199 protein-coding genes and 7 pseudogenes (1 of these 206 running past the window's edge) are annotated in these 224,320 nt (G+C 72.4%); 90 read left to right on the top strand and 116 right to left on the bottom strand.

Annotated features, from left to right (window positions below):
• The 12 genes from ACIGEZ_RS17985 to ACIGEZ_RS17930 all read right to left on the bottom strand — a co-directional run.
• Positions 1–806, bottom strand: partial view of an SCO3242 family prenyltransferase gene (locus ACIGEZ_RS17985; RefSeq protein ID WP_399832157.1) — the 5' portion only. It extends 130 nt beyond the left edge of the window; the window shows 806 of its 936 coding nt (coding positions 1–806); the start codon lies at positions 804–806; its stop codon lies beyond the left edge, outside the window.
• Positions 807–883: 77 nt separating this feature from the next.
• Entirely contained in the window at positions 884–2,005 is a 1,122-nt protein-coding gene (locus ACIGEZ_RS17980; RefSeq protein ID WP_399832012.1) for an inositol-3-phosphate synthase, read from the bottom strand.
• Between the two features lie 75 nt (positions 2,006–2,080).
• Positions 2,081–5,764, bottom strand: coding sequence for a ThuA domain-containing protein (locus ACIGEZ_RS17975; protein WP_399832010.1), 3,684 nt, complete (start codon positions 5,762–5,764; stop codon positions 2,081–2,083).
• 222 nt (positions 5,765–5,986) lie between these two features.
• Positions 5,987–6,991, bottom strand: a complete 1,005-nt coding sequence (locus tag ACIGEZ_RS17970; RefSeq protein ID WP_399832008.1) for a sugar phosphate isomerase/epimerase family protein — start codon at positions 6,989–6,991, stop codon at positions 5,987–5,989.
• Positions 6,992–7,001: 10 nt separating this feature from the next.
• A complete protein-coding gene (locus ACIGEZ_RS17965; RefSeq protein WP_399832007.1) occupies positions 7,002–8,213 on the bottom strand; it encodes a Gfo/Idh/MocA family protein in 1,212 nt (403 codons plus the stop codon).
• Positions 8,214–8,263: 50 nt separating this feature from the next.
• A complete protein-coding gene (locus ACIGEZ_RS17960; RefSeq protein ID WP_399832006.1) occupies positions 8,264–9,313 on the bottom strand; it encodes a substrate-binding domain-containing protein in 1,050 nt (349 codons plus the stop codon).
• A gap of 83 nt (positions 9,314–9,396) precedes the next feature.
• Complete coding sequence (locus ACIGEZ_RS17955; protein ID WP_399832004.1) at positions 9,397–10,389, bottom strand: ABC transporter permease; 993 nt, start codon at positions 10,387–10,389, stop codon at positions 9,397–9,399.
• Positions 10,386–11,909, bottom strand: a complete 1,524-nt coding sequence (locus ACIGEZ_RS17950; RefSeq protein WP_399832002.1) for a sugar ABC transporter ATP-binding protein — start codon at positions 11,907–11,909, stop codon at positions 10,386–10,388. The genes ACIGEZ_RS17955 and ACIGEZ_RS17950 overlap by 4 nt, the downstream gene beginning before the upstream one ends.
• Positions 11,910–12,125: 216 nt before the next feature.
• On the bottom strand, positions 12,126–13,307 hold the full coding sequence (locus tag ACIGEZ_RS17945; protein ID WP_399832000.1) for an ROK family protein: 1,182 nt from the start codon (positions 13,305–13,307) through the stop codon (positions 12,126–12,128).
• A gap of 152 nt (positions 13,308–13,459) precedes the next feature.
• Positions 13,460–14,107: a class F sortase gene (locus ACIGEZ_RS17940; RefSeq protein WP_399831998.1), complete on the bottom strand. Its 648-nt coding sequence runs from the start codon at positions 14,105–14,107 to the stop codon at positions 13,460–13,462.
• 162 nt (positions 14,108–14,269) lie between these two features.
• The gene (locus ACIGEZ_RS17935; RefSeq protein WP_399831996.1) at positions 14,270–14,824 is read right to left on the bottom strand and encodes a hypothetical protein; all 555 of its coding nucleotides are present in this window, start codon (positions 14,822–14,824) and stop codon (positions 14,270–14,272) included.
• Between the two features lie 180 nt (positions 14,825–15,004).
• The gene (locus ACIGEZ_RS17930; protein ID WP_399831995.1) at positions 15,005–15,949 is read right to left on the bottom strand and encodes a beta-ketoacyl-ACP synthase III; all 945 of its coding nucleotides are present in this window, start codon (positions 15,947–15,949) and stop codon (positions 15,005–15,007) included.
• A 185-nt stretch (positions 15,950–16,134) separates the two neighbouring features.
• Between ACIGEZ_RS17930 and fdhD the strand changes: the two genes are divergently transcribed.
• Positions 16,135–16,974: a formate dehydrogenase accessory sulfurtransferase FdhD gene (gene fdhD, locus ACIGEZ_RS17925; protein ID WP_399831993.1), complete on the top strand. Its 840-nt coding sequence runs from the start codon at positions 16,135–16,137 to the stop codon at positions 16,972–16,974.
• 17 nt (positions 16,975–16,991) lie between these two features.
• Here the strand turns inward: fdhD and ACIGEZ_RS17920 are convergent, their stop codons facing one another.
• The 3 genes and pseudogenes from ACIGEZ_RS17920 to ACIGEZ_RS17910 all read right to left on the bottom strand — a co-directional run.
• Positions 16,992–17,387 carry a (2Fe-2S) ferredoxin domain-containing protein gene (locus ACIGEZ_RS17920; protein WP_399831991.1) on the bottom strand — a complete coding sequence of 132 codons (396 nt, stop codon included), beginning with the start codon at positions 17,385–17,387 and terminating at the stop codon, positions 16,992–16,994.
• A complete protein-coding gene (locus ACIGEZ_RS17915) occupies positions 17,384–17,905 on the bottom strand; it encodes an isochorismatase family protein (RefSeq protein WP_399831989.1) in 522 nt (173 codons plus the stop codon). Before ACIGEZ_RS17915 ends, ACIGEZ_RS17920 begins: the two co-directional genes overlap by 4 nt.
• 262 nt (positions 17,906–18,167) lie before the next feature.
• Positions 18,168–19,199 (bottom strand): annotated as a pseudogene (locus ACIGEZ_RS17910) (bile acid:sodium symporter family protein); the annotation flags it as partial.
• Between the two features lie 97 nt (positions 19,200–19,296).
• Between ACIGEZ_RS17910 and ACIGEZ_RS17905 the strand changes: the two are divergent.
• From ACIGEZ_RS17905 to ACIGEZ_RS17880, 6 genes are all read left to right on the top strand, one after another.
• Entirely contained in the window at positions 19,297–20,178 is an 882-nt protein-coding gene (locus ACIGEZ_RS17905) for a LysR substrate-binding domain-containing protein (RefSeq protein ID WP_399832155.1), read from the top strand.
• A 334-nt stretch (positions 20,179–20,512) separates the two neighbouring features.
• On the top strand, positions 20,513–22,342 hold the full coding sequence (locus tag ACIGEZ_RS17900; RefSeq protein ID WP_399831987.1) for an AMP-dependent synthetase/ligase: 1,830 nt from the start codon (positions 20,513–20,515) through the stop codon (positions 22,340–22,342).
• Between the two features lie 137 nt (positions 22,343–22,479).
• Positions 22,480–23,748, top strand: coding sequence for an ABC transporter substrate-binding protein (locus tag ACIGEZ_RS17895; RefSeq protein WP_399831986.1), 1,269 nt, complete (start codon positions 22,480–22,482; stop codon positions 23,746–23,748).
• Between the two features lie 13 nt (positions 23,749–23,761).
• Positions 23,762–26,608 carry an ATP-binding cassette domain-containing protein gene (locus ACIGEZ_RS17890; RefSeq protein WP_399831984.1) on the top strand — a complete coding sequence of 949 codons (2,847 nt, stop codon included), beginning with the start codon at positions 23,762–23,764 and terminating at the stop codon, positions 26,606–26,608.
• Complete coding sequence (locus ACIGEZ_RS17885) at positions 26,605–27,432, top strand: ABC transporter ATP-binding protein (RefSeq protein WP_399831982.1); 828 nt, start codon at positions 26,605–26,607, stop codon at positions 27,430–27,432. Before ACIGEZ_RS17890 ends, ACIGEZ_RS17885 begins: the two co-directional genes overlap by 4 nt.
• A 91-nt stretch (positions 27,433–27,523) precedes the next feature.
• Complete coding sequence (locus ACIGEZ_RS17880; RefSeq protein ID WP_399832153.1) at positions 27,524–28,318, top strand: aldo/keto reductase; 795 nt, start codon at positions 27,524–27,526, stop codon at positions 28,316–28,318.
• Positions 28,319–28,344: 26 nt separating this feature from the next.
• Here ACIGEZ_RS17880 and ACIGEZ_RS17875 read toward each other — a convergent pair whose 3' ends face one another.
• Positions 28,345–29,289 carry a class I SAM-dependent methyltransferase gene (locus ACIGEZ_RS17875; protein WP_399831980.1) on the bottom strand — a complete coding sequence of 315 codons (945 nt, stop codon included), beginning with the start codon at positions 29,287–29,289 and terminating at the stop codon, positions 28,345–28,347.
• Between the two features lie 60 nt (positions 29,290–29,349).
• Entirely contained in the window at positions 29,350–30,282 is a 933-nt protein-coding gene (locus ACIGEZ_RS17870) for a cupin domain-containing protein (protein ID WP_399831978.1), read from the bottom strand.
• A gap of 81 nt (positions 30,283–30,363) precedes the next feature.
• Between ACIGEZ_RS17870 and ACIGEZ_RS17865 the strand changes: the two genes are divergently transcribed.
• Positions 30,364–31,224 (top strand): NmrA family transcriptional regulator, encoded by an 861-nt coding sequence (locus ACIGEZ_RS17865; protein WP_399831976.1) that lies wholly within the window; start codon positions 30,364–30,366, stop codon positions 31,222–31,224.
• Here ACIGEZ_RS17865 and ACIGEZ_RS17860 read toward each other — a convergent pair.
• A complete protein-coding gene (locus tag ACIGEZ_RS17860; RefSeq protein ID WP_399831974.1) occupies positions 31,215–32,165 on the bottom strand; it encodes a helix-turn-helix transcriptional regulator in 951 nt (316 codons plus the stop codon). The two genes, ACIGEZ_RS17865 and ACIGEZ_RS17860, sit on opposite strands and share 10 nt — an antisense overlap.
• A 50-nt stretch (positions 32,166–32,215) precedes the next feature.
• Between ACIGEZ_RS17860 and ACIGEZ_RS17855 the strand changes: the two genes are divergently transcribed.
• Both ACIGEZ_RS17855 and ACIGEZ_RS17850 read left to right on the top strand, forming a co-directional pair.
• Positions 32,216–32,710 (top strand): hypothetical protein, encoded by a 495-nt coding sequence (locus ACIGEZ_RS17855; RefSeq protein ID WP_399831972.1) that lies wholly within the window; start codon positions 32,216–32,218, stop codon positions 32,708–32,710.
• The gene (locus ACIGEZ_RS17850) at positions 32,707–33,165 is read left to right on the top strand and encodes a hypothetical protein (RefSeq protein ID WP_399831970.1); all 459 of its coding nucleotides are present in this window, start codon (positions 32,707–32,709) and stop codon (positions 33,163–33,165) included. The genes ACIGEZ_RS17855 and ACIGEZ_RS17850 overlap by 4 nt, the downstream gene beginning before the upstream one ends.
• A gap of 66 nt (positions 33,166–33,231) precedes the next feature.
• Here the strand turns inward: ACIGEZ_RS17850 and ACIGEZ_RS17845 are convergent, their stop codons facing one another.
• Positions 33,232–33,978 (bottom strand): class I SAM-dependent methyltransferase, encoded by a 747-nt coding sequence (locus tag ACIGEZ_RS17845; RefSeq protein WP_399831968.1) that lies wholly within the window; start codon positions 33,976–33,978, stop codon positions 33,232–33,234.
• Positions 33,979–33,998: 20 nt separating this feature from the next.
• Complete coding sequence (locus ACIGEZ_RS17840; protein ID WP_399831966.1) at positions 33,999–34,301, bottom strand: 4a-hydroxytetrahydrobiopterin dehydratase; 303 nt, start codon at positions 34,299–34,301, stop codon at positions 33,999–34,001.
• Between the two features lie 105 nt (positions 34,302–34,406).
• On the opposite strand from ACIGEZ_RS17840, the gene ACIGEZ_RS17835 reads away from it, so the two are divergent.
• On the top strand, positions 34,407–35,216 hold the full coding sequence (locus tag ACIGEZ_RS17835) for a helix-turn-helix domain-containing protein (RefSeq protein WP_399831964.1): 810 nt from the start codon (positions 34,407–34,409) through the stop codon (positions 35,214–35,216).
• Here the strand turns inward: ACIGEZ_RS17835 and ACIGEZ_RS17830 are convergent.
• Positions 35,206–35,622, bottom strand: a complete 417-nt coding sequence (locus ACIGEZ_RS17830; protein WP_399831962.1) for a hypothetical protein — start codon at positions 35,620–35,622, stop codon at positions 35,206–35,208. The genes ACIGEZ_RS17835 and ACIGEZ_RS17830 overlap by 11 nt on opposite strands.
• A gap of 234 nt (positions 35,623–35,856) precedes the next feature.
• On the opposite strand from ACIGEZ_RS17830, the gene ACIGEZ_RS17825 reads away from it, so the two are divergent.
• The gene (locus ACIGEZ_RS17825; RefSeq protein WP_399831960.1) at positions 35,857–37,026 is read left to right on the top strand and encodes a low temperature requirement protein A; all 1,170 of its coding nucleotides are present in this window, start codon (positions 35,857–35,859) and stop codon (positions 37,024–37,026) included.
• A gap of 78 nt (positions 37,027–37,104) precedes the next feature.
• On the opposite strand, the gene ACIGEZ_RS17820 is transcribed toward ACIGEZ_RS17825, so the two are convergent.
• The 5 genes from ACIGEZ_RS17820 to ACIGEZ_RS17800 form a co-directional block, all read right to left on the bottom strand.
• Positions 37,105–37,266, bottom strand: coding sequence for a hypothetical protein (locus tag ACIGEZ_RS17820; protein WP_399831958.1), 162 nt, complete (start codon positions 37,264–37,266; stop codon positions 37,105–37,107).
• A 53-nt stretch (positions 37,267–37,319) separates the two neighbouring features.
• The gene (locus tag ACIGEZ_RS17815; RefSeq protein WP_399831956.1) at positions 37,320–37,655 is read right to left on the bottom strand and encodes a hypothetical protein; all 336 of its coding nucleotides are present in this window, start codon (positions 37,653–37,655) and stop codon (positions 37,320–37,322) included.
• A 191-nt stretch (positions 37,656–37,846) separates the two neighbouring features.
• Positions 37,847–39,226 carry an amino acid permease gene (locus tag ACIGEZ_RS17810; protein WP_399831954.1) on the bottom strand — a complete coding sequence of 460 codons (1,380 nt, stop codon included), beginning with the start codon at positions 39,224–39,226 and terminating at the stop codon, positions 37,847–37,849.
• A 65-nt stretch (positions 39,227–39,291) separates the two neighbouring features.
• A complete protein-coding gene (locus ACIGEZ_RS17805) occupies positions 39,292–41,472 on the bottom strand; it encodes a phage holin family protein (RefSeq protein WP_399831952.1) in 2,181 nt (726 codons plus the stop codon).
• Between the two features lie 185 nt (positions 41,473–41,657).
• Complete coding sequence (locus ACIGEZ_RS17800) at positions 41,658–42,062, bottom strand: hypothetical protein (RefSeq protein WP_399831950.1); 405 nt, start codon at positions 42,060–42,062, stop codon at positions 41,658–41,660.
• 198 nt (positions 42,063–42,260) lie between these two features.
• Here ACIGEZ_RS17800 and ACIGEZ_RS17795 point away from each other — a divergent pair, with 198 nt between their 5' ends.
• A complete protein-coding gene (locus ACIGEZ_RS17795; RefSeq protein WP_399831948.1) occupies positions 42,261–43,034 on the top strand; it encodes an MBL fold metallo-hydrolase in 774 nt (257 codons plus the stop codon).
• Between the two features lie 148 nt (positions 43,035–43,182).
• Entirely contained in the window at positions 43,183–43,818 is a 636-nt protein-coding gene (locus ACIGEZ_RS17790; RefSeq protein WP_399832151.1) for a DedA family protein, read from the top strand.
• A 39-nt stretch (positions 43,819–43,857) separates the two neighbouring features.
• Here ACIGEZ_RS17790 and ACIGEZ_RS17785 read toward each other — a convergent pair whose 3' ends face one another.
• The 3 genes and pseudogenes from ACIGEZ_RS17785 to ACIGEZ_RS17775 all read right to left on the bottom strand — a co-directional run.
• Positions 43,858–44,895, bottom strand: a complete 1,038-nt coding sequence (locus ACIGEZ_RS17785) for an MBL fold metallo-hydrolase (RefSeq protein WP_399831946.1) — start codon at positions 44,893–44,895, stop codon at positions 43,858–43,860.
• A gap of 39 nt (positions 44,896–44,934) precedes the next feature.
• Positions 44,935–46,170: an aminotransferase class I/II-fold pyridoxal phosphate-dependent enzyme gene (locus ACIGEZ_RS17780; RefSeq protein WP_399831944.1), complete on the bottom strand. Its 1,236-nt coding sequence runs from the start codon at positions 46,168–46,170 to the stop codon at positions 44,935–44,937.
• 297 nt (positions 46,171–46,467) lie between these two features.
• Positions 46,468–46,590: pseudogene (locus ACIGEZ_RS17775) on the bottom strand (molybdopterin-dependent oxidoreductase); the annotation flags it as partial.
• Between the two features lie 175 nt (positions 46,591–46,765).
• On the opposite strand from ACIGEZ_RS17775, the gene ACIGEZ_RS17770 reads away from it, so the two are divergent.
• From ACIGEZ_RS17770 to ACIGEZ_RS17760, 3 genes are all read left to right on the top strand, one after another.
• Entirely contained in the window at positions 46,766–47,323 is a 558-nt protein-coding gene (locus tag ACIGEZ_RS17770) for a GNAT family N-acetyltransferase (RefSeq protein ID WP_399831942.1), read from the top strand.
• 42 nt (positions 47,324–47,365) lie between these two features.
• Positions 47,366–47,884, top strand: a complete 519-nt coding sequence (locus ACIGEZ_RS17765) for a GNAT family N-acetyltransferase (protein ID WP_399831940.1) — start codon at positions 47,366–47,368, stop codon at positions 47,882–47,884.
• 96 nt (positions 47,885–47,980) lie between these two features.
• Entirely contained in the window at positions 47,981–48,820 is an 840-nt protein-coding gene (locus tag ACIGEZ_RS17760; RefSeq protein ID WP_399831938.1) for a methyltransferase domain-containing protein, read from the top strand.
• A 12-nt stretch (positions 48,821–48,832) separates the two neighbouring features.
• On the opposite strand, the gene ACIGEZ_RS17755 is transcribed toward ACIGEZ_RS17760, so the two are convergent.
• Positions 48,833–50,848, bottom strand: coding sequence for a DUF5107 domain-containing protein (locus ACIGEZ_RS17755; protein WP_399831936.1), 2,016 nt, complete (start codon positions 50,846–50,848; stop codon positions 48,833–48,835).
• Positions 50,849–50,974: 126 nt separating this feature from the next.
• On the opposite strand from ACIGEZ_RS17755, the gene ACIGEZ_RS17750 reads away from it, so the two are divergent.
• Positions 50,975–51,307, top strand: a complete 333-nt coding sequence (locus tag ACIGEZ_RS17750) for a DUF6204 family protein (RefSeq protein WP_399831934.1) — start codon at positions 50,975–50,977, stop codon at positions 51,305–51,307.
• On the opposite strand, the gene ACIGEZ_RS17745 is transcribed toward ACIGEZ_RS17750, so the two are convergent.
• Both ACIGEZ_RS17745 and ACIGEZ_RS17740 read right to left on the bottom strand, forming a co-directional pair.
• Positions 51,295–51,867 (bottom strand): GNAT family N-acetyltransferase, encoded by a 573-nt coding sequence (locus ACIGEZ_RS17745; protein WP_399831932.1) that lies wholly within the window; start codon positions 51,865–51,867, stop codon positions 51,295–51,297. The genes ACIGEZ_RS17750 and ACIGEZ_RS17745 overlap by 13 nt on opposite strands.
• A 193-nt stretch (positions 51,868–52,060) precedes the next feature.
• Positions 52,061–52,408 (bottom strand): hypothetical protein, encoded by a 348-nt coding sequence (locus ACIGEZ_RS17740; RefSeq protein ID WP_399831930.1) that lies wholly within the window; start codon positions 52,406–52,408, stop codon positions 52,061–52,063.
• A 216-nt stretch (positions 52,409–52,624) separates the two neighbouring features.
• Between ACIGEZ_RS17740 and ACIGEZ_RS17735 the strand changes: the two genes are divergently transcribed.
• A complete protein-coding gene (locus tag ACIGEZ_RS17735; protein WP_399831928.1) occupies positions 52,625–53,374 on the top strand; it encodes a GntR family transcriptional regulator in 750 nt (249 codons plus the stop codon).
• A 128-nt stretch (positions 53,375–53,502) separates the two neighbouring features.
• A complete protein-coding gene (locus ACIGEZ_RS17730; RefSeq protein ID WP_399831926.1) occupies positions 53,503–54,603 on the top strand; it encodes an adenosine deaminase in 1,101 nt (366 codons plus the stop codon).
• 17 nt (positions 54,604–54,620) lie between these two features.
• Here the strand turns inward: ACIGEZ_RS17730 and ACIGEZ_RS17725 are convergent, their stop codons facing one another.
• The 5 genes from ACIGEZ_RS17725 to ACIGEZ_RS17705 form a co-directional block, all read right to left on the bottom strand.
• Positions 54,621–56,396 (bottom strand): CocE/NonD family hydrolase, encoded by a 1,776-nt coding sequence (locus tag ACIGEZ_RS17725; RefSeq protein ID WP_399831924.1) that lies wholly within the window; start codon positions 56,394–56,396, stop codon positions 54,621–54,623.
• Positions 56,397–56,559: 163 nt separating this feature from the next.
• Positions 56,560–57,504 carry an LD-carboxypeptidase gene (locus ACIGEZ_RS17720; RefSeq protein ID WP_399831922.1) on the bottom strand — a complete coding sequence of 315 codons (945 nt, stop codon included), beginning with the start codon at positions 57,502–57,504 and terminating at the stop codon, positions 56,560–56,562.
• Entirely contained in the window at positions 57,501–59,516 is a 2,016-nt protein-coding gene (locus ACIGEZ_RS17715; RefSeq protein WP_399831920.1) for a prolyl oligopeptidase family serine peptidase, read from the bottom strand. The genes ACIGEZ_RS17720 and ACIGEZ_RS17715 overlap by 4 nt, the downstream gene beginning before the upstream one ends.
• 59 nt (positions 59,517–59,575) lie before the next feature.
• A complete protein-coding gene (locus tag ACIGEZ_RS17710; protein WP_399831918.1) occupies positions 59,576–60,910 on the bottom strand; it encodes a M20/M25/M40 family metallo-hydrolase in 1,335 nt (444 codons plus the stop codon).
• The gene (locus ACIGEZ_RS17705; protein WP_399831916.1) at positions 60,903–61,736 is read right to left on the bottom strand and encodes a M55 family metallopeptidase; all 834 of its coding nucleotides are present in this window, start codon (positions 61,734–61,736) and stop codon (positions 60,903–60,905) included. Before ACIGEZ_RS17705 ends, ACIGEZ_RS17710 begins: the two co-directional genes overlap by 8 nt.
• Positions 61,737–61,988: 252 nt before the next feature.
• Between ACIGEZ_RS17705 and ACIGEZ_RS17700 the strand changes: the two genes are divergently transcribed.
• Positions 61,989–63,050 (top strand): hypothetical protein, encoded by a 1,062-nt coding sequence (locus ACIGEZ_RS17700; protein WP_399832149.1) that lies wholly within the window; start codon positions 61,989–61,991, stop codon positions 63,048–63,050.
• Between the two features lie 93 nt (positions 63,051–63,143).
• On the opposite strand, the gene ACIGEZ_RS17695 is transcribed toward ACIGEZ_RS17700, so the two are convergent.
• The 4 genes from ACIGEZ_RS17695 to ACIGEZ_RS17680 form a co-directional block, all read right to left on the bottom strand.
• Complete coding sequence (locus ACIGEZ_RS17695) at positions 63,144–63,515, bottom strand: hypothetical protein (RefSeq protein ID WP_399831914.1); 372 nt, start codon at positions 63,513–63,515, stop codon at positions 63,144–63,146.
• A gap of 127 nt (positions 63,516–63,642) precedes the next feature.
• On the bottom strand, positions 63,643–63,777 hold the full coding sequence (locus tag ACIGEZ_RS17690; RefSeq protein WP_399831912.1) for a hypothetical protein: 135 nt from the start codon (positions 63,775–63,777) through the stop codon (positions 63,643–63,645).
• Positions 63,778–63,924: 147 nt separating this feature from the next.
• Positions 63,925–66,363: an MFS transporter gene (locus ACIGEZ_RS17685; RefSeq protein WP_399831910.1), complete on the bottom strand. Its 2,439-nt coding sequence runs from the start codon at positions 66,361–66,363 to the stop codon at positions 63,925–63,927.
• Between the two features lie 295 nt (positions 66,364–66,658).
• Positions 66,659–67,102, bottom strand: coding sequence for an SRPBCC family protein (locus ACIGEZ_RS17680; protein WP_399831908.1), 444 nt, complete (start codon positions 67,100–67,102; stop codon positions 66,659–66,661).
• 148 nt (positions 67,103–67,250) lie between these two features.
• On the opposite strand from ACIGEZ_RS17680, the gene ACIGEZ_RS17675 reads away from it, so the two are divergent.
• Both ACIGEZ_RS17675 and ACIGEZ_RS17670 read left to right on the top strand, forming a co-directional pair.
• Complete coding sequence (locus tag ACIGEZ_RS17675) at positions 67,251–68,291, top strand: Rv2578c family radical SAM protein (protein ID WP_399831906.1); 1,041 nt, start codon at positions 67,251–67,253, stop codon at positions 68,289–68,291.
• An 89-nt stretch (positions 68,292–68,380) separates the two neighbouring features.
• Entirely contained in the window at positions 68,381–70,012 is a 1,632-nt protein-coding gene (locus ACIGEZ_RS17670; RefSeq protein ID WP_399831904.1) for an alpha/beta hydrolase, read from the top strand.
• A 66-nt stretch (positions 70,013–70,078) separates the two neighbouring features.
• Here ACIGEZ_RS17670 and ACIGEZ_RS17665 read toward each other — a convergent pair whose 3' ends face one another.
• Positions 70,079–70,681, bottom strand: a complete 603-nt coding sequence (locus ACIGEZ_RS17665) for a HEAT repeat domain-containing protein (RefSeq protein WP_399831902.1) — start codon at positions 70,679–70,681, stop codon at positions 70,079–70,081.
• Between the two features lie 298 nt (positions 70,682–70,979).
• Between ACIGEZ_RS17665 and ACIGEZ_RS17660 the strand changes: the two genes are divergently transcribed.
• The 9 genes from ACIGEZ_RS17660 (at position 70,980) to pssA (ending at position 81,899) form a co-directional block, all read left to right on the top strand.
• Entirely contained in the window at positions 70,980–72,761 is a 1,782-nt protein-coding gene (locus ACIGEZ_RS17660) for a 3-hydroxyacyl-CoA dehydrogenase family protein (RefSeq protein WP_399831900.1), read from the top strand.
• A 124-nt stretch (positions 72,762–72,885) separates the two neighbouring features.
• Entirely contained in the window at positions 72,886–73,722 is an 837-nt protein-coding gene (locus ACIGEZ_RS17655) for a TetR family transcriptional regulator (protein ID WP_399831898.1), read from the top strand.
• A gap of 408 nt (positions 73,723–74,130) precedes the next feature.
• Complete coding sequence (gene ccrA / locus ACIGEZ_RS17650) at positions 74,131–75,468, top strand: crotonyl-CoA carboxylase/reductase (protein WP_399831896.1); 1,338 nt, start codon at positions 74,131–74,133, stop codon at positions 75,466–75,468.
• Positions 75,469–75,482: 14 nt separating this feature from the next.
• Positions 75,483–77,510, top strand: coding sequence for a protein meaA (locus tag ACIGEZ_RS17645; protein ID WP_399831894.1), 2,028 nt, complete (start codon positions 75,483–75,485; stop codon positions 77,508–77,510).
• Entirely contained in the window at positions 77,507–78,472 is a 966-nt protein-coding gene (locus ACIGEZ_RS17640) for an HpcH/HpaI aldolase/citrate lyase family protein (protein WP_399831892.1), read from the top strand. The genes ACIGEZ_RS17645 and ACIGEZ_RS17640 overlap by 4 nt, the downstream gene beginning before the upstream one ends.
• 5 nt (positions 78,473–78,477) lie before the next feature.
• Positions 78,478–79,002, top strand: coding sequence for a MaoC family dehydratase (locus ACIGEZ_RS17635; RefSeq protein ID WP_399831890.1), 525 nt, complete (start codon positions 78,478–78,480; stop codon positions 79,000–79,002).
• Positions 79,003–79,004: 2 nt separating this feature from the next.
• Positions 79,005–80,210 (top strand): acyl-CoA dehydrogenase family protein, encoded by a 1,206-nt coding sequence (locus tag ACIGEZ_RS17630; protein WP_399831888.1) that lies wholly within the window; start codon positions 79,005–79,007, stop codon positions 80,208–80,210.
• A gap of 167 nt (positions 80,211–80,377) precedes the next feature.
• Entirely contained in the window at positions 80,378–81,034 is a 657-nt protein-coding gene (locus tag ACIGEZ_RS17625; RefSeq protein WP_399831886.1) for a phosphatidylserine decarboxylase, read from the top strand.
• Entirely contained in the window at positions 81,027–81,899 is an 873-nt protein-coding gene (gene pssA, locus ACIGEZ_RS17620; RefSeq protein ID WP_399832147.1) for a CDP-diacylglycerol--serine O-phosphatidyltransferase, read from the top strand. The genes ACIGEZ_RS17625 and pssA overlap by 8 nt, the downstream gene beginning before the upstream one ends.
• 67 nt (positions 81,900–81,966) lie before the next feature.
• On the opposite strand, the gene ACIGEZ_RS17615 is transcribed toward pssA, so the two are convergent.
• From ACIGEZ_RS17615 to ACIGEZ_RS17590, 6 genes are read right to left on the bottom strand one after another with little or no spacing between them, the layout of a single operon-like run.
• Positions 81,967–82,953 (bottom strand): GNAT family N-acetyltransferase, encoded by a 987-nt coding sequence (locus ACIGEZ_RS17615; protein ID WP_399831884.1) that lies wholly within the window; start codon positions 82,951–82,953, stop codon positions 81,967–81,969.
• A gap of 48 nt (positions 82,954–83,001) precedes the next feature.
• Positions 83,002–84,276, bottom strand: a complete 1,275-nt coding sequence (locus ACIGEZ_RS17610; RefSeq protein ID WP_399831882.1) for an ABC transporter substrate-binding protein — start codon at positions 84,274–84,276, stop codon at positions 83,002–83,004.
• Complete coding sequence (locus tag ACIGEZ_RS17605) at positions 84,273–85,349, bottom strand: branched-chain amino acid ABC transporter permease (RefSeq protein WP_399831880.1); 1,077 nt, start codon at positions 85,347–85,349, stop codon at positions 84,273–84,275. The genes ACIGEZ_RS17610 and ACIGEZ_RS17605 overlap by 4 nt, the downstream gene beginning before the upstream one ends.
• Complete coding sequence (locus ACIGEZ_RS17600; protein WP_399831878.1) at positions 85,342–86,232, bottom strand: branched-chain amino acid ABC transporter permease; 891 nt, start codon at positions 86,230–86,232, stop codon at positions 85,342–85,344. The genes ACIGEZ_RS17605 and ACIGEZ_RS17600 overlap by 8 nt, the downstream gene beginning before the upstream one ends.
• A complete protein-coding gene (locus ACIGEZ_RS17595; protein ID WP_399831876.1) occupies positions 86,229–87,002 on the bottom strand; it encodes an ABC transporter ATP-binding protein in 774 nt (257 codons plus the stop codon). Before ACIGEZ_RS17595 ends, ACIGEZ_RS17600 begins: the two co-directional genes overlap by 4 nt.
• Positions 86,999–87,820 (bottom strand): ABC transporter ATP-binding protein, encoded by an 822-nt coding sequence (locus ACIGEZ_RS17590; protein ID WP_399831874.1) that lies wholly within the window; start codon positions 87,818–87,820, stop codon positions 86,999–87,001. The genes ACIGEZ_RS17595 and ACIGEZ_RS17590 overlap by 4 nt, the downstream gene beginning before the upstream one ends.
• A gap of 175 nt (positions 87,821–87,995) precedes the next feature.
• Here ACIGEZ_RS17590 and ACIGEZ_RS17585 point away from each other — a divergent pair, with 175 nt between their 5' ends.
• Entirely contained in the window at positions 87,996–89,210 is a 1,215-nt protein-coding gene (locus ACIGEZ_RS17585; RefSeq protein ID WP_399831872.1) for a PucR family transcriptional regulator, read from the top strand.
• A 51-nt stretch (positions 89,211–89,261) separates the two neighbouring features.
• Here the strand turns inward: ACIGEZ_RS17585 and ACIGEZ_RS17580 are convergent, their stop codons facing one another.
• Positions 89,262–90,413 (bottom strand): glycerate kinase, encoded by a 1,152-nt coding sequence (locus ACIGEZ_RS17580; protein ID WP_399831870.1) that lies wholly within the window; start codon positions 90,411–90,413, stop codon positions 89,262–89,264.
• Positions 90,414–90,525: 112 nt separating this feature from the next.
• On the opposite strand from ACIGEZ_RS17580, the gene ACIGEZ_RS17575 reads away from it, so the two are divergent.
• The 4 genes from ACIGEZ_RS17575 (at position 90,526) to ACIGEZ_RS17560 (ending at position 94,580) form a co-directional block, all read left to right on the top strand.
• Positions 90,526–92,154 (top strand): BCCT family transporter, encoded by a 1,629-nt coding sequence (locus ACIGEZ_RS17575; RefSeq protein WP_399831868.1) that lies wholly within the window; start codon positions 90,526–90,528, stop codon positions 92,152–92,154.
• A gap of 61 nt (positions 92,155–92,215) precedes the next feature.
• On the top strand, positions 92,216–93,289 hold the full coding sequence (locus tag ACIGEZ_RS17570) for an ADP-ribosylglycohydrolase family protein (protein ID WP_399831866.1): 1,074 nt from the start codon (positions 92,216–92,218) through the stop codon (positions 93,287–93,289).
• Positions 93,286–93,777 carry an NUDIX domain-containing protein gene (locus tag ACIGEZ_RS17565; RefSeq protein WP_399831864.1) on the top strand — a complete coding sequence of 164 codons (492 nt, stop codon included), beginning with the start codon at positions 93,286–93,288 and terminating at the stop codon, positions 93,775–93,777. Before ACIGEZ_RS17570 ends, ACIGEZ_RS17565 begins: the two co-directional genes overlap by 4 nt.
• Positions 93,778–93,863: 86 nt before the next feature.
• A complete protein-coding gene (locus tag ACIGEZ_RS17560) occupies positions 93,864–94,580 on the top strand; it encodes an SIR2 family NAD-dependent protein deacylase (RefSeq protein ID WP_399831862.1) in 717 nt (238 codons plus the stop codon).
• On the opposite strand, the gene ACIGEZ_RS17555 is transcribed toward ACIGEZ_RS17560, so the two are convergent.
• The 5 genes from ACIGEZ_RS17555 to ACIGEZ_RS17535 all read right to left on the bottom strand — a co-directional run bounded on the left by ACIGEZ_RS17555 (position 94,577) and on the right by ACIGEZ_RS17535 (position 99,542).
• On the bottom strand, positions 94,577–95,077 hold the full coding sequence (locus tag ACIGEZ_RS17555) for a methylated-DNA--[protein]-cysteine S-methyltransferase (protein ID WP_399831860.1): 501 nt from the start codon (positions 95,075–95,077) through the stop codon (positions 94,577–94,579). The genes ACIGEZ_RS17560 and ACIGEZ_RS17555 overlap by 4 nt on opposite strands.
• 15 nt (positions 95,078–95,092) lie before the next feature.
• Positions 95,093–96,568 (bottom strand): AlkA N-terminal domain-containing protein, encoded by a 1,476-nt coding sequence (locus tag ACIGEZ_RS17550; protein WP_399831858.1) that lies wholly within the window; start codon positions 96,566–96,568, stop codon positions 95,093–95,095.
• A gap of 49 nt (positions 96,569–96,617) precedes the next feature.
• On the bottom strand, positions 96,618–97,157 hold the full coding sequence (locus ACIGEZ_RS17545) for an O-acetyl-ADP-ribose deacetylase (protein WP_399831856.1): 540 nt from the start codon (positions 97,155–97,157) through the stop codon (positions 96,618–96,620).
• A gap of 45 nt (positions 97,158–97,202) precedes the next feature.
• On the bottom strand, positions 97,203–98,627 hold the full coding sequence (locus tag ACIGEZ_RS17540; RefSeq protein ID WP_399831854.1) for a phytoene desaturase family protein: 1,425 nt from the start codon (positions 98,625–98,627) through the stop codon (positions 97,203–97,205).
• 63 nt (positions 98,628–98,690) lie between these two features.
• On the bottom strand, positions 98,691–99,542 hold the full coding sequence (locus tag ACIGEZ_RS17535) for an inositol monophosphatase family protein (protein ID WP_399831852.1): 852 nt from the start codon (positions 99,540–99,542) through the stop codon (positions 98,691–98,693).
• 128 nt (positions 99,543–99,670) lie between these two features.
• On the opposite strand from ACIGEZ_RS17535, the gene ACIGEZ_RS17530 reads away from it, so the two are divergent.
• The 4 genes from ACIGEZ_RS17530 (at position 99,671) to ACIGEZ_RS17515 (ending at position 103,080) form a co-directional block, all read left to right on the top strand.
• Entirely contained in the window at positions 99,671–100,726 is a 1,056-nt protein-coding gene (locus tag ACIGEZ_RS17530; protein WP_399831850.1) for a biotin/lipoate A/B protein ligase family protein, read from the top strand.
• A 276-nt stretch (positions 100,727–101,002) separates the two neighbouring features.
• Positions 101,003–101,539, top strand: coding sequence for a papain-like cysteine protease family protein (locus tag ACIGEZ_RS17525; RefSeq protein WP_399831848.1), 537 nt, complete (start codon positions 101,003–101,005; stop codon positions 101,537–101,539).
• Between the two features lie 4 nt (positions 101,540–101,543).
• Complete coding sequence (locus ACIGEZ_RS17520) at positions 101,544–102,161, top strand: hypothetical protein (protein ID WP_399831846.1); 618 nt, start codon at positions 101,544–101,546, stop codon at positions 102,159–102,161.
• 34 nt (positions 102,162–102,195) lie between these two features.
• Positions 102,196–103,080 (top strand): hypothetical protein, encoded by an 885-nt coding sequence (locus tag ACIGEZ_RS17515; RefSeq protein WP_399831844.1) that lies wholly within the window; start codon positions 102,196–102,198, stop codon positions 103,078–103,080.
• Between the two features lie 10 nt (positions 103,081–103,090).
• On the opposite strand, the gene ACIGEZ_RS17510 is transcribed toward ACIGEZ_RS17515, so the two are convergent.
• From ACIGEZ_RS17510 to ACIGEZ_RS17470, 9 genes are all read right to left on the bottom strand, one after another.
• Positions 103,091–103,687, bottom strand: coding sequence for a class I SAM-dependent methyltransferase (locus tag ACIGEZ_RS17510; RefSeq protein WP_399831842.1), 597 nt, complete (start codon positions 103,685–103,687; stop codon positions 103,091–103,093).
• Between the two features lie 165 nt (positions 103,688–103,852).
• Entirely contained in the window at positions 103,853–105,367 is a 1,515-nt protein-coding gene (locus tag ACIGEZ_RS17505; protein ID WP_399831840.1) for an NCS1 family nucleobase:cation symporter-1, read from the bottom strand.
• A gap of 61 nt (positions 105,368–105,428) precedes the next feature.
• Positions 105,429–106,430 (bottom strand): TIGR03842 family LLM class F420-dependent oxidoreductase, encoded by a 1,002-nt coding sequence (locus tag ACIGEZ_RS17500; RefSeq protein ID WP_399831838.1) that lies wholly within the window; start codon positions 106,428–106,430, stop codon positions 105,429–105,431.
• Positions 106,431–106,442: 12 nt separating this feature from the next.
• On the bottom strand, positions 106,443–107,846 hold the full coding sequence (gene hydA / locus ACIGEZ_RS17495) for a dihydropyrimidinase (protein ID WP_399831836.1): 1,404 nt from the start codon (positions 107,844–107,846) through the stop codon (positions 106,443–106,445).
• 30 nt (positions 107,847–107,876) lie between these two features.
• Positions 107,877–109,157 (bottom strand): aspartate aminotransferase family protein, encoded by a 1,281-nt coding sequence (locus tag ACIGEZ_RS17490; protein WP_399831834.1) that lies wholly within the window; start codon positions 109,155–109,157, stop codon positions 107,877–107,879.
• Positions 109,154–109,996, bottom strand: coding sequence for a nitrilase-related carbon-nitrogen hydrolase (locus ACIGEZ_RS17485; RefSeq protein ID WP_399831832.1), 843 nt, complete (start codon positions 109,994–109,996; stop codon positions 109,154–109,156). Before ACIGEZ_RS17485 ends, ACIGEZ_RS17490 begins: the two co-directional genes overlap by 4 nt.
• A 304-nt stretch (positions 109,997–110,300) precedes the next feature.
• Positions 110,301–111,530 (bottom strand): UL36 very large tegument protein, encoded by a 1,230-nt coding sequence (locus tag ACIGEZ_RS17480; protein ID WP_399831830.1) that lies wholly within the window; start codon positions 111,528–111,530, stop codon positions 110,301–110,303.
• Positions 111,531–111,608: 78 nt separating this feature from the next.
• A complete protein-coding gene (locus ACIGEZ_RS17475) occupies positions 111,609–111,989 on the bottom strand; it encodes a PPOX class F420-dependent oxidoreductase (protein WP_399831828.1) in 381 nt (126 codons plus the stop codon).
• Positions 111,986–112,390, bottom strand: a complete 405-nt coding sequence (locus ACIGEZ_RS17470) for a winged helix-turn-helix transcriptional regulator (RefSeq protein ID WP_399831825.1) — start codon at positions 112,388–112,390, stop codon at positions 111,986–111,988. Before ACIGEZ_RS17470 ends, ACIGEZ_RS17475 begins: the two co-directional genes overlap by 4 nt.
• Positions 112,391–112,475: 85 nt before the next feature.
• Between ACIGEZ_RS17470 and ACIGEZ_RS17465 the strand changes: the two genes are divergently transcribed.
• Positions 112,476–113,132, top strand: coding sequence for an NAD(P)-dependent oxidoreductase (locus tag ACIGEZ_RS17465; RefSeq protein WP_399831823.1), 657 nt, complete (start codon positions 112,476–112,478; stop codon positions 113,130–113,132).
• A gap of 47 nt (positions 113,133–113,179) precedes the next feature.
• Here the strand turns inward: ACIGEZ_RS17465 and ACIGEZ_RS17460 are convergent, their stop codons facing one another.
• Positions 113,180–113,437, bottom strand: coding sequence for a helix-turn-helix domain-containing protein (locus ACIGEZ_RS17460; protein WP_399831821.1), 258 nt, complete (start codon positions 113,435–113,437; stop codon positions 113,180–113,182).
• Positions 113,438–113,470: 33 nt separating this feature from the next.
• Here ACIGEZ_RS17460 and map point away from each other — a divergent pair, with 33 nt between their 5' ends.
• On the top strand, positions 113,471–114,238 hold the full coding sequence (gene map / locus ACIGEZ_RS17455; protein ID WP_399831819.1) for a type I methionyl aminopeptidase: 768 nt from the start codon (positions 113,471–113,473) through the stop codon (positions 114,236–114,238).
• 80 nt (positions 114,239–114,318) lie between these two features.
• Here map and ggt read toward each other — a convergent pair whose 3' ends face one another.
• Positions 114,319–116,124 (bottom strand): gamma-glutamyltransferase, encoded by a 1,806-nt coding sequence (gene ggt / locus ACIGEZ_RS17450; RefSeq protein ID WP_399831817.1) that lies wholly within the window; start codon positions 116,122–116,124, stop codon positions 114,319–114,321.
• A 118-nt stretch (positions 116,125–116,242) separates the two neighbouring features.
• Between ggt and ACIGEZ_RS17445 the strand changes: the two genes are divergently transcribed.
• Positions 116,243–116,989: a hypothetical protein gene (locus tag ACIGEZ_RS17445; RefSeq protein ID WP_399831815.1), complete on the top strand. Its 747-nt coding sequence runs from the start codon at positions 116,243–116,245 to the stop codon at positions 116,987–116,989.
• Here the strand turns inward: ACIGEZ_RS17445 and ACIGEZ_RS17440 are convergent.
• Positions 116,952–118,208, bottom strand: coding sequence for a cytochrome P450 (locus tag ACIGEZ_RS17440; protein WP_399831813.1), 1,257 nt, complete (start codon positions 118,206–118,208; stop codon positions 116,952–116,954). The genes ACIGEZ_RS17445 and ACIGEZ_RS17440 overlap by 38 nt on opposite strands.
• Before the next feature lie 136 nt (positions 118,209–118,344).
• Between ACIGEZ_RS17440 and ACIGEZ_RS17435 the strand changes: the two genes are divergently transcribed.
• The 3 genes and pseudogenes from ACIGEZ_RS17435 (at position 118,345) to ACIGEZ_RS17425 (ending at position 122,496) form a co-directional block, all read left to right on the top strand.
• Positions 118,345–119,601, top strand: a complete 1,257-nt coding sequence (locus ACIGEZ_RS17435; RefSeq protein ID WP_399831811.1) for a hypothetical protein — start codon at positions 118,345–118,347, stop codon at positions 119,599–119,601.
• Between the two features lie 75 nt (positions 119,602–119,676).
• Positions 119,677–120,842, top strand: a pseudogene (locus ACIGEZ_RS17430) (Ig-like domain-containing protein).
• Between the two features lie 106 nt (positions 120,843–120,948).
• Positions 120,949–122,496, top strand: a complete 1,548-nt coding sequence (locus tag ACIGEZ_RS17425) for an alpha/beta fold hydrolase (RefSeq protein ID WP_399831809.1) — start codon at positions 120,949–120,951, stop codon at positions 122,494–122,496.
• A 39-nt stretch (positions 122,497–122,535) separates the two neighbouring features.
• On the opposite strand, the gene ACIGEZ_RS17420 is transcribed toward ACIGEZ_RS17425, so the two are convergent.
• The 11 genes from ACIGEZ_RS17420 to ACIGEZ_RS17370 all read right to left on the bottom strand — a co-directional run bounded on the left by ACIGEZ_RS17420 (position 122,536) and on the right by ACIGEZ_RS17370 (position 131,736).
• Positions 122,536–122,727 carry a hypothetical protein gene (locus ACIGEZ_RS17420; RefSeq protein WP_399831807.1) on the bottom strand — a complete coding sequence of 64 codons (192 nt, stop codon included), beginning with the start codon at positions 122,725–122,727 and terminating at the stop codon, positions 122,536–122,538.
• Positions 122,728–122,881: 154 nt separating this feature from the next.
• Positions 122,882–123,319 carry a DUF6278 family protein gene (locus tag ACIGEZ_RS17415; protein ID WP_399831805.1) on the bottom strand — a complete coding sequence of 146 codons (438 nt, stop codon included), beginning with the start codon at positions 123,317–123,319 and terminating at the stop codon, positions 122,882–122,884.
• Between the two features lie 77 nt (positions 123,320–123,396).
• Positions 123,397–124,176, bottom strand: coding sequence for an exodeoxyribonuclease III (locus ACIGEZ_RS17410; RefSeq protein ID WP_399831803.1), 780 nt, complete (start codon positions 124,174–124,176; stop codon positions 123,397–123,399).
• Positions 124,177–124,257: 81 nt separating this feature from the next.
• A complete protein-coding gene (locus ACIGEZ_RS17405; protein WP_399831801.1) occupies positions 124,258–124,890 on the bottom strand; it encodes an MBL fold metallo-hydrolase in 633 nt (210 codons plus the stop codon).
• Positions 124,891–124,928: 38 nt separating this feature from the next.
• On the bottom strand, positions 124,929–126,215 hold the full coding sequence (locus ACIGEZ_RS17400) for an alpha/beta fold hydrolase (protein ID WP_399832145.1): 1,287 nt from the start codon (positions 126,213–126,215) through the stop codon (positions 124,929–124,931).
• 35 nt (positions 126,216–126,250) lie between these two features.
• Positions 126,251–126,820 (bottom strand): hypothetical protein, encoded by a 570-nt coding sequence (locus tag ACIGEZ_RS17395; RefSeq protein ID WP_399831799.1) that lies wholly within the window; start codon positions 126,818–126,820, stop codon positions 126,251–126,253.
• Positions 126,817–127,992, bottom strand: coding sequence for an ROK family glucokinase (locus tag ACIGEZ_RS17390; protein ID WP_399831797.1), 1,176 nt, complete (start codon positions 127,990–127,992; stop codon positions 126,817–126,819). The genes ACIGEZ_RS17395 and ACIGEZ_RS17390 overlap by 4 nt, the downstream gene beginning before the upstream one ends.
• A 36-nt stretch (positions 127,993–128,028) precedes the next feature.
• The gene (locus ACIGEZ_RS17385; protein ID WP_399831795.1) at positions 128,029–128,823 is read right to left on the bottom strand and encodes an ATP-binding cassette domain-containing protein; all 795 of its coding nucleotides are present in this window, start codon (positions 128,821–128,823) and stop codon (positions 128,029–128,031) included.
• Complete coding sequence (locus tag ACIGEZ_RS17380) at positions 128,820–129,869, bottom strand: ABC transporter permease (protein ID WP_399831793.1); 1,050 nt, start codon at positions 129,867–129,869, stop codon at positions 128,820–128,822. Before ACIGEZ_RS17380 ends, ACIGEZ_RS17385 begins: the two co-directional genes overlap by 4 nt.
• Entirely contained in the window at positions 129,866–130,882 is a 1,017-nt protein-coding gene (locus tag ACIGEZ_RS17375; RefSeq protein ID WP_399831791.1) for a sugar ABC transporter substrate-binding protein, read from the bottom strand. Before ACIGEZ_RS17375 ends, ACIGEZ_RS17380 begins: the two co-directional genes overlap by 4 nt.
• Before the next feature lie 77 nt (positions 130,883–130,959).
• A complete protein-coding gene (locus tag ACIGEZ_RS17370) occupies positions 130,960–131,736 on the bottom strand; it encodes a GntR family transcriptional regulator (protein WP_399831789.1) in 777 nt (258 codons plus the stop codon).
• Between the two features lie 101 nt (positions 131,737–131,837).
• Here ACIGEZ_RS17370 and ACIGEZ_RS17365 point away from each other — a divergent pair, with 101 nt between their 5' ends.
• The gene (locus tag ACIGEZ_RS17365; protein ID WP_399831787.1) at positions 131,838–132,842 is read left to right on the top strand and encodes a Gfo/Idh/MocA family oxidoreductase; all 1,005 of its coding nucleotides are present in this window, start codon (positions 131,838–131,840) and stop codon (positions 132,840–132,842) included.
• Between the two features lie 67 nt (positions 132,843–132,909).
• Here the strand turns inward: ACIGEZ_RS17365 and ACIGEZ_RS17360 are convergent, their stop codons facing one another.
• Genes ACIGEZ_RS17360 through ACIGEZ_RS17345 form a run of 4 tightly spaced genes read right to left on the bottom strand, consistent with a single transcriptional unit; the run spans position 132,910 to position 136,457 of the window.
• On the bottom strand, positions 132,910–133,350 hold the full coding sequence (locus tag ACIGEZ_RS17360) for a PaaI family thioesterase (protein ID WP_399831785.1): 441 nt from the start codon (positions 133,348–133,350) through the stop codon (positions 132,910–132,912).
• 6 nt (positions 133,351–133,356) lie between these two features.
• Positions 133,357–134,538: a cytochrome P450 gene (locus tag ACIGEZ_RS17355; protein WP_399831783.1), complete on the bottom strand. Its 1,182-nt coding sequence runs from the start codon at positions 134,536–134,538 to the stop codon at positions 133,357–133,359.
• A gap of 9 nt (positions 134,539–134,547) precedes the next feature.
• Complete coding sequence (locus ACIGEZ_RS17350; RefSeq protein WP_399831781.1) at positions 134,548–135,231, bottom strand: response regulator; 684 nt, start codon at positions 135,229–135,231, stop codon at positions 134,548–134,550.
• Positions 135,228–136,457 (bottom strand): sensor histidine kinase, encoded by a 1,230-nt coding sequence (locus ACIGEZ_RS17345; protein WP_399831779.1) that lies wholly within the window; start codon positions 136,455–136,457, stop codon positions 135,228–135,230. The genes ACIGEZ_RS17350 and ACIGEZ_RS17345 overlap by 4 nt, the downstream gene beginning before the upstream one ends.
• A 145-nt stretch (positions 136,458–136,602) precedes the next feature.
• Between ACIGEZ_RS17345 and ACIGEZ_RS17340 the strand changes: the two genes are divergently transcribed.
• Positions 136,603–136,821, top strand: coding sequence for a hypothetical protein (locus ACIGEZ_RS17340; RefSeq protein WP_399831777.1), 219 nt, complete (start codon positions 136,603–136,605; stop codon positions 136,819–136,821).
• 16 nt (positions 136,822–136,837) lie between these two features.
• Here ACIGEZ_RS17340 and ACIGEZ_RS17335 read toward each other — a convergent pair whose 3' ends face one another.
• The gene (locus ACIGEZ_RS17335) at positions 136,838–137,773 is read right to left on the bottom strand and encodes a DMT family transporter (protein WP_399831775.1); all 936 of its coding nucleotides are present in this window, start codon (positions 137,771–137,773) and stop codon (positions 136,838–136,840) included.
• A 216-nt stretch (positions 137,774–137,989) separates the two neighbouring features.
• Between ACIGEZ_RS17335 and ACIGEZ_RS17330 the strand changes: the two genes are divergently transcribed.
• Entirely contained in the window at positions 137,990–138,730 is a 741-nt protein-coding gene (locus ACIGEZ_RS17330; RefSeq protein WP_399831773.1) for an SDR family NAD(P)-dependent oxidoreductase, read from the top strand.
• A 69-nt stretch (positions 138,731–138,799) separates the two neighbouring features.
• On the opposite strand, the gene alc is transcribed toward ACIGEZ_RS17330, so the two are convergent.
• Positions 138,800–139,915: an allantoicase gene (alc, locus tag ACIGEZ_RS17325; RefSeq protein WP_399831771.1), complete on the bottom strand. Its 1,116-nt coding sequence runs from the start codon at positions 139,913–139,915 to the stop codon at positions 138,800–138,802.
• Between the two features lies 1 nt (position 139,916).
• A complete protein-coding gene (allB, locus tag ACIGEZ_RS17320; protein ID WP_399831768.1) occupies positions 139,917–141,251 on the bottom strand; it encodes an allantoinase AllB in 1,335 nt (444 codons plus the stop codon).
• 313 nt (positions 141,252–141,564) lie between these two features.
• Between allB and ACIGEZ_RS17315 the strand changes: the two genes are divergently transcribed.
• Positions 141,565–142,371: an IclR family transcriptional regulator gene (locus ACIGEZ_RS17315; RefSeq protein ID WP_399831766.1), complete on the top strand. Its 807-nt coding sequence runs from the start codon at positions 141,565–141,567 to the stop codon at positions 142,369–142,371.
• A 137-nt stretch (positions 142,372–142,508) separates the two neighbouring features.
• Here the strand turns inward: ACIGEZ_RS17315 and ACIGEZ_RS17310 are convergent, their stop codons facing one another.
• Complete coding sequence (locus ACIGEZ_RS17310) at positions 142,509–143,189, bottom strand: ABC transporter ATP-binding protein (RefSeq protein ID WP_399831764.1); 681 nt, start codon at positions 143,187–143,189, stop codon at positions 142,509–142,511.
• Complete coding sequence (locus ACIGEZ_RS17305; protein WP_399831762.1) at positions 143,186–144,268, bottom strand: ABC transporter permease; 1,083 nt, start codon at positions 144,266–144,268, stop codon at positions 143,186–143,188. The genes ACIGEZ_RS17310 and ACIGEZ_RS17305 overlap by 4 nt, the downstream gene beginning before the upstream one ends.
• 124 nt (positions 144,269–144,392) lie before the next feature.
• On the opposite strand from ACIGEZ_RS17305, the gene ACIGEZ_RS17300 reads away from it, so the two are divergent.
• Together ACIGEZ_RS17300 and ACIGEZ_RS17295 are read left to right on the top strand one after the other, a co-directional pair.
• Positions 144,393–145,553, top strand: coding sequence for a sensor histidine kinase (locus ACIGEZ_RS17300; RefSeq protein WP_399831760.1), 1,161 nt, complete (start codon positions 144,393–144,395; stop codon positions 145,551–145,553).
• 3 nt (positions 145,554–145,556) lie between these two features.
• Positions 145,557–146,183, top strand: coding sequence for a response regulator (locus tag ACIGEZ_RS17295; RefSeq protein ID WP_399831758.1), 627 nt, complete (start codon positions 145,557–145,559; stop codon positions 146,181–146,183).
• A gap of 77 nt (positions 146,184–146,260) precedes the next feature.
• On the opposite strand, the gene ACIGEZ_RS17290 is transcribed toward ACIGEZ_RS17295, so the two are convergent.
• Entirely contained in the window at positions 146,261–146,608 is a 348-nt protein-coding gene (locus ACIGEZ_RS17290; RefSeq protein ID WP_399831756.1) for a DUF5955 family protein, read from the bottom strand.
• 159 nt (positions 146,609–146,767) lie between these two features.
• On the opposite strand from ACIGEZ_RS17290, the gene ACIGEZ_RS17285 reads away from it, so the two are divergent.
• The 3 genes from ACIGEZ_RS17285 (at position 146,768) to ACIGEZ_RS17275 (ending at position 150,668) form a co-directional block, all read left to right on the top strand.
• On the top strand, positions 146,768–147,391 hold the full coding sequence (locus ACIGEZ_RS17285) for an NTP transferase domain-containing protein (RefSeq protein ID WP_399831754.1): 624 nt from the start codon (positions 146,768–146,770) through the stop codon (positions 147,389–147,391).
• Between the two features lie 226 nt (positions 147,392–147,617).
• The gene (gene aceB, locus ACIGEZ_RS17280; protein WP_399831752.1) at positions 147,618–149,240 is read left to right on the top strand and encodes a malate synthase A; all 1,623 of its coding nucleotides are present in this window, start codon (positions 147,618–147,620) and stop codon (positions 149,238–149,240) included.
• Between the two features lie 282 nt (positions 149,241–149,522).
• On the top strand, positions 149,523–150,668 hold the full coding sequence (locus tag ACIGEZ_RS17275) for a GDSL-type esterase/lipase family protein (protein ID WP_399831750.1): 1,146 nt from the start codon (positions 149,523–149,525) through the stop codon (positions 150,666–150,668).
• A gap of 39 nt (positions 150,669–150,707) precedes the next feature.
• Here ACIGEZ_RS17275 and ACIGEZ_RS17270 read toward each other — a convergent pair whose 3' ends face one another.
• Together ACIGEZ_RS17270 and ACIGEZ_RS17265 are read right to left on the bottom strand one after the other, a co-directional pair.
• The gene (locus ACIGEZ_RS17270) at positions 150,708–152,510 is read right to left on the bottom strand and encodes a hypothetical protein (RefSeq protein ID WP_399831748.1); all 1,803 of its coding nucleotides are present in this window, start codon (positions 152,508–152,510) and stop codon (positions 150,708–150,710) included.
• Between the two features lie 52 nt (positions 152,511–152,562).
• On the bottom strand, positions 152,563–153,528 hold the full coding sequence (locus ACIGEZ_RS17265; RefSeq protein WP_399831746.1) for a fibronectin type III domain-containing protein: 966 nt from the start codon (positions 153,526–153,528) through the stop codon (positions 152,563–152,565).
• Between the two features lie 155 nt (positions 153,529–153,683).
• On the opposite strand from ACIGEZ_RS17265, the gene ACIGEZ_RS17260 reads away from it, so the two are divergent.
• Positions 153,684–154,262, top strand: a complete 579-nt coding sequence (locus ACIGEZ_RS17260) for a hypothetical protein (RefSeq protein WP_399831744.1) — start codon at positions 153,684–153,686, stop codon at positions 154,260–154,262.
• Positions 154,263–154,275: 13 nt separating this feature from the next.
• On the opposite strand, the gene ACIGEZ_RS17255 is transcribed toward ACIGEZ_RS17260, so the two are convergent.
• From ACIGEZ_RS17255 to ACIGEZ_RS17215, 9 genes are all read right to left on the bottom strand, one after another.
• A complete protein-coding gene (locus ACIGEZ_RS17255) occupies positions 154,276–154,983 on the bottom strand; it encodes an aspartate/glutamate racemase family protein (RefSeq protein ID WP_399831742.1) in 708 nt (235 codons plus the stop codon).
• A 59-nt stretch (positions 154,984–155,042) separates the two neighbouring features.
• Positions 155,043–156,392: a nucleobase:cation symporter-2 family protein gene (locus ACIGEZ_RS17250; protein ID WP_399832143.1), complete on the bottom strand. Its 1,350-nt coding sequence runs from the start codon at positions 156,390–156,392 to the stop codon at positions 155,043–155,045.
• Positions 156,393–156,801: 409 nt separating this feature from the next.
• Complete coding sequence (locus tag ACIGEZ_RS17245) at positions 156,802–158,190, bottom strand: 8-oxoguanine deaminase (RefSeq protein WP_399831740.1); 1,389 nt, start codon at positions 158,188–158,190, stop codon at positions 156,802–156,804.
• A gap of 48 nt (positions 158,191–158,238) precedes the next feature.
• Positions 158,239–159,645, bottom strand: coding sequence for a nucleobase:cation symporter-2 family protein (locus tag ACIGEZ_RS17240; protein WP_399831738.1), 1,407 nt, complete (start codon positions 159,643–159,645; stop codon positions 158,239–158,241).
• A 70-nt stretch (positions 159,646–159,715) separates the two neighbouring features.
• The gene (gene pucL / locus ACIGEZ_RS17235; RefSeq protein WP_399831736.1) at positions 159,716–160,639 is read right to left on the bottom strand and encodes a factor-independent urate hydroxylase; all 924 of its coding nucleotides are present in this window, start codon (positions 160,637–160,639) and stop codon (positions 159,716–159,718) included.
• 5 nt (positions 160,640–160,644) lie between these two features.
• Positions 160,645–161,052, bottom strand: a complete 408-nt coding sequence (gene uraH / locus ACIGEZ_RS17230) for a hydroxyisourate hydrolase (RefSeq protein WP_399831734.1) — start codon at positions 161,050–161,052, stop codon at positions 160,645–160,647.
• Positions 161,053–161,064: 12 nt separating this feature from the next.
• Positions 161,065–161,571, bottom strand: a complete 507-nt coding sequence (gene uraD, locus ACIGEZ_RS17225; protein ID WP_399831731.1) for a 2-oxo-4-hydroxy-4-carboxy-5-ureidoimidazoline decarboxylase — start codon at positions 161,569–161,571, stop codon at positions 161,065–161,067.
• A gap of 155 nt (positions 161,572–161,726) precedes the next feature.
• Positions 161,727–162,065: a helix-turn-helix domain-containing protein gene (locus ACIGEZ_RS17220; protein ID WP_399832141.1), complete on the bottom strand. Its 339-nt coding sequence runs from the start codon at positions 162,063–162,065 to the stop codon at positions 161,727–161,729.
• 44 nt (positions 162,066–162,109) lie between these two features.
• Complete coding sequence (locus ACIGEZ_RS17215) at positions 162,110–162,370, bottom strand: hypothetical protein (protein WP_399832139.1); 261 nt, start codon at positions 162,368–162,370, stop codon at positions 162,110–162,112.
• Positions 162,371–162,510: 140 nt separating this feature from the next.
• Between ACIGEZ_RS17215 and ACIGEZ_RS17210 the strand changes: the two genes are divergently transcribed.
• The 3 genes from ACIGEZ_RS17210 to ACIGEZ_RS17200 all read left to right on the top strand — a co-directional run bounded on the left by ACIGEZ_RS17210 (position 162,511) and on the right by ACIGEZ_RS17200 (position 165,906).
• Positions 162,511–163,344: a TIM barrel protein gene (locus ACIGEZ_RS17210; protein WP_399831729.1), complete on the top strand. Its 834-nt coding sequence runs from the start codon at positions 162,511–162,513 to the stop codon at positions 163,342–163,344.
• A gap of 42 nt (positions 163,345–163,386) precedes the next feature.
• Entirely contained in the window at positions 163,387–164,277 is an 891-nt protein-coding gene (locus ACIGEZ_RS17205; RefSeq protein WP_399831727.1) for a 2-hydroxy-3-oxopropionate reductase, read from the top strand.
• Between the two features lie 171 nt (positions 164,278–164,448).
• Entirely contained in the window at positions 164,449–165,906 is a 1,458-nt protein-coding gene (locus tag ACIGEZ_RS17200; RefSeq protein ID WP_399831725.1) for a catalase, read from the top strand.
• Positions 165,907–166,279: 373 nt separating this feature from the next.
• On the opposite strand, the gene pqqE is transcribed toward ACIGEZ_RS17200, so the two are convergent.
• The 6 genes and pseudogenes from pqqE to ACIGEZ_RS17170 all read right to left on the bottom strand — a co-directional run bounded on the left by pqqE (position 166,280) and on the right by ACIGEZ_RS17170 (position 170,857).
• Positions 166,280–167,380, bottom strand: a complete 1,101-nt coding sequence (gene pqqE / locus ACIGEZ_RS17195; RefSeq protein ID WP_399831723.1) for a pyrroloquinoline quinone biosynthesis protein PqqE — start codon at positions 167,378–167,380, stop codon at positions 166,280–166,282.
• On the bottom strand, positions 167,377–167,631 hold the full coding sequence (gene pqqD, locus ACIGEZ_RS17190) for a pyrroloquinoline quinone biosynthesis peptide chaperone PqqD (RefSeq protein ID WP_399831721.1): 255 nt from the start codon (positions 167,629–167,631) through the stop codon (positions 167,377–167,379). The genes pqqE and pqqD overlap by 4 nt, the downstream gene beginning before the upstream one ends.
• Positions 167,628–168,323: a pyrroloquinoline-quinone synthase PqqC gene (gene pqqC, locus ACIGEZ_RS17185; RefSeq protein ID WP_399832137.1), complete on the bottom strand. Its 696-nt coding sequence runs from the start codon at positions 168,321–168,323 to the stop codon at positions 167,628–167,630. Before pqqC ends, pqqD begins: the two co-directional genes overlap by 4 nt.
• A 122-nt stretch (positions 168,324–168,445) precedes the next feature.
• The gene (pqqB, locus tag ACIGEZ_RS17180) at positions 168,446–169,369 is read right to left on the bottom strand and encodes a pyrroloquinoline quinone biosynthesis protein PqqB (protein ID WP_399831719.1); all 924 of its coding nucleotides are present in this window, start codon (positions 169,367–169,369) and stop codon (positions 168,446–168,448) included.
• Between the two features lie 13 nt (positions 169,370–169,382).
• Positions 169,383–169,466, bottom strand: a pseudogene (gene pqqA / locus ACIGEZ_RS17175) (pyrroloquinoline quinone precursor peptide PqqA); the annotation flags it as partial.
• Between the two features lie 194 nt (positions 169,467–169,660).
• On the bottom strand, positions 169,661–170,857 hold the full coding sequence (locus ACIGEZ_RS17170; RefSeq protein WP_399831717.1) for an MFS transporter: 1,197 nt from the start codon (positions 170,855–170,857) through the stop codon (positions 169,661–169,663).
• A gap of 87 nt (positions 170,858–170,944) precedes the next feature.
• Here ACIGEZ_RS17170 and ACIGEZ_RS17165 point away from each other — a divergent pair, with 87 nt between their 5' ends.
• Positions 170,945–171,970 carry an ArsR family transcriptional regulator gene (locus ACIGEZ_RS17165; RefSeq protein WP_399831715.1) on the top strand — a complete coding sequence of 342 codons (1,026 nt, stop codon included), beginning with the start codon at positions 170,945–170,947 and terminating at the stop codon, positions 171,968–171,970.
• A gap of 15 nt (positions 171,971–171,985) precedes the next feature.
• Here ACIGEZ_RS17165 and gcl read toward each other — a convergent pair whose 3' ends face one another.
• Positions 171,986–173,773, bottom strand: a complete 1,788-nt coding sequence (gene gcl, locus ACIGEZ_RS17160; protein ID WP_399831713.1) for a glyoxylate carboligase — start codon at positions 173,771–173,773, stop codon at positions 171,986–171,988.
• 1,292 nt (positions 173,774–175,065) lie between these two features.
• On the opposite strand from gcl, the gene ACIGEZ_RS17155 reads away from it, so the two are divergent.
• The 3 genes from ACIGEZ_RS17155 (at position 175,066) to ACIGEZ_RS17145 (ending at position 177,971) form a co-directional block, all read left to right on the top strand.
• Positions 175,066–176,289 carry a hypothetical protein gene (locus ACIGEZ_RS17155; RefSeq protein ID WP_399831710.1) on the top strand — a complete coding sequence of 408 codons (1,224 nt, stop codon included), beginning with the start codon at positions 175,066–175,068 and terminating at the stop codon, positions 176,287–176,289.
• Positions 176,290–176,366: 77 nt separating this feature from the next.
• Complete coding sequence (locus ACIGEZ_RS17150; RefSeq protein WP_399832135.1) at positions 176,367–177,155, top strand: TIGR04222 domain-containing membrane protein; 789 nt, start codon at positions 176,367–176,369, stop codon at positions 177,153–177,155.
• 195 nt (positions 177,156–177,350) lie between these two features.
• Positions 177,351–177,971 (top strand): GNAT family N-acetyltransferase, encoded by a 621-nt coding sequence (locus tag ACIGEZ_RS17145; protein WP_399831708.1) that lies wholly within the window; start codon positions 177,351–177,353, stop codon positions 177,969–177,971.
• Here the strand turns inward: ACIGEZ_RS17145 and ACIGEZ_RS17140 are convergent.
• Complete coding sequence (locus tag ACIGEZ_RS17140) at positions 177,956–179,560, bottom strand: AMP-binding protein (protein WP_399831706.1); 1,605 nt, start codon at positions 179,558–179,560, stop codon at positions 177,956–177,958. The two genes, ACIGEZ_RS17145 and ACIGEZ_RS17140, sit on opposite strands and share 16 nt — an antisense overlap.
• Positions 179,557–181,299, bottom strand: a complete 1,743-nt coding sequence (locus ACIGEZ_RS17135; RefSeq protein ID WP_399831704.1) for an AMP-binding protein — start codon at positions 181,297–181,299, stop codon at positions 179,557–179,559. Before ACIGEZ_RS17135 ends, ACIGEZ_RS17140 begins: the two co-directional genes overlap by 4 nt.
• A gap of 125 nt (positions 181,300–181,424) precedes the next feature.
• Between ACIGEZ_RS17135 and ACIGEZ_RS17130 the strand changes: the two genes are divergently transcribed.
• Positions 181,425–182,252, top strand: a complete 828-nt coding sequence (locus tag ACIGEZ_RS17130; protein ID WP_399831702.1) for a response regulator transcription factor — start codon at positions 181,425–181,427, stop codon at positions 182,250–182,252.
• 64 nt (positions 182,253–182,316) lie between these two features.
• On the opposite strand, the gene ACIGEZ_RS17125 is transcribed toward ACIGEZ_RS17130, so the two are convergent.
• A complete protein-coding gene (locus tag ACIGEZ_RS17125; RefSeq protein ID WP_399831700.1) occupies positions 182,317–183,435 on the bottom strand; it encodes a winged helix DNA-binding domain-containing protein in 1,119 nt (372 codons plus the stop codon).
• Positions 183,436–183,623: 188 nt separating this feature from the next.
• On the opposite strand from ACIGEZ_RS17125, the gene ACIGEZ_RS17120 reads away from it, so the two are divergent.
• Positions 183,624–184,730 carry a magnesium and cobalt transport protein CorA gene (locus ACIGEZ_RS17120; RefSeq protein WP_399831698.1) on the top strand — a complete coding sequence of 369 codons (1,107 nt, stop codon included), beginning with the start codon at positions 183,624–183,626 and terminating at the stop codon, positions 184,728–184,730.
• A gap of 510 nt (positions 184,731–185,240) precedes the next feature.
• On the opposite strand, the gene ACIGEZ_RS17115 is transcribed toward ACIGEZ_RS17120, so the two are convergent.
• Positions 185,241–186,476 carry a PucR family transcriptional regulator gene (locus tag ACIGEZ_RS17115; RefSeq protein WP_399831696.1) on the bottom strand — a complete coding sequence of 412 codons (1,236 nt, stop codon included), beginning with the start codon at positions 186,474–186,476 and terminating at the stop codon, positions 185,241–185,243.
• A 326-nt stretch (positions 186,477–186,802) separates the two neighbouring features.
• On the opposite strand from ACIGEZ_RS17115, the gene ACIGEZ_RS17110 reads away from it, so the two are divergent.
• Positions 186,803–187,411: a helix-turn-helix domain-containing protein gene (locus tag ACIGEZ_RS17110; RefSeq protein WP_399831694.1), complete on the top strand. Its 609-nt coding sequence runs from the start codon at positions 186,803–186,805 to the stop codon at positions 187,409–187,411.
• Between the two features lie 152 nt (positions 187,412–187,563).
• Here the strand turns inward: ACIGEZ_RS17110 and ACIGEZ_RS17105 are convergent, their stop codons facing one another.
• Complete coding sequence (locus ACIGEZ_RS17105; protein ID WP_399831691.1) at positions 187,564–189,012, bottom strand: APC family permease; 1,449 nt, start codon at positions 189,010–189,012, stop codon at positions 187,564–187,566.
• 615 nt (positions 189,013–189,627) lie between these two features.
• Here ACIGEZ_RS17105 and ACIGEZ_RS17100 point away from each other — a divergent pair.
• From ACIGEZ_RS17100 to ACIGEZ_RS17020, 17 genes are all read left to right on the top strand, one after another.
• Positions 189,628–191,163 (top strand): flavin-containing monooxygenase, encoded by a 1,536-nt coding sequence (locus tag ACIGEZ_RS17100; protein ID WP_399831689.1) that lies wholly within the window; start codon positions 189,628–189,630, stop codon positions 191,161–191,163.
• Positions 191,156–192,091, top strand: coding sequence for an alpha/beta fold hydrolase (locus ACIGEZ_RS17095; RefSeq protein WP_399831687.1), 936 nt, complete (start codon positions 191,156–191,158; stop codon positions 192,089–192,091). Before ACIGEZ_RS17100 ends, ACIGEZ_RS17095 begins: the two co-directional genes overlap by 8 nt.
• The gene (locus ACIGEZ_RS17090; protein ID WP_399831685.1) at positions 192,075–193,469 is read left to right on the top strand and encodes a flavin monoamine oxidase family protein; all 1,395 of its coding nucleotides are present in this window, start codon (positions 192,075–192,077) and stop codon (positions 193,467–193,469) included. The genes ACIGEZ_RS17095 and ACIGEZ_RS17090 overlap by 17 nt, the downstream gene beginning before the upstream one ends.
• On the top strand, positions 193,466–194,170 hold the full coding sequence (locus tag ACIGEZ_RS17085; RefSeq protein WP_399831683.1) for a transporter: 705 nt from the start codon (positions 193,466–193,468) through the stop codon (positions 194,168–194,170). The genes ACIGEZ_RS17090 and ACIGEZ_RS17085 overlap by 4 nt, the downstream gene beginning before the upstream one ends.
• Positions 194,171–194,196: 26 nt before the next feature.
• Complete coding sequence (locus tag ACIGEZ_RS17080) at positions 194,197–195,555, top strand: NAD-dependent succinate-semialdehyde dehydrogenase (protein ID WP_399831681.1); 1,359 nt, start codon at positions 194,197–194,199, stop codon at positions 195,553–195,555.
• A 29-nt stretch (positions 195,556–195,584) separates the two neighbouring features.
• Positions 195,585–196,700, top strand: coding sequence for a Zn-dependent alcohol dehydrogenase (locus ACIGEZ_RS17075; protein WP_399831679.1), 1,116 nt, complete (start codon positions 195,585–195,587; stop codon positions 196,698–196,700).
• 17 nt (positions 196,701–196,717) lie between these two features.
• Positions 196,718–197,974: an aspartate aminotransferase family protein gene (locus ACIGEZ_RS17070; RefSeq protein WP_399831678.1), complete on the top strand. Its 1,257-nt coding sequence runs from the start codon at positions 196,718–196,720 to the stop codon at positions 197,972–197,974.
• 100 nt (positions 197,975–198,074) lie between these two features.
• Entirely contained in the window at positions 198,075–199,631 is a 1,557-nt protein-coding gene (locus tag ACIGEZ_RS17065) for a long-chain fatty acid--CoA ligase (RefSeq protein ID WP_399831676.1), read from the top strand.
• A 42-nt stretch (positions 199,632–199,673) separates the two neighbouring features.
• The gene (locus ACIGEZ_RS17060) at positions 199,674–201,353 is read left to right on the top strand and encodes a class I adenylate-forming enzyme family protein (protein WP_399831674.1); all 1,680 of its coding nucleotides are present in this window, start codon (positions 199,674–199,676) and stop codon (positions 201,351–201,353) included.
• Positions 201,354–201,356: 3 nt separating this feature from the next.
• Entirely contained in the window at positions 201,357–202,139 is a 783-nt protein-coding gene (locus tag ACIGEZ_RS17055; RefSeq protein ID WP_399831672.1) for an SDR family oxidoreductase, read from the top strand.
• Positions 202,140–202,168: 29 nt separating this feature from the next.
• Entirely contained in the window at positions 202,169–203,407 is a 1,239-nt protein-coding gene (locus ACIGEZ_RS17050) for an acyl-CoA dehydrogenase family protein (RefSeq protein WP_399831670.1), read from the top strand.
• Positions 203,407–204,507 (top strand): phosphotransferase family protein, encoded by a 1,101-nt coding sequence (locus ACIGEZ_RS17045; RefSeq protein WP_399831668.1) that lies wholly within the window; start codon positions 203,407–203,409, stop codon positions 204,505–204,507. Before ACIGEZ_RS17050 ends, ACIGEZ_RS17045 begins: the two co-directional genes overlap by 1 nt.
• Before the next feature lie 325 nt (positions 204,508–204,832).
• Positions 204,833–205,066, top strand: coding sequence for a hypothetical protein (locus tag ACIGEZ_RS17040; protein WP_399831666.1), 234 nt, complete (start codon positions 204,833–204,835; stop codon positions 205,064–205,066).
• Positions 205,063–206,715 carry a transporter gene (locus ACIGEZ_RS17035; RefSeq protein ID WP_399831664.1) on the top strand — a complete coding sequence of 551 codons (1,653 nt, stop codon included), beginning with the start codon at positions 205,063–205,065 and terminating at the stop codon, positions 206,713–206,715. Before ACIGEZ_RS17040 ends, ACIGEZ_RS17035 begins: the two co-directional genes overlap by 4 nt.
• Positions 206,716–206,968: 253 nt before the next feature.
• A complete protein-coding gene (locus ACIGEZ_RS17030; protein ID WP_399831662.1) occupies positions 206,969–207,835 on the top strand; it encodes a phytanoyl-CoA dioxygenase family protein in 867 nt (288 codons plus the stop codon).
• A 48-nt stretch (positions 207,836–207,883) separates the two neighbouring features.
• A complete protein-coding gene (locus tag ACIGEZ_RS17025; RefSeq protein ID WP_399831660.1) occupies positions 207,884–210,097 on the top strand; it encodes a SpoIIE family protein phosphatase in 2,214 nt (737 codons plus the stop codon).
• A gap of 51 nt (positions 210,098–210,148) precedes the next feature.
• Entirely contained in the window at positions 210,149–210,793 is a 645-nt protein-coding gene (locus tag ACIGEZ_RS17020; protein WP_399831658.1) for a TetR/AcrR family transcriptional regulator, read from the top strand.
• Between the two features lie 66 nt (positions 210,794–210,859).
• On the opposite strand, the gene ACIGEZ_RS17015 is transcribed toward ACIGEZ_RS17020, so the two are convergent.
• Complete coding sequence (locus ACIGEZ_RS17015; RefSeq protein ID WP_399831656.1) at positions 210,860–214,075, bottom strand: bifunctional cytochrome P450/NADPH--P450 reductase; 3,216 nt, start codon at positions 214,073–214,075, stop codon at positions 210,860–210,862.
• A gap of 252 nt (positions 214,076–214,327) precedes the next feature.
• Here ACIGEZ_RS17015 and ACIGEZ_RS17010 point away from each other — a divergent pair, with 252 nt between their 5' ends.
• Positions 214,328–215,389, top strand: a complete 1,062-nt coding sequence (locus tag ACIGEZ_RS17010) for a zinc-binding dehydrogenase (RefSeq protein ID WP_399831654.1) — start codon at positions 214,328–214,330, stop codon at positions 215,387–215,389.
• Positions 215,390–215,474: 85 nt separating this feature from the next.
• Here the strand turns inward: ACIGEZ_RS17010 and ACIGEZ_RS17005 are convergent.
• Positions 215,475–215,674 (bottom strand): annotated as a pseudogene (locus ACIGEZ_RS17005) (DUF1345 domain-containing protein); the annotation flags it as partial.
• A 266-nt stretch (positions 215,675–215,940) separates the two neighbouring features.
• Between ACIGEZ_RS17005 and ACIGEZ_RS17000 the strand changes: the two are divergent.
• The 3 genes and pseudogenes from ACIGEZ_RS17000 to ACIGEZ_RS16990 all read left to right on the top strand — a co-directional run.
• Positions 215,941–216,138 (top strand): annotated as a pseudogene (locus ACIGEZ_RS17000) (CorA family divalent cation transporter); the annotation flags it as partial.
• A 379-nt stretch (positions 216,139–216,517) separates the two neighbouring features.
• Positions 216,518–217,471: a hypothetical protein gene (locus tag ACIGEZ_RS16995; RefSeq protein WP_399831652.1), complete on the top strand. Its 954-nt coding sequence runs from the start codon at positions 216,518–216,520 to the stop codon at positions 217,469–217,471.
• 164 nt (positions 217,472–217,635) lie between these two features.
• Positions 217,636–218,166: an SMI1/KNR4 family protein gene (locus ACIGEZ_RS16990; RefSeq protein ID WP_399831650.1), complete on the top strand. Its 531-nt coding sequence runs from the start codon at positions 217,636–217,638 to the stop codon at positions 218,164–218,166.
• A 246-nt stretch (positions 218,167–218,412) separates the two neighbouring features.
• Here the strand turns inward: ACIGEZ_RS16990 and ACIGEZ_RS16985 are convergent, their stop codons facing one another.
• Entirely contained in the window at positions 218,413–219,594 is a 1,182-nt protein-coding gene (locus ACIGEZ_RS16985; RefSeq protein ID WP_399831648.1) for a serine hydrolase domain-containing protein, read from the bottom strand.
• A gap of 62 nt (positions 219,595–219,656) precedes the next feature.
• The gene (locus ACIGEZ_RS16980; RefSeq protein WP_399831646.1) at positions 219,657–220,841 is read right to left on the bottom strand and encodes a serine hydrolase domain-containing protein; all 1,185 of its coding nucleotides are present in this window, start codon (positions 220,839–220,841) and stop codon (positions 219,657–219,659) included.
• Between the two features lie 138 nt (positions 220,842–220,979).
• Here ACIGEZ_RS16980 and ACIGEZ_RS16975 point away from each other — a divergent pair, with 138 nt between their 5' ends.
• Positions 220,980–222,230 carry a sensor histidine kinase gene (locus ACIGEZ_RS16975; RefSeq protein WP_399831644.1) on the top strand — a complete coding sequence of 417 codons (1,251 nt, stop codon included), beginning with the start codon at positions 220,980–220,982 and terminating at the stop codon, positions 222,228–222,230.
• Positions 222,227–222,934 (top strand): response regulator, encoded by a 708-nt coding sequence (locus ACIGEZ_RS16970; protein ID WP_399831642.1) that lies wholly within the window; start codon positions 222,227–222,229, stop codon positions 222,932–222,934. The genes ACIGEZ_RS16975 and ACIGEZ_RS16970 overlap by 4 nt, the downstream gene beginning before the upstream one ends.
• 227 nt (positions 222,935–223,161) lie before the next feature.
• Here the strand turns inward: ACIGEZ_RS16970 and ACIGEZ_RS16965 are convergent, their stop codons facing one another.
• Together ACIGEZ_RS16965 and ACIGEZ_RS16960 are read right to left on the bottom strand one after the other, a co-directional pair.
• The gene (locus tag ACIGEZ_RS16965; protein ID WP_399832133.1) at positions 223,162–223,770 is read right to left on the bottom strand and encodes a class F sortase; all 609 of its coding nucleotides are present in this window, start codon (positions 223,768–223,770) and stop codon (positions 223,162–223,164) included.
• A gap of 216 nt (positions 223,771–223,986) precedes the next feature.
• Positions 223,987–224,320: pseudogene (locus tag ACIGEZ_RS16960) on the bottom strand (hypothetical protein); the annotation flags it as partial.

Genomic DNA, 224,320 nt, shown 5'->3' with positions numbered 1-224,320 from the left:
CCGCCGACGGCGCGTTGGGTGAGGGGCGGTGAGGGGTTGAGGGTGGCGTGCAGGAGGGCGGCGGCGGGGGTGCGGGCGTAGGCCAGGGCGAGGGTGGGGGTGAGGAGGGAGGCCGCGGGAGTGGGTCGTGCCGCGGCCGTGGCCACGGCGAGGGTGGCGGCGAGCGCGGCGGCCGGTGGCGCGGTCGCGCCTCCCTGGGTCTCGTGGCGCGAGACGGCGGTGACGGCGTAGGTGTGGGCGCCGAGGAGCAGTGCGGGGGCCAGGATGCGGGGTAGTGGCCGCGTCCCGGCGGGGTCGGCCCGTCGCGCCGCGGTGGCCTGCGCGCCCAGGAGGTGGTCGAGGGTGCGGGCCGCGGCCATGGTGGCGGGGGCGAGCGGGGTGTGTTTGAGGTGGAGGTCGTAGGACCAGACCGTGGCCGCGAGGGCGGTGGCCACGGCCAGGGGCGGGCGGCCCGCGCGGGCGGCGAGGGCGAGGCCGGCGGCGGTCAGGGCGGCGGAGGCGGCGAGGGCGGTGGCGGGGCGGACGCGGCCCGAGGGGAGGGGGCGGTGCGGGCGTTCGACGGCGTCCTGCGCGCGGTCGGCCCAGTCGTTGAGAGCCATGCCCGCCTCGTACAGGCAGAGGGAGGAGCCGAGGGCGAGGAGCGTCCCCCGGTTCGGCCGGGACCCGAGGGCGGCGGCCCCGGCGAGCGCGTCGCCCGGCACGGTGGCCAGCGCCGACACCCGCAGCAACTCGGCCCAGGCCCCGGCCGATGCCCTCGCGTGCGGCCCCACCGGCCCTCGCAGCAGCTCGGCGCCGGCGGCGGCCATGGACCTGGCGCGTGGCCCCACGGTCCACCGCTGTCGCGCGGCCCCGGCGCCGCCGGCCGAGGCGCTCGCTCGCGGGCTCACCGTCCCTCCTCCCCCGGTCGCGCCGCGAAGGTCACAAGGCGGGCGTACTGGTCGGCGAGGCCGGGCCGTGGGGTGCCGTCCGGGTCCTTGAAGTAGAAGGCGAGGTCTTCCAAGGGGCCGGTGAGGCCGCGGGCGTGGGCGTGGGCCGTGAGGCGGGCGAGGTCGAGGACGAGGGGGGCGGCGAGGGCGGAGTCGCAGCCCTGCCAGGTGGTCTGGAGGACCATCCGGGAGCCGAGGAAGCCGTCGAAGGCGATGTGGTCCCAGGCGGTCTTCCACTCGCCGAGGGCCGGGACGTCGTCGATGTGGACCTGTCCCTGGACGCCGGGGCCGAGGGTGTCGGTGAGGACGCGTTCCTTGCCGGCGTTCTTGGCGGCCGCGGCGGCCGGGTCGGCGAGCGCGGCGCCGTCGCCGCCGCCGAGCAGGTTGGTGCCGGACCAGGCCCGTACCGTCAGGGCGCGCTGGAGGAACATCGGGGCGAGCACGGAGCGGAGCAGGGTCTGGCCGGTCTTGCCGTCCTGCCCCGCGTACGGCAGTCCGCTCGCCGCGACCGCGTCCGCGAGGTCCGGGTGGCGCAGCCCGGTCGACGGGGTGAAGTTGACGTACGGGCAGCCTGCGCGCAGCGCGGCGGCCGCGTACAGCGAGCTCGGTGGGAGCCCGGCGCCCCCCGACGCCGGCTCCGTGGAGGCAACATTGACGACCACCACCCGGTCCAGGTCCAGTCCAATCCGGAAGTCCGTCAGGTCGGCGGCGAAGGCGGCGATCAGTTCGGCCTCGCCGCGGGTGTCGCCGGGCAGGGGCCCGCCGGGCCGGATGGCGGCGTCGGCGGCCTCCAGTTCGGCGGCGATGGCCGGGGCGAGGCCGGGCGGGAGGACCCCGGCGACGGTCAGCGCTTCGGCGCGTTTGGGGAGCGGGCAGTCGGCGGTGTCGTGGCCGCCGAAGACCAGAGAGGCGAGCGGCACGAGCCCGGCTCCGGCGAACGGCGGGGTCTCCGTCACCATGCCGGTCGGCGGGTGCAGTCCCGCGGTGACCGCGGCGCAGCCGGCGACGGCCGTGGTGGCGACCGAGCCTCTCGCTCCGACGAGCCAGACTCCGGTGCGCGGTGCGGTGTCGACGGCCACGACTGCCTCCTTCGGGGGAAGAGGGAATGGGTGACGGCGGGCGGGGGGTACGGCGCCGCCCCGCCCGCCGTCGGCTCAGGGGAGTTCCTTGATCCGGATGTTGCGGAAGGAGACCTGGTCGTCGGCTCCGTGGTTCTGGATGCCGAGGTGACCGCCCGCCAGGCTGCGGGCCGGGTCGGTGTTGGTGAAGTCGTTGATCTTCACGCCGTTGAGGAGGACCTGGAGCCGTTCGCCCTGGACCTTGATCTCGTAGCTGTTCCACTGCCCGGGCGGCCGCAGGACCCGGTCGCGGGCCTTGAGGTCGGCGGACTTGAAGCCGTAGACGGCACCGGTGGTGCGGTCGGGGGCGTCGGTGGCGTCGATCTGGATCTCGTAGCCGTTGTTCACGGCCGACCAGGGGTCGTCGGAGGCGGGGAAGCCGACGAAGATGCCGGAGTTGTCGTCACCGGCGGTCTTCCAGTCCAGGGTGAGGGAGTACGAGCGGAACTCCTTGGCCTGGTACCAGAGCAGGCCCATGCCGCCGGTCGAGCGCAGTTCGCCGCCGTTGACCTCGAAGCCGCCGGGCCCCGCCTGCTTCCAGCCTTCGCCGGTCTCGCCGTTGAACAGGGAGCGGTAGCCGGTCTGGGGGCGGCAGTCGGCCTTGACCTGGCCGGTGGCGTAGCGCAGGCCGCCGAGCAGGTGCTGCCGGAAGGCGACGTCGGCGTAGGACTCCTTGGTGTGGCCGCCGCCGGTGTAGAAGGAGCGGCCGCCGCCGTAGGACTGGCACCAGGCGATGGGGTGGTCGCCCTTCATGGTGCCGCCCTGGTAGGTGGTCTCGTCGAGGGTGGCGAGGACGCGGGCCTGGCCGCGCGGGTTGGTGCGGTAGTTGTACCACTCGTCGGTGCGCTGCCAGGCGCCGTCCAGGTGGGCGGTGGCCGGGTGGGTGTGGTCCTCGACGCGGACGGTGGCGGGCTGGATCTGCGGGTGGGACTGGAAGTAGGCGCCGACGAGACCGCCGTAGAAGCCCCAGTCGTACTCGGTGTCGGCGGCTGCGTGGACGCCCATGTAGCCGCCGCCGGTGGCCACGTAGTGCTCGAAGGCAGCCTGCTGGTCGGCGTCGAGGACGTCGCCGGTGGTGGAGAGGAAGACGACGGCGTCGTAGCGGGCGAGGTTGCTGGTGGTGAACTGGCGTGGTTCCTCGGTGGCGTCGACGGTGATGCCGCCGGTCGCGCCGAGTTCCTTGAGGGCGGTGATGCCGGCCGGGATGGAGTCGTGGCGGAATCCGGCCGTGCGGGAGAAGACCAGGACGCGTTTGGCGGTGCGGTCGGCGGGCCGGTCGGAGAGGGTGAAGTCGTCGACGTCGTAGAGGGCGCCGGCGCCGCCCTTGAAGACGAGGAAGAGAGAGGTGGTACGGCGCGGGGCGTTGCGCAGGGGCACGTCGACGTCCTGGAAGGTCTCCCAGCCGCCGGTGACGGGGACGGGCGCGGAGCCGAGGAGGGTGCCGGTGGGCGATCCGGTGCGGACCTCCAGGAAGCCTCCGGCGCCGCCGGAGGAGACGCGGGCGGTCAGCTTGGTGGCGCCGGTGAGGATGTACGGCGTGAAGGAGATCCAGTCGCCGTCGTGGACGTCGCCGACGGTGCGGCCGCCGTTCGCGGGGGCCTTGTCGATGACGGCGATCCCTGACGAGGTGTCGAAGTGCTCGGCCTGGCGGTGACGGGGCTGGAGCTTGGCCTGGTCGCGGCCGGTGAGGGCGGCCTGGCCGCCGCCTCCGCCGTCGGTGTACTCGGCGTTGAACACGGCGAAGATGTTGGCGTCGTCGTCGTGTCCGCCGTCGGCGTCGGTCTTGATGGTGCCGGTGCAGCCGGTGGCGGTGGTGACGGGGTGGCCGTGGCTGTCGTGGCCGAGGACGTAGGTGACCTTGACCTTGGCGCAGTCGATCGGGCCGGTGGCGCCGTCCTCGGGGTCGCTGACGGTGACCTTGAACGGCACCTCGTCACCGAAGCTGAACAGCGCTCCGTCGGCCGGGAGTTCGAGGGTCACCTTGGGTGCGGTGTTGCCGACGACCACGTGGACGGAGGCGGATCCGGTGCGCCCGGTCGGGTCCTCGGCGGTGACGGTCGCGGTGTAGGTGCCGTTCTTGCGGTACGTGTGGGTCGGGTTGGCGGCGGTGGAGGTGCCGCCGTCGCCGAAGTCCCAGCTGTAGGTGAGGGCGTCGCCGTCGGCGTCGGTGGTGCCGGCGGAGGAGAAGGCGACCTTCAGCGGCGCCTTGCCGGAGGTCTTGCTGCTGCTCGCCTCCGCGGCGGGCGAGCGGCCGCCGGTGGCGTTCTCGATGCGGTAGAGGCCGGAGTTGTCGTCGCCGCCGAACCAGGCGGTGCCGTAGTCGAGGACGTACAGCGCGCCGTCGGGCCCGAAGGCCATGTCCATCACCTGGGTGCCGGTCCAGGGGACCGGGTCGATGGACCGTACGGTGCCGTCGGCTTCCTGGTCGATGCGCTTGACCCAGCGGCGGCCGAACTCGCCCGCGAAGAAGTCGCCGTCGTAGGACTCGGGGAACTTGACGGGCGAGGTGCTGGCGGCGTCGTAGCGGTAGACGGGGCCGCCCATGGGGGATTCGGAGCCGGTGCCGAACTCGGGTACGGAGCCTCCGTCGTACGGGATCCAGGCGGCCTCGGCGGGCGGCAGGTCGACGAGTCCGGTGTTGTACGGGGAGTCGTTCCTGGGCGCCGCGCAGTCGAAGGTGGCGCCGGAGGTCCCGGTCGCGAAGTCGTAGTCGACGTACGGGTCGTTCGCGCCGGTGCAGAAGGGCCAGCCGAAGTTGCCGGGCTTGGTGACGCGGGCGAACTCGACCTGGCCCGCGGGGCCGCGCCGGGGGTCGGCCGCGCCGGCGTCGGGGCCGTAGTCGCCGACGTACACGACGCCGGTGGTCTTGTCGACGCTGAAGCGGAAGGGGTTGCGGAAGCCCATGGCGTAGATCTCGGGCCGGGTCCTGTCCGTGCCGGGTGCGAAGAGGTTGCCGGCGGGGACGGTGTACGAGCCGTCCTCGGCGACCTTGATCCGCAGGATCTTGCCGCGCAGGTCGTTGGTGTTGCCGGAGGTGCGGCGGGCGTCGTAGGCGGGGTTGCGGCCTGGGCGTTCGTCGATGGGGGTGAAGCCGTCGGAGGCGAAGGGGTTGGAGTCGTCGCCGGTCGACAGGTAGAGGTTGCCCTGCGCGTCGAAGTCGATGTCGCCGCCGACGTGGCAGCAGATCCCGCGGGTGGCGGGGATGTCGATGACCTTCTTCTCGCTGGCGTTGTCGAGGGTGAAGTCGGCGTCGAGGGTGAAGCGGGAGAGCCGGTTGACGCCGTCGAACCTGGCGAAGTCGGCGGCGGTGCCCTCGTTGGGGGCGTCGCCGGCCGGGGTGGTGAGCGGCGGGGCGTAATAGAGGTAGACCGCCCGGTTGCGGGCGAAGTCCGGGTCGAGGCCGATGCCTTGGAGGCCCTCTTCGTCGTGGGTGTAGACGGGGATCCGGCCGACGACGGTGGTGTTGCCGGCGGCGTCGGTGCGGCGCAGCTCGCCGTTGCGTGAGGTGTGCAGGACGCTGCGGTCGGGGAGCACGGCCAGGGACATGGGCTCGCCGACCTCGGCGGCTCCCTTGGCGAGGGTGATCTGCTGGAAGTCCTCGGCGGCGGCGCCGGCGGCGGTGTCCGGCTCGGCCGCGAAGCCCTGGGGGGCGCCGAGGGCGAGCAGTCCGACCGTGAGCAGGGCGAGCAGCTTCCTGGCTCGGGGGCGTTGTCTGTGCACGGATGTCCTCCGGAGTAGGGCCGGGTGTGCGGATGTCCGGGGACCGGCGTGCGCCGTCACGCTGGTCGAATGGGCCAATTATGTCATGTACACATCAAGAACCGTAGCGAGGTTCGTCCAGAGCGGGAACCCCTTGCGCACGATCCCGTCGAACTTTCCACCGCGAGAGGACAAAGCCCCTCGCGGGGCTTGGACACCCCCGCGAACGCCGCGGGATGGGCGTCAGTCGGCGCTGCCGAAGGCGGCGTCGAAGGAGGCCGCCGGGGGGTCGAAGTCGAAGCGCCTGAGGTGGGCGAGCGCTTCCGGAGCGCCGGTGAGCCGGTCCATGCCGGCGTCCTCCCACTCCACCGAGATCGGGCCGCCGTAGCCGATCGAGCGCAGCATGCGGAACACGTCCTCCCACGGCACGTCCCCGTGCCCGGCGGAGACGAAGTCCCAGCCGCGCCGCGGGTCGCCCCAGGGCAGATGCGATCCGAGCCGCCCGTTGCGGCCGTCGAGGCGCTTGCGGGCCTCCTTGCAGTCCACGTGGTAGATCCGGTCCCGGAAGTCCCACAGGAAGCCGACCGGGTCCAGGTCCTGCCACACGAAATGGCTGGGGTCGAAGTTCAGCCCGAAGGCCGGACGGCGGCCGACCGCCTCCAGGGCCCGCTCGGTGGTCCAGTAGTCGTAGGCGATCTCGCCGGGATGGACCTCGTGCGCGAAGCGCACGCCTTCGGCGTCGAAGACGTCGAGGATCGGGTTCCAGCGCTCGGCGAAGTCCTCGAAGCCGCGCTCGATCATGCGCGCCGGCACCGGTGGGAACATCGCCACCAGGTGCCAGATCGACGAGCCGGTGAAGCCGACGACGGTGTCGACCCCGAGGGCGGCGGCCGCCCGCGCGGTGTCGGCCAGTTCGCGGGCCGCCCGCCGCCGTACGCCCTCGGCGTCGCCGTCGCCCCAGATGCGGGCCGGCACGATCGCCTGGTGGCGCTCGTCGATCGGATGGTCGCAGACGGCCTGGCCGACCAGGTGGTGGGAGATCGCCCAGCACTTCAGCCCGTACGCGTCGAGCAGTTCCCGCCTGCCCTTCACGTACGCCGGGTCGGCGAGCGCCTTGTCGACCTCGAAGTGGTCGCCCCAGCAGGCGAGTTCGAGACCGTCGTAACCGAAGTCGCGGGCGAGCCGGCAGACCTCCTCCAGGGGGAGGTCCGCCCACTGGCCGGTGAAGAGGGTGAAGGGTCGGGGCACGGGGTCTCCTCTAGTTCGGCGGAGTCTGCGGTACGGGGGTGTAGACGGCGTTGTTCCGCGCGCTCTCCTCCACCGCGGCCAGCACCCGCTGGACCTGCAGCCCGTCGGAGAAGGACGGCGCCGGCACGGTCTTCGAGGCGATCGCGAGGACCAGGTCGCGGGCCTGGTGGGCGAAGGTGTGCTCGTAGCCGAGCGCGTGCCCCGGCGGCCACCAGCCCTCCAGGTACGGGTGGTCGGGCTCGGTCACGAGGATGCGGCGGAACCCGGCCGAGGCGGCCGGCTCGGTGTGGTCGTGGAAGGACAGCTCGTTGAGCCGCTCCAGGTCGAAGGCGAGCGAGCCCCTCTCCCCGTTGATCTCCAGACGGAGCGCGTTCTTGCGGCCCGCGGCCATCCGGGTCGCCTCGAAGGAGGCCAGCGCCCCCGAGGCCAGCCGCCCCGTGAACAGGGCCGCGTCGTCGACCGTCACCGGCCCGTACGCCGCCGGTCCGGCGCTCGCGGACAGCCCGGCGGCGACTCCCGCGAGCAGCGGCCGCTCCCGTACGAAGGTCTCGGTCAGCGCCGACACCCCGACGAGCGGCTCCCCGGCGAGGAACTGGGCGAGGTCCACGGCGTGCGCCCCGAGGTCCCCGAGCGCCCCGGACCCGGCGTGCTCGCGCTCGAGCCGCCAGGTCAGCGGGAAGGCGGGGTCGACCAGCCAGTCCTGGAGGTACGTGACGCGTACGTGCCGCAGCTCACCGAGCCGGCCCTCGGTGACGAGCCGCCGGGCGTACGAAAGGGCGGGCACCCGGCGGTAGTTGAAACCGACCATGGCGACCTGCCCGCGGGCGGCGGCGGCCTCGGCGGCGGCGGCCATCAGCTCCGCCTCGGCGACCGAGTTGGCGAGCGGCTTCTCGCACAGGACGTGCTTGCCGGCCTCCAGGGCGGCGACGGCGATCTCCGCATGGCTGTCGCCCGGCGTGCACACGTCGACGAGCTGGACGTCGTCGCGGGCGACGAGGGCGCGCCAGTCGGTCTCCGCCGCCGCCCAGCCGTGCCGGTCGGCGGCGGCCCGTACGGCGGCGGCGTCACGGCCGGCGACGGCGGCGAGCACCGGCCGCAGCGGGAGGTCGAAGACGCGACCCGCGGTGCGCCAGCCCTGTGAGTGCGCGGCGCCCATGAACGCGTAGCCGACCATCCCGACGCCGAGCGCCGGGGGTGCGGACCCGCTCTCGGTGAGTTCCATACGGTTCCTCCGTTTCGTGGTGCGGGGCGAGCTGCCTGGTCCCGGCGAGGTCAGTTGAAGCCGGTGGGCAGGTATTCGTCGACGTTGTCCTTGGTGACGACGGCCGAGTAGAGGGTGATCGAGGCGGGGATCTCCAGCTCGGACATGCCGCCGACGCCCTTCTTCTGGCCGAGCGCGCGGGCCAGGTCGATGGCGGAGGCGGCCATGGTCGGCGGGTAGAGCACGGTCGCCTTGAGCACGCCGGTGTCGGCCTTGATGGCGTCCATCGCGGACTTGGCGCCGGCGCCGCCGACCATCAGGAAGTCCTTGCGGCCGGCCTGGGCGATGGCCCGCAGGGCGCCCACGCCCTGGTCGTCGTCGTGGTTCCACAGGGCGTCGAACTTCGGCTGGGCCTGGAGGAGTTGGGCCATCCTGGCCTGGCCTGACTCGACGGTGAAGTCGGCGGCCTGGCGGGCCACCTTGGTGATGTTGGGGTAGTTCCTGAGCGCGTCGTCGAAGCCCTGGGTGCGCTGCTTGGTGAGCTCGAGGCTGTCCATGCCGGCGAGTTCGATGACCTTGGCGCCCGGCTTGTCCTTCAGCTGTTCGCCGATGTAGCGGCCGGCGTTGAGGCCCATGCCGTAGTTGTCGCCGCCGATCCAGCAGCGGTAGGCCTGCGGGGAGGCGAAGATCCGGTCCAGGTTGATGACCGGGATGCCGGCCTTCATGGCCTGCAGGCCGACCTGGGTGAGGGCCTTGCCGTCGGCGGGGAGGATGACGACGACGTCGACCTTCTTGTTGATGAGGGTCTGGATCTGGCCGATCTGGGTGGCGGTGTCGTTGGAGCCCTCGGTGATCTCCAGGGTGACGTCGGCGTACTTCCCGGCGCGGTCCTTGGCGTTCTGGTTGATGGCGTTGAGCCAGCCGTGGTCGGCCTGGGGGCCGGCGAAGCCGATGGTGACGGGGGTGCCTGGCTTGTCGTCGGCGGCGGGCACGTTACTCGCCGCGGGCGCCTGGTTCTTCGGCTCGTTGCTGGTGCAGGCGGTGAGCAGGGCACCGGCGGAGACGGCGGCTCCGCCGAAGAGGAGGGATCTGCGACTGGCTGCGGCGCTGAATTCGGGCATGACGGATCGACCCTTCGGGGGGAGGGATGCGGCGAGTCGGACGGAGGGATACGGCGAGTCGGCGGGAGGGGTACGGCGCCGGGTCAGGCGTCGCGGGCGGTGCGGCGCTGGACCAGGACGGCGGCGACGATGATCGCGCCCTTGGCGATCTGCTGGACGTCGCTCTGCAGGTTGTTGAGGGCGAAGATGTTGGTGATCGTGGTGAAGACGAGGACGCCGAGGACGGAGCCGACGATCGTGCCGCGGCCGCCGCTGAGGAGGGTGCCGCCGATGATGGCGGCGGCGATGGCGTCGAGCTCGTACAGGTTGCCGTTGGTGTTCTGTCCCGAGCCGGACAGGACGATCAGCAGGAAGGCGGCGATGCCGCAGCACAGCCCGGAGAGCAGATAGAGGTAGAGCCGCTGGCGGCGGACGTCGATGCCGGCGAGGCGGGCGGCCTCCGCGTTGCCGCCGACGGCGACGGTGCGGCGGCCGAACGTGGTCCGGTTGAGGATCAGCCAGCCGGCGGCGGTGACGGCGGCGAAGACGAGGACCAGCGGCGGGATCCCGAGGACGTACGCGTCGGGGACGCCGAGGTCGAGCACGGACTCGACGGTGACGATCTGGGTGCGGCCGTCGGTGATCTGCAGGGCGAGGCCGCGGGCCGAGGCGAGCATGGCCAGCGTCGCGATGAACGGCACCATCCCGCCGTGCGCGACGAGCAGCCCGTTGACGAGGCCGCAGGCCAGGCCGACGACGAGCGCGGTGAAGAGGATGCCCGCGAAGCCGTACTCCTGGGTGGCGACGGTGGTGGCCCAGACCGAGGCGAGGGCGACGATCGCGCCGACGGAGAGGTCGATGCCGCCGCTGGTGATGACGAAGGTCATGCCGACGGTGACGACGCCGATGACGGAGGCCTGGGTGAGGACGAGCTGGAGGTTGGAGGTGGCCAGGAACTCGGCGGGGCGGGTCAGGCCGCCGACCGCGACCAGCGCGGCGAGCACGCCGAGCAGGGACAGGTTGCGGACGTCGGGCGCGAAGCCGAGCGGGCGCCGGCGGCCCTCCTGTACGGGGGACTTGGCGGTGGACAGCGTCATGCCGCTGGGCTCCCTTCCATCACGAGGTCGAGTACGCGGTGTTCGTCGAGGTCACGGGCGGGTGCGGTGTGCACGACCCGGCCCTCGCGCAGGACCAGGACGCGGTCGGCGAGGCCGAGCACCTCGGGGACCTCGCTGGAGACGAGGAGCACCGCGAGCCCCTCGTCGGCGAGCCGGCGGATCACGGCGTACAGCTCGGCGCGGGCGCCGACGTCCACGCCGCGCGTGGGCTCGTCCAGGAGCAGCACCCGGCAGCCGCGCAGCAGCCAGCGGGCGAGGACGGCCTTCTGCTGGTTGCCGCCCGACAGGGTGCGGATCAGGGCCTCGGGCCGGTCGGGGCGCAGGGAGAGCTCGCGGGTGGCGGTGCGGGCCGCGGCGCGTTCGGCGCCGCGGTCGATCCAGCCGCCGCGCGCGAATCGGCCGAGGGAGGAGACGGACACGTTACGGGTGACCGACTCCAGCATCAGCAGGCCCTGGGCCTTGCGCTCTTCGGGGGCGAGGCCGAGCCCGGCGCGGACGGCGGCCCGGACGCTGCCGGGGGGCAGCGGGCGGCCGTCGACGAGGACCTGTCCGGTGGTGGGGCGGCGGGCGCCGTAGATCGTCTCCAGGATCTCGGAGCGTCCGGAGCCGACCAGCCCGGCGAGGCCGACGATCTCACCGGGCCGCAGCTCCAGGTCGATCGGCGCGAACTCGCCCTTGCGGGACAGGCCCTGGGCCTTGAGGACGGGTTCGGTGCGCGGCGGCTCCGCGGGGCGGTCGGGGAACACGTACGGGACGTCCCGGCCGGTCATCAGGGCGACGATCTCGCTGGTGGGTGTGGCGGCGGCGGGAAGCCCGCCGGCTACGGCCCGGCCGTCCTTGAGGACGGTGACCCGGTCGCCGATCCTGCGGATCTCCTCCAGGCGGTGGGAGATGTAGACGACGGCGACTCCGTCGGCGGTGAGTCCTTCGACGATGCGGAAGAGGTTGTCGACCTCGTCGGGGTCGAGCGCGGCGGACGGCTCGTCCATGACGATGAGCCGGACGTCGTGGGAGAGCGCCCTGGCCATGGAGACGATCTGCCGCTGGGCGGCGGAGAGTTCGCCGACGAGCCGGGCGGGGTCGACCTCGGGGTGGCCGAGGCGGGCGAGCAGGGCGGCGGTGGCGGAGCGTGCGGTGCGGGTGCGGACGACGAAGCCGGCTGTGGTGGGCTCGTGGCCGAGGTGGACGTTCTCGGCGACGGAGAGCCCTTCGACGAGGTCGAGCTCCTGGTAGATGGTGGCGATGCCGAGTCGCACGGCGGCGCTCGGCGAGCGGAGGCGGACGGGGTCGCCGCGCCAGGTGATGTGGCCTGCGTCGGGCTGGTGGGCGCCGGCGAGGACCTTGATGAGGGTGGACTTTCCGGCGCCGTTCTGGCCGAGGAGGCAGTGGACTTCACCGGAGCGGACCTCCAGGTCCACGCCGTCGAGGGCGCGGACGCCGGGGAAGGACTTGGTGATTTCGGACATGGTGAGCAGGGGTGGGGGCGGTTCTGGGGCCATGACGGAGTTCCCCTCGGCGGGTGCGAGTGGGTGCTGGTTGAGCCGGCCGGGCCACCAGGCGACGGCGGGGCCCGGCGGCGCGGCGCGCGGCGGGTAGCGCGCGGCGGGTAGCGCGCGGCGGGTAGCGCGCGGCGGGTAGCGCGCGGCGGGTAGCGCGCGGCGGGTAGCGCGCGGCGGGTGACGGACGACAGACGGCAGGCGGCGGACGGCGGGGGGTTACGCCGGTGAGAAGACGTGGTCGCTGATGAGGCGGGCCGCGCCGATGACGCCGGCGGCGTGGCCCAGCTCGCCCAGGACGATGGGGAGGTTGCCGGTGGCCAGCGGCAGGGACTGCCGGTAGACCTGGGTGCGGATACTGGCGAGGAGGTGGTGACCGAGGCCGGTGACACCGCCGCCGATCACCACCAGACCGGGGTTGAAGAAGCTGACGAGTCCGGCGATGACCTGCCCGACCCGGTTGCCGCCCTCACGGATGAGGGCGAGCGAGGCGGCGTCTCCGGCGGCCGCGGCCGCGGCGACGTCGACGGCGGTGAGCCGGCCGGCCGTGTCGAGGCGCGCGGCGAGCTCCTCCGACCTGCCGCCGCGCGCCGCTTCCCCGGCGTCGCGGGCCAGGGCTGCACCGCTGAAGTGGGCTTCCAGGCAGCCCCTGTTGCCGCAGGCGCAGGGGTGGCCGTCGGGGTCGACCTGGATGTGTCCGATGTCGCCGGCGCTGCCCGTCGTACCGCGGTAGACGGTTCCGCCGACGACGATGCCGCAGCCGATGCCGGTGCCGATCTTGACGCACAGGAAGTCGCCCACGGATCGGGCGACGCCCGCGTGCTGCTCCCCCATGGCCATGAGGTTCACGTCGTTGTCGACCATGACCGGGCAGCCGAGCTCCTGGCTGAGCGCCTCCCGTACGGGGAAGCCGTCCCAGCCCGGCATGATCGGCGGGGCGACGGGCACGCCCTCGGGGAAGCGGACGGGGCCGGGGACGCCGATCCCGGCACCGTCGAAGCCCTCGGCGAGCCCGGAGGCGCGCAGCTTCGCCGCCATCGCCAGGACCTGCTCGAAGATCGCGACGGGGCCCTCGCGGACGTCCATCGGGTGGTTGAGGTGCCCGAGCACCTCCAACTCGGCGTTGGTGACGGCGACATCGATGGAGGTGGCGCCGATGTCGATGCCGAGGAAGCGGAGTTCGGGCGCGAGCCGGATGTTGTGGGAGCGGCGTCCGCCGCGCGAGGCGGCGAGGCCGTCCGCGACGACGAGGCCGGTGTCGAGCAGCCGGTCGACCTCGACGGCGAGCTTGGAGCGCGAGAGGTCGACCTGATCGCCCAGCTGCGCACGGGAGTTGGGGCCTCCGTCGCGCAGCAGCCGGAGGAGTCGCGCCTGGTGGGCGTTGGCGGGTCGTGCCGTCATGCGTCTCACGCGCCCCTCCCCTGTCGGTCTTCGCCGCGCTCTGCGTCGGGCTTTCGAGGGGAACGTAGCAGCGGTGTCCCGGGGTGGGAAGAAGTTGCGCAGGAATCGGCACCCACTTTTTCCCGAGTGAGGACAAAGCGCGGTGTGGCGGCTCAGCGCACCGCGGTCAGCCGGGCCGAGACGACCACGTTCCCCTCGTACCCGCCGTCCGGCGCGTAGCGGCCGCCGCAGGTGATCAGGCGCAGTTCCGGGGTGCCGGTGGCGCCGTAGACGCGGTCGGCGGGGAAGGCGTCCTTGGGGACGACCTCGATGCCGTACACGGTGAAGACGGCGGTGCGGCCGTCGGTGCGGGCGATCTCGACGCTGCGGCCCCTGGCGAGCGCCCCGAGGTCGTAGAAGACGCCGCGGCCCTCGGGGGTGTCGACATGGCCGACGACGACGGCGGTGCCGCTCTGACCGGGCGTCACGGCGCCGCCGAACCAGCCGGCGAGGTTGCGGTCGTACGGGGACGGGGCCTCGATCCAGCCTTCGGCGTCCAGGCCCACCCGCGCCACCGGCGCGTCGATGCGGACGGCGGGCACCCGGACGCGTACGGGCGGCGAGGCGGGCAGCGGACCCGGGGCGGCCACGACGGCCGCGGTACGGGCGGCGCCGGGCGCCGCGGCGGCCAGGGGCTGCGGCGGTCCGCCGGAACGCCACTCCTCCGTACCGCCGCGCACCAGATGGACTCCTACGAGGAGGACGACGGCGACGACGCCCCAGGCGCCGCGCCGGCGGCCCGGGTCGGTCCAGCCGTGCACGTCTTCCCTCGCTCTTCTGGTGCTTCTGGTGCTCCTGGTGCTTCTGGTGCTTCTGGTGCTTCTGGTGCTCCTCGTGAAGGGCGGCGCTCGCCGTGGCGCCCCTCCGTCCCGGACCTCGTCACTCCGGGACGGAGGGGCCGTCTCAGGCCCGGGTCCGGGTCGTCAGGACCCGGTTTTGTCGCGGCGGCGCATCAGGACGACGGCGGCGCCGAGCGCGCCCACGATGAGCACCGCGCCGGTGACGACCTCGGTGGTGCCGATCGAGTCGGAGCCGCCGCCGGGGCCGAAACCCGCCTTGACGCCCTTGTGGGCGCCGGTGCCGGAACGGTCCGTGGAGCCGCCGCCGGCGATGGTGATCGGGGTGGTGCCGCGTTCGCCCTTGCAGTCGAAGGTGACCTCGTACTGGGCGCCGGCCTTGGCCTCGAAGTCGACGGTGGCGGTGCCCTGGCGGCCCTCGGTGAGGGTGACGGTGTCGAAGACGCCGGACTCGACGGTCACGGAGGGCACCTCGCAGCCGTCGGCCTTGAGGGTGACGGTGTCCCCGGGAGCGACGGTCGCGGGGGTGACGGAGAAGCCGAACGAGGTGATGTCGTGTCCGGTGCCGGCCGGCGGGGCGCCGCCGTCGTCCGCCAGGGCCGCGGGCGCGGCGAGGACGAGCGCGGCGGCGGTGGCGAGGGGGGCGAGCAGGGCTGCGGAAGCGGCGCGTATCGCGCGCATGGCGATCCTCCAGATCACGCGTGGGCGGACGCGGAGGGTTTCCGCGGGCGGGCCGGTGAAGACCCTCGCCGCGTTCGAAGCTAGGCGTGCCCCCGGCACCCCGCCACCGGGCTCCGCCGAACGGGCGCACGCCGTGCGCGGGAGGCCGTACGGACGGGGAGCACACCGTGCCCGACGGCCCTACGGGATGCGGACGACCTGTCCCGCGTAGGAGAGGTTTCCGCCGAAGCCGAAGAGCAGGACCGGGGCGCCGGAGGGGAGTTCGCCGCGTTCGACCAGCTTGGACAGGGCGAGCGGTACGGAGGCGGCGGAGGTGTTGCCCGAGTCGACGACGTCGCGGGCGACGACCGCGTTGACCGCGCCGATCTTCGCGGCGAGCGGCTCGACGATCCGCAGGTTGGCCTGGTGGAGCACCACGCCGGCCAGCTCCTCGGGGCGGGTCCCGGAGCGTTCGCAGGCCTGGCGGGCGAGCGCGGGCAGCTGCTGGGTGGCCCAGCGGTAGACGGACTGGCCCTCCTGCGCGAAGCGCGGCGGGGTGCCCTCGATCCGCACGGCGTGGCCCATCTCGGGTACGGAGCCCCACAGGACGGGCCCGATGGCCCCAGTGTCGGTGTCGGTCGCCTCGACGACGGCGGCGCCCGCGCCGTCGCCGACCAGGACGCAGGTGGTGCGGTCGGTCCAGTCGGTGACGTCGGTCATCTTGTCGGCGCCGATCACCAGGGCGCGGCGCGCGCCCCCGGCCCGTACGGCGTGGTCGGCGGTGGCGAGCGCGTGGGTGAAGCCGGCGCAGACCACGTTCAGGTCCATGGTGGCGGGCGAGCCCATGCCGAGCCGGGCGGCGACGCGGGCGGCGGTGTTGGGCGAGCGGTCGATCGCGGTGGAGGTGGCGACCAGGACCAGGTCGATGTCGCCGGGGGCGAGCCCGGCGGCCGCGAGGGCCTTGCCGGCGGCGTGCGCGGCGAGTTCGTCGACCGGCTCCTCCGGCCCGGCGATGTGCCGGGTGCGGATGCCGACGCGGCTGGTGATCCAGTCGTCGCTGGTGTCGACCAGGGCGGCCAGGTCGTCGTTGGTGAGCACCTTGGCGGGCTGGTAGTGCCCGAGCGCGGCGATTCGAGTGCCCGTCATGCCCGGGACCCCCTTGGTGGTTGGTTCGTCCGGCAGGACCACCCAGTCTCGCCAGCGACTGATGGGTAACAGGTGACGTAAACCACCAACATTCACCCGAAGTGCCTGTCCGACCGTGACAAGAGGACAATGGGCCGGTCAGGCCACTCACGGCTTACCGCGCGGACAGAATCGAGTGCAGCCTCATGGGACGGGTCACCGAGCGACGGCGTGTCGTGCGCATCAGGGGCGGGGCGGTGAACGAGCGGCCGGACACCCTGGTGGCGGAGGAACCGCTGGAGATCCGGCTGAACGGCCGGCCGATCGCGATCACCATGCGCACCCCGGGCGACGACTTCGCCCTCGCGGCCGGGTTCCTGGTCAGCGAGGGGGTGCTCGCGGCCGCGTCGGACGTGCGGAACATCGTGTACTGCGCGGGCGCGAAGGACGACGGCTCGAACACGTACAACGTGGTGGACGTGCAGCTGGCGCCGGGTGTGCCGGTTCCCGACATCACGCTGGAGCGAAACGTCTACACCACCTCGTCGTGCGGCCTGTGCGGCAAGGCCAGCCTGGACGCGGTGCGCACCACGGCGCGCTTCCCGATCGCCGACGCTCCTCCGCTGCGGCTCACGCCCGCGTTCCTCGCCGCCCTGCCGGACCGGCTGCGGGCGGCGCAGCGGGTCTTCGACCGGACCGGGGGGCTGCACGCCGCGGCACTGTTCTCCGAGGACGGCGAGCTGCTCGACGTACGGGAGGACGTGGGCCGGCACAACGCCGTGGACAAGCTGGTGGGGCGGGCTCTGCGCGAGGGCCTGTTGCCGCTGGGGCGGGCGGTGCTGCTCGTGTCGGGGCGGGCCTCGTTCGAGCTGGCGCAGAAGGCGGTCATGGCGGGCGTTCCGGTGCTCGCCGCGGTGTCGGCGCCGTCCTCGCTCGCCGTGGACCTGGCGGCGGAGTCGGGTCTGACCCTGGTCGGCTTCCTGCGCGGTCAGGACATGAACGTGTACGCGGGCGAGCACCGCATCGCGCTGGAGCCGGCCCTCTAGGTGTGGGCCGGCCTCGGTCAGGTCCGTCCCTGGTTCCTGGGTGGGTCGATCATCTGGAGTTCGAGGGTCACCGGGGGCGGGGCGATGCCGGGGCCGCCGGCCTCGGTCCAGGCGAGGATGTCGTCGAGGCAGTCGTCGTCGGCGCTCCAGCCGATCCAGGCGGCCCGGCCGCCCCGGCGCCGGCCCTCGGTGGAGGGCTGGACCACGACGACGTTGGCCTGGGCGCAGGGCCCGAGGCAGTCGCTGGTACGGACGAGCAGCCGGCCGCCGGAGGCCGCGGCGGCCTCGCGGAGGCGGGTGAGCTGGCCGTCGTGGTCCTGGCCCGGGTTCTTGCCGGCGTCGCCGCAGCAGCAGCCACGGCAGACGACGAGGGAGCAGGGGCGGGCCCCGTAACGTATCGGCACCCGGGTCACTCGGACCCGTCCAGGGTGATGGCGTCGGCAGGGGCGACGGTGCCGAGGCGCGGGAAGTCCAGCCGGACGGAGGCGTGGTGCTCGTCGGCGGTGAGGGCGGTCATGGCGTCCTCGGCGAAGACGAGGTCGTAGCCGAGGTCGAGGGCGGCGCGGGCGGTGGACTCGACGCCGAGGTTGGTGGCGATGCCGCCGAAGACGAGGGTGGCGGTGCCGTGCTCGGCCAGGACCTCCTGGAGCCCGGTGCCCTGGAAGCCGCCGATGGTGCGCTTGACGACGACGGCGTCGCCCTCGTGGACGAGCTCGGCGACGAGGTCGCTGCCGGGCGGCTGGACATCGACGCCGGGCCGCTCGACGCGGATGTGGACGACGGGCGCGCCGGCGGCGCGGAACGTGCGGGCGAGCCGGTCGGCCACGGCGAGGACGTCGGTGCCGGGGCGGGGGGCCAGGGGCAGCGCGACGATGCGTTCCATCAGGTCGACGAGGACGAGCGCGGTGCGGCCGGGATCGAGTGCGGGCATGGGAGCACCGTAGCGGTCCCGATGATCATCGCGGGGCGGCCGGGGATGTGATCCCGCCAACGGGCGCCGCGGGCGCGGGGGCGGCCGGCGCGGAGGCGGCCGGCGCGGAGGCGGCCGGCGCGGGGACGGACGGCGCGGAGGCGGCCGGCGCGGGGACGGACGGCGCGGAGGCGGCCGGCGCGGGGACGGACGGCGCGGAGGCGGCCGGCGCGGGGACGCGTTCGTGTTCCTCGGCGGATTCGCCGGGCGTCTGCTCCTGCTCGGCGGCGGCCCCGGTCGCGCCGTGCTCTGTGGCGGCCTGCTCGACGGCCTCCGGGTCCCGGGACCTGCGCTTGGCGATCACCGCGCAGACCATCAGCTGCATCTGGTGGAAGAGCATCAGCGGCAGTACGGCCAGCGAGGCGTGAGCGCCGAACAGCACGCCGGCCATCGGCAGGCCGGCCGCCAGGCTCTTCTTCGAACCGGCGAACTGGATCGCGACGCGGTCCCCGCGCGTGAACCCGAGCCGCTTCGAGCCGTACCAGGTCAGCGTCAGCATCGCCGCGAGCAGCACCGCCTCCACGAGGACGAGGAGTCCGAGCCTCGCCGGGGTCACCACGTGCCAGACGCCGTGGGTCATGCCGGCGCTGAAGGCCGTGTAGACGACGAGCAGGATCGAGCCCCGGTCGACGTATCCGAGCACCTTCTTGTGGCGGGTCAGGAAGCCGCCGACCCAGCGGCGCGTCAGCTGCCCGGCGAGGAACGGCACCAGGAGCTGGAGCACGATCTTCATCAGCGAGTCGGCCGAGAAGCCGCCCGCGCCGTTGCCGAGGAGGAACGCGGTGAGCAGCGGGGTGAGCACGATCCCGGCGAGGGAGGAGAAGGAGCCCGCGCAGATCGCGGCGGGCACGTTGCCGCGGGCGATCGAGGTGAACGCGATCGACGACTGGATGGTGGACGGCACCAGGCAGAGGAAGAGCAGGCCGCTGTAGAGGTCGGGGGCGAGCAGCGTCGGCACGAGTGCCTTCGCCGCGAGGCCGAGCAGCGGGAAGGCCACGAAGGTGCAGGCGAGCACGGTGGCGTGGAGTCGCCAGTGCTTGATTCCGTCCAGCGCCTCGCGGGTGGAGAGCCTCGCCCCGTAGAGGAAGAACAGCAGCGCGATGGCGGCCGTCGAGGCGCCCGACGCCACCGTCGCGCCCGTCCCCGAGGCGGGGAGCAGCGCGGCCAGACCGACCGTGGCGAGCAGCGCCAGGATGAACGGGTCGACCGGCAGCCAGGACGGCAGATGGGGCCTGCGGGGCGTGCGCGTGTGCATGCGTCCATCCTGCTCGACGGATCGGCGATCGGGAATCCCGTACAGCGCACTGACTGTCATCACGAATCGCGATAACGTCCCGGGTGTGAGCGCGACCGTGTACGAGCCGAGCCTGCTGCGCACCTTCCTGGCGGTCGCGCAGACCCTGAGCTTCACCCAGGCCGCGCGGCGGCTCGGGCTGCGCCAGTCGACGGTGAGCCAGCACGTGCGGCGACTGGAGGAGGCGACGGGCCGGCCCCTGTTCGTCCGGGACACGCACGGTGTGGAGCTGACCGAGGACGGCGAGGCGATGCTCGGCTTCGCCCGCACCATCCTTCAGGCGCACGAACGGGCGGCGGCCTACTTCACCGGGACCCGGCTGCGCGGCCGGCTGCGCTTCGGGGCGTCGGAGGACTTCGTGACGACCCGGCTGCCGGAGATCCTGGAGGCGTTCCGGCGCGAGCATCCGGAGGTGGACCTGGAGCTCACGGTGGAGCTGTCCGGGACGCTCCAGGCCCGTCTGGAGGCCGGGCGGCTCGATCTGATCCTGGCCAAGCGGCGCGGCGAGCCGGGCGGCGGGGGCGAGGGCGAGGGCGAGCTGGTCTGGCAGGACACGCTGGTGTGGATCGGTTCGCCGCGGCTGCGGCTGGATCCGGAGCGGCCGGTGCCGCTGATCGTCTTCCCGCCGCCGGGGATCACCCGGGCCCGGGCCCTGGAGGCGCTCCAGGGGCAGGGGCGGCCCTGGCGGATCTCCTGTACGAGTTCGAGCCTGAGCGCGAACGTCGCGGCGGCCCGGGCCGGGCTCGGCGTGATGGCGCACACCCGTGGCCTGGTCCCGCCAGGCCTGGTCGAGGTCCCGGCCCGGGCGGGGCTCCCCGAGCTCGGCTCGGTCGACTTCGTGCTCCGCAAGGGGCGGCGGCGCGGCTCGACCCAGGAGGCGGCGGACGCCCTGGCCGCGGCGATCCTGGCGGGCGGCGACCGCCTGCACCGGCCGCGCTGACGGCGGCGGCGACCGCCCGAGCCGGCCGTGCTGACACCGTCGGCATCCGGCCACGCGGAAGTCGGCGGCGGCCAACCGCGGAGAGGCGCACGGCGCCGTCTCGCGGCCCCCCGGTGATCGCTCCGTACAGATTCGGTGGAGATTCGGGCCCGCGCGGCCCACCGGCGGGCCGGCAACGGGCCCGGCGAGTCGTTCACTTGCCCGGCTCCCACCGCTGACCTGTGGATACGGCCAATGTCGCGGCTTGGTGAAGGCCCTCCCGCCCGGCAGCGCCGTGGGGTACCGTCACCGGCGCCGTACGGATCGCGACATCGAGCGGGCGAGGAGCAGGTCAGTGCGCGAGTTCACCGTGCCGCCCGTCGAGGCGGCGCCTCAGGTCGGCGGTCTGGCGGACGCCGTGTTCGACCACGCCGAGCAGCAGCCTGACCGGATCACGCTCGGCCGCAAGGATGCCTGGGGTCGCTGGCAGGACGTGACGGCCGCCCGGTTCCGCGACGAGGTCCTGGGCCTCGCCAAGGGGCTGATCGCCCAGGGCGTGCGGTTCGGCGACCGGGTCGCGATCATGTCGCGGACCCGCTACGAGTGGACGCTGTTCGACTTCGCGCTGTGGACCCTCGGCGCGCAGTCCGTCCCGGTGTATCCGACCTCCTCCGCGGAGCAGGTCTTCTGGATGCTGTACGACGCCGAGGTCACGGCGTGCGTGGTCGAACACGAGGACCACGCGATGACGATCGGTTCGGTGGTCGACCGGCTGCCCCGGCTCCAGCGGCTGTGGCAGCTCGACGCGGGCGAGGGCGCGGTCGCCGAGCTGACGGCGGCGGGTGCGGACATCGACGAGGAGGTGGTGCACCGGCACCGGCGGGCGGTGACGCCCGAGTCGGTGGCGACGGTGATCTACACCTCGGGGACCACGGGCCGCCCCAAGGGCTGTGTGATCACCCACGCGAACTTCATGTTCGAGACGGACATGCTGATCGGCCGCTGGGAGCCGGTCTTCCACTCCAAGCCCGGCGACGAGGCCTCCACGCTGCTCTTCCTTCCCCTGGCGCACGTCTTCGGGCGGATGGTGGAGGTCGCGGCGATCCGCAGCGGGGTGAAGCTGGGCCACCAGCCGGTGCTCGCCGCCGCCGAGCTGCTGCCGGATCTGGCGGCGTTCCGGCCGAGCTTCGTGCTCGCCGTGCCGTACATCTTCGAGAAGATCTTCAACGCGGCGCGGCGCAGAGCCGAGTCCGAGGGCAGGCGGGGCCCGTTCGACAAGGCCGTGGACGTGGCGGTCCGCTACGCGGAGGCCCTTGAGCACAAGGCGTTCGGCCTCGGCCCGGGCCCCTCGGCGGGGCTGCGGATGCAGCACCAGTTCTTCGAGAAGACGGTGTACGGGAGGGTCCGCGAGGCGCTCGGCGGCCGGGTGCGGCACGCGATGTCCGGCGGCTCGGGGATGGACCGCAGGCTCGGCCTGTTCTTCGAGGGCGCGGGGGTCACCGTCTTCGAGGGGTACGGCCTGACGGAGTCCTCGGCGGCGGCCACGGCGAACCCGCCGGAGCGCACCAAGTACGGCACGGTGGGCCAGCCGGTGCCGGGCACGACGGTGCACATCGCGGAGGACGGCGAGGTGTGGCTGCACGGCGGCCACGTCTTCTCCGGCTATCTGAACAATCCGCAGGCGACCGGTGCCGTCCTGAACGACGGCTGGCTGGCCACCGGTGACCTGGGGTCGCTCGACGAGGACGGGTATCTGACGATCACCGGGCGCAAGAAGGAGATCCTGGTGACCTCGGGCGGCAAGAGCGTCGCCCCGGCGGGCCTGGAGGAGCGGGTGCGGGCGCATCCGCTGGTGGCCCAGTGCATCGTGGTGGGCAACGACCGGCCTTTCGTGGCCGCCCTGGTGACGCTGGACCAGGAGGCGGTGGAGCACTGGCTGGCGATGCAGAACCGGCCGCCGCTGCCGCCGGCCGAGCTGGTGCGGGACACGACCCTGGAGACGGAGATCCGGCGGGCCGTGGTGGCGGCGAACGTGGCGGTGTCGCAGGCGGAGTCGATCCGCACCTTCCGGATCCTGGCACACCCGTTCAGCGAGGAGCACGGGCTGCTCACGCCCTCCCTGAAGCTGAAGCGGAAGTCGATCGAGAAGGCGTACGCAGCGGAGGTCGACGCGCTGTACGGCTGACCGCCGGCACCCCCGGCCCTCCCCCGCACAAGCCTTCCGACACCTCCTGACGCATCATCAATTGATACTGCATCAGTTATTGACGGCTCGTCAGGTCCCTCACAGAATGCGGTCACCCGACGGAGGGATGACCGACCGTGTCCAGAGCACTGCGCACCCTCGCCGCGGCAGCGGCGGCCCTGCTCCTCGCCACCGCCTGCAACTCCGCCTCCACCGGCGGCGTTTCGGCCAAGCCGGGCGACTCCCGCGGCACGGTACGCGGAGTGACCGCGGAAACGGTCAAGGTCGGCGGCATCGTCTCCATGACCAGCGCCAGCGGCTACTCCAAGAAGGACACGGACCTCGGCGCCCGGGCCCGCTACGACCGGGCCAACGCCGAAGGCGGGATCAACGGGCGCCGCATCGAGTACCTGGGCGCCGAGGACGACGGTCAGGACCCCTCCCGCAACCTCGCCGCCGCCCGCGAACTGGTCCAGCAGGAGAAGGTGTTCGCCGTCGCGCCCATGAGCTCCGTGACCTTCGCGGGCGCCGACTTCCTCGACTCCCAGGCCGTGCCCACCGTCGGCTGGGGCACCCTCCCCTCCTTCTGCGGCCCGAAGCACATCTACGGCTTCAACGGCTGCCTCGTCCCCACCCCCGGCGGCACCCTCAACCAGACCTGGCCCGAGGGCCTCGCCACGATCCTCGGCGGCGCGAAGGGCCGCTCGGTGGCGCTGATCGCGGGCGACAGCGACGCCGGCCGGTTCGGCATCCGTACCTTCACCCAGGGGTTCAGGGCCGCCGGCTTCGACCTCGCCTACGCCAGGGCGTCCGTGCCCGCCACCTCGCTGCCGAGCGACTGGTCCGCGTACACGAAGGAGATCCTGCGCTCCGGTCCCGGCGGCAAGGCCCCCGACGCGGTCGTGTCGGTGATGCAGACCCCGTACAACATCGGCCTGTTCACCGCCCTCAAGCGGGCCGGGTACCAGGGCGTGCTCTCCGACCCGACCGACTACGACCCCGGGCTGCTCGCCAAGGACGCCACCCGGCAGGCCCTCGACGGCGTCGTCGTGCTGCTGCAGTTCCAGCCCTTCGAGTCCGACAGCCCGGCGATGCGCCGGTTCAAAGCGGACATCCGCAAGGCGGCGGGCGGCAAGGAGATCCCGCTGAACATGCACATGCTCACCGGCTACATGTCGGCCGACCTCTTCCTCGCCATCGCCGCCAAGGCGGGCAAGGAGCTCACCGTCGAGTCCTTCCAGAAGGCCGCCGCCGGCTTCTCCGACACGGGCACGCTCGTCGGCGACCGGGCCGAACCCAAGGGCCAGAAGGAGAGCTTCGGCTGCGGCGCGCTCGTCCGGCTGACGGACGGGCGGTACGAGGTGGCCGTGCCGTTCCGCTGCTACCCGCCCATCCCGTTCGGGTAAGGGGCGCGCCTCCGTGGGTGACCTGCTGGGCTTCGTGCTGAGCGGTCTGGTCTCGGGCGCGCTGTACGCGCTGCTCGCGACCGGGCTCGTGCTCTCCTCCGCCGCTTCCGGCCTTTTCAACTTCGCGCACGGCGCGACCGCGTACCTGTGCGCGCTCGCGTTCTACGAACTCCACTCCGGCGTCGGCTGGCCGGCCGTCCCCACGGCCCTGCTGCTCGTCCTGGTCGTCGCGCCGGGGCTCGGCTGGGCCCTGGACCGGCTCATGTTCCGCAAGCTGGCCCGGGTCGGCGAGACCGCGCAGATCACGGCGACCATCGGCCTGCTCGTCGCGCTGCCCGCGGCAGGCCTGTGGGCCGTGGAGCTCCTGGAGCGGGCCGGGGCACCGGTGAGGCCCGCCGAGAACCAGTTCGGGCTGCCCGGGGTCGGGCCGAGCCCCGCCGTGTCGTGGCAGCCGCTCGAGGGCGTCGGGATCGACAGCGTCGGCGTCGACTCCGACCAGCTGATCACCTGGGTGGTCACGGCGGCGGTCGCGGCCGGCCTGTGGGTGCTGTTGCGGCACACCCGGCTCGGGCTGAAGCTGCGGGCAGCCGTCGACAACCGCTCCCTGGTCGAGCTGCGGGGCGTCGACGCCGACCGGCTCTCCGCCGTCGCCTGGATGCTGTCGTCCGGGCTCGCCGGCCTCGCCGGGGTGCTCGCGACGCCGCTGCTCGGACTTTCCGCGCACGACTACACCCTCTTTCTCTTCGTCTCGGCGACGGCGGCGGTCCTCGGCCGGTTCGCGTCCGTGCCGCTGGCCTTCGCGGGCGGCCTCGGGCTCGGGGTGGTGCAGAACCTGGTGGCGGGGTACGCGACGTTCGCCGAGGGCCTCACGGGCTTCCGGACGGCGGTGCCGTTCCTCATCCTGTTCGCCGGGCTCGTGCTGCTCGCCCGCCGGGAGCGGGTCGCGGGCACGGCGGCATCCGACCCGCCGCCCGACGACCGGCTCGCCGGGGTGGGCGCGGGCCGGCGCTGGGGTCCGTGGGCGGTGGCGGGGGCGCTGTTGTGCGTCGCCTTCTCCACCGTGACCACCCCGTTCTGGAGCGGCATCCTCGCCCAGGGCCTGGCCGTCGGGCTCGTGTTCCTGTCCTTCTCCGTGGTGACCGGGCTCGGGGCGATGGTGTCGCTCGCGCAGGCGACGTTCGTGACGAGCGCGGCGCTGGTGGCCGGTCTCCTGATGAGCGACGGCTGGCCGTTCGCCGCCGCGGCGCTCGCGGGGACCGCGGTGGCGGCGCTGCTCGGGGCGGTCGTGGCCCTGCCGGCGCTGCGGCTCGGCGGCCGCTCGCTCGCCCTGGCGACCCTGGCGCTGGCCTTCCTCGCCGACCAGGTGCTGTTCCAGTTCGGGTGGCTGCGCAACGGCGACACCGGCTGGGCGATCCCGCGGCCGGTGCTCGGTCCGCTCGACCTGACCGACGACCGGGCGATGGGCGTCACGCTGGTGCTGCTGTGCGCGGTGGGCGTGGCGGCCCTGACGTGGCTGCGGGGGTCCCGCCGTGGCCGTGCGATGCTCGCGGTCCGCTCGGCACCCGCGGCGGCGGCCGCCTCGGGGATCTCGGTGGTCCGCACGAAGCTCCTGGTGTTCACGGTGTCCGCGGGGATCGCCGGCTTCGGGGGCGTGCTCTACGCCTCGTACAACACACGTGTCACGGCGACGGACTTCCCGGCGATGACGGGCCTGGTGTGGCTGGCGGTGGTGGTCGCCGCGGGCGTGCGGAGGCCGCAGTACGCGGTGCTCGCGGGCCTCGTCTTCGCGGTGGCCCCGCATCTGCTCGCCACGTACGTCACCGACTCCGCGTACCTTCCGGTCGTGCTCTTCGGCCTCGCGGGCCTGGCCCTCGCCAACGACCCGGACGGCTACGTGGCGGCCGTCCCGGCACGCTGGGCGGCCCGGCGCGCGAAGGCGTCCGCGCGGGCGGACGGGCGGGGGGACTGGCCAGTGGACGGGCGAGTGGACGGGCCGCCCAGCGGACCGGCGGACGGTCCGGTGGACAGACCGGCGGACGGAGCGGCGGACGGACCGGTGGGCGAGCCGGTGGGCGCTCGGGGGAACGCCAGGGCGTCCGCCCGGGCGGACGTGCGTCCGGACGCGCAGCCCCTCGCGGCCGCCGTCGCGGCGCCGCGCCCCGTGGCCCTGGAGCTCACCGGGGTACGCGCCGGGTACGGCGGTGGCGCGGACGTCCTGCACCGGGTCGATCTCGCCGTGAGGGCGGGGGAGATCGTGGCCGTCCTCGGAGCCAACGGCGCCGGGAAGTCCACCCTCTGCCGGGTCGCGGGCGGACTGCTCGCGGCCAGGGCCGGGGCGGTACGGGTCGAGGGGGCGCAGGCCCGCGGGGACTCGGCGGTGGCGCGGGCCCGGCGCGGGGTGCGGCTCGCCCCCGAGGGGCGGGGCATCTTCGCGGGACTGTCCATCGAGGAGAACCTGGCGCTCCAGCTGACGGCCGCCGAGGACCGGGAGGCCGTGTACGCACGCTTCCCGGCACTCGCCGCCCGCCGTACCGTGCCGGCGGGCTCGCTCTCCGGCGGTGAGCAGCAGCTGCTGGCCCTCGCCCCGCTGCTCCAGCGCCCGCCGGCGGTCCTGATCGCCGACGAGCCGTCCCTCGGGCTCGCACCGCGCGTGACGGACGAGGTGTTCGCCCTCCTGGGCGAGCTCAGGGCGCGCGGCAGCGCGCTGCTCCTGGTCGAGGAGAAGGCCGCCGAGGCCCTCGGGATCGCGGACACCGTCGCGTATCTCGCCGAGGGCCGGATCGTGTGGTGCGGTCCGCGCGCGGAGGCCGACGCCGACCGGCTCGCCGACGCCTACCTGGGAATGGGGGTGCGCTCGTGACGGGCGGGGAGCTGCTCCGGGCGGCCGGTGTCGGGGTCCGCTTCGGCGGGGTACGCGCCCTCGAGGACGTGACCGTCGCCGTACGGCCCGGCGAGATCTGCGGGCTCATCGGCCCCAACGGCGCCGGGAAGACGACCCTCTTCGACGTGCTGTCCGGCATCCGCCGCCCGGACCGCGGCCGGATCCTCCTGGACGGTACGGACATCACCCGCCGCTCCCCCGTCTGGCGGGCCCGGCACGGGGTGCGCCGCACCTTCCAACGCCAGCAGCTCTTCGGCCAGTTGACGCTGGAGGACAATCTGGTCGCCGCCCAGGACTGGCGCCGTGGCCCGGTCGCGGCGCGCCGGGCGCGGGCCGCGGACGTGCTGCGCTCCTGCGGGCTCGACGCGCTGGCGGGGACCTACGCGGGCGCGCTGCCCGTCGGGCAGGCCCGGATGGCCGAGCTGGCCCGGGCGATGGCCGATCCGCCACGGCTGCTCCTGCTCGACGAGCCGGCCTCCGGCATGTCGGCCGAGGAGCGGGACCGGCTGGCCGCCGTGGTGCGGCACCTGGCCGAGGAGGAGGGGTGCGCGGTGCTGCTGGTCGAGCATCACGTGTCCTTCGTGATGGAGCTGTGCGCGCGGGTCGTCGTACTCGACCTGGGCCGGGTGCTCGCCGAGGGACCGGCCGCGCAGGTCCGCGCCGATCCGCGGGTGCGGGCCGCGTACCTGGGGACGCGGGGGACATCGGCGATCCCGTCCGGAACGGATCCCGGAACGGATCCCGCCAAGGATCGCGCCGAGGATCGCGCCGCGGCGGAATTCGACCGGCCCCGTGATCGTTGAGCTGGGGAGTAGTACCCGACGACGTAAGGATCGACCCCTCGTGAGCACGGACAGCAAGGTCCCCTTCCTCACCCTCAACAACGGCGTGCGGATGCCGCAGCTCGGCTTCGGCGTCTGGCAGGTGCCGGACGACGAGGCCGAGCGGGCCGTCGCCACGGCCCTGGAGGCCGGCTACCGCTCGATCGACACCGCCGCTATCTACGCGAACGAGACCGGCACCGGCAAGGCCGTCGCCGCCTCGGGGATCCCCCGCGAGGAGCTCTTCGTCACCACCAAGCTGTGGAACAGCGAGCAGGGCTACGACGCGACCCTGCGCGCCTTCGACGCCTCCCTCGCCAAGCTGGGCCTGGACCACGTCGACCTGTACCTGATCCACTGGCCGGTCCCCGCGAAGGACGCGTACGTCGACACGTACCGCGCCTTCGAGAAGATCCTGGCCGACGGGCGGACCAGGGCGATCGGCGTGTCGAACTTCCTGCCCGAGCACCTGGAGCGGCTGATCGGCGAGACCGCCACCGTCCCCGCCGTCAACCAGATCGAGCTCCACCCGCAGCTCCAGCAGACCGCCTCCCGCGAAGCGCACGCCCGGCACGGCATCGTGACCGAGGCCTGGTCGCCGCTGGGCCAGGGCCGCGGCCTCCTGGACGTGCCGGCGATCGTGGCGATCGCGCAGAAGCACGGCCGCACCCCGGCCCAGGTGGTGCTGCGCTGGCACCTCCAGACCGGCAACGTGGTCATCCCGAAGTCGGTGACCCCCTCCCGTATCCGGGAGAACATCGACGTCTTCGACTTCGAGCTCGACGCCGAGGACCTGGCCGCGATCGCCGTGCTCGACGAGGGCCGCAGGCTGGGCCCGGACCCGGCCGAGTTCCACGTCGGCGCCTGACGGCGTCCTGCCCGACGGCTTCCCGATCAGGCCTTGCGTGCCGTGTGCACGGTACGGGCGGTGAGCAGGTACAGGTCCGGGCGGCGGTGCAGGGAGAGCGGGTCGGCAGGGTCGAGGAGCCGGTCGACGGCGGCGCGGTCGTCGTCCGCGAGGCGTTCGGCCAGGCCTTCGCGCAGCCGCCCGTAGTGCGCGACGAGCTGTTCGCGCACGGCGGGCGGCACGGGTGCCGGGATGTCGGACAGGAAGCTGCGGGTGCCGCTCGGGGTGAGCCCGGCGCCGGTGAGCAGCTCGGGCCAGTCGTCGACCTCCTCCTTGGAGTCGGGCAGGCCGGCCCGCATCTCGCCGAACCAGTCGGCGTTGGCCGCGTCGATCCGGGCCTCCAGGCCGGGCCGTCCGATGCCGGCGTTCCACGGCAGGTGGCGGGCTGGGAGGCCGCCCTCGGCGAGGGCGATCAGACCGCCCGGGTTGAGCACGCCGGCGAAGGCGGCGAGCGCGGCGCGCTGGTCGCCGATGTGGTGCAGGGAGTTGCTGGCCCAGATCAGATCGGCGTTGCCCAACCTGCCGAAGTCCGCTGGGAGTTCGGCGCGCAGGGTGCCGACCCGGTCGCCGAGTCCGCGGGCCTCGGCGCGCTCGCGGGCCAGGGCGAGGAGTTCGGGGGTCGCGTCGACGGCGACGACCTCGGCCCCGGGGAACGCCTCGGCGAGCAGGGCGGTGACGACGCCGGGGCCGCTGCCGACGTCCAGGATCCGGCGGACCTGCCCGGCGGGCGCCAGGGAGGCGAGCCAGGCGGCGGCCTCCGCGTAGAGGGGGCTCTGGGTCTCCGCCTGGCGGGTCAGGAGCGGGGCGAGCTCGGCCCAGTCGAGGTGGGTGCCGTCATGGTGGTGCCCGTGGCCGTGGCCGTCCTTCGGACCGTGGCCGTGGCCGTCCTTCGGGCCGTGTCCGTGCTGCTGGTTGCGGTCGTGTGCGCTCATGGGGACAGCGTGCGGCGCGGCAGCCGGGAAACGCGAGAAGATTTGCCGTTCCGGCAAGCGTCAACCGCGACTGCGGTGCTCCTGGGGGCTGACCCCGCGGACCCGTTTGAAGGCGGCGCTCAGCGCGAAGGCGCTGCTGTAGCCGACCTGGCGGGCCACGGACTCGACGGTGGCGTCCGTCTGGCGCAGCAGGTCGGCGGCGCGGTCGATCCGCCAGCCGGTGAGGTACGCCATCGGGGGCTCCCCCACCAGCTCGGCGAAGCGGCGGGCGAGGGCGGCCCGCGACACGCCCGCCTTCTCGGCGAGCGAGGCGACCGTCCAGGGGTGGGCGGGGTCGTTCTGCAGCAGTCGCAGGGCCCGGCCGACGACGGGGTCGGCCATCGCCCGGTACCAGGCGGGCGCCTCGGCTCCCGGGCGGGAGAACCAGGCGCGGACGGCGGCGATCAGGAGCAGGTCGAGGACGCGGTCGAGGACGACGCTCTGGCCCGGTTCGTCGCGGGTGATCTCCTCTTCGAGGAACGGCATCAGCGGGCAGTTCCACACCTCGGCGGGCAGGTGGAGCAGGCCGGGCAGCGCGTCGAGGAGCCGGCGGCTCACCTCGCCGGCCAGCTGGTAGGTGCCGACCAGGACGGTGGTGGCGCCGTCGGGGGCGTTGCCCCAGGTCCGTACGCCCAGGTGCATCGACTCGGCGAGCGGCTCGCCGTACAGGGTGGTGCAGTGGCCGCCGGGGCCGATGAGCGCGGTCGGCGGGGCGTCGGAGGCGTGGGCGACGGTGTACGGCTCCGGGCCGCGGGCGATGGCGATGTCACCGGGCCGCAGCAGGACGGGGGCCCCGCCGTCGGGCACGATCCAGGCCTCGCCACCGGTGACGCACATGAGGCAGAGCGGGGCGCGGTCCTCGATCCGTACGGACCAGGGCGGGGCCATGACCATGCGCAGGATGAAGGCGCCTTGGGCCCTTGGCCCGTCGAGGAGACCGGCGAGTGCGTCCATGTCGGCCAGCGTAGACGGACGCGTATGCGGGTGAGCCGGTCGAGCATGGGAAGCCGGGTCCCGGGCCGGGAGTCTTGAGCCATGACGACGAACACGAACGACACGCGGGCGAACACCGCGCAGACGGTTCTGGTGACGAGCGCGACCGGCAAGACCGGGCGCCGCGTGGCGCGCGGTCTCGAGGAGAGCGGCGCCCGGGTGCGGGCGGGCTCGCGCGGCGGAGCGACCCGGTTCGACTGGGAGGACACCGCCACCTGGGGCCCGGCGCTGGACGGCGCGGACGCCGCGTACGTCAGCTACTACCCCGACCTCGCGGCGCCGGGCGCCGAGGAGGCGATGCGGACCTTCGGCGAGCTCGCGGCGGCGCACGGGGTGCGGCGGCTGACGCTGCTGTCCGGGCGCGGCGAGCCGGCGGCGGTGCGGGCGGAGGAGGCGCTGCGCGCCGGCGGGGCCGAACTCACCGTGGTCCGGGCCTCGTTCTTCGCCCAGAACTTCTCCGAGGGGTTTCTCGCGGAGGGCGTCGCCGCCGGCACGCTCGCGTTCCCGGCGGGCGGCACGGCCGAGCCGTTCATCGACGTGGACGACCTCGCCGAGGTGATCGTGGCGACGATGGTGCAGGACGGGCACGCGGGTCTGGTGCACGAGGTGACGGGCCCGCGGGCGCTGACCTTCGCGGAGGCTGCGGAGGAGCTCGGCCGCGCGTCGGGCCGTGAGGTCGCGTACCAGCCGATGAGCGAGGGGGAGTTCGCGGCCATGCTCGTCGGCTTCGGGCTGCCGCAGGCCGAGGCGCAGTGGCTGTCGGGGCTGTTCGTGATGCTCCTCGACGGACACAACACCCCGGTGACGGACGGGGTGAAGCGGGTCCTGGGCCGCGAGCCGCGCGACTTCCCGGCGTACGCGGAGCGCGCGTTCGGTACGGCACGCGAGGCCCTTCAGGCGTAACGCTCGGCGAGGGTCCGTACGGTGCCGGCGATCCGGTCGCGGAGGTCCTCGGGGGCGAGGACCTCCACCTCCGTGCCGAGCGCGAGCAGGGTGTCGTGGGCGTGGTCGGGGCCCTCGACGGGAAGGGTGGCCCGGGTCCAGCCGTCGGGTTCGGGGGTGCCGTTCTCGGCGAGCGCCCGGGCGGCGGCGCCGGTCAGCCGGGTCGCACCGCGCGGGGAGATCCGCACGACGGCCTCTCCCTGGTGGAGCCGCTGGTGGAAGTCGGCCTGGCTCGCACGCCAGTGGCCGGCCAGGTCGAAGCCGTCGGGGATCACGGCCTCCTCGTCGGTGACGGTCACGTCGAGGATCTGGTCGACCCGATAGGTGCGGGGGCCCGGCCCGGCGACCAGGTACCAGCGGCCGGCCTTGAGCACCAGGCCGTACGGTTCGAGCCGCCGGTCCACGTCGGTGGGCTCCTTCCACCGCCGGTAGCGCACGGCGAGCACCCGTCCGGTGCGGACGGCGTCGGCGACCAGTGGCAGGTACGGCACCTCGGCCTCCTCGGCGTACCAGCCGGGGGCGTCGATGTGGAAGCGGGCCCGCAGCCGGTCGACGTGCTCGCGCAGCGGCGCGGGCAGGGCGGCCCGCAGTTTCAGCTGGGCGTCGGCGAAGTGCCCGCCGAGGCCGAGCTCGTCGGCGGCGACCGGCAGTCCGGCGAGCACGAGGGCCTCGGCCTCGCGCGCGTACAGGCCGGTGAGCCGGGAGCGGTGCCCGGCGAGCAGCTGATAGCCGCCGCGGTGCCCGGCGTCGCCGTAGAGCGGGACTCCGGCGGCGTGCAGTGCCTCGACGTCCCGGTAGACGGTGCGGACGGAGACCTCGAGCTCGTCGGCGAGCTGGGCGGCGGTCATCCGGCCGCGGGTCTGCAGGAGCAGGAGGATCGAGAGGAGTCTGCTGGACTTCATCCTGACTTCACTGACACAAGATGTCAGTGAAGTGCTCGTACCGTCCAGCCATGGCTTTCGCGGAGAAGAATCTGTTCGTACTGGAGCCGGTCGAGGTCGGCGGCCGGCACGTCAAGCGCTACCACGTCACCGCCGACCCGGCCGGCATCGAACCGGAGGTGGCCGAGGCGGCGTACGCGCTGCTTCCCGAGCTCCTGCCGGAGCCGGACGGCACCCCGGCGGCGAGCTTCGTGGTCCTGCACCGGGGCGGCGACACCGGCGCGTACCTCAATGTCTACAGCTGGGTGTGGGACAACGTGCTCCACTTCGGCGGGGCCGCGGCCGGCCAGCCGGCCCTCGACTGCCCCGACACCGACCCGGCCCACTTCGTGCGCGTCACCGGCACCGACCGCGAGCGCTCCTGGATCGGCTGCGTCTGGGAGCTGGCACCGCTCGTCCACGAACGTGACGCGTGGGTGCGGCACATGCTGGTCCCGGACGCCCCTGACCTGGCGGGCTACCTCGGGGACGCGCTGCGCACCGGCACGACGGGGGCGACGGCATGACGCACGGGGGCTTCGACTTCCTGGACGGTCGGTGGACGGTCCACAACCGGCGGCTCGCCGACTTCCTCGATCCGGACAGCGGCTGGGAGGAGTTCGACGGCTACACGACGGGCCGGCTGTTCTGGAACGGGCGGGCGCACGCCGACGAGATCGTCTTCCCGACGAAGGACTTCAGCGGGCTGACGCTGCGGCTGTACGAGCCGGAGACCGGCGAGTGGACTCTGAACTGGTCCAACAGTCGTACGGGCAGGCTGGATCCGCCGGTCAGGGGCCGGTTCGCCGAGGACGGTACGGGCGAGTTCCTCGGCACCGACACCTATGGGGACCGGCCGGTGCGGGTGCGGTTCCGGTGGTCGGGGATCACGGCCGTGACGGCGCGCTGGGAGCAGTCCTTCGCGCCCGCCGGGTCGGCTGAGTGGGTGGTGAACTGGGTGATGGAGTTCCGCCGCGCCTGACGTTCCGCCGCTCCTGACGTGGGTTCAGCCGCGCCTGACGTGGGTTCAGCCGCGCCTGACGTGGGTTCAGCCGCGCCTGACGTAGCAGGCCAGTCGGTACTCAGGAGCGGCACGGGGGCGCTCCTGGTCCGGCAGGGCGGCGAGGGCGGCGCACAGGGCGTCGACGGTGGCCTCGGTGCCGCGGAACCAGGAGGCGTAGTAGCCCCGGCGCAGGTTCCCGGCGGTGCGCCGCGGGGTGACGCCCTGGCCGTGCCCGGTGAACGTCGTGCCGGGTACGGGGGTCAGGCCGTGGGCGGCGGCGTACCCGGCGACGAGCTCGGCGCGGTCGGAGCCCGCGGCGAGGGCGCGGTGCGGGCGCAGCACGGCGTCGATGTCGCTGCCGACGTCGTGGGCGGCGTCCTTGTCGACGGTGGCGACGAGGACTCCTCCGGGGCGCAGCACCCGGGCCGCCTCTGCGACGATCTCTTCGGCGAACGGCACCAGGTGCAGCAGCCAGACCGCGCTGACCGCGTCGACGGCGGCGGCCGGCAGCGGGAGCCGGCGGGCGTCGGCCCGCAGGGCGCGGCCGGGGAGGCGCGCCGCGGCGGCGCGCAGCATGGCGTGGGCGGCGTCGGCGCCGTAGACGGTGAGTCCGGGCCGGGCGAGGTGCTCGGTGACGAGGCCGGTGCCGCAGGCGACGTCGAGGAGGGTGCGGGTGCCGGGCGGCAGGAGCCGCAGCACGGCGGCGGCCGCGGCCGCCGCCCTCGGCACCCCGCCGCGGGTCTCGTCGTAGTGCGCTGCCTCGGCCTCGTAGTCGAGCACGGTCTCCCCCATGCGGGGATCGTACGTCGTGGTCAGCGCGCCCCGTGGCCGGGCGCCACCGCGTCGACGCGTTCGGCGAGAGCGAAGTCCTTGTCGGTGATGCCGCCGGCCGAGTGGGTGTTCACGGACAGGGCGACGGTGTTGTAACCGAGCGTCAGATCGCTGTGGTGATCGAGTTCCTGCTGGATCTGGGCCACGTGGACGACGAGGGCAGTCGCCGCGAAGTGGTCGGCGAGCTGGTAGCGGCGGGTGATCCGGTCGCCGTCGAGTGACCAGCCGGGGAGCTCCCGCAGTCGGTCCTCGATCTCCTTCTGCGACAGGGGCTGTGTGGGCACGTGGTGCTCCCTCCGGTCGGGCCGCCGATGGCGGTGGGGTGTGTGGTGGCGGAGCGGTCCCCGGGGAGAACGTACCCGGGTCCCCCTCTGGGATACCGTCTGGCCATGACAACTGTCGCGACCGACACGGGTGTGGGTCCGCTGCTGCGCGGCTGGCGGGAGCAGCGGCGGCTGAGTCAGCTGGAGCTGGCGCTGCGGGCGGAGTCGTCCGCGCGGCACATCTCGTTCATCGAGACGGGCCGCGCCCGGCCGAGCCAGGACATGATCCTCAGGCTGGCCGAGCACCTGGACGTGCCGGTGCGGGACCGCAACGCCCTGCTGCTCGCCGCGGGTTACGCCCCGCGCTACGCCGAGTCGGCGCTCGACGCGCCGGAGCTGGAGACGCTGCGGGAGGGCATCGAGCGGCTGCTCCAGGGCTACGAGCCGTACCCGGCGATCGTGGTGGACGGCTCGTACACGGTCGTGGCGGCCAACCGGGGCATCGAGGTCCTGCTCGAGGGCCTGCCCGAGCACCTCCTGACGCCGCCCCTGAACGCCATGCGGATCACCCTGCACCCGGAGGGGCTCGCGCCGCGCATCCGCAACCTGCGGGAGTGGCGGGGGCATCTGCTCGCCCAGATGGAGCGTCAGATCGGTCTCGCCCGCTCGGAGGCGCTGCGTGCGCTGTACGAGGAGGTGGCGGCCTATCCGCTGCCGGAGGGCACGACCGACCCGGACGACCGGGAGGACCCGGAGCCGTACCCGTACTTCGCGCTGCCGCTGCGGATCGAGCACGACGGCCACGTCCTGTCGTTCGTCTCCTCCATCTCGACGTTCAACACGCCGATGGACGTGACGGTCGCCGAGCTGGCCATCGAGACGCTGCTCCCGGCCGACCCGGCGACGGTCGCGTACCTGCGGTCGCTCAAGGCGTAGCGGCGCGCAGGGCGGACCACTGGAGCGCGGCGAAGCCGGCGACGGTGGCGGCCTGCACGAGGGTCCACACCGTGCCCGCGGTGGTGGGATCCAGCCAGGCGACGAGCGCGACGACGCTCAGGGCCGTCCACAGCAGGTTGGCGTCGACGACGGCCTTGACGCCGAGCCCCGACGGCTGCGGGCGGCTCGCCAGCCAGGCCACCCCGGCGGCGTACACCGTGAGGAACAGGCCGAGTTCGAACAGCAGCCCGCCGCCGACACCGAGGAGCTCGCCGAGCGGCCCGGAGGCGGCGGCGTAGGCGAGCCCGTTGCCGCCGGTGACGACGGCGTCGAGGGCGAGGAACCGGCGCACCATGGACCGCGGCTCGGTCGTGCGGGAGAGACCGGTGAGCAGGGCATGGGACATGACGGATCAGCCTCCTGAAGTGCCTGACACACAGGCGTTCCTGGGGATTCGGGACCCGGGGCCCGAGCGGAGTGCGCCGCCCGGGACCCGGTGACTGCGAGCATGCCGGGAGCCGCCACGACCGTCGATGACGTCCCAGGTAATGCCGGGCCCCGGTAAGGTGCGCGCCGATGGCCGGAAGCAGGCGAACGGACGTACGAGGGGGATGCGGTGGCTGGCAGGGAACGGTCGCGGATGGTGGCGACCGGGGGCGACCACAAGGTGACGCCCGCCGAGCTCTTCTTCGACCTGGTCTTCGTCTATGCGATCACCCAGGTCACTGCGTTGATGGCGGCCGCCCCGTCGCCGATGCGGGTGGTCGGGGCGATGACCGTGCTCGCGCTGCTGTGGTGGTGCTGGTGCTGCTTCGCGTGGCTGGGCAATGTCGTACGGGCCGATGCCGGTGCGCTGTTCGCGGTACTGGTCACCGTGATGACGGTGGTGTTCGTGGTGTCGCTGGCGGTGCCCGAGGTGTTCGCGGACGCCCCGGGCGGGCTTTCGGCGCCGCTGGTGTTCGTGGTCTGTTACGGCCTCGTGCGGGTGCTGCACCTGGCCTCCTACTGGATCTCCAGCCCCGGTGACACGGCCCTGCACGTGACCCTGCGGCGCACGGCGCTGCTCTCGGTGCTGCCGCCGCTCGTGCTGCTGCTCGTCGGCTGTGCGTACGACGGGACACCACGGCTCGCCCTGTGGCTGTGCGCGGTCGCGATCGACTACGGCGGGATCTATGTCACCGGCGCGTCGGGCTGGCGGGTCAGCTCGCCCGGGCACTTCTCCGAGCGGCACGGTCTGATCGTCATCATCGCGCTCGGCGAGTCGATCGTGGCGATGGGCGTGGGGGTGGGCGTCTTCCCGCTGACCGTGGCGGTGATCGCGGCGTGCGCGGCGGGGCTGCTGCTCTCGGCCGGGCTGTGGGCGCTGTACTTCCGGCGGTTCGGGGAGCTCCCCGAGCACCGGCTGGCGGCACTCGAGGGCGACGAGCGGACCCGCTTCGCCCGGGACGTGTACACCTTCCTGCACCTGCCGCTGGTGGCGGGCGTGGTGCTGACCGCGCTCGGCATGAAGAAGGTGCTCGCCCAGGTCGCGGACACCGGCCACTACGACCTCGCCGAGCCCCTGCACGGCACGGTGGCCTGGTCGCTGACCGGCGGCGTGGGCGTCTTCCTCCTGGGCGCCGCCGCGATCGTGCTGCGCTCCTCGGGGCGGCGCCCCACCGCCCTCCTGGTGGGCGGCGTCCTCGGCCTGGCGGCGGGCCCGCTGGTCGCCGTGATCCCGGCCCTGCCGGCGCTCGCCCTGCTGGCCGCCGGGGTGACGGCCCTGGTGGTGCTGGACGGGCGCGGAGTGGCGCGGGCGGCTGACGCCTAGGCGGTCCTGTCCGGCCGGTGGATCCGGGGCCGGACAGGGCCTGGCGCGTGGGCCCTCGGGGCTGGGCGCTTCCGCGGTTCAGTCCCTGGGCGCCTCCGGCTCGGCGGACCTGGCCGACACCGGGCGGACGGGATGCGGCTCGGGTTCCTGTTCCGCTTCGGTGCGGTGGCCGGAGCGCTCCTGACGGGCGGCCTCGGCGCGCAGCATGGCGTTGAGCACGGCGAACGGGTCGACGGGCATGGCGAAGCTCCTTGCGGTGGCGGGGTGATGGGGATACTGAGGGGCTGGGCCTCTCAGCACCGCATCACCGCCGACCGCGGGGCGTCGCCGCACAGGGCCGGTACGGGCACGGGGGCGGGGTCGCCGGCGCGCGCGGCCGGCCGGGGGCTCCGGGGCGGCGCCGGGCGCTTCACCGCGCGTACGGGTGCGGCCGCGTCGCTCTCGGCGACGTCGAGGGTCTCCTGGCCCTCCCCGCCGACGTCGGTCCCCGCGGCGGCGGACCGCACCTCGGCCGCGGCCGGTTCCCCTCCCCCGGCGCCGAGCAGCGCGGCGAACACGAGGAGCACCGCGACGGCCAGCCGCCACGCCCGCGGGGCGGGGGTGAAGGGCTGCGCGGTGAGGGACCTCATGGAGATCCGTCTTTCCCGGTACGGACCCGCTCGTGCCGTCCCGGCCGCCGGATCCGCCCGGGCGGCCTACGCCCGGGCCCGGATTTCACCGCACTGGCGGCGGGCGGCGGCCTCCGGCCGGCGGGGCCTCGGCGCCTGGTCGGCGGGACCTCGGCGCCCCGTCGGCGGGGCTCGGCGCCCTGTCGAGGGGCTCAGGCTCCGGTCGTCGCGCGCTGCTTGCGGGCCGCCATCGCCGCGTACACGAGGACTCCCGCGAAGAGGAACAGGACGCCCTGGTAGACCGCCGCGTAGCCGGATCCGGCCACGAGCCAGAGGGAGAAGCCGAAGGCGGCGACGGCGAGGACGGCGTCGCGGGTGAGGCGGGCGCGGGAGACCTTCCCGGACTGTCCGGACAGCAGGAAGTAGATCTGGGCGGCCGTGGACAGCAGGTACGGGACGGTGGCCGTGAAGGTGGTGACGAGCACCAGGGTCTCGAAGACGCCCTTCGTGCCGGCCGTGTAGTTGTAGACCGTCAGGAGCGAGGCGAGGACGACGGTGACGAGCACGCCGGCGGTGGGGACGCCGCGCCGCTTGACGGTGAAGACCCTCGGGAAGAGGCCGTCGCGGGCGGCCGCGTAGGGGGTCTGGGCGCTGAGCAGGGTCCAGCCGTTGAGCGCGCCGACCATGGAGACGAGGGCCATGCAGGCGACGGCGGCGCCGCCCCAGGAGCCGCCGAACATGACGTTCACGGCGTCGGAGAAGGGCGCGGTGGAGGTGACCAGCTTGTCGTGGGCGACGGTGCCGAAGACGGCGAGGGTGCCGAGCAGGTAGAGCGCGGCGGCGCCGAGGGTGCCGAGGACGGTGGCGCGGCCGACGTTGCGGCGCGGGTCGCGGACCTCGCCGGCGCTGACCGCCGCGGACTCGACGCCGAGGTAGCTGAAGAGCAGGATCGCGGCGGAGGCGGAGAGCGCGCCGAGCGTGCTGCCCTCGCCGGCGTGGAAGGGCCCGAGGTTGGCGCTGTCGAAGAAGAACAGACCGCCGGCGGCGACCAGCAGCAGCGGCACGAACTTGAGCACGGTCGCGACCAGCTGGACGGCGCCGACGTAGCGGGTGCCGGCCAGGTTGGCGAGCGCGGGCAGCCACTGGAGGGTGAGGGCGGCGGCGATGGTGGCGGCCTTGGACTCGTGGAGGGGGAGGAGCACGTCGAGGTAGCCGACGGCGGCGACGGCGAGGGCCGCGTTGGAGACCCAGGCGGTGATCCAGTACGACCAGGCGGCGAGGAAGCCGGCGAAGTCGCCGAAGGCGGCGCGGGCGTAGACGTAGGGGCCGCCGGTCTGCGGGAGGCGGTGGGCGAGCCGGCCGAAGACCAGGGCGAGGGCGATCGCGCCGAGGGTGAGGACGCCGAAGGCGAGCAGGCTGACGGTGCCGAAGGGGGCGACGGAGGCAGGGAGGAGGAAGATGCCGCCGCCGATGATGTTGCCGAGGACGAGGGCCGAGGCCACGGGCAGTCCGAAGCGGCGTGCGTGCCGGTCGTGCTGCCGCTCCTCCTCGGGCGGGGTCGTCGTCGGTGCTTCGGTGGTGGCCGTGCTCATGGGGGTGGTGCGCCTCTCGTCGTACAAACGGCACCATGGTCCGGTAGGTGAGACGGCCCGCCAAATCACCCGTTTTTGTCCGGCACTGCCGGGTCCTCAACCGGAAGAAACGCTTCCGCGCGCCTCTTCGGCGGGGAAATCTCCAGCGGCACCTGCGGCCCCGCCGACTCCCGCAGCCAGCGCCGCAGCACCCGGTGCACGCGCTCGGCGCCCACCAGCGCGGCGCCGTCCGGGACCGGCGCCGACAGGTCGTGCGGCCAGAGCAGGAAGGGATGCCCCTGCTCGCCACCGAGGCCGCCGTGCGAGCCGATCTGCTCCTCGAAGGCGTGCACCGTGCCGGTCGCCGGGTCGTACATCGAGTTGACCATGATGTCGGCGACGTGCGGGAAGCCGTCGGTGCGCCGTACCGCGTCCGCCGCGCCCGGGCCGAACACCGCGAGCGGCCCGTCGTCGGCGAGCTCGGCGAGCGGCACCTCGGCGCCGTCGCGGGCGAGCAGCACCGAGCCGTGCTCCTCGCTCGCCACCAGCAGGAAGCCGATGCCCGGGTGGTGGGCGAGAGTGCGCAGGAGGGCCGGGTGCAGGCGGTCGATGTCCTCGCGGGTCATCCGGTGCGGCACGCCGGGGAAGGAGACGAGACCCAGGTTTCCGGAGGCGAGCACGACCGGCTCGGGGGCACGCGCCGCGGCCACCGCGGCCGCCCCCGCCCCGTCCTCCCCCTCCTCGTCGACCGGCCGGTGCAGCGCGCTGCGCAGCGCGTCGCGGGCCGCGTCCCTGGCCTCCGAGCCACCCCCGGACTCCGTCCGGGGGTGCCCCCAGCGGGTCCGCCGTACCCGGCGGGGCACCGGCAGGCCGCAGCCCGCCCGTACGAGATCGCGCAGGGTGAGACCGTACGCGGACTCGAAGGTCTCCCCCGGGCTCTGCCCGTGGTCGGACAGGAGCACGATCCGGTACGGGCGGGGCGCGTGCTCGGCGACCTTGGCGATCAGCGCGAGGGAGCGGTCGAGCCGCCGGAGCACCTGGTCGGTGTCGTGGCCGTGCGGGCCCGAGTGGTGGGCGACCTCGTCGTAGGCGACCAGGTCGGCGTAGACGGCGGTGCGCCCGGCGAGCATGTCGCCCATCACGGCCGCGACCACGACGTCCCGCTCGACGACCGTGGCGAAGGCCCGGATGAACGGGTACAGGCCGCCGCGGGACACCCGCGGGGACTGACGGCGCAGCCGGGCCCGGATCGACTGGCCGGTCTCGCGGACGGCCTCGGCGACGAAGGAGCCCGCGGTGCGGACCGCGTTGGCGGGATCGGAGAAGTACGCGAAGTAGCCGGACCGGGAGCGGTTGCGCCGGCCCCGCCGGGCGGCCATGGACAGGACGAGGGCGAGCTGGTCGGCGCCGCCGCTGAACAGGTTGCCGCGGGAGGCTCCGTCGAGGGTGAGCAGCCCGCCGTCACCGGTGCGCTCGACGGCGCGGCGCTGGAGTTCCACGGCGCTCGCCGGCCGGTTGGTGACCATCAGCCGGCCGGTGTCCTTCTCGTACCAGCGGAAGGCGGGCACGTCCTCGTTCGAGCCGTGCAGGATGCCGAGCTGGCTCGCGCCGGTCTGGCTCGACCAGTCGGTGCGCCAGGGGGTGAGCCGGTGGGTGGTGGCGAGCCAGTCGGCGACGGTGGGCATCAGGCCGTCGGCGACGGCGTCGCGCAGCACCCGGTGGCCGACGCCGTCGAGTTGCAGGAAGACGGTGCCGGGGACGGTTTCGGGGCCCTCGGTCGCGATCCGGGGGCGTTTGCGGTCGGCGAGCCGGTAGAGGCGGCGCCGGTAGGCCTCGTCGTCGCGCACGGCGAGCGCGGTGGAGGTGGCGGAGGCGACGGCGGACATCACGGCGGCGACCACGACGGCGATCTCCGGGGCGGCGGCGCCGCGACCGTCGGGGATCAGCCAGAGGGCGACGAGCAGCAGCGAGCCGTTGAGGAAGAACACCAACAGGCCGAGCACGAGCGCCGGTACGAGCAGCAGGGCGCGCACGATCAGGGGCCACACGAGCGCGCCGAGCAGACCGAAGGCGCCCGCGCACCAGGCGGCGGTGAGCGCGGTCCTGGTGAGGCTCTCGCCGTCCTCGGACTGGAGCTGGAAGTCGGGGAGGAGGCCGGCCAGGGCGAGCAGGGTGACCGTGGAGACCGCCCACACCGTGACCACCCTCAGCAGGGCGCTGCCCGCGCTCCGCCAACGGCCGGATGTACGCGCTCGCCGTTCGCCCACGCCTGGTTCACCTTTCACCCGTTTCCTGCCTCAAGCGTGGCACAACGCCCGGCGCGCGCAGGGCAGAGCGGAAGAAGCCTGGCCGGCCGGCGCTTCGGCGACGCGGGGGTGGCCGGGCGCGGGTGCCGGGCGGGGGTGGCGGGCACGGGTGGCGGCGGGCGGGCGGGCGCGGGTGGCCGGGCGCTTCAGCAGCCGTCGTACCCGGCGGTGGGCATGGAGAGCCTGCGGTGCACACCGGCCTTCTTCGGCGCGTCGTACGCCGGTTCGTCGAGCCCGGCGGTCTCGATGCGGACCCCGCGCCGCTCGCATTCGGCGAGGAACTCCGGCACGTCCGTCAACGCGCGGGCAAGCACGCGCTCGTTCGGGGCGACGAAGAGGTCCACGGCGCCCTCCTCGACGTCGGCCCACAGTGCGTCGTGGTCGGGCCGGATGCCGTAGAAGAGCAGCTGTCTCGTCACCACGTAGCCCTTGTCGCGGGCCCAGCGGACGCACATGGCGTGCTGGCTGCGGGAGTCGACCAGGAAGGGGTCTTCGTCGAGTTCTTCGAGCGGGGTGAGGCTGGCGATCGCCGCCACCCGAACGTCGTCCATGGGGCGACCCTACTGTGTCGCCGCGTGCCCGAGGAGTCCTTCGGTATACCAACTGTGCGCGGCCCGTCGAAGACCGGCCACACCGCGGCTTCGGACATTTACCCTCGTTACGGGAGAGGTCGCGGAGAGGCCGCGGGAGCGGGCAGGGGTGAGCCGGGACCACGGAAGCGAGACCACGGAAGAGAGGGCGGCGCGCCGGTGGAGATCACCTGGTGGGGTCATGCCACATGCACGGTCGAGGACTCCGGGGTCCGCTTCCTGACCGACCCGCTCTTCGCGCGCCGGCTCGCGCATCTGCGGCGCCGGCGAGGCGAGCTGCCACCGCCCGAGGCGGCGCGCGCGGAGGCGGTGCTCGTCTCGCACCTGCACGCCGACCACCTCCACGTGCCCTCGCTGACCCGGCTCGCGCCCGGCACCCGGGTCATCGTGCCGGCCGGCGCGCCACGGTCCGTGCCGGCGCTGCGCCGGCTCGACGGCCGCGGCCTGCGGCTCACGGAAGTGGCGGCCGGCGACGCCGTGACGGTCGGGGGCGTGACCGTACGGGCCGTGCCCGCGCTGCACGACGGGCGGCGGCTGCCGATCGGACCGCACCGCTCCCCCGCGCTCGGGTACGTTGTCGAGGGCGAGGCCCGCACGTACTTCGCCGGTGACACCGGCCTGTTCGACGACATGGCGGAGGCGGTCGGCCCGGTCGACGTGGCCCTGCTCCCGGTCGGCGGCTGGGGACCGTACCTCGGCCACGGCCACCTGGACGCGGGCCGCGCGGCAGAGGCGCTCGCGGCCCTGTCGCCGGCGGCGGCGGTGCCGGTGCACTACGGCACGTACTGGCCGATCGGCATGGACGCGATCCGCCCTCACGAATTCCACGCCCCGGGCGACGAATTCGCCCGCCACGCGGCCCGACTGGCCCCGAAGGTCGTGGTCCACCTCCTCGGCCACGGCGAACGGGTGCGGCCTGAGGTCGCGCGGTGAGGCGGGGAGCAGCTGCTGCCGGAGACCGTGCAGGGAGGCGGGGAGCGCCCGCGACGCGAGGTCGTACGGTGTGGCGGGGAGCCACCGCGACGCGAGCTCGTACGGTACGGCGGGGCACGGCGACGGGGGCGCGGCCGAGGGGCGGCAGGTGATCGAGCGGATCGTGGCGGTGGTGCGGGAGCTGCCGCCCGAGTCGACGCAGCAGGCCGTCGGCTATCCCTCGCTGTTCCTGCTCGTGGCGCTCGGCGCGCTGGTCCCGGTCGTGCCGACCGGGGCGATCGTGAGCTCGGCAGCCGTGGTGGCCTTCCATCAGAGCGCCCCGCTCTCCCTCCTCTTCGTCTTCCTGGTGGCGGCGCTCGCCGCGTTCCTCGGCGATCTGGCCCTGTACTGGCTCGGGCAGCGCGGGGTCCGGTCCCGCAACGGCTCGCGGTGGCTCGCGGCCCTGCGCGGCCGGGTCACCGCGGACCGGCTGGCACACGCGCAGGACCGCCTGGAGCCCCACCAGGTGCCGGTGCTCGTGCTGTCGCGACTGGTGCCGGCCGGGCGGATCCCGGTGATGCTGGCCTGCCTGCTCTCGGACATGCCGCTGCGCCGCTTCGCACGGGGCGATCTGCCGGCCTGCCTGGCGTGGGCGGCGACGTACCAGCTCATCGGCATCCTGGGCGGCTCGCTCTTCCCCGAGCCGTGGCAGGGCGTGGTGGCGGCGGTGGCCCTCACGGTCCTGATCAGCGCGGTGCCCGCGCTGTGGCGGCGGCTGCGCGGGCCGCGCCGGGAGACCCGCTGAGAGGTGCCGTGCGAAGCGGGGCGGCGCCGGAGCCGGGATTCAGGGGCCGAGCACGCGTGAGGCGCCGACCGGGAGGTCCCACAGGTTCTCGCGGGGCAGCCCGGCCCGCTCCCAGGCTGCGCGGACGCGCGTGAGCGGTTCGAGGACCGGTTCGGAGGACAGGACGAAGGTCGCCCAGTGCATGGGCGCCATCCGGCGGGCGCCGAGGTCCCGGAAGGCGCGGACGGCCTCCTCGGGGTCGGTGTGGACGTCGCGGAGCCACCAGCGCGGGTCGTAGGCGCCGATCGGCAGCAGGGCGAGGTCGATGCCCGGGTAGCGGCGGCCGATCTCGCCGAACCAGTGGCCGTAACCGGTGTCGCCGGCGAAGTAGAGGCTCCGCCCTGCGCGGTCGGTGAGCACCCAGCCGCCCCACAGGGAGCGGCAGGTGTCCAGGAGGGTGCGCTTGGACCAGTGGTGGGCGGGGACGAAGTCGAAGCGCACGTCGCCGAGTTGGGACGCCTCCCACCAGTCGAGCTCGGTGACGCGGTGGAAGCGGCGGTGGGTGAACCAGCGGCCGAGCCCGGCGGGGACGAAGACCGGGGTGCGGCGCGGGAGCCGTTTGAGGGTGGGGGCGTCGAGGTGGTCGAAGTGGTTGTGGCTGATGACGACGGCGTCGATGTGCGGCAGGTCCTCCCAGCGGACGCCGACGGGGGTGAGCCGGGCCGGGGTGCCGAGGATACGGCGGGACCAGACGGGGTCGGTGAGCACGGTCAGGCCGCCGATCTTCACCACCCAGCTGGCATGACCGACCCAGGTGACGCCGAGGGTTCCGGGCCCGGCCTCGGGCAGCGGCCCGGGGGCGAAGGGCAGCTGCGGGATGTCACGCAGCCCCTCGGGCCGGGGGCGTACGGCGCCCTCGCGGGCCAGCCTGGCCATGGCGCGGACGCCGGGCAGCGGCGCGGTGAGCCGGTCGGCGAAGGTACGCGGCCAGTCGTGGCGCACCCGGCCGAGGGGCTGGAGGGCGGGGGCGGGGTGCGGGGCGTGGGGGGTGCGGGCGGAGTGCGGGGCCTGGGGCGGCCGGGCCGTCTGTTCCGTCATCTCTGCGGCCTCCGTCTGATGGTCAGTCGGTCCGGGTCTTCACGGGGCGAGTTCGTCGAGGGCGGCTCCGAAGGTGCTCAACGCGCGGGCGACGTGCGGCAATTCCTCGGGCCGGGCGGAGGTGAGGGCTTCCTTCCGCTGCTCCTCGGTGTCGCCGAGGAAGGCGGCGGTGTCGCACCGGACGCGCAGCGCGCCGATCTCGTCACCGAAGCGGTGGCCGCCGGGGACGGGGGTGCCGAGCCGGGCGGTGAGGTGGTTCTCCAGCTCCAGGGAGTCGGTGACACCTCGGGCGGCGAGCCCGGCGCGCAGCGGTCCGAGGTCGGCGTAGAGGTGGCGGCCGGCCTGCGGGGGCCGGGCGAGGGCGCCGGCGGCGAGAACGGCGTGGTGGGCGGCCGCGGCGACCCGGCCGTGCAGGGTGGCGGTCATCCGGGCGCGTACCGCGACGTCCTCGGGTTCGTCGAGGGCGTGGGCCGCGGCCGGGGCGACGGGGCCGGGGACGAAGGCGCCGAGCACGGTGAGGATGTCGAGGGTGCGCGCCCTGCGGTCGGTGTAGCGGTCGGTGCGGGACGGGTCGGTGGGCGGGAAGCGGGCGACGGCGCAGGGCCAGGCGGCGGGGGCGAGGGCGCCGGCCAGGTCGCTGAGGACGGTGACGTCGTCGGGGCACATCTCGGCGGGGCTGAGCAGCACCGTGTCCTGGGGGCGGTGCAGGGTGTCGCGCCAGGTCTCGTCGCTGATGATGTGCAGGCCCTCGGCGACGGCCGCCTCACAGGCCTCGCGTACGAGTTCGGGCGGGGCGACGGTGGCGGTGGGGTCGTCGGCCACGGAGAGCAGCAGGAGGCGGGGGCGGCCGCCCTCGGCGCGGATCCGGCGGACGGTCTCCAGGAGGGCGTACGGGTCGGGGACGCCGCCGCACTCGGCGGGTGTGGGCACGTGGTAGGCGGGGCGGCCGAGCAGCCGGGCCTGCGGGGTCCACCAGGCGGGGCAGGGCCGCGGCAGCAGCAGGTCGCCGCCGTGGGCGGCGATGAGGGCGAGCAGCAGTGGCTGCGCGCCGGGGGCGGCGACGACGTCCTCGGCGTGGGTACGCAGGCCGCGCCGCCACCAGTAGCCGGCGGCCGCCTCGCGCAGGACGGGGCCGCCGCCGGGCGGTTCGGGGGTGGTGCGGTCGGCGGCCGCGGCGAGGAGGGCGGCGAGGCCGGGCAGCACGGGAAGGCCGGGCTCCGGGGCGGGCGGGCCGTAACGCACGGGTCCGCGGCCTTCCGGAGCTGTCTGCCGCATGTCCCGAACCTCCTCAGCCGGCCCCTGCACCGGGGCGCCCTCGAGCGACGCCCCACTGCCCTTTATACGGAGGTTCGGCATGGTTCGCCGCTCACGCGAGGGTGACGGGCTACCGGGCGATCCCGTTGAAGCGATACCCCTGGGTGTTGTGCACGGCCCGCTCGGGCTGCGCGTTGCCGGCGGCGTCGGCGGTGCGGGAGAGCAGGGTGGCGGCGAAGGGCGGCTCGTAGGCGCTGCACCGCGCCGGCGGGCGGCGCCGATCGCACCGAGGGTCCAGGGGGCGCCGCCGACGGTCTCCCCCTGCTGGGTGGCGTAGAGGCTGCGGCCGTTTCCGGCGCATTCGACGACGGCCGGCCGGGTGACGGCGGGCAGGTCGCGCAGCTGCCCGTACGTGAAGCGGACGGGGGCGCGGCCGCGCAGGCCGTCGCCCCAGACCGTCAGGTGCCAGGTGGACGCGTCCAGGACCGGGGTGGTGGTGTGGTTACGGACGAAGAAGCGGGAGACGGGTGCCGGCTGTCATGTGAACATCCGTCAGGTCGACCGGAACGAGTGACCGGAATGCGTCCCCGCGGCGAACCCGGGGGAAACTGTGCGGATGACCGCACCCGCACCGTCCAGTCCCCTGGACCCGGCCGACATGGCCGCCGTCCCGCTGCGCAGCGCCCGTCTCGCCCTGGAGCCGCTGCGCCTCGACCACGCCCGCGAGGCGGCCGAGGCGCTGGCCGATCCGGCCCTGCACACCTTCATCGGCGGCGCGCCGCTCCCGGAAGGGGAGCTCGAGGCGCGTTACGCCCGGATGCTCGCCGGGTCGCCCGACCCGGAGACCGCCTGGTGCAACTGGATCCTGCGGCTGCGCGAGACCAGCGCCGCGGTCGGCACCGTGCAGGCCACCGTCACCCGTTCGGCCGCCGAGATCGCCTGGGTCGTCGGCACGCCCTGGCAGGGCCGCGGCCTGGCGCGGGAGGCGGCCGGCGTCCTGACCGCCTGGCTGCGGGCGTGTGGCGTGCCGGCCCTCGTGGCCCACGTCCACCCCGATCACCACGCCTCGGCGGCGGTCGCCGCGGCGGTGGGCCTCACGCCCACGGAGACCTTCGAGGACGGGGAGCGGCGCTGGGAGTGGCGGGCGCGGGCGGCGGAGCCGCGGGGCCGGTAAATCCTTGGCCGAGGCAGTTCGCGGCCGCCGAGAATGCGGAGCATGCCGATCCGTGTCGCTCTTCCTTCCGACGCCCCCGCGATAGCGGCCGTCCATGTCCGCTCCTGGCAGTCCGCCTACCGGGGCTTGGTCCCCGCCCCGTATCTGGCCGGCCTCGATGTCGGCGAGCGCACGGAGGTCTGGCGCGAGCGGCTCTCGGCGCCGGGCGCGCCGGTGGTGCTCGTGGCCGAGGGGGACGCGCCGGACGTGGTGGCCTTCGCCTGCTTCCGGCCGTGGCCCGACGGCGGGCTCGACGCGGCGGTCACGGCGGAGGTCTCGGCCCTGTACGCCCTGCCGGAGGTGTGGGGCCGGGGCGTGGGGCGGGCGCTGCTCGCCGCGACGGTCGCGGCGATGGCGGCGGCCGGGTTCCGGGACGCCGGGCTGTGGGTGCTGGAGGGCAATGTCCGGGCGCGGGCCTTCTACGAGGCGGCCGGCTGGCGGCCGGACGGGGCGTCGGCGCGCGAGGAGACCGGAGGCCGACTGCTGACCGAAATCCGTTACAGAGCGGGGCTGTTCGGCTGAGCCGCCATCGGTTGTCCGTATCGTGAGAATGGGGTCTCACGATACGGCTGACTCGGCGTACGGTGGGCGCACCAACTCACACGAGGGAGTCCGGTCATGCCGCATGCCGCCGTCGAGCCGTCCACGCCGCCGTACGAGAGCGCCGTCTACACCCACGGGCACCACGAGTCCGTGCTGCGGTCGCACAGTTGGCGCACCGTCGAGAACTCGGCGGCCTATCTGATCCCCGAACTGCGGGCCGGACTGGACGTCCTGGACGTGGGCTGCGGGCCGGGTACGATCACCGCCGATCTGGCCGCGCGGGTCGCGCCGGGTCGGGTGACGGCGGTGGACACGGCCCAGGACGTCCTGCCGAAGGCCCGGGCCGCCGCGGCCGAACGGGGCGTGGACAACGTCGAGTTCGCGGTCGCCGACGTCCACGCCCTGGACTTCCCCGACGACTCCTTCGACATCGTCCACGCCCACCAGGTCCTGCAGCACGTCGGCGATCCGGTGCGCGCCCTGCGCGAGATGCGGCGGGTGTGCCGGCCCGGTGGCGTCGTCGCCGCCCGGGACAGCGACTACGGGGCGTTCACCTGGTTCCCGGAGCACCCCGGCCTGGACCGCTGGGCCGAGCTGTACCAGCGGGTCGCCCGCGCCAACGGCGGCGAACCCGACGCCGGGCGGCGGCTGTTCTCCTGGGCCCGGCAGGCCGGGTTCACCGAGATCACCACCACCGCCGCCACCTGGTGCTTCGCCCGGCCCGACGAGCGGGCCTGGTGGAGCGGCCTGTGGGCGGACCGCACGACCGAGTCGGTCTTCGCGCGACTGGCCGTCGACGGCGGCCACGCGAACCGCGAGGAGCTGGCGGAGATCCGCGAGGCGTGGCGCGCCTGGGGCCGGCAGGACGACGCCTGGTTCATGGTGCCGCACGGCGAGATCCTGTGCCGGGTCTGAGACCGCTCGGCGTCAGCTTTCGGGGCGCATCCTGAACTCGTACGCGTCCGGCAGCGGTTCGTCGGTGATCCGGGCCCACACCTCGCCCAGCACCTCCGCGCCCTCGCGCAGGTCCGCCACCTCGAAGCCCGCGTCGAACACGGCGCGGGCCTCGCCGCCGCGCCCCTCGGCGAGGAGCAGCCGGGCCTCCAGGAAGCGGAACGCCCCGCGGGCACGGACCTCTTCGGGCAGCCGGGCCAGGACGGCACGGGCCTGGGCGGTGCGCCCCGCGTCGACGAGCACGGTCGCCGCCTCCCGCCCGAGGGCCGCGGTGACGACCGGGTCGCCGCCGCACTGGTCGCCGAAGGCCTCCGCATAACGCTCGGCCGCGCGCTCCGGGTGACCGCCCTCGCGGTCGGCGACGGCCAGGCAGTACAGCAGCGGCCAGCGCTCCGAGGCGTTCTTGAGGCCGCGCTCCCAACTCCGTACCGCCTGGGCCAGGTCACCCGCAGCCCACTGGGCGATGCCGAGGTGGTACTCGGTCACGGGGTCGGCCGGGGCGGTCTCCAGCATGTCCCGCCACGCGTCGGAGACCGGTGTCGCCCAAGGCGCCGCGCCCTTCTCCGGGACGGGCAGGGCTCCCGTACGCAGCAGCTCGCACCAGGGCCGTTGCTCCTCGCCGAGGAGGGAGGCGGGGAAGGGGGTGCCGGGCAACTCGTAGCCACCCCGCAGGACTTCGAGGGCGCCCCAGCCGGATCCGGTGGCGAGGAGCGTGGTGCCGGGGTGGGTGCCGGGGTCGGTGTCCGGCGCCCTGGTGCCGGTCCCCGCGCCGGGGGCGGTGTCCGCAGCGTGGGTGCGCCACTGCTCGTACGCCGCCTCGACCTCGTCACGCGGCAGCGACCGCCCGAGCGCGTGCTCGACGCTCGCCCGCGCCGCCGCCCAGTCCGGGCCGTGGACTGCGGCCGGGTCGGCGGTCAGCGGGCCGTACGTCTCCAGCCAGGACACCTCCGCCCCGGCCTCCAGCACGGGGTGCTCCAGCTGGGTGCGGGCGAGGCCGGCCTGGATCTCGGCGTAGCCGGGGGTGCCGGGCTCGGTGAGCCACTGCTGCCAGCGCCGCCCGCCGCGCGACGAACCCCACAGGAAGAGCTTGCGGCCGCGCAGTGCGTCCGTGGAGGTCTGCACCAGTCCCGTACCGTCCGCGTCGAGCGCGGCGATCCAGCGGCGCCGGCCGTCCGGCACGTCGTAGAAGTAGTCGGCGGCGTGCGTGGAGTCGCGGGGGTACGTGCGGTCGGTGCCGTCCGGGGTGACGGGCACCGGGACGCGGTGCAGGGCGCGTTCGTATCCGAAGTGCCAGGCATGTTCGGCCGGGGCGAGGATCCGGCGGTCCTCCGGGACGGCCGTGTTGGACCACCAGTAGGTGGGGACGGCCCACTCGTGCGGGTTGCGGATCCGTACGCCGACCCGCAGGTGCTCGGCGTCGGCAGGCAGCCACAGGTCCACCTGGAACGGCAGGTCGCGCAGCCGCTCCCACTCCCACAGCCGGAGCATCTCACCGCCGTCGGGCGCGGGGACGACCGCCGCGTGCAGAGGGGCGCAGGAGAGGGTGGTGTGGCCGCGGGCGCCGATGTTCCACTCGATGCCGCCGGAGAACCAGGCGCCGTTGAGGGCGAAGGCGGCGGGCTGGAACACCGGGTTGCGGTAGAGGAGTTCGCGGCCGCTCGGCTTGTGGAAGAGGGACTGGACGCGTCCACCGAGCCCGGGCAGCACCGTGACCCGCAGCCGGTCGTTCTCGATCACGATCGTTTCGAGGGCCGTGGGGGTGCGCTCGCGCCCGTAGCCGTCACGGATGCGGGTGGGCAGCAGGGTGTGCAGCGGGGCGTGACCGAGCTGCCGGGCCATGTCGCGCGGCAGGCCCGGCCGGTCGCGCTCGTCGACCGCGGGGACCGCGCCCCCGTCGAGGAGGTGCAGGGCGGGGAGGGGGTTGTCCGGGCCCAACGGCGCCGCGGGCATGGTGAGTACGGCACGTCGTACGGTCGTCATGTCGACCATGGAACACGCCGGAACCATCGCTGGCCAGAGGGTGGACAACAGTCCCTCGCGGCGGGGCCGGGAAAATCCGTTGCGGTCTACACCCGTCCCCCTAGGGTGGTGCTTTTACGGAGAAGGGTGCAGGGAATGAGTACGCAGCACACCTACCGGGTGATCGTGCGCGGGACGTTCGACGGGCTGACGGACGAGAGCCGTACCCGGCTGCTCGCCGAGGTCGAGGAGCACGGCCTGGCGGCGATGCAGTTCACCGAGGAGGGCTCCCTCGCCTACGACCGGACCCTGAAGCACTTCTCGTACCGCCTGGTCGTCGTCTCCGACGCGGCGGACGGCGAGGAGATGGCGGCGGCCGTCGCGGAGGACCGGGTGGAGGCGGCGCTGAGGGAGCTCGGGCACGGCTTCGGCGGGCTGAAGTCCAAGGTCACCGACATGGACACGATGAAGATCAACTACAGGCGCTGAGCGCCGGGGGCGCCGGCGGGCCCGGGAGCCGTGAGCGCCCAGCGCTCGTGGTCCCGCCAGGCGCCGTCGATGAACAGCATCGCGGGCGAGAACCCTTCGAGGCGGAAACCGGCCCGCCCGACCAGGGCTCGGGAGGCGGCGTTGCCGGGCTGGATGTTCGCCTCAAGGCGGTGCAGCCCGAGCGGTCCGAAGGCGTGCCCGAGGACGAGCCCGAGCCCCTCCGAGAGCAGCCCGCGGCCGGCGGCGTGCGCGAAGGCGCCGTATCCGAGCGCGCCGGAGAGGAAGGCGCCCCGGACGATGTTGTTGATGGTGACGAACCCGGCGACGGCGCCGTCGTCCGCCCGCTCGCAGACGAGGAACCCGGTCCTGGCCGGGTCGTCGATCAGCCGCCGGGCGTAGCTCGCGTACGCCTCGGGCGTCTGCGGCGGGAAGAGCCAGGGCTCGTGCAGCGCGCGGCTTTCGCGGGCGCGCGCGGTGAACTCCTCACCGTCGCCGAGCGTGAAGGGACGCAGGCCGACGCGGGGCCCGGTGACGAGGTACTGGCCGTGATCATCGGACATGGGGTCAGGCTAGGGGTTTCCCGCCGATCCGGCCCGATCGACGAGACACCCCTAGGGGATGCGGGGACGGGTGCAGGGGCGGTGTGGCACAGGCGGGGTGGCACGGGCGGCGTGGCACGGGCGGCGTGGCACGGGGAAGGCTGCACGCGCGGCGTGTACGGACGGCTGTGCGGGCGGGGCTCCGGCGCCCGGCTCAGCGCCGGGCCGCCGTCACCCGGGGCGGGCAGGCCTCGCGCTTCTTCACGACGCCCACCACGACCCGGCTCCGGGCGCCGCGCTCCGAGCCGGGTTCGGGGTGCTGGGTGCAGACGCGCCAGCTGGGGGGCCACAGCACACGCCGGTCGCCGCCGCCCACGTCGTGGACGTCCAGGCGGGTGCGCGGATCGAGGGCTGTGAAGACCTGCCACAGTCCCTTGCCGAGGAGGTCCGGCATCGGCTGCTCGTCGGTGGCGAGCGCGTCCGCGTCCGCCTCTGCCGAGGTGACGGCCATGGCCGCGAGGGCTAGCGCGACACCCGCGCCGAGGACGGCCGCGCGCCTCACGTGCGCCCCCGGGCCGCCGCGTGACCCGTGCTCGATGGCTCCCTGGGACCCTTCGGACTCATGGCCCGCCTCTCCTCCGTCGTTCGTCCCACCAGGATGGGGCGATTCGCGCCACTCGGCGGCGGTGAACACGACCGTACGAGTGACTTGTCAGACAACATCGGACGGCTACGGTAGACCTGTCGAGGGGTACGGGCACGAACGCGAGGAGGATCCGTGGCAGCCGGCGGACAGCAGCGGCGACCGGTCGTCGCGCTCTACGAACGGATCGCGGACGCCATCCACGACGGCACCTACCCGCCCGGTTCGACGCTCCCCTCCGAGCCCCGGCTCGCGGGCGAACTCGGCGTGAGCCGCCCGGCCCTGCGCGAGGCGCTGCTGCTGCTCCAGGAGGACGGGCTGCTCACGGTGCGGCGCGGGGTCGGCCGCACGGTCAACGCGCACCCGCCACGGCGCGGCTTCGAGCACGTGCAGGGGCTTGAGGAGCTGCTCGGGGCGGCCGCGCCGCTGCGGGTGCGGGGGCTGCTGCGGACGGTCGAGGAGCCGACCGACTTCACCACCCAGCACCTGCTGGCCCCGGCCGGCGCCGAGCTGCGCTTCTGGGAGTCCGTACTGGCCGGGGAGGCGGGCCCGGCGGCCCTGAGCCACGAGTGGGCGGCGGCCGACGAGGTCCTCGACCGGGTCCACCCGGCCTTCGCCGGGGCCTTGCGCGCCGAGGCCGCGCCGGAGCGCACGTCGATGCTCGCCATCCTGACGGGCGCCTCGCGCGGCGTACCGCTCGCCGCCCACAGCGGGGTGACGGCGACACTGCTCGGCCGCCGCAGGGGCGAACAGCTGGGCCGCCCGGCCGACACCCCGGCGGTGCTGGTCACACAGGTCGTACGGGTCGAGGGCACACCGGTCCTCGCGGCCAAGCACATGCTCCCGACGGGCGCACCCGCGCTACCGGTCCTGCAGTCGAACTGAGCGGCGCGGGCGACGGGCCGCGCCTGCCGCAGAGGTCGGCGCAGCCGGACCGCCGGACCTCCCGGCCACCCAGCCCTGTCGCCACCGTCACACCACCACCCGCCCCCGTTGGCGTACACTTCCCCGCCATGCACTTGTCTGACAACCCTGCCGCCCCCGTCTCCTCCCCCGCCGTCGCCGAGTGGATCCGCAAGGCGCCGAAGGCCGTTCTGCACGACCACCTCGACGGCGGCCTTCGCCCGGCCACGATCATCGAGCTGGCCCGGGAGTGCGGCTACACCGCGCTGCCCACCGAGGACCCGGCCGAGCTGGCCGTCTGGTTCCGGGACGCCGCCGACTCCGGGTCGCTGGAGCGGTATCTGGAGACCTTCGCCCACACCTGCGCGGTGATGCAGACCCGCGAGGCGCTGGAGCGGATCGCGGCCGAGTGCGCCGAGGACCTGGCCGCCGACGGGGTCGTCTACGCCGAGATCCGCTACGCCCCCGAGCAGCACCTGGAGCGCGGGCTGACCCTCGACGAGGTGGTCGAGGCCGTGAACGCCGGCTTCCGCGAGGGCGAGCGCCGCTCGGGCGGCCGGATCACCGTCCGCACCCTCCTCACCGGCATGCGGCACACCGACCGCTCGCTGGAGATCGCCCAGCTCACGGTCGCCCACCGGGACAACGGCGTGGCGGGCTTCGACATCGCCGGCGGCGAGATCGGCAACCCGCCGGCCCGCCACCTGCCCGCCTTCCAGCACCTGAAGCGGGAGAACTGCCACTTCACGATCCACGCGGGCGAGGCCGTCGGCGCGGAGTCGATCCACGAGGCCGTGCAGGTCTGCGGCACCGAGCGGATCGGCCACGGCGTGCGGATCACGGACGACATCGCCGAGGACGGCACGCTGGGCCGGCTCGCCTCGTACGTCCGTGACAACCGCATCGCCCTGGAGGTCTGCCCGACCTCCAACCTGCAGACGGGCGCCGCCAAGGACTACGCGTCGCACCCGATCGACGAGCTGCGCCGCCTGGGCTTCCGGATCACCCTCAACACGGACAACCGGCTGGTCTCCGGCACCACCATGAGCGAGGAGTTCCAGCACATGGCGGAGGCCTTCGGCTACGGCCCCGAGGTCTTCGAGGAGTTCACGGTCGCCGCCCTGGAGGCCGCCTTCCTGCCGCTGCCGGAGCGCAAGCGGCTGATAGACGAGCTGGTCCGTCCCGGCTACGCCGCCCTCACGGCCCGCTAGAGCCGGTCCGGGATCAGCTACTCGACCCGCCCCTGCACGAGGGGCAGCTCCAGCGTCCCCGTGTCCTCGGGGGCGCTGGTGACGGTCACCGGCTTGACGCCCCGGTTGCCGGAGTACGCGGTGTCGCTCGCGGCGATCACGAACTCCAGGCGGTGGCCGGTCTCGTAACGGTGCACGATGCCGGGGAGTTCGACGGTGAAGGGCCGGGTCACGTCCGGCACCCGGACCGGGGCGACGAGTCGGTTGACCAGGGTCCTGGTGCCGTCCGGCGCGAGGTCGTAGAGCTTGGCGAAGAGGACCAGCTTGTCGGCGGCGTCGCCGGAGTCCTGGACCCGCTCCGTCCTGGGCGAGATCACCTTCAGCGTGGCCCGGGGCGAGCCGACGAGATCGGCGGGTGCGGTGAGCGGGGCGCTGCGCCAGCCGAGGTGGGTGCCGGCGATGTCGTACGGCCGGGGGTCGGGCAGTCCGATCAGGCCGGCCAGCGAGGATTCCGAATGGCTGGTCGGGACGAGCCAGTTGGCGTACTCACGGGAGCCTCGGGCCACCTTCGCGCGGTTGTCGACGAGCTTGCCGTCGCCCGAGAGGTAGAGCTTCTGACTGAGGGCCGGCACGGTGGCGGCGGTGCCGTAGCCGCTCTGCCAGTCGCGGTAGTAGGCGAGCTCGGGGCCGGTGTCGGCCGTCCGGTCGCCGCGCAGGTGCCGGTCGAACCAGGCGAGGACGCGCCGGCCGACGTAACTGTTCTCCAAGTCCCCCTGCCCGAGGTCGAGTTCGCCGGGCTTCTGGCCGCCGCTGTGGCCCCAGGACTGCCAGATCATCTTCGTTTCGACACCCTGCCGCTGGAGCTGCTGGTAGGTGGCGGCGGCCTCGTTGAGGTTGAACAGGCTGTCGGACTGGCCCTGGACGACGAGGGTGGGGGCCTTGACCCGGTCGAGGTAGGAGACCGGGGAGACGCTGCGGGCGAAGGCGAGCATCTTCGCGGTGTCGTCGGCGGGGTAGCGCCCGGAGTTGAGCAGGCGGACGGTCTCGCAGGCGTCGGTGACGAAGTGGAGACAGCTCAGGGAGTTGATCCGGCTGGGGTCGAGGGAGGGCACGAGCAGCGGCTGCGCTTCGCCCATGAGGTAGAAGCCATTGGCCCACTGCCATTTGAAGACACCGGGCGTGGCGCGGTCGGCGGCGTTGGGGGCGAGCGAGTACGCGAGGTCGTTCCAGGTGATGAGGGGCACGAGCGCGTCGAGCCGGGGGTCGACGGAGGCGGTGGCGAGCTGGATGGCACCGCCGTAGGAACCGCCGATCATGCCGACGCGCGGGTCGCCCGCACCGTCCTTGGTGACGAAGTCGGCGCGGGCGCCGTCGTCTGCGGCGCGGGTCCCGGCGAGGAAGTCGACGAGGCGGGTGGCGGCCTGGCCGTCGATGCGCGGATCGTCGAGGGAGATCGGACAGCCGGTCCGGCCGAAGCCGAGTCCCGAGTAGACGAGCCCGACATAGCCGCGTGCGGCGAGAGCCTTCCCGATGACATCGGTGGAGCCGTCGGACTTGCTGCCGCCGAAGCCGTTGGTGGCGAGAACGGCCGGGGCGGGGTGGCCGGCGTCGACACCCTCGGGGCGGTAGAGATCGGCCTCGACCGCGCAACTGCGCCCGCCCGCCTGGACGGTGAAGGTCAGGGGCGTGACGGTGTAGGCACCGGTGCCGGCGCCGGTGGCGTGCACCGGGGCGGCGAGCGCGAGCGGCGCGGCCAGCGCGGCCCCGACCGTCAGCGCGAGGACCTTGCGGGATCTGGGCAGGGCACGGGACACGGAGACCTCCACACCGAGGACGCGCTATCGACCTACCAACCGGTAGGTACGGGGCCGCGCCCATGGTGTGACACGTGTCAGAGGTCCGTCAACGCGGAGGACGAACGTTATTGACGGAGATTCAGTGAAGGGCGCGGTGCGCGGGCACGCGCCCCCGCCACCCTCAGCTCAGCGCCGGCACGTCCAGCGTGAGCGTTCCCGCGTCCGCGTCCAGCACGCCCGGGATCCCCAGCGGTACGGTCGGGGCGCTCGTGGCGTGGCCGAAGCCCATGCGCTCCACGACCGGGACTCCCAGTGTGCCGAGGCGGTCGGTGAGCAGTGCCCGGACCTCGTCGTAGGGGCCGCACTCCTCCCAGGAGCCGAGGCCGATGCCGGCGACGCCGTCGAGCCAGCCCGAGCGCAGGAGCTGGGTGAGGATGCGGTCCAGGCGGTACGGCTCCTCGCCCACGTCCTCCAGGAGGAGCAGGCCGCCGCGGGCGGAGGGGCGGGCGTGCGGGGTGCCGAGGTCGGCGGCCAGCAGGCTGACGCAGCCGCCGAGCGTGACGCCGCGGGCCCGGCCGGGGACCAGGGCGCCGGCCGTCGCGCTGGCGAGGGTGCGGACCGACTCCGGTTCGAAGAGGGTGGCGCGCAGGGACTCCTGGGTGTGTTCGTCCTTGAGGAAGGCGGCGGCCGCCACCATCGGGCCGTGCAGGGTGGCGAGGCCCGTACGGACGGCGAAGGCCTCGTGGAGGGCGGTGACGTCGCTGTATCCGACGAGCACCTTGGGGCGGGCGGCCCGTATCGCCGTCCAGTCGAGCAGGTCCACCATCCGCTGGGCGCCGTATCCGCCGCGGGCGCAGAGGACCGCGGAGACGGACGGGTCGCACCAGGCCTCGGTCAGGTCGCGGGCGCGCGCCCGGTCGGCGCCGGCGAGGTAGCCGAGTGTGGGGTGGGTGTCGAGGAGGTGCGGGGCGACGACGGGTTCGAGGTCCCAGCCGCGCAGGATGTCGAGGCCGGCCTGGAGGCGGTCCTCGGGGATGGGGCCGCTGGGCGCGACGACGGCCACCCGGTCGCCGGGGCGCAGTCGCGGCGGGCGGGTCAGAGCGGGGACCGGTGGTGCCGTGTTCATCTCTTGAGCTCCAGGAGGGGGACGTCGGTCCGCTCGATGCCGAAGGTCTGGGTGTAGAGGGAGAGTTCGGCTTCGAGGGCGCGGATCATCGTGTCGGCTCTGCGGAAGCCGTGCCCTTCGCCCTCGAACGCGATGTAGGCGTGTGCGACGCCCCGGCCGGCGATCCGGGCGAGGAAGCGTTCGCACTGGGCGGGCGGGCAGATCACGTCGTCGAGTCCCTGGAGCAGCAGGAAGGGGGCGGAGATCCGGTCGACGTGCTCCAGTGGGGAGCGTTCGCGGTAGCGGGCGGGCACCTCGTCGAGCGGGCCGATCAGTGAGTGCAGGTACCGCGATTCGAAGTCGTGGGTCTCGTCGGTGGCCCAGCCGGTCAGGTCGAGGATGGGGTAGATGATCGTGCCGCAGGCGTAGACGTCGCTGTGGACGAGGGAGGCCGCGCTGGTCCAGCCGCCGGCGCTGCCGCCGCGGATGGCGAGGCGGGCCGGGTCGGCGGTGCCCTCGTCGGCGAGGGCGCGGGCGACGGCGGCGCAGTCCTCGACGTCGACCACGCCCCACTGCTCGCGCAGGCGTTCGCGGTACTCACGGCCGTAGCCGGTCGAGCCGCCGTAGTTGACCTCGGCGACGCCGATACCGCGGGAGGTGAAGTAGGCGATCTCCAGGTCGAGGACGAGCGGGGCGTGCCCGGTGGGGCCGCCGTGCGCCCACACCACATAGGGAGGGAGCTCGCGGCCGGGGGCGATCCGGTCGGGGTTGTGCGGCGGGTAGACGTGGGCGTGGATCTCGCGGTCGTCGGGGCCGGTGAAGGTGCGGATCTGGGGTTCGGGGTAGTAGGCGGGGTCGACGGGGTCGTCGTGCGGGGAGCCGATCACCCGGGTGCGGCCGGTGCGGGTGTCCAGCTCCACGACCTCGTACGCGGTGCGGGGGCCGGCGGCGACGCCGATGACCCGGGTGCCGTGGACGGTGAGCGTGGCGGCCCACTCGGTCCAGGGGCCGGGGGCGTCGACGAGTTCGCCGCTCTCGGGGTCGAGTATCCCGAGAGCGGTGGCGCCCTTGCCGTGGACGACGGCGATCAACCCGTTCTCCAGGGCCTGGAACCAGCTCAGGCCGAGCTTCCACAGCGGTCCGCCGAACTCTTCGGGACGGGTGCAGAGCGGCACCGGGACGCCGTCCTCGCCGGTGCGGTAGAGGTTCCACCAGCCGGTGCGGTCACTGAGGTGGAGCAGCTGCCCGTCGGCGGTCCAGCCGACCTGGGGCACGGACTCCTCGGGGCCGCCCGCGACGGTGCGGGCGCCGTGCAAGGTGCCGTCCCCGGCGACCTCGGCGAGCAGGACCTCGGTGCCGTCCCAGGGCATGCGGGGGTGGTCCCAGGCGATCCAGGCGGCCTGGCGGCCGTCGGGCGAGAGCCGTGGTCCGGTCACGAACCGGTGTGCCCCGTCGGAGAGTTCGCGCACCCGGGAGGGGTCATCGGCGGCGGAGCCGTCCAGCGGGACGGCGGCGATCACCCGGCGGACGTCGGTCGGCGCGGGCCCGGTGAACTCCTCCAGGACGCACCAGACCTCGCCCCGCTCGGGGTGGAGTACGGGGTCCGCCCAGCGCAGCCCACCGCCGGTCGCGGAGAGGGGGGTGAGCGGCCGCGGCTCGGCCGGGATGCCGGGACGGCCGCTTCCGGTGCCGGGCGGGCCGGCGTCCGGCTCGTACGCGTACAGCCGCTGGTCGGGGAAGTGGCTGAAGACGACGAGCGGGGTCCCGTCGGCCCGCACCGTGCCGGCCCAGGGCTGTCCGCCGTACTCGATGACGCGGCTGCGGACGTTCCACGGGGCGGGCAGCACCGACTCCTCGGTGCCGTCGGTGCGGCGCCGCACGAGGGCGCGGCGGCCTCCCTCGGTGGGGCGCGGGGCGGTCCACCAGATCTCGTCGCCGACGACCCCGACGTACTCGGGACGCCCGTCGTGTGCGGCGGCGAGCGCGGCGCCGATGGGTGACGGCCAGCTGCCGTAGGCGGCCGTGGGTACCATCTCGATCCCCCCTGTGCGGAACGTGTGAGCAGTACTGATGTGGCGGTGGTGCGTGCGGGTCAGGCGGTCCGCAGGTAGTGGTCGAGGACGCGGACCCCGAAGTGGAGGGCGTCGACGGGGACGCGCTCGTCGACGCCGTGGAACAGCGCCCCGTAGTTGAGCTCCGGGGGCAGCTTCAGCGGCGAGAAGCCGTAGCCCGTGATGCCGAGCCGGGAGAACTGCTTCGCGTCGGTGCCGCCCGACATGGAGAAAGGGACGACGTGCCCGGCCGGGTCGAAGCGCTCGACGGCGGCGCGCAGCTTGGCGAAGGTGGGCGAGTCGACCGGTGCTTCGAGAGCCACTTCGCGGTGGTGGAACTCCCACTCGACGTGCGGCCCGGTGAGCAGGTCCATCGTCTCGATGAACTCCTCCTCGCCGCCGGGCAGCATCCGCCCGTCGACGTACGCCTCGGCGTGGCCCGGGATCACGTTGACCTTGTAACCGGCGTCCAGGATCGTCGGGTTGGCGCTGTTGCGCACGGTGGGCTCGACGAGCGCGGCGGCCGGGCCCAGCTTCTCCATGAGCAGGTCGGTGTCGAAGCCCGGGGCGTCGACGTCGACGTCGATGCCGTGGAGCGCGGACAGTTCCTTCAGCGCGGCCCGTACGGTCGGGGTGAGCCTCACGGGCCACTCGTGGGAGCCGATGCGGGCGACGGCTTCGGCGAGGCGGGTGACGGCGTTGGCGGTGTTCACCTTGGAGCCGTGGCCGGCCGTGCCCCGGGCGGTGAGCTTGAGCCAGGCGGTGCCGCGTTCGCCCGCGGCGATGGGGTAGAGCGTCATCCGGGGGTTCGGGTGGAAGCTGAACGCGCCCGACTCGCTGATGCCCTCGGTACACCCCTCGAACAGGCCGGGGTGGTGGTCGGCGAGGAAGCCGGAGCCGTCCTCGGCGCTCGCCTCCTCGTCGGCGGTGTACGCGAGGACGATGTCCCGGCGCGGCCGGAAGCCCTGCCGGGCCCAGGAGCGGACGACGGAGAGCACCATCGCGTCCATGTTCTTCATGTCGACGGCGCCACGCCCCCATACGACGCCGTCGCGGACCTCGCCGGAGAAGGGGTGCACGGTCCAGTCGGCGGCCTCGGCCGGGACGACGTCGAGGTGGCCGTGGACGAGCAGCGCGTCGGCGGCGGGGTCGGTGCCGGGAATCCGCGCGACGACGTTGGTGCGGCCCGGGGTGCGCTCCAGGAGCGTGGGCTCGATCCCCGCGTCGGCGAGGCGCTCGGCGACGTACTCGGCGGCGGGCCGCTCGCGGCAGTCGCCGCCTCCCCGGTTGGTGGTGTCGATCCTGATCAGCTCGGAGGTGAAGGCGACCACCTCGTCGAGCGCCGTGCCGTCCGGGCCCCGGACCTCCTCAGCCATACTGTTCCTCCACTGCGGCGGAGACGATGGTCGTGACCGCCTTGAACGTGCGAATCGCTTCGTACATCGTCTCGCTGGTGTAGGCGGCTCGCCGCTCGCCACTCCGCTCGGCGCCGGGAACCACGGTCGCGGCGGCGGCCAGGTGCTCCGCGTCGAACTCCAGCTCCACCGTGAACGGCCCGCCGCGCACCGGCTCGTGCCGCACCGCGAGGGAGGCCGCCGCCTTCGCCGCCGCGCGGATGTCGGCGGCCGTACGGGCGGGGGTGCGGCACACCGCCGCGTACCGCGAGACGTGGTCCTTGACCGCGACCTTGGGCGCCTGCGGGGCGTAGCCGAGGGCGTCCTCGCAGGTCAGGTCATCACCGGTGACGAGGACGACGGGGACGCCGTACTCGGCGACCACATGCGCGTTGAGCAGGCCCTCGCTCGCGCGCTCCCCGTTGAGCCAGACGCCGGTGATGGAGTTGGCGAGATAGGTGTGGGCGAGGACCCCTTCGGTGCCCGCGCCCGTGTGGTAGCCGACGAAGGCGATTCCGTCGACGTCGCCGTGCTGGACGCCCTCGACCATGGAGAGCGCCTTGTGCCGGCCGGTGAGCATCTCGGCACGCTCGTCGAGCCGTTCGAGGAGGAGGTTGCGCATGGACCAGTGCGCTTCGTTGATCAGCACCTCGTCGGCGCCGCCGTCGAAGAAGCCGAGCACCGCCGCGTTCACGTCCGAGGTGAACAGGGACCGGCACCGCTCCCACTGCGGCGTGCCGGGCAGCACGTCGGCGGGCCAGGTCACGCCGGTGGCGCCTTCCATGTCGGCGCTGATCAGGATCTTCATGCCTGGCACCGTACGCGCCGGCCGGCGACCCGACCACCCCTGTGGAAAAGTGTCGGAGGAGTGGACCAGTGACGGTGCGGATTCGGGCGAATCGTTCCATCTCACACGTATAGGCTTGCGGCCGCAGATTCATCCGGCCAAGCCCCAGGAGACCCCTCGGTGACCACCTCGCTCGCCCCGTCCGACATCCCCGCCGACAGCACGGTCGAGAGCGCGATCGACGCCACGGTCGACACCGCGGTCGGCGCCTCGATGGACACCACGGTCGACACCCCGATCGACACCGCGATCGAGACCGGCACCTGGGTCGAGCCGGCCGCCGAGGCCGTCGCCGAGGTCGTCGTCCGCGACGCCCGCGACTTCGGGGTGTACGCGAGGACGGGCGGCTGGGCGTTCGCGCTGAAGGTGGCGCGCAGCGTACGGCCCGGCGGGCAGGCCGCCGAGGGTACGGAGAAGGTGTCGGCGAAGGCCTTCGCCGAGCTCGCCGGCTGCTCCGCGGAACGGGTCATGCGCTACTACAAGGCCTGGGACATGGCCGCGGACGACGGCCTGGTGCCGCAGTTCGAGGCCCTGGCGCCCGGCGAGGACGTCGAGCTGCCGGAGGCCGACGTCTGGCTCGCGTACTACTCCTCGCGCTCCAGTGCCACGTCCGTACGCGGCCACGCGATCACCGCGGCGGCCGAGGCGGAGGGCATCAAGGCGACCAAGGCGCTGGAGGTGGCCGAGAACCCGACGGCGCTGCGGGCCGCCATTCTCGCGGACCCCGGCACGGCCGAGGCCGCGCGCGGCGCGCTGCTCGACCGGATGAAGGAGGACCCGGCGCTGCAGACCGAGCTGGCCCGGGCCATCGCCCGCACCGGCGACCTGAAGAAGGCGGTGGCGCAGGAGGCGAAGGCGGCCGACCGGATCGACTACGTACGACAGATCGCCGAGGGTGGCCGGATCAAGACCCCCGCCGGCCAGACCGTCGCCGCGCCCCCGGAGTTGCGGGCGGAGGCCGAGCGCCACCTGTCCCTCATCGACGAGCTGGACGACTCCGAGGAGGCGGGCGAGTGGGCCGGCGAGGCCTACGACACCGTGAAGTCCCTGGTCGCCCAGGCCGTGGAGGCGGACCCCGAGCTGCGGGTCCAGGAGCGCCGTACGAAGTTCTACAACAGCCTGCAGAAGGCGACGAAGGTCTTCGAGGAGCTGACCCTCGACGAGGTCCTGGAGGAGGACGTCGTCGAGGAGGACATGCTCCAGCGCCTCGAAGCCCTCCAGGACGCGATCGGCGCCTGCATCACCGCCCTGCGCAAGGCGACCACCGCCTCCTAGGAGGTGTCCGGTCACGATCCGCCGGCTGTCCGGCAGCCGGAGAGGGCGGCGACGGGCCGATCCGGCGGACGGGCCCACCCGGGCCACGAGGGGTCACCCGTCCTGCCCGTAGGTACCGCCAGAAGCCGCGCGGCGAGCGCCGCGATCTCCTCGACCACGTGCTCGCAGTTGTCGAGGACGAGCAGGAGCATCCGGTCGGAGAGCGCCGCGATCAGCCGGTCGACCGGTGTCCGTGCTCCTGCCCCCCAGACCGAGGCCGTTCTCGCGCCGGCCGAGCGCGCGCAACAGCGCTTGCGGCACCGCGGCCGCGTCGCGCAGCGGCGCCAGCTCCACGAAGCAGACGTCATCGGGGGCTACATCGGCGAGCCCGGCGACGTCGACGGACAGCCGGGTCCTGCCGACCCCGCCGGGGCCGATCAGCGTCACCAGCCGGGCCACCCGCAGCAGGCCCGCGACCTCGGTCACCTCGTCGGCACGGCCGACGAACGCCGTCAGCTGGGCGGGCGGCGGGCCGGTCCGCCCAGCGGAACCTCGGCCCCGTCGTCGTACCAAGCCCGCGTCTCACCGAGGATTCCGAACAGCATGCCGGTGATTATCCACCGGAGTTGATCACGCCCGAGCGACCGCGGTCGACGGCTCGTGGCCGTTCGAAGTCGCCGACGTCGGCGACGTCCCCGGGCTCGCCGATCCGCCCGAGCGCGGTGATCGACTCGAGGCCGGCGACCACCTCGGCCGCTCACCCCACACTCACCGCCCGCTCACCTCCACGCGCCACCTGCCAGCCGCCACTCGTCGCTCACCACCTGCCACCGCCAACCGACGCGCCGGTCGTCGCGCGGTCGTCGGGTCCCGACGGCCTCGGTCCCGACAGGCCTCAGTCCTCGTGCCCGAGTTGCAGATCCCGCTCCGTTCGGCCCCCGCCCGCGACCTGGAGGACGGTGGCGACCGGCGGGTAGCCGGCGGCGATGACCGTGTACTCGCCGGAGGACAGGTCCACGAAGCGGAAGGTTCCGTCGCCGCCGGTGGTGAGCGTGTCGACGACGTTGCCGGCGGCGTCGAGCAGGGTCACCCGGGCGTCCTCGACGGGCCGCCCGCCGCCCGCCCGTACCGTGCCGCGCAGCACCGCGCCGCCCGCCAGCTCGATGTCCTGGCGGGTCTCGCGGGAGGCCTGGACGCTGACCGGGAGGGCGGCCGGGCGGAAGGCGGGGGCGCTGGCGGCGAGGGTGTACTCGCCGGCGACCAGTTCGCCGATGACGTAGCCGCCCTCGCGCCCGCTGCGGGTCGAGGCGACGACCTCGCCGCGCACGTCGGTGAGGGTGACGGCCGCGTCCCGTACGGGGGTGCCGTCGGCGGTGACCACGGTGCCGGCGAGCCGGCCCGCGCCGCCGAGGACGACGTCGAGCTCGACCGCACGCTCCCCGACGGTGACGGAGACGGCCTGCGGCTGGTGGCCTCCGGCGGCCGCGATCAGGACGTACGCGCCCGAGCCGGGCACGCTCAGCGCGTACCGGCCGTCCTCGCCGCTCGCGCCGCGGCCGATCTGGCGGCCCTGGACGTCGATGAGGGTGAGGGCGGCCCGGGGCACGCAACTGCCGTCGTGGTGCTGGACGGTGCCGAAGACGGGCACGCCGGCGGGCTGCGGGGCGGCGGTGGCGGCGTTGCCGGTCCGGGCGTGCGGAAGGGGGGTCGTGGGGGCCTCGGTGGCGGGGGTGTGGTGGGACACCAGCGGTTTCTCCTTGAGGAAGAAGGCGAGGACGAGGCCGAGCACGAGGACCGGCACGAGGTAGAGGAAGATGCGGGGCATCGCGTCGGCGTAGGCCTGCACGAAGGCGTCCCGCAGGGCGGGCGGCAGGGCGTGGACCGCCTGCGGGGTGATCGATTCGGCAGCGGGCAGCGCGGCCCCGCCGTCCCGGGGCAGCCGCTCGGCGAGGGCGTCGTCGAGGCGGGCGGCGAAGAGGGTGCCGAAGATCGCGGCGCCGACGCTGCCGCCGATCTGCCGGAAGTAGTTGTGGGCGCTGGTGGCGGTGCCGAGGTCGGCGGGGCGTACGGAGTTCTGCACGGCGAGCACGAGGACCGGCATCACGAGGCCGATGCCGACGCCGAGGACGGCCTGCCAGAGGCTGTGCTGGAGGCGCGGGGTGTCGGTGTCCATGCGGGAGAGCAGCCACATGCCGAGGGCCGAGATGGCGCCGCCGAGCAGGGGGTAGATCTTGTACTGGCCGGTGCGGCTGATGAGCTGTCCGGAGACGATGGAGGAGGCGACGATGCCGCCCATCAGCGGGAGCATGAGGAGACCGGACTCGGTGGCGGTGGCGCCCTCGACCATCTGCAGAAAGGTGGGCAGGTAGCTGGCGGCGCCGAAGAGGGCGACGCCGACGACCGCGCCGATGAGGCTGGTGACGGTGAAGACGGAGTCGCGGAACAGCCGCAGCGGGATGAGCGGTTCGGGCACGACGTGCTCGACGACGAGGAAGAGGGCGGTGGCCGCAACGGCGCCGCAGCCGAGCCCGAGGATGACCCGGGAGTCCCAGGCGTATTCGGTGCCGCCCCAACTGGTCAACAGGACCAGGCAGGTGGAGGCGGTGGCCAGCAGCAGCGCCCCGAGGACGTCGAAGCGGGCGCGGGTCGCGGGCTTGGGGAGCCTGAGGACGACGGCGACGACGGCGAGGGTGACGAGCCCGAACGGCACGTTGAAGTAGAAGCACCAGCGCCAGGAGACGTGGTCGGTGAAGAAGCCGCCGAGCAGCGGTCCGGCGACGGAGGCGAGGCCGAAGGCGGCGCCGATGAGGCCCATGTAGCGGCCGCGTTCACGGGCGGGGACGATGTCCGCGATGATCGCCTGGACGCCGATCATCAGGCCGCCCGCTCCGACGCCCTGGAGGGCGCGGAAGGCGATGAGCTGGTCCATGGTGCGTGACCAGCCGGCGAGGCCGGAGCCGATGACGAAGACGACGATGGCGAAGAGGAAGACGCCCTTGCGGCCGAGGAGGTCGCCGAGTTTTCCGTAGACGGGCAGTCCGATGGTGGCGGTGAGGAGGTACGCCGTGATCGCCCAGGACATCCGGTCCAGGCCCTGGAGTTCGCCGACGATCCTCGGCAGGGCGGTGGCGACGATCATCTGCTCCAGTGCGGCGAGCAGCAGCGCGAGCATGAGCCCGCAGAAGACGAGCCGGACCCGGCGCGGGTCGAGGGCCGGTCCGGACTCCTCGGCCGGCGGCGCCTGGCCGGCGGGCGGATCGTCCGCGAGGAGCGGGTCCGCGCCCTCGGTGCCCTCGGCGGCCCGGGCGTCCTTCGCCAGCGTGATCGCACCCACGTGCTGCTCCCCTCGTCACGGCGTCTGCGCGCGCCATTCTTCGCATTGGGCGCGAACGGGGAGCAAGTCGGGCGGTGCGGGAGGCGGGTGGGGCGGCAGAGGATGAACGTGCCTGCGGGACGGCGCACTTGGGGCGCTCATCAGGGCGTTTACGGAAGCGCACGCGACCCCCGGGTGCGCCGGGCACTCTTGCGGGGGTCGCGGGGAAACCACTCGAATCGGTGACGGATCGGGGCGTTACTTCCCGGTTCCGGTTTCCCGAGGCTACTTGTCGGTGCCGGGGAGGTTCCCGGGCCTACTTCTCGACCTCGGCGGCCAGCTTGGCGAGCACGGCGTCATAGATGCGGCCGAGGCCCTTGGGGGCGAAGGTCCTCTCGAAGAAGCCGCCGATGCCGCCGGCGCCGTTCCAGACGGTGGAGACGACGGCCTTGGACTTGCCCTCACCGGCGGGGGTGACGATCCAGGTGGTGACCATGGAGGAGTTGCGGTCCTTCTCCACGAGCTGCCCGTCGGTGGGCTCGGTGACCTCCAGGAGACAGTCGCGGACGCGCTTGCTGGTGGCCTGGAGCTTCCAGTGGACGAGGGTGCCCTCGCCGTCGCCGCCCTCGCGCACCTCGTACTCGCTGAAGTGCTCGGGGAGCAGCTTCGCGCGGGTGCCGTTGTAGTCGGCCAGAGCATCGAACACCGTCTCCGCGTCGGCGGCGATGATCCGCTCCGTCGTGGCCTCGACCTGCGCCATTGACTTCCTCCAGCTTGATCTCTCGGGGATGTGCGCCAAGCCAACCACCTGGGCGCCGGGGCCCAAAATCGGGGTTGCAACGATCAAGGGAACATGTGTTCTATTCTGGCTACGTTGCCGTGGCATCACCGTCACCGAGGAGGCGTCCATGCGCTGGGACCATCTGGCCGACCCCGCCGGCACCCCCGCCGCCCCCGCCGACATCGCCCTGTTCGGCACGGACGCGGTCACCACCCGCACCTTCGACACACCGGAGTTCCGCGGCATCACCTTCCACGAGGTCCGGGCGCGGTCGATCGTCAACCGGGTGCCCGGCGCCTCCCGGATGCCGTTCGAGTGGACGGTCAACCCGTATCGCGGCTGCACCCATGCCTGCGTGTACTGCTTCGCCCGCAAGACCCACAGCTATCTGGACCTCGACACCGGGATCGGCTTCGACTCGCAGATCGTGGTCAAGATCAACGCCCCGGAGCTGCTCCGCGGACAGCTCGCTTCCCGCCGCTGGCAGGGGGCGCACATCGCGATGGGCACCAATGTCGACTGCTACCAGCGCGCGGAGGGCCGCTACCGGCTGATGCCGGGGATCATCGAGGCGCTTCGCGACCGCGCCAACCCGTTCTCGATCCTCACCAAGGGCACGCTGATCCTGCGCGACCAGGAGCTGATCCGGCAGGCCGCCGAGGTGACCGAGGTCGGCATCTCCGTCTCCGTCGGTTTCACCGACCGGGAGCTGTGGCGCACGATCGAGCCCGGCACCCCCTCCCCCGAGCGACGCCTGGACGTCGTCCGCGCCTTCGCCGGCCACGGCATCGACGTCGGGGTCCTGATGGCCCCGGTCGTGCCGTTCCTCGGCGACCGGCCGGAGCAGCTGCGCGCCACGGTCCGCGCCGTCGCCGAGGCCGGCGCCGCCTCGGTCACGCCGCTCGTGCTGCACCTGCGGCCCGGCGCCCGCGAGTGGTTCTTCACCTGGCTGCGCGGCCACCACCCGGAACTGGTGGGGCGTTACGAACGGATGTACGCGGCCGGGGCGTACGCGCCGACCTGGTACCAGCGCCGGATCACCCGTCAGGTGCACGAACTGGCCGCCGAGTTCGGCATCGGGCCCGCCCACCGCGGCGCCCCGCGGCGGATACCCGTGCCGGACCACCACGCCCACACACCGGAGGCGGAGCAGCTCACCCTGCTGTGAGCGGCGCGTGGGTCCCGGCGGGTCCGCTGATCGGGTCAACTCTCGCCGGAAGCGGTCCTTCCGGACCCGGTTCGGGGCACGGACGCCGTATGAACCCGCGCGCAGGCATGCTGATCGCCGCGGGGGCGCTGGTCGCAGGGACAGTCACCGTCCTGCCCACGACCGCCACCGCCTCCGCCACCGCCTCCCCCGCCACCGGACCCGGATCCGGGCAGGCCACCCGCCCGAACGCCCGCGCGGCCGCCCCGCTCGCCTGGACCGGCTGCGCCACCAAGACGTACCCCAAGCTCCAGTGCGCCACCCTGAAGGTGCCGCTGAACCACGACGTCCCCCGGGGCCGGAGCATCACGCTCGCGCTCACCAGGGTCGCGCACACGGCGAAGCGCTACCAGGGGCCGCTCCTGGTCAACCCCGGCGGCCCCGGGGGCAGCGGGCGCGGCATGGCCGGATACGTGGCGGCCGCGCTGCCGGCCGACGTGGCCGCGCAGTACGACGTGATCGGCTTCGACCCGCGCGGCGTCGGCAAGAGCGAGCCGGCCCTCGACTGCCGCCCGGGCCACTTCGACCCCGTCCGCCCGGACTCCGTCCCGCGCGACCCCGAGGGGGAGCAGGCCGGCGTCGAGCGCGCCCAGGCCTTCGCCACGGCCTGCGGCAAGAAGTACGCCGACGTCCTGCCGTACATCGACACCGTCTCCACGGCCCGGGACATGGACGTCCTGCGCAGGGCACTCGGTGCCCCGAAGATCAACTACCTCGGCTACTCCTACGGCACGTACCTGGGCGCCGTCTACGCACGGCTGTTCCCGGAGCGGGTGCGCCGCTTCGCGCTCGACTCCGTCGTCAACCCGCACGGCGTCTGGTACGAGGACAACATCGCCCAGGACTACGCCTTCGACTCGCGCCACAAGGCCTTCACCGCCTGGGTCGCCCGGAACGACGCCACCTACCGGCTCGGCACCGAACCGGCGGCCGTCGAGGCCGCCTGGTACCGGATGCGCGAGGAGCTTCGCACGGAACCCGCCGGCGGCAAGGTCGGCCCGGTCGAGCTGGAGGACACCTTCCTGCCGGGCGGCTACTACAACGGCTACTGGCCGCGGCTGGCCTCGGCCTTCGCCTCGTACGTCAACGACGCCGACACCGCCCCGCTGGTGAAGGCGTACGAGGCCTACGCCGCCGCCGACTCCGCGGCCGACAACGGCTACTCGGTCTACGCGAGCGTCCAGTGCCGGGACGCCGCCTGGCCGCGGGACTGGAACGTCTGGCGCCAGGACAACTGGGACGCGCACACCAAGGCGCCGTTCTCGACCTGGAACAACGCCTGGTACAACGCGCCGTGCGCCTTCTGGCCGGTGGAGTCGCTGACCCCGCCGGACCTCACCAACGACCAGGTGCCGCCGATGCTGATCCTCCAGGCGACGGACGACGCCGCCACCCCCTACGAGGGCGGGGCCGCCCTGCACGGGATGGTCCGCGATTCCAGCCTCGTCGTGGAGCAGGGCGGCGGCAACCACGGCGTGACGCTGGCCGGCAACGACTGCATGGACGAGCACCTCACGACCTACCTGCGCACCGGCGAGGTGCCGCGCGGCGCCGAGGGAGCGGAGGCCGACGCGGTCTGCGCGACCCTGCCGGAGCCGGAGGCGGCCACGACCACCACGACCCGCGCCGCCGCGCCGCCGGCGGGCGCCACGCTGCACGGACTGCTCGGCCACGTGCGCTGAGCCGCCCGTCGGCCCGGACCGTCGCGGGCCGACGCCGGCGCGACCGGGCCCCGACGGGACGCCCCGTCACAACCGCCCCAGCGCCTCCCGCGCCGCACCCCCGAGCCGGGGGTGCGGCAGCGCCGCCTCCAGGACGTCGCGGGAGCGCTCGTCGGCGAGCGCGGCCAGGCCCTCGACGCAGGCGAGGCCGACCCGCCAGTGCGGGTCGTCGGCGGCGAGCCGCCGCCCCAGGACGGTGACGAGGGCGGGCACGCTCTCGGGGGCGCGGAGCCGGGCGAGCAGACGGACCGGCAGCAGGGCGTAGGCGACGCGGAGTTCGTTGGTGGCGAGGGCGGCGGCGGCGCGGGCGGTACGGGGGTCGCCGAGCCGGGTCAGGGCGTAGGCGGCGGACACACAGCGCTCGGGGTCGCGGTGGTTGAGGAGCAGGACCAGCGCCTCGAAGGCGCGCGGGTCGCCGGCGAGGCCGAGCCGGAAGGCGGCGATCTCGCGGGCCCACAGGGGCTGCGCCGGGGCGGTGAGAACGCGGTGGAGTTCCTCCGGATCACCGGTTTCGGCGAGTGCGCCGAATGCCGCCGGGATCTCGCCGCGGTCATTCCCGGCCTCTTCCCGCAATCGATCGATCATCGAGCAGAATTCTGGATCCTCGGCGTCATTCTTGAATCCGACCATGATTCGCAGCCTATCCGCGATCCAGATCACATTTTCCTCAACTTGCCGGGACTGGCGCGCTCGTTACCAGCGAGTTAGTCTCAGGTGAGCGGGCCACCCCCCGCTCATCTCCACAACGGACTGGTGACGCAGCCGTTGTGGTCGTCAGTCGGTTCGGCAGTTTTCGGCGTGGCTCCGGGACAGAGTCCGTCGCCCTTTCAGCGCGCTTCTCTCCTTTTCCGCGTGCGTTCGTGCGCGCCCTGCGTGGCTTTCCGCCGCACTGCCTTCAGTCGTCACTCTTCCTCTCTGGAGTCCCCTGATGGACACCCCTCTCTCCACCATCGCCGTCGTCGGTCTCGGCACCATGGGCTCGGGCATCGCCGACGTCCTCGCCCGGGCCGGCCGCGAGGTCATCGGCATCGACATCAGCGAGAACGCGGCCGCCAAGGCCGTCGCCGCCCTGGAGTCCTCCACCGCCCGCGCGGTGGACCGCGGGCGGATCACCGAGGAGGAGCGGCAGGACGTCCTCGCCCGCTTCCGTACCTTCTCCGACCTCCAGGCGGCCGCCGACGCCGACCTCGTGATCGAGGTCGTGCCCGAGTCGTACGAGACGAAGCAGGAGGTGTTCCGGGCCCTGGACGGCATCGTCCGGCCCGACACCATCCTCGCCACCGGTACCAACGCGCTGTCCGTGACCCGGCTCGCCGCCGACTCCGCGCACCCCGAGCGCGTGCTCGGCCTGCACTTCTTCACCCCGGTCCAGGCGATGAAGCTGGTCGAGGTGGTCTCCTCGGTGCTGACCTCCCCGATCGCCGTCGACGCCGTCACGACCCTCGCCCAGCAGCTCGGCAAGGAGCCCGTCGCGGTCGGCGACCGGCCCGGTTTCGTCGCCGACGGGCTGCTCTTCGGCTACCTCAACCAGGCCGCCGCGATGTACGAGGCCAAGTACGCCTCCCGCGAGGACATCGACGCCGCGATGCGACTCGGCTGCGGCCTGCCGATGGGCCCGCTGGCGCTGCTCGACCTGATCGGCATCGACACCGCCCGTACCGTCCTGGAGGCGATGTACTCCGCCTCGCACGACCGGCTGCACGCCCCTGCCCCGATCCTCAAGCAGCTCAGCGAGGCCGGTCTGACCGGCCGCAAGTCGGGCCGCGGCTTCTACACGTACGAGGGCCCCGGCTCCGCCGAGGTCGTCCGCGACGCGCTGACCCCGCAGGCGGCCGCGGCCGGCGGCGAGGGCCGTGAGGTGCGCTCGGTCGGCGTGGCCGGTTCCGGCACCATGGCCTCGGGCATCGCCGAGGTCTTCGCCAAGGCCGGCTACGACGTCGTCCTGGCGGCCCGCTCGCAGGAGAAGGCCGACACCGCCAAGGCCCGCATCGCCAAGTCCCTGGCCCGGTCCGTGGACAAGGGCCGGATGACCGCGGAGGCGCGCGACGAGACGCTGGCCCGCATCGCCGCGGCCGGCTCGCTCGACGCCTTCGCCGAGGTCGACCTCGCGGTCGAGGCGGTCGCCGAGGACCTGGGGATCAAGCAGGAGCTGTTCGCCCGCCTGGACAAGATCTGCAAGCCGGGCGCGGTGCTCGCCACCACGACCTCCTCGCTGCCGGTCGTCGCCTGCGCCCGGGCCACCAGCCGCCCGCAGGACGTCATCGGCATGCACTTCTTCAACCCGGCGCCGGCGATGAAACTGGTGGAGATCGTGCGTACGGTCCTGACCGGCGACGACGTCCACGCCACCGTCCGCACGGTCACCGAGAAGATCAGGAAGCACCCGGTGGACTGCGGCGACCGGGCCGGCTTCATCGTGAACGCGCTGCTCTTCCCGTACCTGAACAACGCGATCAAGATGGTCCAGGAGCACTACGCGACCCTGGACGACATCGACGCCGCGATGAAGCTGGGCGGCGGCTACCCGATGGGTCCGTTCGAACTCCTCGACGTGGTCGGCCTGGACGTCTCGCTCGCCATCGAGCAGGTGCTGCACCGCGAGTTCCGCGACCCGGGTCTGGCCCCGGCGCCGCTCCTGGAGCACCTGGTGGCGGCCGGGTGCCTGGGCCGCAAGACGGGGCGCGGCTTCCGCGAATATGCCCGCCGCTGAGGCCGACACCGGGCCGTACGGGCAGTGGGGAGGGCTGCTCAGCCCCTCGGGCACCGCGGGTGCCGGGCCGGGCTCCCCTCCCCCACCTGGGCACACTCCCGCTCCGATGCAGTACGTTCGGGACATGTCCAAGGCCGCGAAGACACCCCGTGCCACGTCCACGTCCGACGCTCAGGAGAGCGCGGCGGGGACCCGCGCCGCCGCGCAGCGGCTGAAAATGCGCCGGGAGCTCGCGGCCGCGGCCATGGAGCTCTTCGCGACCAAGGGGTACGAGGCCACGACGGTCGACGAGATCGCCGCCCAGGCCGGGGTGGCCCGCCGGACCTTCTTCCGGCACTTCCGCTCCAAGGAAGAGGCGATCTTCCCGGACCACGACGACACCCTGGTGCGCGCCGAGGCGGTCCTGAACGCCGCCCCGCCCCACGAGCACCCGCTGGACACGGTGTGCCGGGGGATCAAGGAAGTCATGAAGATGTACGCGGGCTCGCCCGCGGTCTCCGTCGAGCGGTACCGGCTCACCCGCGAGGTGCCGACCCTGCGGGAGCGCGAGATCGCGTCGGTGGCCCGCTACGAGCGGCTCTTCACCCGCTATCTGCTGGGCCACTTCGACGAGCGCGACCACCACGACGGCAACGACGACCCGCTGCTCGCCGAGGTGGCCGCCTCCGCGGTGGTCACCGCCCACAACCACGTCCTGCGGCGCTGGCTGCGGGCGGGCGGCCAGGGTGACGTGGAGGCCCAGCTGGACCACGCGTTCGCGATCGTGCGGGAGACCTTCGGTACGGGGATAGGCGCACGCCCCGCGTCGGCGCCCGGCACGGCCCAGACCGAGCCGGCGCCGGCCGCCACGGCCGCCGTGACGTCCTCCGCCCAGGGCGAGGTGGTCGTCGCCGTCGCCAGGACGGACGCCTCCCTGGACGAGGTCATGCGGACGATCCAGCAGGCGCTCGGCAAGAGCTGAATCTCCCGGCCGTCACTCCACTACGTGGGCCGTCCCCGGTTTCCGGGGGCGGCCCACGTCTTGTTTGCCCAGCTCAGGGCTATATTCGATCGATCATCGCTCATCCGTGAGCGGCAGATTGCATCTGAGTGAAATTGTTGGCACGCAGTGCCTTGTCAGGTGGCACGGCGTGTCATACGTTGATGTTGTCCGGGCGGCCGGCGCGCAGAGATCACCTCGTGCGCCGGCTGTCCCCACAAGCGATCCGCTGCTCGTGCGCCCGGACGCCTGCGTCACAGGCACCCCTTGCGCCCCACCACGGCGCCGCCACCGCACCACCGAGCCGAACCGACGGCACACCTCCACAGCAGCAACCCCGACGTAACCCTCAGCGCGTCCCGCCGGACGCCGCACCGCCGGAGGCACCCCGTGAAGGACATCCTGGACGCGATCCAGTCGCCCGACTCCACGTCGGCGGACTTCGCCAACATCAAGCTCCCCGAGTCGTACCGCGCCGTGACCGTCCACAAGGACGAGACGGAGATGTTCGCCGGGCTCGCGAGCCGCGACAAGGACCCGCGCAAGTCGCTCCACCTGGACGACGTCGCGCTGCCCGAGCTCGGCCCGGGCGAGGCACTGGTCGCCGTCATGGCCAGCTCGGTGAACTACAACTCGGTCTGGACCTCGATCTTCGAGCCCGTGTCGACCTTCGGCTTCCTGGAGCGCTACGGCCGCCTGTCCGAGCTCAGCAAGCGCCACGACCTGCCGTACCACATCATCGGCTCCGACCTCGCGGGCGTCGTCCTGCGCACCGGCCCGGGCGTCAACTCCTGGAAGCCCGGCGACGAGGTCGTCGCGCACTGCCTGAGCGTCGAGCTCGAGTCCTCGGACGGCCACAACGACACGATGCTCGACCCCGAGCAGCGCATCTGGGGCTTCGAGACCAACTTCGGCGGCCTCGCCGAGATCGCCCTGGTCAAGTCCAACCAGCTGATGCCGAAGCCCGACCACCTGAGCTGGGAGGAGGCGGCGTCCCCCGGCCTGGTGAACTCCACCGCATACCGCCAGCTGGTCTCCCGCAACGGCGCCGGCATGAAGCAGGGCGACAACGTGCTCATCTGGGGCGCGAGCGGCGGACTCGGCTCGTACGCCACCCAGTTCGCGCTGGCCGGCGGCGCCAACCCGATCTGTGTCGTCTCCTCCCCCGAGAAGGCCGACATCTGCCGGGCCATGGGCGCCGAGGCGGTCATCGACCGCAACGCCGAGGGCTACAAGTTCTGGAAGGACGAGCACAACCAGGACCCGCGCGAGTGGAAGCGCTTCGGATCGAAGATCCGCGAGCTCACCGGCGGCGAGGACGTCGACATCGTCTTCGAGCACCCGGGCCGCGAGACCTTCGGCGCCAGCGTGTACGTCACCCGCAAGGGCGGCACCATCGTCACCTGCGCGTCGACCTCCGGCTACAACCACGAGTACGACAACCGCTACCTGTGGATGTCGCTGAAGCGGATCATCGGCTCGCACTTCGCCAACTACCGCGAGGCGTGGGAGGCCAACCGCCTGGTCGCCAAGGGCAAGATCCACCCCACCCTGTCGAAGGTCTACTCCCTGGAGGAGACCGGCCAGGCCGCCTACGACGTCCACCGCAACCTGCACCAGGGCAAGGTCGGCGTCCTCGCCCTCGCGCCGGAAGAGGGCCTCGGCGTCCGCAACCCGGAGCTGCGCGCGAAGCACCTCGACGCCATCAACCGCTTCCGTAACGTCTGACACCGGGACCACAGATGACAGAGCGTCAGAAGGACCGGCCGTGGCTCATGCGGACCTACGCCGGCCACTCGACGGCCGAGGCGTCCAACGAGCTGTACCGGCGCAACCTCGCCAAGGGCCAGACCGGCCTCTCGGTCGCGTTCGACCTGCCCACGCAGACCGGCTACGACCCCGACCACGTCCTCGCCCGCGGCGAGGTCGGCCGGGTCGGCGTGCCCGTCTCGCACCTCGGTGACATGCGGCGGCTGTTCCAGGACATCCCCCTGGAGCAGATGAACACCTCGATGACCATCAACGCCACCGCGATGTGGCTGCTGGCGCTCTACCAGGTGGTCGCCGAGGAGCAGGGCGCGGACATCACCAAGCTCCAGGGCACCACCCAGAACGACATCGTGAAGGAGTACCTGTCGCGCGGGACGCACGTCTTCCCGCCCGGCCCCTCGCTCCGCCTCACGACGGACATGATCGCGTACACGGTCAACCACATCCCGAAGTGGAACCCGATCAACATCTGCAGCTACCACCTGCAGGAGGCGGGGGCCACTCCGGTCCAGGAGATCGCGTACGCCATGTCCACGGCGATCGCCGTGCTCGACGCGGTGTTCGCCTCAGGACAGGTCCCCGAGGACCGCAAGGGCGAGGTCGTCGCCCGCATCTCGTTCTTCGTGAACGCCGGCGTCCGGTTCATCGAGGAGATGTGCAAGATGCGCGCCTTCGGCCGCATCTGGGACACCATCACCCGCGAGCGGTACGGCATCGAGGACGCCAAGCAGCGCCGGTTCCGTTACGGCGTGCAGGTCAACTCGCTCGGTCTGACCGAGGCCCAGCCGGAGAACAACGTCCAGCGGATCGTCCTGGAGATGCTGGCCGTCACCCTCTCCAAGGACGCCCGCGCCCGCGCCGTGCAGCTGCCCGCCTGGAACGAGGCGCTCGGCCTGCCGCGCCCCTGGGACCAGCAGTGGTCGCTGCGCATCCAGCAGGTCCTCGCGCACGAGTCCGACCTGCTCGAGTACGAGGACATCTTCGCCGGCTCGCACGTCATCGAGGCCAAGGTGGAGACCCTGGTCACCGAGTGCCTGGCCGAGATCGAGCGGATCCAGGAGATGGGCGGCGCCATGGCCGCCGTCGAGTCCGGCTACCTCAAGGCACAGCTGGTCTCCTCGCACGCCGAGCGGCGCGCCCGCATCGAGTCGGGCGACGACAAGATCATCGGCGTCAACATCTTCGAGACGACCGAGCCGAACCCGCTCACCGCCGACCTGGACACCGCGATCCAGACGGTCGACCCGGCCGTCGAGGCCCGGGTCGTCTCCTCCCTCGGCACCTGGCGCGACACCCGCTACCAGCCGCCCTTCAACCACCCGCGGCCCTGCAAGGCCCTGGAGCGCCTCAAGGAGGCCGCGAAGGGCACCGGCAACCTCATGGAGGCCACCCTGGAGTGCGCCCGCGCCGGCGTCACGACCGGCGAGTGGGCGGGTGCGCTGCGCGAGGTCTTCGGCGAGTTCCGCGCGCCGACCGGTGTCTCCTCCGCCCCCGTGGCCGTCCCGGCCGAGGCGGGCTCCCCGATGGCCGAGGTGCGCCGCAAGGTGGACCTGACCGCCCAGGACATGGGCGTCGGCAAGCTCCGCTTCCTGGTCGGCAAGCCGGGCCTCGACGGGCACTCCAACGGGGCCGAGCAGATCGCCGTACGGGCCCGCGACGCCGGGTTCGAGGTGGTCTACCAGGGCATCCGGCTCACGCCCGAGCAGATCGTGGACGCGGCCCTCGAAGAGGACGTGCACGCGGTCGGCCTGTCGATCCTCTCCGGCTCGCACGCCCAGCTCGTGCCCGACGTCCTCGACCGGCTCAAGGACGCGGGGGCGGCCGACATCCCGGTCGTCGTCGGCGGGATCATCCCGAACGCCGACGCCGAGGAACTGCGGGCGGCCGGTGTGGCCGCCGTCTTCACACCGAAGGACTTCGGTATCACCGGGATCATCGGCCGTATCGTCGACGAGATCCGGAAAGCGAACAAGCTCGACCCCCTGGAGGTCCCCGCATGACCAGCCCCGTGAACCGTCTGCGTCCGCGCCGCTCCTGCCTCGCGGTGCCCGGCTCGAACCCGCGCTTCCTGGAGAAGGCCCAGGGTCTCGCCGCGGACCAGGTCTTCCTCGACCTGGAGGACGCCTGCGCGCCGCTGGCCAAGCCGGACGCCCGGCACACCATCGTGAAGTTCCTCAACGAGGGCGACTGGACCGGCAAGACCCGGGTCGTGCGGGTCAACGACTGGACGACCCACTGGACCTACCGCGACGTCGTGACGGTCGTCGAGGGCGCCGGCCAGAACCTCGACTGCATCATGCTGCCGAAGGTCCAGGACGCCCAGCAGATCGTCGCGCTCGACCTGCTGCTCACCCAGATCGAGAAGACCATGGGCTTCGAGGTCGGCAAGATCGGCATCGAGGCGCAGATCGAGAACGCCCAGGGTCTCGTCAACGTCAACGCGATCGCCCAGGCCTCGCAGCGCGTCGAGACGATCATCTTCGGCCCGGCCGACTTCATGGCCTCCATCAACATGAAGTCGCTGGTCGTCGGCGAGCAGCCGCCCGGCTACCCGGCGGACGCGTACCACCACATCCTGATGAGCATCCTGATGGCCGCCCGCGCCAACAACCTCCAGGCGATCGACGGCCCCTACCTGCAGATCCGCAACCCGGAGGGCTACAAGGCCGTCGCCCAGCGCGCCGCCGCCCTCGGCTTCGACGGCAAGTGGGTGCTGCACCCGGACCAGGTGGCCGCGGCGAACGAGATCTTCTCGCCCTCGCAGGAGGACTTCGACCACGCCGAGCTGATCCTCGACGCGTACGACTACTACACCTCCGAGGCCGGCGGCAAGAAGGGCTCGGCGATGCTCGGCGACGAGATGATCGACGAGGCCTCCCGCAAGATGGCCCTGGTCATCTCCGGCAAGGGCCGGGCCGCCGGCATGCAGCGCACCAGCAAGTTCGAGATCCCGGAGGCCTGAGTCCGATGCAGTTCGGCCGCACCTACGAAGAGTTCGAGATCGGCGCCGTCTACAAGCACTGGCCCGGGAAGACGGTCACCGAGTACGACGACCACCTCTTCTGTCTGCTGACGATGAACCACCACCCGCTCCACATGGATGTGAACTACGCCGAGAACACGACGGACTTCAAGAGGAACGTCGTCGTCGGCAACTACATCTACTCGCTGCTGCTCGGCATGTCCGTGCCGGACGTCTCGGGCAAGGCGATCGCCAACCTGGAGATCGAGTCGCTGCGGCACGTGGCGCCGACCTTCCACGGCGACACCATCTACGGCGAGACGACCGTCCTCGACAAGACGCCGTCGAAGTCGAAGAGCGACCGCGGCATCGTCTACGTCGAGACCAAGGGCTACAAGCAGGACGGCACCCTGGTGTGCGTCTTCCGCCGCAAGGTGATGGTCCCGACCGCCGAGTACATCGAAGCGCGCGGCGGCGAGCAGCCCGGCCGCCCCGAGCTCATCGAGCCCGCCAAGAAGACGGAGAAGTAGCCATGGCCCGACTCGCCCAGACCGCCGGGCTCACGGACGTCCAGCAGGAGATCCTCAAGACCGTCCGGGACTTCGTCGACAAGGAGATCATCCCGGTCGCCACGGAGCTGGAGCACCGCGACGAGTACCCGCAGCAGATCGTCGACGGGCTCAAGGAGCTCGGCGTCTTCGGTCTGATGATCCCCGAGGAGTACGGGGGCCTGGGTGAGTCGCTGCTCACCTACGCGCTGTGCGTGGAGGAGATCGCGCGTGGCTGGATGTCGGTGTCCGGCATCATCAACACTCACTTCATCGTGGCGTACATGCTCAAGCAGCACGGCACCCAGGAGCAGAAGGAGTACTTCCTTCCGCGGATGGCGGCCGGCGAGGTGCGCGGCGCCTTCTCGATGTCGGAGCCGGGGCTCGGCTCGGACGTGTCGGCGATCACGTCGAAGGCGGTCAGGGACGGCGACGAGTACGTCCTGAACGGCCAGAAGATGTGGCTGACGAACGGTGGCACGTCAACCCTGGTCGCCGTCCTCGTCCGAAGTGACGAAGGACACCCCGAGGGGACCGCCCCCCACAAGTCGATGACGACCTTCCTCATCGAGAAGGAGCCCGGCTTCGGAGAGGTCCGTCCCGGCCTCACCATTCCCGGCAAGATCGAGAAGATGGGTTACAAGGGCGTCGACACGACCGAACTCATCATGGACGGACTGCGCATTCCGGCCAATCGGGTCCTGGGCGGGGTCACCGGCCGAGGGTTTTACCAAATGATGGACGGCGTGGAGGTCGGCCGCGTGAACGTGGCGGCCCGTGGTTGCGGCGTCGCGCAGCGTGCTTTCGAACTGGGCGTCCAGTATGCCCAACAGCGTCACACTTTCGGCAAGCCGATCGCCCAGCACCAGGCGATTCAGTTCAAGCTGGCCGAGATGGCTACCAAGGTCGAGGCCGCTCATGCCATGATGGTGAACGCAGCACGCAAAAAGGACTCCGGGGAACGAAACGACCTCGAAGCAGGGATGGCGAAGTACCTCGCCTCCGAATACTGCAAGGAGGTCGTGGAGGACGCCTTCCGCATTCACGGCGGATACGGGTTCTCCAAGGAGTACGAGATCGAGCGTCTCTACCGCGAGGCGCCGATGCTGCTCATCGGCGAGGGTACCGCCGAGATCCAGAAAATGATCATTGGCCGTCGGCTGCTCGAGGAGTACCGATTCCAGGGTTGATTGTCGCATTTGGGTCGATTCGGCCGCGAAGAAGATCACACCCCGTGTTCGTCTTCCGGCCGTCGACTCGGCTTCTGGCTTGCCCAGTTGCGGCTCGCAACCGATAGCATCGACGGAAAGCCGCCGTCCCCCCGTTACCGCGGCATCATCCGCTACGAAGGTCATCCATGCCCCACAGCCAAACCTCTGCACACCGCGACACCCCCAAGGGCGTACGCATCGCACGCGGAGCATCGCCGTGGCTTCTGCCGACCGTCGCCACCGCGGCGCTCAGCCTCGCGCGCGCCCGCAAGTCGAAGCGCGCCGCGGCCGTCGCCGTGCCGGTCACCGCTCTCGCGGCCGGCATGCTGTGGTTCTTCCGCGACCCCGAGCGCGAGATCGCTCAGGGCCGGGTCATCTCGCCCGCCGACGGTGTGGTGCAGAGCATCATGCCGTGGAAGGACGGACGCACCCGCGTCGCCATCTTCATGAGCCCGCTGAACGTCCACGTCAACCGCGCGCCGCTGGCCGGCACGGTGACGTCCGTGGAGCACGTCCCCGGCGGCTTCGTGCCGGCGTTCAACAAGGAGAGCGAGAACAACGAGCGCGTTGTCTGGCACTTCGACACCGAGCTCGGCGACATCGAGATGGTGCAGATCGCGGGCGCCGTCGCCCGGCGCATCGTGCCGTACATCCCGCAGGGGACGAAGGTCGAGCAGGGTGACCGGATCGGCCTGATCCGCTTCGGTTCGCGTGTCGACATCTACCTTCCGGAGGGTGTCGAGGTCGCCGTCGAGGTCGGACAGCCCACGACCGCGGGGGTGACTCGCATTGACCGTGATTGATCCCGACACACGCGCGTCCGAGTGGGTCGCCGACTCGGAGGCCGAGGCCGATGACGCCGAGGAGATGCCGCTGTCGTTGAGGCTGTCCATAGCGGACGCCCTCACGCTCGGTAACGCCACGTGCGGCTTCATGGCGGTGTACTTCACCACCACGGGCATCCTCATCCCGCACCTGACGGGCAGCTCCGAGACCGGCATGGCGCGCAACAGCGCCGCCACCGCCGTGATCCTGATGCTCGCCGCGGCGATCTTCGACCTGTTCGACGGCATCGTGGCGCGCAAGCTGCGCTCGTCCCCGATGGGCGCCGAGCTCGACAACCTCTCGGACCTGATCAGCTTCGGTCTGGCCCCGGCCTACTTCGTACTCGTGTACGGCATGGTCACGCCCGGCGCGCAGCAGAAGGTCTCGGCGGTGGCCGCGATCGTGGTGCTCCTCGCGGTGGTGCTGCGGCTGGCGAGATTCTCCTGCGTGACGATGAAGGACGGCATGTTCCAGGGCATGCCGAGCCCCTTCGGCGCGCTGACGGTGGTCTCGATCGTGCTTCTCGAGCTTCCGTTCATCCCGACGCTGCTCGCGATCATCGGAGTCGCCTGGCTGATGGTGAGCCGGGTCGAGTACCCCAAGCCGCGGGGCATCCTCGCGGTGGCGATGCTCAGCTGGATCGTCGGTGCGATGGGCATGCTGGCGGCCTGGGCGTTCGACGCCCCGGGCGGACAGTTCCTGCTCCAGACCGGCTGCGCGCTGCAGGTGGTGCTGGGCGCCGTGATCCCCCTCTTCGCGACGGCCCGGCGAGTGAACACCTTCCGCGACAACCGGCGCGAGAGCCGCGAGGCGCGACAGGCGCAGGCGGCGCAGCTGCCGTAGCGGAACCACAGTGCATGCGGAAGGGCCCCGGACGCGGATCGCGTCCGGGGCCCTTCCGCGTGCACTGTCAGCCGAGCTGCTTGTAGTACAGCGTCGTGGGCTGCAAGGTGCCATCCGGGTCCGCGGCGAAGTCCGGGATCACACCCGCGGCCGTCCAGCCGGCCTTGCGGTACAGCCGCTCGGCGGGACTGTCCGTCTCGGTGTCCAGGACGAGCAGGCCGAGGCCCAGGGCGACCGCGCGGGCCTCGGCGGCGGCGAGGAGCCCGGCCCCGAGGCCCCGGCCGCGCGCGGCGCGGTGGACGACGAGCCGGGCGATCTCGCCCCGGTGGCGCCCGTTGGCCTTGTCGCTGCGGACGAGGGTGACGACGCCGACGAGCCGCCCGTCCTCGTCCCGGGCGCCGAGGACATCCCGTACGCCCCGCTCGGCCTCGTCGGCGACGGAGCGCCACCAGGCGGCCGCCTCGGCGGCGTCCAGGGGCTTCAGGAAGCCGATGGAGGCACCGCCGTCCACGGCGTCGCGCAGGAGCTCGGTGAGACCGCCGGCGGCGTCGGCGCGGATCTCGTCGGGGGTCAGGCGCCGGACGCCGTCGAGGCGCCGCTCCAGACACAGCAGCTCAGGGCGGGGGTCCCAGGAGGCCACGCTCTCGAAGCCGAGGCGCCGGTAGAGGGCGAGGGCGGGCTCGCGCCACCGCCAGACCGAGAGGCGTACGGCGGGGACGCCGGCCTCGTCCGCCCGTCGTACCGCCTCCGTGACCAGGGCGGCCGCGAGGCCGTTCCCCCGGGCCGCGGGTTCCACCCAGAGCCGCTTGATCTCGCCGTCCGCCGTGAGCACCGCACAGGCCGCGGGCCGGTGCGCCCCGGTGGCGGTGGCCAGCAGCACGGTGTCCGCGGCGAAGGCGGCGGCCGGGTCCTCGGCCTCGGCGCGGTAACCGTCCGGGAGCCCGGCCGGGCCCGGCACGGGGCGGCCCTTCTCGGCCTCGGTGGCGAGGTGGTAGGCGGCGAGCAGGGCCGGGAGGCCCGGGTGCGTCCGGCACGCCTCTATGCGTACGTTCATGCGCCCGAGCCTCACATCCGGTTGTTACGTGCGGATGTCGCCGCCGGGCTACCCGACCCGGTAGCTCCGTGCGGCCTCCGACGCGGCGGGCTGACGGACCGTGCGCATGCCGCCGGGGACGGACCTGTCGGGCTGGAGGATGACCGACTCGCGCGAGGACGGGGCCTTGGGGTCGCTGAGGTCGTGGGTGAGGCCGAAGCCCGCGTCGTGGCGGTTCAGGGTGAGCAGGGCCTTGTCGATGCCCTCGCGGGTGAGGTCCTTGTCCGCGCACGCCTTCTTCAGGGCCTCGCCGAAGACGCTCGCCGCGGTCCAGCCGGCGACGATGCCGTTGTCGAGCGTCTGGCCCGGATAGGCGGCCTGGTAGTCGGCGACGAGCTTGCGGGCGACCGGGGTGTCGGCGCCGATCGGAAGGCTCGGGGAGGCGAACCAGTACATCTTCTCCAGGGCCGGGCCCGCCGGGGTGTCGAGCAGCTGGGGCGCGAAGGCCGAGTTGTTGCCGATCACCGGCACCAGGAACCTCGTCGCGGCGGCGACCCCGACGAGCGAGGCGGCCTGGCGCGGGCCCGCGCTGACGACGACGGCCTTGACCCCGGCCTTCCTGAGCGCGGCGACCTGTGCCGACATGTCGTTGTCGGTCGGCTTGATCTTCTGCTCGACGACCGTGAGCCCGGCCTTCCCGGCCGCGTACTTCGACCCGGCGAGGGCGTTCTGCCCGTAGTCGCCCTCGAAGTAGACGTGCCCGAGCTTGTCACCCGCCTTCAGGCCCTTCTCCTTGAGCAGGAAGTCGACGGCGTTGATCGTCTCGACGTCGTACGTGGTGCCGAGCACCCGGATGTACGGGGAGCCGAGCAGCGAGGCCGACCAGGCCTGCGGCAGCACCAGGCCCTTGTCCCTGCCGTCGACGCGCGGCTTGACGGCGGCGACGAACGGGGAGCCGATGAACTGGGCGAAGCCGGCCACCTCCGGTTCCAGCTCGGTGTAGGCGGCGAGCGCCTTCTGCGGGTCGTAGCCGTGGTCGCGGACGGTCAGCTCCAGCTGCCGGCCGCAGATCCCGCCGGCCGCGTTGACCTGCTTCACGTACAGCTGCTGGGCCTGGGTGACGCTCTTGCCGAGGGTGGCGTACACGCCGGTCATGTCGGTGAGCGCGCCGAGCCGGATGGCCTTGTCGGTGACGCCGGTGCCGGACTTCACGCCGTCGGCCGCGGTGCCGTCGCCGTTCCCGTCGCCGCCCGTGGCCTTGGAGCTGCAGCCGGCGGCGGTCAGCGCGACGAGCAGCGCGAGCGCGCCGGTCAGGCCGCGCGCGGCTTTTCTGCCGTGGTTCATCGTTCCTCCCCTGGAGTGGGCCGGGTGCGCCGGGCGGCGAGCCGGACCAGGCCCCCGGGCAGGAAGAGCACCACCGCGACGACGGCGGCGCCGTACAGGTAGCGCGCGGCCTCCCCCGGTGCGATCCCGCCCGTCCCGGGGGCGGAGACCAGGGGGAGCGCGTCGCTGTACCGGTTGAGGAGCTGCGGCAGCAGGGAGACGAAGACGCCTCCGACCACCGCTCCGGCGACCGAGCCGAGACCACCGATGACGATCATGGCCAGGTATTCGAGGGAGAGCACCATGCCGAAGTACTCCGGCACGGTGCGCTGGAAGACCAGCGCGAGCAGCACGCCCGCCAGGCCCGCGTACATGGACGACAGGACGAAGGCCGCGGCGCGGTGACGGGCCACGGGGATGCCCATGACGCCGGCGGCCACCCGGTGGTCCCGGATGGCGTTCATGGCCCGGCCGGGGCGGCCGCTCAGCACCCCGCGGGCGAACAGGGCGCCCGCGAGGAGCAGGACGAGCCCCAGGTACCAGAGCTTCTCGGCGGAGCCGAACGGCACGGCCGCGACGAGGACTTCGCTGTCGTCGAAGGTGAGGCCGAACAGGCTGAACGGCGGGACCGCCCGGCCGTTGAAGCCGCCCGTGAGGTCCTCGGCGTTGAACAGGACATGCTGGCCGATGAAGATCAGCGCGAGCGTCGCGATGCCCAGGTACGCGCCGCGCAGCCGGCCCGCGATGGGCGAGAACACCCCGCCGGCCAGACCCGCGAGGACCACGGCGAGCACGGCGGCGAGCCAGCCGGGCAGGCCGAGGCCGGTGAGCCCGTCACCGCCGTCACCCGCGAACACGCAGTAGCCGTACGCGCCGACGGCGAGGAAGAAGGCATGGCCCATGGAGAGCTGTCCGGTGGCGCCGGTCAGCAGGTTGATGCCGATGGCGCCGATCGCGGCGGCCATGGCGAAGAGCCCCGCCTGGAGCCAGAACCGGTCCAGGTAGAACGGCAGCGCGAGGAGCAGCACGCCGACGGCGGCCCCGCCGTACACCCGCGGGCGGGCGAGGGAGCGGACGACGAGGGTCTCAGACACGGGCGAGCTCCTTCGTGCCGAGGAGGCCGGCGGGGCGGACGAGCAGCACCACGACCATGACGAGGTACGGGGCGAGGTCGCCGATCCCCCGGCCGAGGAAGGTGAGGTCGCCCTGGTAGCCGGTGGCCAGGGACTCGGTGACGCCGACGACCAGGCCGCCGACGAGCGCGCCCGTGGTGGAGTCGAGGCCGCCGAGGATCGCGGCGGGAAAGGCCTTCATGGCGGCGAGCGAGGTGGTCCGCTCCAGGCCGGGGGTCGGGAAGACGGTGAGGAACAGCGCGGCGACGGCGGCGAGGCCGCCGGCCACCGCCCAGGCGCCGAGCGAGACCCGGCCGAGGCGGATGCCCATGAGGGCGGCGGTCTCCCGGTTCTCTGCGGCGGCCCGCATCGCCACCCCCCAGGAGGTGTGGCGGAAGGCGAGCAGGAACGCGGTGATGAGCAGCGCCGCGGCGAGCAGGGCGGCGATCCGGGTCTGGGCCACGGCGACCGGCCCGACGGTGACGACGGCGTCGCCCCACGGGTCGCCGAGGGCGAGGATGTCGGTGCCGATCCGGCGGGTCAGCTCGGTGGCGAGCAGGATGTCGACGCCGATGGTGACGATGGCGAGGACGCTGTGGTCCGAGCCGCGGTAGCGGCGCATCACCAGGAACTCGACGGCGGCGCCGACCACCGCCGCACCCGCGATCCCGGCGAGCAGCGCCGGCCAGAAGCCGATCTTGTCGTGCAGCACGGCGGTGACGTAGCCACCGGCGAGCAGCAGCGAGGCGTGAGCGAAGTTCACCACCTCCGTCGCACGGAAGATGACCACGAAGCCGAGGGCGACGAGCGCGTAGACGGACCCCAGCGAGATCCCGTTGATGAGCAGTTCGGCGAGGGTGCTCACGCGGCGCTCTCCTCTCCCAGGTAGGCGCGGACCACGGCGGGGTCGTTCTGGACGTCGCCGGGGGCGCCGTCGGCGATCCGGCGGCCGAAGTCGAGGACGGTGACGGAGTCGGCGAGCCGCATCACCACGCCCATGTCGTGCTCGATGAGGACGATGGAGATGCCGAGGCTGTCGCGGACCCCGGCGATGACGGCAGCGGTCCTGCGCCGCTCGTCGGCGGTCATCCCGGCGACGGGCTCGTCGAGCAGCAGCAGCCGGGGCTCCATGCACAGGGCGCGGGCGAGCTCGGCGAGCTTCTGCAGGCCGTACGGCAGGGAACCGGCCGGCTGTGCCAGCTGCTTCTCCAGACCGACGAAGGCGGCGATCTCCCGGACCCTGGCCCGGTGCCGGGCCTCCTCGCGGACGGCGGACGGCAGCCGCAGCCCGGCGGCCAGGAATCCGGTCCTCGTGAGACGGTGCCGCCCCAGCATCAGGCTGTCCTCGACGGTGGCGCGCGGCGGCAGAGCGAGGTTCTGGAAGATCCGCGCGACACCGAGATCGGCGATCCGGTGCGGGGGCAGCGCGGTGAGCTCGTGCTCGCCGAACCGCACCGACCCCGAGGCGGCCTTGTAGAGGCCGGACAGGACGTTGAGGCAGGTGGACTTGCCGGCACCGTTGGGTCCGATGACGGCGTGCACGGTGCCGGGACGAACGGTGAACCCGACCCCGTCAAGGGCGGTGAGCCCGGCGAACCGCACGGTCAGGGCGTCGACGACGAGGTGACTGCTCATCGGGCGGACTCCTCCCAGCAGGCGAGGACCGGACGGACCCCGCGTGCGGCGGCCGCGTCCGCGGCGGCGGTCTCGTCGACGACGCCCAGGTAGCGGCGGCGGACCTCGTCGGAGGCGGCGAGGTCCTCGGCGGGCCCCGCGAGGGTGACCTCGCCGACCTCGAGGACGTACGCACGCGAGGCGAGCCGCAGGGCGAGCGCCGCGTTCTGCTCCACGAGGAGCACGGCGGTGCCCTGGGCGTTGATCTCGCGGATCGTGTCGGCGATCCGGGCCGCCATCAGCGGGGCGAGCCCCAGCGAGGGTTCGTCGAGCAGCAGCAGCTTCGGCGCGGCCATCAGGGCCCGGGCGACCGCCAGCATCTGCTGCTCGCCGCCCGAGAGCAGCCCGGCCCGCTGCCGGGCCCGCTCGGCGAGGACGGGGAAGAGCTCATGGACCCGCTGCACCGCGGCGTTCCGCGCGGACCGGTCACGCCGGCCGCCCAGCAGACCGGCCCGCAGGTTGTCCTCGACGGTCATCCGGGCGAAGACCTGGCGGCCCTCGGGCACCTGGGAGACCCCGGCCGCGACGACCCGGTCGGGGGCGAGCCCGTCCAGGGGCCGGCCGCCGGAGGTGACGGTGCCGGCGACGACGGCCCCGCCGTGGAACCGCAGGGTGCGCGAGATCGCCCTCAGCAGCGTGGACTTGCCGGCGCCGTTGCCGCCGAGCACGGCGACGACGGCACCCTCCGGGACCTCGAGCGACACCTGCCGCAGCGCGCGGACCGGCCCGTAAGCCGCGGACAGCCCCGCCACTGCGAGGGCGGGTGCGGTACCTCCCATGACTCCCCTTCCGGTTCGGTGGCGCTCACCCCAGCACCGGCCCCGGCCACCCGTCCACGGACGGTGTCCGAAACGCTGCCGGTGACCAGCGGGCGCGCCGGGAGGCTGTGCACGCGCACAACGCTGCGTGTCAGGGGCCTGTGGAGAGCGGTGGAAGGGTGGCATCCTCCCGGGCATGGGACGGCGCAGACCACGGACCGGCGACGACTGGAAGGTGCTGGCCCAGGCGTGCACCGAACTCCTCGAGGCGGTGCCGGACCTGGTGGACGAGCACCTGAGAGAACTGCACGCGTACGACCCGGCGTACGGCCGGATCCTGCCGTACGACCAGCACTGGCACGAGGCGCACACCGCGATGCGCATCGGCATCGAGATGATCTCGGCACCACGGGACACGCCCCGCCGGGACCTGGAGCACGCGGAGGAGATGGGCCGGCGCAGGGCCGAACAGGGCATGCCGCTGGAACTGGTGGTGCACGCGTACCGGCACGCGGGCCATCTGGTGTGGGACGCCCTGATCGAGGGCGCACAGACGAGAACGAGCCACCTCGCCGCGCTCATGCAGTCGGCGACGATGGTCTGGTCGGCGGTGGACGCGCAGGCGGACACCGCGTCTGAGGCGTACCGGGCCACCGAACACGAACTGCGCCGCCGCACGGACGAGCAACTGCAGGCACTCCTCGACGCGCTGCTCCAGGGGCAGCGCGCACCCGAGGTCGTCGCGCGGGCGGCAGCCGCCCTGGACCTGCCGGAGCAGGGCCGGTACGCGGTCGTGGTCCTCCGCCACGACCGCCGGGAGCCGCCGGAGCCGTTCCACCGCCAGGTCCAGGGCACGGGCGTCCGCTTCCTGTGGCGGATGCGCGCGGACTGCGAGGTGGGGGTGGTGGCCCTGGCCGCGGACACGGGCCTCGACGCCCTCTCGGACCTGCTGGACGGCCGGTGTCCGGGCCCGGGCGGCATCAGCCCCGTCGTCACGGGCCTGGCGGAACTGGGCCGGGCCCGCCGCCTCGCCGAACTGGCCCTGCGCACGTGCCCACCCGGCACCCGGCAGATCGTCCGCCTCGACCGCCGCATAGCGGGCGCCCTCGTGGTGTCCCAGCCGGAGATGGCGGGCCTGCTGGTCTCCGACGTCCTGGGCGGCCTGCTGGGTCTTGACCCGGCGGACCGCGCGGTCCTCCTGGAGACCCTGGACGCCTGGCTCGACTGCGAGGGCTCGGCGGGCCGCGCGGCAGCCCGCCTCTACTGCCACCGCAACACGGTCTTCAACCGTCTGCGCCGCCTGGAACAACTGACGTCCCGCTCGCTCTCGCGCCCCCGAGACCTCACGGAGATGACCCTGGCCCTCGACGCGTTCCGCCTGACGACCGCAGGCGGTGGACCGACGACGTGAGCGGCCCCCGCCCAGCCGCCCACGTGGGTGAGCGGCCCCCCGCCCACCCGCCTAGGCGATGAAGTCCCGGGCGATGTTCGCGGCGACCTGCTCGAGCAGCGGCCCGGCGTTGGCGATGGACGTGGCCGCGTCGGGCTCCAGATCGGCCAGCGGATAGGCACGCCGGATGCCGGCGGCGCCCAGGGCCGCCGGGGGCAGGGCAAGCCGGCCGCACACGGCCACGACGTCCTTGCCCGCCGCGCGCGCCGCCGCGGCGACGCCGGCCGGCGCCTTGCCGTGCAGCGTCTGCTCGTCGAGGGAGCCCTCGCCGGTGATGACCAGCGTCGCCCGCTCCAGCGCGGGGGCGAACCCGAGCACCTCCAGCATCAGCTCGATGCCGGGCCGGAAGCTCGCGCCGATGAGCAGCGCGCCGTAGCCGATGCCGCCGGCGCCGCCCGCACCCGGGGAGGCGGCGAGCTCGGCGGCCTTGGGGCCGATCGCCTTCTCCAGGATCCGCGCGTAGTGCGCGAGGGCCGCGTCCAGGGTCTCGACGTCCTCCGGGGAGGCGCCCTTCTGCGGTCCGTACACCGCCGCGCAGCCCTTCGGGCCGGTCAGCGGGTTGTCCACGTCGCTGGCGAGGACGAGGTCGACGTCGGCGAAGCGCGGGTCGACGTCCGACAGGTCGGCGGAGGCCAGCCGCGCGAGGGCCCCGCCGCCGGGCCCGACCGGCTCGCCGTCGGCGTCGAGGAAGCGCGCGCCGAGCGCGGCGAGCATGCCGGCGCCGCCGTCGGTGGTGGCGCTGCCGCCGACACCGAAGACGATCGTGGTGGCACCGGCGTCGAGCGCCGCGCGCAGCAGCTCGCCGGAGCCGTACGTGGTGGCGGTGAGCGGGGCGAAGACCCCGCCGGGCAGCAGCTGGAGGCCGGACGCCTCCGCCATCTCCACCACGGCCGTGGCCCCGCGCAGCGCGAACGCGGCCGTGACCGGCTCGCCCAGCGGCCCGGTCACGGTGACCTCGCGCCGCTCGAATCCGGCCGCGACGGCGGCCGCGACCGTGCCGTCGCCGCCGTCGGCGACGGGCAGCGTCTCCACCACGAGCTCGGGGACGACCCGTCGCAGCCCAGCCGTGACCCGCTCCGCGACCTGTACGGCCGTGAGCGAACCCTTGAACTTGTCGGCCGCGACGAGCACGCGTGCGACCTCAGTTACTGCTCCGTCCGTCACCTTGCATCCCTTGCTTTCGAACAGGCAGTCGCGCCGAGGCCGACCCTATCCGGACGGGAAGACGGCGTGCCACCCACTGATAAAGCGATATTCCGCACCATAGTGGGCCACCATGAGTGCGGAAGCGATCGATCAAACATCAAATAAAGAGCCGTCACCCGACCGCAAGGTCATCACCGTCGGAATGGCGGCGGTCGTCGCGGTGGTGGCCTGGGCGGCCCTGGGCAAGGATTCCTTCGACAGTGCCTCGACCTCCGCGCTCGAATGGGTGCTGGCGAACTTCGCCTGGCTCTTCGTGACCGCGGCCGACGTCTTCCTCGTCCTGTGCGTGGTGATCGCGCTGAGCCGCTTCGGCCGGATCCGCCTCGGCGCGGACGACTCGGAGCCGGAGTTCTCCAATCTGGCGTGGATCGCGATGATGTTCAGCGCGGGGATGGGCATCGGCCTGATGTTCTACGGGGTGGGGGAACCGCTCCAGCACTTCCTGAGCCCGCCACCGGCGAGCGGGGTGCCGCCGCGGTCCGGCGCCGCGGCCCGTACGGCCATGGAGTACTCGTTCTTCCACTGGACGCTCACCCCGTGGGCGATCTACGGCATCGCCGGCCTGGCCCTCGCGTACGCGGGCTTCCGCAAGGGCCGCGGCAACACGCTCAGCGCCGCGTTCGTGCCGCTGATGGGCGAGCGCAGGGCGCGGTCCTGGCCGGGCAAGGCGATCGACCTGCTGGCGGTCTTCGCGACCGTCTTCGGTACGGCGACCAGCCTGGGTCTCGGCGCGCTCCAGGTGGCGAAGGGCCTGAACCTGACGATGGGCGTCGAGGACTCCACGACCACCGAGCTGATCATCATCGTGTCGCTCTCGGCGGCCTTCGTCCTCTCCGCCTTCTCCGGCCTGCACAAGGGCGTGAAGTGGCTCTCCACGCTCAACATCGTGCTGGCGGCGTGTCTGATGGTCTTCGTCTTCCTGCTGGGCCCGACCGTGTACATCCTCGACACGATCCCCGCCTCGGTCGGCGGCTATCTGTACCAGCTGCTGCCGATGGCGAGCCGCACCGGTGCGTTCACCGACCGCACGTGGCTGGGTGCCTGGACGATCTTCTACTGGGCGTGGTGGCTGTCCTGGGCCCCGTTCGTGGGCACCTTCATCGCCCGGATCTCGCACGGCCGGACGGTCCGGGAGTTCCTGGTCGGGGTGCTGCTCGTGCCCTCGGGGGCGACGGTGTTCTGGTTCTGCGTGATGGGCGGCACCGCGATCCGGCTCGAGTCGACGGGCGCGGCCGACCTGGCGGGCGCGGTGAAGGACGGCCCGGAGGCCTCGCTCTTCGCGATGCTGGACGCCTTGCCGATCGGCACGGTGACCTCGTATCTCGCGATGCTCCTGGTGATGACGTACTTCGTGACCAGCGCGGACTCGGCGTCGCTCGTGATGGGCTCGCTGACCAGCCGGGGCGCGCTGCATCCGCCGACCTGGCTGGTGGTCGCCTGGGGCGTCCTCATGGCCGCGGTCGCCGCCGTCCTGCTGGTCGCGGGCGGTCTCACCTCGCTCCAGACGGCGACGATCCTGGTGGCGCTGCCGTTCGTGCTGGTGATGCTGGGCCTGTGCTGGGCGCTGCTCAAGGAGCTGCGCGAGGATCCCGGCGCGGGCCCGGCCCGGCACGCCCTGCACGGGGTGGGCGACGCGGTTCGGGCGATGGTCGGCGACGTGATCACGGAGCCGGGCCCCTCACGGCACGGCCGCGAGTGAGCGGGGGCCCACGCGGGTGCCTCGGCGCGCGCCGGGCCCCCGCTTTCGGTAGACCGGTGCCATGGGCCTGCTCAAGCACAGCGAACTCGCCGACCGGATCCTCGGCGGCTGGACGGGGCGGATCGCCGGGAACATGCTCGGCAAGCCGGTCGAGCGCGGTGATCACTGGACGCCCGAGCGGATCGACGCCTACCTGCGGCTGACCGACGCCCTCCCGCTCACCGACTACCTGCCCCCGCCGCCGGCCGCCGGGGCCGAGGGCTTCGAGCTGCGGCCGGAGTGGCCGCAGTGCGTGCGCGGCCGGATCCACGGCAGCTGCCGGGACGACGACATCGACTACTCGATCCTCGGCCTGCACCTCCTGGAGACCCGTGGCTTCGCGTTCACGACCGAGCAGGTCGGCGAGCACTGGCTGCTGAGGCTGCCGTACCTGCAGACCTTCACGGCCGAACGGGTGGCCTACCGCAACCTCGCCAACGGTCTGAAGCCACCGCTGACCGCCACGTACGACAATCCCCACCAGGAGTGGATCGGCGCGCTGATCAGGGCGGACGTCTACGGCTGGACCTCCCCCGGCGACCCGCGCCGGGCCGCCTCGCTGGCCCGCCGGGACGCGGCGCTCTCGCACACCGGCAACGGGGTGTACGGGGCGATGTGGGCGGCTGCCCTGGTGGCGGCCGCGTTCACCGCGCCCGGTCCGCGCGACGCCCTGGAGACCGCCCTGGAGCGGATCCCCGCGAGCAGCCGGCTGGCCAGGGCCGTACGGCACACGATCGCGCTGCACGAGTCGGGCCTGGAGTGGTCGGCGACGCTCGCCGAGCTGGCGAGGGAGAACGGGGGGCTCGGCTGGATCCACACGATCCCCAACGCGGCGGTGCTGACCGCCGGACTCCTTTACGGGGAGGGGGACTTCACCCGCACCATCGCGCTCACCGTGCGCGGCGGCCTGGACACCGACTCCAACGGGGCGACGGCCGGCTCGGTGGCGGGGGTGCTGTGCGGGGCGGCGGCCATCCCGCCGCAGTGGAGCGAGCCGCTCCAGGACCGGGTGCGCAGCGCCGTGTTCGGTTACGACGGGGTGCGGATCAGCGAGCTTGCCGAGCGGACCCTGCGGCTGGCTACGCTGACGGGGTGACCACGACTGACTACGCCACGTACATCGCGGGCCTGCCCCGCGTCCTGGCCGGTGCGGCCGCCCTCTTCCGCGACGCGGCGGGACGGGTCCTGATCGTCGAGCCGAACTACCGGGAGGGCTGGGCCCTGCCGGGCGGCACGATCGAGTCGGACACCGGCGAGACCCCTCGCCAGGGCGCCCGCCGCGAGACGGCCGAGGAGATCGGCCTCGACGTCGCACTGGGCGCGCTGCTCGCGGTCGACTGGGTGCACGGGACGGCGCGGCCGCCGATCGTGGTGTACCTGTACGACGGCGGGGTGCTGTCGGACGAGGAGTTCGCCGCGATCCGCCTCCAGGAGGAGGAGCTGATCTCCTGGAAGCTGGTCGACCCCGCGGAGATCCCCTCGTACCTGCCGGGCGCCCTGGCCCCCCGGGTCCTCGCCGCACTCGGCGCGCTGGAGAGCGGCCGCGGGCCGGTGGAACTGGAGAACGGCCACGCCGCCCACTGAAGCGCCGGGGATCCCGGGGTCCGGGCGTCCGGGCCACCCCGTAAATCCGCTCGCGGGGGCCGTTCGGGCCTGTCTACTCTCGCGGTATGACCATGGTCGCGATTCTCAGCGGTGCCGGCATCTCCACGGACTCGGGCATCCCCGACTACCGGGGGCCCGACGGCCTGTGGCGGCGCGACCCGGAGGCCGAGCGGCTCGTCACCTACGGGCCGTACATGGCCGACCCGGAGATCCGCCGCCGCTCGTGGCGGATGCGGCTCGACGGGCCGGTGTTGCGGGCCGAGCCGAACGCGGCGCACCACGCCGTCGCCGCGTACGAGCGGAGCGGCAACGCGCTGCGGGTCATCACGCAGAACGTGGACGGCCTGCACCAGGCCGCCGGGGTGCCGGAGCGCAAGGTGCTCGAACTGCACGGCTCCGCGCGGTCGGTGGTGTGCACGGCCTGCCATGCGCGCTCGTCGATGGCCGAGGCCCTGGAGCGCGTGCAGGCCGGCGAGGCCGACCCGGCCTGCCTCGCGTGCGGCGGGATCCTGAAGTCGGCGACGGTCATGTTCGGGCAGCGGCTGGATCCGGAGGTGCTCGGGCAGGCCATGGCGATCGCCAAGGGCACGGAGGTGTTCATCGCCGTGGGGACGAGTCTGCAGGTGCAGCCGGCCGCCTCGCTCGCGGGGATCGCGGCGGAGCACGGGGCCCGGCTGATCATCGTGAACGCCGAGCCCACTCCGTACGACCCGGTCGCGGACGAGATCGTGCGCGAGCCGATCGGCACCGCGCTGCCCGCGCTCCTCGAAGGCCTGCGCTAGAAGAGGGCGTCGGGAGCGGGCCCGCCCGATTCGAAGGCGAGCAGGCGCTGCTTGCGGTCCAGGCCGCCGCCGTAGCCGGTGAGGTTTCCGCTCGCGCCGATCACCCGGTGGCAGGGGACGACGATGCTGACCGGGTTCTTGCCGTTGGCGAGGCCGACCGCGCGCGAGGCACCGGGGTTGCCGAGGACCTCGGCGAGTTCCCCGTACGTCCGGGTCTCCCCGTACGGGATGAGGCGCAGCTGCTCCCAGACGCGTAGCTGGAACGGGGTGCCGACGAGCTTCAACGGCAGGTCGAACTCCGTGAGTTCGCCGGCGAAGTAGGCGTCGAGCTGGCGGACGGCCTCGGCGAAGGGGCGCGGGTCGGGGGTGCCGAAGGTCTGCTCGGCGGGGCGGTGGCGCTGGCCGGTCATGTGGATGCGGCTGAGGACTCCGTCGACGGCGACCAGGGTCAGCGGGTCGTAGGGGCTGTCGACGACCGTGTGCTGGACGGTGGGCATGTCTGCTGCGCTTCCTTACGCGGGGAGGTGGTTGATGGGGTGGGCGTCGGTGGCCCAGAGGTACTGGACGGCGTAGGCGCGCCACGGCCGCCAGTGCGCGGCGCGGGCGGTGAGCGCGGCGGGGGTGGCGGGCAGGCCCAGGCCCTCGGCGGCGCGGCGGACGCCGAGGTCTCCGGGGAGGAAGGCGTCGGGGTCGCCGAGCGCCCGCATCGCGATGACCTCGGTGGTCCAGGGGCCGAAGCCGGGCAGGTCCAGCAGCCGGGCGCGGGCCTCGTCCCAGTCGCTCTCGGGGCCGAGGGCCAGGCTTCCGCCGGCGAGGGCGCCGACGAGGGTGAGCAGGGTGGTGCGGCGGCTGCCCGGCAGGGCGAGGTTCCCCGGGTCGAGCCCGGCGAGGGCCCCGGGGCTCGGGAAGAGGTGGGTGAGGCCGCCTTCCGGGTCGTCGACGGGGACGCCGTGCGCGGTGACCAGGCGGGCCGCGTGGGTGCGGGCGGCGGCCGTGGACACCTGCTGGCCGAGGACGGCGCGTACGGCGAACTCGGCGGCGTCCACGGTGCGCGGCACCCGCCGCCCGGGAGCCGCGTCGACCAGCGCCGCGAGCAGCGGGTCGGTGCGCAGCTGTTCGTCGACGGCGACGGGGTCGGCGTCGAGGTCGAGCAGCCACCGGCAGCGGCTGATGGCGTGGGTGAGGTCGCGCGGGTCGGTGAGGGAGAGCCGGCACAGGACGTGGTCGGGGCGGGGGGCGAGCGCGACGATGCCGTGCCCGTACGGGAGGCTCAGGGTCCGCCGGTAGGCGCCGTCGCGCCACTCCTCCACGCCGGGGACGGCGGTCGCGGCGAGGTGACCGAAGAGGTTGGAGGGGTTGAGGGGGGCGCGGAACGGCAGCCTGAGGGTGATCGTCCCGGGGGTCGCGGGCGGCGCGGTGCGGGATCCCGCCGCGCGGGAACGCAGCTCGCCCGGTGTCAGGGCGAAGACCTCGCGGACGGTGTCGTTGAAGGTGCGGATCGAGGCGAAGCCGGCCGCGAAGGCGATCTCGGCCATCGGCAGGGGGGTGGTCTCGATGAGCAGCCGGGCGGTCTGGGCGCGCTGGGCGCGGGCCAGCGCGAGCGGGCCGGCGCCGAGCTCGGCGAGCAGCTGGCGCTCGATCTGCCGGGTGGAGTAGCCGAGCTTCGCGGCGAGGCCGGGGACGCCCTCGCGGTCGACGACGCCGTCCTGGATGAGCCGCATGGCCCGGGCGACGGCGTCGGCGCGTACGTTCCATTGCGGCGAGCCGGGGCTGGTGTCGGGCCGGCAGCGCTTGCAGGCCCGGAAGCCGGCCCGCTGACAGGACGCGGCGCTGGGGTGGAACTCCATGTTCTCGACCTTGGGCGGCACGACCGGGCAGCTGGGCCGGCAGTAGATCCGGGTGGTGCGGACGGCGGTGAAGAACACGCCGTCGAAGCGGGCGTCCTTCGACTGGACGGCCCGTACGCAGCGCTCGGTGTCGGTGTGCATGGTTCAAGGATCGGTGATCACCGGCAGCCGGGCTGGCGAGAAAACGACATCAACCTTCGGCGGACCCGGCGGCCAGCGCGGTGGCGAAGACCTCGTACGCGGCCTGGTCGAAGAGCACGAACCGCACCTCTCGTACGGGCCCGGCGGCCTCCTCCCGCACGGTGCGGATCGCGATACGGGCACCGTCGTCCATGGGCCAGCCGTAGATGCCGGTGGAGATGGCGGGGAAGGCGACCGTCTCGGCACCCAACTCGGCGGCCACGCGCAGGGATTCGCGGTAGCAGGAGGCGAGCAGACCGGAGCGGTCCTCCTCGGGGCTGTGGACCGGGCCGACGGTGTGGACGACCCAGCGGGCGGCGAGGTTCCCGGCGGTGGTGGCGACGGCCCGGCCGGTGGGCAGGCCACGGCCGTAGTGGCCGGCGCGGAGCTTGCGGCACTCGTCGAGGATCGCGGGGCCGCCGCGGCGGTGGATGGCCCCGTCGACCCCGCCACCGCCGAGGAGGGACGAGTTGGCGGCGTTGACGATGACGTCGGTGTCCTGCTCGGTGATGTCGCCGCGGACGAGGACGATCGAGGGTCGGCTGGTCATGTGTCCATCCTCCCGCCGCCGGCCGCGGCGGGCCTCCTCATTTCGTCAGGCCCGGGCAGGGGTCCGCAGCCGGCGCCAGACCGCCTTGGCCGCGTTGTGCCCGGACATTCCGTGCACGCCGGGCCCGGGCGGGGTGGCGGAGGAGCAGAGGAAGACCGCCGGGTGCGGGGTGCTGTAGGGGAAGAGGGAGAGCTTGGGGCGCAGCAGCAGCTGGAGGCCGCGGGCCGCGCCGCAGGCGATGTCGCCGCCGACGTAGTTGGCGTTGCGCGCGGCGAGCTCGGGCGGACCCGCGGTGGCGCGGGCGAGGACGAGGTCTCGGAAGCCGGGCGCGAAGCGCTCGATCTGCCGCTCGATGGCCTCGGTGAGGTCGCCGCGCCAGCCGTTGGGGACATGGCCGTAGACCCAGAAGACGTGCTTGCCGTCGGGGGCCCGGCCGGGGTCGACGAGGCTGGGCTGGGCGGCGATGAGGAAGGGGGTGTCGGGGGCGGTGCCGGAGGAGGCCTGGCGCAGGGCGGTGTCGATCTCGCCCATGGTGGGGCCGATCTGGACGGTGCCGGCGCGGCGCGCGGCCTCGGCGGTCCACGGCACGGGGCCGGTCAGCGCATAGTCGATCTTGAAGGCGCTGGCGCCGTAGCGGTAGTGGTCGTAGTACCCGCCGAAGCCGGCGATCCGGGCGAGCGCGGTGGGCGAGGTGTCGAAGACGTACGCGCGGGCCGGCGGCAGGTCGTCCAGCCGCTTGACCTCGTAGTCGGTGTGGACGGCGCCGCCGAGCTCCTTCAGGTATCCGGCGAGGGCGTCGGAGACGGACTGGGAGCCGCCCCGGGGCAGCGGCCAGCCGCCCGCGTGCGCGGCGAGCGCGAAGACGAGGCCGACGGCTCCGGTGGCGAAGCCGTCGAGCGGGGCGATGACATGGCCGACGAGCCCGGCGAACAGGGCGCGGGCCTTCTCTTCGCGGAAGCGGCGCATCAGCCAGGTGGAGGGCGGGAGTCCGGCGAGGCCGAAGCGGGCGAGGGTGACCGGGTCGCGGGGCAGCGCGGTGAGCGGCAGCTGCATGAAGTCCCGGGCCAGGGTGTCCCACTTGCCGAGGAAGGGCTGGACGAGCCGGCGGTAGGTGCCGGCGTCGCGCGGCCCGAAGGAGGCCGCGGTCTCGGCGACGGAGCGGGAGAGGACGGCCGCGGTGCCGTCGTCCCACGGGTGGGCCATGGGCAGGTCCGGGTGCAGCCACTCCAGGCCGTGCCGTTCGAGCGGCATCGTCCTGAAGACGGGCGATCCGGCGCCGAGCGGGTGCACGGCGGAGCACGGGTCGTGACGGAAGCCGGGGAGGGTGAGCTCCTCGGTCCGCGCGCCGCCGCCGACGGTGGGCTTCGCCTCGAAGACGGCGACCGAGAAGCCGCGCCGCGCGAGCTCCACGGCGGCGGTCAGTCCGTTGGGTCCCGCCCCCACGACGACGGCATCGAGCATCGACGGCACCTTGGGACTCCTTCGTCAGCCGATGGCCAAGGGCTTCAGCATATTCCCGGCCCCGTACGGGACTTAGCGGGCCCCGAGCAGTGACCGGATCCTTTCGGCGGTGGCGGCGTCACGGGCCGCGGCGAACGGCAGCGTGTTGCCTCCGGTGATGCGGAACCGCTCGCCGGTGAGGGTCAGATCGGCGCCTCCGGCCTCCGCGACCAGGAGCAGCCCGGCCGCGTGGTCCCAGGCGTACTCCCAGGAGAAGGCGACGGCGTCCAGCTCGCCCCGGGCGACCGACAGGTACTCCAGCCCGGCCGAGCCGCAGGGGCGAGGGGCGACGCCCTCGGTGCGCAGGCCGAGCAGGGCGCGCTTCTGGTCCGGGGTGGTGTAGTCGGGGTGGGAGGTGGCGACCTCCAGGACCGCGCCGGGCGCGGGCACGCCCGACCGTATCGCCGCGCCGTTCAGGGTCGCGCCGCGGCCGCGCACCGCGACGGCCAGCTCGTCCCGGGCGGGGGCGTAGGTCCAGGAGGCGAGGACTTCGCCGCGGCGGGCGAGGGCGACGAGGGTGCAGAAGCCCGGGTCGCCGTGGACGAACTGGCGGGTGCCGTCGACGGGGTCGACGATCCAGACGGGGGCGTCGCCCTTGAGCGCCTCGTACACCGTGGGGTCGGCGTGCACGGCCTCCTCACCGACCACGACGGAGCCGGGCAGCAGGGCGGTGAGGGAGGCGGTGAGATGGGCCTCGGCGGCCCGGTCGGCGACGGTGACCAGGTCGTGCGGCCCGTTCTTCTCGACGATCTCGTCGGCGTCGAGCTGCCGGAAGCGCGGCATGATCTCGGTGGCGGCGGCCTTGCGGACCGCCTCCTCCACCTCGGTCGTGCCGCCGGCGAGGACGTGCTCAAGGAAGTCGATGGTGTCGATGTCTCCGATCATGTGTCCAGCGAAGCACACCCGGCTGACATTCCGGAGGCGCGGCGGCGACCTGTGGACAACCGGCGGACGACCTGCGGCCCGCGAGTACGCTGTGATCGAGTTCACCCCTTACATCCAGGGAGGGTCCCGTGCACGGCGAGTACAAGGTCCCGGGCGGCAAGCTGGTCGTGGTCGACCTCGACGTGGCGGACGGCCTGTTGCGCAGGGTCCGGGTCGCGGGCGACTTCTTCCTGGAGCCCGACGAGGCGATCCTGGCGATCGACGGGGCCCTGGAGGGCGCCCCGGCCGACACGGACGCCGCCGGTCTCGCGGCCCGGATCGACCAGGCTCTGCCGCCGGGCACCCAGATGTTCGGGCTCACCACGGAGGGCATCGGCGTCGCGGTCCGCCGGGCGCTCGCGCACGCCACCGACTGGACGGACTACGACTGGCAGCTGATCCACGAGCCGCCGCAGGCGCCCGTCCTGCACATGGCGCTCGACGAGGTCCTGACGGCGGAGGTCGCGGCCGGCCGCCGCCCGCCGACCCTGCGGGTCTGGGAATGGGGTTCCCCCGCCGTGGTGATCGGCAGCTTCCAGTCGCTGCGCAACGAGGTGGACCCGGAGGCGGCGCGGCGGCACGGCATCGAGGTGGTCCGCCGGATCAGCGGCGGCGGCGCCATGTTCATCGAGCCCGGAAACACCATCACGTACTCGCTCTCGGTCCCCGACGCCCTCGTGCAGGGCCTCTCCTTCACCGACAGCTACGCCTATCTCGACGACTGGGTGCTCGGCGCCCTCGGCGACATGGGGATCAAGGCCTGGTACCAGCCGCTGAACGACATCGCCACCGAGGCGGGCAAGATCGCGGGCGCCGCCCAGAAGCGCGTGGTCGCGGGCGAAGGCGCGGTGCTGCACCACGTGACGATGGCGTACGACATCGACGCCGGCAAGATGACGGACGTCCTGCGCATCGGCCGCGAGAAGCTCTCCGACAAGGGCACGAAGAGCGCCAGGAAGCGCGTGGACCCGCTGCGCCGCCAGACCGGTCTGCCCCGCGAGGCGGTCATCGACCGGATGATCGCCTCCTTCCGCGACCGCTATGGCCTGTCGGAGGGCCGGGTCACCGAGGAGGAGCTGGCCCGGGCGAAGGAGCTGGCGGAGACCAAGTTCGCGACGCCGGAGTGGACGGCACGGGTGCCGTAGGGAACGGGGGCGAGCGGCGATCCGGTCCGTGCTCAGCGCCCGGGTTCCGGCATGCGCACGCCCCCGGGATATGTGACGATTGGTTCAGAACTCCGCGGGCCTCTCGTCGCGGCTCGGTTCATTCCGCCAGGCGTTCGCCGGCCTCTCCCCCAGCGTCAACCAGCGTTGCCGTCAAGGCCGCTGTGCCCTGCGGCGCCGTGCGTGGCGCGGGGCCCGCGCGCTGCCCCGATGACAGACATCCCTCTCGATCCGGGCCGAACGAAGGAGGCGGGTGTGATGTCCGTGAAACCCGAACAGTCCGTCAGATCCGCGGGCGGATTCGTCTTCGCGATGCAGCGTCAGCAACAGTCGCAATGGTGCTGGGCCGCGACCTCCGTCAGTGTCGACGCGTTCTACAACCCGGCGTCCGGCTGGATCCAGTGCCTGCTGGTGGACGACATCTTCGGTACGACGACCTGTTGCGCCAACGGGTCGACCGCCGCCTGCAACCGGCCCTGGTACCTCAACCTGGGCCTGGCACACGTCGGCCGCTTCGCCCGAGGCGAAGCAGGACCTGCGCCAGTGAATCCGACGGTGGCCCGTGAGATCGACGCCCGCCGCCCCGTGGCAGCGAAGATCGACTGGAGCGGTGGCGGTGGCCATTTCCCGGTGATCACCGGCTACAGCGACCTCATCGTCGGCGAGCCCCCCATCTTCGAGCAGTACCTCACGGTCGAAGACCCGGCATACGGCTTCTCGGCCGTCAGCTACGACTCCTTCCGCACCAGGTACCAGGGATCGGGGACCTGGACGTTCACGTTCTTCACGAGGTGACCCGATGGCCGTCGAATACGCCTCACCACCCGAGGTGCAACGGATAGCTCAGGCGGGCTTCGAGCATCTCGCCCGGCTCGCCCCGTACAGCCTCCCCGCGGCGGCAGGGAAACTGCCCTCGCCCGAGACGGAGGTGACGCTCTCGATGCCGCACCAGGTGCATCACGTCGGGCTCGATCATCTTGTGGCCCGTAGGCCGCTCACGGCCTCGACGGTGACCGGCTGGCGCTACCTCGTCCTGGACGAGGACGCCGCCGTGGCGAGCAGCGAGGTGTCCGCCAGCACCGACGGCCGACCGCCCGCGTTGGAGCAGATCAACGTGGGACCTTACGTGCAGTCGACGGCATCGGCACTGCAGGAGCTCGCCGACGTCTCCGAGATCCGGTCGGGCAGGTACGAGCTGCACATGCTCAAGATCCCGGCACTGAGCACGTTCCTGCTGTGGCTGCGCCCGCTCGAGGAGAACGCCGACCTGTTCGTCGCGCTCGCGCCCGCACCCGAGTTCCTGGAGGCAGGGCACGTCTACCGCGAGGACCAGTTGCTGGACCTGCTGGAAGGCCCGGCGCAGCGGCGCCTGGAGTTCGACGACGCACCGCTCGGCGGATACGACACCGGGCAGTAGCGGGAGCACTGAGCGCTGCCCGTACGCTCCCCGTATGCGGATCGAACACCCGGTGCGGCCCGGGCTGCGGATGGAGTGCGCGGACGGCGGGCGGCTCGTCCTGACGCAGGGCGAGCGGCCGGTCCTGTTCGCGCGCCAGCGCGCCACGCACCGCGGGGTGCACTACGCGCGGACCGGGCGGTACGTCTCACCGCTGGCCCCGCTGCGCGCCGCCGAGGCCCGTGCCTTCGCCGAGTTCGCCCCGCCCGGCTCCGACGCGTGGACGGAGCGCTGGGCCGCGTACGCGGAGGCGGCGCTGCGCGGGGCCGCCGAGGGGCCGCTCCACGAGGGGGACTGGAACCTGGCCGTGGAGAGTCCGGGGTGGTTCGCGGACCGCAACTGGGCCAAGCACCTGGCCCACGACCCCGACCGGGGCCACCTCACCTGGTTCGGCTACGGCGACCCGGACGAGGACGCACGCGACCTGCTGCCGCTGCGGGCCCTTTCCGACCCCGGCGCTCCCCGGGTGAAGGCGTACCGCCGCCAGTACCACGAGGGAGTGCTGCCGCCCGTACTGCTGTGGTGGATCAGCGGGCTGAACTCCCCCGTCGTGCTCGACGGGCACGACCGGCTGGTCGCCGCCCTCGCCGAGGGCGGCCGCCCGAGGGTTTTGCTGCTCTCCCGGGCGGTCGACTCCGCCTACGTGGCGCTCTGCGCGGCCCGCCCGGTCGAGGAGTACGAGCGGACGACGGCCGCCCTGGACGGCCCGCTGGCCGCCGTGCACGCCGCGGCGGCGAGCCGCCGGCTCGCCGAGGTCCTGCGGGCGATCGAACGGACCCCGGAGCGCACCCGGGCCTGGCCGCTCGGCGGCGGCGTGGCCGCCTGGGAGCGCGCTGCGGCGGCGCACGCACCGGGCTGGGCGCCGGCGCCGCTGCCGTGATCGCCCGGGGTCAGGCGGTGGCGGTGCGGGCCACCAGGATGAACTCGTTGTACGGGAACACCTTGCCCACCGACCGCGCGAACGGGAACGAGTAGGTGCGGTCGATGGTCAGGCCCACCTTCTGCGCGTGCCCCCGCAGGCCCTCGAAGTCCACGAAGCGCACGTGCGTGGCGTCGGTCTTGTAGCCGGCCTCCTGCGGCGTGATCAGGACCACCGAACCGCCCGGCTTCACCAGCGGCAGGTACTGCTCCAGGATCGTGTTCCCCAGCGACTCGTCCATGTGCTCCAGCACGTGGGCGCACAGCAGGCTGTCGAACGACCCCGGACCGCAGTCCGCCGCCTGCTCCAGCTCGTCCGGCGTGTACGCCGTCAGACCCCGCTCACGACACGTCGCCACCGACGTCTCGTTGTGGTCCACACCCACGCTGTCCGGCCCGCAGTTCAGCAGGTTCCGCCCGAGGCCACAGCCCACGTCCAGAACCCGGCCCAGACCCAGCCGCTTCAGATTCCACCGGTACGGAGCCTGGGTGGGCAGCAGCCTCTTGATCCCCGAGGTCTCCAGCCGCGCGAGCCGCTGGGTGTAGTCGGAGGATTCCGTGCCGGACATCGACGACCGCCTTCTGTTGCGTCTTGTGAACGGAAACGACAGCGTGGGGGGTTCACGGATCAGCGCATGCGGTGGCACGCGTGGAGGTGATCTGCGCCACTCCAGGCGATCCGTTCGGTCGAGGCTATGTCATCAAACGGAATCCGGTAAAGATCCGGACATCGTTCACGCGGGCATCCGTCGGCCGGCCATGAGAACGCGGTAGAGAAGCAGGGAGGTGGCGAGGCCGACCGCCCAGCCGTAGTCGGCCAACGGCGCGAGGAAGGGGATCAGTCCGTCCTCGGGGAAGGGCCCGGTGCCCGGGGCCGAGTGGGAGCCGCCGATCGCGAGGATCCCGCCCACCACGAAGGCGATCACGGCGGCCGGGTTCCAGCCGGAGCGGTACCAGTAGGGGCCGTCCGCGCGGTAGAGCCCCGCGAGGTCCAAGGCCGTGCGGCGCACCAGCCAGTAGTCGGCGATCAGGATGCCCGCGACGGTGCCGAGGAGGCCGCCGACGAGCCCGAGCCAGGTGAAGATGTACAGCTCGGGGGTGGCGGTGAGCTTCCACGGCATGATCAGCACGCCGACGACGCCCGTGGTCAGCGCGCCCGTGCGGAAGTTCACCAGCCTGGGGGCGAGGTTGGCGAGGTCGTACGCGGGTGACACGACGTTCGCCGCGATGTTCACGGAGATGGTCGCGACCAGGACGGTCACCAGGGCGAAGAGCAGGCCGAAGACGTTGTCCGTCCGGGCGGCGAGCGCCACCGGGTCCCAGACGGCCGCCCCGTACACGGCCTGCGAGCCGGAGGTGACGAGCACCGAGAGGAGCGCGAAGAGGGTCATGGTCGTGGGGAGCCCGAGCGTCTGTCCCCAGATCTGTGCGCGCTGTCCGGCGCCGAAGCGGGTGAAGTCAGGGATGTTCAGGCTCAGCGTCGCCCAGAAGGCGATCATGCCCATGAGGGCGGGGAAGAAGACGGGCCAGAAGTCGGCTCCCCAGCCCAGCCTGGACGGCTGATCGAGGAGGGGTCCGAGGCCGCCCGCCTTGACCGCGATCCAGACGAGCAGGACGAGCGCGCCGACGATGACGAAGGGCGCGGCCCAGTTCTCGAAGCGGCGCAGGGCGTCCATCCCCCGGTGGATGATGGCGAGCTCAAGCGCCCAGAAGAGGACGAAGCAGAGCCACAGGGTCCAGGGCTGGCCGCCGATCCTGGCGGCCCCGGCCCAGTCGCCGCCGAAGGCCTTGTCGAGCAGGACGAAGACGCCCTGGCCGCCGATCCAGGTCTGGATGCCGAACCAGGCGCAGGCCACTGCGGCCCGGATGAGGGCCGGCAGGTTGGCTCCGCGCAGCCCGAAGGAGGCGCGGGCGAGGACCGGGAAGGGGATGCCGTACTTGGGTCCCGCGTGGCCCGTGAGCAGCATCGGCAGCAGCACGACGACGTTGGCGAGGGCGATGGTGAGGACGGCCTGCTTCCAGTCCATGCCGAGCGCGACGAGGCCGGAGGCGAGCAGCCAGGAGGGGATGTTGTGGGCCATGCCGACCCAGAGGGCGGCGAAGTTGTACGTGGTCCAGCGGCGCTCGGTGACGGGGACCGGGAGCAGGTCGTCGTTGACGAAGCGGGGGTCGCCGGGGGCCGTGCCGGGCGCGAGCTCGACACGGCCCCCGGATATGGCGGGTCTGTCGGAGGGGGTGGTGGCGGTCATGTCGGTGTTCCCCTTCTGTGCGGAAGAGGTGCCGGGCCCGGGGGGAGACACCCCTTGGGGGTCAGGCGTTGAGCGCGGGGATGATCTCGGAGCCGTACGCGTCGATGGTGCCCTCGCGGTTGTCGTGCATGTTGTAGACCGCGAACTGGTCGACGCCGAGGTCCCGGAGGTGCCTCAGCTTCGCGATGTGTGCCTCGGCGGGGCCGAGGAGGCAGAAGCGGTCGACGATCTCGTCGGGGACGAACGCGGTGTCGGGGTTCCCGGAGCGGCCGTGGTGGCTGTAGTCGTAGCCGTGCCGGTCCTTGATGTACGCGGTGAGCTCGTCCGGGACCATGCCGGAGTGCTCGCCGTACTTGGCGACCAGGTCGGCGACGTGGTTGCCGACCATGCCGCCGAACCAGCGGCACTGCTCGCGGGCGTGGGCCAGGTCGTCGCCGACGTAGGCGGGCGCGGCGACGCAGATGGTGAGCGCGTCGGGGTCGCGTCCGGCGTCGGCGGCGGCCTGCCGGACCGCCTTGACCATCCACTCGGTGAGGAACGGGTCGGCGAGCTGGAGGATGAAGCCGTCGGCCTTCTGCCCGGCGAGGGCGAGGGCCTTCGGCCCGTAGGCGGCCATCCAGACGGGCAGCCTGCCCTTCCTGATCCAGGGGATCCGGACCGGGTTGCCGTCGACGAGCGCCTCGCGGCCCTCGGCGAGGTCGCGGATGACGTCGATGGCCTCGCCGAGCCGGGCCAGGGTGTTGGGCTTGCGGCCGGCGACGCGCATGGCGGAGTCGCCGCGGCCGATGCCGCAGACGGTCCGGTTGCCGTACATCTCGTTGAGGGTGGCGAAGGTGGAGGCGGTGACCTCCCATGTGCGGGTGCCCGGGTTGGTGACCATGGGGCCGACGTGCAGCTTCGTGGTGTGTTCGAGGATCTGGCTGTAGATGACGAAGGGTTCCTGCCACAGCACGGCGGAGTCGAAGGTCCAGCCGTAGCGGAATCCGTTGCGCTCCGCCCTGCGCATCAGGCCCACGACCTGCGAGGCGGGCGGGTCGGTCTGCAGGACGAGTCCGAAGTCCAAGGGGGCGGCCTCCTAGTTCAGGTACTGGCAGGTGGAGCGGGGTACGAAGCTGCCGTGGCCGGCCCGGCCCACGTACTTCCGCTGGTCGACGACGACCTCTCCGCGCGAGAGGACCGTCTCGACCTGTCCGGTGACCGTCTTCCCCTCGTACGCGGAGTAGTCGACGTTCATGTGGTGGGTGGCGGCGGAGAGCGTCTGGCGGGCGTGCGGGTCGTAGATGACGACGTCGGCGTCGGCGCCGGGGGCGAGCGTGCCCTTCTGGGGGTAGAGGCCGAACATCCGGGCGGGGGTGGCGCAGGCGATCTCGATCCAGCGGCGGCGGGAGATGTGCCCGTCGACGACCGCCTGGTGGAGCAGGTCCATGCGGTTCTCGACGCCGGGGAGCCCGTTGGGGATCTTGGAGAAGTCGCCGAGCCCGAGGTCCTTCTGGCCCTTGAAGCAGAAGGGGCAGTGGTCGGTGGAGACCACCTGGAGGTCGTTGGTGCGCAGGCCCCGCCAGAGCGCCTCCTGGTGCTCCTTCGGCCGGAGCGGGGTGCTGCACACGTACTTGGCGCCCTCGAAGCCGGGTTCGGCGAGGTTGTCGGTGGAGAGGAAGAGGTACTGCGGGCAGGTCTCGCCGAAGACGGGCAGCCCCTTGTCGCGGGCGGCGGCGAGCTCGGCGACGGCCTCCTCGGCGGAGACGTGCACGACGTAGAGGGGGCTGCCGGCGACCCGGGCCAGCTGGATGGCGCGGTGGGTGGCCTCGGCCTCCAGGAGGGCCTTGCGGACCTCCCCGTGGTAGCGGGGGTCGGTCTCGCCGCGGGCGAGGGCCTGCTCGACGAGGACGTCGATGGCGATGCCGTTCTCGGCGTGCATCATGATCAGCCCGCCGTTGACGGAGGCCCGCTGCATGGCGCGCAGGATCCTGCCGTCGTCGCTGTAGAAGACGCCCGGGTAGGCCATGAAGAGCTTGAAGGAGGTGATCCCCTCCTGGACGAGCTTGTCCATCTCCTTGAGGGAGTGCTCGTCGACGTCGGAAAGGATCATGTGGAAGGCGTAGTCGATCGCGCACTTGCCGTCGGCCTTGGCGTACCAGGCGTCCAGGCCCTCGCGCAGGGAGTGGCCGACGCTCTGGACGGCGAAGTCGACGATGGTGGTGGTGCCGCCCCAGGCGGCGGCGCGGGTACCTGTCTCGAAGGTGTCGGAGGCGGAGGTGCCGCCGAAGGGGAGCTCCATGTGCGTGTGGGCGTCGACGCCACCCGGGATGACGTAGCGGTCGGTGGCGTCGATGGTGTGCTCGGCGGTCCAGCCGGCGGCGATGTCGGAGCCGTGGGCGGCGAGGGCGGCGATCCGCCCGTCCTCGATCAGCACGTCGGCGTGGAGCTCGTCGGCGGCGGTGATCACCAGGCCGCCGCGGATGAGGGTACGGGTGCTCACGGGTCTCTCCCCGGGTGGGCGACTAGGCGACTAGAGGTTCCTCAGGGCCTGTTCGAGGATGGCGGCGCCCTCCTCGGCCTCGGCGACGGTGAGCGAGAGCGGGGGTGCGATGCGCACGGCGCTGGTGTTGTGGCCGCCGCCCTTGCCGATGAGCAGCCCGTTCGCGCGGGTGGCCTCCAGGAGGGCGGCGGCCGCGTCGGGGTCGGCGCGGTCGGTGCCCGGTTCGGCGAGTTCGACGCCGATCATCAGGCCGCGGCCGCGGACCTCCCGTACGGCGTCGACGCCGGCGGTGATGCCGCGCAGCCGCTCGATGAGGAGTCCGCCGACCCGGCGGGCGTTGCCCTGGAGGTCGTGTTCGAGGAGGTACGCGAGGTTGGCGAGCCCGGCGGCCATGGTGACGGGCGAACCGCCGAAGGTGGAGATGGAGTTGGCGTCCAGGCAGTTCATGATCTCGGCGCGGGCGACGACTCCGCCGATGGACATGCCGTTGCCGATGCCCTTGGCGAAGGTGAGCATGTCGGGCGGTCCGGCCTGGCCGTGCGCCTGCCAGCCCCAGAAGTGCTCGCCGGTGCGGCCCCAGCCGGTCTGCACCTCGTCGGCGATCCACAGGATGCCGTGCCGGTCGAGGACCCGGCGGAAGGCGGCGTACAGGCCGTCGGGCGGGGAGGTGAAGCCGCCGACGCCCTGGATGGGCTCTGCGATGAGGGCGGCGACGTCGCGGGTGTGGCCGAGGAGGTCTTCGAGGTCGGCGACGCAGGCGTCGATGAACCGCTCGTCGGTGTACTGGGCGTAGGGGCCTCGGGTGCGGACGCCGCCGTGCACGTACAGGGTCTGGAGCGGGGAGAGGCCGGTGGGCGACCAGGCGCGGTTGCCGGTGATGCCGACGGTGGAGAAGGAGCGGCCGTGGTAGCTGTTGCGCATCGCCAGGATCTGGTTGGAGCGGCGGTACGCGGTGGCGAGGAGGAGCGCGGTGTCGTTGGCCTCGGTGCCGGAGGTGGTGAAGAAGACACGGGCGTCGGGGATGCCGGAGAGGTTCGCGATCCGCTCGGCGAGCTCCACCATGGGGCGGTTGAGGTAGAGGGTGGAGGAGTGGATGATCCGCCCGGCCTGGTCGGAGATGGCCTTGGTGACCTCGGGGAGGGCGTGGGCGGTCATCGTGGTGAGGATGCCGCCGAAGAAGTCGAGGTAGCGGTTGCCGTCGGCGTCCCAGACGTGGCGGCCCTCGCCGTGGGTGAGCTCCAGGGGGTCCTTGTAGTAGAGCGCGACCCAGTCGGGGATGACGGCGCGGTGGCGGTCGTAGAGGCTGCTCACGGCTGCACCAGCCCGTCGTACGCGTCGGGACGGCGGTCCCGGTAGAAGGCCCACTGCTGGCGGACCTGCTCGATGAGCCCGAAGTCGAGGTCGCGGACGAGGAGTTCCTCGGCCTTGTCGGAGGCGACTTCGCCGACGAAGCGGCCGCGGGGGTCGACGAAGTAGCTGGTGCCGTAGAAGTCGTTGTCGCCGTACTCCTCGACGCCGACGCGGTTGATGGCGGCGACGAAGTACTCGTTGGCGACGGCGGCGGCGGGCTGTTCGAGCTGCCAGAGGTAGGAGGAGAGACCGCGGTGCGTGGCCGACGGGTTGTATACCAACTGGGCGCCGTTGAGCCCGAGTTGACGCCAGCCCTCGGGGAAGTGACGGTCGTAGCAGATGTAGACGCCGACCTTGCCGACGGCGGTGTCGAAGACCGGCCAGCCGGCGTTGCCCGGGCGGAAGTAGTACTTCTCCCAGAAGCCCTTGACCTGGGGGATGTGGTGCTTGCGGTACTTGCCGAGGTAGCTGCCGTCGGCGTCGATGACGGCGGCGGTGTTGTAGTAGAAGCCGGCGCCCTCGATCTCGAAGACGGGCACGACGATCACCATCCCGGTCTCCCGGGCGAGCTCCTGCATCCTGCGCACGGTGGGCCCGTCGGGCACGGGCTCGGCCCAGCGGTAGTGCTCGGGCTCCTGCACCTGGCAGAAGTACGGGGCGTTGAACACCTCCTGGAACCCGATGACCTTCGCGCCCTGCCGGGCCGCCTCGCGGGCGTACTCCTCATGCTTGGCGATCATGGATTCGGTGTCGCCGGTCCAGGTCGCCTGGACGAGCGCGGCGCGTACGACGTCGGTCATGAGCTGCTCCTTCGGCACGGCGTCAGAGAGCCTCTACGCACGTAGACGCGATGCGTAGGAGGAGAACGTAAGCCCCGTCACAGCCCGGAGCAAGACCGCCGCCGGGAAGCAGCGGAGTCGATCATGTTTCATACCCGAGTGGTCCACGTCGGACACGTACCGACACGTCCCGGTCGGTACGTGTCCGCGCGGATGCCCGAGCTCAGGCCAGGTGCTCGTCGCGTACGCCTCCATCGCCGCGCGCCGGTGCACCGCGAGGCCCGGGGGTGGTCGCGTCGCAGGCGGCGCTCCACCGTCCGCCGGTTCACATCGTTCCGGCGACGCGCAGGGCGTGCAGCAGATCGCGTTCACGGGCCGGGGAGACGGCGCGGGCGGCTGCCAGGACCTGCGGTGCGAGGGCCGGCGGGTCGAGTGCCGTGAGGCGGGCGGCGTCCTCGGGAGTGCGGGCCCGGACGAAGGCGGTGAGCAGGGCCTGGGCCTCGGCGTGGTGGCCCTCGGCGTGCAGGGCCGCGCAGGCGCCGGCCAGCTCCTCCACCGGCCGGGCGACGCCCTGCCGCAGCAGCTGGTCGCAGTCGTGCGGGCGGCCCGCGTCGGCGAGGGCTCCCGCGACGGCGGCCAGCCGGGCCGGGGGCAGGGAGGCGGCCTCCCACAGCAGGGTGGTCCAGTCGGCGGCGAGTCCGGCGCGGTGCAGCTCGGCGGCGAGCGCGGGCAGCCAGGAGGCCGGCCCCGCGAGGGCCTCGCACAGCAGACCGTGAGCCTCGCCGCTACGGCCCTGGGCGCGCAGCCGCCGGAGCGCGTAGACGGCGTTGCCGGCGGCGCGGGCGGCCTGTTCGGGGTCTATGGCGGGAGCGGGTACGGGCGCGGGTGCGGCTTCGGCCGGGGCGCCCCCGAACCGCGCCCCACGCGGCGCCGCCCCACCGACCGGCAGGTCCGGCACGACCTGCGCCTGGTCCACCGGGACGGGTGCGGCCTGCACCGGATCCGCCGGGTCGTCGAGCCACGCGTACCGCGCACCACGTGGGCGCCGCTTGGCGGCGGGCTGCGGGCGGGGCGCCCGGCGCGGCTGCCGGAGCCGTTCCAGTCGCGCCGTGAGCTCCACGACCCTCGCCCGGGCCCGGGCGAGGTCGTCGCGCGCCCAGGCCAGATCGGTGGCGACGCCTTGCGTGTCGGGGCCCTCGCTCAGTTCGCGGATCCGGGTCTCGGCGTAGTGGGCTTCGTGCGCCATCAGCTCCCGGCGCTCGACGAGGGCCGCCGCCCCGCCGGGCCCGCGGTCGTGGGCGGTCGCCGCGGCTTCGTGCAGGGCTCTGCCCCGTACGCCCCGAGGTCCGTCGGGCGGCTCCCCGAGGTCCTGGAGCAACGACTCGACGACGTCCCAGGGCAGGATCTCCCTACCGTCGAAGCAGGCGCGCAACCCCTCCGGGTCACGAGCGGCGAAGACCCCGTACCAGCCCCGGCCCGGTACGAGCCGACCGGCCACCTCACTGAGCCAGCCCGCGAACGCCGAGACCTCTGCCGGAAGTTGATGCACCGTCATACCACTGCCTTTCGGTCCACCGGCATTGGACCGCAGTCGTGTTACGGGACGGCTACGCAGAGTTTTCGAGGAGGGGTGTCAGAACGTGACGACGATGCCCGTGTGGGGGCGCTTGCCGAGGCGGGCCATCGTCGCGGGCCAGTCGACCGCCCAGTACTGCCACGTGTACTTGCGGGAGAGCAGCTTGCGCACCCGGCGCAGCTCCTCCCCCGTCACCAGCCGGGCCGTGCCCTCCACCCGGACGGCGTCGTCGGCCACGTTCCCGCGCATGTCGCAGACGGCGGCCGCGACCCGCGGGTCGCGGCGCAGTCGCTTGACCTTCCAGGAGTCGGTGCGGGTCCAGGCGTACAGCGCGTCGTCGTCGACCGCGTACCAGACGGGGGTGGCGACCCCCGTGCCGTCCTTGCGGAAGGTGGTCAGGCTGACGTAGCGGCCGCGCCGCAGCTCCTCGGGCATCATGCCCGCGAGACTACGCCGCCGTCCGTGTCGTACGACTCCCGCGCGTCGGCGATCTCGGGGGTGTGGGCGCGGGCCCAGGCGCAGGCGGTGTCGAGGGGGTCGAGCAGCGAGCGGCCGAGGGCGGTGAGGGCGTACTCGACGCGGGGCGGGTTCTCGTCGTGGACGGTCCGGGAGACGAAGCCGTTGCGTTCCATGGAGCGCAGGGTCTCGGTGAGCACCTTGGGGGTGATCCAGTGGAGCGGTACGCGCAGTTCGGTGAAGCGGCGCGGCCGGCCGTCCTCCAGGCAACGCAGCACCACGGCGGTCCACTTGCCGCCGACGCGGATCGGCTGGGCGTGCTCGGAGCAGTCGGGGTCGTGGAACAGGTCGCGGGGCAGCGGGCGCGTGTCGAGCTCGGTCATACCGTCGAAACTAGCCCACCCGGGCGCCGATCGGGGGCCCGGTACCGTTGAAGTAACCGGGCACCCCCGTCCTACGGTTCCCGCCATGAGCAACGACACGAACGACATCATCATCTTCGGCGCCGGCGGACGGGTCGGCCGGGCGACCGTGACGGAGGCGGTGGCCCGTGGCCACCGGGTGACCGCGGTGGTCCGCGACCCCGCCAAGTACCGTGACCTGGAAGGGGATTCGGTCACCGTGGTACGGGGTGACGTCACCGACCCCGTCTCGGTGAGCGCCCTCGCGGCGGGGCACGCGGCGGCCGTGAACACCTCGGTGCGCCTGGACGTCCCCTCCGAGGAATACTTCACCGCGGCCGCGAAGGCGCTCGTCGCGGGACTGCCGGCGGCGGGGGTGCGCAGGCTCGTGACGGTGGGGATCGGGGCGACGCTGGAGACGGCGCCGGGCGTACGAGTGATGGACGCGCCCGAGTTCCCGGAGCAGTTCCGGACCTTCTCCCAGGGACACGTGGCCGAGTTCGACCTGCTGACGGCCGATGCGGGCCCGGAGCTCGACTGGCTGATGGTGGTGCCGCCGCTGGACCTGAACCAGGAGGCGCCGGTTACCGGGGGCTACCGGACTGCCGTCGGCACGGTCCTCGACGGCCCGGGCCGGATCGCCCACCCGGACTTCGCCCGCGCGATCCTGGACGAGATCGACCGCCCGCTGCACAGCCGAGTGCAGCTCGCGGTGTCCGTCTAGGGCCTGCCCGGGACGACCGGACCGGGCTTCCTCTCCCCCTCCCGCAGCTAAGCCGCGGCCGCGACGAAGGCGCAGCGGGTCACCAGTTCGTCCATCGACAGGCCGAGTACCCGGGCGAGCGCGGCGACCGTGAAGAAGGCGGGGGTCGGGGCCCGGCCGGTCTCGATCTTGCGGAGGGTCTCGGCGGAGAGGCCGGCCGAGGCGGCGATCTCCGCCATCGAGCGGGGGCCGCGCGCCTCGCGCAGCAGCGCGCCGAGGCGTTCGCCGCGCTCGCGCTCTTCGGGGGTCAGGGGAGTACGCACCATGAACGCCATTCTAATACCGGTATAGTAATTGGCATGGTGGAGATCAAGACCGACGCGACGTTGCTGGCCATGCGCGAGTCCGGCCGGGTGGTGGCCCAGGCCCTGGCGGCCGTACGGGACAAGGCGGCACCCGGGATGACGCTCGTCGAACTCGACGGGGTGGCACGGGAGGTGCTGGCCGAGGCCCGGGCGGGGTCGCCGTTCCTGGGGTACCACCCCGACTGGGCGCCGGTGCCCTTCCCGGCCGTGGTCTGTCTGTCCGTGAACGACGCGATCGTGCACGGCGTTCCGGGCACCACCCGGCTCGCCGACGGCGACCTGCTGAGCGTGGACTGCGGGGCGGTGCTCGGCGGCTGGGTCGGGGACGCGGCGGTCAGCTTCACGGTCGGCCGGGCGCGCCCGGAGGACACCCGGCTGATCGACACGGCGTACGAGGCTCTGGAGGCCGGGATCGCCGCGGCCGTGGTCGGCAACCGCGTCGGCGACATCGCGCACGCGATCGGCCGGGTCTGCCGGCGGGCCGGGTACGGCATCCCGGACGGGCTCGGCGGCCACGGCGTGGGCCGCTCGATGCACGAGGACCCGGGCATCCCCAACGAGGGACGCCCGGGCCGGGGCATGCCGCTGCGGCACGGCATGGTGATCGCGATCGAGCCCATGCTGACCGGCGGCGGCAGCGACGACCACTACACGGCGCGGGACGGCTGGACGATCCGTACGGTCGACGGCTCGCGCGCGGCCCACACCGAGCACACCGTGGCGATCACGGACGAGGGCCCGCGCGTCCTGACGGCCCTCTAGGGTGCGTCTCGCCGCCACGCCCGGGCTCGCGGCTCCGGCCTGATCGGCGAGACACCCTCAAGGGTCCACTCGGCAAAGACCTACGGCGTCGCCCTGACCACCATCGCCGAGCCCCCGCCCCTGCGCACCGGCTCGGCGGCGGCCAGCCAGCGGCCGTCCGGGAGGCGCTGGACGCCGGTCGCCGCGCCGATCTCCGGGTTCTGCCGGAAGCCGTGGCCGATCGCCTCCAGTTCGGCCTTCAACGGGCTGTTCCACAGGCCCGGTTCGAGCTCCGTGGTGGCCTGGTTGCGCTGGCTGGCGCGGGGCGCGGCGATGGCGTCGACCAGCGGAAGCCCGCGGTCCACGACCCCGGTGAGGGTCTGCAGGACGGTGGTGATGATGGTGGCGCCGCCCGGTGAGCCGAGGGCGAGCACCGGCCGGCCGGTCTCGTCGAGCACGATCGTCGGGGAGATCGACGAGCGCGGGCGCTTGCCCGGGCCGGGCAGGTTGGGGTCGTGCACGGCCGGGTTGGCCGGGGCGAAGGAGAAGTCGGTCAGCTCGTTGTTGAGCAGGAAGCCGCGGCCGGGGACGGTGATGCCGCTGCCGCCCGTGGACTCGATGGTGAGGGTGTAGGCGACGACGTTGCCCCACTTGTCGGCGACCGTCAGATGGGTGGTGTTCTCGCCCTCGTACGTCGTCGGGGCGGCCGTGCCGCCGCTCGCGCACGCCGCCGGCTTGCGGGGGTCGCCGGGCGCGAGGGGGCTGGCCAGGGCGGCGTCGTCGCGGATCAGGCAGGCCCGGGAGTCGGCGTACCGCTGGGAGAGCAGGCCGCGGGCCGGTACGTCCTCGAAGGCCGGGTCGCCGACCCAGCGGCCGCGGTCGGCGAAGGCGATCCGGCTGGCCTCGATGAAGCGGTGCAGGTAGCGGACCTGGGAGGCGTGGGCGAGGTCGGTGCCCTCCAGGATGTTGAGCGCCTCGCCGACGCTGGTGCCGCCGGAGGAGGACGGGGCCATGGAGTAGACGTCGAGTCCGCGGTACGAGACCTTCGTCGGCCGGCGCTGGATCGTCTCGTACGAGGCCAGGTCGCGTTCCGTGAGGTCGCCGGAGCGGACGACCCGGGTGGCGCCGGGGCGGACCGGGGGTCGCCGGACGGTGTTGACGATGTCGCGGGCGAGCGGGCCGCGGTAGAGGGCGCCGACGCCCTCCCGGCCCAGTTTCCCGTACGTACGGGCGAGGTCGGGGTTCTTGAAGGTCGAGCCGACGACCGGCAACTGCCCGCCGGGCAGGAAGAGTTCGGAGGTGGCGGGGAAGTCGCGGAAGCGGGCCTCGTTGGCGGCGGTCTGGGCGCGGAAGGTGGCGTCGACGGTGAAGCCGTCGCGGGCCAGCCGCTCGGCCGGTTCCAGGAGCTTGCGCAGCGGCTTGCTGCCCCACTCGTCGAGGGCGGTCGCCCAGGTCGCGGGGGTGCCGGGGGTGCCGACCCCGCGCCCGCTGGTCATGCCCTCCTCGAAGGGGATGGGCGTGTCGTTCTCCACGAAGAGGTTCGCGTCGGCGGACGCCGGGGCGGTCTCGCGGCCGTCGACCGTGTGGACCGTACGGGTCCTGGCGTCGAAGTAGACGAAATAGCCGCCTCCGCCGATGCCGGACGAGTACGGCTCGGTGACGCCGAGGGCCGCCGCGACGGCGACGGCGGCGTCGACGGCGTTGCCGCCCTTGCGCAGCACCTCGATGCCGGCGGCGGAGGCGTCCGCGTCGACGCTGGAGACGGCCCCGCCCCAGCCGGTGGCCACGGGCACCTTGGCCGGCGGTGAGCCGTGCGGCGCGGCCGCCGGCGGGGCCGCGGCGCCCACCGAGAGGACCGTCGCGGCGACGGTGAGAACCGACAAGCTCCGTGCGGTGGGACGCCGCATCCGAGACTGCATCCGTACCTCCAGTCAACGACCGTCCGCGCAGCGTAACTTCTGTCCGCACCTCCCGTCAGGACCGCGTCTCGAACAGTCGACCGGTCGCCCGCTACCATGCGCGCCCATGAACGAAGACCTGCGCAACATCGTGCTGGGCGTGCTCGCCACCGGGGTCAGCGGCTCCCTCGGCTGGCTGACCCGCACCCATCTCTGGCGACGGAGGCTCCGCAGGAAGCAGGCGTTCTTCGGGCTGCCCGGCCACTCCGAGTGCATGCTCGTGGTCAACCGGGAGGCGGGCGGCGACGGGGCGGTGCACCGCTTCGACGTGTTCGCGCTGCTCGAACTGTCCGCCCTGATCAAGGACTGCGGGGCGCACGCGCAGATCGTCCAGCACGACCTGGCCCAGCTCGGCTTCGGCGACCGGACGGAATTCTGCGTCGGCGGCCCCGGGTCGAACCGCCGGATGGGGGCTCACCTGTCCAGCCTGCTGCCGGGGCTGACGATGAGCGTGGAGCGGGAGCCGGTCGAGGAACGGGGTGCGATACGGATCGGCGCCGATCGCTACCGGATGGACCCGGGCGTCTGCGAGTACGTGCTGCTCGCCCGGGTCACCGCCGGCGAGGGCGGCCGGCCCGTCTTCCTCTTCTGCGGGCAGCGGGCCATCACTAACCAGGCCGCGACCCGCTATCTGGCCCGGCACCACGAGCGGCTCGCCCGCAGCTACCGGGGCGGCTCCTTCGTGCTGCTGCTCAAGGTGGTCAACTCGCAGGCGTACGGCCCCGATGTCGTCGAGCTGGTGGCCGACGTGACCCGGCAGGCCCTGACGGCCGCGGTCACCCCCGCCAGTCCATCCGCAGGGGCAGCGACTTGATGCCGTTGATGAAGTTGGAGACGAGCCGGCGGGGCGGGCCCGCCACCTCGATGTCGTCGCACGCCGCACGCATCTCCTCGTACAGGAGCCGGAGTTGGAGCCGGGCGAAGTGTGCGCCGAGGCAGACGTGCGGGCCGTCGCCGAAGGAGACGTGCGGGTTGGGGGTGCGGCCGAGGTCGAGCCGGAGCGGATCGGCGAAGACCCGCTCGTCGTAGTTGGCGGAGGCGTGGAAGACGACCACCTTGTCGCCTTCGGCGATGCTGCGGCCGGCCAGCTCGGTGTCCCGGGTCGCGGTGCGCCGGAAGGAGAGCACGGGCGGGTGGAAGCGCAGGAGTTCGTCAGCCGCCGTGGCCACGGAGACCTCTCCCCGCCACAACCGGGCCCGCTCGTCGGGGTGTCCGGCGAGCGCGAGCAGGCCGCCGGGGGCGGCGCTGCGGACGGTGTCGTTGCCCGCGACGGTCAGCAGGAAGAAGAACATCTCCAGCTCGGCGTCGCGGAGTTCACAGGAGGCGAGGACCGTCATGACGTCGTCGGCGGGGTGGGCGCGCTTGTGGGCGGCGAGCTCCCGGGCGTAGTCGAACATCTCGGCGAGCATGGCCGGTGAGCGCGGGTTGACCGGCCGCCCCTCGGCGTCGAGGACGGGCGGCTCGTCGGGGTCCTGGTAGGCGATGACCCGCTCGGTCCAGCTGTGGAGCAGGGTCCGGTCGCTCGCGGGCACGCCGAGCAGGTCGGTGAGGTTGAGCAGCGCGTAGTCGTCGGTGACGGCCCGTACGAGGTCGGCCTCGCACCCCGACTCCCGTGCCGCGCACACCAGTTCGGCGGCCCGCCGACGCGCGGTCTCGGCGAACCGCTCGATCCTCCCCGGCGTGAAGGCACGGCTGACGAGCCGCCGCAGCCGTCCGTGGTGAGGAGGGTCCTGGTTGAGCATCATCCGCCGGATGAACGGCAGGTCGGCGGGGGCGGGGTCACGGATCTGGGTGGCGCCGAGGTACGAGGAGTAGGCGCCGGAGTCCTTGAGCACCCGTACGACGTCGGCGTGCCGGGTCACCGCCCAGAACCCGGGGCCGGCGGGCCAGCCGAGGACCTCGGACTCCCGCTGGCGGGCGACGGGGTGGTGGTCGCGCAGGGTGCGGAAGCGGTCGTGCGGGATGCCGGCCGCGTAGGTCCGCGGATCGAAGACGTCGGGTACCTCGCCCGTGTTCCCCACCGTCCCTCCCATCGGGGTGAAGACGTCTCCATCATGACAGGTCAGAGGCGGTTTTCGTAGGACGGAACGCACAGTTCGCGAGCCTTGTCCGGCCCTTGCCCCGGCTCCCAGAATCTCCGTCATGGATCACTCGGGGATCAGGGGGAGCATGGAGAACGTCGATCAGGACGCGGTGCTGCGGGCGCGGACGTTGCTGCTGGGATCCGCGCGACTGAGCACTCGTCAGGAGGTCGAGGCGTACCGCGTGCTCGCGCAGGTGAGCCCGCGGGCCTATCTGCCGAAGCTGGCGGAAGCGCTGGTGTCGCACGGCTACGACGCGAGCGCGGAGGTGAGGCTGGCGCTGCACGCCGAGGCGGCGGAGGCCGCGCGGCGCATCGATCCGGACGCGCCGAACCGGACGAAGCAGCTGCACCGGGCCCTGGAGGCCTACGAGCACTCGCTGTTCCGGGCCGGGCTGCGGGCGGAGGGCCGCGCGGTGTGCGAGGAGATGGCGGAGGCGGGGCGGTACGGCTTCGAGCGGGGGCAGGTGGAGAGCCGCTGGTACGGCCACGGGCGGCTGGCCACGGTGCTGGCCGAGGAGGGGCGCCATCGCGAGGCGGCGGAGATGCACGGACGGATGGTCCGGTCCGCGGGTGCGGGCGTCGCCGACTGGAACGTGATCGAGTGGGCGGCCGAACTCGGCGCCGCCGGACTGCACGAGGAGGCCGTGGCCGCGTTCGCCCTGGTCGTGGACGACCGCCGGCGCGAGGCGACGGAGGACCGCACCCCGCTCGGCTCCCTGGCCTGGGACCTCGTCCACCACACCCGGCTCCTGGAGACCGCCGGGCGCGGGGCGGAGGCCGCGGCGACCCGGCGGGAGACGCTGGAGCTGCTCGCCCGGCTCGCGCGGACCGGCGAGTCCAGGAGCTGGAGCAACATCCTCGCCTGGTGGGCCACCCTGTTCGTCCTGTCGGGGCGCCCGGCGGAGCCGGCCCCCTCCCCCGACGCCCCGGTGCCGCCTTTCGGCACGGAAAGCCACCAGTGGTCGCCCGACACGAGGCAGGCCTACTTCGACGCCGTCCCCGCCCTCGAAGCCGAGGCCGCCCGGCTCTCCCGGGCCGGACGGCTCGCCGAGCTGTGCGCCGTCCACCGCAGACTGACGCTGCGTTCGGCACTCCGGGCCGCACGCCGCTCCTACCTGATCGAGGAGCCCCTGCGCCCCCTCTTCGACGAAGGCGTCGCCCTGGCCCGCCGGCTGCCCGGCGGTCATCCCGCACTCCCCCAGGCCCTCACCGACCGTGCCATGTTCCTCGTCGCCGCCGAGCGGTACGGCGAGGCGTACGCCGACTTCGCGGAAGCCGTCCCACTTCTCGACGGCCCCGCGCCGCCCGTATCGGTCATCTCACATCCGACATCCCGGAAATAGTCCACATGTACGGAACCATCTCCGGTCGCCGGGGCTCTCTCCACCCGTAAGAGATCACCACCGGAGGTCGTTCCCGTGAGCCGCATACCCGTGCCCGCCCTGCTCGTCACCACCGCCCTGGCCCTCACGCTCGGGGCGTGCTCCGGCGGGCCGGACGGGCCGCCGGCGCCGCGCAGGAGGCGCCGCGGACGCGGATCTCGGTGAACCTGACCGGGGAGCGGGCCGAGGCCGGCGCCCCGGTCGTCGTCACGCTCACGGAGGGGCCGCGGCTGCAGCAGGTGACGGTGACGGACGACGAGGGCGGGACCCTGGCCGGCAAGGTCGCCGCGGACGGGAAGAGCTGGAGCTCGCAGCGGCCTGCCGCGCCGGGGACCTCGTACGCGGTCGAGGCGCGTGACGCCGACGGCGGGAGCGCGAAGGCGGCGTTCACGACCGCCAAGCCGGACAGGGTCAACAAGCTGACGCTCGCCCCCGGGAAGCACACCACGGTCGGCATCGCGCAGCCGCTGTCGATCGTCTTCGACCACCCGGTGAAGGACAAGGCCGCGGTGGAGAGGCAGCTGAAGGTCACCACCTCGGACGACACCCGGGGTTCCTGGGGGTGGATGCAGGACTGGTCAGGCAAGGACCGGGTCGACTGGCGACCGAAGGAGTACTGGAAGCCGGGGACCAGGGTCACCCTGGACGCGGCGCTGAACGGCGTCGACTCGGGTTCCGGCGGCTGGTTCGTGCGCGACTACACGACGACGTTCACGATCGGCCGCGTCCAGGTCGTCAAGGTCGACCTGGACGGCCACCGCCTGAAGCTGCTGCGGGACGGACAGGTGGTGAAGGACCTGCCCATGTCGGCCGGCACACCCGGCGGCGAGAAGGCGTCGTGGCGGGGCAGGACCGTACTCATGACCAAAGAGGGAACGATCAACATGCGGTCCGAGACCGTCGGACTCGGTGACGCCTACGACAAGATGGTCGACTACTCGATGCGGCTGACCTGGTCCGGCATGTACGCCCATGCCGCGCCCTGGAACGCCGCCTATTTCGGCAGCGCCAACAAGAGCTCGGGCTGCATCGGGATGAGCGACGCGAACGCCAGGGCCGTGTACGACCTGGTGCAGGTCGGGGACCCGTTCGAGATCACGGGGTTGGACGCCAAGGGGACGCAGGCCCTGAACAACGGCTACGGCGAGTGGAACCTCTCCTGGGCCGAGTGGCGGGCGAAGAGCGCACTCGCGGACCACTAATCGTTACCCTCGCGTAACTTACCGACCAGTTACCTCAGGTAAGTCCCTGCGGTTACCGTCGGGTCACTTTCACTGTCCCCACCAGTGACACGAGTAGGAGTGACCCGTGCGCACACCTCTGGTCCTGGCCGTCTCCGCCGCCCTGGTGGCCGGGACGGCCCTCGGGCTCGCCCCCGCCGCCCACGCCGCCGAGCCCGGCGTCCGTTTCGTCGACATCGCCGGAGACGGCGGCACGATCCTCAAGGCCAACGTCGTCACCCCCGCCGGAGCCGACGACTCGAGCCGCTACCCCGTGATCGTGCTCCCCACCAGCTGGGCGATGCCGCAGATCGAGTACCTCGCACAGGCCAGGAAGCTCGCCGACTCCGGCTATGTCGTGGTCGGTTACAACTCGCGCGGCTTCTGGCAGTCCGGCGGGGAGATCGAGACCGCCGGACCGAAGGACATCGCCGACGCCTCCAAGGTCATCGACTGGACCCTCGCCAACACTCCGGCCGACCCGGCCAAGGTCGGTATGGCGGGCGTGAGTTACGGAGCCGGCATCAGTCTCCTCGCCGCCGCGCACGACAAGCGGATCAAGGCCGTCGCCGCGCTCAGCGGCTGGGCCGACCTCATCGACTCCATCTACAGCGGCCGCACCCAGCACCTCCAGGCCGCCGCCCTGCTCGGCGGCGCCGGCTACCTCACCGGGCGACCCGGACCCGAACTGCGGCAGATCCTGGGCGACTTCCTCTCCTCCAACCTCGACAAGGAGGACGAGATGATCGCCTGGGGCCGCGAGCGGTCCGCGGCGACCTACCTCGACGCGATCAACGCCAACCGCCCGGCGATCATGCTCGGCAACGCGTGGGGCGACACCATCTTCCCGCCCAACCAGTTCGCGAGCTTCTACGAGAAGCTCACCGGCCCCAAGCGCCTGGAGTTCCGCCCCGGCGACCACGCCACCGCCGAGGCCACCGGCCTGCTCGGGCTGCCCAACGACACCTGGACCAGCGCCCATCGCTGGTTCGACCACTACCTGAAGGGCGCCGACAACGGCGTCGACCGCGAGCAGCCGGTCCGGCTCAAGCCGCGCTCCGACGCCGGCTACGAGGGCTACCCGGACTGGAAGTCGGTGGGCGCGAACCAGCGCAAGTTCCTGCTCGGCGACTCCGAACACCTGTGGGCGAACGTCGACTCGGGCGCCAACGGCGGCATCGTCATGCTGTCCAACCTGCTCGACCAGTTCCTCCAGACCCCGCCCGTCGCCTCGATCCCGCTCCTCCCCCGCGCCTTCGCCGGCGTGTGGCAGTCCGAGCGGTACAGCACCCCGCAGCGGGTGCGCGGCACCGCCCGGCTGCACACCACGCTCACGCCCACCGCGGAGAGCGGCACCTTCGTCGCGTACCTCTACGACGTGGGCCCCCTGGGCCTGGGCAAGCTGGTCAGCAACGCGCCGTACACCTTCCACGACAAGACTCCCGGAAAGCCGTTCGCCGTCGACCTGGACCTGTTCTCCACGGCCTACGACGTGCCGGCCGGGCACCGGCTCGCCCTGGTCGTCGACACGGTCGACCCGCTGTACATCGAGCACAACCCGACCGGCGCGCAGCTGACCTTCTCCTCCCCCGCGGCCGACCCCAGTTACGTGTCGGTACCGCTGCGGGCGGAGTGATCACCGGCTGCTGCCGGGCGGGCAGGGCCCGTGCGGGGGCTACTCCCGGCCCGGCAGCGGCGTGACCGGTTCCCAGGTGGGCGAGTCGGCCGGGGTGAAGCCCGACGGGACCGGGTGGACGGGGAGCTGGACGGGTTGTGGACCCTTGACGGGCGGGCTGCCCTCCTTGCGGCAGCCGCCGAGGGTGAGGAGGGGGGCGAGCGCGGCGAGGGTTCGGTTCGTACGCTGCATGGTTCCCGACCGGTCAGTGCGTGAGGATCTTGGACAGGAAGTCCTTGGTCAGCGCAAACTATCCATCCCGGAAAGGGACTTCACGCCCGACACGCATGAAACCGCAATAAGCCGTATTTACTGCAGAAGAGTCGGCGGAGGTGCGGGGAAGGGATCAGAACTCGGCGGCCTCCGCGTAGATCTGGGAGAGCTCGGGCGAGCCGGTCACGGCCCAGTCGAGACCGGCCTCGACCACGTTGATCTCGCGCCCCGAGGGCAGCAGGACCACCGGCTGGCCGTCCGGCCGGAGGTGCCAGCCGGCCCCGGGCACGGTGCGCACCAGGACCGTGCCGAGATAGAGCCCGGCGTCGTTGCCGACCCAGGGCAGCTCCTCCGAGTCGTCACGCCAGCGCGGCGTGAGCTGGTCGAGCGCCGCGAGGGAGCGGGGCGAGTCGTCGAGCCGCACTCCGGCCTCCTGGGCACGGGCGCGCAGCAGCTCGCACTCGGCGAGCAGTTCGGCCGCCCCCTCCGGGTCACGGTCGAAGGCCGAGACCAGAGGGGATCGTCCCGCATCATGCTTCTTGCGCCAGTTGTCCAGGAAAGGAATGTTCATCCGAACAGCGTCGCACCGCACCCTGGCGGGGCACCACCCGGCGCGCGGAGGCCGGCGGGCATCGGCCGGGGCGCGCCCTACACGTCGAGGTCGACCACGACCGGAGCGTGGTCGGACGCGCCCTTGCCCTTGCGCTCCTCGCGGTCCACGTAGCTGTCCTTCACCGCGTCGGCGAAGGCCTTGTTCCCGTAGACCAGGTCGATGCGCATGCCGCGGTTCTTCGGGAAGCACAGCTGGCGGTAGTCCCAGTAGGTGAAGGGGTGGTCGTACTTCAGCGGGCGCGGGACCACGTCGCTCAGGCCTGCCTCGCGCAGCCCGGCGAGGGCGGCCCGCTCCGGCTCGGTGACATGAGTGGCGCCCTCGAAGGCCGCGATGTCCCAGACGTCGTCGTCGGCCGGGGCGATGTTGTAGTCGCCGAGCACCGCGAAGGGGCGCGCGGCGGCAGCGTCGTCGGCGACGGCCGCCTTCAGGGCCTCGAGCCAGCGCAGCTTGTACGCGTAGTGCTCGTGGACGACCTCGCGGCCGTTCGGCACGTAGACGGACCAGACGCGAACCGGGCCGCAGGTCGCGGAGATCGCCCGCGGCTCCTGCACCGCCTCGTAGTCGGGGCCGCCGGGCAGCCCCATGACGACCTCGTCGAGGCCGACCCGGGAGACCAGGGCGACCCCGTTCCACCGGCCGGTGGCGTTGACCACCGACTCGTACCCCAGCTCGCGCAGCTCCTCGGTGGGGAACTGCTCGACGGTGCACTTGGTCTCCTGGATGCACAGCACGTCGGTGCCGGTGCTCTCCAGCCAGGCCAGCAGCCGGGGCAGTCGGGCCGTGATCGAATTGACGTTCCAGGTGGCGATGCGCATGAGCGCAAGCCTAACGGCGGGGTGTGACAGCCACCGGATTCCGGCTCACCGGCCGGCTCCCGGCTCCGGTCCCGGACCGGCTCACAGCTCGGTGGAGTCGCCCGGGGCGAGGCGGCTGTGGTCGGTGCGGCCGAGCCTGCCGAGGTGCCCCGCGTAGATCGGCCGGGCCAGGTCGCTGAGCAGGGCGTCGTGGATGTCGTAGGCGCGGCGCGGCTTGACCTCGCGCACGTAGTCGATGACCTCGGAGATCTTGCTCCAGGGGGCCATCACCGGGACCATCAGGGTCTCCACCGGCTGGTCCGGGACGGTGAGCGCGTCGCCCGGGTGGAAGAGGGAGCCGTCGATCAGGTAGCCGACGTTGGTGACCCGGGGGAGGTCCGGGTGGATCACCGCGTGCAGCTCGCCGTGCACCTGGACGTCGAAGCCGCCCGCGGTGAACGCGTCCCCGTGTCCGACGGTGTGGACCCGCCCCGGGAACGCCGCCGCCAGCTGCTCGGCGACGCTCCGCAGCGTCCACAGCTCGGCGGCCGGGTCGGCCTCCAGGGCGGCCCGCAGCCGTCCCTCGTCGAAGTGGTCGGGGTGCTCGTGGGTGACGAGCAGGACGTCCGCGCCGAGGGCGGCGTCCCGCTCGCTGAACGTGCCGGGGTCGATGACGAGCGTCCGCCCGTCCTTCTCCAGGCGGACACAGGCGTGCGTGTTCTTCGTCAGCTTCACACCACCCACACTAGGGCGTGCCCCAGGGCCCCGGGGCACTACGTCCGGGGTGTGGTGTCCTCCTTGACGACCCGCCGTACCACCCGCAGGGCGCTCTCAGCGGCCGGCAGTCCGCAGTAGACGGCGGTCTGCAGGACGATCTCGCGAAGCTCGTCGGGGGTCAGTCCGTTGCGCAGCGCGGCCCGGGTGTGGTCGGCGAGGGCGTCGAGGTGGCCGCCGGCGATGAGGGCGGCGAGGGTGACGCTGCTGCGGGTGCGACGGTCGAGGCCCTCGCGGCTCCACACCTCGCCCCAGGCGAAGCGGGTGACCAGGTTCTGGAAGTCGGTGCCGAAGTCGTCCTCGAGCACCTCGTCCACATGGGCGTCTCCGAGGATCTCCCGGCGCAGCTTGAGGCCGCTCTCGTACGGGTCCGGGCGCGCCGCCTCTTCCGCCTCGGCCGGGGCCACGGGGGCGAGCTCGCCGGCGGGCACGACGGGGGCGGAGACCGGTGGCATCGGCGGTGCGGTGAGGGCGCCGGTGTCCTGGGCGAGGCCGGCGAAGTGGCCGGTGAGCAGTTCGGTGACGGCCGCGGGCTGCTCGACGGGCGCGAGGTGGGAGGCGCCGGGGACGACCGCGAGCCGGGCGTCGGCGATGCCGGCGACGAGGGTACGGGCCTCGGCCGGGCCGGTGACCCGGTCGTCGGCGCCGACGAGGACGAGGGCGGGCACGCCGATCCGGCCGAGGGCCTCGCGGACGTCGAAGACGGCCAGGGCCTCGCAGGCGGCGATGTAGCAGCCGGGGTCGGTGGTGCGGACCATCTGCACGGCCCAGTCGACGATGGCGGGCTGGGCGGCGGCGAAGGCGGGGGTGAACCACTGCTCGGGGGCGGTGCGGGCGATCGGTTCGAGACCGTTGGTGCGCACGATGACGCCGCGCTGACGGAACTCGTCGGCGCTGCCGAAGCGGGGCGAGGTGGCGACGAGGGCGAGCGAGGCGACCCGGTGCGGGGCGCGCAGGGCGAGGTCGAGGCCGATGGCCCCGCCGAGGGCGCAGCCCGCGTAGCCGAAGCGCTGGATGCCCAGCTCGTCGAGGGTGGCGAGGACCCGGTCGCCGAGCTCGGCGACGGAGCTGACGGGGTGGGCGGGGGCGCCGCCGTGGCCCGGCAGGTCGAAGCGGACGACCCGCCATTCCCGGGTGAGCTCGGGTATCTGGCGGTCCCACATGTGCCAGGTGGTGCCGAGCGAGGGTCCGATGACGAGGACGGGCGCGTCGTCGGGTCCGTCACTCCGGTACTGCAGGGTGGGCGGGTGCGGCGGGGGCGTCTGCGTCTGACTCACTCGCTCCAGGGTAGTGAGCGGCTTGTCGGCTTTTCGTCAGGGGGTCAGGGGGATGTCGTGGAGACCGCGTAGACCCGGGGGAAGGCGGGGTCGGTGAGGTCGACGGTGATGTCGCTGGTGGGCCGCGGCGGCTCTCGGTCGACGCTGGTGCCGGACCAGTCGTGGGTCGGGACGAAGTTCCAGCCGACGATGTCGGCGTCGCGCTCGCCGACGCTGACCTCGCCGCCCCGCAGGGAGGTGCGGCCGGTGCCGCTGTCGTGCAGGAAGGTGTCGAGGCCGTTGGCGGTGGTCGTGAACTGGACGTAGAGGCGGCTGGTCTTCCAGTTGCTGGTCTCGTAGTAGCTGACGTCCCAGGCGTTGGACGGGACGGGGATCTCGAAGACCCGGCGCTTCATCTGGGAGGGCCAGTTGGTCTGGAGGCCGTGGGCGGAGGACTCACGTTCCTTGTCGCGTCCGCTGTCCCGGCTCTGGCCGGCGGAGATCACCAGGTAGCCGGCGGGGATGCCGACGAGGAGCACGATGGTGATGGCGGTGAGCCAGCGGCGGCGCAGCATGTGCCGCCGGTCCTCGGGGAGCTTGCCGTCCGGGGACGCGGCGGGGTGGGGCACGGTCATGAATGCGGGTCCTGGGTGGTGCGGGAGTTCTTGTCGGCGGCGGCGCCGCGCAGGGCCTGGGCGTAGCGGCCGTAGCGCTCGTACCGCTCGACGCGGCGGCGGTTGGCGCGGCGGAAGCGGCGCGCGACGAGCCGGGCGAGGTCGGCGGCGCCGACCATGCCGGCCTCGGGGCCGAGCTGGGCGCGGGCGATCCTGGCCTCGGGGCGGTAGCCGCGGCCGGTGAGGTGGCGCCGGAAGGCGTCCCTGGCGGGGGCGATGAGCAGGTCGTCGGCGGCGGAGACGCCGCCGCCGATGACGAAGCAGGAGGGGTCGAGGGCGGCGGCCAGGTTGGCGAGGCCGACGCCGAGCCACTGGCCGATGTCCTGGAGCAGCTCGACGCACATGGCGTCGCCCTCGCGGGCGAGCTCGGTGATGAGCGGTCCGGTGATGTCGGGGATGTTGCCCTTGACCCGGTCGATGATGTTGTACGCCACCGGGGAGTCGGCGGCGGCGAGCTCGCGGGCCTCGCGGACGAGGGCGTTGCCGGAGCTGTACTGCTCCCAGCAGCCGCGGTTGCCGCAGGGGCAGCGGTGGCCGCCGGGGACGACCTGCATGTGGCCGAACTCGCCGGCGACGCCGTACTTGCCGCGCTTGACCTGGCCGTCCTCCAGGATGGCGCCGCCGATGCCGGTCCCGAGGGTGATCATGACGAGGTGGTCCTCGCCGCGTCCGGCGCCGAAGCGCCACTCCGCCCAGGCGGCCGTGTTGGCGTCGTTGTCCACCATGACGGGGACGGCGAGCCGGTCCTGCAGGGCGTCGCGCAGCGGCTCGTTGCGCCAGGCGAGGTGGGGGGCGAAGAGCACCCTGGCCCGGTCGGCGTCGACCCAGCCGGCCGCGCCGATGCCGACGGCGTGCACGTCGTGGCGGTCGGAGAGGTCGAGGACGAGCTCGGTGATGGTGTCCTCGACGACCTTGGCGCTCTTCGACTTGTCGGGCGTCTCGGTCTTGATCTTCTCCAGGATGTTGCCGTCCGCGTCGACGACCCCGGCCATCACCTTCGTACCGCCGATGTCGATGCCGACGGTCGGCACGCGGGGCGCCGTGAGGTGCGAGCGCCGCTCTCGGGTGCCGACGGTCCGCAGCACGGTGCCACGGGCGGAGCCCCGGTGGGTGAGGTCGCGGTAGGTACTCATCGGCTCGATTCTGCCAGCTGGGGTGTGTGGCGCGCGTTACGAACCGGTGGGGCGCTCCAGCTCGTGACGGAGGTCCTCGAGCTCGCTTCCGCCCGCCATCTGCCGGGTCAACTCGTCCAGGGCGATGGAGTCCTTGGTGTGGCTGCCGGCCATCGTCCCGCGCTTGAGCAGCACGAACCGATCACCGACGAGATAGGCGTGATGCGGGTTGTGGGTGATGAGGACCACGCCGAGGCCCTGGTCACGTGCGGCGGCCACGTACTTCAGGACCACTCCGGACTGCTTGACGCCGAGTGCGGCGGTCGGCTCGTCGAGGACGAGGACCTTGGCGCCGAAGTACACGGCGCGGGCGATGGCCACGCACTGGCGCTCGCCGCCGGAGAGGGTGCCGATGGGCTGGTCGACGTCACGCAGGTCGATGCCCATGCGCAGCAGCTCGGTACGGGTGGTCTCGCGCATCCGGGTGACGTCGAGGCGCCTTAGCGGGCCCTTGCCCCGGGTGGGCTCGGAGCCGAGGAAGAAGTTGCGCCAGACCGGCATCAGGGGGACGACGGCGAGGTCCTGGTAGACGGTGGCGATGCCACGGTCGAGGGCGTCGCGCGGGTTGGCGAGCTCGACCTCCTCGCCCTCGATGCGGAAGGTGCCGCCGTCGTGCCGGTGCAGACCGGCGATGATCTTGATGAGGGTGGACTTGCCGGCGCCGTTGTCGCCGAGGACGCAGGAGATCTCCCCCGCGCCGACCTCCAGGGAGACCCCTTCGAGGGCGCGGATGTTCCCGTAGTACTTGCTGACGTCGGCGAGCTCGACGAGAGGAGTGGCTTCCGTGGTCACTTGGTGGCCTCCACGCGCTTGCGGATCCAGGCGTTCAGGAGGGTCGCGAGCAGCAGCATGGCGCCCAGGAAGAACTTGAACCAGTCGGGGTTCCACTCGGCGTACACGATGCCCTTGCTCGTCATGCCGAAGATGAACGCGCCGACCGCCGAGCCGATGGCGGAGCCGTAGCCGCCGGTGATCAGACAGCCGCCGATGACGGCCGCGATGATGTAGGTCAGCTCGTTGCCGACGCCTTCCCCCGACTGGACGACGTCGAACGAGAAGAGCAGGTGCTGGCCGGAGATCCAGGCGCAGAAGGCGACGCCCATGTAGAGGCCGATCTTGGTCTTGTAGACCGGGACGCCGACCGCGCGGGCGGCGTCGGCGCCGCCGCCGACGGCGAAGATCCAGTTTCCGGCGCGGGTCCGCAGCAGGATCCAGGTGGCGAGGGCGACCAGCGCGAACCACCACAGGATGGTGACCTTGAGCTCGACCCCGCCGACCGTCCACTGGGAGGCGAAGAGCTTCCGCGCGGAGGGGAAGCCCTCCATGTCGGCGATCGTCTTGGTGGAAACGGTGCCGCTGATCAGCTTGGTGAAGCCGAGGTTCAGGCCGGTCAGCATCAGGAAGGTGCCGAGGGTGATGATGAAGCTCGGCAGCTTGGTGCGGGTCAGCATGAAGCCATTGAAGACGCCGATGGCGAGGGTGACGAGCAGCGAGACGCCGACGCCTACCCAGACGTTCGCCGTCATCTGGTAGCTGAACATCGAGGAGACCAGCGCCGAGGTGGTCACCATGACGCCCGCCGAGAGGTCGAACTCGCCGCCGATCATCAGCAGCGCGACCGGCACGGCCATGATGCCGATGGTGGACGCCGCGTACAGGACGGTGCCGAGGCTGGAGGCGCGCAGGAAGCTGTCGGCGACGACCGAGAAGAAGAGGAAGACGGCGATCGCGCCGACGACCGAGCCGAGCTCGGGCCGGGCGAGCAGCTTCTTCAGCGGGGAGGTCCGCAGCAGGCGTTCGTCGACGTGGTCGAGCTCCGGTGGCGGGACGGCGCTCATCGGGTGCCCCGCTCCGTGTAGTCCTCGAGCGCGGCGGCGGCGTCCTTGGTGATGATCTGCGGGCCGGTCAGGACCGGCTTCCCGCCGCCCAGGACGTCGGCGTTGTACTTGTACAGCCAGAGCAGGTCGATCGCCTCGTAGCCCTGGAGGTAGGGCTGCTGGTCTACGGCGAAGCCGAGGGTGCCGGCCGCGAGGGCGCCGGCGACCTTGGCGTTCAGGTCGAAGGTGTCGATCTCGGCCTTGCTGCCGGCGGACTTCTTCGCCTGGACGGCGGCGTCGGCGAACGGCGCGCCGAGGGTGACGACCGCGTCGATGGACGGGTCGGACTGGAGCTTGGCCAGGATGGAGGCCTGGACGTCGGGCATGTTGGTGCCGTCGACGTAGAGGTTCTGCAGGTCGCCGCCGAAGGTCTTCTTCGCGCCGGCGCAGCGCTGCTCGTGACCGACGTTGCCCTGCTCGTGCAGGACGCACAGGGCCTTCTTGCGACCGCGCTTGTCGAGCTCCTCGCCGACGGCCTCGCCGGCGACGGTCTCGTCCTGGCCGATGTGGGTGAGGGCGCCGAAGGCCTTGGACTGGTCGGCGCCGGAGTTCACGGTGATCACCGGGATGCCGGCCCTGACGGCCTTCTCGACGGCCGTCTTCATCGCGTCGGGCTTGGCGAGGGTGACGACGAGGCCGTCCACGCCCTTGGCCACGTACGAGTCGATGAGCTGGGCCTGCTGCTGCGCCTCGTCGCTGTGGGCGTAGAGGAAGTTGATGTTGTCCTTGACGGCGGCCTGCTTGGCGCCGTTCTGGACGATGTCCCAGAAGGTGTCGCCGTCGCCCGAGTGGGTGACCATGGCGAAGGTCCAGCGGGGGGTGTTCACAGCCGCCCGTCCCTGGGCCGCGGCCGCCTTGCGGGCGTCCTCCGCGCGCTTGCCGCCGGTGCTGCTGCAACCCGCGAGCGCGGCGGTCAGAGCCACCGCGAGCACGGCGCCGACGGCCGCGCGTACCCCTGTACGAACCCTGGTCACGAGGCCGTGCCCTCCTTTGTGTCCTTCTGCGTGCATTGCAGTATCGGTCATGGGGGTCGCGCCGATCTTCAGGGGGCCTACCCGCGGGCGAGCAACTGGAACTCGAAGGAGTAGCGCGAGGCCCGGTAGAGGTGGGAGCCGAACTCGACCGCCCGGCCCGTGGCGTCGTAGGTGGTGCGTTCCATCGTGAGCAGCGGGGCGCCCTCCTGCTCGTCGAGCAGCTCCGCCTCGGCGGGCCCTGCGGCGCGGGCCCCGATCGCCTGGCGGGCGCTGTGCAGGGTGAGACCCGCGGCGCGCAGCAGCCGGTAGAGGCCGGTGGCCTCGAGGCGTACGGGGTCGGGTGCGGGGTCGAGGAGCCGGGCGGGGAGGTGGTTGCGCAGGTACGCCATGGGCTCGCCGTGCGCGGAGCGCAGCCGCTCCAGGTAGCGCACCTCCTCGCCCTCGGGCAGCCCGAGCGCGGCGGCGACCTCGGCGCTCGCCGGTTCGAGCCGGTCGACCAGGACCCGGGTGCCGGGCCGCTGTCCGGCCGTCTCCAGGTCGTCGTACAGGCTGCTGAGCTCCAGCGGCCGCCGTACGGTGCTGTGCACGACCTGGGTGCCCACGCCCCTGCGGCGCACGAGCAGGCCCTTGTCGACGAGCGACTGGATGGCCTGCCGGACGGTGGGCCGGGACAGGCCGAGCCGGGTGGCGAGGTCGATCTCGTTGCCGAGCAGGGTGCCCGGGGTCAGCGCGCCGTGCTCGATGGCCGCCTGGAGCTGCTGGGCGAGCTGGAAGTAGAGGGGCACCGGGCTGCTGCGGTCCACGGACAGCTCGGGGATGGGTGGGGGTGAAGGGGACGGCGGCTGCGCAAACACGTCGGGGAGCGTAGCCCCGGGGGCCGGGGACGGGAAGTCGTGTCGTCCGGTTGTCCTGACAATTCCTTGACAGCGGGTCCGTTCCGCACCACCTTGGGGCCATGCGTATCGGACTGATCGGCACGGGACGGATCGGGGCCTTCCACGCGGGGGTGCTCGCCCGGCATCCGGAGGTCGAGGCGCTGGTCCTCGCGGACGCCGATCCGGAGCGGGCCGCGGGGGTGGCGGGCGCGCTGGGGGCCGAAGCGGCGCCGACCGTCGACGCGCTGTTCGCGCACGCGCTGGACGCGGTGGTGATCGCGTCGGCGACCTCCGCGCACGCGGAGCTGATCGCGCGGGCCGCCGGGGCGGGCCTTCCGGCGTTCTGCGAGAAGCCGATCGCCCTGGACGTGCCCCGGACGCTCGCGGCGCTCGGCGCGGTGGCGGCCGCCGGGACCGAGTTGCAGCTGGGGTTCATGCGGCGCTTCGACGCCGGGTACGCGGCGGCGCGCGAGGCCCTGGCGGCCGGGCGGCTCGGCCGCCTGCACACCGTACGGGCGGCGACCTCCGACCCGGCGCCGCCGCCCGCCGCGTACCTGCCGCTGTCGGGCGGGCTGTTCCGGGACTGCCTGGTGCACGACTTCGACATCGTGCGCTGGGTGACCGGGCGGGAGGTCGTGGAGGTGTACGCGACCGGGTCGGACGCGGGGCCGGCGATGTTCCGCGAGGCCGGGGACGTGGACACGGCCGCCGCGCTGCTCACCCTGGACGACGGCACGCTGGTGACGGCGACCGCGACCCGGTGCAACGGCGCCGGCTACGACGTACGGATGGAGCTGGCGGGCGAGCGGGCGCAACTCGCCGTCGGCCTGGACGACCGCACCCCGCTGGAGTCGGTCGAGCCGCAGGGCCCACCGCCGCCCGGGAAGCCGTGGCCCGGCTTCCTGGAGCGGTTCGGCCCCGCGTACGAGGCGGAGCTGGATGCCTTCGTCCATCTGGTGCGCGGTGAGCGGGCCAACCCGTGCGACGGCGGCGAGGCGCTGGCGGCGCTGCGGATCGCGGAGGCGTGCGAGCTGTCGCGCCGGGAGCGCCGGCCGGTGCGGATGGCGGAGATCCCGTCGGCCTGAACGTCCGCGGACCGTGCCATGTCCGCCGGACGCCCCCTCGGACACGCCTCAGGCCGGCGCGATCCCCTCAGCCCGAGCTCAGCACGGTCCCCTGGGCGACCGCGCACAGCGTCTCGGCGCCCGCCGCGTCCACCGTGAGCAGATCGCACCGCACCACGGCCTGCCGCCGCCCCGCGTGCACGACGGACGCGCGGGCGCGCAGCACCGCGCCGACGGCCGGGCGGACGTACTGGATGGAGAAGCCCGCGGTGAGCACGGCGGGGCCGAGGGCCGCGCCCGCGGCGAAGGTGAGCGCGTTGTCGGCGGCGTACGAGAGCACGCCGCCGTGCACGTAGCCGTTCTGCTGCCGGTGCTCCTCCCGGATGTCGAGCTCCAGGGTCGCGGCGCCCGCGCCGAAGGCGGTGATCCGGGCGCCGAGCAGCCGGCTGAAGGGCTGGGCGTCGAGGATCTTCTGCGCGAGGGCGGGGTCGAGTTCGGCGGGCGGGCCGGTGGGCGTCTCGGCGGGCATGGGGGGTCACCATACGACCGGGAGTCGGCGGGTGCCGCGGATCAGCAGGCCGGGCAGCCACTCCAGCGGTCCTGCCTCGGGGTCGAGTTCGAGCCGCGGAAAGCGTTCCAGGAGCGTCCGGATGGCGATCCTGCCCTCCAGGCGGGCGAGCGGAGCGCCCAGGCAGTAGTGGAGGCCGTGCCCGAAGGCCAGGTGGCCGCGCGGGTCGCGGCGGATGTCGAAGCGGTCGGGCTCGGGGAAGCGGCCCGGGTCGTGGGCGCCGGCGGCGAGGCCGACCAGGACGACGGAGCCGGCCGGGACCACCTTGCCGCCGAACGCGACGTCCTCACGCGCGAAGCGGTACGTGGCGGCCTCCACCGGACCGTCGTAGCGCAGCCCCTCCTCGATGGTCCCGTCGATCAGGCCGTCGAAGTCGGCGCGCAGCGCAGCGAGTTGCTCGGGGTGGGCGAGCAGGGCGCGGACCGTGTTGGCGATCAGGTTGACGGTGGTCTCGTGGCCCGCGATCAGCAACAGGTAGGCGAGGGCGCGCAGTTCGGGCAGGGAAAGCCGGTCGCCGTCCTCGGCGCGGGTGGCTATGAGGGCGGAGAGCAGGTCGTCGGCGGGGCCCGCGGCCCGCTTGTCCTCGATGAGCTCGTCGAGGTAGCCGCCGAAGCCGCGGACGGCCTCCTCCTCGGTCATGGCGCCGGTCGGGGTGACGAGTTCGTTGGACCAGGCGCGGAAGGAGTCACGGTCGGCGGCCGGGACGCCGAGCAGTTCGCAGATGACGGTGATGGGCAGCGGGAAGGCGAAGGAGTCGACGAGGTCGGCGCGGCCGGCCGGTGCCATCGCGTCGAGGAGTTCGTCGGTGAGCTGCTGGACGCGCGGGCGCAGGGCTTCGACCCGGCGGCCGGTGAACTCGCCGGCGACGAGCTTGCGCAGCCGGGTGTGGTCGGGCGGGTCGAGGATGAGCAGATTGGGGCCGATGACCTTGAGTTCGAGGAACTCGAAGTCGATGAACGAGGTGGACTTGCCGAACCGCTGGTCGGCCAGGGCGGCGCGGGCCTCCTCGTAACCGACGATCAGCCAGGCCGGAATGCCCTCCGGCGTGAGGATCTCGTGGACCGGACCGGCCGCGCGGATTTTCGCGTAGTACGGGTACGGGTTCGCGGTGAAGTCCGCGCCGTACTCCCGCAGATCGATGACGGACATCGGCCCAGGCTAGGCGCCGCCTTCGCCCTCGTGAAGATCGAGAAGTCCGGCGTCGTGGACGAGGAGGGCGATCTGGACACGGTTGTTGAGGTCGAGTTTGGCCAGAATCCGCGAGACGTGCGTCTTGACGGTGGGGACGCTCAGGTAGAGGGCGGCGGCGATCTCGGCGTTCGACCGGCCCTCGCCGACCGCGACGGCGACCTCCCGCTCCCGCTCGGCGAGCCCGGCGAGGCGCTGGGCGGCGGTGGTCCGGCGGGGCGGTTCCTGCGGCCCGCCGGCGACGTGGGTCATGAGCTGGCGGGTGACGGCCGGGGACAGGACGGGATCGCCGGCGGCCACCCGGCGTACGGCGGTGACGATCTCGGCGGGCGGGGTGTCCTTGAGGACGAAGCCGGCCGCTCCGGCCCGCAGCGCGCGCAGCACCTGTTCATCGGCGTGGAAGGTGGTGAGGACGAGGACCTCGGGGGCGCCGGGCCTGGCGCGCAGCCGCTCGGTGGCGGTGAGGCCGTCGACCTTCGGCATGCGGATGTCCATGAGGACGACGTCGGGGGTGTGCCGGTCGACGAGTCCCGGGACCTCGGCGCCGTCGGCGCCCTCGCCGACGATCACGATGTCCTCGGCGCCGCCGAGCATGAGGGCGAGGCCCGCGCGGACCAGGGGGTCGTCGTCGACGATGAGCAGCCGGATGGTCATACGGGCCACGGTAGCCAGGCGTGCAGGGCGAATCCGCCGTCGGGGGCGGGGCCGTGGCGCATCCGGCCACCGGCGAGGGTGGCTCGTTCGGTGAGGCCGATGAGCCCCTGGCCGGAGCCGGGGACGTGCGGGACGGGCCCGGGGGCGGCGGGATTGTGGACGTCGACGGTCAGTCCGTCGCCGGGGCGGCCGCGCAGGGTGAGGGTGACCTCGGCGCCGGGGGCGTGCTTGCGGGCGTTGGTGAGGGCTTCCTGGGCGATGCGGTAGACGGTGCGGCCGGTGGCGGCGGGGACGGTGTCCGGGTCGGTGACGGTGGAGTCGAGGACGACCTTCATGCCGGCCTCGCGGACCTCGGCGACCAGGGTGTCGAGGGTGGCGAGGGTGGGCTGGGGGCGGTCGGCGGCCTCGTCACCGGGGGTGCGCAGGACGCCGATGATCTCGCGCAGGTCCTGCAGGGCTTCATGGGCGCTGTCGCGGATGACGCCGGCGGCGCGGGCGATCTGCTCGGGCGGGGCGCCGGGGCGGAACTCCAGGGCGCCGGCGTGCACGCTGAGCAGGGTGAGCCGGTGGGCGAGCACGTCGTGCATCTCGCGGGCAATGGCCTCGCGGGCGAGCCGCTGGGCCTGCTCGGCGCGCAGCTCGGCCTCGGCCTCGGCGCGCAGGGCACGGTCGCGCAGCGCCTCGACCAGCCGGCGGCGGGAGCGGACGAGCATGCCCCAGGCGGTGACGAGCAGGATCAGGACGATGCCGATGGCGATGCCGAGGACGACGTTGATGCCCGGGTCGGGGCGGACGAAGGCCTGGACGGTGGAGGCGGCCATGGCGAGCGCGCTGATGGAGGCGACCTCGCGGAAGGGCCGGCGTACGGCCACGCTGAACAGGCTCGCGAGGACGGCGCCGCCCGCGGTGGGCGCGACGACGCTCACCACCGACAGGGTGACGGCGAGTCCTGCGGGCCACCGGCGGCGCAGCCAGAGGGCGCAGCAGGCGAGTCCGCCGGCGATCTGGTCGAGGAGGGCGACGGCCTCGCTGTTGTACGTGGCGCTGGTCTCGGCGGCGAGCAGGCCGACGAACGCGGCCAGCAGGAACAGGGTGGTGTCGACGATCCAGTCCCGCAGGGTGCGCCGCGGCCGCTCCCCCGCGCCGGCCGGTTCGGTCCCGGCGGCCGCGACCAGGTGGGAGGGCAGCAGCCAGGTGTGCCGCGCCGGGCGTGCCGTGCGTGTCATACGGGAAATGTACGCAGGTGAGGGGCCTGCCGCGCGGGTGTGGCGGCCGGCCGATACCAAAGTCGCACAGGGGGGGACTTCGGTCGTGCCCGGTGGGTACCGGCGGCCGACGCGGGCCCGGCGAGGGGTGGATCATGCTCGGGGCATGAAGAGAATCCTCGAGGTCACGGGCTTTCTGGTGATGGTGTTCGGCGTCTGCGGAGTGATCCGCGAACTGACCGACGGCTGGTTCAGGCTGATGGGAGTCACCCGGTTCCTGACGGAGAACGTGGGGTTCCTCCAGGGCCACGAGCTGTTCGCGAACATCCTGATCGCGGCCCTGGGCCTGGTGATCATGATCATGTCGGACCGGGTGAAGGCGTAGCGCCGGGGCGGGACGCCTACGTGGCGCCCCGGTCGGCCGCGCGGCGCCCCCAGGTCGTACCGGCGAGCACGAGGACCGCGCCCGCCAGGCCCAGGGTGCCGGGGCGGTCGCCCGCGAGGGCGATGCCGGCGGCCGCCGCCCAGAGGGGCTCGGTGCCGAGCAGGAGGCTCACGCGGGACGGGGAGGTGCGGCGCACGGCCCACATCTGCACGAAGAAGGCGAACAGCGTGCAGAAGACGGACAGGAAGAGCAGCCCGGCCCACTCGCGCGGCCCGAAGCCGAGCGCCACGGACCACGGGGAGTCGCCGGTGCCGGGGGCGGCGGCGAGGACGGCGAAGACGGCGACGGAGGCGCCGAGTTGCACGGTCGTGAGGGAGAGCGAGTCGGCGCTCTGCACGGACTTGATCCGGGACATCGCCAGCACGTGCACGGTACGGGCGAGCGCGGCGAGCAGCATCAGCAGGTCGCCGGGCGAGGGTGCGGTGAAGCCGCCGCCCTGCGTCAGCAGGACCACGCCCGCCACGGACAGCGCGGCCGCGCCGAGGAACGCGCGGGGCGGCCGGGTCCTGGTGACGACGGCCTCGGCGAGCGGCGTGAAGATCATGGTGAGGCTGATGATCAGGCCCGCGTTGGTGGCGGAGGTGTGGACGACTCCGTACGTCTCCACCAGGAAGATCCCGGCGAGGATCAGCCCGAGGACCGCCGCGCCGCGCCACTGCGCTCCGCTGAGCGCCCGCAGCCTGCGCCATCCGGCGGCGACGAGGACGGGCAGCACCACGGCGAACCGCAGGACCAGGACGGCCAGCACGGTGTGGGTGGTGGTGATGCCCTTGGCGGCGAGGTAGCTGGCGCCCCAGACGACCGCCACGAGCAGGACGGGCAGGTCGGTGAGCCAGGCGCGGCGGGGGGCGCCGAGGGGTACGGGTGCGGCGATGGCCGAGGAAGTCGACATGACGGCCGGTTCTCCCACTCAACTGACTGACGGGGTGGAGACTTCGGCGGCTCGCACGGGGGTGATCACCGTACCCGGACGGGCGCGTGGCGGCTACACCTTTCCGTGGCTGCCGTACACGATCGTCTCGCCGTCCGATTCCCGCCGGCCACGGGACCCCGGCCCGCCTTTGACTGAACTCGCAACGAAGAGTGCGATGTTCCAGAGGAGTCCGACATGAGCAGCATGAGCGGCAAGGCGGTTCTGGTCACCGGCGGCAGCCGTGGCGTGGGCGCGGCGACGGCCGTCCGGCTCGCCGAGGAGGGCGCCGACGTGGCCTTCACGTACGTCCAGGGAGAGGAGCGGGCCCGCGAGGTCGCCGCACGGATCGAGGCGGCCGGCCGCAAGGCGCTGCCGCTGCGGGCGGACGCGGCGAACGCCGGTGACGCGGCGGGCGCCGTGGAGTGGGCCGCGGACGCGCTCGGCCGCCTCGACGTTCTCGTCAACAACGCCGGCATCGGGGTCCTCGGCCCGCTGGAGTCGATCGGCCTCGCCGACGTGGACCGGGTGCTCGACGTGAACGTGCGCGCGGCCTTCCTCGCCTCGCAGGCAGCGGCCGCCCGGATGGAGCGCGGCGGGCGGATCGTCACGATCGGCAGCTGCGTCACCCAGCGGGTGCCCGGCGCCGGCGCGACGCTGTACGCGATGAGCAAGGCGGCCATGATCGGCCTCAACAAGGCGCTCGCCCGGGAGCTGGGCGAGCGCGGCATCACCGCGAACCTCGTCCACCCCGGCCCGACGGACACGGACATGAACCCGGCCGACGGCCCGTACGCCGGGGCCCAGGCGGCCGGGACGGCACTCGGCCGCTTCGGGACCGCCGGCGAGGTGGCCGCGATGGTCGCGTTCCTCACCGGACCGGACGCCGCGTACGTGACGGGGGCGGAGTTCGCGGTGGACGGCGGCCATTCCGCCTGAAACGGGGGTTGCGAGAGCGCACCGGTTGCTGTCGGGCCGGTGCGCTCCCACGTGCCGGGCGGGGTGTCGTTACCCGCCCAGTTCCTGGTGGCGGGCGGTCAGCCGCGCCGTGCCCGCCTCGGTGAGGGAGCCGAAGAGCCGGAGACGGGAGATGCCGCCGTCGGGGTAGATGTCGATCCGGACCCGCGAGCCGACCGCCGGGGTGTCCAGGACGAAGCGGTGGTTGGTGTCGGGCTGGAGGCGGGTCCGGGGCAGGATCTCGGTCCAGTCCTCGGAGCCCTCGGCGGCCACCGAAAGGGCGGCCCAGCCGGCGCTGTTGCCCTTGAGGTACGCGGTGTCGATCTCGACGGCGCGGATCTCGGACTCGGCGGCCAGGCTGTAGCGGATCCAGTCGTTGCCCTTGTCGCGGCGGCGGCGGGTCTCCCAGCCGTCGTCCATCTTGCGGGAGCGGCCGGGCTGGATGGTGTTGGTGGCCGGGGAGTAGAAGCGGTCGGACGCGTCCTCGACCTGGGCGCCGTTCTCCAGGGCCGCGAGGTCGAAGGTGCCGAGCACGCCGAGCCACTTCGGGTCGGGGGCGACCTCGCCGTACACGCGCAGGCGGGCGATGCCGCCGTCGGGGTGCTGGTTGACCCGGAGGTGGGTGAAGCGCTGCTCGACGTCGACCGCGAAGCCGTTGGCGGCGTGGCCGCCGATGGCGGTGCGCGGGACGAGCGTCGTCCACTTCACGTCGTCGGCGAGCAGCTCCTCGGGCGAGGGCGAGCCCGCGACCGAGGCGGCCTCGACGGACACGGCCTGCGGGTAGTTGCCCCGGAAGTGGGCGGTGTCGACGACGATGCCGCGGATCACGCCGGGGGCGCCGAGGCGTACGAGCGCCCAGTCGTGGTCGTCCGCGGTGGGGTGCGGCACCTGGGCGGAGACGCCACGGCGGCGGCGGGTCTCCCAGCCGTCCATGATCTTGCCCTTGTGGCCGAAGTGCTCGGGGTCGAACTCGGCGGCCTCGGGCTTCAGCAGGTTCTCGCGCTCGGCGAAGAACTCGTCGTTGGCGGCGATCACACCCGCGCCCAGGCGCCGGTCGGCGAGGTCCGCGTACTGCGTGAAGGGGAAGTCGGCGGTGCGGTAGTCGGCGTACGGGTCGCCGCCGCCGTAGGGGCTGGCGTCGCCGGTGAAGCTCGGTATGGCGGACACGTCAGTTGTTCCTTTCGAGGAGGCGGCCGGAGGGCTCGGCGAGGGCGCCGCGGTCGGCGATCCGCTCTCCGCGCAGCCAGGTGGAGGTGACGACGCCGTGCAGGGTCTTGCCCGCGTAGGCGGTGACCCGGTTGCGGTGCTGGAGCTCCGCCGGGTCGACGGTGAAGGTGGCGTCCGGGTCGAGCACGGCGAAGTCGGCGTCGCGGCCGGCCTCGATGGCGCCCTTCCGGGTGAGGCCGGCGAGACGGGCCGGCCCCTCCGACATCCAGCGGGCGACGTCCGTCAGGTCGTAACCGCGGCGGCGTGCCTCGGTCCAGATGGCGGGCAGGCCGAGCTGGAGGGAGGAGATGCCGCCCCAGGCGGAGGCGAAGTCCGCCGTCTTGAGGTCGGCGGTGGACGGCGAGTGGTCCGAGACGATGCAGTCGACGGTGCCGTCGGCCAGGCCCTGCCAGAGCAGGTCCTGGTTGGCCGACTCGCGGATCGGCGGACAGCACTTGAACTCGGTGGCGCCGTCCGGGACCTCCTCGGCCGTGAGGGTGAGGAAGTGCGGGCAGGACTCGACGGTGATCTTCACGCCCTCGGCCTTGGCGGCGGCGATCAGCGGCAGCGCGTCGGAGGAGGACAGGTGCAGGACGTGCACGCGGGCGTCGAGGCGGCGGGCCTGGTTGATCAGGTTCTCGATCGCGGTGTTCTCGGCGTCGCGGGGCCGGGAGGCGAGGAAGTCGGCGTACTTCTCGCCGCTCTTCTGCGGGGCGGCGGCGAGGTGGTGCGGGTCCTCGGCGTGCACGATCATCAGACCGCCGAACCCGGCGATCTCGGCGAGCGCATTCGCCAGCTGCTCCTGGTCGAGCTCGGGGAACTCCTCGACGCCGGAAGGCGAAAGGAAGCACTTGAAGCCGAAGACGCCGGCGTCGTGCAGCGGGCGCAGGTCCTTGACGTTGTCGGGCAGCGCGCCGCCCCAGAAGCCGGTGTCGACGTGCGCCTTGGGGCGGGCGACGTCCTGCTTGATCCGCAGGTTCTCGACCGTGGTGGTGGGCGGCAGCGAGTTGAGCGGCATGTCGATCAGGGTGGTGATGCCGCCGGCGGCCGCGGCGCGGGTGGCGGTCCAGAAGCCCTCCCACTCGGTGCGGCCGGGGTCGTTCACGTGGACGTGGGTGTCGACGAGTCCGGGCAGGACGACGTCGTCACCGACGTCCTCGAGCCGCGCGCCGGCCGGTACCTCGGCGTCGTACGGCAGCACGGCGACGATGGTGCCGCCGGATACGGCGATGGCCGCGGGCCGCGTCCCCTCCGGGGTGATGACGCGTGTCGAGCGCAGTACCAGGTTGACGTCCACCCGTACCCCTTCCAGCAGAATTTCAACGAACTGTTGAAGGAGTCTTCACTTCAGGACGACGTGTCGTCAAGGGCACACTTCCAGCATGAGACGTTGACCAACCGCACTTGGATGTTTCCATGAAGTGGAATGGAAATTTCGTACAGTAGAACGTAGCTCCGCACATGCGGGCGGACCAGGATCCCTCCGGGCAGCTGCCGACAACGGACAAACACCCCCCTGACCGGCCCGGACACCGCAACCTGGGCCGTGTGTACGGCCCGGCGGCCCGGTAGGCTGCTGCCTTGCCCGCCTGCCCCGAAAGGACCTTGACGTGCCGACGTCCAGCGCCAGCACCACCGACGCCGCCAAGCCCGCCGCGAGCGGGGGCGTCCAGTCCCTCGAGCGTGCCTTCGACCTCCTGGAGCGGATGGCCGACGCAGGCGGCGAGGTCGGGCTGAGCGAACTCTCCGCCAGCAGCGGGCTGCCGCTGCCCACCATCCACCGCCTCATGCGCACCCTCGTGGCCTGCGGATACGTCCGCCAGCAGCCCAACCGCCGGTACGCACTCGGCCCCCGCCTGATCCGCCTCGGCGAGTCCGCCTCGCGGCTGCTCGGCACCTGGGCCCGCCCGTATCTGGCGCGCCTGGTGGAGGAGACCGGCGAGACGGCCAACATGGCCCTGCTCGACGGCGACGAGATCGTGTACGTCGCACAGGTGCCCTCCAAGCACTCCATGCGCATGTTCACCGAGGTCGGCCGCCGCGTACTGCCGCACTCCACGGGCGTCGGCAAGGCGCTGCTCGCGCACACCCCGGCGGACGAGGTGCGCGCGCTGCTCGCCCGTACCGGCATGCCCGCCGCGACCGAGAAGACCATCACCACGCCCGAGGGCTTCCTCGACGCCCTCGCGGCCGTACGCGAAACCGGTTATGCGGTCGACGACAACGAGCAGGAGATAGGGGTCCGCTGCCTCGCGGTCTCCGTGCCCGACTCCCCCACCGCGGCGGCCATCTCCATCTCCGGCCCGGCCGGACGCGTGACGGAGGCGGCGACCGAGAAGATCGTCCCGATCCTCCAGCAGGTCGCCGAGGAGCTCTCGGCTGCGCTCGCGAACACCGCGGGCAACGGGCAGGGCTGACCCTTCCGTACGCAGGGCTGACCCTTCCGTACGCAGGGCTGACCCCTTATGCACGTACGGGAAGCGCCCGGTGCCGTCGGCGAATTCGACGGCTCCGGGCGCTTTCCCGTATCCCGTACCCACGGGCGTTCGCGGGGTCAGACCCTCGCCTCCTCCACGAGCCGCCCGTCCCGCACCGTCACCGTCCGGTCCGCCCGCCCCAGGTGCGTGCGGTCGTGCGTGACCAGGACCGTCGCCGTTCCCCGCTCCGCGGTCAGCCCGGCCAGCAGCTCCATGACCGCCGCGCCCCGCTCGTGGTCCAGGGCGCTGGTCGGCTCGTCCACCAGCAGGACCGAGGGCTCGTTCATCAGGGCCCGCGCGATGTTGACGCGCTGGCGCTGGCCGCCGGAGAGCTGGTGCGGGCGGCGGTGGGCCTGATCGCCGAGCCCGACCGCGTCGAGCAGCTCCGCCGCCCGCCCGCGCATCGCGCGGCTCGTCCGTCCGGAGAGGTGCGCCATCACCTGGAGCTGTTCCAGGGCCGTGAGCGAGGGCAGCAGGTTGGGCTGCTGGAAGACGATGCCGATCCGCTCGCGCCGCAGCTGCGCCTTGGCGGCCTGGCTGAGCGGCCCCGTCTCCGTACCGGCGACGACCACCCGGCCGTGGTCCGGGGTGACCAGCGTCGCGGCCACCGCGAGCAGGCTGGACTTGCCGGAGCCCGAGGGGCCGACGACCGCGGTGAGGCGGCCGGCCGGGACGTCCAGGGATACCGCGTCCAGGGCGGTGAGCCGGCCGTCGCCGTCCGGGTAGGTCAGGGTCACTTCTTCGAGCAGCAGACTCATCGGGCGCTCCCAAGGGCCGTCAGCGGGTCGACGGCGGTGATCCGCCGGATGGACAGGGCCGCGCCGAGCACCCCGAGCACGATCATCACGGCGGCCGGGCCGAGCACGGTCAGCGGCCGGAGCACGAAGGGCACGTCCCCGCCGCTGATCAGCGCGCCGAAGCCGACCGCGAGACCGGTGCCGAGCAGTGTGCCGGCGCTCAGCATGACCACGGCCTGCCCGAGCGCGTCCTTCAACAGGTACGGGGTGGAGGCGCCGAGCGCCTTGAGGACGGCCACGTCACCGCTGCGCTGGATGGTCCAGACGGTGAAGAAGGCTCCTATGACGAGGGCGGAGATGACGAAGAGGAAGCCGCGCATGAGCTGCAGCGAGCCGTTCTCGGCCTGGTAGGACCCTATGGCGGTGAGCGCCTCCTCGACGGTCCTCGCGGCCGTCCCGGTGGCCTTGTCCCCGGCCGCCCAGTCCACGCCCGCCCCGCTCAGCGCGATGACGGTGGCCTGCTCCTGCGGGGTGGTGCCGCTGTGCCCGAGCCGCTGCCAGTCGTCGAGTGAGGTCCAGACGACGGGCGTGTGGCTGTAGGAGGCGTCCCCGGCGATCGCGGCGACGGTGGCCCCCAGGGTGCCGAGGCGCACCGCGTCCCCGACCCGGACGCCCAGCTCCTTCGCCGCGGACTCCGACAGGACGGCCCGGCCGGGACCGAGCTTCCCGCTCTCCGGGGCGAGACCTCCGCCCGGATCCGTACCGAAGGCGGACAGCGCGGCGGTGCGGTCGCCCGCGGTGGCGTTGAGGGTGCGGATGCCGAGCGGCTCGGCGCTGCGCACGCCCGGGCGGCCGGCCAGGTCGCGCCACTGGCGCTCGGTGACGGTCGAGTTGGTGAAGGAGACCGACTGCCCGTCGGGCGGCGCGGCGAAGGCGAGCCGGTCCGCCGGCAGACCGGTGATCGCCGAGATGTTCTCGCGGGCGAGCCCGGCGGTCAGCCCCGACAGCAGTCCGACGAGCAGCGTGATCAGGACGATCACCGTGCCCATCAAGGTGAATCGCCCCTTGGCGAATCTCAGGTCTCTCCATGCCACGAACATGGGGCCAAGCCTGCTCGGCCCGGACGGCATCGGGCATCGCGCCACGGATGGCTCCGCAATCAAACTTTCGGTTGAGTCCGGATTGTCCGGGCCGGCCCTCACCCGCGCATACGCTGGACGGACCATGGATCCCCGATCGCTCACCCCCGCCCTGCGCGCCCTGCGGCTCTGCCTCCATCTGCTGATGGCGGGGCTGCTCGCGCTCGCCGCGCTGCGCGCCGACTCGGCGGCGGGGATCGCGGCGGCGGCGCTGACCGGCGCGGTGTACGCGGCCGGTTCGCTGCTGCCGTCGGTGCGGGAGTCTCAGCGGGCGGCCGCGGTGTGGCTGGCCGGCCTGTGCGCGGCCTGGCTGCTGCTCCTCGTCGCCGCGCCCGACGGGCTGTGGGTGGCCTTCCCGCTCTACTTCCTCCAGCTGCACCTGCTGCCGGCGCGCTGGTCGCTGCCGGCCGTGGCGCTGACCGCGGGCGCCGCGATCCTCTCGTACGTGGGCCACGGCGCCCCGCTCAACCCCGGGGTGTTCATCGGCCCGCTGCTCGGCGCGGCGGTCGCGGTCGCCACCGTGCTCGGCTACCAGGCGCTGTACCGGGAGAACGAGCGGCGCCGCCGGCTGATCGAGGAGCTGATCTCCACCCGGGCCGAACTCGCCGCGGCGGAACGGCACGCGGGGACGCTCGCCGAGCGGGAGCGGCTGGCCCGGGAGATCCACGACACACTCGCCCAGGGGCTCTCCTCGATCCAGTTGCTGCTGCGGGCCGCCGAGCGGGCGCTGCCGGAGGGCTCGCCGGCCGCCGGGCACATCGACGGGGCCCGGCGGGCCGCGCAGGACAACCTGGCGGAGGCCCGCCGGTTCGTCCGGGCGCTCGCCCCGCCCGGCCTGGAGCACGGCTCGCTCGCAGGAGCCCTGGAGCGACTGTGCGGCACGGCCGGTCCCGAGGGTCCGCGGGTGCGGTTCTCGGTGAGCGGGACGCCGGCCGAACTGCCCACCCCGTACGAGGTGGCGCTGCTGCGGATCGCCCAGTCGGCGCTCGCGAACACCGTCCGGCACGCCGCCGCCTCGCGGGCGGAGATCACGCTGTCGTTCATGGGCGGGTCGGTGACCCTGGACGTCGTGGACGACGGCAAGGGATTCGATCCCGGCTCCGTACGACCGTCCTCCGAGGGCGGTTTCGGACTGCCGGCCATGCGCTCGCGGGCCGAGTCACTGGGCGGCGCCTTCACCGTCGAGTCCGCCCCCGGCCAGGGCACCGCCGTGGCCGTCTCCCTTCCGCTGCCCGCTGGAGCCTGACGCATGACCATCCGACTGCTGCTCGCCGACGACCATCCGGTGGTACGGGCCGGGTTGCGCGCCGTCCTGGACACCGAGCCGGACTTCACGGTGACCGGGGAGGCCGCGACCGCCGAGCGGGCGGTGGAGCTGGCCGCCGCCGGGGGCGTGGACGTGGTCCTGATGGACCTCCAGTTCGGTGCCGGGATGCACGGCTCGGAGGCCACGGCCGCGATCACTGCCGTACCGGGCGGGCCGCGGGTGCTCGTCCTGACGACGTACGACACGGACGCGGACATCCTGGCGGCGGTGGAGGCCGGGGCCTCGGGCTACCTCCTGAAGGACGCCCCGCCGGAGGAGCTCGCCGCCGCGGTACGGACGGCCGCCGCCGGCCAGTCGGCGCTCGCCCCCGCGGTGGCGCACCGGCTGATGGACCGGATGCGGACCCCGGCGGAGGCGCTGACCAGGCGGGAGCTGGAGGTGCTCCAGCTGGTGGGCGAGGGCCTGTCGAACCAGCAGATCAGCAAGGCGCTCTTCCTGAGCCAGGCGACGGTGAAGTCCCATCTGGTGCACATCTTCGCCAAGCTGGGCGTCGACTCGCGGACGGCGGCGGTGGCGGCGGCGACGGCGCGGCGGCTGATCAGGCGCTGAACGGCGGCCCCCGTGGGTCCCGAAGCGCCTCCGGCCCGCACCGACGGGCCTACTCACGCACCGCCAGGCCCTCCGGCTCACGCGCCGCCAGGCCCTCCGGCCACGCTGGCCGGCGGCGCGGGCGGCGGACCGAACAGCTCGACGGCACGACGGACGCCCGCGAGCCCCTCGGCGAGGGCGCTGACGGAACCGAGCGCGCCCGCGATCAGCAACAGGGACCGCTGGAGCCGCCACACCTCGGGCGCGCCGCTCACGGCCATGGCGTCGAGGGCGGCGAGCTCGTCCTCGGCGATCCCCCGGTCGGCGAACTCCCTGCGGTGACCGGCCAGCTCACGCCGTAACCGGGACACGGCGGCGCGCAGTTCCGCCACCCTCGGGTCCACGCCGTCAGCGCTCACTCGCCTCTGCCCCACGCTTCGCAACATGGATTCCCCCCTTGCGCACGTCACTGTGCCGACCGCCGGCCTGCGGTCGGGCGCCCGGGGTCGCGGGCCAGTTAACTCCTTCGCGCGCCCGGCGCGCCAGCGGGCGGACGCAACTTCAGGCATCCGTGTGGTGGGGGCCTGATGCGGTATGCAGTCCCCATGACTGAAGTGACGGAAGAATCCGCCGGAGAGCCCTTGATCGCGGGCCTGCTGCTCGCCGCGGGGGGCGGGCGGCGGCTCGGGGGCCGGCCCAAGGCGCTGCTGACGCATCGCGGGCGGCCGCTGGTGGAGTACGCGGTGCGGGTGCTGCGTGAGGGTGGGTGCGAGGTCGTGCATGTGGTGGTGGGTGCCGCCGCGGCGCGGGTGCGGGAGGAGGCACGGCTCGAGGGGTGCGTCCTGGTGGACAACCCGGAGTGGGGCGAGGGCATGGGCTCCTCGTTGCGGGCCGGGCTCGCGTCGCTCAGGGCGGCGGCGCTGCCGGTGGACGCGGCACTGGTGTCGCTCGTGGACCAGCCGGGGATCGGTGCGGCGGCGGTGACCCGGGTGCGGGCGGCGTATCGCGGGCGGGACACGCTGGCGGCGGCCTCGTACGAGGGGAAGCGCGGGCATCCGGTGCTGTTCGGGGCGGACCGCTGGGCCGGGATCGCGGCGGGGGCGGTGGGCGACCAGGGGGCGCGGGACTACCTGAAGACGCACCGGGATGCGATCACGCTCGTGGACTGTTCGGATGTGGCCGAGCCGTACGACATCGACACGGAGGCGGACCTGGTGCACCTGGAGTGAGGGTGGTGGCACCCAGCGCCACGTTGTGTCGACCCGAAGAATCTCGACATCAACAAACCATTGAACTTCCACCATGAGGAAACTAGTATCCACTGTTCAGAAGCGCCTGATCCCTGTGAAGGCGCTTGCGGCCGCATCCCGGCGCCCGTGGCACTCCGTGCCGCACGACGACGTCCGGCGGCCGTCTGGCACCGCCCGTGAAGCCCGCTGAAGGAAGTGACAGTTCATGTCCGCACCAGCGCCGTCCTCCCTGGTCGTCGTCGAAGCCGAGCCCCTGCCGCGCCAGGAGGAGGTGCTCACCGACGCGGCCCTCGCCTTCGTGGCCGAACTGCACCGGCGCTTCACCCCGCGCCGCGACGAGCTGCTCGCCCGCCGCACCGAGCGACGCGCCGAGATCGCCCGTACGTCGAGCCTCGGCTTCCTCCCGGAGACCGCGGCGATCCGCGCCGACGACTCCTGGAAGGTCGCGCCCGCCCCGGCGGCCCTGAACGACCGGCGCGTGGAGATCACCGGCCCGACCGACCGGAAGATGACGATCAACGCGCTGAACTCCGGCGCGAAGGTCTGGCTCGCCGACTTCGAGGACGCCTCGGCTCCCACCTGGGAGAACGTGGTCCTCGGCCAGGTCAACCTGATCGACGCGTACACGCGGAACATCGACTTCACCGACCCGAGGTCGGGGAAGTCCTACGCGCTGAAGCCGGCCGCGGAGCTCGCCACCGTCGTCATGCGGCCGCGCGGCTGGCACCTGGAGGAGCGTCACCTGACCATCGAGGGCCGCCCCGTGCCCGGCGCGCTCGTCGACTTCGGTCTCTACTTCTTCCACAACGCCCAGCGCCTGATCGACCTCGGCAAGGGCCCGTACTTCTACCTCCCGAAGACCGAGTCGCACCTGGAGGCCCGCCTCTGGAACGACGTCTTCGTCTTCGCCCAGGACTACGTCGGCATCCCGCAGGGCACCGTCCGGGCCACCGTCCTCATCGAGACCATCACGGCCGCGTACGAGATGGAGGAGATCCTCTACGAACTCCGCGACCACGCCGCCGGGTTGAACGCGGGCCGCTGGGACTATCTCTTCTCCATCGTCAAGAACTTCCGTGACGGCGGCGCCAAGTTCGTCCTGCCGGACCGCAACGCGGTGACGATGACGGCCCCGTTCATGCGCGCCTACACCGAACTCCTCGTCCGCACCTGCCACAAGCGCGGCGCGCACGCGATCGGCGGCATGGCGGCCTTCATCCCGTCCCGCAAGGACGCCGAGGTCAACAAGGTCGCCTTCGAGAAGGTCAAGGCCGACAAGGACCGCGAGGCCGGCGACGGCTTCGACGGCTCCTGGGTCGCCCACCCCGACCTGGTCCCGATCGCCATGGCCTCCTTCGACGCCGTGCTCGGCGAGAAGCCGAACCAGAAGGACCGGCTGCGCGAGGACGTGCACGTCGAGGGCCCGGAGCTGATCGACATCGCGTCCCTCCACGCCCACCCGACCTACGACGGTCTGCGCAACGCCGTCCAGGTCGGCATCCGTTACATCGAGGCGTGGCTGCGGGGCCTGGGCGCCGTCGCCATCTTCAACCTGATGGAGGACGCCGCCACCGCGGAGATCTCGCGCTCGCAGATCTGGCAGTGGATCAACGCGGGCGTCGAGTTCGAGAACGGAAAGCGCGCCACCCCCGAACTCGCCCGCGAGGTGGCCGCCGAGGAGCTGGCCGCGATCCGCGCGGAGATCGGCGACGAGGCCTTCGCGGCCGGGAAGTGGCAGCAGGCCCACGACCTGCTCCTTCACGTGTCGCTCGACGCCGACTACGCGGACTTCCTGACCCTCCCCGCGTACGACCAGCTGGTCGGCTGACCGCACAGCAGCCGCCCGGCCACTCGGCCGCATACGAAGGGCTCCGCCCCCGGTACCCGTACCGGGGGCGGAGCCCTTCGCGTTTCCCCCTTTGCGTTCCGGGTCCGCCCCGTTTGCACGGCTTTTCGATCCATGGCGTTTCACAAGTCACGTAACTCAACCGAAATACGCAGCTACCTAGCGGTAACAAGTCGGTGCGTGCCAGATTCCGCATGCCACCGGCCGGCGGCTGTCCCCACGTCGATGCGTACCTCGCGTACCGCACACCGCAGGAGCACCGTCATGCCTTCGACCCCCCACCGCGCGCTGCGTGGACTGCTCCCCCTGTGTCTCGCCGCCGGCCTCCTCTCCCTCGCCTCCGCCCCGGCCACCGCCGCGCCGGGCACCGGTCCCACCGCCGTCGTCTCCATGGGCGACAGCTACATCTCCGGCGAGGCCGGCCGCTGGCAGGGCAACAGCCTCACGAACAGCGGCAACCGCACCGGCACCGACCGGTCCTGGACCGGCAGTGGTTACGACCCCGGCCGGGTGTACGGCACCACGGCAGGCGGCTGCCACCGCTCGGACTCGGCGGAGGTGAAGAGCGCCGGACCGATCGCCACCGAGCTGGTCAACCTCGCCTGCTCCGGAGCCACCACGGACAACGTCTTCCGCGCGGCGAACGGCGGCGTGCCCTACAAGGGCGAGGCCCCGCAGGCCGACCAGCTCGCGGCCGTGGCGGCCACCCGGGACGTGAAGCTGATCGCGCTGTCGATCGGAGGCAACGACCTCGGCTTCGCGGACATCATCGAGGAGTGCGCCTACGACTTCGTGCTGTGGGGCTCCTACTGCTACGACGACCAGCAGTACGCCGTGGACCAGAAGATCGAGGGCGTGGTCGCCAAGGTCGGCAAGTCCGTGGACGAGATCCGCGCGGTGATGCGGGCCGCCGGGTACGCGGACTCCTCGTACCGGATCGTGCTGCAGTCCTACCCGTCGCCGATCCCGCGCGGCGCGGAGAACCGCTACCCGCAGAGCGACTGGAGCCGCTACAACACCGGCGGCTGCCCGTTCTGGAACCGGGACTCCGACTGGGCCAGGGACTCCCTGGTGCCGCAGCTCGCGAACCGGCTGAAGGGCGTCGCGACGGCCAAGGGCGCGCAGTTCATGGACCTGCGGGACATGCTGCAGGGCCGCGAGGTGTGCGCGAAGTCGAGCAAGCTGGTGAGCTCCACGGCCCCGGCCTCCGCCACCACCAGCGAGTGGGCGCGCTGGATCGACAACAACGAGACCCAGGGCCTGGTGCAGGAGTCCATGCACCCGAACTACTACGGGCAGTTGGCCCTCGGCCGGTGCCTGGAGCTGATGTACGCCCGTACGACCGGTGACTTCAGCTGCAAGAACACGGCGGGGGCGGGAGCGTCCGGGATGTACCTCTCGGCGGGCTGATCCCCTTCTGCATCAGGGCCGTTTCGGGTCAGGTCCCTCTCAGGGCAGGTTGATGCCGAGGGGGCCGAGGACCCTGGCGGTCTCGTGCGGGTCGGCCGCCGCCATCGCGGCGACGAGTGCCGCAGATCCGCCGGGCCAGCCCGCGGCCGCCGCGTCGAACGCGCCGCGGCGGGACTCCAGCGGCCCCCGCTTGCCGGGCAGTCCGTCCAGGACGTGCAGGGCCCTGGCGCCGACCGGCACCAGGGTCTGGTCCACCTGCTCGCCCCTGGCCCGCAGCACCGCCTCCGCGCGGGCGCCGGCCACCGGGTCGGCGAGGGCATGGCGCAGGGCATGGGCGGGGGCGGTGGACAGGTCGAGGACGCCGAGCAGAGCGCGGGTCGCGGCGGCCTCGGACGTGCCCGCGTTGACGGTGCCGAGGGCGCCGAGCAGTTCCTTCCAGGCGTCCGCGGCGTCGCCGCGGGCACGCAACCAGGCGGCGAGGACCCGGCCGGCGACGGCCGGGGGCCAGCCGGTGGCTGCGGCCACGAGCGCCGGCGCGTCCCAGGCGGCCGCCTCGGCGGCGTCGGGCACGGCCACCCGGCGCACCGCGAGCAGATAGCGGACGACGGCGCTGCCGCGCGGGGTGAGGCCGTAGGCGTCGCCGCGGCGGAAGACGAGGCCGGTCGCGGCGAGCCGGTCGACGACCGCGGCCAGCTCGTGCGCGGGCTTGTCGAGCCGGGCCCGGTCGGCGTCGCCGATCCCGGACGCGCCGAGCAGCCGGGCCAGCTCGTCCGCGGTCGGGGTGGAGTACGCGGGCGAGGTCGGCGGTGGCAGGCGTACCGGGGCGTCCTCCAGGGCCGGGTCGACCGGCCAGTCCTCGAACTCGGCGGCGCGGCGGGCGACGGACTCGGCGGAGCAGCCGCGCTGGTAGAGGGTGTAGAGAAGGTGGGCGGCCTCGCCGCCGTACGGCCCCTCGTCGGCGAGGGAGTCGACGGCGGCGGCGAGTGCGTCGGCCTCCTTCTCCAGGTCGGCCGCGTCCACCGGGTCGCCCGGGTCCGGGTCCTCCTCGGGCGGGGGAAGGGGTTCGGCGGGGTCCCCGTAATAGTCGAGGTGTTCGTCGAGCAGGGCGTCGGCGAGGCCGAGATGGGGGAAGTCGTCCGGTCCGGGCGCGAGATGCGCGTACTCCCCCGCGAGCCCCTCGGCGAGCCCCGCCGCGGTCCACCGGTCGAGCAGGGCGGCGGCGACCGTCCTGATGCCCTGGGCCACGTCGTGGTCGGTCAGGACCGGCCCGGCGGGCGGCGGTTCCTCGGCGTCGCGCACGTAGGCCCGGGTGAGCGCCTCGGCGAGCAGGACGTCGGCCAGTGCGGTCCGCCCCATGAGATCGGCGCGCCGCACCCCGTCGGGCACGGGCGGCCCGCCGAGCCCGGCCAGCCAGGCCCGTACGGCCGCGGGGTCGTCGGGATCGGTGCCGTCGGCCCGCAGGAGCTGGGCGTACCAGCGCGGCCAGGTGAGGTTCCCCGGGTCGCCCATGGCCCGCTCGAAGTCGCCCACGGCCTCCCCGATCACCCCCTCGACACGCGCCCGCCGCTCCCCGTCGAACCGCCCGGCGAGCGCCCGCAGCACCGCCGGATACGCGGCCAGCTCCTCGGGCGCCGCGCACACGAACGCGGGCAGGTCCTCCACGAGCAGCCGCCGCACGAGCCCGGGCGTCGGCTCCGGAACCCCCGTGCCCCGGTCCGCCCCGCGCAGCGCGAGCAGACTCAGTACGGCATCGGCGGCCCGGAGCGAACCGGGCCCCCGGAACTCGGGACTCGCCTCCAGGAACGCGGCGAGTCCGGTGTTGGTGAGAACGATCTCGGCCACGCTTCCCAGCGTAGTTCCGGGAGGGGCGGGACGCTCCGGTCAGCGGCGTGCGTCAGCGCGTCACCACCGTCCGCGGGGCGGAGAAGTCGCCCCAGGTGCCGTCGGGGAGCCTGGCGCGGAGAGTGGCGGTGTAGCGGACGCCGGGGGTGGTGGGGACGGTGAGGGTGTAGGACACGGGGCCGGGCGGGGGCTGGGCGCCCCAGACGATGGTGGTGGCGAAGCGGCCGTTCAGGTGGAGCTCGTACTCCTTGACGGGGGTGGAGGTGCGGGGCGGCGTCCAGGTCAGGGTGATGGCCCCGTGCGCGGCTCGGGCGGTGAGGGCGGTGGGGGCGGTGTTGGGCGGGGCGCCGGGGGCGGGGGTGGTGGTGAGGTCGGCGGGGTCGCTGTCCGGGGAGGAGTTCTCGGCGGCGTCGCGGGCGCGGACCGTGAAGGAGTAGGCGGTGCCGGGGCGCAGGCCGGCGAGGCGGGCGGTGGTGGCGGTGCCGGGGACGGTGTGGATGCGGGAGTCGCCCTGGTAGACGTCGTAGGCGGTGACGCGGGTGTCGTCGCGGGCGGGACGCCAGGTGAGGATGGCCGCGTCGCGGCCGGCGGCGGTCACCCGCAGGGCGTCGGGGCGGGTGGGGGGTGTGCGGTCCTCGGCGGTGGCGGCGAGGGTGGTGGCGGTGACGGCGGCGCTGTCCGGTGAGAGGTTTCCGGCGGCGTCGTGGGCGCGGACGGTGAAGGTGTGGGGGGTGGCGGGGGCGAGGCCGGTGATGTCGGTCATCAGGGTGCCGGCGGGGAGGTCCTTCACCTTGCGGCCCTGGCGGTAGACCGCGTAGCCGGTGACGGCCCGGTCGTCGGTGGCGGCGCTCCACATGACGTGAACGGTGCTCGCGCTGCCCGCGGCGGCGGTGACTCCGGTGGGGGCCGCGGGGACGCGGGTGTCCTTGGCGGCCTCGGCGGTGCCGGAGCAGGCCGTGAGGGCGAGCGCGGCGAGGGCCGAGAGCGTCGAGAGGGTTGCGGCGAGCGGGCGTTGCACGGGTTGTCTCCGTCCGGCCGGGCGATCCGCGGAAAGGTCCAGACCTGTATGGCACAGGGCCCGGCGGCTCGACAAGAGGCCGTCGGGAGGGGCGTTGTCAGTGGGGTGCGCTTCACTGGATACATCACTCTCCGTAGTCGAAAGCAGGGGGATTCGTGACGGACCGTACGACGTATGTGACCGTGGCCGGGCTGCGCGGGCGCGGCTGGAGCGACGCGATGATCGGCGCGCTGCTGGGGCAGGCCGATGTGCAGGGGCGCGACCCGAGACGCTGGTCGCTCGCCCCGGTGCGGCTCTATCTCCTCGCCCGCGTCGAGGCGGTGGAACGGACACCGGAGTTCCTGGGCTCCGCGTCAGCCGCCGGGCGGGGTTCGGCCGCCGCCGGCGCGGGCGCCGAGCGGCGGCGCCGGGCCGTCCTCGCCGCGATCCGGGCCGAGCCCATCGAGGTGCCCCGGCTGCCCGCCGCCGAACTGGAGCGCCGCGCGGTGCGCCACCGACACCTGCTGGGCGCCCGAAGCCCGGGCGGCGCCACCGCGGGCGCGATGATCCGCTGGCAGGTCGGCTACCTCCGCCAGGCCCTCTCCCGCTACGAGACCCTCCTCGACGGCCTGTACGGCGACACGGGCCGCGCCGAGGCCGAACGGCTGCTGCGGCGGCGGCTGTACGAGGCGATCGGGGCGGCCTATCCCTGGCTGGCGCAGGAGTGCAGGCGGCGGATGGAGATGGAGCGGTGAGGGGAACGGGGCGTCACGGGGGCGCGCCGGGCAGGCCCGTGACGCGCGGGGCCGGGTCAGGCGGGCCCGTGCCGAGCAGGCCCGCGATCCTGCGGCAGGCGGTCGGGATCGGGGCGATCACGGGGAGGGTGAGGCCGCGGGCGCGGAGGACTTCGGCGGTCTCGCCGAGCGGGCCGCCGCCGATGACGACCGCCTCGGCTCCGTCCCGTACGGCGCAGGCGTGGACCGCCGCTTCCAGGGCGGCCAGCTGCTTCTCCGGGTGGGCGGCGAGGTGTTCAGGGGCGCCGGGGGTGAAGCGGGCGCCCGTGTACCGGGAGGTGAGGCCCAGGCGTTCCACGTGGGCCGCGATCGCGGCGGCGAGCCGTGGGGTGGTCGTGGCGATGCCGAAGCGGCGGTCGCCCGAGGCCGCTTCGGCGAGGGCGGCCTCGCCGATGCCGAGCACGGGGACGCCGAGCGCGGCCGAGCGCAGTTCCGTCACGCCCGGGTCGCCGAACGCGGCGACGAGCAGGGCCGCGCAGTCGCCCGCCGTCAGGGCCTCGTGCGCGGCGGCGACCACCTGCGGAGCCGCGGCGCGCAGCGACGCCGGGTCGGTGAGCATGACCGGGCCCGTTGTGACGGTCACACCGCGGACGCGGATTCCGGAGCCGGCGAGGGCGCGGCGGGCGACCGTCGTCATCATGCGGGTCGTCGCGGCCGAGGTGTTGGGGTTGATCAGCACCACCGTCCCGGGCCCCGCGGCGTGCGCGGGGCCCGGGACGGGCGGGGGCGGGAGCGGGCGGCTCAGTGGACGTGCGCCGCCTTCGCCGTGTGGGATCCGGAGATCTCCTCGCCCGGCTCCATCGGTGCGGTCACCTCGTCGTCGTCCCGGCCCCGGCCGAGGTGATTGAAGACCACGTTGAGCAGCACCGCCGCGACACAGCCGGTGGAGATGCCCGAGTCCAGGATGATCTGCGCGGTCTCCGGGAAGGCGTGGTAGAAGTCCGGCTTGGTGATCGGGATGATGCCGACGGCCAGCGAGACGGCGACGATCAGCACGTTGTTGTCCTTCTCCAGACCGGCCTTGACCAGGGTCTGGATGCCGCTGGCCGCGACCGAGCCGAAGAGGACGACGCCCGCGCCGCCGAGCACCGGCCGGGGCACGACCGAGATCAGCGAGGCGGCCACCGGCGACAGGCCCATGAGGACCAGGAAGCCGCCGCCGCAGGCGACCACGAAGCGGCTGCGGATCCGGGTCATGGCGACGAGCCCGATGTTCTGGGCGAACGCGCTGCACATGAAGCCGTTGAAGAGCGGGCTGAGCGCGGAGCCGAGGGTGTCGGCGCGCAGTCCGGCCGCGATGGTCTTCTCGTCGGCCGGCCGCTCGACGATCTCGCCGAGCGCCAGCATGTCGGCGGTCGACTCGGTCATGGAGACGAGCATGACCACACACATGGAGACGATCGCGGCGAGGGCGAACTGCGGGGCGCCGAAGTGGAAGGGGGTCGGGAAGCCGACCACGTCCGCCTCGGTCACCGGCGAGAAGTCGGTGACGCCGAAGGGGATGGCGATGAGCGTTCCGACGACGAGGCCGACCAGGACGGCGACCTGCTTGAGGAAGCCGCGGGTGAAGCGGCGCAGCAGCAGGACGATGACGAGGGTGATGCCGGCGAGCGAGAGATAGGTGGTCGAACCGTAGTCGTCGGCCGCCGGGTTGGGCCCCTGGGCCCAGCCGAAGGCGACCGGCAGGAGCGAGACGCCGATGAGCGTGATGACGGATCCGGTGACGACCGGCGGGAAGAACCGCACGAGTCTCGAGAACCAGGGGGCGGCTATGAAGCCGAGCAGTCCGGCGACGATGATCGCGCCGAAGATGACGGGCAGCGCGTCGGCCTTGTCCCTCGTGGTGTCCACGATCGCGATCATCGGGGCGACGCCGGCGAAGGTGACGCCGTTGACGAACGGCAGCCGGGCGCCGATCTTCCAGACACCGAGGGTCTGCAGGAAGGTGGCGAGGCCGGCGGTGAAGAGGCTGGCTCCGGTGAGGAAGGTGAGTTCGGTGCCGGAGAGGCCCACGGCCGCTCCGACGATCAAGGGCGGGGCGACGACCCCCGCGTACATGGCGGCCACGTGTTGCAGGCCGCTGGTGAGCATCTTCAGTGGGGGCAGGACCTCGTCGACCGGATGCTTGGTCCGGTTCTCGGGGGACGTTCCTGCGTCTTGTGCATTGCGAACCTGGGGCGTGGCAGCCACGGCGGTTCCTCCGGTCGGTTACACGTCGGCGGTGACGCGGGGTTCAGGGAGGTGGTGCGATGCGATGCGGGTGCAGGAGGTGCGGCTCGTTGCGGGAGTGGGGGCAGGGGGTGGCGCGGTGCGCCGGCGGAGGGGGTGCGGCGCACTGACGGGTGACCGGTGGGGGCTGCGGACACGGGTTCACCGTGCCGGGGGGTGCCGTACGACATGCGAGTACGGGCACCCCCCGGTCCGGCTGCCGCGGACCCCGCTCGGGTCCGCGGCGACCGACCGAGGGCCGTCCCCCTCGGTCGGACTCCTTGGGGAGGGATCAGGCCTGGGCCGTGACACGGGCCAGGCGCTGGGCCTCCGTGCGCGCGTCGCGCGCGATCTGGTCCTCGTCCGCGGTCAGCAGTCGGTTGTTCTCGACGATCTGCTTGCCGTTGACGAAGGACGCGGTGACCGGGGCCGCCGCGCCGAAGACGATGGCGGTGACCGGGTCGGCGATCGACGAGTGGCCGAGACCGTCGATCTTCCACAGGACGAAGTCGGCGAGCTTGCCCGGCTCCAGGGAGCCGATGTTGTCGGCGCGGCCGAGGACCTGCGCACCGCCGTAGGTGCCGAGGCGCAGGGCCTGGCGGGCGTTGAGCGCGGCCTCGCGGTGGGCGCCGAGGCGGTTGATCAGCAGCGCGTTGCGCAGCTCCGTGTGGAGCTCGCCCGACTCGTTGGAGGCGGTGCCGTCGACGCCGAGGCCGACCGGCACGCCCGCCTTGAGCATGTCGGGTACGCGGGCGATGCCGGCGGCGAGGCGCGCGTTCGAGGACGGGCAGTGGGCGACACCCGTCTTCGTACGGGCGAAGGCCTCGATGTCGGAGTCGTTCATGTGGACGCAGTGCGCCATCCACACGTCCTCGCCGAGGAAGCCGGTGGACTCGAAGTAGTCCGTCGGGCCCATGCCGAACAGCTCGTGACAGAACTTCTCCTCCTCCACGGTCTCCGAGCCGTGGGTGTGCATGCGCACACCGAGGCGGCGGCCGAGCGCAGCGCCCTCGCGGAGCAGCTCGGTGGAGATGGAGAACGGCGAGCAGGGGGCGACGGCGACCTGGGTCATGGCGTCGAAGGAGGCGTCGTGGAACTTCTTGACGGTCTCCTCGGTCGCGGCGAGCGCGCCCTCGGTGGTCTCGACGGCGAAGTCCGGCGGCAGGCCGCCGTCCTTCTCGCTGCGGTCCATGGAGCCGCGGGCGAGGGTGAAGCGGACGCCCATGTCGGCGGCGGCGCCGATGATGGCGCCGGACAGGTCGCCGGAGCCCTGCGGGTAGACGTAGTGGTGGTCCATCGCGGTGGTGACACCGCCGCGGGCCATCATCGCCAGCGAGCCCTGGGCGGCGGTGCGCACCATCGACTCGTCGATCCGCGCCCACGTCGGGTAGAGCGCGACCAGCCAGTTGAAGAGGTTGTGGTCGGTCGCCAGACCCCGGGTGATCCACTGGTAGAAGTGGTGGTGGGTGTTGATCAGACCGGGCGTGATGAGATGGCCGGTGGCGTCGATCCGCCGGACCACGTTCTCCAGGCCCTCGGGAGCCTTGCCGGCGCCGATGGACTCGATCTTGTTGTCGGCGACGACGAGGTAGCCGGTGGCGTACTCGGTGTCGTGCGCGTCGACGGTCGCGATCGCCGCGTTCTCGATGACGATGCGCTGGGCTGCCGAAGGTGCTGCCATGGCGGTGCTTCCTTCATTCCAGGAGGGATTGGTGGGCACGGCAGGACCCTAGGAGGATTTGAGTGCCGGAGCCGTGTGACGGCTCCGGGTGCCGAGATGATGGAAGAACAGGTTCAGCAGGACGGCCACGAGCGCGCCCGCGCTGATGCCGGAGCCGAGCACGGTCTGCGCCCAGGCGGGGAATCCGGCGTAGAAGGCGGGCGCGGCCAGCGGGGTGATGCCCGCGCCGAGCGCGACCGCCACGAGGACGATGTTGGAGCTGTCGTCAAGACCGGCTTCCGACAGGGTGCGGATGCCGCTGACGGCGATGGAGCCGAAGAGGACGATGCCGGCTCCGCCGAGTACCGGCATCGGCACGAGCGAGACGACCGCGCCCAGGACGGGGAAGGCACCGAGGACGAGCAGGGCGCCGCCGGCGACGGCGACCACGTACCGGCTGCGCACCCGGGTCAGCGAGACGACGCCGACGTTCTGGGCGAAGGCCGAGGTGGGGAAGCCGCCGAAGACCGGGCCGAGCACGGTGGCGATGCCGTCGGTGCGCAGGCCGCGGGTGATGGTCCTCCCGTCGCTGCGCCGCTCGCAGATCTCGCCGAGGGCGAGCATGCCGGCGCTGGACTCGGTCATGAGGACCAGCATCACGATGCACAGGGAGAGGATCGCGGCGGGCTGGAACTCAGGGGAGCCGAAAGCGAAGGGCGCGGGCAGCGCGGCGACCGGCGCCTCGCGCAGGGCGGTGAAGTCCGCCATGCCGAAGGGGATCGCGGCGAGCGTGCCGATGAACAGACCGAGCAGCAGCGCGATCTGCCGGACGAAGCCCTTGCCGAAGCGCTGGAAGAGCAGGATGACGACGAGGGTGAAGCCGGCGAGCGCCAGGTGTCCCATGGCGCCGAAGTCGGCGGCGTTCTTGTCGCCGCCCTGGGCCCAGCTCACCGGTACGGGCATCAGGGTGACCCCGATGAGGGTGATCACGACGCCGGTGACCAGGGGTGGGAAGAAGCGGAGCAGCCGGCCGAAGAAGGGGCCGACGGCGAGGCAGAACACTCCGGCGACCATCACCGCGCCGTAGATGGCGGGGAGTTGGTGTCCGGGGGCACTGGTCTCGGCGATGGCGAGCATCGGGGCGATGCCGGCGGAGGAGGCGGCGTTGACGAACGGCAGCCGGTTGCCTGCGAAGCGGCCGAGGCCGAGGGTCTGCAGGATGGTGGCGCAGCCGGCGATCAGGAGGCTGGCGGCGATGAGCCGGGTCATTCCGGCGGCGTCCAGGCCGACCGCCTGGCCGATGATGAGCGGAGGGGTGACGACGCCCGCGTACATGGCGGCGATGTGCTGGAGTGCCGCGGGAACGAGCCGCGAGGCGGGGAGCTTTTCGTCCACCGGGTGCACCTCGAAGGAGGTGGACGGCGGGGTGGAACACGGGCCTTCGGCGGTTGCCGGCCCCTTTGCGGGCTGTGCCATGGGGGTTCCCTCCGGAATGGTGGGCCCCCGCCCGACTGCGGGGCGGGCGGGGGCGACCACTCAGTGCCGCTTAGAGGTTGGTCATGTCGACCGGGATCTGCGCCGTGGCGCCGTCCCGCAGGACCGTGGCCTCGATGAGGCCGTACATGCGGTCGGCGGCGTAGTACACCTCGTTGTCGTTCTTCAGGCCGAAGGGCTCGAGGTCGACCAGGAAGTGGTGCTTGTTCGGGAGCGAGAAGCGGACCTCGTCAATCTCCGAGCGGTGGTTGATGATCCGCGTGGCCATCTGGTACAGCGTCTGCTGCAGCGAGTACGAGTACGTCTCCGAGAAGGCCTCGAGCATGTGCTTCTTGGTCTGCTCGTAGGACCGCTCCCAGTTGGGCATCCGCTGGTCGTCGTCGGTCCAGTTGAACCGCCAGCGACCCGACACCTGCGTGGCCAGGATGCGGTCGTACGCCTCCTGGAGGGTCGTGTACTGGTCCTTGATGTAGCCCCAGAACTCCGAGTTGGTGGAGTTCATGACGACGAGGTCCTTGAGGCCGGAGATGACCTCCCACTTCTCGCCGTCGTAGGTGATCTGCGAGACGCGGGTCTCCTGGCCCTTGCGGACGAAGGAGTGGTTGACCTCGTCCGAGCCGATGAACTTGGAGTTCGCGTCGGAGCTGGCGATCCGCTCCCAGGAGTACTCCTCGATCCGGATGCGGGCCCGCTTGATCGGCTCCTGGCTGGTCACGAAGTGACGGGCCAGGTGGATGCCGAACTGCTCGGCGGACTCGATGCCGTACTCCTTGGCGAACGCGAAGACGGTGTTCTTCGTCGTGTCGGTGGGGAGGCAGTTGGCGTTGGAGCCGGTGAGGTGGACGTCGTCGAGGTCGCCGGACAGGGCGACGGAGACGTTGAGGTCCTTGATGTGGTGGGTGGCACCATCCCGCGTGATCTTGACGACGCGGTTCTCTGCTTTGCCGTACTGGTTCTGGCCGAGAATCGTGGGCATGTCTGCTAGCTCCCTCGGTAAACGGAGTAGCCGAACGGGTTGAGCAGCAGCGGCACGTGGTAGTGCTCGCCCGGGACGACGGCGAACGTGATCGCCACCTCCGGGAAGAACACACCGGTCGTACCGCTGTCCCGATTCGCGGGGGCGTCCTGCTGCGCCTCGGCTTGCTTGTTCTGCTTGCTCAGGAAGTACGCCTCGGTCTCGAAGTCGAGACGTACGTGGGTCGTGCCCTCCGGCAGGGCCGGGAGGTCCTTGCAGCGCCCGTCCGCGTCGGTGGCGGAGCCGCCGAGGGCGGTCCACTCGGCGTCAAAGCCGGCGCGGGCGGTGAGCGTGATGGCCACGCCCTCGGCCGGGCGGCCGATGCTGGTGTCCAGGATGTGGGTGGACACCGAGGCGGTGGTGTCGGTGCTCATCAGTTCTCTTCCTCAGGCGGTCTCGACGAGACGGTTCAGACGGATGCGGTTGATCTTGCCCAGTTCGGTGCGGACGATCTCCCGCTCCTGCTCGGGCGAGTTCCCGATCCGCTCACGGATCGCGTCGCGCATCTGCTCGCCGGTCTTGCCGGTGGCGCAGATGAGGAAGACATGACCGAACGTGTCCTGGTAGGCCAGGTTGAGTTCGAGCATCTCGGCCCTGAGCTCCGCGGAGGCGCCGGCCATCCCGCTCTGCTCGCGGGACGAGGTCGGGTCCCCTGCCTTCGGACGACCGATCGGCGGGTGGCCCGCCATCGCCTCTGCCAGGTCCTCGGGGGTCAGTTCCGCCATGGCGGCGTCACTGGCGAGGAAGAGGGCTTCGGCGGTGGCAAACGGGCGCTGGGCGAGGATCTTGCTCGCCCACGCCGAACTGGAGCACACCTCGTGGAGCGCGGCGACGGCGTCGCCGTCCGCCGAGGTGTTGAACCGGGCGAGACCCGGAGTCGTACCTGAAGTCACGGGAAGCCTCCGTGGCTGTTTTTCGCTGTGCGTCGGACGGGCTGCGGATAGCTAACGCCCTCCGCAACACCACGTCAACACTTTGTTGAAAACTCGGCCACGCAAAAGCCGCCGTCCCGACATCTGGACGACGGCCCGTGGCCACACATGATCAACTAACCGCCCTTGGGGGCCTTTTCCCTGCTCAGGGCGGTCTCCCTGTTCAGATAGTTGTACACGGTGAAGCGACTGACGCCCAGCGCGCCCGCCACCGTCTCGACTCCGTGTCGGACCGAAAAGGCACCCCGTGCCTCCAGGATCCGGACGACTTCCTGCTTCGTCTTGCGGTCGAGTTCGGCCAACGGCATCCCGTGCCGCCGCTCCATCGCCGCGAGGATGTGATCCAGGGAGTCGGAGAGCTGCGGCAGTCGTACGGCCAGCACGTCCTCGCCCTCCCAGGCGAGCACGACATCGTCCGGCTCGGCCTGCTCCGGCACCAGGAGCTCCGCGCCCATGGCGTCGACCAGGGGCTTCACCGCCGTCACCAAGGGGTGCTCGGTCACTTCCCACCCTCCCCCGCCTCGTCGAGGACGTTCACCTGAAGCGACACCCGGGTGGCCCCGGCCGCGAGAGACCTGCGCAGCAGCGCGTCCACCGCGGTGAGCACCGCGTCGGCGCCGCCTTCCGCCGTATTGCCGAAGGGTCCCACGTCGACCGCGTCCAGCTCGGCCGACTGGATGACCTCACGAGCCACGACCGCGTGCGCCGGCGCCTCGTCGAGGTCGAACGGCTCGGTCGTGAACTCCACTCTCAAACGCACCATGCCCCCACGCTACGGGCCGCTCGCGGCGCGCGGGAGCCCTGGACCTGCGGGGTCCTCTTGACAAGCGAGGCATTCCGCTTGCAACATTCCGTCAGACAGAAACTTACTTCCGCAATACGGAAGGAGCGCCGCCCCTCATGGGATACACGGACCAGCGCTTCGATGTGAACCTGTCGATCCTCTTCACGGAACTCCCGCTCCTGGAGCGCCCCGCGGCCGCCGCCGCGGCGGGCTTCACCGCGGTCGAGCTGTGGTGGCCCTGGATCGACACCGCCACCCCCGAGCAGAGCGAGCTCGACGCCCTCAGGAAAGCCCTTGAGGACGCCGGCACCCAGCTGGTGGGCCTGAACTTCTACGCCGGACAGCTGCCCGGCCCGGACCGCGGTGCGGTGTCGGTGCCCGGCGAGGAGTCGGACCGCTTCCGGGCCAACATCGACATCGCCGCGGACTTCGCCGCCTCGGTCGGCTGCAAGGCGCTCAACGCGCTCTACGGCAACCGGGTCGACGGCGTGGACCCGGCCGTCCAGGACGAGCTCGCCCTGGAGAACCTGGTGCTCGCCGCCCGCGCGGCCGACCGGGTCGGCGCGATCCTGCTGATCGAGACCCTCAACAAGCCGGAGTCGCCGCTCTACCCGCTGGTGAGCGCCCCCTCCGCGATCGAGGTCGTCGACAAGGTCAACGCGGCGACGGGCCTCGGGAACGCCAAGTTCCTGCTCGACATCTACCACCTGGCCATGAACGGCGAGGACGTCAGCCAGGTCATCGCGCAGTACGCGGACAAGACCGGGCACGTCCAGATCGCCGACATGCCGGGCCGTGGCGCCCCGGGCACCGGCGAGCTCCCGCTGGAGCAGCTCCTCGACGAGCTGAAGAAGGCCGGTTACGACGGCTGGGTCGGCCTGGAGTACAAGGCCGCCGACGCCGCCGCGTCCTTCTCGTGGCTCCCGGCCGAGGCCCGCCCGGCCCGCTGACCTCCTCCCCGTAACACCCTGTTTTTGAGAGGCACCCTCACCATGAGCAATCTCCCCAAGATCGCGTGGATCGGTCTCGGCATCATGGGCTCCCCCATGTCCGAGAACCTGATCAAGGCCGGCTACTCCGTCACCGGCTTCACCCTCGAGCAGGACAAGCTGGAGCGCCTCGCCGCGGCGGGCGGCACCGCCGCGGGCTCGATCGCCGAGGCCGTCAAGGACGCCGACGTGGTCATCACGATGGTGCCGGCCTCCCCGCACGTCGAGGCCATCTCCTACGGCCCCGAGGGCATCCTGGAGAACGCCAAGCCGGGCGCGCTGATCATCGACATGTCGTCGATCACCCCGCAGACCTCGGTCGACCTGGCCAAGAACGCCGCCGAGAAGGGCCTGCGCGTCATCGACGCCCCGGTCTCCGGCGGCGAGGCCGGCGCCATCGAGGCCGTCCTGTCGATCATGGTGGGTGGCGAGCAGGCCGACTTCGACGCGGCCCTGCCGATCCTCGAGGCCCTCGGCAAGACCATCGTCCTGTGCGGCCCGCACGGCTCCGGCCAGACGGTCAAGGCCGCCAACCAGCTGATCGTCGCCGTCAACATCCAGGCGTGCGCCGAGGCCGTGGTCTTCCTGGAGAAGTCCGGCGTGAACCTGCAGGCCGCGCTCGACGTCCTCAACGGCGGCCTGGCCGGCTCCACGGTGCTGACCCGCAAGAAGGACAACTTCCTGAACCGGGACTTCAAGCCCGGCTTCCGGATCGACCTGCACCACAAGGACATGGGCATCGTCACCGACGCCGCCCGCAACGTCGGCGCGGCCCTCCCGGTCGGCGCCGTGGTCGCCCAGCTGGTCGCCTCCCTGCGCGCGCAGGGTGACGGCGGCCTGGACCACTCGGCCCTGCTCCGCGCCGTCGAGCGCCTCTCCGGCCAGCAGGTCTGACCCAGATTTCCGGACGGCGGCGGCGCTGACAACTGTCCTGTCGCGCCCAGGCGCCGCCGCCGTCCGGAACACCACACTTCATTTCAACAAACTGTTGACGTCGCTTGAGGGGCGTACCTACGCTCCAGAGCACTCCCCCTCAGCAGTGCAGATCCCGTACGGAAGGTCACCATGTCGAAGCGCGTGCTTACGACCGAGTCCGGCGCCCCTGTCGCCGACAACCAGAACTCCGCCACCGCCGGCGTCGGTGGCCCCGTCCTGCTCCAGGACCAGCACCTGCTGGAGAAGCTCGCGCGCTTCAACCGTGAGCGCATCCCGGAGCGCGTGGTCCACGCCCGCGGCTCCGGCGCGTACGGCTACTTCGAGGTGACCGACGACGTCACGGCCTACACCAAGGCGGACTTCCTCTCCCAGGTCGGCAAGAAGACCGAGACCTTCCTGCGCTTCTCCACCGTGGCCGACTCGCTCGGCGGCGCGGACGCGGTCCGCGACCCGCGCGGCTTCGCGCTGAAGTTCTACACCGAAGAGGGCAACTACGACCTCGTCGGCAACAACACCCCGGTGTTCTTCATCAAGGACCCGATCAAGTTCCCCGACTTCATCCACTCCCAGAAGCGCGACCCCTTCACGGGCAAGCAGGAGCCGGACAACGTCTGGGACTTCTGGGCGCACGCCCCCGAGGCGACCCACCAGGTGACCTGGCTCATGGGCGACCGTGGCATCCCGGCCTCCTACCGGCACATGAACGGCTACGGCTCGCACACCTACCAGTGGACCAACGAGGCGGGCGAGGCCTTCTTCGTCAAGTACCACTTCAAGACGAACCAGGGCATCCGCTCCCTCTCCGCCGAGCAGGCCGCCGAGCTCGTCGGCAAGGACGCCAACTCGCACCAGACCGACCTGCTGCAGTCCATCGAGCGCGGCGTGAACCCGTCCTGGACCCTCTACGTCCAGGTGATGCCGGCCGCCGAGGCCGCGGACTACCGCTTCAACCCGTTCGACCTCACCAAGGTGTGGCCGCACAGCGACTACCCGCTCCAGCGCGTGGGCCGTCTGGTCCTCGACCGCAACCCGGACAACGTCTTCGCCGAGGTCGAGCAGGCCGCCTTCTCCCCGAACAACTTCGTTCCGGGCATCGGCCCCTCGCCGGACAAGATGCTGCAGGGCCGGCTCTTCGCCTACGCGGACGCCCACCGCTACCGCCTCGGCGTCAACCACACCCAGCTGCCGGTCAACGCCCCGAAGGCGACCTCGGCCGACAACTACGGCCGCGACGGCTTCATGGCCACCCGCAACGGCTCGCGCCACGACAAGAACTACGAGCCCAACTCGTACTCCGGTCCGCGCCAGACCGACGTCCCGCTCTCCGCGCCGCTCGCCATCCACGGCTGGACCGGCACCCACGCGGCCCCTGAGCACACCAAGGACGACGACTTCTTCCAGGCCGGCGAGCTCTACCGCCTGATGTCCGAGGACGAGAAGGCCCGCCTGATCGCCAACATCGCCGGCGGCCTGTCGCAGGTCTCCCGCGAGGACCTCATCGAGAAGAACATCGCCCACTTCGCCGCCGCCGACCCCGAGTACGGCCGGCGCGTCGAGGAGGCCGTCCGCGCGCTGCGCGAGGACTGATCTCCCCGACAACCAGACTGCGTACGGTGCTTGACGGGAGGTCAGCTCCGTACGCGGTCCGGATCACCGGCCCGGATGAGGGGTGGTCGGTGAACCGGACAGCGTGAGGACCGCGGCGGCGCCGAGCCAGTGCGGTGGTAAGGACCTCCGGCTCCCCTTCTTGACCTGAAGGAAGAGGGCCGCCGGAAGCCCGTCGGCACCGCCGCGGTCCCAACGCCCCTCCCCCTGCGGGAGGACACCACAGACTCCGCCCGGCGGCGCGAACGTCCTGTCGCGCCAGCCTCGCACCGTCGGGCGGTCATCACGTCGCGCAGTGCGGTTTACGGTCCCGCGCCGCGCGCTCGGAGACCAGGGCCTGACCTTCGCACAGAGGTCAGGCCCTGGTCCTTTTGCGGTAGGCGTAGGCGGGCCGGTCTTCGCCGCCCACGGCGGAGCCGGTCGCCGCGCGCACGAGACCGTGATCGGGTGACAGCCGGCAGGCCGGGTCGGTGCGGGCCGCGTCACCCGTGAACGCGTACGCCTGACAGCGGCAGCCGCCGAAGTCCTCCTCGCGACGCGCACACGTACGGCAGGGATCGCGCATCCAGCCGGTGCCGCGATACCGCTCGAACGCCTCGGAGTGCTCCCAGATCCAGGCGAGCGGCCGGTCAAGGACGCTGGGCGCGTCCAGGCCGGGCAGCATCGCCGCCGCCGGACAGGGCAGCACGGTGCCGTCGGGGGCGACGGTCAGCGAGACCGCTCCCCAGCCGCCCATGCAGGGCTTCGCGACGCCCTCGAAGTGGTCGGGCAGCACCCACACCAGTTCGGTACGCCCGTCCAGCCGCGCGCGCCAGCGCCGTACCCGCTCCGCCGCCCGGGTCACCTGGGCGGAACTCGGCAGGAGCGCGGCACGGTTGCGCAGGCCCCAGCCGTAGTACTGCGCGTTGGCCAGCTCGATGCGGTCGGCGCCCCAGGCGAGCCCCAGCTCCACCAGGGCGTCGAGGGCGTCGAGGTTGTCCCGGTGCAGGACGACGTTGACGCCGAGCGGCAGGCCCGCCTCCCGGACCCGCGCGGCGGCCCGCTCCTTCGCCTCGTACGAGCGGCGCCCGGCGATCCGGTCCGAGGCCCGCGCATCGGCGTGCTGCACCGACAGCTGCACGCTGCGCAGCCCGGCCGCCACCAGGCCGTCCAGCCGGTCGGCGTCCAGGCCGACCCCGCTGGTGACGAGCTGGGTGTGAACGCCCGCCGACTCCGCGGCTTCGACGATCTCCGCCAGATCGGTGCGCAACAGCGGCTCTCCGCCGGACAGATGGGTCTGTACGACGCCGAGCTCGCCGGCCTGCCGCATGACGTCCTGCCACTGGGCGGTGCCGAGCTCGCGCGAACGGCTGGTCAGCTCGAGCGGGTTGGAGCAGTACGGGCAGCGCAGCGGGCACAGGTGGGTCAGCTCGGCGAGCAGGGCCCAGGGGGGCGGCACGCGCTCGCCGGCCGTCACCGCAGCCAGCCCTCGGTACGCAGCCGCTCCAGGAACGCGGGGGTGTCCTCGGCCACGGGGGCCCCGGGGAAGCGGGCGGCCAGGGCGGCGACGATCGCGGGCACCTCGCGCCGGCCGTCGCAAAGGGCGAGGACGTCCCCGGCCCTGCCGTGCAGGACGACCACCCGCTCCGGCATGACCAGCAGGTCGGTGCCGCGCACCCGGTCGGGGCGCAGCACGACCGCCGGGGCGAGCACGGGTCGCCAGATCATCGGTCCGGCCCGGTCACGGGGCGTGCGGCCGGTGCGTGCTCGACGGCGTCGAGCAGCGACCACAGGACATCGCACTTGAAGGCGAGCGCGGCGACGGCCCGCTCCTGTTCGCCACGGCTGCGCGCCCAGCTCAGCACCAGGCCCAGCGCTTCGCCGCTGTCCCGCCGGCCCTGGTGGACGCGTTCGCGGAAGTAGGCGAGCCCCTCGGCCTCGACCCAGGGGTAGTGCCGTTCGAAGGCCTCCGTGCGGCGCCTCATGAGGTCCGGTGCGGACAGTTCGGTGAGCGAGGCGGCGACGGCGTCGAGCACCGGTCGCAGCCGGCAGAAGTTCACGTACGCCTCGACCGCGAACCGCACCCCGGGCAGCACCTGCCGACCGGAGAGGAGGGCGGCCCGGCCGATTCCGGCGGCCTCGCCGAGCCGCAGCCAGCGCTCGATGCCTCCTTCGTCGCCCGCGCGTCCGTCGTCGCCCGCGCGTCCGTCGTGCTCCTCGATCCGGCGCACCCACATGCGGCGCAGCTCGGAGGAGTCGAGCTTGGCCGTGATCAGCGCGTCCTTGACGGGGATGTGCCGCTGGTAGTGGAAGCGGTTGGCGATCCAGCGCCGTACTTCCTCGCGACTCAACTCACCGTCGTGCATCCGCACGTTGAAGGGGTGGCGGTCGTGGTAGCGCTGCTCGGCGACCGCACGCAGCCGCTCCTCGAACTCGGCCCTGCCCCACGGTTCCGCCGCGTCCGCTCCCGCTTCGGGTCCTGCTGCGACCGCGACTTCGCCGGCGAGTTCGGATTCGGCTTCGGATGCGACTTCGACCGGGGTCACAGCACGATCTCCATTCCGTCGGCGGCCACTTCGATGCCGAGCCGGGTCAGCTTCTTGTGCTGGGGCGCCCCGGGGTCGACGAGTGGGTTCGTGTTGTTCAGGTGGGTGTAGAGACGGCGGCCCGGGAGGGCGGCGAGCCGCTGTGCCGTACCGCCCGTCCCGTCGACCGGGAGATGACCCATGGCCGTGGCGGTGCGGTCCGAGCAGCCGGACCGGTGCGGCTCGTCGTCGTCCCAGAAGGTGCCGTCGACGATCACGCAGTCGGCCTCGGCGACGGCGTCCTGGAAGGCGTCCGGCCAGGCGCCGAGTGCGGGGGCGTAGACGAGGGTCCGGCCGGTGGACCGGTCGGTGAGGCGCAGGGCCGACACCCAGGCGGCCTCGTCGGACGCGGGGGCCGGGGCTCCGGCGGCGTAGCGGGGCCGCTTGGCGGAGACCGGTACGGCGCCGACGTGGACGGGGGAACCCGCACCGAGCGGCTCGTCGGGTCCGCCCGGCAGCACGGGGAGCCGACGCCATGTCATATCGAGGTAGGGAGCGAGGAGTTCGCCCGCGTGCTGCCGGTCGCGCACCGCGTCCCGTACGGCGTCGGTCGCGAGCACCTCAAGGCGGTCGGCCTCGCGCAGGCGGGCCAGGCCGAGGGTGTGGTCGAGTTCGGCGTCGGTCAGGAGCACTCCGGCGAGCGGCGTGCGACGCGGGTCGGCGCCCGGGGCGGGGCGGAGCTCGGGGCACCGCTCGATCTGGTCCGCGATGTCGGGGGTCGCGTTGACCACGTACCAGCACCCCTCGGCCGCCTCGACGGCGAGCGAGGCGTGCCGGCGGCGGCGCTCGGGGTGGGCGCGCGCACCGGAGCAGCCCCGGCAGGCACAGTTCCACTGCGGTACGCCGCCGCCGGCCGCGGTACCCAGGACCTTGATCAGCATGTCGGTGGCGCTGTCAGCGTCGGGTGGCGTGAGAGTACGCGGTGACTTCCAGTGCGGTCTCGACGACGGTGTAGCCGGGGGTCTGCCAGGCGGTGTCGGCGAGACCCGCGGGATGCGCGGAACCCACGGGGTGGGCGGCGTGCGTGTGCCGCCCGCTCGGGACCGGTTCCGGTCGCTCGTCCGCTGTCGCATGCGATCTGTTCGCCATGAGCGCGTCCTGCCCTTCGGTGATGCTGACGGTGACAGTCCTCGCCTCAGCCTGGGCAGCCCGGAACGGCGGGGCAAGCCGCGTCAGCCGGTGGAGTGACCGCTGGGGGCGGTCTTCCGCGGCCGACCGGGCGCTTCGGTGGCTCCCAGCGCGGCGTTGACGGTGAGCGAGGCGACCGCGAGGAGGGTCATCGCGGTGGCCGGCGAGGTGAGCTGGGCGAGCGCACCGGCGAGTGCCGCGCTCAGGCCCTGGAGGGCGAGCATGCCCGAGGCGTGCAGGCCGAGCGCGTGGCCGCTCAGCTCCTCGGGGACCAGGGCCATGAGCCGCTCCTGGTAGAGCAGGCTCGCGGCGTAGCCGACCGCCGACACCGTGATCGCGACCACCGCGACGGGCAGCCCCGGGCCGAGCACGAAGATCAGGTACGGGGCCGCGAGCAGCGCCTGGAGCGGCGCGGCCAGCCGCCCGCGCCACGCCTCGGGCACGAACCGCCCGACGGCCGTGTCGCCAGCCAGCATCCCGAGAGCGGCGCAGACGAAGAGCAGTGCGGCGCGATCGGGGGCGTACGGGACGAAGAGGGATTCGCAGCCGACGATGAGCCCGTTGGGCACCCACAGGGCGAGGTAGACACGCCGGCGGGCCGGCGAGGACCACAACCGGGCGTTGGTCTGCCAGGTCTCGGCGGCCGAGGCCCGCCCGGCGGCGCGCGGGGCGCGCCGGGACAGGCCGCAGCGGGCGACCAGGGCGCCGGCGAGGTAGAGCACCGCTCCCGTCAGGAGGGTGCCGCGGGGCGAGAGCAGTGCGAGCAGGACTCCGCCGGTGGCGAAGCCGGCGATCTGGCAGACGCCGACCGACATGTTGAACACGGAGCGGCCGATCAGGAAGCGGTCGCGGGGCAGGATCTCGTGGAGCAGGCCGTAGCGCACCCCGCCGGTCACCGAGCCGGCGATCCCCTGGAGGAGGAGGATCGCGAAGACGGCGCCGAGCGGCAGTCCGGGGACGGCCTGGGCCGCGGTGCCTGCGGCGAAGAGGAGGGCGACGGTGGTGAGCCCGGCGCGGGGCGGCAGGCGGTCGGCGGCGGACAGCAGGGTCGTGGCGCCGACGAGCTGGGCGAGCGCCGGTCCGAACATGGCGAGGGCGGAGAGCAGCGGGGAGCCCGTCGCCCGGAAGACCAGGGTGGCGAGCCCGAGGCCGGAGACGGTCTGGGCGGCGACCTGCGCGGTGCCGCTGAGGAAGAGGGGGGTGAACTCGGGGGTACGGAACAACTCGCGGTATCGGGGCATGCGGTGGAGTCTCGGGGAGCGGCCGGGCGGTCCGATATCGTTTCGCGTGGACGCGAAACATGGGGGACTGCACGGGGGGCGGGCGCCGTGGGCTGGTGGCACATCGGTACGGACACGCTGGCGGGAAGCCGGTTCGTGGTCTCGCCGCTGGCCGAGACGATCGCCGCGCTCAAGGTCCTGCACGGCGCCTCGGGCGATCACCCCGGCGAGCGGGCCTGGCTGGCGGAACGGCTGCCCGCGTACCGGCGCCGGCTCGCGCAGGAGCCGCTCGACGCCCTGCTCGTGCGGGCCGCGATCGGGGCCACATGGAACGCCGACTTCCTGACCCCGACCCCGCTGGGCGAGGGCGAGCCGACGTTCGAGGAGGAGCTGACTGCCGTGCGGGAGGCCGAACCGGCCGACGCGGTACCGCAGTTGGAGGTGGCCGTGGGTGGCCCCGTACCGGAGCCGCTGCGGTCGGCGCCGGATCTTCCGGGTCGCATGGCCGGGGTCCTGGACTGGGTGTGGCGGGAGACGGTGCTTCCGGAGTGGCCGCGGCGGCGCGGGATCATCGAGGCCGATGTGGTGGCCAGGACCGCGCAGTTGAGCGTGGGCGGCTGGGCGGCGGCGCTGGACGCGCTCTGCCCGGGGAAGCTGCGCTGGCTCGGCGACGGCCGGCTCCAGGTCAACACCCGTACGTACCCGCCGAGATCGATCGACGGCGGCCGGCTGTTCCTCGTGCCGGTGACGCCGAGCCGGGGCTGGGTGTCATGGGAGGGTACGGAGCGCTCGGCGATCGTGTACGCGTGCTCCGGCGCACTGGCGGAGGCGAAGGGCGGCACGCAGCCCGACGCGCTGGGCGCCCTGCTGGGCAGGGCCCGCGCCGGGGTCCTCGTACGCCTGGAATCCCCCAAGTCCACCAGCCAGTTGGTGGCGCTGACCGGGCAGGGTCTCGGTTCGGTGGGCCGGCATCTGAAGGTGCTGCTCGACGCCGGCCTGGTCCGCAGGAGGCGGGCGGGACGGTCGGTGCTGTACGACTGGACGGAGGCGGGAGCCGTACTCGTACGGGCGCAGACGCGACGGGGCCCCCGCCCCGGTGCTCAGCGGGGCGGGGGCCGTGTCACGGCTCCCTGATCGGACCCTCGGGGGTCAGACCTTCAGGGCCTTGATCGCGGTGGGCGCGTGGCCGGGCTCGGTGGCCAGGTCCTCGAACTCGGTGACGTCGCTCATGTCGACCGTCTTGCTCATCGCGATGTTGGTGATGCGCTCCAGGATCGCCTCGACGACGACCGGGACCTGGAACTCGACGGCCATCTTCTTGGCCTGCTCCAGGGCCTCGCCCAGCTTCTCCGGGTCCTCGACGCGGATCGCCTTGACGCCCAGGCCCTCGGCGACCTTGACGTGGTCGACGCCGTAGACGCCGATCTCCGGGGTGTTGATGTTCTCGAACTCGAGGTTGACCTCGAAGTTGATGCCCAGGTTGCCCTGCGCCTGGCGGATCAGACCCAGGTAGGCGTTGTTCACGAGGACGTGGACGTAGGGGACCTTGTGCTGGGCGGCGACGGCCAGCTCCTCGATCATGAACTGGAAGTCGTAGTCGCCGGAGAGCGCGACGACCGGGGTCCCGGGGTCCGCGGTGGCGGCACCGATGGCGGCCGGGATGGTCCAGCCGAGCGGGCCGGCCTGGCCGCAGTTGATCCAGTGGCGCGGCTTGTAGACGTGCAGGAACTGCGCGGCCGCGATCTGGGAGAGGCCGATGGTGGTGACGTAGCGGGTCTCCGGGCCGAAGGCGCGGTTCATCTCCTCGTACACGCGCTGCGGCTTCATCGGGATGTTGTCGAAGTGCGTGCGGCGCTGGAGGGTGGCCTTGCGCTCCTGCGCGGAGGCGGTCCAGGCGGAGAAGTCCGGCAGCTCGCCGGCCGCCTTCAGCTCCTTGGCGATCTCGACGAAGAGCTCCAGGGCGACCTTGGCGTCGGAGGCGATGCCGTAGTCCGGGGCGAAGATCTTGCCGATCTGGGTCGGCTCGATGTCGACGTGGACGAACTTGCGGCCCTTGGTGTAGGCGTCCATGTTGTAGCCGGTGTGGCGGTTGGCCCAGCGGTTGCCGATGCCGAGGACGAAGTCCGACTCGAGGAAGGTCGCGTTGCCGTAGCGGTGCGCGGTCTGGACACCGACCATGCCGGCGGCGAGCTCGTGGTCGTCCGGGATGGTGCCCCAGCCCATCAGGGTGGAGATGACCGGGACGTTGACCAGCTCGGCGAACTCGACCAGGAGGTCGGTGGCGTCGGCGTTGATGATGCCGCCGCCGGCGACGATCAGCGGACGCTCGGACTCCAGCAGGAACCGGAGGGCCTTCTCGGCCTGGGCACGGGTGGCGGACGGCTTGTAGACCGGCAGCGGCTCGTACGTCTCGGGGTCGAACTCGATCTCGGTCAGCTGGACGTCGATCGGCAGGTCGATGAGGACCGGGCCGGGACGGCCGGAGCGCATCAGGTGGAAGGCCTGCTGGAAGACACCGGGGACCTGCGCGGCCTCCAGGACGGTGGTCGCGGCCTTGGTGACGGGCTTGGCGATCGTCGCGATGTCGACGGCCTGGAAGTCCTCCTTGTGGAGCTTCGAGACCGGAGCCTGGCCGGTGATGCAGAGGATCGGGATCGAGTCGGCGATCGCGGAGTACAGGCCGGTGATCATGTCGGTGCCGGCGGGGCCGGACGTGCCGATGCAGACACCGATGTTGCCGGCCTTGGCGCGGGTGTAGCCCTCGGCCATGTGGGAGGCGCCCTCGACGTGGCGGGCGAGGGTGTGGCTGATGCCGCCGACGTTCTTGAGCTCTCGGTAGAAGGGGTTGATCGCCGCGCCGGGCACACCGAACGCGTTGGTGACGCCTTCGCGCTTGAGGATCTCAACGGCCGCTGCGGCGGCGGTCATACGAGGCATGGGAGTGCTCCTGCTTCGGCCAGGGGGACACAAGCGCGCCGCGGCTCCGGGCGGGGCCTCGGCGGGCTCATTTCCATAATGCGGAAGTACTGTTCTGCAATACGGAAGCAATGTAGGTCGGCGGGCGGAGACGCGTCAAGAGACGTCCACGGAAGGCGTCTCGCGGGATGGCCGAACTCCACCCCCCGGGCGGCTGGATTGGTGGACGATGGGTGGGCGAGCGGAGGGGGTTCGGAGTGGCTGAGTCGGTACAGGTGCGCTGCCCGGAATGCCTCCGCATGCAGAGGTACGCCCCACCCGCCTTCCCCTGCGCCTGCGGCACCCCGGTCGCACCCCCGGTGATCCCCGGCGCCCCCGGCGAGCCCGTCACCCACCGCAACTGGTCCGACGAATGGATCACCGTCCGCTGCCCCGCCTGCGCCCGCGCCTCCGACTGGCCCCACCCGGAGGTGGGCTGCTCGTGCGGGGCGGTGCTGCGGGTGGCGGTACGGGGGGATGGGGCGACTGGTGGGAGTCCTGGGCTACGGCCGGGCGGGGGCGGCAGCCCCTGGCCGCAGCCGGACCGGGACGACCGGCCTGGCCGGGACTCCGGGAACGGCGGGCCCGGGCGGCACTCCGGGAACGGCGGGCCCGGGCGGGGCGAGGGCGGCGGCTCGGGGCTGGGGCCCGAAGGGAGCGGTGCTCCCGGGCTGCGGCCTGAGGGGAGCAGCACTCCTGAGCAGAGGAGGCAGCCGGGCGTGACCGCGGAGCCTGGACGGCCCGCCTGGAGCGACGGCCCGAGCGGGAGTGACGGCTGGAGCGGGAGCGACGGCCCGAGCGGGGTCGTCGACCACGAGCTGGGCGGCCCGTCCGGCCCGGGGCGGGAGCCCGGCGGCGAGGCGGAGCCGGGGGCGGACGGAGGGCCGGATCGGCCTGGCCACTGGGTCCCGGCAGAGCAGAAGCACGGCTACGGGACGGACGCCGCCGGCGTGGGCGGGGCGACGAGCGAGGGCGGATCGCCGGTGGAGGGCGGACCGGCGGCCGGGAGTGGGCCGGCGGCCGGGAGTGGGCCGGCGGCCGGGAGTGGATCGCAGTCCGGGGGACGATCGGACACCGAGGGCGGATCAGGGACCGAAACCGGTCACTTGCCGCGTACGGGGTACAGCCCCGCATCCGGCCACAAGCCGGAGCCCGGCGACCGGGCTGCCACGACCGGGCGCGGCCACGACCCGGAGGCTCGACCGGCACCAGGACCTCGGGCCTCGGGGCAGGAGGCAGGGGCGGACCACGGCACAGGCCCGGAGTCCACCCCCGTGTCCGGCCGGCAGCGGGGCGCGGCCGGCTGGGTGGCGGAGCCTGCCGCCGGGCCCGGCGCGATCGGGCACCCCGGTGAGGACGCCGCGGCAGGGCCCGGACGCGAGTCCGCTCCCGGCGCGTGGTCCACCGGCCCCAGAACCGGGGGCCGCCCTAAGGCCGGGCAGCCGAACGGCACCGCGACCGACCGCACGGGCGCCGACGCCCGCCCGGGCGAGCCCGGCGACGCCGCCGACACGGCCCGCGCGCCCGGGCAGCCGTCGACCCCCATGCCCGAGTCCGGCAGACAGGGCCGCGACCGCGGCCTCGACAGCGGCCGAGGCTCCTCGGCCGTCGACGGCGCCCTCGCCGGCCGCGACGCAGGCGCAGAGCCGTCCGGCGACCCAGCGTCCGACGACCCAGCGTCCGACGCCCCAGCCTCCGGCGCCCCGGCGTCCGGCGCCGGGCGGCCGTCGGCCCCCTCGGCCGATCGCGGCACCGTTCCTGGCGGCGAAGCCGGCCTCGGCGCGGGCCCCGCTCCCGCGAGCGACCACGGCGGCCAAGCCGGCCCCGGGTCGGCACCGGGCCCCGGGGCCGACCCGGGCGCCGGCCCTGGTGGCGACGATGCCGACCACGGCACCGGCGCAGACCCTGCCACAGGCACCGACGCGTGCCTCGACACCGGCGCAGGCCCCGCCACAGAACCTGACTCCGACCCCGGCACCGGCCCCGCCTGGAACCACCCCGTCCCCACCCCCTGGGGCGCCCACGACGACATCGACGGTTACCCCTCCTTCGCCCAGCGGCACCCTTCTCCCCTCCCACCGGCACACCCGTCCCACACCCACCCCCTCCCCGCCCGTTCCGCGTTCCGCCCCGTCACCATCCGGACCACCCGGGACGCGGTCGCCGCCTCCGCCGGGTATCTGCGGTGGCTGGGGTTCCGGGACGTGGTGCAGCCGGAGGAGCGGTCCGCGGCGGCGGTGGATCTGCGGGGGCCGGGGTTCGTCGCGCAGGTGGATCCGAGTACCCGGCCGACCGGGCTGCGGGCCGTCGAGTGCCTGTGGCTCAACGGCCTCAGCAGCTCCTCCATCAGCATCTACTTCTCCCTCGCCGGGTACACCCCCGACGCCCACGAGCGCGCCGAAGGTCTCGGCATCCCGCTCTTCGTGCTGGACCTCACCGGAACCCCGCAACCCGTCAACGCCTCCGCCGACACCCTCCTCGCCACCGGAGCCCCGTAAGCCGGCGCAAGCTTCCGGCCATTCCCACGTGACGATCGCCTCTCCCCCGGGAACAACACACTCGGGGGGTGAACACCATGACGATGGGGACGTGGTGGTTCTTCGGAGTGACGCTCGGTCAACTGGTTCTCGCGGTCTGGCTCTTGCATACCCGCAGCAAGGCGCGGCCCGAACTGCCCCCACAGGCCCTCGCGTTGCTACGCGGCGGGCCTCGGGCGGCCGTCACCGTCGCGTTGGTGGCCCTGCATCAGCGCGGCGCCGTCGCCGCCGGGCGGCGGGGCACGATTCGCGCCAACGGCGGGGCCGGCCGCACCCGTGACCCGCTCCAGCTGGGCGTCCACCGCTCGCTCCAACGCGCCCTCGCGCTCAGGGTCCTGGCCACCCGCCCCAAGGCACGCCATGCCCTGGACGCCCTGCGCGCGGAGCTCGGCAGGACCGGACTCCTGCGGCCTCCCCGACGTCTGCTGGCGGCCAGGGTCCTGCTGGCCTGCGTGCCGCTCACCGTCGGTGCGGGGCTCCTCGCGACGGAGGTCACCGCACCGGCGCTCACGCTCGGCGCCCTCCCCGTGCTCGCCGCCGCGGCCCTGCTCTGCGTACCGCCGACGCCCCGCGCCGCCCGCCGCCTCCTGGCGGGCCTGCGCGAACGGCACCCGCTGCCCGCGCACCGCCGCGAGGTGACCGACGGCAAGGACGTCCTGCTGTACGTGGCGCTGTACGGCGACCCCGCACTCGCCCTGTTCCTCCCGCACTTCTCGCGCGACGGCGGACTGCTCGGCCGCCACGGCGACCGCGGCGACGGCTACGCGACCGGTCGCGGCTGGCACCCCGACAACGGACCCACCTGCACCGCCGGCACCCCCGACTGACATGATCCGGCACGATCCGGAATGATCCGGAATGATCCAGCACGATCCGACCCCGGCCTGACACGATACGGTCCCGCCGGACACGATCCGGCGGCGGCGGACGCCCGCCGCGTCCCGGCACCCGCCGCCCACCCACACGGTCCGGGCATCCCCGCGACTGACGCCTTCCCTACGCCCGTCGCGCCATACTGTCGTATGCGCATCCGAGCGGCCGCTGCGGCCGAACTCCCCCTGCTGCAGGACATCGAACGAGCCGCGGGCGAGGCATTCCGCCCCCTCGGCATGGGTGACATCGCCGACGACGAGCCCCTTCCGCTGGACGTCCTTGAGGGCTACCGCCGGGCCGGCCGGGCCTGGGTGGCGGTGGACGGGGCCGACCACCCTGTCGCGTACCTGCTCGCCGACACCGTCGACGGCGCCGCCCACATCGAGCAGGTCTCGGTGCACCCGGACGCGGCCCGCCGTGGCGTCGGACGGGAGCTGATCGACCATCTCGCGGCGGCCGCCAGGGAGCAGGGCCTGACGGCACTGACCCTGACCACCTTCACCGAGGTCCCGTGGAACGCCCCGTACTACACCCGGCTCGGCTTCCGCCCGCTCGCCGAGAGCGATCCGGGACTCACCGAGGGCCTGCGGGAGATCAGCCGGGCCGAGGCGACCCACGGCCTGGCCGCCTGGCCCCGCGTCTGTATGCGCCGTGAAGTGACGCGGGCCCCCGCCGCTCGGCCGGAGACCCCCCGGGCAGCGGCGCAACCGCACTCTCGGCCGCCCGCCCCGAGGCCCGCCGCCCCGCCGGCCCCTCAACCCGCCCCGTAACGCTCCCTCAGCTCCACCTTGCGCACCTTCCCGCTCACGGTCATCGGGAACTCGGCCAGGATCTCCACCCGCCTGGGGATCTTGTAGTGGGCGAGGCGGTCGCGGCAGAAGGCGGTGATGTCGGTCAGGGTCGGCGGATCGGCCGGGTCGCGCGGGATGACGCAGGCCAGGATCTCCTCGCCGTAGCGCGGGTCGGGGACGCCCACGACCTGCACGTCGGCGACCTTCGGGTGGCCGTAGAGGAACTCCTCGATCTCGCGCGGATACACGTTCTCCCCGCCCCGGATGATCATGTCCTTGATCCGGCCGACGATCTGGACGTAACCGTCCTCGCGCATCACGGCGAGGTCGCCGGTGTGCATCCAGCGGGCCGGGTCGATCGCCTCGGCGGTCTTCCCGGGCTCGTCCCAGTAGCCGAGCATCACGCTGTAGCCGCGGGTGCACAGCTCGCCTGCCGTGCCGCGCGGGACGGTGAGGCCGGTCGCCGGGTCGACGATCTTCACCTCGACGTGCGGCATGACCCGGCCGACCGTGCCCGTGCGCCGCTCCAGGTCGTCGTCGCGCCGGGTCTGCGTGGAGACGGGCGAGGTCTCCGTCATGCCGTAGCAGATGGACACCTCGGCCATGTTCATCTCGGCGACCACCCGCTTCATCACCTCCACCGGACACGGCGAGCCCGCCATGATGCCGGTGCGGAGGGTGGACAGGTCGTACGAGGCGAAGTCGGGGAGGTTCAGCTCGGCGATGAACATCGTCGGTACGCCGTAGAGGGAGGTGCAGCGCTCCTCCTGCACCGCGCGGAGGGTGGCGGCCGGGTCGAAGGACGGGGCCGGGATCACCATGCAGGCGCCGTGCGAGGTGGCGGCGAGGTTGCCCATCACCATGCCGAAGCAGTGGTAGAAGGGCACGGGGATGCAGATCCGGTCCTGCTCGGTGTAGGCGATCATCTCGCCCACGAAATAACCGTTGTTGAGGATGTTGTGGTGGGAGAGGGTGGCGCCCTTCGGGAAACCGGTCGTCCCCGAGGTGTACTGGATGTTGACCGGCTCGTCGCTGGACAGCTCGGCCGGGACCACGCCCTCCGGCGCCGTACGGGTGAGCAGCTCGTCCCAGCTCGGGTCTCCGATGTAGACGACCTCCGTCAACCGCGGGCATTCGGGGCGCGCTTGGTCGACCATCGCCCGGTAGTCGCTGGTCTTGTGGGTGAGGGAGGCGAAGAGCAGGGTGACGCCCGCCTGGTTCAGGACGTAGCTCAACTCATGGGCTCGATAGGCAGGGTTGATGTTGACCATGACGGCGCCGATGCGGGCGGTGGCGTACTGCACGAGCACCCACTCGGCGCAGTTGACCGCCCAGATGCCGACCCGGTCGCCCTTGCGCACGCCGCTGCCGAGCAGCGCGTCCGCCAACCGGTCGACGTCGGCGCCGAATTGCGCGTAGGTCCAGCGCCGGCCGGTGGGCACGTCGACCAGCGCCTCGCGCTCGGGCCAGGCGGCGACGGCCCGGTCGAGGTTGGCGCCGATGGTGTCTCCGAGGAGGGGCGTGGGGTCCGCCCCGTGGTCGTACGAGAGTTCCCGGCCGCTGCTCATGCGAGGTCCCCTTCCGCGTACTCGACGCCCGAGCTCCGGCCGTCCGCGGTGCGCTGCCGCAGCTCGACGCGGCGGATCTTGCCGGAGACCGTCTTCGGCAGCTCGGCGAACTCGATGCGACGGATCCGCTTGTACGGGGCGAGGACCTCGCGGGAGTGCGCGAAGAGCGCCTTCGCCGTGTCGGCGTCCGGCCGCCAGCCCGCCGCGAGGACGACGTACGCCTTGGGGACGGCGAGTCGCAGCGGGTCGGGGGCGGGGACGACGGCGGCCTCGGCGACCGCCTCGTGTTCGAGCAGGGCGCTCTCCAGCTCGAAGGGGCTGATCTTGTAGTCGCTGGCCTTGAAGACGTCGTCGGAACGCCCGATATAGGTGATATACCCCTCAGCGTCACGGGAGCCGATGTCGCCGGTGCGGTAGTAGCCGTCCGCCATCGCCTCGGCCGTACGCTCCGGGTCGCCGTGGTAGCCGGTCATCAGGCCCACCGGGTCGGCGGACAGGTCGAGGCAGATCTCGCCCTCCTCGACGTCCGGGCGGCCGCTCACCGGGTCGACGAGGGTGACCCGGAAGCCGGGGCTCGGGCGGCCCATCGAACCCTCCTTGAGCGGCTGGCCGGGACTGTTGGAGACCTGGACGGCGGTCTCGGTCTGCCCGAAGCCGTCCCGGATGGTGACGCCCCAGGCACGCCGGACGGTCTCGATGACCTCGGGGTTGAGCGGTTCGCCGGCCGCGACGACCTCGCGGGGCGGGGCGGCCAGCTGGCCGAGGTCGGCCTGGATGAGCATGCGCCAGACGGTGGGCGGGGCGCAGAAGCTGGTGACGCCGTGTTTGTCCATCTCGGCCATCAGGCGGGCCGGGTCGAAGCGGCTGTAGTTGTGGATGAAGACGGTCGCCTCGGCGTTCCACGGGGCGAAGAGGTTGGACCAGGCGTGTTTGGCCCAGCCGGGCGACGAGATGTTGAGGTGCACGTCGCCGGGCTCGAGGCCGATCCAGTACATCGTCGCCAGGTGGCCGATGGGGTACGAGGTGTGGGTGTGCTCGACGAGCTTGGGGCGGGCGGTGGTGCCGGAGGTGAAGTAGAGCATGAGGGTGTCGTCGGCGCGGGTGACGCCGTCCGGCTCGAAGGCGGCGGACTCGCGGTCGGCGTCCTCGTAGCCGAGCCAGCGCACGCCGCCGCCGTCGCCTTCGGGGTTGCCTTCGCCCTCGCCGCCACCGCCGCCGCCGACCGCGATGCGGGTGTAGTCCCCGGGCACGTCGTCGAACTTGGCGGTGTCCTCGGCGCGTACGAGGACATGCCGGGCCTGACCGCGGTCCACGCGGTCGCGCAGGTCGGCGGGGCCCAGCAGCGGGGTGGCAGGGATGACGACGGCGCGCAGCTTCATCGCGGCGAGCATGGTCTCCCACAGCTCGGCCTGGTTGCCGAGCATGACGATCATCCGGTCCCCGGCGCGGACGCCCTGCGCGCGCAGCCAGTTGGCGACCCGGTTGGAGCGGGCGGACATCTCGGCGAAGCTCAGCTTCGTCTCGGCGCCGTCCTCCTCGACGATGTGCAGGGCGGTGCGGTCGTTGCCCGCCGCGATGACGTCGAACCACTCGAGCGCCCAGTTGAAACGGACGGGCCGGGGCCAGGCGAAGCCCTCGTACGCCGTCGCGTAGTCCTCGCGGTGCCGGAGCAGGAAGTCACGGGCGGCCCGGAAGCCCTCCGTCGCATCCGTGGCGCCCGTCGCGCTCGTTGCCGTCATGTGCCCTCCTCGTTGCGGGACCGGTCCCGGACATCGTGTAATCGGTGACCCAGGTCTCACTACCCCCGTTCGGGGGTGACCGCGCGGACGGACCAGGACGAAGACCAGGACGAAGGGGAGCGCCGGTGCCCGAGCACGTCGAATCGGTGGAACTGCGCGCCGCCGTGCTGCGCCTGCGCCGCACCACCGGTCTCCAGGTGGTGTTCGGCGGGCTGCTCGGCGAGGGCCGGGCGATGCGGATCGCGGAACTCGACGGGGCGGTGACGCCGGCGCTGCACGGGCTGACCATCTCGGCCGGCTCGGGCCTCGGCGGGAAGTGCCTGGCCCTGTCGCGGCCGTGCGCGGTGACCGACTACCCGTCGGCCCGGCACATCACCCACGAGTACGACGGCCCGGTCGCCGCGGAGGGGCTGCGCTCGGTGATCGCCGTGCCCGTCGTCGTACGCCGCAAGGTCCGCGGCGTGCTGTACGGGGCGCTGCGCGACGCCCTGCCGATCGGCGAGCGGGTCTTCGACGCGGCGGTGGCGGCGGCCCGGGACGTGGAGCAGGCCCTGGCCGTACGGGACGAAGCGCGCCGGCTCGTGGAACCCGAGGGCGCGGGGCCGTCCTGGGAGGAGGTGCGGCAGGCGTACGGGGAGCTGCGCGAACTGGCGCCGAAGGTGGCCGACCCGCTGCTACGGGACCGACTGCTCGCGGTGTGCGGCCGCCTGGAGAAGGCCTCCGGTACACCCGGACCGGCCCCCGGAGCCCCCCGTACGCCGCTGCTCACGCCCCGCGAGACGGACGTGCTGGCGGCGGTGGCCTCGGGCGCGACGAACGCGGCGGCGGGGGCGCGCCTCGGCCTGCGCCCGGAGACGGTGAAGGGCTACCTGCGCTCGGCGATGCGCAAGCTGGGCGCGCACACGCGCCTGGAGGCGGTGGTGGCGGCGCGGCGGGCGGGGGCGCTGCCGTAGGGCGGGTCGAGACGGCATGGGCCGGTGGGTGGCACCGGCCGGCGATGCACCGGGTCCGCTCGGCTCACCCAGTCCGTTCGGTGAAGACGATCTCGTACGGGATGTCGTACGGGGCCATGAGTCGCAGGGTGCGCTCGGCCTCGGCGGTGAGTTCGGCGCGCTGGGCCCTGGTGAGGCGGGTGAACGCCTCGATGGTCATGATCGTCCGCTCCTTGCCCTCCTCGAGGCGCCACAGGCCCGCGAGGAACCCGTCGAGGAGGAAGACGCTGTGTGCCTGGTTGCCCGTCCACGTGCGGCCCCGGTGCGCGGCGGGCACGACGCGGGTGCGGTCGGCGTGGGAGAGCAGGAGGTTGTCGAACTCGGGCAGGAAGCGGGGCGGCGCCGGGGTCTCCTCGTCGGGGCGGGGAGCCTCGGGGAGGTCGAACAGCTCGGTGCCGTTCTCGTCGCGGAACGCGAGCAGCCCGGGGCGCAGGCGCTCGAAGGCGGCGCGGAGGCGGGTGAGGCCGCACCAGGTCTGCGCGTCCTTGACGGAGGCGGGCCCGAAGGCGGCGAGGTAGCGCAGGACGGTCTCGTCGATTCCCGCGCGTGCGTCGTCCTGCTCGCCGAACCACGCGTCAGCGGTGGTGAGGGCCACCTGTCCGCTGCTTCTCCACAGCCCGCGCGGGGTGACCTGCACCATCAGCAGCAGGCAGCGGGCGGCGATGCCGAGCGACTGCGGGTCGGCGTCGGGCCACTCCCGCAGCAGGTGCTCGCGCAGTTCCTTGGGCGTACGGGGCCGTTCCTCCACGTAGGAGGTCGCGAGGGCGGTGAGCCGGTCCAGGTCGACGCCGTCGAGCCCCTCGCGGAACATCCTGAGCTCCCGGTCGACGGCCCCGTCCTGGACGAGCCGGCGCAGGGCGACGGCGTCGCGCCGGGTGTGGGTGTGAACGGTGGAGCGGAGGCTGACGATCCGGGCGACCCGGCGGGACTCCATGAGCCCGGACAGGTCCTCGGGGCGGAACCCGTCGAGACGGGCGGCGAGCGCGTAGTACGGCGGCTTGGTGTTCTGCGCCTGGAGGCCGACGAGGTGGTGCACGGCCTGCTCGGCGGTGAGGGGGGCGGGTCGGAGCAGGAGCTGCCGGTCGAGGGTGGCGCGGTTGAGGGCGCGCGGGCTGAGGACCGGGGGCGTCGTCTTCGGGGCCATGGCCGGCACGCTACTGGCGATTGCGGACAGGTACAGTCCTCGACGATCGACGAACCGGACGACGCTGCACCGTTTCACCCCATATATCCTGCCGGGAGACGCACGACCGGGAGTCCGGAGAGCCCCGGAACACGAACACCCACGAGCCCCCACGAGCACCACGAAAACCACCCAGGAGGTGAACGCAGATGTCCGACCGCCGCCCCCGCGCCGCCTGGCGCCGCCAGCCGGAGCCGCCGGCCTCGACCGCGCCCGCAGCACAGTCCGAGCAGAGGCCGAGTGTCATCCAGGCGACCCTGTACCGCGACGGCCGCCGCGTCTCCTCCCCCGGCACGCTCGCCGAGACGTTCCGCCAGCTGCGCGAGCACCCCGACGGCATGGCGTGGATCGGCCTGCAGCGCCCGACGGAGGAGGAACTCCACTCCCTGGCAGCCGAGTTCGACCTGCACGAACTGGCGGTCGAGGACGCGCTGGAGGCGCACCAGAGGCCCAAGCTGGAACGGTACGGCGACACCCTCTTCGTGGTGCTGCGCGCGGCCCGCTACCTGGACGCGCAGGAAGAGGTCGACTTCGGCGAGCTGCACGTCTTCGTGGGCCCCGACTTCCTGATCACGGTCCGCCACGGCGCCGCCCCGGACCTCTCCGCCGTACGCCGCCGCATGGAGGCGAACCCGGACCTCCTCGCGCTGGGCCCGGAGGCGGTGCTGTACGCGATCCTGGACGCGGTGGTCGACGGCTACGCGCCGGTGGTGGCGGGTGTCCAGAACGACATCGACGAGATCGAGACCGAGGTCTTCGGCGGCGATCCCGCGGTCTCCCGCCGCATCTACGAACTCTCCCGCGAAATGGTCGAGTTCCAGCGCGCCACCCGCCCCCTGGTAGGCATGCTCCACGGCCTGATGGCCGGCTTCGCCAAATACGGCACCGACGAGGAACTCCAGCGCTACCTCCGCGACGTGGCCGACCACGTGACCCACACCAGCGAACGCGTCGACGGCTTCCGCCAGGCCCTGACAGAAATCCTCACGGTCAACGCCACCCTGGTCACCCAACAACAGAACGCCGAAATGCGAGCCCTGGCAGAGGCAGGCTTCGAACAGAACGAGGAGATCAAGCGGATCTCTTCCTGGGCCGCCATCCTCTTTGCTCCCACACTCGTGGGAACTATCTATGGCATGAACTTCGAGCAGATGCCTGAGTTGGGTTGGAGCTTCGGATACCCCTTCGCGGTCGGCTTGATGGGGATGGTTTGCGTCAGTTTGTACGTGATTTTCAAGCGCCGGGACTGGCTGTAGAAGAATCCAGAGCCACGCATCGATTTGCTCCTGCACCTCCCGCACGAAACGACCATTTGGGGCGCCGGGAAGAATCTGGGGAGAACCCGGGAGGGCGGCTGCACCTCACGCCCCTTCGCCGGCCCGCCCGCATACGGTCCAGTGGGCAGCTCTCTGTGCGGCGCACCGATGCCGCGCCTATCACAGTGAGTGATGCGGGCTGCGCCTCACGGCCGACGGGCCGACAACGCTCCAGCCCTTGGCTGACTCTGCAGGGCAGCAGCACTTCACGACTGCCGCGTGGAACGCAAACCGCTTCATGTGATGCGTCATCACACCGGAGCGCTCTTCGCCATGCCGACCTCCGACGTCGGCCTCTGGGCGACAGCGTCGGCGTCGCCTCGCCATCGATCGCAGACGGCCCGGGAGGAATATCGCTGGCGATGGCAGCCTGACTAGGCACTGTCCGGGCGCGGTTCTGCCCTTTCCCAGGGCAAGGAAGCTCGAGCGCCGCAGCTGCGTGGTATGAGCTCAGCTCGGGGCGATCGTCACGATGTCAGGTGCGATGTCCAGCACCAGGAGCGCCGCCGCCACATGGGTCGGGTTGGCCTCCACCTTGACGGCCGAGAGCTCGTTGGCGCGTGAGACGCGCCGTTCGACGGTGTTGCGGTGCGCGTAGAGGTTGGCGGCCGCCCGGGTGGTACTGAAGCCGCACTGCACGTAGGTGAGCAGGGCTTGCCGCAGGGCTGTGTCGGCTTCGGCCAACGGCCCGAGGGTGTTGATGACGAACCGACGTGCACCGGGCCGGTCCTTCGTGAGCGCGTCGATCAGCTCGACGTCGGCGTAGGCGGTGAATCGCCGGTCGGACCCCAGCCGGCTCACCAGCGCCTGGGCCGCGAGGGCGTCCTGGTGGCTGGAGCGGAACCCTTCGAGGCCGCGTCCCGGCCTTCCCACCGCCGCGCGGACCTCGTCGGCCGCCGCGAGGTCCTTCTCCACGTGGTGAAGGTCCGGGACGGCTTCCCCCGAGAGCCAGATCCACCGCGACGTGGCGCTGGCACGCGCCACCAGGGCGCTCCGGCCTGCGGCGGAGGAGCGCACGGCGGCGATCGCCTCGTCCAAGGCGTCGGCCTCCTGGGGATCATCGACCCAGAGGACGAGACCCATGTGCCACCGCGCCATCCGGTAGCGCAGGCGCCCTTCGGCGAGGTCCTCCGCCATCGGTGCCCCACTGGCGATCAGCTGGATCAGTGCGATCCCCTCGGCATCCGTGTTCCCCATCGCCGCGGCGAGGCCGGCTTGCCGCAGGGCCGCGACGGAATCGAGGGCGTACTGCACCAGCGACTGCGCCGTCACGTCCAGGATCCCCACGAGAAGATCGGGGTCCGCGCAGTCCGCCACGCATTCCTCCAGCCATCGCCGCCAGCCGATCCCCAGGGCCACACGCCAGGCAACGGCGAAGTCGGGTGCGATGCCCCGAGAGACGAGATCGTTGATGTACGCCGTGGTCCTCGGACTGACGTAGGGCTCTACCCTCCGCCCCGGTTGCTGAACGTTTGCGGTCAACCATTGGACCAGCTCAGAGCGGTTGAGCGCGCGATCCTCCTCGACCAGCGATGCGTCCGCGAGGAGAGCGGGATCGTTCTGGGCGACGAGAGAGGGCCTTGCGAAGGCGTCGACCAGGGCGTCCGTTTCCGTCAGCAGGCGCTGACACAGTGACCTGATCGCATCGGCGACCTCGCGGGAGGGCGGGGGCCACAGCTCTTCCATGTTCTCAGTCTCCCTCTGCTCTCGGGGAGCCAAGGCTCCCGACATGCCGTGTCATAGCCAGATGAAGGGCTCGTCGGCGACCTCGCCGACGGCGAAGGCGCCGGCCATCGGCCGCTGTTTACTACCACTAAACGGCGGCAGATTTACACGCTCTCGTCGGCACCACAAGGGGTTCGACGCCGTCGCCCCCTCCCTCCTCCGCAGGGGCGCACCGACCGCCCCTGGCGCGCATGCCCTAGCCTCGTGCCACGGAGAGGACTCGTCCGGGTCGGCCCGTCACCTGACAGGCACACGACCTCGGCCTCGGGACGGGCGGTGAGCACACCATGTCCATCGGTGACGGCGGGACAGCAGATGGAGCGGAAAGGGGCGCCGCCGCCCTCGAAGCGTCCACAGGCGCGCAGCTGCGGAAGATCAGGATCGACCGCGGGTTGTCGTTGACGGAGGTCGCGCGCAGGGCGGAGGTCACCAAGGGCTTTCTGAGCCAGTTGGAGCGTGGGCTCACCAGCGTGTCCGTCCCGACGTTGCTGCGCGTCTGCGAAGTGCTGCGGATCGGGGTGGGGGAGCTGTTCGCGTACCCCGACGAGCAGGTCGTGGACGGTGGAAGCCGGATCGACATGGGCGGTGAGGGCGTGGCCGAGTACCTGCTCACGCCCGCCGGCACCACGGCGTTTCAGGTCTTCCGTTCCGTGATCGAGCCAGGCGGGGGCACCGGGGGCCCTTATCGGCTCGACACCACCACGATCTTCGCGATGGGGCTGAGCGGCTCGACCCGTCTGATCGTCGGGGGCGAGACCCGGATGCTGTCGGCAGGGGTGTCCACCTCGTTCTCCGGCCAGACGCTTCACCAGTTCGACAATCCGGGTACGACGGTGAGCGAGGTCCTCTGGGTCCTGTCGCCTCCCCTGCTGCGCGCCGCGCGAGGGCCCGCCTAGATCCTGGCGTCGAATGCCGGGCCCGCATCAGGAGTGATGCGAGGGCGACGGCTGTTGGTGAGAACGACACCGGGCACCGGCTTCCCCCGGGGACGGTGCACGGTGCACAGGCCGGTCGCGCCCCTGCGCTCATGAGCTGACCAGCAAGTCGCTCAGAGTCGCTCGTAGACAGCCGGTCGGCGTGCTCGCAGGACAAGGGCCTGCACCGCGCCGACCACGGCCGAGAGGGCGACGAGCCCGCCGATCACCCAGGCACCCGTGGTGGTGCCGACGAGGAGCGGGAAGTTGGCGACCATCATGCAGACCACGCAGGCCAGGCCGAGGAAGGCGACGGCCGGGGCCACGACCGTCCGCCACACCGACTGCCGCCCGTCGGCGCGCCGGAAGAAGCCGATGACGGCGAGGCTGGTGGCCGCCATCAGCAGGACGACGCCGAGGGTGGCGGCGCCGGAGAACCACGCGTAGAGGTCCCCGATCGGGTCGAGGTCGAGCACGGCGACGACGGCCGTGGTGACGAACGCGACCGCCGAGGCAACGGCCGAGGACGCTGACGGCGCGCGGTGCCGGGAGTGAACGACACCCAGCGGCGCCGGAAGCGCGCCGGCCCGGGACAGCGCGAACTGGTAGCGCGTCACGACGTTGTGGAAGGCCAGCACGCAAGCGAACTGGCTCGTGATCAGTAGTAGTTGCATGGTGTCGGCCCAGACGGACCCGACGTAGCTACGCGTCAGCGTGAGGACCAGGCCCTCGGGGTCGGCCTGCGCCGCTCCGACCACAGCCTCGACGCCGGCGCCCACCACGATCGCCCACACGGTGAACGAGTAGAAGACTCCGATCACCAGGATCGCGACGTACGTCGCCCGCGGGACCGTGACATCGGGGTCCTTCGCCTCGTTGCGGAACACTGCCGTCGCCTCGAAGCCGATGAACCCGAAGAGGGCGAACATGACGCCGAGGCCCAGGGAGCCGGTGCCCACGATCGAGGGCGACACCGGCTCGGCCGTCACGCCGTGGGCGCCACCGTGGCCCACGATGCCGAGGTCCATGACCAGGAGCAGCAGGGATTCCAGCACCAGCACGGCACCGAGCACCTTGGCGCTCAGCTCGATGTCGCGATAGCCGAGGAAGGCGATGACGCCCAGCGAGACGAGTGCCCACGCCCACCACGGGGAGCCGACGTCGGCGTACCGCTCGATGACGTTGCTCGTCGCGACGCCGACGTAGGCGTTCACCCCGACGAGAAGCAGCGTGTAGGAGAAGAGCGCGAGGGTCGCTGCCGAGAGACCGGGGATCCGGCCCAGCCCCGCCTGGACGTAGGCGTAGAAGGCCCCCGCGTCGCGTACCCGTCCGGCCATCAGCGTGAAGCCGACCGCGAAGACCAGCAGCAGCACGGTGGACAGCGCGAAGTACAGCGGCATCCCCGGGCTGCCGCTCACGGCGAAGGCGAGAGGCACCCCGCCGGCCACAAGGCCGAGCGGCGCCGCCGCGGCGACGACCATGAACACGATCTGCGACACGCCGAGCCCACGGTTGAGCGGGTTGCCCGATCCCGCTTCACCACCGGATGCTTCGGCGTGCCCTGTCTTGGAGAGGTCGGTCATCGCGACCACCTTTCGGCTCACGGGCCGGTACCGGCTCGTCATGGATGGACAAAGGAGTGCGTGCAGCGGTACGCCTGCGCGAACGAACGGGTGCGGCTCCCTCAAGGCGGGCTGGGCCGGAGCGGCAGGAGGCGGATCTTCCCGCGCGAGAAGACGTGGCCCCGTACGGGTTCCGGGTCGTCGGCCGCTTCCGCTCGGCCGCGATCGCGGGAGTGACAGCGGCGATCCCCCTTCGGCTCGATACACCCGTGGGGCCCGACGCGCAGCGAGGTCGTGAGCACAGCTGGTTCGACCTCTGCGCACGACCGCGACGAGGCGTTTAGTACGACTAAACACCGGGGGCAAACCTCTATCACGCCGGTCTTGCTGCCGCAACGGCTGCGGCACGACCGGCCGCTGGACGGCCGTCTCCGGCCGCCCTGCTCCCGGAAGGGCCGGGCCGCGGGCTCGACCGGGGCCTCCGCCCGAACGTCGGACACCGTATGGGCGCAGCGGCCCGGTCCGCCTGTGCATCGTGCACCGAGTCCTGGCGAAGGAGGTGCCCGCTGTCGTTCTCGCAGGCGGTCCTGGCTGGCGACAGTGAGGCAACCGCCACAGGAACAGCGAGGAAACGCCATGACAGCTGAGGTGTTGGACGCCGTCGAGGAGTTCGACGTGGTGATCATCGGAGCCGGGATCTCCGGGATCGGCGCGGCCACCTATTTCAGCCGGGAGCTGCCCGACAAGTCGCTCGCCGTACTGGAAGCGCGCGACGACATCGGAGGCACTTGGGACCTGTTCCGCTATCCCGGCATCCGCTCGGACTCCGACCTCCACACGTTCGGATACGCGTTCAAGCCCTGGCGCCACGAAGCCGCGATCGCCGACGCTCCCCTCATCAAGGAGTACCTCCACGAGACCGTCGAGGAGAACGGCCTGGAGCGCGTCCTCAGGCTCGGCCACCGGGTCGTCCGCTCGGAGTGGTCCACGGCGGACTCACGGTGGACCCTCACCGTCCAGACGTCGGACCCCGCCACGGGAGCGACCCGGACCAGGACGATCCACGCGGGATGGGTCTTCGCCGCCACCGGCTACTACCGGTACGACGAGGGGTTCTCCCCGGAGTTCCAGGGGCGGGACGAGTTCGAGGGTCAGATCGTCCATCCGCAGCACTGGCCCGAGGGACTCGACTACAGCGACAAGAAGGTCGTCGTCATCGGCAGCGGCGCGACCGCGATCACGCTGGTGCCGGCCATGACCACCGGGGCGGGCGCCGCCCGGCACGTGACGATGCTGCAGCGCACCCCCACCTACGTCATGCCGCTCCCCCGCGTCGACAAGGTCGCCCTGGCGCTCACGAAGCTGCTCGGGGAAGAGCGCGGGTACGCCGTGACGCGGTTCAAGAACATCTGGACCGAACACGCCGTCGTGAAGGGCCTGCGGACCTTCCCCAAGGCAGGGCGGGCCTTCATCCGGCGCGAGAACGTCAAGCGCCTTCCCAAGGGATTCGACGTCGACAAGCACTTCAACCCGCCGTACGACCCGTGGGACCAGCGGCTGTGCGTGGCACCGAACGGCGACTTCTTCGACGCGATCAAGGAAGGAAGGGCCTCCGTCGTCACCGACGCCGTGGCGAGGTTCAGCAAGCGCGGCATCGTCCTGGCGTCGGGTGAGGAACTGGAAGCCGACGTCATCGTCACCGCGACGGGGCTGAACCTTCGGCTCTTCGACGGCATGCCCATCGTGGTCGACGGGCACCAGGTCGACATCGCGGACGCGCTCTGTTACCGCGGCATGCTGCTGAGCGGGATGCCGAACTGGGCGATGGCGATCGGCTACACCACCTCGTCCTGGACGCTCAAGGTGAGCCTGATGTGCCGTTACTTCATCGACCTGGTCAGGCACATGGACGCCCGCGGATACGACACGGTGGTTCCGGTCGCACCGTCGGGAACGAACCGCAGGCCCGTCATGGACCTTCAGGCCGGGTACGCCAAGCGCGGCGAGAAGCTCCTGCCCAAGCAGGGCCCCGAGAAGCCCTGGCGGATGGCGATGTCCTACCCCGAGGACGCCAGGGCGCTGCGCGGCCCGGTGGCCGACGAGAACCTCCGGTTCGGCGCCCGCCGGGCGGCCGCGCCGGCGACCGGCGGGAGGCGAGGCACCCGTGTCTGAGACGAGCGCCGCCGAGGGCGGCGACCAGTACGCGACCCTGCCGTCCGGGATGACGATCTGCTTCCGGGACCACGGCCACAAGGACGCCCCCGCGATGCTGCTCATCGCGGGACTGGGCGAAGACCTCACCTTCTGGTCCGACTCGTTCGTCGGCTCCCTCACCGCCCACGGTTTCCGGGTCGTCGCGATCGACAACCGCGACGCCGGCCAGTCGACGTTCGTCGCAGCGCCCCCGCCCGGGATCTGGCGTCAGATCGCCGCGCGTCCGCGCGGCGACGCGTACGCGCTGGCCGACATGGCCCAGGACGCCGTCGGCGTACTCGACCATCTCGGGATCGCGCGGGTGCACCTGGTCGGGCGGTCGATGGGAGGGATGATCGCGCAGACGATCGCGGCCACAGCACCCGAGCGGGTCCTGTCGCTGGTCTCCATCTACTCCACGACCGGGGCGCGCAAGGTCGGCCAGCCCGCGCTGTCGACGATCCGGCTCCTCGCCGCCCCGACTGCGAGGAACAGAACCGCGGCGGTCCGTGCCCACCTGAGGCTCACCCGTCACATCGCCGGAACGGGGCACCCCATCGACGACGCGGCCGAGGCAGCCATCGCGGCTCGCGGATGGGACCGCAGCGCCGGCGACCCGGCAGCCGGCACGGCGCGCCAGATCCAGGCGATCCAGCGTTCCGGAGACCGAACGGCCCAGCTGAGCAGGATCACCGCTCCGACGCTGGTCATCAACGGCGACCGGGACCCGCTGGTCGACCCGAGCGGCGGCGCCGCGACCGTACGGGCGATCCGCTCGGCCCAGCACGTGGTCATCCCCGGCATGGGCCATCACCTCCCCGAGGCCCTCGTCGCCCCCGTCACGACCTACATCTCGCAGCACGCGAACCGCGTGGGCGAAGGAGGAAACCATGTCCGGATCTCGTGAGCCCCGCTCCGGGAGCACCACGGTCGACGTCGTGGTCGTCGGTGCCGGTTTCGCCGGTCTGAGCGCGGCGGAGCGACTGGTGAGCACGGGGCGGTCCGTCCTGGTCGTGGAAGGCCGCGACCGGGTCGGAGGCCGCTCGCTCTCCGGCGAGGTGGCCGGCGTGAAGGTCGACCTCGGAGCGACGTGGGTGGCCCGGCGTCACACCGCCGTCCGGGACCTCGCGCGCCGCGTGGGGTGTACCACCACCGACCAGTTCGCGCAGGGGCGCAACGTGCTGTGGATGACGGGCCGGCGCCGCACCTACAGCGGCACCATTCCCAAAGTCTCCCCCGCGGCTCTGGTGGACATGGCCCGCATGCAGGCGGCGGTGAACAAGCTGGTCGCGACCATCGACGTGAACGCCGCGTGGGAGACGCCCGGGGCCGGCCGGCTCGACACCCTCTCGTTCGGCGAGTGGCTCGACCGGAAGAACGCGCTGCCCGGCACCCGTGCGCTGATGACCGTGATCAGCAAGGTGCAGTGGGGTTGCACGCCGGGTGACGTCTCCCTGCTGCACGCGATGCGCTACATCCGTTCGGCGGGCGGGCTCGATCACATGCTGGACGTCGAGGGCGGTCAGCAGCAGGACCGGTTCGTCGAGACCACCCAGGAGATCGCCAAGCGGGTGGCGGAGCGTCTCGGCGACCGCGTGCGCCTGGAGACTCCGGTGCGCCGCATCGCACAGGACGACGACGGCGTCACCGTCCGCACCGACTCCGGCGAGATCCGCGCCCGGTACGCGATCGTCACGGCCTCGCCGGCGCACCGCGCCGCCATCACCTTCGAGCCCGCTCTGTCCGAACGGGGCGAAGGGCTCACGCGGACCTGGCGCATGGGCGTGCTGAGCAAGGCGTTCGTGGCCTACGAGAGGCCGTTCTGGCGGGCCGACGGCTGTTCCGGCGAGGCGGTGACCGACACCGGAACCGTGTTCATCACCTTCGACGTGTCCCCCGCCCCCGGCGGACCGGGCGTCCTGATGGCCTTCTGCGATCCGCGCGTCTTCGACGGCTTCAGCCCCGAGACCCGGCGCGACCGGGTGGTCCGGCAGCTCGCCGATCTCTACGGTCCGCAGGCGCTCACCCCGATCGACTACGTGGACCACTGCTGGGGAGCGGAGCCCTTCGCCCCGGGCGGCCCCAATCCCGCCGTCGCTCCCTACGCGACCACGAGCTTCGGCAAGGCGCTGAGCGAGCCCCACGGGCGCGTCCACTGGGCGGGCTCCGAAACCGCCGGCGAATGGGCCGGAACCATGAACGGCGCGGTTCTGACGGGCCAGCGCACCGCAGAGAGCGTCATCACCCTGCTGTCCCGCGACGTCCGAGAGGGGGCGTCCCGATGAGGGAGACGCTGTTCCTGGTGGCCGACCTGTGGATGATCTTCGCCGGCTACTTCTACGGCTGGAAATTCATCCGCCGCTACGGCAACTACCTCCTGGGCCTCGAGTGGATGGTCGTCGCCACGTCGGGCAGCAACTTCCTGCTCTGGTCGCTGCTCGGGGCCAAGAGCGACAGCGTGCTGTACGACCTGGCGTACTTCTTCGACGCGTTCTCCAGGTCGGTCGGCATCACCCTCATCCTGGTCCTGGGCCTGATGAAGGTCACCCATCGCTACAAGCCGAGCCGCGGCGTCGACGTCGCCGTGTTCGGGGTCGCGATCGTCGCCGCCCTGTTCCTCCGGCCCTTCCACGGCGCGGATCTCCACACCGACCGTGATGCGTTCTGGGTCTCCGTGTTCTACGTCGTCGTCAACCTCCTCACGGCCGTGTTCCTCTGCTACTTCGTCAAACGGCTCTGGAGCGCGGGCGCGAGGTGGCCGGCGGTCTGGACGGGCCTGGTCACGGCCGCCGCGACCACCATCGCGATCACGTACGACTTCTTCCCCCTGCCGTTCGACGACGCGAACCGCACGATCTTCTACACCGCCGCGCTGGCGACCTGGGGCACCCAGGGATTCGTCTACTTCCGCGCCTACCGCGCGCTGCACGACCGCAACGCGGCTCTGGACTCGAACCCGGCCCGCACGGCCGGGGCCCCCGCATGAACCCGAATCACGACGAAGGAGTCAGTATGGCGAAGCGGCACGTGTACGCGGTGGTGGACCCCGCCAGCGGCAAGCTGGTCAAGGAGTACCCCACCGCGACGGACGAGACCGTCGCCGCGGCGCTCGACGCGGCGGCGAACGCCTACGCGCGCTGGTCGAGGCAGACCTCCGTGGAACAGCGCGCCCAGCTGTTGCACGCCGTCGCCACCCTGCACAGAGAGCGCAGCCGGCAGCTCGCCGAGATCATCCACCGGGAGATGGGAAAGCCGGTGGACGAGGCCGTCGGGGAGGTCGAGTTCAGCGCCTCCATCTACCGGTACTACGCCGAAAACGCGGAGAAGTTCCTCACCGACGAGCCGATCGAGCTTCTGGAGGGAGAGGGCACCGCTTTCGTCCGCCGCCAGCCGGTCGGCGTGCTGCTGGGGATCATGCCCTGGAACTACCCGTACTACCAGGTGGCCCGGTTCGCCGCGCCCAACCTCGCGCTGGGCAACACCATCGTGCTCAAGCACGCGTCGCAGTGTCCGGAGTCGTCCGCGGCTCTCCAGCAGCTGTTCACGGACGCGGGCTTCCCCCAGGGCTGCTACGTCAACGTCCACGCCACCGGCGAGCAGATCGGCCGCGCCATCGCCGACCCCCGCGTGCAGGGCGTCTCCTTCACCGGTTCGGAGCGGGCCGGCGCGGAGGTCGCCGAGAAGGCCGGGCGCAGCCTCAAGAAGGTGGTGCTCGAACTGGGCGGCTCGGACCCCTTCATCGTGCTGTCCACCGACGACCTCGACGCCACGGTCCAGGCGGCGGTCGAGGCGCGGTACGAGAACGCCGGGCAGGCGTGCAACGCCGGGAAGCGCTTCATCGTCGCCGATGACGTCTACGACGCCTTCCTCGCCACGTTCACCGAGAAGGTGCTCGCGCTGACCGACGGACTGGCGCCGCTCTCCTCGGTCGCCGCTGCCGAGTACGTCGAGGAGCAGGTCGGGCGAGCCGTCGACGAGGGTGCGACCTTCGTCTCCGCGCGGCGGCGCGAGGGGGCGTACTTCCCGCCCGGCGTGCTGACGGGCCTCTCCCCGGCGTCGCCGTCGGCCGCCGAGGAGCTCTTCGGTCCCGTCGCGACCGTCTACCGGGCCGGATCCGAGGACGAGGCCGTCGAGCTGGCGAACGACACCCCGTACGGGCTGGGCTCCTACGTGTTCACGACGGACGCCGAGCAGGCGCTGCGTGTCGCCGACAGGATCGAGGCCGGCATGGTCTTCATCAACGGCGTCGGCCTCGATGGCGCGGAACTGCCCTTCGGTGGCGTCAAGTTGTCCGGTTTCGGCCGCGAGCTGGGACGGGCGGGCATCGACGAGTTCGCCAACAAGAAGCTCATCCGCACCGCTCGGACGTGACCGCCCCAGGGCACGGAAGGAAGACTTTCATGACGATCGAATTCGACGCCGCCGTCTTCAGGACGCCGAACGAACCGCTGACCATCGAGCGAGTGACGATCCCCTCGACGCCTCCGCCCGGCGAGGTGCTCGTGCGGCTCCAGGCGAGCGGGGTGTGCCACAGCGACCTCCACGTCCTCCTGGGCGAATGGGAGGTTCCTACGCCGATGATCCTCGGCCATGAGGGAGCCGGGATCGTCGAGAGCGTCGGCGAGGGCGTCACGACGCTCAAGAAGGGCGACCACGTCGTGCTGTCCTGGACGCCCTCGTGTCGCCGCTGCCGCTACTGCATCAGCGGCAGGCCCGTCCTCTGCGACATGGTGAGCGAGCACTCGGCGAACCACCTGTCGTTCGACGGCCGGTCCCGGATCACGTCCGCCGGCGGGGACGACGTCCTCAGCTTCGCGGGCCTCGGAACGTTCGGCCAGTACACCCTCGTGCCCGAATCGGGCGCGATCGCCATCCGGGACGACGCCCCGTTCCCGCAGTCGGCTCTGGTCGGATGCGCCGTCACGACTGGTGTCGGCGCGGCCGTCAACACCGCCAACGTGCGGCCGAGCGACACCGTGCTGGTCCTCGGCTGCGGAGGCGTCGGCCTGAACGCGATCCAGGGGGCCCGGCTCGCCGGCGCGCGGAAGATCATCGCCGCGGACATCTCCGACGAGAAGCTCGAGCAGGCACGCGTCTTCGGTGCGACCGACCTGATCAACAACGCCCGCGAGGATTTCGCGGGCAGGGTGCACCAGCTCACCGACGGACGCGGTGTGGAGATCGCCATCGAGGCCATCGGGCTGCCCCGCACGATCGAGTCGGCCTACGAGGTCCTGGCCAGAGGCGGCACGGCGGTGGTCGCCGGGCAGGTGGCGGACGGCATGAGGATCTCCATCGATCCGTTCGTCATGTCCGATCAGGAACTTTCGCTCATCGGCTCGAACTACGGATCGAGCAAGCCGGCTTCCGACTTCCCGTTGCTGATCGACCACTACATGAACAACCGCATCGATCTGGACTCCCTTGTGACGAGCGTGATCGGTCTTCAGGACATCAACGAGGCGTTCGACCAGATGAAGCGCGGCATCGGCATCCGCTCGGTGATCACGTACTGAAAGGCAGGGGCGATCTCATGGCCCTGGAATCATCCCGCTCGGCCTTCGAGCGAGCCCGCCGCAGCGTCGGCGGGGGTGTGGGGTCGGGCCTGCGCGCCGCAATGCCTCCCCATCCGCTCTTCGTGCGCGAGGCGCGGGGCGCGTACGTCTGGGACCTGGACGGCGACCGGTACATCGACTACGTGATGGCCTGGGGGCCGCTCGTCCTCGGTCACGGTGACCCGCGCGTGGTGTCAGCGGTGTCCGAGGTCGCGACGAAGATGCAGGTCGTCGGCACCGGCCACCCGCTGGAGTACCTCGCGGCGGAAGCGGTCCTCGAGGCCGTGCCGCACGGCGAGCGGCTGCTGTGGAGCAACACGGGGACCGAGGCGGTGCAGGTGGCGCTGCGCCTCGCGCGCGCCGCCACCGGGCGGCGCCGCGTCCTCAAGTTCGCCAAGAGCTACCACGGCTGGCACGACACCGTGTACGCCGGGATGTCCGAGGACGACTGCGACCGCCCCGCCACCCCCGGCGGGCCGGGGCAGTCGGCCAGCGTGCTTGACGACCTGGTCGTGGCGCGCTTCAACGACGTACAGCTGGCCGAGCGCCTGCTGGGCGAAGCCGTCGAGCGCGACATAGCGGCCGTGCTCGTCGACCCGGTGATGAGCAACGCCGGCGTCGAAGCACCCTCGCCGCGGTTCCTGTCGACGCTGCGGACCCTCTGCGACCGGCACGGCGTCGTCCTCGTCTTCGACGAGGTGATCGCCGGGTTCCGCATCGCACGCGGCGGGGCGGCCGAGAGGTACGGCGTGCTGCCCGACCTGTCCGTCTTCGGAAAGGCGATGGCCGGCGGCTTCACCCAGAGCGCCGTCGTCGGCCGGGCGGATCTGGTCGACCAGGTGACGTCCGGCGTCGTCCACGCCGGAACCTTCAACGCCAACCCGATCGCACTGGCGGCCGTCGCGGCGACGATGCGCGTCCTGGCCGATCCCGCGGTCTACGAGCAACTCGAACGGACCTCGTCCGAGTTCGAAGCCCTCGTCGGCGCCGTTCTCGGTTCGTCGCCCGACTTCGGCAGCCTCAACCGGGTCGGCTCGCTCCTCCAGTACGTCCCCGCCGGTGGCGCCACGGGGCTGCACGGAACGAGCGGGCTCTGGGCGGTGATCCTCGAAGGGATGCTGCGGCAGGGCTTCCTTTTCATGCCGTCCGGCAAGGTCTTCCTCAGCACGGCGCACACCACCGCCGACGTCGAGGCGACGGCCGAGGCCCTCGACCGGCTCCTGCGGAAGTTGTGACACCCGCATCGAGTCACGCGTTACCCCCACCCGCTCCGAGCCAGGCCGCGTGTTCTGTTCCTCCGCGGCCTGGCCCGGTCCACCTTTCGGAAATGGCACCATGCTGAACCTCTCGGTCCTGCTCGAGGACTCCGCCCGCACGCACCCGGACCGGGACGCCGTCGTCCTCGGCACGACGCGTCTCACCTACGCCCAGATCGACGCCGCCGCCAATCAGGTCGCCAACCTCCTGGTCGACCGCGGCGTCTGGCCCGGCGACAAGGTCGCGCTCAGTTGTCCCAACGTGCCCTGGTTCCCGATCGTCTACTACGGGATCCTCAAGGCCGGCGCCGTCGTCGTACCGCTCAACATCCTGCTCAAGGGCCGGGAGGTCGCCTACCACCTCGCCGACTCGGAGGCGAAGGCGTACTTCTGCTTCGAGGGCGGCGAGGGCCTGCCGATGGGGGCGGAGGGGCACGCCGGGTTCAGCGAGACCCCTGCCTGCGAGCACTTCTTCCTCATCACCGCCGATCCCGCGGCGGAGAGCCCGATCGAGGGCGTCGAGACCATGGGCGCAGCACTGCGGGGGACCGCGACGACCTTCGACAGCATCGGGACCTCGGGGGACGAACCGGCCGTGCTGCTCTACACGAGCGGTACGACGGGACAGGCGAAGGGCGCCGAACTCAGCCACGCCAACCTGGCGCTCAACGCCCTCGCGGTCAACCAGCTCTTGGAGAACCGACCGGCCCTGGACACCCATCTGGTCGTGCTGCCGCTGTTCCACTCCTTCGGCGCGACCGTCCAGATGAACGCCGGCTTCTCGACGGCGAGCACGCTGGTGCTGCTGCCACGGTTCGACGCCCGGCAGGCGGTGTCCCTGATGCAGCAGGAGGACATCACCGTCTTCGCAGGCGTCCCCACCATGTGGTGGGGCCTGTTGCAGGCGCTCACCGACGACGTCGACGTCGAGAGGATCGCGAGGAACCTGCGCGTCGGCGTCTCCGGCGGCGCCGCGCTCCCCGCGGAACTCATCAAGCAGGTCAGGGAGCGACTGGGCGTCCAGGTCCTGGAGGGCTACGGCCTCTCCGAGACCTCGCCGGTGGTGACCTTCAGCGATCCGGCGCGAGAGCCCCGCCCCGGGTCGATCGGCGTGCCGATCTGGGGCGTCGAGGTCAAGCTCGTCAACGCGGACTGGTCGGAGGTCGAGGACGACGGCACGGGCAGCGCCATCGGGGAGATTGCGGTCAAGGGCCACAACGTGATGAAGGGCTACCACGGCCGCCCCGAGGCCACCGCCGAAGCCGTCAGGGACGGCTGGTTCCGCACCGGCGACCTGGCCCGCAGGGACAAGGACGGCTTCTACTACATCGTCGACCGGGCGAAGGACCTGATCATCCGCGGGGGCTTCAACGTGTACCCGCGCGAGATCGAGGAGGTCCTGATGACGCACCCGGCGGTCAGCCTGGCCGCGGTTGTCGGCGTGCCGCACGACAGTCACGGCGAGGAGATCAAGGCGTTCGTGATCCTCGAGCGTGGCGCCGAGGCCCGCCCCGACGAGCTGGTCGCCTGGGGCAAGGAGCAGATGGCCGCCTACAAGTACCCGCGCATCGTGGAGATCGTGCGGACCCTGCCGATGACGTCCACCGGAAAGATCCTCAAGCGCGAACTCACGTGACCGGCACGACAGGCGCATGGACATGAGTGGGAAGGACGGCAGATGACAGTGGATGAAGGCCGGCGGCGGGACACGTTCCCCGACGGGTTCGGTACGGGGACGGACGCGACCCCCGGCTCGCTCGTGGCCGCCTGGAAGGCACGCGTGGCGAAGAACCCGGAGGGCATCGCGCTCCGCTTCTTCGACGGCGTTCTGTCCGCGCGGGAGGTGGACGCGGCGTCGGACGCCCTGGCCGCCGCGTTCGAGGCCCGCGGAACCGGCCGGGGTGATCGCGTCGGGGTGTACCTGCAGAACGTTCCGCAGTACGCGCTGGTGCTGCTGGCCGTGTGGAAGCTGGGGGCCACGGCCCTGGGACTCAACCCGATGTACCGGGGCCGGGAACTCCGCCGGATCATCGAGGACTCCGGGGCGGTCGGCGTCGTCTGCGCGGACGAGGACGTCCACGAGACGCTCGGCACGCTGGCGGGGAGTTCGGTGCGGTGGCTGATCAGCACGTCGGCCCTGGACTACCAGCACCGCGACGATCCGCGGGCTTTCGGATCGACGCGGCGCCACGCACCGGCTCCGGGCGGCGACCTGGTGGCGCTGATCGGCGAGTTCGAGGGCCTCGGTCCCTCCGCCAGGGAACTGACTCGTGACGATGTCGCGTTCCTGACGTACACCTCGGGGACGACGGGGCCGCCGAAGGGTGCCATGAACACCCACGGCAACGTCCTGAGCGTGGTGGCGACCTGCGTGTCGTGGATGGGGGTGGACGACGGGGACGTCGTCTTCGCCATGGCCCCGCTGTTCCACATAACCGGTGCCGTGGTCAACGCGACGATCTCCCTGCTCACCGACACCACGCTCGTCCTGGCCGGCCGGTTCCACCCCGAGGTCGCCCTGGAAACCTTCGCCGAGCACGGGGTGACCTACACGATCGGCTCCATCACCGCGTACAACGCGATCTTCCAGCTGCCGCAGGCCGGACCTGAGCACTTCGCGACGGCGAAGGCCCTGTACTCCGGGGGCGCGCCGATCCCGCCGGCGACCGTCGAGCGGTTCCGGGAACGGTTCGGCGTCTACCTCCACAACGGCTACGGGATGACCGAGACGACGTCCGCCGTCATCGCCGTGCCGCCGGGTGAGCGGGCACCGGTGCATCTGCCGAGCGGGACGCTGTCCGTCGGCAAGCCGCTGCCGCATCTCACCGCCCGCGTCGTGGGACTGCACGGCGACCCGGTGCCCCCCGGTGAGCAGGGTGAGCTGGAGTTGAGCGGGCCGCAGGTGGTGCCCGGGTACTGGGGCAAGCCCGAGGCCACCCGCCGGACGATGCCGGAGGGCCGGCTGCGTACCGGTGACGTCGCGGTGATCGACGAGGAGGGCTGGGTCTACCTGGTGGACCGGCTCAAGGACCAGATCAACGTGTCCGGTTACAAGGTCTGGCCGCGCGAGGTCGAGGACGCGCTGTACGAGCATCCGTCGGTCCTGGAGGCCGCGGTCGTCGGGCAGCCGGACGCGTACCGCGGCGAGACCGTCGTCGCCTACGTCTCGCTCAAGGCGGGTCTGAACGCCACGGCGGAAGAACTGATCGCCTTCTCCCGCGACCGGCTGGCCGCCTACAAGTGCCCCCGCACGATCCATTTCCTGTCCGACCTGCCCAAGACCCAGAGCGGCAAGATCCGGCGGGCCGAACTCCGCGGCATCGACGGCCCGGGGTCGGACCCGCCCTCGAAGGACTGATCCATGAGCGAGAACCCCACCGCCCAAGGCCGCTTCTCGGGCCGCACCGCCGTCGTGACCGGAGCGAGCCGGGGCATCGGTCTCGCCGTCGCGGAACGGCTCGTCGCCGAGGGTGCGCGCGTATGCCTCACGGCCCGCAAGGCCGGACCGCTCGAAGAGGCCGCCGCCGCGCTTCCCCCGGGACGCGTCATCACCGTCGCCGGCAAGGCGGACGACCCCGAGCACCGCCGCGAGGTCTTCGACACCGTCGCGCGGGAGTTCGGCGGGCTGGACGTCCTGGTGAACAACGCGGGCATCAACCCGGCCTACGGCCCCGTCGTCGGCCTGGACCTCGACGTCGCCCGCAAGGTGCTGGAGGTCAACGTCCTCGCCCCCCTCGCCTGGGTACAGGACGCCGTGGCCCACCCGAAGCTCGGTTTCACCGAACGCCGCGGCACCGTCGTGAACCTCTCCTCCGTCATCGGCGACACCCCGTCACCCGGCATCGGCTTCTACGGAGTCAGCAAGGCCGCCGTCTCCCACCTGACCAGGACCCTGGCCGTCGAGCTCGGCCCGGAGATCCGCGTCAACGCCGTGGCCCCCGCCGTCGTCAAGACGCGGTTCGCCGAAGCCCTGTACGAGGGCAGGGAAGCCGAGGTGGCCGCCGAATACCCCCTGCGGCGCCTGGGCGTGCCCTCCGACATCGCCTCCGCCGTGGCGTACCTGGCCTCGGAGGACGCCTCCTGGGTCACCGGCCACGTCCTCACCGTCGACGGCGGCCTCACGGTCGCCGGCGGCACCGCGTAACGACCTCGCCCCTCCCACAAAGGACTGCCATGACCACCCCTGACCTTCCGCCGGAGTTCGCGGAGCTGCGTGAGCGCACGCGCCGGTTCATCCGTGAGGTCGTCGTCGACGCGGAACCCGTACCGGGCGGACGTCTCGACCAGGCCACGCGCGACCGGCTGCAGACCGCGGCGAAGGAGGCCGGCGTCTTCGCGCCGCTCGTTCCGAAGGAGTACGGCGGGCAGGGCCTGCCCATCGAACACTGGTCGCCGATCCTGCAGGAGGCCGGGTACTCGCCGATCGGCCCCAGCGTGCTCAACTGCATGGCCCCCGACGAGGGCAACATGCACATGCTGAACCTCATCGCCACCGAGGAGCAGAAGAAGCACTACCTCGCGCCTCTGGCGGCCGGCGACGTCCGGTCGTGCTTCGGCATGACCGAGCCCCACCCCGGAGCGGGATCCGACCCGGCGGCGCTGCGGACCACCGCCGTACGCGCCGACGGCGGCTGGATCATCGACGGCCACAAGCGGTTCACCAGCGGAGCCGTCGGTGCCGCGTTCTGCATCGTCATGGCGCGCACCCCGGCCGTCGACGGTGCTCCCGAGGGGGCCACCATGTTCCTCGTCGACCTGACGAACCCCGGGATCCGGATCGGCGAGGCGATCCACACCGTCGACCGCACCATCGACGGCGGCCACCCGCACCTGTACCTGGAGAACTGCTTCGTCCCCGACGACGCGGTCCTCGGCGAGGTCGGACTCGGCTTCCGGTACGCGCAGGTACGGCTCGGCCCCGCGCGGCTCACGCACTGCATGCGGTGGCTGGGACTGGCACGCCGGGCGCACGACATCGCCCTCGACCGGGCCGCGAAGAGGGAGCTGTTCGGCGGTCCGATCGACTCGCTCGGCCTGGCCCAGCACCTGATCGCCGAGTCCGTCATCGACATCGAGACCTCCGACGCGATCATCACCAAGACCGCGGCGCTGCTGCACAGCGCCCCGAAGGCGGGCTCGGCGATGTCCTCGGTCGCGAAGGTCCACTGCTCGGAGGCGATCTACCGGGTGATCGACCGTGCCGTTCAGATCTGCGGCGGCGACGGCGTCTCCGACGGCCTCCCGCTGGCGCAGTACCTGAACGAGGTGCGCCCGTTCCGTATCTACGACGGCTCGAACGAGACCCACCGGTGGGCCATCGCCCGGCGGGCGTCGGCCGGCCGGCGCGCCGCCGTCCAGGCCGGTGAGCGATACCGGGGCGACGCCGTCGTCGGCAGGGACGGAGGCGCGTGATGCACACCGTCCCCGACGGCGTGGAAGTCGTCGCGAGCCGCGAGCGGGCCCGTCACCTCGACAGCCCTCCGCTCCTGGTCCTCGACGCGGTCACCGGCTTCCTCGACACACACGGCATCGGTAGCGGACCGATCGCGTGGCAACGCATCGGCGACGGCCACTCCAACGTCACCTACCTGATCGAACGCGGCAGCGAGTCCGTCGTCCTGCGCCGCGGCCCGCGCCCGCCGCTGCCGAAGTCGACGCACGACATGGTGCGCGAGGCCCGCATCCAGAAGATCCTCCACGGGCACGGGGTACCGGTGCCGGAGATCGTCGCCGTCTGCGAGGACGAGGACGTCCTGGGCGTGCCGTTCTACCTCATGTCCCGGCTCGACGGCACGGTCGTCACCGACACGATCCCGCCCCACCTCTCCCCCGCCGAACAGCGCCGGCTGACCAGCGAGGCGGTCGTCGACACCCTCGTCGCTCTGCACGGCATCGACGTGACCCGGGGGGAACTCGCCTCCCTGGGCCGACCCGAGGGGTATCTGCGGCGCCAGGTCGAGCGGTTCCGCGGCCTCTGGGAGGTCAACACCACCCGCAGCCTGCCCGCGGTGGAGCGCATCGCTGACTGGCTCGCCCAGAACCTGCCGACGAGCCAGTCGGCGTCGGTGGTGCACGGCGACTACCGCATGGGCAACCTCATGTTCGCCCCGCAGGCCCCGGCCGAGGTCCTCGCGATCCTCGACTGGGAGATGGCCACGCTCGGCGACCCGCTCGCGGACCTGGGGTACCTCACCGCCACCTGGTCCGAGGCCGGCAGCCCTGCCACCCCGCTCGAACTCACCAAGGTGACCCGTTCACCCGGCTACCTCACCCAGCGCCAACTGGCAGAGCGCTACCAGCGCCGCACAGACCTCGATCTCACCCCGCTCCCCTGGTACCAGGCCCTCGCCCTCTGGAAGGCGGCGATCTTCTGCGAGGCCATCCACACCCGCTGGCAGCGGGGCGAGCGTCCTCATGACACGGTCTTCGGACCGTCGCTCGAAACAGGCGTCCCCCGGCTCCTGGAGCGGGCCGGGCACTACGCCGGCCTGACCGCGACCAGCCACCGCTGACGCCCGACGCCCGACGCCCGCGGTGCGAGTCGCTTCACCTGCCTCACCGCGGCCGGGCCGTCCTGCTCTGACGTCATGACGAGGCCGCCGTTCGCCGTAGAGCCGGCGCGACCTCCTCCGCGGACGCCGCGCCACCCTCGGGCCCCCCGCGGCCGCAGGCATGGAGTCCCGACCAGTACGGAGCACGGCTGCCCGACTCCCTCGCCCGTTCTCAACGGTTGCGACCGTCCCCGCGCCCCCTCGCGCAGAGTCCGTCTTCCTTGTTCTTCCCGAGAGAGGTCCCGTGCCCTCCGATTCCTCCCAGCATTCCCCCCGTGACACACGAATGCTGGTCACTGTCAACGCGCTGCCGCTCGCCGTCGGTGTCCTGCTCTCCTGCTCCACACCCCTCGGAGAGATCTCCGTATACGGACGTCTCACCCTCGGCATCGCGTGGGCACTCACCCAACTGATCGTCCTCGTCGGCGGGACCTGGTGGTACGAGAGCCGGGCCGCGTCCTCCTTCCAGCCGGCCTCGGCGACGACTGCCGCCTCCCGTTCGGCCGGGGGCGAGTGGTGACGACGCACCTCCTGAGCGTCGGTTCGCCCGATCTCATCGGCACGGCCGCGAGGGGCGCGGTCATCAGCGCCTTCCTCGTCTTCATCGGCCTCTGCCTCCTGTGGGTCTTCACGCTCGCCACGCAGGACGACGACCCGGAACGCCTCTACGTCGCCGGCCGATCCCTCCCGCCCGTCTTCAACGGCGTCGCGATGGCGGGAGAACAGATCACGGTCATCATCCTGGTCTCGCTGCCGGGAGCGATCGCCCTCTTCGGCTACGACGGAGTCTCGACCGCCGTCGACAGCGCCCTCGCACTCGGCGTCTTCCTGCTCCTCGCCTCCAGGATTCGCGCGACCCGCCGCTACACCCTGGGCGAGCTGTTCTCCCTGCGCGCCGAGGGGCCGGGAGTACGGATCGCCGGCGCCGTGGTGACACTGTGCATCGCCGTGCCTCTGCTCATGGTGCAACTGCGTGCCGGCGGCATCACCGCCGCCCTTCTGATCGGCATGCCGAGCGAGCGGGCCCAGGTGGTGTGCACGGTGCTGATGGGATTCCTGGTCACGTGCTTCGCAGGGGTGGCCGATCTGCGCGGCACCAGTTTCGTGCAGGTCGCCAAAGTGCCCGTGGCCCTGGTGACGCTCGCCGCGGTGACCCTGCTGGCGCTCCGCTTTTTCGACTGGAGTCCCGGATCCCTGCTGTCGGCCGCCATGGACAAGAGCGTGTCACCGGGCGAATACCTCAGCCCCGGACTGTGGGAGCACACCGCCGGAGGCGGACCGCTCGGCACGCTCAGTGACCACATCGTCGTCATCCTCGGAACCGCGATGATGCCCCACCTGCTCCTGCGCGTCAGTGCCAGCCGGGACGTGCCCGCCGCCCGGCGCTCACTGAGCGTCGCCGTCGGGCTGACCGGCCTCTTCTACCTGCTGCTGATCACGACCGGCTTCGCCGCGGCCGCGGTGGTGGGCAGCGGACGGATCGGAGCGGTCGACGTGAAGGGGCAGGGAGCCCCGATCCTCCTGGCGTCGGAGGTCCTCCCCCACCACTCCACCGGCAGGGTCGTGCTCATCACCCTCGTGGCCTGTGTCGCCTTCCTCGCCGTGCTCACGGCCGTGGCGAGCGTGACCTTCGCCGCCGCCGTCTCCGTGACCCGCGACCTGATCGGGCGGAAGGGCCGTACCCGGATCGGGATCGGAGAGCCGGCAGTCCTGCGGCTGTCCGTTGTCGCACTCTGCGCCGTGAGCCTTCTGCTCACCACCGCCGTACACCGCTATCCCATCGAGTTCCTCCTCGCCTTCTCGCTGAGCCTCGCGGCCACATGCGTGTTCCCCGCGGTTGTCTACTCCTTCCTCTGGACCGGCTTCAACCGCCACGGGCTGCTGTGGCTCGTCTACGGAGGTCTGTCCCTGTGCACCCTTCTGACCCTCGCATCCCCCGCTGTGTCCGGGACGAAATACGCGCTGCTGCCGGAGCAGGACTTCAACCTGTTCCCGCTCCACACCCCCGGACTGATCTCCGTACCGGCGGCCTTCCTCCTCGGATGGCTCGGCAGCACGCGTCCCTGGGAGCGGACCACACACCGCCGGCACACGGCGTCGGGACCCGCTTCTGCCCGTAGCGTCCCCGCAGCTCGCATCGACTCCGGCAAGGACGCCGTGAGCGGATAGCTCCGCCGTGCCCGCGACCGGACTGTGCATCGTGCACCGGGCCCGGGCGAAGCTGGTGCCCGCTGTCGTTCTCGCCTGCGGTACTGGCTGGCGACAGTGAGACGGCCACCACAGGAACAACGCGGAAACGCCATGACCACCGAACCCACCTGACCGTCGCGAGGACGCCGCGCGGGAGGCCCCGGAAGACGGAGCGCCCGCGGCTGATCGAACGGTCGATCAACCGCGCTTCAGATCGAGGAAGAGGACGCACATGACGACACAGAAGAAGGCCCAGGCACTGACGTCCGTGGCGAACGACACGCCGGCGGAGGAGATCCTCGAGATCGTGACCCGTGACGGGGGCGTCATCATCAAGGGCTTCCTGACGCAGGAGCAGATCGTCCGTTTCAACGCCGAGATCGAGCAGCCGCTGCGGGCGCTCGCCCCGGGGTCCCTCCACGAGGACGAAATCGTGGCCGCGTTCCACGGCAGCAACACCAAGCGCCTCACGAACCTGGTGACGCACAGCGCCACGTTCCGCAGCGAGGTCATCGACCACCCCCTGGTCCACGGGATCAGCGACCTGGTCTTCCTCCAGGAGTCGGGCACGTACTGGATGACCACCGCCCAGGTGATCGAGATCGGCCCCGGCAACAAGGCGCAGATGCTCCACCGTGACCTGGAGAACTGGTTCCCGTTCATCGGCATGGGGCCCAGCGGGCCGGAAGTCACCATCAACTTCCTGGTCGCCCTGACCGACTTCACGGAGGAGAACGGCGCCACCCGCGTCATCCCCGGAAGCAACCACTGGAGCGACTTCGAGGACCGCGGGACCCCCGAGCAGACGATCCCCGCCGTCATGAACGCCGGGGACGTCCTTCTCATCAGCGGCAAGACCGCGCACGGCGGCGGGGCGAACAGGACCGGCGACGAGTACCGGCGGGGCCTCGCCTTCACGTTCAACGCGGGCTTCCTCACCGGCGAGGAGGCGTACCCGTTCCTCGTCGACAGGGAGCTCGCCAAGACGCTCTCGCCGCGTGTCCAGCGCATGCTCGGCTTCCGCTCCCAGTACCCCACGGGCTCTCCCGGCCTGTGGCAGGTCGACTACGCCGACCTGGGCGACCACCTCGGCCTCTGAGAGCCGGGCCGACCAGAGGCTGCCGCAACTGTCCGAGGAGCGCACACCATGGCTTTCCCGTACATTCGCACTATGGGAACCGAGGTCGATGCGTTCCTTGGTCAGCTGGCCCGCCACCTCAGACCCGAGGTGAAGAAGCTGGCCAGCCTGCTGCTCCAGCGCCTGAACGGCGAGTTCCCCGAGCTGTGGGAGAACGCGGACTTCGAGGCCCTGACCCTGGAGGAGACGGCCCAGCACGTCACCGCCCTGCTGGATCTCCTGGAGGCCCGCCCCGGTGCGAGCGCGCCGGAGGCTCCTCCGGCCGCCTTGGACATCGCCCGCCTCTACGCCCGGCGGGGCATCCCGGTGAGCCGGCTCCTCCGTGCCTACCGGCTCGGCCATCTCAGCCTGCTCGAACAGCTGCAGGCCGAAGCTCCCCGCCTCACCGGCGACTGGCACATGATCAACCTCGCCACGGTGAGGCTGGTCGCGATCGGTTTCGACTACGTGGACCGTTCCTCGGAAGAGGTCGTCGCCGCCTACCAGGAGGAACGCGACCGTCTGCTGCAGCGTCGGCTCGCCCTCACCGACAGGGCGAGCAAGCGGATCGGGACCACGCTCGACATCTCCCGCACCGCGGAGGAGCTGACGGAGGTCTGCACCGAGGACTTCGCCGACCTCGTCACCGTCGACCTCTTCGACTCCGCACTCGACGAGACCGGCACCGGTCCGCCGGAGGCCCTGACGCAGCGCCGCGTCGCCCAGCGCTCCGTCCTCGCCGACTGTCCGGAGTCCCTGCTCCGCGTCGGTGGGACCCACACCTACCCCGACGACTCTGAACCGGTTCGCGCACTGACCACCGGACGGTCCGTCCTGCACCACATCGCGGGGACCGAGATGCCCACGTGGGTGGCGCCGTCGGAGTCCCACGGCCGAGTGCTGCGCGACCTCGGTCTCCACTCCGTTCTGCTCGTGCCCTTGCATGCCCGTGGGGAGACCCTTGGGCTGGTGCAGTTCGTACGCCATCGCACCTCGGTCCGGTTCGACGACGACGATCTCCTGTTGGCGCAGGAGATCGTCTCCAGGGCGGCGGTGTCCATCGACAACGCCCGCCGGTACACCCATGAGCGTTCCACCGCGCTCACCCTCCAGCGAACCCTGCTGCCGCGGAACACGGTGAAACACTCGGCCGTGGAAACGGCGTCGCGTTACCTGCCCGCCGGGTCCAGCGCCGGTGTGGGCGGTGACTGGTACGACGTCATTCCCTTGTCCGGGGCCCGTGTCGCACTGGTCGTCGGCGACGTGGTCGGTCATGGCCTGCGCGCCGCCGCCACCATGGGCCGACTCCGCACGGCCGTCCGCGCCTTCGCCGACATCGATCTCATGCCCGATGAACTCCTCACGCATCTGGACGACGTGGTCATCCGTATGCAGCGCGAGGAGTCGCTGAACGCGGGCGAGACCAGCGCCACCTGCCTGTACGCGATCTACGACCCCGTCTCCCGCCGGTGCTCCCTGGCCAGTGCCGGGCACGTCCCGCCGACCGTGGTGACCCCCGCAGCCACCGGCGGGGCCACCCGGACCGTCGACGTGGTCGAATTGCCCGAGGTGCCGATCGGACCGCCCCTCGGCCTGGGAGGGCTCCCTTTCGAGACCACGGAGTTCGAGCTGCCGGAGGACAGCCTCCTGGTCCTGCACACCGATGGTCTGATCGCCGGCCGCACGCGTGACGTGGACCTCGGACTCGCCACGCTGCACGACGTCCTCACCTCGACACCGGACTCGCTGGAGGAGACCTGCGACCAGCTCCTGGCCGCATTGTTGCCCAGCCGCCCCGCCGATGACGTCGCTCTGCTCGTCGCCCGGACCCGTGCCCTCGACCCGAACCACGTCGCCACGATGGACCTTCCGTCCGATCCGGCAGCCGTGTCCGGGGCCCGCCGCTTCGCCTCCGACGTCCTGGCGGCCTGGGAGCTGGAAGATCTTTCCTTCACCACGGAGCTGGTCGTCAGCGAACTGGTGACGAACGCGATCCGCTACGGCAAGAGCCCCATCCAGCTGCGACTGATCCTCCAGTCGACCCTCACCTGCGAGGTCTCCGACGCCAGCAGCACCGCGCCGCATCTGCGCCGCGCCCGCATCTTCGACGAAGGCGGCCGCGGCCTGCTCCTCGTGGCCCAGTGCGCGGAGCGCTGGGGGACGCGGCACGGTCGCGAGGGAAAGGTCATCTGGGCCGAGCAGGCTCTCCCCGCAGACAGCGCGTCGACCGCCGAAGTGACGTAACGCCTGCTCCGGGCCGACTTAATCGATCGACTAAGTCGATATAGTGGGCATATGGCTCATGTTTCCGCGGCGGAGCGCCGCCCTCAGTTGATCAAGGCGGCCATCGACCTCATGACCCGTGAGGGCGTCGCCGCGGGGAGTACCCGCGCCATCGCCGCGGAGCTCGGTGTCGCGCAGGCCACCGTCCACTACACCTTCGGGACGAAGGAGGACCTGTACCGCGCGGTCATGGACCAGATCACCGACGAGCTGGTCGCGCAGGTGCAGCGGGCGGCGCCGGAGGACGCGGGCTTCGAGGAGACCTTCAGCGCCCTGGCGGGCGCCCTGTGGGGCACCGTGCGCGAGCCGACGTCGCACCACCAGCTGCTCAGCGAGCTGACCATGTTCGCCCTGCGGGTGCCCGGTCTCAACGAGGCCCGGCAGAGCCACTACCGGCGGGTCATAGAGGTGACCGCGCAGGTGATCACGGAGACGGCGGAGAGGACGGGGCAGGAACTGGCCGAGTCCCCGGAGACGGTGGCCCGGTTCTTCCTCTCCGGCTTCGACGGACTCACCATGCAGGTCCTCCTGTGTCTGCCGGACGAGGCCACCGAACGGACGGGCCTCAGGGCGCTCGTGGCCGCGACCGTGGCGCTGGCCAAGGGGGACCTCGACCTGCCTGACGTACCGATGTCCCCTGCCGTACCGATGGCCTGACACGACGCGAAAAAACGGTGGTGGGCGCACCCGGAAGGTGTGCCCACCACCGTTTCTGCGTGAGGGTCAGCCGGCCCAGACGTCCTCGACGTAGCGTCCGGATCCTACGAGCGCGGCGAGCCACGCCTCGGCCCGCTCGTCACTCTCACCGGTCCGCTCGCGGTAGATCGCCATGAACGCTTCCCGTACGGCGGGTGCCATGCGGCGGCCGTCGCCGCAGATGTAGACGCGTCCGCCGGCCTCCAGGACCGACCACACCTCCTCGCTCTCGCGGGCGATGCGCTCCTGGACGAAGCGGGCGCCGTTCTCGGGCGCGTGCATGAAGGTGGGGCGCATGCTGACGGCGCCGGCCGCCTCGGCCGCCTCGAACTCCTCCCGGTGCAGGAAGTCCACGTCCGGGTGGTCGCAGCCGAAGTAGCAGAGCAGGGTGCCGGTCGAGCCCGTGTGGTGGCGGTCCAGGACCGCGCCGCGGAAAGGCGCGAGGCCGGTGCCCGCACTGACCAGGATCACCGGTACGGAGGTGTCCTCGGGGAGGCGGAAGGACTCGCTGCACGGCAGGACCCGGGCCTGGATCACGTCGCCCGCGTTCACGGTCTGCAGGAAGTGCGAGGCGATGCCCCGGAAGGCGCCCTCGCCCGACCGGTGGGGCGCTGCGAGCAGCGACACCATCAGATCGGCTTCGCCGGGCCGGGCCGCGGCGGACGACGAGATCGAGTAGTGCCGGGGACGCAGTACCGGCAGCAGCTCCAGGAAGCGCTCGAAGGGCAGCTCGCACGCGCGGTAGCGCTCCAGGAGGTCCAGGACACTGAGCCCCGCGACGGTCACCTGCTCCCGGAAGGTCTCGGGATCGGCGGTGGCGAGCGCGGTGAGCGGCTGCTTCTCGGGCGGGCATTCGGTGTGCTCGGCGAGCACGGCGACCTGCTCCCGGGTGGCCGCGTCCTGGAGCTCGACGAAGTCGGTGAGCAGGCGGCGAAGGGTCAGCGGCCGGTCCACGGGCAGGGCACCCCGGCTCCGGCGGCGGGCGCGCAGCCGGACGGTGCGGTCCAGGTCGAGGCCGAAGCGGTCGGCGACGCGCTGGACGAGGGCCTCGGGGTTGCTGGGCAGGACGGCCAGGTGGTCAGCGGTCCGATAGGTGACGTCCTCGGGCAGCCGGAGCCGCAGGAACCGCTTGGAGCGGCCCAGTTCGTGGTCGGTGTCGACGAGTTCGTACGCTTCGAGGACCTCCATCGGCTGGACGCCGTGGCGCTCGGCGAGACCGCCGAGGACCGACTCCGAGGTGTCCTCAAGCTCGTACAGCCCTTCCCCTTCCGCCTCCGGTGCGGGGCCGGCCGCTTCGCCGGCGACCGCCTCGCCGTACTCGTCCAGGAGTGCCTTCCACAGGTCTTCCGTCCACTGGTCGACCACTCCGCCGAAGTCACCGGAGGCGTCGGCGCTGCCGCGCTCCAGGAGCGGGACGGCGCCGGCGGCGGTCAGACGCTCGTCGATCAGGGTGGGGATCCGCTGGTAGGTGGCGGCCCAGTTGCGGTCGCCGACACCGAGGACGGCGTACCGCAGCCCGGTGAGCGAGCCGGGGGCGAGGTTCTCCAGGGAGGCGACGAACTCGGCGGCGTCGTCCGTCGGCCGGCCGTTGTAGGAGGCGGCGACGATGACGACGGGGCCCTTGGAGCCGGCCAGCCTCTCCGTGTACGCGTCGAGGGGGGAGACGGCCGAGGCGAAGCCGTGGTCCTCGCCGTCCGTGCCGAGGTCGCGGGCGATGCCGGCGCAGGTGCCGAGGTTGGAACCGTGGAGCAGCGTCAGCGCGGTGCCGCTCGCCCGGCGCGTCACGGCCGCGGTCCGGCTCGCGGCGGGGTCCGCCGCCGCTGCGGCGGGCAGGCGCCGCTCGTCGCTGGTGCGGCGGGCGAGCCTCAGGCTGAACCCGTCGGGCTTGATCGTCAGCGTCGACTTGATCTTCATCTGGTAGTCGGTGTGGTCGATCAGGCGGTAGCGGTGTACCAGAAGGCCCAGCAGCAGGGTGGCCTCGTGCAGCGCGAACTGGCGCCCGATGCAGGCCCGCTCTCCGCTGCCGAACGGCTTGAAGGCGTGGACCGAACGGGCCGCCTCCCGCTCGGGAGTGAAGCGCTCGGGATCGAACAGCTCGACGTTCTCTCCCCAGGCCGCGTCGCGGTGCAGGGCCGAGGCGATCACCATCAGCGACTCGCCCTTGCGTACGGGGTACTTGCCGCCTATGACGGTGTCCTCGATCGGCTCGACGGCGTACGCGGGCGCCGTCGGCCACAGCCGCAGGCTCTCGTTGAGCACCTGGCGGATGTAGGTGAGCTTGCCGATGTCGCCGTACCGGGGATCCGGGGATTCGGTGTCGCCCCACAGGGCGTCCACCTCGGCCTGGGCCCGGGCGAGCACCTCCGGATGCTTGGTCAGGTAGTACAGGGCGAAGGAGAGCGCACTGCTCGTGGTCTCGTGGCCGGCGATCAGGAAGGTGATCACCTGGTGCCGGATGTTGACGTCGTCCAGGAGCTCGCCGGTGACGGGGTCCTTCGTGTGCAGCATCAGCCCCATAAGATCGTCCGTGCTGGTGTCGCCGGAGGCACGGCGCTCCCTGATCACGTCGTCGACGAGCTCCGTCATCAGGTCGATGTCCGCGCGGAACTGCTCGACCTTCTTCCTCTTGAACAGTTCGGAGCCCGGGATGGACTCGCCCTTCTCCTGGGCGAAGACGAGAGCCCGGGCCATCGCCTCGACGAACGGGTGCAGGTCGTCGCGGCGGAAGGACTCGAAGTCGTAGCCGAAGCCGCACAGGCCGATCGTGTCGAAGGTCAGCCGCGTCATCTCGTCGGGCACGTCCACCGACTGCACCCCGGCCAGCCGGTCCCACTTGCCGATCAGCGACCGGGCGACCTGAAGCATGGGGGCGTGGTAGCTGCGCATCGAGCCGAGTGAGAACGCGGGCATCAGGATGTCGTGGGCCTTGCGCCAGTTCGGCTCGTGGTTGTAGGCGGTGAACAGACCGTCGCCGGCCAGAGCCCGGACCTCGACCAGGTCGGCGTGCACGTGCTTGCGGAAGCGGGTCTCGTCCGACAGCTCGGTCACGAGGTCCAGACCGCCGACCATGACGGTGTCCCTCCCGAAGAGCCGCAGCCGGTACACGGGCCCGAATTCCCTGAACTCCTTCAGCAGGTAGGCCAGGAAGTCCGCGCCCGCCGGAACGTTGAACGCGTGGCCTACGAGGGGCAGCGGGGGGCGCTCGGGGATCGCCCGCGCCGCGCCTACGGACACCTGAGTCATGAGCGTGCCTTTCGTTGCACTCCAGCAGTCACCAACCAACATACATACGACTTTGTCGAGTGAACATGTCGTATGACTGTATTGAATGACACAGTCACAGGGCGGAACTCGGAGCGCCCCGCGAACGTCCGGCGGGAGCGGCTTGACAGGCGACCTCGTCAATAGACACGGTTGAACGACACGGTCAGTCGACCATGTCGAGCGCCTGAGCTACGCACGCGCTTCTTCCACCGAGCACATCGAGGTCTCCGCATGAACACCATGCTGGCCGGGCGGCTGCGCCTGGACACCCGTACCTTCGCCGTCGAAGAGGTCCCGATCCCGGTCCCCGGCCCGGGCGAGGTCCTCGTGGAGGTGCGGGCCGCCGGCGTCTGCCTGTCCGACATCCATCTGATCGACGGCAGCCTGAGCCCCTTCTTCCCCACCGACGCCGTCACGAAGGCGGGCGCCGTCACCCTCGGCCACGAGGTCGCCGGAGTCGTCCACACCCTCGGCCCGGACGTGAAGGGCGACTGGACGCCCGGACAGCGCGTGGTCCTCCAGGCCGGCGAGGCCTGCGGCGACTGCGGCGGCTGCCTGCGCCGCATGCTGTGCCACCGCCCCCTCACCCGCGGCCTGGACTACGACGGCGGCTGGGCGCAGTACACGATCGCCCGCGAGGGCACTCTGCTCCCCATCCCGGACGACCTGCCCTTCGACCAGGCCGCGATCATCCCCGACGCGGTCTCCACCCCGTACGCCGCGATCGTGGGCACCGGCGCGGTCCGCCCCGCCCAGTCGGTCGGCATCTGGGGCGCGGGCGGCCTCGGCGCCCACGCCGTGCGGCTTGCCCGGATGGTCGGCGCGGCCCCGATCATCGCGATCGACCCGCTGCCCTCGGCCCGCGAGCGGGCCCTCCTCTTCGGCGCGGACGTCGCCCTCGACCCCCTCGCCCCGGACTTCGCGGAGGCGGTGCGGGAGGCGACGGCCGGGCGCGGCCTCGACGTCGCGTTCGACTTCGCCGGCGTGGGCGCCGCCCGCGCCCAGGCCGCGTCGGTCCTCGGTCCCTTCGGTTCGCTCGTCCTCGCCGGACTCACCCCGGAGCCGGTCACGATCGCCGACAGCATCGGATTCTGCTTCAACGTCAACCAGGTCCGCGGCCACTACGGCTCCGAGCCGGAGCACGTGGAACAGCTCGTCGGCCTGGCCGCCGCCGGACGCCTCGACCTCGGCCCCTCCGTCAGCGCCCACGTCCCCCTGGCCGAAGCCGCGGACGCCGTCGCCCGGCTGGAGAAGAAGATCGGAGACCCGATCCGCCTCGTGCTCACCCCCTGAGCACGAAGGGCGGTGGCCGGGTCAGACCGCACGACGCGGACGCTCCGGCCACCGCCCCCACACCATCGAGGTCGAGAGCGTCCGGTCAGGCTCCCTGCCCGCCGTCCAGTGCCGCGACCATGCCGCCCACGATCACCGTGTTGCAGACGAACGCGATGGGCGCGCTGGCCGCTACCGTCCGGCGCATCTCCGCGACATCACCGTGACGTCCGTCGTACCGAACGTCGTCATGACCGACAGGGCGAAGTACACGTAGTCGACCCAGGCCGCCGCCTCACCACCCGGTGCTGGACCAGGCAACGGCCTTCGGCTGCCAACCCGCGAGACTACGGTGCGCGACGGGAGCAGCACCCGAAACCCGCCCTCTGACCAGCCACGATCCACCCCCACCACCACCTGCCGCTGGGGAGAACCTGGGGAGAATGAAGGCCCCTTGGGGAGCGGCTGGGGGGGAATCGACCGCGTAAAGGCGCGTCACTGTGAAGCTCCAGAAAGGAGCAAAGCCGCAGGTCAGGCCAGCCAACGGAGTCATCTGCGCAGGTCAGCGCAATAAGGGCGAGGACTTCAAGAAGATCTCCTCGTGGGCGGCCATCCTCTTTGCACCCACACTCGTGGGAACCATCTACGGCATGAACTTCGACAACATGCCGGAGCTGCACTGGGCGGGCGGAAATCCCTTCGCGATCCTGCTGATGGCCGTGGTCTGTGTGAGCCTGTACGTCATCTTCAAGAAGCGCGACTGGCTCTAGCCGGCACATCACTACGGTTCATCCACTTAGTCAGCGCGAACGTCGAGAGCAGACCGCTGGGTCTCCTGGGGAGAATCCGGGGAGAATGCGCCAGGCAATCCGGCAGGGCACTCCCCCGCACCCTGGCGCCGACCCTCTGGTGCCACCCGACCCCCTCGACAGCGCGCGCCTGCGGAGGGTAACGAGTCGACGATCAGGCAACGATCGGCCGTGATGCCAGGAGCGGCACGTCCGCCGCACGTATCGCGTCGCCCTCTCGAAACCGCGCACGCAACCCGTCACCCACTGACCAGACACCGGGCGCGAGGTGCGGGCGGTACCGCTGTCGGAGGCGGGGGCTAGGGTCGGCGGCGTGCGACGACCTGCAGAGGGAGACCCCATGCCGTCAGGGCACATACAGCAGGGCACCGAGGAGGCTCGGCCGACAGGACCGCGGCCGCTGGCGCCGATCCCCTTCGACGTCGAGTCGGTCTTTCCGGAGCTGGCCGGTACGGCCCGCGAGGTCACCCTCCTCTACGCCCGGGCCGGACACCCGCGCCCCGGCGACAGCTCCATCGGCGGGCCCCTGCTGTGGCCGGCCAGCGAGCCCTGGCCGATGTGCACCGAACCGGACCACTACAAGCCACTCGCCGCGCCCGTCGGACAAGAGCCGGTCGCGATGATCCCGGTGGTCCAGCTGTACGCACGGGACGTGCCCGGCCTCGTCTTCCCCACCGGCACCGACCTGTTGCAGATCCTGTGGTGCCCGCTCGTCCACGAGGACGACCAGTACGCGGCCAACCCCCAGCTCCACTGGCGCAACACGGCACTGACGGCCACCGACGCCACGGACGAGCAACCGCCCCGCCCGCACACCGCTGAGGAGGACTACCTGCCCCGCCCGTGCACGGTGTCCCCCACAGCAGCCGTGGAATACCCGAACTGGGACCTGCCGGACGGACTCAAGGAGCAGCTCGGTGAGCGCTTCGAGGCCCTGCAAGAGGAACGCGGCTTCGACTACTTCGAGGTGGCCACCACCCAGCAGAGCAAGGTCGGCGGCTATCCGAGCTGGACCCAGCGGCCGAACTGGCCTGACTGTGCGGGCTGCGGCACGCGCATGGAGCACCTGCTCAGCGTCACCGCGACCGAGGCGGGCGTGGGCCGTTGGCTCCCGTTGGACGAGCGGAACCCCAGCCAGGACCATGCCGCGACCCCGTCCTGGCGAGCCGAGGTGGACCCCGTAGTCCTCGACACATTCGGGCACGACATGGTCCTGGGCGACCTCGGCGGCATGTACTTCTTCGTCTGCCGCGCCTGCCCGGACACCCCGTACACCCACCGCTACGACTGCTGAACCCGGCCTGAACAGCCGAGGGTGGCACAGCATCTGCTGTGCCACCCGTTCGTCGCGACCAGATCTGTCCTGTCTCGCGGGACAACTACAGGCCAGCAGTTGTCCAACGACCTGGATCTTGCCTGCGGACCACCACTGTCCGACCCCCTGGCTAGCCTGTCCCCGTGACGCCCACCGATGACCGGCAGTTCCCCGACGCGCTCGCCACTGCGATGGCCGTTCGATTCGACTATGCCGAAGGGACAAAGGGGGTCGACTTCGAGCCCTTCCCGGCCTTCCTCTCCGCCGCTGAGACCACCGACTGGTTCCAGGCATGGACGGGGAACTGTGAAGTGGACGGCAGCGCCTTCCGCGTGTTCGGGCAGGACGGCACGGGCGGGTACGCCGCGTTCTGGCTGATCCGCCCGAGTCGGCCGCTGTCCGAGCAGCCCATAGTCTTCCTCGGGTCCGAGGGCGAGACCGGTGTCGTCGCCCGCGACCTGGGCGACTTCCTGTGGCTACTGGCCGACGGCTTCGGCCCCTGGGAAGCCGCCACCTCGTACGAGCCCGACTGGAAGGCATACCCCAACCCGGAGTTGGCAGCCATCGCCGAAGGATTCGCACCGCACCAGCGCCGGTCGGCGGCAGCCGTGATCGAGCTGGCGGCCCAGGAGTTCCCCGACTTCGATGACACCGTCATGGAGCTCTGCCGCTGAATCCAGCGCCGTCGTCGCAGACGTTCACTCAAGTCCCCCACCCGGCCTGCCGCATTCGAGCATCGCTATGGCCTCGGGCCATGAGCCATGGGGAAGGCGAGGGCAATCTGGTCCTGGAGGCCCGCGAAATGCTGGCCACCGGACGGGACGAGGAGGAGGTCTTCGCCGAACTGGCCGCGCGCACCAGCGACTGGGGCGCTTATGTCGGGCCCATCGGTCGTTTTCACGGAACGCCCCCGGCGGGGTTCAGCGGCACAAGGCCGTGTCCACGGCACGTTCGAGCTTCCTGCGGCCCGCCTTGTCGGTGAGCTGCATGGTGACCGCGACGTTGGTGGCACGGCCGTCGTCGGTGGCGCCGCCCCGGGTCTCGTATCCCGGGAAGCTGCCGCCGTGGCCCCAGGAGAGACCGCCGCACGGGAGTGGCCTGCTGACGAGTCCGAGTCCGTAGCGGGCGCCGGGGCCGAAGGTCGCTTCGGCGGGGACGGTGGAGCGCATCTGGGCGAGCTGGGCCGGGGGCAGGAGGTGGCCCGCCAGGAGTGCGGTGAAGAAGCGGTTGAGGTCGGAGTTGGTGGAGACCATCTGGCCTGCCGCCCAGCCCCAGGAAGGGTCGATCTCCGTGATGTCGCGCAGCGGTCCGTCCGCCGCGCTGCGGAGGTAGCCGTGGGGGTGGGGCTCCCGGATGCTCGCGTCACCGGGGGTGGGGAAGTAGGTGTGGCGCAGCCCGATGCGCTTGATGATGCGCCGGTCCACCTCCTCGGCCAGGGGGCGGCCGGTGACCTTCTGGACGATCAGGCCGGCCACGACGTAATTGGTGTTGCTGTACTTCCAACTCGTCCCGGGAGCGAAGTCGGCCGGGTGCTGGAGGGCTGTGTCGAGCAGTTCGCGGGGGGCGTAGTACCGCACGTCGTCCCCGAGGTAGTTGCTGTAGTCGGGGAGTCCGCTGGTGTGCTGGAGGAGATGGCGGACCGTGATGTTACGTCCGTCGATCCCCTCCCCTCGGACAAGGCCGGGCAGGTAGGTGTCCACCGTGGTGTCCAGGCCGACCTTCCCTTCGCCGACCAGCTGCAGGACCACCACCGCGGTGAACGCCTTGGTGTTGCTGCCGATCCGTACCTGGCCGTCCCTGGGCACCTTCGAGCCGGTGGTCAGGTCGCCGACTCCCGCGGTGTACGTGCGGGTGCGGCCGTCACGGCCCTGGACGCTCGCCAGCGCGGCAGGCATGCCGTCGTCACGCACCAGCCCGTTCAGGCTCCGCTGGACGGCATCCGGCCTTGCGGCAGCAACAGCAGCAGCGGAGACCGAGGGCGGGGCAAGGGCGCCCAATGACATGACGCCGATGACCACCGCCACCGCGGCGGGCAGGGCACGTCGCCGCGTGTCCTGCCGCCGGCCCGGCGAGCGAAGCCCTTGCCGTGTCTGTCCACGCATGAGTCAACTCCTGAGGAATCGTTGGATCATCGATCGGGGCTCCGGGGCGCCGGGTGCACGCTTCATCCGCACAGGGCCCTGTCCACGGCGTCCTTCACGTGCTGCGCGGCCGAATCGTCCGTCGGGATGCTCGTGACCGCGACGTTGGCCGCGCGACCGTCGTCGGTGACACCGCCCCGGGTCTCGTACCCCGCGATGTCGCCGCCGTGGCCCCAGTAGACGCCGCCGCACGACAGCGGCCTGCTCGTGAGCCCCAGCCCGTAGCGGAGGCCTGAGGGCCCGGCGGGTACCGTCGTGCGCATCTGGGCGAGTTGGGCCGCCGGGAGGAGGCGGCCGGCGAGGAGCGCGGTGAAGAAGCGGTTGAGGTCGGAGTTGGTGGAGATCAACTGGCCTGCCGCCCAGCCCCAGGAGGGGTCCATCTCGGTGAAGTCGCGCAGCGGTCCGTCCGCCGGATTGCGGTGGTAGCCCTGGGGATGCGGCTCTCGGATGGTCATCTCTCCGGGGGTGGGGAAGTAGGTGTGGCGCAGCCCGATGCGCTTGATGATGCGCCGGTCCATCTCCTCGGCGAGGGGGCGGCCGGTGACCTTCTGGACGATCAGGCCGGCCACGACGTAGTTGGTGTTGCTGTATCCCCACGTCTTCCCGGGAGCCGCGTCGGCCTTGTACCGGAGGGCGATGTCGAGCAGGTCGCGGGGTTCGACGTACCGGTTCCTGATCTCGTCGTCGTCGACGTGGGCGCCGTAGTCGGGGAGTCCGCTGGTGTGCTGGAGGAGATGGCGGACCGTGATGTTACGTCCGTCGATCCCCTCCCCTCGGACAAGGCCGGGCAGGTAGGTGTCCACCGTGGTGTCCAGGCCGACCTTCCCTTCGCCGACCAGCTGCAGGACCACCACCGCGGTGAACGCCTTGGTGTTGCTGCCGATCCGTACCTGGCCGTCCCTGGGCACCTTCGAGCCGGTGGTCAGGTCGCCGACTCCCGCGGTGTACGTGCGGGTGCGGCCGTCACCGCCCTGGACGCTCGCCAGCGCGGCAGGCATGCCGTCGTCACGCACCAGCCCGTTCAGGCTCCGCTGGACGGCACCCGGCCTTGCGGCAGCAACAGCAGCAGAGACGGAGGGCGGGGCAAGGGCGCCCAGTGACATGACGCCGATGGCCACAGCCACCGCGGCCGACACGGCTCGTCGCCGCCTGCCGCCGTGGTGCTGCCGGGTCGAGGAGGAAAAGCCCTGCCGTGTCTGAGCTCGCATGAGTCAACTCCTGAGGAATCGTTCGATGGAGCACGATCCTGGTTTCCAGGGGCCTGTGACGCATCGCGGGAAGGCGGGAGAAATCGCTCCCCCGATCGGGGGAGGCTGCCGGTGGGCTGCCCGGCGATACTGGCGACCATGATCAGGGGAATTCGGCCGCTGTTGCGCGGCTCCACGTATTCGGGTGTGCTGTTCGCCTTTTGCGGCGCGCTGGCCAGCCTTCCGCTGCTGCCGTTCGCCCTGTTGCCGGCGCTGTCGTGGCGATCCGCTCCCGAAAGCGTGCAGCTCTTCCTGGTCCTGCTCGTCTGGGCGGTCCTGGTCGGCGTGGTCGGACTGGCGCGCCCCGTCCGGCGCGCGCTGGTCGTGTCCGCCCGCCGGCTGCTGCGAGTGCCGCTGCCGAATCCCGTGGCCGGTCGCCGCACTTCTGGTTCCCCTGGCCTCGACCACTGGCGGACCCCGCTCTGGCTGGTGCTGCACGTGGCCGTCGGGTGGGCGGGGGCGCTGGCGAGCGGGGTGCTGTTCATCATGGGCCTCTCCCTGCCGGGGAACTGGCTCGGCGGCGAGGCGCGGGCGAGTCTGTTCGGCACGTCGGTCCGGGTCTCGGGCGGGTGGAGCAGCTGGGTGGTGGCGGCCGTGTGCATCCTGCTGGCGGTGGCCGTCTGCGCCATGGTGACGAAGCTCCTGCGGTGGTCGGCGCCACGGCTGTTGGGGCCGTCGGCAGCCGAACGGCTCGCGCTGGCTGCCGAGCGGGAACTGCTGCTGGCCGAACGCAACCGGATCGCCCACGAGTTGCACGATTCGATCGGGCACACGCTGACGGCGGCCACCATCCAGGCGGCGGTGGCCGGCGAGGTGCTCTCCGCCGACCCGGCGGCGGCGCGGGCCGCCATGCGCAGCATCGAGGAGTCGACGCGGGCCGCGCTGGAGGACCTGGACTACGTGCTCGGAGTGCTGCGCGAGGAACAGTCGGGGACGGCGCCGGCCCGGACCCTGGCCGACCTCCCCGAACTGCTGGACCGCCTGCGGCACGCGGGGGCGGTGGTGGAAGCGGAGCTGTCGGGCGCTCTGGCGCAGGTGCAGGGGACGCTCTCCCGGGCGGCGTACCGGATTCTCCAGGAGGGGCTGACGAACGCGCTGCGCCACGGGGCGGGCGGCCCGATCGAGGTCCGGGTGGCGGCCGGACCGGACGGACTGGATCTCACGGTGGTCAACCCGACCGGGGCGCGTACGGGCCCGGGCCCGGGCCCGGGTACCTTCCCGACCTCCGGCCACGGTCTGCCCGGACTGGCCGAGCGCGTCAGGCTGCTGCACGGCGAATTCCGGGCCGGCCCGGACGGGACGCAGCACTGGCGGCTGGCCTGCCGCCTGCCGGCACGGGCGTCGGCGTGAGCGGATCCGACGAGGGCGAGGGCACGACCCTGCCTTCCGGCAGCAGCCCCTCCGTCACCCTCCTGATCGCGGACGACGACGAGGTCACCCGTAGCGGCCTGCGCATGCTGCTCGCCGCACAGCCGGGGATCACGGTGGTCGGCGAGGCCGCCGACGGCGTCGAGGCGGTCGAACGGGCGAGGATGCTGCGACCGGACGTGGTCCTGATGGACGTCCGGATGCCGCGTCTCAACGGGATCGAGGCCACCCGCCGACTCCTTGCCGAAGCGGCCGAACCGCCGAAGGTCGTGGTGATCACCACCTTCGAGAACGACGGCTACGTCACAGCGGCCCTCAGCGCGGGCGCCAGCGGCTTCGTCCTCAAGCGCCTCCCGGTCCGCCGGATCGCCGAAGCGGTCCGGGTGGTGGCGGCGGGCGAAGCGGTACTCTTCCCGGCCGCACTGGGCCGCATGGTCGCCCCCCGCCCGCTGGGCTCCGCAGAGGCCCTGCCGCGGGCCGCCCTCACCAGCCGGGAGGAGGAGGTGCTGCGCCTGATGGCCACCGGGCTCTCCAATCCGGAGATCGCGGAGTCCCTCACGGTGAGCCTGGAGACGGTCAAGACGCACGTCGGAAATGTGCTGACCAAGCTCGGCGCGCAGAACCGGACCCATGCGGTGGTGATCGCGTACGAGTCCGGCCTGGTGGTCCCGGGCTTCGCCGGCTGACCGGCTTCAGTACGCGCCGCGACGTGGCCCCGCGTTGCGGTCCACGGTGCCGCGATCTCCGGATCGCCCGCCAAGACGCGGATGTCCACGGGTCACTACGTACGTCGCGGGTGGATGTCGCGTGCCTCGTCGGCAGGGCAAGAACGGGCTGCGACCCCGGCGCACCGCCGGGGTCCTTCGCTGGTCGGTCCGGGAGAGGGTTCCCGGGGAGAATCGGACGCGCCGCGTCAGGCTTCCTGGTCGAGGTGGGCGAAGACCACGAGGTTTTGCGTGTAGTCCTTCGCTGAGTGGTCGTACGCGCCTGCGCACGTGATGAGTCGTACCAGCGCGTCGGGGGTGTCGTCGTAGACCCGCTGGTCGGGGAAGTCGTCCTTGCGGAAGCTTTCCACGGAATCGACGAGGAAGACGGCGGTGGTGCCGTCGGCGCGACTGACCTCGAAGCGGTCTCCTGGCTCGAGCTCGCGGAGCCTCGCGAAGACGGCAGGGGCCGTGACGGTGTCGAGGTGGCCCGCGATGAGCGCGGTACCCCGCTCACCGGGCGAGATGCCGGAGCTCTGCCAGCCGACCAGGTTCGTGTCGTCGGCCGGGGGCGGGTCCAGGGCTCCGGAGGAGCCGATTTCCAGGCCGGTGAACGGCGCGTCCACGCCGATCTTGGGAATCTTCAGCCGGACAGGGGCCGAACGCCGCAACGCCGGACTCCTCGGCGGGACGGACGTCGACACCGGCGGGGATACCTCCGGAGCGGCTTCCGGCGCAGCGCCGGGCACCGCGGTGACCGCCGACTTCGCCGGTGCGGGAAGTTCATCCGCGAATAGTCCTGGCCCGAAGACGAGCATGAGGACTGCCGCGACGACCGTCCAGAACGACGCGGGTGCGACCCACCGGGGAAGGCGCCGTGCCGTCGCCACGCCTGTATGGGGGTCGGGTCGGGATGTCACCGGGGGCACCTTTCGGACGCGGAGGGGAGCAGCGGAGGGAGCTTGGAAGGAAGGAAAGAAGGGAGGAAGGAACGGCCGTCGCCCGGAGACGACGGCCGGTGCGTCGGCAGCGCGTCACGAGGCGGAGCCGGCGGCCTTCCTACGGCGGTAGAGGACGAACGCGGCCAGTCCGCCCGCGAGTACCGCGGCGCCGGTCACGTTCGTACCGGTGCCCGCGAGACCACCCCCGCCCGTGTGCATGCCGCCCTTCGGCTTGTCGTGGTCCTTCTTCCCGTCCTCGTCCTTCTCCTTGTCCTTCGACCAGTCGTCCGCGTTGACGAGCGACAGCGCACCCGAACCGGTGTGCATGCCACCCTTCGGCTTGTCGTGGTCCTTCTTCCCGTCCTCGTCCTTCTCCTTGTCCTTCGACCAGTCGTCCGCGTTGACGAGCGACAGCGCACCCGAACCG

Origin of the sequence: Streptomyces sp. NPDC085481 (assembly GCF_044541845.1) — a bacterium.
GTDB lineage: Bacteria > Actinomycetota > Actinomycetes > Streptomycetales > Streptomycetaceae > Streptomyces.
The sequence above is the reverse complement of the archived record's forward strand: the minus strand, read 5'-3'. Positions and strand labels throughout refer to the sequence as shown.

Excerpts from the sequence above, each read along its gene's own strand:
- ACIGEZ_RS17965 (WP_399832007.1), bottom strand. The coding sequence starts at position 8,213 with ATGGAACTCACCGAGAGCGGGTCCGCACCCCCGGCGCTCGGCGTCGGG.
- ACIGEZ_RS17960 (WP_399832006.1), bottom strand. The coding sequence starts at position 9,313 with ATGCCCGAATTCAGCGCCGCAGCCAGTCGCAGATCCCTCCTCTTCGGC.
- ACIGEZ_RS17955 (WP_399832004.1), bottom strand. The coding sequence starts at position 10,389 with ATGACGCTGTCCACCGCCAAGTCCCCCGTACAGGAGGGCCGCCGGCGC.
- ACIGEZ_RS17950 (WP_399832002.1), bottom strand. The coding sequence starts at position 11,909 with ATGGCCCCAGAACCGCCCCCACCCCTGCTCACCATGTCCGAAATCACC.
- ACIGEZ_RS17945 (WP_399832000.1), bottom strand. The coding sequence starts at position 13,307 with ATGACGGCACGACCCGCCAACGCCCACCAGGCGCGACTCCTCCGGCTG.
- ACIGEZ_RS17935 (WP_399831996.1), bottom strand. The coding sequence starts at position 14,824 with ATGCGCGCGATACGCGCCGCTTCCGCAGCCCTGCTCGCCCCCCTCGCC.
- ACIGEZ_RS17930 (WP_399831995.1), bottom strand. The coding sequence starts at position 15,949 with ATGACGGGCACTCGAATCGCCGCGCTCGGGCACTACCAGCCCGCCAAG.
- fdhD (WP_399831993.1), top strand. The coding sequence starts at position 16,135 with ATGGGACGGGTCACCGAGCGACGGCGTGTCGTGCGCATCAGGGGCGGG.
- ACIGEZ_RS17915 (WP_399831989.1), bottom strand. The coding sequence starts at position 17,905 with ATGCCCGCACTCGATCCCGGCCGCACCGCGCTCGTCCTCGTCGACCTG.
- ACIGEZ_RS17880 (WP_399832153.1), top strand. The coding sequence starts at position 27,524 with ATGCCGCAGCTCGGCTTCGGCGTCTGGCAGGTGCCGGACGACGAGGCC.
- ACIGEZ_RS17875 (WP_399831980.1), bottom strand. The coding sequence starts at position 29,289 with ATGAGCGCACACGACCGCAACCAGCAGCACGGACACGGCCCGAAGGAC.
- ACIGEZ_RS17870 (WP_399831978.1), bottom strand. The coding sequence starts at position 30,282 with ATGGACGCACTCGCCGGTCTCCTCGACGGGCCAAGGGCCCAAGGCGCC.
- ACIGEZ_RS17865 (WP_399831976.1), top strand. The coding sequence starts at position 30,364 with ATGACGACGAACACGAACGACACGCGGGCGAACACCGCGCAGACGGTT.
- ACIGEZ_RS17860 (WP_399831974.1), bottom strand. The coding sequence starts at position 32,165 with ATGAAGTCCAGCAGACTCCTCTCGATCCTCCTGCTCCTGCAGACCCGC.
- ACIGEZ_RS17855 (WP_399831972.1), top strand. The coding sequence starts at position 32,216 with ATGGCTTTCGCGGAGAAGAATCTGTTCGTACTGGAGCCGGTCGAGGTC.
- ACIGEZ_RS17850 (WP_399831970.1), top strand. The coding sequence starts at position 32,707 with ATGACGCACGGGGGCTTCGACTTCCTGGACGGTCGGTGGACGGTCCAC.
- ACIGEZ_RS17845 (WP_399831968.1), bottom strand. The coding sequence starts at position 33,978 with ATGGGGGAGACCGTGCTCGACTACGAGGCCGAGGCAGCGCACTACGAC.
- ACIGEZ_RS17835 (WP_399831964.1), top strand. The coding sequence starts at position 34,407 with ATGACAACTGTCGCGACCGACACGGGTGTGGGTCCGCTGCTGCGCGGC.
- ACIGEZ_RS17830 (WP_399831962.1), bottom strand. The coding sequence starts at position 35,622 with ATGTCCCATGCCCTGCTCACCGGTCTCTCCCGCACGACCGAGCCGCGG.
- ACIGEZ_RS17825 (WP_399831960.1), top strand. The coding sequence starts at position 35,857 with ATGGTGGCGACCGGGGGCGACCACAAGGTGACGCCCGCCGAGCTCTTC.
- ACIGEZ_RS17820 (WP_399831958.1), bottom strand. The coding sequence starts at position 37,266 with ATGCCCGTCGACCCGTTCGCCGTGCTCAACGCCATGCTGCGCGCCGAG.
- ACIGEZ_RS17815 (WP_399831956.1), bottom strand. The coding sequence starts at position 37,655 with ATGAGGTCCCTCACCGCGCAGCCCTTCACCCCCGCCCCGCGGGCGTGG.
- ACIGEZ_RS17810 (WP_399831954.1), bottom strand. The coding sequence starts at position 39,226 with ATGAGCACGGCCACCACCGAAGCACCGACGACGACCCCGCCCGAGGAG.
- ACIGEZ_RS17800 (WP_399831950.1), bottom strand. The coding sequence starts at position 42,062 with ATGGACGACGTTCGGGTGGCGGCGATCGCCAGCCTCACCCCGCTCGAA.
- ACIGEZ_RS17785 (WP_399831946.1), bottom strand. The coding sequence starts at position 44,895 with ATGACGGAACAGACGGCCCGGCCGCCCCAGGCCCCGCACTCCGCCCGC.
- ACIGEZ_RS17780 (WP_399831944.1), bottom strand. The coding sequence starts at position 46,170 with ATGCGGCAGACAGCTCCGGAAGGCCGCGGACCCGTGCGTTACGGCCCG.
- ACIGEZ_RS17770 (WP_399831942.1), top strand. The coding sequence starts at position 46,766 with ATGACCGCACCCGCACCGTCCAGTCCCCTGGACCCGGCCGACATGGCC.
- ACIGEZ_RS17765 (WP_399831940.1), top strand. The coding sequence starts at position 47,366 with ATGCCGATCCGTGTCGCTCTTCCTTCCGACGCCCCCGCGATAGCGGCC.
- ACIGEZ_RS17760 (WP_399831938.1), top strand. The coding sequence starts at position 47,981 with ATGCCGCATGCCGCCGTCGAGCCGTCCACGCCGCCGTACGAGAGCGCC.
- ACIGEZ_RS17755 (WP_399831936.1), bottom strand. The coding sequence starts at position 50,848 with ATGGTCGACATGACGACCGTACGACGTGCCGTACTCACCATGCCCGCG.
- ACIGEZ_RS17750 (WP_399831934.1), top strand. The coding sequence starts at position 50,975 with ATGAGTACGCAGCACACCTACCGGGTGATCGTGCGCGGGACGTTCGAC.
- ACIGEZ_RS17745 (WP_399831932.1), bottom strand. The coding sequence starts at position 51,867 with ATGTCCGATGATCACGGCCAGTACCTCGTCACCGGGCCCCGCGTCGGC.
- ACIGEZ_RS17730 (WP_399831926.1), top strand. The coding sequence starts at position 53,503 with ATGCACTTGTCTGACAACCCTGCCGCCCCCGTCTCCTCCCCCGCCGTC.
- ACIGEZ_RS17720 (WP_399831922.1), bottom strand. The coding sequence starts at position 57,504 with ATGAACACGGCACCACCGGTCCCCGCTCTGACCCGCCCGCCGCGACTG.
- ACIGEZ_RS17715 (WP_399831920.1), bottom strand. The coding sequence starts at position 59,516 with ATGGTACCCACGGCCGCCTACGGCAGCTGGCCGTCACCCATCGGCGCC.
- ACIGEZ_RS17710 (WP_399831918.1), bottom strand. The coding sequence starts at position 60,910 with ATGGCTGAGGAGGTCCGGGGCCCGGACGGCACGGCGCTCGACGAGGTG.
- ACIGEZ_RS17705 (WP_399831916.1), bottom strand. The coding sequence starts at position 61,736 with ATGAAGATCCTGATCAGCGCCGACATGGAAGGCGCCACCGGCGTGACC.
- ACIGEZ_RS17700 (WP_399832149.1), top strand. The coding sequence starts at position 61,989 with ATGGACACCACGGTCGACACCCCGATCGACACCGCGATCGAGACCGGC.
- ACIGEZ_RS17680 (WP_399831908.1), bottom strand. The coding sequence starts at position 67,102 with ATGGCGCAGGTCGAGGCCACGACGGAGCGGATCATCGCCGCCGACGCG.
- ACIGEZ_RS17675 (WP_399831906.1), top strand. The coding sequence starts at position 67,251 with ATGCGCTGGGACCATCTGGCCGACCCCGCCGGCACCCCCGCCGCCCCC.
- ACIGEZ_RS17670 (WP_399831904.1), top strand. The coding sequence starts at position 68,381 with ATGAACCCGCGCGCAGGCATGCTGATCGCCGCGGGGGCGCTGGTCGCA.
- ACIGEZ_RS17665 (WP_399831902.1), bottom strand. The coding sequence starts at position 70,681 with ATGGTCGGATTCAAGAATGACGCCGAGGATCCAGAATTCTGCTCGATG.
- ACIGEZ_RS17660 (WP_399831900.1), top strand. The coding sequence starts at position 70,980 with ATGGACACCCCTCTCTCCACCATCGCCGTCGTCGGTCTCGGCACCATG.
- ACIGEZ_RS17655 (WP_399831898.1), top strand. The coding sequence starts at position 72,886 with ATGTCCAAGGCCGCGAAGACACCCCGTGCCACGTCCACGTCCGACGCT.
- ACIGEZ_RS17645 (WP_399831894.1), top strand. The coding sequence starts at position 75,483 with ATGACAGAGCGTCAGAAGGACCGGCCGTGGCTCATGCGGACCTACGCC.
- ACIGEZ_RS17640 (WP_399831892.1), top strand. The coding sequence starts at position 77,507 with ATGACCAGCCCCGTGAACCGTCTGCGTCCGCGCCGCTCCTGCCTCGCG.
- ACIGEZ_RS17635 (WP_399831890.1), top strand. The coding sequence starts at position 78,478 with ATGCAGTTCGGCCGCACCTACGAAGAGTTCGAGATCGGCGCCGTCTAC.
- ACIGEZ_RS17630 (WP_399831888.1), top strand. The coding sequence starts at position 79,005 with ATGGCCCGACTCGCCCAGACCGCCGGGCTCACGGACGTCCAGCAGGAG.
- ACIGEZ_RS17625 (WP_399831886.1), top strand. The coding sequence starts at position 80,378 with ATGCCCCACAGCCAAACCTCTGCACACCGCGACACCCCCAAGGGCGTA.
- ACIGEZ_RS17615 (WP_399831884.1), bottom strand. The coding sequence starts at position 82,953 with ATGAACGTACGCATAGAGGCGTGCCGGACGCACCCGGGCCTCCCGGCC.
- ACIGEZ_RS17610 (WP_399831882.1), bottom strand. The coding sequence starts at position 84,276 with ATGAACCACGGCAGAAAAGCCGCGCGCGGCCTGACCGGCGCGCTCGCG.
- ACIGEZ_RS17595 (WP_399831876.1), bottom strand. The coding sequence starts at position 87,002 with ATGAGCAGTCACCTCGTCGTCGACGCCCTGACCGTGCGGTTCGCCGGG.
- ACIGEZ_RS17590 (WP_399831874.1), bottom strand. The coding sequence starts at position 87,820 with ATGGGAGGTACCGCACCCGCCCTCGCAGTGGCGGGGCTGTCCGCGGCT.
- ACIGEZ_RS17585 (WP_399831872.1), top strand. The coding sequence starts at position 87,996 with ATGGGACGGCGCAGACCACGGACCGGCGACGACTGGAAGGTGCTGGCC.
- ACIGEZ_RS17575 (WP_399831868.1), top strand. The coding sequence starts at position 90,526 with ATGAGTGCGGAAGCGATCGATCAAACATCAAATAAAGAGCCGTCACCC.
- ACIGEZ_RS17570 (WP_399831866.1), top strand. The coding sequence starts at position 92,216 with ATGGGCCTGCTCAAGCACAGCGAACTCGCCGACCGGATCCTCGGCGGC.
- ACIGEZ_RS17560 (WP_399831862.1), top strand. The coding sequence starts at position 93,864 with ATGACCATGGTCGCGATTCTCAGCGGTGCCGGCATCTCCACGGACTCG.
- ACIGEZ_RS17555 (WP_399831860.1), bottom strand. The coding sequence starts at position 95,077 with ATGCCCACCGTCCAGCACACGGTCGTCGACAGCCCCTACGACCCGCTG.
- ACIGEZ_RS17550 (WP_399831858.1), bottom strand. The coding sequence starts at position 96,568 with ATGCACACCGACACCGAGCGCTGCGTACGGGCCGTCCAGTCGAAGGAC.
- ACIGEZ_RS17545 (WP_399831856.1), bottom strand. The coding sequence starts at position 97,157 with ATGACCAGCCGACCCTCGATCGTCCTCGTCCGCGGCGACATCACCGAG.
- ACIGEZ_RS17535 (WP_399831852.1), bottom strand. The coding sequence starts at position 99,542 with ATGATCGGAGACATCGACACCATCGACTTCCTTGAGCACGTCCTCGCC.
- ACIGEZ_RS17525 (WP_399831848.1), top strand. The coding sequence starts at position 101,003 with ATGTCCGTGAAACCCGAACAGTCCGTCAGATCCGCGGGCGGATTCGTC.
- ACIGEZ_RS17520 (WP_399831846.1), top strand. The coding sequence starts at position 101,544 with ATGGCCGTCGAATACGCCTCACCACCCGAGGTGCAACGGATAGCTCAG.
- ACIGEZ_RS17515 (WP_399831844.1), top strand. The coding sequence starts at position 102,196 with ATGCGGATCGAACACCCGGTGCGGCCCGGGCTGCGGATGGAGTGCGCG.
- ACIGEZ_RS17510 (WP_399831842.1), bottom strand. The coding sequence starts at position 103,687 with ATGTCCGGCACGGAATCCTCCGACTACACCCAGCGGCTCGCGCGGCTG.
- ACIGEZ_RS17505 (WP_399831840.1), bottom strand. The coding sequence starts at position 105,367 with ATGACCGCCACCACCCCCTCCGACAGACCCGCCATATCCGGGGGCCGT.
- ACIGEZ_RS17485 (WP_399831832.1), bottom strand. The coding sequence starts at position 109,996 with ATGACCGACGTCGTACGCGCCGCGCTCGTCCAGGCGACCTGGACCGGC.
- ACIGEZ_RS17480 (WP_399831830.1), bottom strand. The coding sequence starts at position 111,530 with ATGACGGTGCATCAACTTCCGGCAGAGGTCTCGGCGTTCGCGGGCTGG.
- ACIGEZ_RS17475 (WP_399831828.1), bottom strand. The coding sequence starts at position 111,989 with ATGATGCCCGAGGAGCTGCGGCGCGGCCGCTACGTCAGCCTGACCACC.
- ACIGEZ_RS17470 (WP_399831825.1), bottom strand. The coding sequence starts at position 112,390 with ATGACCGAGCTCGACACGCGCCCGCTGCCCCGCGACCTGTTCCACGAC.
- ACIGEZ_RS17465 (WP_399831823.1), top strand. The coding sequence starts at position 112,476 with ATGAGCAACGACACGAACGACATCATCATCTTCGGCGCCGGCGGACGG.
- ACIGEZ_RS17460 (WP_399831821.1), bottom strand. The coding sequence starts at position 113,437 with ATGGTGCGTACTCCCCTGACCCCCGAAGAGCGCGAGCGCGGCGAACGC.
- map (WP_399831819.1), top strand. The coding sequence starts at position 113,471 with ATGGTGGAGATCAAGACCGACGCGACGTTGCTGGCCATGCGCGAGTCC.
- ggt (WP_399831817.1), bottom strand. The coding sequence starts at position 116,124 with ATGCGGCGTCCCACCGCACGGAGCTTGTCGGTTCTCACCGTCGCCGCG.
- ACIGEZ_RS17445 (WP_399831815.1), top strand. The coding sequence starts at position 116,243 with ATGAACGAAGACCTGCGCAACATCGTGCTGGGCGTGCTCGCCACCGGG.
- ACIGEZ_RS17440 (WP_399831813.1), bottom strand. The coding sequence starts at position 118,208 with ATGGGAGGGACGGTGGGGAACACGGGCGAGGTACCCGACGTCTTCGAT.
- ACIGEZ_RS17435 (WP_399831811.1), top strand. The coding sequence starts at position 118,345 with ATGGAGAACGTCGATCAGGACGCGGTGCTGCGGGCGCGGACGTTGCTG.
- ACIGEZ_RS17420 (WP_399831807.1), bottom strand. The coding sequence starts at position 122,727 with ATGCAGCGTACGAACCGAACCCTCGCCGCGCTCGCCCCCCTCCTCACC.
- ACIGEZ_RS17415 (WP_399831805.1), bottom strand. The coding sequence starts at position 123,319 with ATGAACATTCCTTTCCTGGACAACTGGCGCAAGAAGCATGATGCGGGA.
- ACIGEZ_RS17410 (WP_399831803.1), bottom strand. The coding sequence starts at position 124,176 with ATGCGCATCGCCACCTGGAACGTCAATTCGATCACGGCCCGACTGCCC.
- ACIGEZ_RS17395 (WP_399831799.1), bottom strand. The coding sequence starts at position 126,820 with ATGACCGTGCCCCACCCCGCCGCGTCCCCGGACGGCAAGCTCCCCGAG.
- ACIGEZ_RS17390 (WP_399831797.1), bottom strand. The coding sequence starts at position 127,992 with ATGAGTACCTACCGCGACCTCACCCACCGGGGCTCCGCCCGTGGCACC.
- ACIGEZ_RS17380 (WP_399831793.1), bottom strand. The coding sequence starts at position 129,869 with ATGAGCGCCGTCCCGCCACCGGAGCTCGACCACGTCGACGAACGCCTG.
- ACIGEZ_RS17365 (WP_399831787.1), top strand. The coding sequence starts at position 131,838 with ATGCGTATCGGACTGATCGGCACGGGACGGATCGGGGCCTTCCACGCG.
- ACIGEZ_RS17360 (WP_399831785.1), bottom strand. The coding sequence starts at position 133,350 with ATGCCCGCCGAGACGCCCACCGGCCCGCCCGCCGAACTCGACCCCGCC.
- ACIGEZ_RS17355 (WP_399831783.1), bottom strand. The coding sequence starts at position 134,538 with ATGTCCGTCATCGATCTGCGGGAGTACGGCGCGGACTTCACCGCGAAC.
- ACIGEZ_RS17350 (WP_399831781.1), bottom strand. The coding sequence starts at position 135,231 with ATGACCATCCGGCTGCTCATCGTCGACGACGACCCCCTGGTCCGCGCG.
- ACIGEZ_RS17345 (WP_399831779.1), bottom strand. The coding sequence starts at position 136,457 with ATGACACGCACGGCACGCCCGGCGCGGCACACCTGGCTGCTGCCCTCC.
- ACIGEZ_RS17340 (WP_399831777.1), top strand. The coding sequence starts at position 136,603 with ATGAAGAGAATCCTCGAGGTCACGGGCTTTCTGGTGATGGTGTTCGGC.
- ACIGEZ_RS17335 (WP_399831775.1), bottom strand. The coding sequence starts at position 137,773 with ATGTCGACTTCCTCGGCCATCGCCGCACCCGTACCCCTCGGCGCCCCC.
- ACIGEZ_RS17330 (WP_399831773.1), top strand. The coding sequence starts at position 137,990 with ATGAGCAGCATGAGCGGCAAGGCGGTTCTGGTCACCGGCGGCAGCCGT.
- ACIGEZ_RS17310 (WP_399831764.1), bottom strand. The coding sequence starts at position 143,189 with ATGAGTCTGCTGCTCGAAGAAGTGACCCTGACCTACCCGGACGGCGAC.
- ACIGEZ_RS17305 (WP_399831762.1), bottom strand. The coding sequence starts at position 144,268 with ATGTTCGTGGCATGGAGAGACCTGAGATTCGCCAAGGGGCGATTCACC.
- ACIGEZ_RS17300 (WP_399831760.1), top strand. The coding sequence starts at position 144,393 with ATGGATCCCCGATCGCTCACCCCCGCCCTGCGCGCCCTGCGGCTCTGC.
- ACIGEZ_RS17295 (WP_399831758.1), top strand. The coding sequence starts at position 145,557 with ATGACCATCCGACTGCTGCTCGCCGACGACCATCCGGTGGTACGGGCC.
- ACIGEZ_RS17290 (WP_399831756.1), bottom strand. The coding sequence starts at position 146,608 with ATGTTGCGAAGCGTGGGGCAGAGGCGAGTGAGCGCTGACGGCGTGGAC.
- ACIGEZ_RS17285 (WP_399831754.1), top strand. The coding sequence starts at position 146,768 with ATGACTGAAGTGACGGAAGAATCCGCCGGAGAGCCCTTGATCGCGGGC.
- aceB (WP_399831752.1), top strand. The coding sequence starts at position 147,618 with ATGTCCGCACCAGCGCCGTCCTCCCTGGTCGTCGTCGAAGCCGAGCCC.
- ACIGEZ_RS17275 (WP_399831750.1), top strand. The coding sequence starts at position 149,523 with ATGCCTTCGACCCCCCACCGCGCGCTGCGTGGACTGCTCCCCCTGTGT.
- ACIGEZ_RS17250 (WP_399832143.1), bottom strand. The coding sequence starts at position 156,392 with ATGCTCACCAGCGGCCTGCAACACGTGGCCGCCATGTACGCGGGGGTC.
- ACIGEZ_RS17245 (WP_399831740.1), bottom strand. The coding sequence starts at position 158,190 with ATGGCAGCACCTTCGGCAGCCCAGCGCATCGTCATCGAGAACGCGGCG.
- ACIGEZ_RS17240 (WP_399831738.1), bottom strand. The coding sequence starts at position 159,645 with ATGGCACAGCCCGCAAAGGGGCCGGCAACCGCCGAAGGCCCGTGTTCC.
- pucL (WP_399831736.1), bottom strand. The coding sequence starts at position 160,639 with ATGCCCACGATTCTCGGCCAGAACCAGTACGGCAAAGCAGAGAACCGC.
- uraH (WP_399831734.1), bottom strand. The coding sequence starts at position 161,052 with ATGAGCACCGACACCACCGCCTCGGTGTCCACCCACATCCTGGACACC.
- ACIGEZ_RS17220 (WP_399832141.1), bottom strand. The coding sequence starts at position 162,065 with ATGGGCGCGGAGCTCCTGGTGCCGGAGCAGGCCGAGCCGGACGATGTC.
- ACIGEZ_RS17210 (WP_399831729.1), top strand. The coding sequence starts at position 162,511 with ATGGGATACACGGACCAGCGCTTCGATGTGAACCTGTCGATCCTCTTC.
- ACIGEZ_RS17205 (WP_399831727.1), top strand. The coding sequence starts at position 163,387 with ATGAGCAATCTCCCCAAGATCGCGTGGATCGGTCTCGGCATCATGGGC.
- ACIGEZ_RS17200 (WP_399831725.1), top strand. The coding sequence starts at position 164,449 with ATGTCGAAGCGCGTGCTTACGACCGAGTCCGGCGCCCCTGTCGCCGAC.
- pqqD (WP_399831721.1), bottom strand. The coding sequence starts at position 167,631 with ATGATCTGGCGACCCGTGCTCGCCCCGGCGGTCGTGCTGCGCCCCGAC.
- pqqB (WP_399831719.1), bottom strand. The coding sequence starts at position 169,369 with ATGCTGATCAAGGTCCTGGGTACCGCGGCCGGCGGCGGCGTACCGCAG.
- ACIGEZ_RS17170 (WP_399831717.1), bottom strand. The coding sequence starts at position 170,857 with ATGCCCCGATACCGCGAGTTGTTCCGTACCCCCGAGTTCACCCCCCTC.
- gcl (WP_399831713.1), bottom strand. The coding sequence starts at position 173,773 with ATGCCTCGTATGACCGCCGCCGCAGCGGCCGTTGAGATCCTCAAGCGC.
- ACIGEZ_RS17150 (WP_399832135.1), top strand. The coding sequence starts at position 176,367 with ATGACGATGGGGACGTGGTGGTTCTTCGGAGTGACGCTCGGTCAACTG.
- ACIGEZ_RS17145 (WP_399831708.1), top strand. The coding sequence starts at position 177,351 with ATGCGCATCCGAGCGGCCGCTGCGGCCGAACTCCCCCTGCTGCAGGAC.
- ACIGEZ_RS17140 (WP_399831706.1), bottom strand. The coding sequence starts at position 179,560 with ATGAGCAGCGGCCGGGAACTCTCGTACGACCACGGGGCGGACCCCACG.
- ACIGEZ_RS17135 (WP_399831704.1), bottom strand. The coding sequence starts at position 181,299 with ATGACGGCAACGAGCGCGACGGGCGCCACGGATGCGACGGAGGGCTTC.
- ACIGEZ_RS17125 (WP_399831700.1), bottom strand. The coding sequence starts at position 183,435 with ATGGCCCCGAAGACGACGCCCCCGGTCCTCAGCCCGCGCGCCCTCAAC.
- ACIGEZ_RS17120 (WP_399831698.1), top strand. The coding sequence starts at position 183,624 with ATGTCCGACCGCCGCCCCCGCGCCGCCTGGCGCCGCCAGCCGGAGCCG.
- ACIGEZ_RS17115 (WP_399831696.1), bottom strand. The coding sequence starts at position 186,476 with ATGGAAGAGCTGTGGCCCCCGCCCTCCCGCGAGGTCGCCGATGCGATC.
- ACIGEZ_RS17110 (WP_399831694.1), top strand. The coding sequence starts at position 186,803 with ATGTCCATCGGTGACGGCGGGACAGCAGATGGAGCGGAAAGGGGCGCC.
- ACIGEZ_RS17105 (WP_399831691.1), bottom strand. The coding sequence starts at position 189,012 with ATGACCGACCTCTCCAAGACAGGGCACGCCGAAGCATCCGGTGGTGAA.
- ACIGEZ_RS17100 (WP_399831689.1), top strand. The coding sequence starts at position 189,628 with ATGACAGCTGAGGTGTTGGACGCCGTCGAGGAGTTCGACGTGGTGATC.
- ACIGEZ_RS17090 (WP_399831685.1), top strand. The coding sequence starts at position 192,075 with ATGTCCGGATCTCGTGAGCCCCGCTCCGGGAGCACCACGGTCGACGTC.
- ACIGEZ_RS17085 (WP_399831683.1), top strand. The coding sequence starts at position 193,466 with ATGAGGGAGACGCTGTTCCTGGTGGCCGACCTGTGGATGATCTTCGCC.
- ACIGEZ_RS17080 (WP_399831681.1), top strand. The coding sequence starts at position 194,197 with ATGGCGAAGCGGCACGTGTACGCGGTGGTGGACCCCGCCAGCGGCAAG.
- ACIGEZ_RS17075 (WP_399831679.1), top strand. The coding sequence starts at position 195,585 with ATGACGATCGAATTCGACGCCGCCGTCTTCAGGACGCCGAACGAACCG.
- ACIGEZ_RS17070 (WP_399831678.1), top strand. The coding sequence starts at position 196,718 with ATGGCCCTGGAATCATCCCGCTCGGCCTTCGAGCGAGCCCGCCGCAGC.
- ACIGEZ_RS17065 (WP_399831676.1), top strand. The coding sequence starts at position 198,075 with ATGCTGAACCTCTCGGTCCTGCTCGAGGACTCCGCCCGCACGCACCCG.
- ACIGEZ_RS17060 (WP_399831674.1), top strand. The coding sequence starts at position 199,674 with ATGACAGTGGATGAAGGCCGGCGGCGGGACACGTTCCCCGACGGGTTC.
- ACIGEZ_RS17055 (WP_399831672.1), top strand. The coding sequence starts at position 201,357 with ATGAGCGAGAACCCCACCGCCCAAGGCCGCTTCTCGGGCCGCACCGCC.
- ACIGEZ_RS17050 (WP_399831670.1), top strand. The coding sequence starts at position 202,169 with ATGACCACCCCTGACCTTCCGCCGGAGTTCGCGGAGCTGCGTGAGCGC.
- ACIGEZ_RS17045 (WP_399831668.1), top strand. The coding sequence starts at position 203,407 with ATGCACACCGTCCCCGACGGCGTGGAAGTCGTCGCGAGCCGCGAGCGG.
- ACIGEZ_RS17040 (WP_399831666.1), top strand. The coding sequence starts at position 204,833 with ATGCTGGTCACTGTCAACGCGCTGCCGCTCGCCGTCGGTGTCCTGCTC.
- ACIGEZ_RS17030 (WP_399831662.1), top strand. The coding sequence starts at position 206,969 with ATGACGACACAGAAGAAGGCCCAGGCACTGACGTCCGTGGCGAACGAC.
- ACIGEZ_RS17025 (WP_399831660.1), top strand. The coding sequence starts at position 207,884 with ATGGCTTTCCCGTACATTCGCACTATGGGAACCGAGGTCGATGCGTTC.
- ACIGEZ_RS17020 (WP_399831658.1), top strand. The coding sequence starts at position 210,149 with ATGGCTCATGTTTCCGCGGCGGAGCGCCGCCCTCAGTTGATCAAGGCG.
- ACIGEZ_RS17015 (WP_399831656.1), bottom strand. The coding sequence starts at position 214,075 with ATGACTCAGGTGTCCGTAGGCGCGGCGCGGGCGATCCCCGAGCGCCCC.
- ACIGEZ_RS17010 (WP_399831654.1), top strand. The coding sequence starts at position 214,328 with ATGAACACCATGCTGGCCGGGCGGCTGCGCCTGGACACCCGTACCTTC.
- ACIGEZ_RS16995 (WP_399831652.1), top strand. The coding sequence starts at position 216,518 with ATGCCGTCAGGGCACATACAGCAGGGCACCGAGGAGGCTCGGCCGACA.
- ACIGEZ_RS16985 (WP_399831648.1), bottom strand. The coding sequence starts at position 219,594 with ATGCGTGGACAGACACGGCAAGGGCTTCGCTCGCCGGGCCGGCGGCAG.
- ACIGEZ_RS16980 (WP_399831646.1), bottom strand. The coding sequence starts at position 220,841 with ATGCGAGCTCAGACACGGCAGGGCTTTTCCTCCTCGACCCGGCAGCAC.
- ACIGEZ_RS16975 (WP_399831644.1), top strand. The coding sequence starts at position 220,980 with ATGATCAGGGGAATTCGGCCGCTGTTGCGCGGCTCCACGTATTCGGGT.
- ACIGEZ_RS16965 (WP_399832133.1), bottom strand. The coding sequence starts at position 223,770 with ATGCTCGTCTTCGGGCCAGGACTATTCGCGGATGAACTTCCCGCACCG.